Genomic DNA, 228,731 nt, shown 5'->3' with positions numbered 1-228,731 from the left:
TTCGGTTTCTTCTTCGTCGTCTTCGTCTTCATCGTCGATCGGGTCGTTGCCAATCTGCGGCATCCCATCGGGGGCGGTGAATTTGATCGTATGTTCACCGCTGGTCATTATTGTGACACCGTCTTCGATAGTCACCTCATAATCAGCAATGGTGGCCCCATTTGGCAGCTCGACCACATCCTGCGGACGCAGGGTTCCGATGATAGTGTCATTACCGCCATTGGACTTGAAGACAATGCGGTGAGCCGAGCTGAGTGACGTGATATCGATGTTGTCGTCTCCTGCATCACCATCGATGGTGATGGTGTTGAGCCGCAGGCTAGTACCCGAGAAGTCACCGATGATCTCGAAGTTGTCCCCGCCGGCCGCTCCTGTGGCACCCGAAGGATCAGCGCCGTTGACGCGGATTTCCTCGATCTCCGCCAATTCAGCGATGACTACCGCAGGCCCGGCGCCAACCGCACGTGTGATGACGATCTCGGCCGTCGCCGCCGATGCTATGCCGGCGGCTGTCGCTGCCAGCCGTGTGTAGATGCGGTATGTTTCGGCGCTAGCGTTGCCGTTGATCGTGAACGTATCGCCAAGTGCGTTTTCGGTACCACCGTTGACGATGTCACGGCCGTCGGACGGAGCCGCCGCATTGGCGTTCCAGATGATTGTATCGTCACCGGCATCGCCGTTGATGGTGTCGACACCGCTGTTGGCACCCAAAGTTACGGTTACATTGTCGATATTGAACGTCTCGGCGGCATCAAAACCGCTTGTCGTACGGAACCGAATAGCGGAGTGGGCCGGATCAAGTGCGGCGACGAATGCGCCGCTGGTTGCTCCTCCCAGCGTCCCGAGAGACTGCCAAGTACCGCCATTCAATGCTTCAACAGCGATGGTCTCGCCAGTGGCGCTACCCTGATAATTGAAGGACAGGGTCGGTGCAGTGGCTCCAGTAAGATTGATCGAGCGCTGGATGAAATCATTGGTGTCGATCGTTCCAGCAAACCTCAGTTGATTGTTGGTGACAAAAATATCGCCATTCGTCGCTGAGTTGTTGTCGCCAGTCTCTGTCCAGTTACCAGCGAAGTTGAGCGTCCCGTTATTGTTGTTGTAAGCCACGGCACTGAAAGTATCTGCATAGGTGCCGTCGGCAATATTTGTTCCTCCACTGAGCGTGTCGTTGCCATCGCCGCCGTTGAGGACGTCTGCACCCTCGCCGCCGTTGATGACATCGTCGCCGCCGGCACCACTCAAAGTGTCGTTGCCCCCGAGGCCATTAATGGTATTTGCAGCAGCGTTGCCGGTAATCGTGTTGGCGGCAGCAGTGCCGACGCCGAACACGGGAGGTGCAGCTGCCGCCAGGGTGAAGTCCGTGATATCGATATTGGCGTTGGTGACGCCGTTGATCTGGATCGTGCCCTGGATCGCCGAGGCCGCTCCATTCTCACGCACTGTAATGATCGTGTTACCGCCAGAAGTGGATTCGAACACACGTTGGGCAAAATTCGCCGCCGTGACCCCGAGCCCGCTGAGATCGATCCGGTCCTGAGTTGCGGGAGTTCCGCCAGCTGCATCGAAGCTTGCAATCGTATCCGCACCGAAACCGGCAGCGTTATAGACGATGGTGTTGAAACCGTTGCCCACGTCAATGGTGTCGTTGCCGGCACCACCGATAATGGTGTCGTTGTCGTCGCCGCCATTGAGGATGTCATTACCCTCGCCGCCGTCGAGCAGGTCATTGCCGTCATTGCCGGCAAGGGTATCGTTACCGCCACCGCCGAACAACTGGTTAATGCCGTCATTGCCGTTGATGATGTTGTTGAGAGCGTTACCCGTACCGTTGATGTCGGCATTGGCGCCGTTGAGGTCGAGGTTTTCGATATTGGCCCCGAGCACGAAGGTCACGTCGGATTCCACCCGATCGATGTCCGTCACCAGCGCGGAGGTCTCTGTCACCACATCGCCAACTTCGTCCACGAAGTAGACGTCGCTGCCGTCGCCGCCGGTCATCGTGTCGGCTCCGAGCCCGCCTTGCAGCGTGTCGTTGCCGGCCAGACCGCTCAGCGTATCGGCAAGATCGCCGCCGCTGATTACGTTATTGCCCGCATTGCCGGTACCGACGAACTGGTCGGCATCGACGCCGGTATAGGTCAGGTTTTCGACATTGGCCATCAGTTCGATAGAGAGTGCAGCCAGCAGGGTTTCCACCGTGTCGGTGCCCGCATTGAGGGCTTCGACCACCACATCGCCGACATCATCGACGATATAGGTGTCGTTGCCGCCCAGGCCGACCATGGTGTCGAGGTCAGCGCCGCCATCCAGCGTATCGGTGCCAGTGCCGCCAACCAGAAGGTCGTCGCCAAGTCCGCCGTTCAGCGTATTGTTGCCGGTGCCGCCGAAGATCAGGTCATTGCCGCTGCCGCCGGTGATGGTGTCATTGGTGCCATTCTCGCCAGCCACGAAATTGTTGACGAGCGAGCCGGTCAGGTCGACGCGGGTAGTGTTGTTGGGGTCCGCCCGGTTGATCAGGTAATCCTCGGCACCCAGCGCGTAGCCCTCGTATGTGGCCCCGTTGAAGTTGATGCGTTCGACACCCGTCTCAGCATTGGCACCGTTGAAATGGCCGGCCACCGTGATCGTTTGCGAATTACCCGCAGCCAGTCCGTAGTTGATGACCAGGTCGCCGGTGGTCGTCGCGGTGTTGCTGTCATTGGCGTTGAGCGCCGTCATCGTCATGATCGGCAACAGAGTCACTGGATCGATGCCGGTGGTCGGCGCCAGGATCGAAATCCGATCCGCTGTACCACCACTGGATGCGTTAACCGCTTCGTTAATGGTGTCGTTGCCGTCACCGAGGCTGAACGAGTAGGTGTCGTCCCCGAGTCCGCCGTTGAGGGTATCCACGCCGGCTACTTGAGCAACTGTCGAGTAGCTGATGGCAAGGCCGTCGATGCTGACTCCTTCGCCGTTCGCGTTGATCGCCGTGGTCACGAAGCGGATTGCCGCGTTTGCCGCAAATGGACCGGTGACGGTATGGGTATAGTTGGTTGCGTTGCCGTCACCACTGATCGTCTGAAGGTTTACGAAGTTCGTGCCATTGGCCGCGAACTGGACCGTTACGGTTTCGCCGGCGTCGAGACCGTCCGGATTAGCCGAGTACGTGATGGTGGCAGTTGAGGCGGTAGAGAGGTTCATGGTCCGCGTGATCTGCGCACCATTGTAATCGTTAGCCGGCGTGCCGCCGTAGAAGCGAAGAACATTGTTGCCGTCGTCAATCCGGATCTGGCCACTGGTCGTGCCACCAGAGTCATTGGCCTCAACCCAGTTCGACGCGAAGTTCGCGTTGCCGTTGTTGTTGTTGTTGTTGCCCTGCTCGAAGTTGTCGGCAAACGTCGTCGTCGTCGTCGTCGCCGCCGTACCGTTGGCACCACCAACAAGGATGTCGTTGCCAGCGTTGCCGTTGAGGACGTCGGCACCGGCGAGGCCAATGATCAAGTCGTCCTGTGCCGTGCCGTCGAGCGCGGGCTGGTTCAATGGCCCGGTACCCTGCGGAGGAAGGCCGTTGTCGCTGAACGGCGTGCCCACGATGACGTTGATTGCAGTGCCATCGCTGAACTGCAACCGTTCGATATTGCGCAGCATGTCGGTGCCGTCAAGCGCAGTGCCACCGGTATGGGAAACCACCAGCGTGCCGTCGGCATTGGCCGAGAACGAATAACTGGCACGCAGGTCCGAATAGACGGCAGTGTCGACGTCAGGCGTGGCATCTCCGGTCGAGACTATATCGCGGACGATCTTGAGCTGGCCGGGATTGATAGTTCCGGACATAACCTGCGAAACCAGCGTCTTCATTGAGTCATGGTAACTAAGCACCGTGTTGCCGGTCGGACCATTGGCGTCGAAGGTGGACATCACAGCGATGCGCACCCGCAGCCATTTGTCGCCATCGATGATGTCATCGCCGCCGCGGCCTTCGATGAGGTCGCTGCCGTCGCCGCCGAGCAAGATATTACCGCCGACGAAGCTGCCCTCGGCATCGAACGAGGTCGCGCCCGCGCCGACCAGCAGTTGCTGGAGCCCGTCGATCAGGGCGAGGCCTTCGGCGTCGAGTGCACTGCCACGGAAGCCTTCGGTCGGCACATCTGCGGCGGTCACGTCGGTGCCGCGGATCACGTCGGCGAATTTGGAGCCCGAGGCACCTTCCACTTGGGTAAAGGTATCCAGCGCCACATTGGCTGGAAGCACCGGTACGCCGGGGAGGATCTGCCGCGCGAGATCGACGTCGACAGGGAAGTTCATGTCGGCATAAGTAGTCCAGTCATAGCCGGACATGCCGTCGAACTTGCCACGGCCGAGACTGCCGAACCAGATATCGTCGCCGCCTTCGCCGATGAACTCGTCAAAGCCGCCGTCGCCATGGAACACGTCATGCCCCTTGACCGCGTCGGCTTGGAACTGGTCGTCGAAATCGTCGCCGACCGCGCCGGTCCACGCTCCCACCTCGATCCAGTCGTCGCCTTCTCCGCCCAGCGTCTGCTCGGTGGTCTTGCTGCCGAGCACGAAGTCATTGCCGACGCCGCCAAAGGCTTCGTCGAGCAAGTCGGCGCCCAGGATGATGAAGTCCTGCCCCGCGTCACCGACGATCAGATCGACGCCAGCCCCGGCATTGATCGCATCGTGCCCCGCGCCGGAGCGGATGATGTCGTCGCCGAACAGATCGCTGATGATGTCGTCACCGTCGCCCCCGAAGTAAGAGTCGTTACCGGAGCCCCCTTCGAGCCGGTCATTGCCACCGTCGGCATACAGCGTGTCGTCCCCTTCGCTGCCGATGAGGATATCTTCCCCATCGGTGCCGCCAAGCAGAACGTGTTCGGTGCCGGTATATTTCAGGTAATTGGTGTCAGCACCCGGGGTGGCGGGATTGTTGCGGATCACCAGCGGGGTCAAAATGCTGCCCCCAGTCGGATCGTTACCGAGATTGTCGGCAGATTCATCGACATTCGTCGTGGTCGGGTCATCAAGCAGTATGCCGTCCGCGCCGGCGGTTTCGCCGAGGCCGGGGTTCCATTGCTTGGTCCGGTCTACTTCCAGGATCAGGCCGGGGGTTGAGAACACGTCCGAAGGAAGGTGGCCCGCGTCGGCATTGAGGCTGATGATCTTGGCGAAAGTGTTATTTTCCATTTCAGACAACAGATGCAGGCCGTCAAGGCGCTGTAGGTAGTAGAACCGGTCGCCGTCCTGAAGTTGTTCGAGCTGAACTTCGAACACGAAGTTGAAGGTCGAACCGAGCATGCCGCCAAACGGCAGGATCTTTTCCGCGAGACCGCCGATCCACAGGTCGATATTGTCCAAACCGGTTGTGGTAATGCCGTTGACATTGGCCCAGGCGCCGGTGCCGTTGAGGAAATCCAGGCGGTCAGCGGGCGCAAGGTCGACAATGCCATCGCCGTCGATATCCATGTCGCCGAAGATCAGCAGCATGGCGGCATCGCGTTTGCCTTCGATCGTCGTTTCGCCGGTGATGGAAGAATGGAGGCCATAAGCCGCCATGAAGTTAATGACGGAGGCTTCATTCTTGAGATTACCGGCAAACTCCACCCAACTATCGTAGGGCTTGAGTTCAGGCGCATGCGAGCTTGCCTCGTAGAAATCGCGGCGAGCGGCGTTCAGCGAGGGCACGCCGGTATCCCGGCCACGCGCCAGATTGATGGTTGCCAAGTCGAGGGGCAGGCCGAGCAGGTTGTTGCGCAGCGCACTGGTGACGAACTCGTCGATCTCATTGCCGACCTGGCGCGTCATGCCGCGGATGATGTCGCCCGCAGCAATGCCGTCGGCGATGGTGTGGCCTGAGTCGAACTCGATCGGATTGAGGAAACCCTGAATAAGGCTGATCTGATCATTGGTGAACGAGGCATCGAGCCTGTCGATCTGCTCGGTCAGCATGGAATGGCCGAAGCGGTAAACCACGTGAGCGAACTCGGCGACGATGGCCGGGTTGATGTCGGCGTGATAGCCGTCAGGCACCACGAAGAAATCGATATTGGGTTGAATCTTGCGGGCAAAATCCTCGAACACGGTATGCTGGTACTGCATTTCCGTGCCGAACTTGGCGGCCTGAAACAAGCGTTCGCCATCCCAGGTCAGGGTGTCGGCATAAGCTGCAAGAGCAATCGGGTCCGTCGGGATGGCATCGACCTGCGTCTGCGTCAGGTCGACGTCGAGCCACTCATTGATAAATGCCATATCCTTGCTGGCGAGCACCACTTCCTTGGTATGCTGGGCAAGCCGGTTATGTTCGGAGTGGAAAATGTGATGCACGGCGGTGAGACCGATGTTTTCGTTCACGCGGCCGTCGCCAGCAATGAAGTGCGCATCAAGCAATTCGTTATCATAGACGGCCGGGTTGTTGCCGGGGTTCTGAAGGCCGATTTCGATGTCGCCGTCCGCAATGCCGTTCGGAACCGCGTCATGGGCGATATCGGCCAGAAATGCCGCATTGATGCGAATTGCACCCGTCAGCGGCACCGGCGCGTCGAGCGTGCCTGAGATAACGATGTCGTCTGCAGTATTGGGAATGCCATCGGTCCCGACGCCTGTAATGATTTGGGCAAAGCCCGCGGCATTTGGGATGAAGTTGCCATAAGCGTCGGTGCGCAGCAGAGGCACAGCGCCAACATCTTGGTCGGTCAGGAGAATGCCAAGCATCTTGGCTTGTTCCTTGACATCAGCCCAGGTCGCCATACCACCCGGCTGCGCGCCACCACCTTCAATGAGGTTGCCGGTAGCGTGCGGCTTGCCATCCGCGCCCATTGCGTATTGACGCAAGAAAACCTGATGGGAGGCGTGCGAAGTATAGGTCTGGTTTTGATCGACGAAAGGCGTCGTGGTGTTGACTGGACGCGTGTCGTCGGCCGTTCCCATAACGCCATCGGCACCAGGGCCCACCGTAGCGCGCGTCAGCACCATGAAGTTGGTGTGACTGCCCTCAACGTATAGTGGGTCATCGGGCTGTAGCGGAATGAACACCGTGCCACTGCCGCCTTTGTTTACAAGGTCAAGGCCGTGATCGAAGAACTGGCCGAATAGGGTGAACCAGGAATTGAACGGAGCCGACAGGCCGACGTCGGGCGAGACGTTGGTGATCTGGACGTTCTCGCCATCCATGGCGATGCCGAACGGCTCAAGTGCGGTATCGCGAACGACGCTCGCCGCTTCAAGATCGGTTACGGTGACATCGTGCGCAGCCGTCGCCGTTGCCAGCGCATCGAGAGCCGCCTGTTCGGCGGCACTCGGCGGCGTGAGCGGATCGCCGTCGCTGAGGGCGTTGGCAGCTGATTTTGCGTTCTCCATGACAACGCGCGCCTGGTATTCTGCATCAGCAAAAGGCTTGTAGGCGGCATAAATATTCTGCACGAGAGCCACATTAGCAAGGTCCGCGGCGACTAAGCCGCCCACCTGCAAACCCTTGATGATAGCCGCGGGGTTGCCGAGCGTCTGATCAACGATCAGGTTGGAGATCGTGCGCAGGCTGGAGTCGAATACCAGCGAATTGGGGTTGTTCGACGGATTATAGTTGGGGGACGTCGGCATCGCCGGAGCCGGCCCGGGACCATCGGGATCGAACAGGGTGCCATCAGCATTGCGATATGCAGGATCAAGCAATTCCGGGAACGGCAGGTCTGCAGAGCCCCACGTTTCTTGTCCTGGCAACAGGTTGTTGTAAGAACCGTCGACGGTCCGCAGCCCCAGGCTAAGTGTATAGGCTGGAACGGACCCAACTTGGCCGGCAATGCCCACACCGAAGAGCGGCGCAGCGTTCGGATCATTGGGATTGGCAACGTATGCGGCGTGCTTTTCGGCGATCTTGATCTGCTCGAGAATGAAGTCCAGATCGGAACGGATATAGTTTACCATTTTGTTAGTCTCCCTTTAACCCCTGCAGAAATCGCCATGATGGCGTATTCTGACCGCACCGCTTATGCGGACGCTTGTTGCGTTGTCCCGTGATCTGGTTCTTCTTGACCGCCCCTGCTATTCGCTCGGGATTGTCAACATGATTGGCACGAGTTTCGATGGTCGGATGATGGCGAGGCGCAGGACAGCTTGATAGTTCTGAAGGTCCTGCGACTTTAAAAACACTTAGGTCCCAAGAGAATTAGGACTAAAGGCACGAGCTAGTGATCCAATGCGGCGCTCTAAGCGGCGGAAACCTAGACCAACGTAAGGTGGGAGATGTAATTCGGACCGGCTTGTTTATCCTGGAAGTCCGTCCTGTCGATTCCGAGCTGGTCATCACCCAGTGGCAAGAGGGCGAACCGAATCCGGTCTATCCGCAGCTCTCGCAGTAAACACAGGCGAATGGGGATGATAATTAGTTGTGTATATGAGTATGCACGGAAATGATCAGAAATATGCTTGATCTATGGCACTATGATTACTTGGAACGAACTTCGTGAGATTTTGAAACCGATACATCAAGCCCTGTCCGGCAGGGGCATAGATATTTTTCACTGTGTGGCGGAGCGTCATGTAAAGGCCCGACGCCCATTGATCCGGCGAACAGCGGAAAGGTGCTTTTACTCGCGATTCCTCCCCATTCTGTTCTTTCGCAACGCTTCTTCGAGCTTCTCTTGATATACTCCTCACAGCGGTGTGGGAGCTGCGTGTGAATGTCCTCCACTTCTTTCGACACATGGCGGTTATTGAGATCAGCAGCCTTCGCGGGTTGTGCCCGTCTGTCGATCTCCGCCAATAATTCTGCATTTTGGCTCATCGTTCGTTTCTCGTTTGGATGCAAAAATAGCAGACTTCGCGTGGACTACCGACCGGTTTTCGGATAACGATGCCCATTATGGAGCATCCAATCCTCATTGCCATTGCTCTGATGGTGATATGCGTCGGAATTGTACTAGCGGTCTTCGCCCTCCGGGCAGACTGAAGCCAATGCGAGCCATCAATTTCACTAATTAAGCTTGCTACCCCGATGCCAGAAATCTTGCTGGACCGCTGTCACGGCGATCTCCTTCGCGTCGCGCTTGCCGTGGCCAAAGAGTTTCATCACCAAATGTCCGCTTCCGCGTCGAGTATTCTAGCAGCGGACTGTCTGCGATCGGCCCCGTTCCAGACGGGCAACAATGCGCCTTCATCGAGCAAGCTTGAGCGCTGAGCCTCGGGCAGATAGGGCAGAGACCGGTCCGTCTCGCGAACGAGTTCGTAACGCTGCCCTGTACGCCTATAGTACTCCCGATACAGTTCCAACGCGCGAACATAGCGCTTGTGTTCGGCAGCCCGAGCTTTAGCGTCGGCAGTTGGATTGTCAGGAATGCAGAAATGCAACATTCTTCGTTTCAGCGTGGCGCGTTTCACATGAGTGAAGTGTATTTTGCCGCTCTGTGCCTCGAACAAGACGGTCCCAGAATAATAGCGGGCGGTCGGCATCCAATTTGAGTTGAGGCTATATGCTTCTGTTACGTAGATGATGTAGTCGCCCGTTGGTTCGCTGGTTTCTCGCGAAGAGGGTTTTGCCATTGTAGTCTCTCGGTCATCAGTTGGGAAACCATTCAACGATTGTCCGACATCGCCGCCGGCGCAACGATATTTCATGCCGCATCTGTTGGATGTATGCATCCGCTCGTGTGTGGGTCAATTGGCACCCCATGCGGCCGCTGCGATTACTTCCCATGATCAAAGCACCAGTGCGCGGCATTGATTCTTCGGATTGCAGGCGATTTGGCGCCTGGCCGTGAAGTCGGTCTACTGGATCTACCTGGCTGTGAATGCCATCGCTGACGTAGAAAAGCCCCATCTTCCAGCGAGTTGAACGAAGCGCCCTTAAGCCGTGAGTCATCGCTGAAGTGCAAACCTTTCGGCTAAGGAATTTCTCGGTCGTGCGCTGGCTTCGATGATCTTTACGATGTCACCGGTGGAATTCTAATTCCCTATCATATTTTGCCAGTTTCTGCGTGATTAATCGCAGATGCATGTCGGACGGCATGCCTGACGGCTTCCGACTCTAGTATCACGGATAAGAACCGATCCGGGCTGCGGCGCTCCGAACGGCAAAGTGGCTCACCTTTGCGCTAACTTCTGAGTGGCAACCCCGCCCATGACCACCGGTGCAACAATCTGATCCGCCAAAACGATTTATTAGCTCATCAGGCGATACGACGCGCTGTTCTGTCTTTTGAGGCACACATTGGGTGAGATTCGACCATACTATGTGTCATTTGATTATTTGATTCTGCAACGCTGTGGACACATCAAACAGCCCATCAAAACAAGTCAAAAAGAGTTGCACACCTCAATGGGTTGATCTAAGACTTTAGCCGGAGGAGAATTCTCGTGGGGAAAATGACGCTTGAAGACGTCGCCCGAGAAGCCGGTGTAAGTCTCGCAACGGTTGATCGCGTCGTGAACGGGAGGATGGGCGTGCATGCACGCACCATCGAGCGCGTCAATGCGGCCATAAAACAGCTTGGTTTCCTGTCGGACCCACATGCCTCGCGCCTTGCACGCGTGCGTGACTACGACTTCCGCATCATTCTGCCGACCGGCGAAAACGAATTCATGCAAAGCCTCGCCGCCGAGTTTCGCGCAACACGCGAGCGCCAGCTGCAGGAGCGCGTGCGACTTTCGATCGAGCATGTCGATACCTTTGACGGCGTCGCCGTTGCAGCGGCGCTGGAAAGCCTTCCTTCCGGAATAGATGGCGTCGCCGTCGTCGCGCTCGATCATCCGGCCGTGACCGAGGCGATCAACGCGCTCGCCGATTCCGGGGTCGTTGTACTGACACTCGTATCGGACGTTCCGAATTCCCGCCGCGCCCACTATGTCGGGATCGACAATTTTGCTGCCGGTCGCACGGCAGCCTCGCTCATTGGCCGCTTTGTCGGGCCGCGCAAGGGCAAGGTCGGCATGATCGCGGGGTCGCTCGCCCTGCGCGATCACATCGAACGCCAGTTTGGCTTTGAGCAGATCATTTCACGCGAGTACCCGAACCTCGAAGTATTGCCGGTGCGCGAAGCCCGCGACGAGAACGCCCGCGTCGAAGCGGCGGCAGGCGCGCTTTTGAAGGACCATTCGGATCTTGTCGCAATCTATAATGCCGGCGGCGGACAGGCGGGCGTGATCAAGGCGCTTGAGGCAAGCGGCCACGTCTCCGACGTGATTTTCGTTGCCCACGAACTGACGCCCTCGACGCGGCGGCATCTGGTGCGCGGCACCGTCGATGCGCTTATCAACCAGGATGCAGGCCATATGGCGCGCAGCACCGCACGCATCCTGACGGCGCTGCGCGAGGGACGCCCCATCGTTCCGGGGCAAGAGCACATTCGCATCGATATTTTTCTCAGGGACAACATGCCCTGACGGCAGGAGACTTAAGGGAGGAATTCATGAAGACGATCAAGGGACCAGCCATTTTTCTCGCACAGTTCGCGGGCGATGCGGCGCCATTCAATTCCTTCGATGCCATCTGCGGATGGGCCGCATCCCTCGGTTATAAAGGGGTACAGATTCCGGCTTGGGATGCGCGCTTGATCGACCTGAAGAAAGCGTCGGATTCCAAGGATTATTGCGACGAACTCGCCGGTACGGCGTCGGCGCATGGCCTGACCATCACCGAGCTTGCCACCCATCTTCAGGGGCAGCTCGTGGCGGTTCATCCCGCCTATGACGAAATGATGGATGGATTTGCAGCACCGGAAGTGCATGGCAATCCCAAGGCGCGTCAGGAATGGGCGGTTGATCAATTGAAGCGCGCTGCGCGGGCGTCAAAACATCTCGGCCTGAAATCCATGCCGACCTTCTCCGGCGCCCTTGCATGGCCGTATATTTATCCGTTTCCGCAGCGTCCGGCCGGTCTGGTCGAAACAGCGTTCGATGAACTTGCCAAACGCTGGACCCCCATCCTCAACTATCTCGACGAGCAGGGTATCGACGCCGCCTATGAAATTCATCCTTCGGAGGATCTCCATGACGGCATAAGCTACGAAATGTTTCTGGAGCGCGTGAACAATCATACGCGTGCCAATCTGCTCTACGATCCCTCGCATTTCGTACTGCAGCAGCTCGACTATCTCGACTACATCGATATCTATCACGAGCGGATCAAGGCGTTCCACGTCAAGGATGCAGAGTTCAATCCGACGGGACGCCAGGGTGTCTATGGCGGGTTCCAATCATGGGTCAACCGCGCCGGTCGCTTCCGTTCGCTGGGCGACGGTCAGGTGGATTTTGGCGCGGTGTTCTCGAAATTGACCACCCATGATTTTGATGGCTGGGCTGTTCTGGAATGGGAATGCGCGCTGAAGCACCCCGAGGACGGTGCGCGCGAGGGCGCCGAGTTCATAAATGCGCATCTCATCCGTGTGACCGAACGCGCGTTCGACGACTTTGCCGGAGCCGGCACCGATGAGGCCGCAAATCGTCGCATACTTGGCTTGAAGTAAGGGGAACGAGATGGTCATCGGAGCATCGAAGGAAAAGCCGGCGTCACGCCGCATTCGCATCGGCATGGTCGGCGGCGGGCAAGGCGCCTTCATAGGGGCGGTGCACCGCATCGCCTTGCGTATCGACGATCAATATGAGCTGGTCGCCGGCGCGCTGTCGTCCGATCCGGAACGAGCCAAGGCGTCGGCACGCGAGATCGGCATCGCCGAGGAGCGTGCCTACACCTCCTTCGAGGATATGGCCAAGCAGGAGGCCAAGCGGCCGGACGGCATCGAGGCGGTTTCCATCGTCACGCCCAACCACATGCACGCGCCAGCCGCCAAGGCATTCCTGAAGGCCGGCATTCATGTCATCTGCGACAAGCCGCTGACGACGACGGTGAAGGAAGCCAAGGAACTGGTCTCGCTTGCCGGCAAGAGCGGCAAGCTGTTCATCCTCACCCACAATTACACCGGGTACCCGATGATCCGACAGGCGCGGGCCATGGTGGCAAAGGGTCTGCTCGGCGACCTGCGCGTGGTGCAAGCTGAGTATCCGCAGGACTGGATGACCGAAAAGACCGAGGCCACGGGTTCCAAGCAGGCCGAATGGCGCGTCGATCCGAAACGCTCGGGTGCTGGCGGAGCCATCGGCGATATCGGCACGCACGCGTATAATCTTGCCTGTTTCGTTTCGGGGCTGAAGCTCAAGCAGCTATGTGCCGAGTTGACCAGTTTCGGCGAGGGCAGGGTGCTCGACGATGACGTGCAAATCCTGCTCCGCTTTGACGGTGGAGCAAAGGGCATGATCTGGGCAAGCCAGGTGGCGCCCGGCAACGAAAACGGGCTCAAGCTGCGCGTCTACGGCACCAAGGGCGGTCTCGAATGGACCCAGGCCGACCCGAACTATCTCTGGTACACGCCATTCGGCAAGCCCAAGCAGTTGCTGACCCGGGGCGGGGCGGGGGCTTCGCCCGAGGCGGCGCGCCTGACGCGCGTGCCAAGCGGCCATCCTGAAGGCTATCTGGAAGGTTTCGCCAATATTTACAGCGAGGCGGCGCAGGCCATCATCGCTGCGCGCACCGGCAAGAAGGCGCCAAAGGATGTAGTATTCCCAACCGTGGAAGATGGTCTCATAGGCATGGAATTCATCGAAGCCGCGGTGAAATCGTCGAAAGCCGGCGGCGTCTGGACGAAGGTGTGATGGGCAATCGGCAGGACAGAGGGAGGTGCCAATCATGAGCGTGGCACCCACAGGAGAGACCAGCACTTCGCTCCCCGTCCTCGAGGCGCGTGGCATAGCCAAGGCATTCGGCCCGGTCGAGGTCCTGACCGATATAACCCTGTCGGTCATGCCGGGCGAGGTGCATGCCATCATCGGCGAGAATGGTGCTGGCAAGTCGACCCTGATGAAGCTCCTGAGCGGCCACCTTTCGCCGACGCGTGGAGCGGTGGCGATTGACGGAGAGCCCGTCATATTCAACGGTCCCGTAGATGCAGAACACCGCGGCCTCGTGCTCGTCCACCAGGAGATTTTGCTCGCGCCGGATTTGACGGTTGCCCAGAACATCTTCATGGGCCGGGAACTGAAGCGCGGTCTGATGGTCAACGACCGCGAAATGAACCGTCAGTCCGCAGAAGCGGTGCGCAGCCTCGGTGCAGAAATTGAGCCGACGACGCAGATTGCGCGGCTATCGATTGCCCGCCGCCAGTTGGTCCAGATCGCGCGCGCCCTGCAGGTGCCGCATCGTGTCGTCATCTTCGACGAACCCACTGCCTCGCTGACGCCCTTCGAGACGGAAGCCCTGCTCAAGGTCATCCGCGATCTGCGCGACAAGGGCGTCGCCGTGCTCTATATCTCGCATCGCCTGCCGGAAGTCGCGGCAATCGCCGACCGGATCACCGTGTTGCGCGACGGCAAGCTGATTGCAACCCGCCATGCGGCCGAACTGCAGCCAGTCGACATGGCGCGCCTCATGGTCGGGCGCGACATGTCGAAGCTCTATCCCGAACGCGAGGATACTGCGACGCGGCAAAACGTTCTCGAGGTAAAGAATTTTGACGTGCCGGGCTATGCCAGCGATGCGAGCTTTGTCTTGCGCAAGGGTGAAATCCTCGGCTTCGCAGGCCTGATCGGCGCCGGGCGCACGGAATTGTTCGAGGGTCTAGTCGGCCTGCGCACTGCCCATGGCGAGGTCAAACTCAATGGCAAGCCGGTCAAGTTTCACAGCGTGCGCGACAGCATGTCAGCGGGCATCGTATACCTGAGTGAAGATCGCAAGGGCAAAGGCCTCTTGCTGGCCCAAGACCTGCGCACCAACCTGACGTTGGCGACGCTCGGCAAATTTACCAACGGGCCGCTCATCGAGCGCAAGCGCGAGGACAAGAGTCTCGACAAGGCAATCGCTGATTTCGACATCAGGGCGCGCCGCCGCGACCTCCTTGCTGGACAGCTTTCAGGCGGCAACCAGCAGAAACTGCTCCTTGCCAAGATGATGCTGCTCGAGCCGAGCATCGTCATCATCGACGAACCGACGCGTGGCATCGACATCGGCACCAAGGAACAGATTTACAGGTTCATTGCCGATCTCGCGAAGGCAGGAAAATCCGTCGTCGTCATATCCTCCGAAATGCAGGAACTCATCGGCATCTGCCACCGCATTCTCGTCATGCGTTCATCACGCATTGTCGGCGAGGTTACCGGCGACGCGATGACGGAAGACGAAATCGTCGTCTACGCCACCGGCGTCAAGATCAACGAAGCAGAGCTTTACAGTGCGGGGAACGCATGAGCGACACCAAGGTAATCACCGACACACGCGGTTTTGGCCGCAAACTGGCGGATCTCGACAAGACGGCGGTTGCGCCATTCCTGGCGTTGGCGGCGCTGTTCGTCCTCGGCGCGCTCGTCAACCCGAACTTCCTTTCGATCGACAACTTGCTCAATGTCTTAACGCGCTCGTCATTCATCGCCATCATTGCCGTTGGCGCGACTTTCGTGATTTCCGCGGGCGGGCTCGATCTTTCGGTCGGCTCGATGGCGGCGCTCGTCGCCGGCATCATGATCCTGTTCCTGAATTCAGGTGCGGTCGATGGCGACATGGCGATGCTTGCGGCAGGCGTCGTTGTTGCCATCGGCGTCGGTGCGCTGGCGGGTCTGCTCAATGGTGCTGTCATCACCATCGGCAAGATCGAGCCCTTCATCGTAACGCTTGGCACCATGGCGATCTTTCGTTCCGTGACCGTGTGGCTGGCGGATGGCGGCTCGATCGCCATGAAATCGATCGCGATGCGCAACATGTTCCGGCCCGTCTACACCGGCGTGTTTCTCGGCCTGCCGATACCGGTCTGGATCATTATCATCGTCGGCGTTCTTGGCGCCTTCATTCTCTATAAGACGTCCTTTGGCCGCCACGTGATTGCTGTTGGCTCGAACGAAGACGTCGCGCGCTATTCGGGCATTCATGTCAACCGCGTACGCGCCATGACCTATATTCTTCAGGGCATTTGCGTCGCCATCGCGGTCGTCGTCTACGTGCCGCGTCTCGGCGCAGCGACGACGACAACGGGCATGCTGTGGGAATTGCAGGCGATCACTGCCGTCGTCATCGGCGGTACGGCGCTGCGCGGCGGCGTCGGCCGCATCTGGGGAACGATCTGCGGCGCCTTCATGCTGGAAGTCGTCGGCAACATCATGGTGCTCTCCAACATTGTCAGTGAATACCTGATCGGTGCGGTGCAGGGCACGATCATCATCATCGCCATGCTGGTGCAGCGCACGCTGCAGAAGAAGAAGGCGTGACGCTGGCAGAGGCAAACCGGTGGCAGGGCCACCGCAACGAGACCGGACGGGGGAACAGGGCCACCCACCGCGCCGCAATCAAGGCCCGAGCAGAAAATTGGGAGAAGACAAATGCGTAAACTATTGATCGGTCTTGTTGGAGCGGCGCTCGCTTCGACGATGACCTTCGCCTACGCGCAGGACAAGAAGGTCAATATCGCCGTCTCTATACCTGCGGCCGACCACGGCTGGACCGGCGGCGTCGTCTATCATGCAGAACGGGCCGCCAAGCTTCTAGAAGCCGCTCACCCAGGCCTGAAGATCACCATCAAGACTTCGCCGGACGGTGCTGCGCAGGCAAACGCGCTCGAAGACCTGACCACACAAGGCATCGACGCGCTCGTAACCCTGCCGCACAATTCGGACGAACTGACCGATCCGATCCGCGCGGTAAAGGAAAAGGGCGTCTTCGTGACGGTCGTTGACCGCGCTCTTTCCGATCCGACGATCCAGGATCTTTACGTTGCCGGCAACAATCCGGAGCTCGGCCGCGTCGCGGGTGAATACCTGAAGGATACGTTGAAGACCGGCGATGTCGTTGTCATCCGCGGCCTGCCGATCGTCATCGATGAAGAGCGCCAGAAGGGTTTCGACGATGCGATTGCCGGCAGCGGGATCAAGGTTCTCGACAAGCAGTTCGGCAACTGGTCGCGCGATGATGCCTTCAAGATCATGCAGGACTATCTGACCAAGTTCCCGAAGATCGACGCCGTATGGTGCCAGGACGATGACATGGCGGTTGGCGTGCTCGAAGCCATCGATCAGGCCAAGCGCACCGACATCAAGATGGTCATCGGCGGCGCCGGCATGAAGGACATGATCAAGCGCGTTGCCGACGGCGACAAGATGACCCCGATCAACGTTCTCTACCCACCATCAATGGTTGCAACGGCGATGGAACTGACGGTTGCGAACTTCTACGATCAGGTTCCGGTGCGCGGCAAGTACATCCTCGACGCAACCCTTGTGACCAAGGACAACGCCAAGGAATTCTACTTCCCGGATTCACCGTTCTGATTAAGGCTGGTCTGTCCAGCTTGCGATCGAAAGGCCCGCAAGGGCCTTTCTTTTTGACTGAAATCCGGGTCCAGCGATGTTGTCTGACTTTCGACTGATTGACTTGATCTGAGTGTTCGGATTAAATATGAGTATAGTTATCAAGTTTATTGAACGGCGACCGACGCGGGTTGCCGTTCAACGAGAGGCTCAAAATGTCCCGCCGCCAGATCATCGACCTTCAGGTCCGCCTTCCAAATCCTGTCTCGCGGCCTGCCGCGCCTGTCCAGCCATCAGCGCCTGAATTCCGCGTTCTAGGTAGTGAAGTGCTTTTCAAAGGCAATAAGGAAGTTGGTATCGAACATGGCGGCTCCTTGTATCGGTTGAAGATCACGCGCCAGGGCAAACTCATTCTCAACAAGTAACCGAGCGATTCCTATGTCTTGGACGAGCATCGCGAGGGCCGCGTCGGCAGGATGGTGCGCGCCTGCGCGGCGTTGCGACATTTTTTGCCGCCATTAGAACTGACTTGTTGACATAAAGATATCTTTATGTGACCGTGGCGCCTCTCTAAAAATCATTATGAGGCATTTCGAGTCATGGGTATTGCATCTGGAACCATTGGCGAAAAATTGCTCGGCCCGGAAGCGGCACCCCGCGACGGTTCCGAGGTTTTTGCAGCGCTGACGCAGGCAGCAAAAGAGCGAATCCTTATCCTTGACGGCGCCATGGGGACGCAGATCCAGGGCCTCGGCCTGAAGGAGGAAAACTTTCGCGGCGAGCGCTTCGCCGATTGCGCCTGCCACCTCCAGGGCAACAACGATCTTCTCATCTTGACCGAACCGCAGGCGATTGAAGACATCCACTACGCCTACGCCATGGCCGGCGCCGACATACTCGAGACCAATACCTTTTCCTCGACCACGATCGCCCAGGCCGACTACAGCATGGAGGACGTGGTCTATGAGCTCAATCGCGATGGCGCCCGGCTTGCGCGCCGCGCCGCGCTGAAGGCGGAGCAGAAGGACGGCAAGCGCCGCTTCGTTGCGGGCGCGCTCGGACCGACGAACCGCACGGCATCGATATCGCCTGACGTGAACAACCCGGGCTACCGCGCGGTGACGTTCGATACCCTGCGAGCGGCCTATGCCGAACAGGTGAGGGGATTGATCGACGGTGGCGCCGACATCATCCTCATCGAGACGATCTTCGACACGCTGAATGCCAAGGCTGCCATCTTCGCGACGCAGGAAGTTTTCGAGGAAAAGACAATCACCCTGCCGGTCATGATCTCCGGGACCATCACAGATCTTTCCGGACGCACCCTGTCGGGACAGACGCCGACCGCCTTCTGGTACTCCGTACGTCATGCCAAGCCCTTCACTATCGGTCTCAATTGTGCGCTCGGGGCGAGCGCCATGCGCGACCATCTGGCCGAGATCGCGGCAGTTGCCGATACGTTCGTGTGCGCCTATCCCAATGCAGGGCTCCCGAATGAATTCGGTCAATATGACGAGAGTCCTGAAGCGATGGCGGCGCAGCTCGAAGAGTTCGCCAAGGACGGCCTGCTGAATATTGTCGGCGGCTGCTGTGGCTCGACTCCGGAACACATAAGAGCCATTGCCGAAGCGGTCGGCAAATACCGGCCGCGCGCCATTCCCGAGACCGAAACCCATATGCGGCTATCCGGCCTGGAGCCATTCACGCTGACCAAGGATATCGCCTTCGTCAATGTTGGCGAACGCACCAATATTACCGGCTCGGCGAAGTTCCGGAAGCTGATTACCGCAGGCGATCTGCCGGCGGCGCTCGATGTTGCGCGCGACCAGGTCGCAAATGGCGCGCAGATCATCGACATCAACATGGACGAGGGACTGATCGACAGCGAGAAGGCCATGGTCGACTTCCTCAATCTGATCGCCGCCGAACCCGACATCGCACGCGTGCCGGTAATGATCGATTCGTCGATATGGGACGTGATCGAAGCCGGGCTCAAATGTGTCCAAGGCAAGCCGCTCGTTAATTCGATCTCAATGAAGGAAGGTGAAGACGCCTTCATCGCTCATGCAAGGAAGGTTCGCGCCTATGGGGCGGCTGTCGTCGTCATGGCGTTCGATACCGAGGGCCAGGCCGATACGCTCAAGCGCAAGGTGGAGATTTGTACGCGCGCCTACGAACTCCTGACACGTGAGGCTGGTTTCGCGCCCGAGGATATCGTGTTCGACCCGAATATTTTCGCGGTCGCCACCGGCATCGAAGAACACAACGGTTATGGCGTCGCTTTCATCGAAGCCACACGGCAGATCACGCAGACCTTGCCGCACGCTCATATTTCCGGCGGCGTTTCCAATCTTTCCTTCTCGTTCCGTGGGAATGAACCGGTGCGCGAAGCGATGCACGCCGTTTTCCTCTACCATGCCATTCAGGCCGGCATGGACATGGGTATCGTCAACGCCGGACAATTGGCGGTTTACGAATCGATCGATCCGGAATTGCGCGACGCCTGCGAGGATGTGGTTCTCAACCGGCGGGACGATGCCACCGAACGCCTGCTCGACCTTGCCGAGCGCTACAAGGGCTCGGCCGGCAGGGAAGCACGCGAGCGCGATCTCGCCTGGCGCGAATGGAGCGTCGAAAAGCGGCTGGAACACGCGCTCGTCAATGGCATAACCGAATTCATCGAAGCCGACACTGAAGAAGCGCGCGCACGGGCCGAGCGCCCGCTTCACGTCATCGAGGGACCGCTGATGGCCGGCATGAACGTTGTCGGCGACCTGTTTGGTTCCGGCAAGATGTTCCTGCCGCAGGTAGTGAAATCCGCCCGCGTCATGAAGCAGGCCGTCGCCGTGCTGCTGCCCTACATGGAGGCAGAGAAGCTTGCCAATGGCGGATCGGGAAAACGCGAAAGTGCCGGCAAAGTGCTGATGGCGACCGTCAAGGGCGATGTCCACGACATCGGCAAGAACATTGTCGGCGTTGTCCTCGCCTGCAACAATTACGAGATCATCGATCTCGGGGTCATGGTGCCGTCAACGAAGATTTTGCAGACAGCGCGCGACGAGAATGTCGATATTATCGGCCTTTCGGGCCTTATCACGCCCTCGCTCGACGAGATGGTCCATGTTGCGTCTGAACTCGAGCGCGAGGGCTTCGAAGTTCCGCTGCTGATCGGAGGCGCAACCACGAGCCGTGTGCATACGGCGGTCAAGATCAATCCGCGCTACAGTAATGGCCAGACCGTATATGTGACCGATGCAAGCCGGGCGGTGGGTGTCGTTTCGAACCTTCTGTCGATGGATGCCAAGCCCGGCTTTGTCGATACGATCCGCGCGGAATATGAGAAAGTTGCGGAAGTGCATGCCCGCAACGAAGCCGACAAGCAAAGGTTGAGCCTAGAGAAGGCCCGCGGCAACGCTCATAAGGTTGACTGGTCGTCCTATGTACCGCCCGAGCCGCAATTTACGGGCACTCGCGTTTTCGAAAATTACGATCTTGCGGAAATTGCCCGTTACATCGATTGGACGCCTTTCTTCCAGACCTGGGAGCTAAAGGGTCGCTACCCGGCTATCTTGCAGGACGAGGCACAAGGCGAAGCGGCGCGCCAGCTCTTTGCGGATGCGCAGGCGATGCTGACAAAGATCATCGATGAGAAATGGTTCAATCCAAAGGCCGTCATCGGGTTCTGGCCCGCAGGGTCCGTCGGGGATGACATTCGCCTCTTTGCCGACAACGTCCGCGATAAGGAGATCGCAACGCTGTTCACGCTGCGCCAGCAGCTTTCAAAACGCGATGGCCGGCCGAATCTCGCTCTTGCTGATTTTGTCGCGCCGGTGTCAAGCGGTGCACAAGACTATGTCGGTGGCTTCGTCGTCACGGCAGGCATTGAGGAAATCGCCATCGCCGAACGGTTCGAGCGGGCGAATGATGATTATTCCTCGATCCTCGTCAAAGCGCTCGCCGATCGCTTTGCCGAAGCCTTTGCCGAACTCATGCACGAGCGCGTCCGCAAGGAATTCTGGGGCTATGCGCCGGAAGAGACATTTGCGGCGGATGAACTTATCGGCGAGCCCTATCGCGGCATCCGTCCCGCTCCCGGCTATCCGGCGCAGCCGGACCACACAGAAAAGGATACGCTGTTCCGTCTGCTTGACGCGGAAGACAAGATTGGCGTGCGGCTGACGGAAAGCTTTGCGATGTGGCCGGGCTCATCCGTGTCGGGCATCTATATCGCTCACCCGGAATCCTATTATTTCGGCGTTGCCAAGGTGGAGCGCGACCAGGTGGCTGACTATGCGAACCGCAAATCCATGCCGGTTGAAGAGGTTGAGCGTTGGCTGGGTCCGATCCTCAACTATGTTCCGGGCCCCCGCGTTCAGGCGGCGGAGTGAAGATAATGGCGCGGCGGGGCGCCCAGCATGCGTTTGAACATGGTTGTGAAGGCAGGAACGCTGTAGCCGAGATCGAGTGCGACGCTGGTCACAGGTTCGCCCTCGGTGAGGCGGGGCAGGGCCGCGAGCAGACAGGCCTGCTGACGCCACGTCGAGAGGCTTAATCCTGTTTCGCGGCGGAACATACGGGTAAACGTGCGCCGGCTCATGCCGAGCCGGTCCGCCCAATTGTCGATATTGGTGTGCGGTGAGGGATCTTTCAGGAAACCCCGACAGAGCATGGCAAGCCGCCGATCCTCGGGAAACGGCAGGCCAAGTGGGCGCTCCTCAAGGTTCGGAATCTCATGCAACAACAGTCCCATGACGAACATCGTGCGTTCCTCCGCCTGCCTCTCGGGCGCAACGGCGACTGCTTCGCGAATGAGATTGTCCATCAGCGGTGTCAGGCCGACGACGTGCAGGTGATCCTTCAATCCCGCCACGGCATCCGGTCGCACATAAATCGAATGCATCGAAACATCGCCAAGCATGTCCACCGCGTGTTCGACGCCGGCCGGCAGCCACAGCGCGTGGTGCGGAGGCACCATCCAGCGGCCGAATTTCGTGGTCACCATCGCGACGCCGGAAATTGCGTGGAGCAATTGCGCCTGGATATGGTGGTGGTCGGGAATGTGGTGGCCTGACGGATAAAGCGTGGCCAGCGCGAAAACATCACCCTCGGCCTGCTCCAGCCATTGCAGCCGCAACCTGTGCAACTGTTCGAGCTCCAACCCGGCGGCATTACGCGCAACGAAGGTTTGGTAACGCATGTTTTGGCCCACTTGCGAAAGAATTGGACCAAACCACGAAAGCAGGTTGATGGCAACCGATATATCAGTTTGAAAAAGGGCGGGGCAATCCTTGCGACGACGCCCTTGTTTTTCGATGGAACGCCTTGATGACCGATACGACCTTGCCCGCACAGCGGACCTCCGCTGACACGACCGTCTTTGCGATAATTTTCGCCGTCAGCTTCTGCCATTTGCTCAACGACATGATGCAGTCGCTACTTGCCGCGATCTATCCGATGCTCAAGCAAAATTACGGTCTCGATTTCAAGCAGATCGGCTTTCTGACGCTGACCTTCCAGGTCACCGCCTCGCTGCTGCAGCCGATTGTCGGAACGTATACCGACAAGCGGCCCATGCCGTATTCGCTCCCGGTTGGCATGGCGTTTTCGCTCGTCGGCCTCGGACTTCTTTCGGTCGCAACCCACTACGCCATGCTTCTTGCCGGCGCAGCCTTCATCGGCATTGGTTCATCCATTTTTCACCCGGAATCATCGCGGGTGGCACGTCTTGCCTCGGGCGGCCGCCACGGTCTTGCGCAATCCTTCTTTCAGGTGGGAGGCAATTTCGGTACCGCACTCGGTCCGCTGCTCGCAGCTTTCATCGTGCTGCCTCGCGGCCAGCAGAGTATTGCGTGGTTTTCCGCCGCGGCCCTCATCGGAATGATCGTCCTTTATCAGGTCGGCAACTGGTACCAGCGCTATCGCAAGGCCAACGCGAACAGGCCGGCTGCAAGCAAGCAACTCAAACTGCCGCGCGGCAAAGTTGCCATGTCGCTGATCATCCTGACCTTGCTTGTCTTTTCCAAGAACATCTATCTCGCAAGCATATCGAGCTATTACACATTCTATGTCATCCACAAGTTCGGGATCTCGGTGCAGCAGTCCCAGATGATGCTGTTCCTGTTCCTTGGCGCAGCGGCAGTCGGCACCATTGTCGGCGGGCCGATAGGCGACAAGATCGGCACGAAAGCCGTGATCTGGTTCTCGATTCTCGGTGTCTTGCCCTTCACGCTGATCATGCCTTATGCGGACCTCTTCTGGACAGGCGTCCTCACGGTGCTGATCGGCCTTATCTTGTCGTCAGCCTTCCCTGCGATCGTTGTCTTCGCTCAAGAACTGGTACCGGGCCGTGTCGGCATGATTGCCGGCATCTTCTTCGGCTTCGCCTTCGGCATGGCCGGCATAGCGGCGGCGGTGCTCGGCTTCGTCGCCGACAACAAGGGCATCGACTACGTTTACATGATCTGCTCGTTCCTGCCCTTCCTCGGCCTGCTCACAATTTTCCTGCCGAGCATGAAGGAAGTGCGCGGCGAACAGGCTTAACAATTGAAGGCCCGGTATCGTCCGGGCCTTTTTCTCGATTAGCCAGATCCTGCGCTCTGCTGACGCCGAATGTCAGGAGAGGTGGTTTGAAAATCCCGCCTTAACCCCATATAAGGAACACCATTCCCCTGGTGACCTCCGCCAAAGGGTTTCGTTTCGCTCGCCGCATTCAAACCCAAAGTCCTCCCCGGGAAGCTTCATGTCCTCAGCCATTTCCGTCTCCAGCCTCAACAAAACCTATGAGTCCGGTTTTGAAGTGCTGAAGAATATCAATCTCGATATCCGCCACGGTGAAATCTTCGCACTGCTCGGCCCGAACGGCGCAGGCAAGACGACGCTGATCAGCACCATTTGCGGCATCGTCAATCCGACCTCCGGCACAATCCTCGCCGATGGTCACGATATCATCAAGGAATACCGCGCGGCGCGTTCCAAGATCGGTCTCGTGCCGCAGGAGTTGACGACGGATGCATTCGAGACCGTCTGGGCGACGGTCAGTTTCAGCCGCGGCCTTTTCGGCAAGCCGGCCAATCCCGCACACATCGAGAAGATCCTCAAGGAACTTTCGCTATGGGACAAGAAGGACAGCAAGATCATGACGCTCTCGGGAGGCATGAAGCGGCGCGTCATGATCGCCAAGGCGCTGTCGCACGAGCCGGAAATCCTTTTTCTCGATGAGCCGAGCGCTGGCGTCGATGTCGAATTGCGGCGCGACATGTGGAATGTGGTGCGGGCGCTGCGCGAATCGGGCGTCACCATCATCCTCACGACGCACTATATCGAGGAGGCCGAACAGATGGCCGATCGAATCGGCGTCATCAGCCATGGCGAGATCATTCTCGTCGAGGAGAAGGACGCATTGATGCGGTCGCTCGGCAAGAAGGAGTTGCGCCTGCTTCTCCAGGAGAAACGCGAGGAAATACCCGAAGCTTTGGCGGCCTACGGGCTTGAACTTTCGCCCGACGGGAGCGAACTCGTTTATCACTACGATACCCGCAAGGAACGAACGGGCATTACGGCGCTCCTGAAGGATCTCGACAAGGCGGGTGTCCGGTTCAGCGATATTAAGACGCGGGAAAGCTCGCTTGAGGAAATTTTCGTCAACCTTGTGAGGGAACGCAAATGAACCTTTACGCGATAAAGGCGATCTATCTCTTCGAAATGCATCGCACCTGGCGCACGCTCATGCAGAGCGTCATTTCGCCGGTTCTGTCGACGAGCCTTTACTTCGTGGTTTTCGGTTCGGCGATCGGCGGCCGTATCCCCGAGATCAACGGCGTAAGCTACGGTGCGTTCATCGTGCCGGGCCTGATCATGTTGTCGCTGTTGACGCAGAGCATTTCCAACGCGTCGTTCGGCATCTATTTCCCGAAGTTCGTCGGCACGATCTACGAACTCCTCTCGGCACCTGTCTCCTACGTGGAGATCGTGATCGCCTATGTCGGGGCTGCGGCGACGAAGTCGATCATTCTCGGGGTGATCATCCTTGCGACTGCGGCGCTTTTTGTACCGCTGCGCATCGAACACCCCTTCGTGATGCTGCTGTTCCTGGTGCTGACAGCGGTAACCTTCAGCATGTTCGGTTTCATTATCGGCATCTGGGCGGATGGCTTTGAGAAGCTGCAGCTCGTGCCGCTGATGATCATCACACCGCTGACATTTCTCGGCGGTAGCTTCTACTCGATCGACATGTTGCCGCCATTCTGGCAGACCGTGACGCTGTTCAATCCGGTGGTCTATCTTATCAGCGGGTTTCGCTGGAGCTTCTTTGGCCTTTCAGATGTGCATATCGGAACGAGCCTTGTCATGACAGCCGTGTTTCTCCTCGCGTGCATTCTGATCCTGCGCTGGATATTCAGGACGGGGTACAGGCTGAAGAGCTAAGTGGTTCGTTCGCCAATGACATGCAGACAATTTCGGCCATCCCGTACCGCATCGGTTACGAGGCGCCGATCAAAGGTCGCCAATTTCCCTTGGTGTGCCTGAGCAAGCGCCAGGAGGTATGTATCCGTGACCTGACCGGCATTCAACAGCCGCGACGGATCAATGGAATTGTCCATCAAGCTGATGTCATCTGGCCAAAAGACATGACCCGGAATGGCACGTAATCCGGCCAGAAGCGCAACAACCGCGGCTGGCGTGCCCGGTGAGTAAGGGTAGCGGGCGCTGCTGATAATACGGATCGCACCGTTCTCGGTTATTGGGCAAGTGGCCCAACTGGACCGCCCAATATCAGCAAACCACTCATGTGCAGGATCGTGATGGACATGTGCGGGATCGAATAGTGCAATCAGCACATTGACGTCCAGGAGATATGCCGTCACGGCAATTCATCGCGAAGTTGATTCACCAGTTCCATCGTTACCGGCGTGGAATTGTTGCCTGCCGGTAGGAGCGGCACGCCGTTTCGCGTCGCTTGACGTGCCGTTGGAGCTTGCAGACCTTTGCGGGCGAGTGTCGATATAACTTCACCTACAGTTTTGCGCTGGCGCTCCGCAAGGCCCTTGGCCGCTGCGAGGACATCATCATCAATTGCAAGCGTTGTTCGCATCGTCTCGCCCCTCATCACGCATCAAACATCACGCATCATATATGCGAGATCGTTGCCTAAATCAATTGCGGCGCCGCTTCCAGCGGCTATCCCGCGAGGTTTTCCAGCGCCTCGAGGCCATGCTTCAACGCTGCTGCTCCACGCGGTCCCAGTTGCTGCAGCAATTCAGTCTCGAAGTCATGCGCAACTTTCACAAGGTCGAGATAGGCCTTCCGCCCGGCCGGGGTCAGCATAAGATTCTCGACACGGCGGTCGGTCTCATCGCGCTTCCGGAACAGCCAGCGCCGCTGTTCGAGGGCAAGCACGGCGCGCGAGACTTTCGTCTTGTGCATTGACGAATGAGTCCCGATCGCCGTGGCGGTCATGGTGCCAAACTGGCCCAGCGTTGCAAGTGTTCGCCACTCCGGCCGTGTCAGTCCATACTGATCCCGGTAAAGGCTCGCGAAACGATGGCTCACGGCTTCTGCCGCCTTGTTGAGACGGTATGGGGTGAACGCCTCCAGTATAAGCGGCGGGTCGATGTCGTTGTTGTTGTCCATGTCCACAATCCCGATTGTCATTGATAGTTACAAAATAGATCGTCACAATTGCAACTAAATTGGAGGTTCGATCATGGCTCTTCACTATATGCCGGGCTTCGGCAACGACTTTGAGACGGAATCGCTTCCAGGCGCCCTGCCGCAGGGACAAAACTCGCCGCAGCGCTGCGCATACGGCCTCTACGCCGAGCAACTTTCCGGCTCCCCTTTTACTGCGCCGCGCGGCACGAACGAGCGATCCTGGCTCTATCGCATTCGCCCGTCGGTCAAGCATAGCGGGCGATTTTCGCCGGCAAAGCGCGAGCACTGGAAGACCGCGCCAAACCTCGATGACCATGAATTGCCGATTGGACAGTTACGCTGGAATCCGACGCCAATGCCACGCGATTCCATCAACTTTATTGATGGCATTCGCACCATGACCACGGCTGGCGATGTCCACGGTCAGGTGGGCATGTCCGCACATGTCTACGCGTTCAATACTGCCATGGACGACGACTACTTCTTCAATGCGGATGGCGAAATGCTGCTTTTGCCCGAGAAGGGCAAGCTCAACATTTTCACCGAGATGGGCAAAATCGAAATCGAACCTTCGGAAATCTGCGTGATCCCACGCGGGATGATGTTCAAGGTGTCGGCGCCTGACGGCGAGGCCAGGGGCTATATTTGCGAGAATTACGGGGCAAAATTCGCCCTGCCGGATCGCGGTCCGATTGGTGCCAACTGCCTGGCCAACCCGCGCGACTTCAAGACACCGGTTGCAGCCTTCGAAGACAAGGAAGTTCCTTGCCGTCTGCATGTGAAATGGTGCGGCAAGTTCTATCAGACGACACTCGATCATTCCCCGTTGGACGTCGTGGCTTGGCACGGGAATTATGCGCCCTACAAGTATGACCTGCGCACGTTCTCGCCGGTCGGAGCGATCCTGTTCGATCATCCCGATCCATCGATCTTCACCGTGCTCACCGCGCCGTCTGGCGAGGAGGGAACGGCCAATGTCGATTTCGTTATTTTCCCGCCGCGCTGGCTAGTTGCCGAGCACAGTTTCCGGCCGCCCTGGTACCACCGCAACATCATGTCCGAATTCATGGGGCTGGTGTATGGTCAATACGATGCCAAGGAGGAGGGGTTCGTGCCTGGCGGCATAAGCCTTCACAACATGATGCTGCCGCATGGACCGGACACGATGGGGTTCAACAAGGCATCCACGGTGGAGCTCAAGCCGCAGCGGCTGGACAACACGCTTGCCTTCATGTTCGAGACGCGCTTCCCCCAGCACGTTACCCGCTATGCAGCTGATACACCGACGCTGCAAGACAATTACGCCGACTGCTGGAAAGGTCTCCGCAAGCGGTTCAACGGGACGCCGGAAGGCGACTGGTCGGAGGAGATCGTAAAGTAAATGAAACTTGCCTCTCTCAATAATGGAACGCGTGACGGCAAACTGGTCATCGTGTCGAAAGATCTGACCTACTATACCGATGCCTCGTTCCTCGCGCCGACGTTGCAGTCCGCGCTTGACGACTGGTCGCGTATCGCCCCGCACCTCGCGGCGCTTGCCTCCAGCCTTGAACTGCGCGCCGTTCCTCTTGAGCGCTTTCACGAACATGATGCGCTGTCGCCCCTGCCGCGCGCCTACCAGTGGGCCGACGGTTCAGCCTATGTCAATCATGTCGAATTGGTCCGCAAGGCGCGCAATGCGCCGATGCCCGAGAGCTTCTGGACTGACCCGCTCATCTATCAGGGTGGGTCCGACAGTTTCCTTGCTCCGCGCGAACCCATCCGCATGGCCGACGAAGCCTATGGCATCGACATGGAGGGCGAAATTGCGGTCATCGTCGACGATGTGCCGATGGGCGCGGGTCTCGTCGAAGCGCGAGCCGCGATCCGCCTGATCATGTTGGTCAACGATGTCAGCCTGCGCAACCTCATTCCGGCCGAGCTTGGCAAAGGGTTCGGCTTTTTTCAGTCAAAGCCGTCGTCGGCCTTCTCGCCCGTGGCGGTCACACCCGATGAACTCGGCGAAGCCTGGGATGGCGGCAAGGTGCGCCTGCCGCTCTGCGTCGATCTCAACGGCCGGCCCTTTGGCCGCGCCAACGCCGGCATCGACATGACGTTCGATTTTCCGACGTTGATTGCCCATGCGGCGAAGACACGCCCGCTTTGCGCCGGCACGATCATCGGATCGGGGACGGTGTCAAACAAGCTTGACGGCGAAGCGGGCAAACCCATTGAAGAGGATGGCGCCGGCTACTCGTGCATCGCCGAAATCCGCATGATCGAGACGATTGCCACCGGCAGTCCGCGAACGCCATTCATGCGTTTCGGTGACACAGTTCGCATAGAGATGAAAGACCCATACGGCCATTCGATCTTCGGCGCCATCGAACAGCAGGTGACCCGCCATGAGCGCTAAAGCCATCCTCTATGATTATTGGCGCTCGTCGGCGAGCTACCGCGTGCGCATTGCCCTTAACATGCTCGGGCTTGAGTATGACAGGGTGCCGGTCGACCTCTTGAACCAGGAGCATAAAGGCATCGATCACCTCTGTCGCAATCCGCAGGGGCTCGTGCCGACGCTCGCCATCGACGGGCATATGATGACGCAGTCGCTTGCGATAATCGAATACCTCAACGAATCCCACCCCGAGGCTCGCTTCCTGCCTGACGATCCTTTGGGGCGACAACGGGTTCGCGCGCTTTCCTACGCAATCGCGATGGAAATCCATCCCGTCTGCAATCTGGGTGTGGCATCGCATGTCATGCAGCTTGCAGGGGGCGATGAAGCGGCGCGGCGCAACTGGATGCATAAGTTCATCTCTGAAGGTCTGGGCGCATTCGAGACCATGCTCGATCACCCCGAAACCGGGCACTTTTGCCATGGCGATACCCCTTCCATGGCCGATTTCTGCCTCGTGCCGCAGGTCTTCAATGCGAAGCGCTGGGGAGCCAAAATCGAAAGTCTGGAGCGCGTCAATGCCATCGCTGCCCGTTGCGATGCGATCGGTGCCTTTGCCGCGGCGCATCCTGATCGGCTGAGGCCGGGATTACCTGGTTAATCGCCGGACGGGTCTCGCGGTTATCTGTAGTCATCGGTTTCGGGACCGCGTTGGGAAAAGTGTCCGGAGATTAGACGCCGCTGAAAGATCCGATAGGGTTTTGGACTTGGTCTGGCCAGCGACGCATGACTTCGCCCGTCAAAGCTCGGATAGATCTCCTCGCATCGGTCATTTCCATTTGCAGGACTTCGCTTGCACGTTGCAATTCGCCGGTCGAGTTCAATTTCGTAACGACCCACGCGAGCTTGCGGACAATGTCGGCACCATAGGCACCTTCGGCCTTGGCGATCGCATTATCGGGTATGTTTTTATGATGGTGCACGAGCATGCCAAGGTCGATGGCATCCCGATATGCAACGGAGCGATCGTGACACCTGTCGGCATTTGCCAGGAGCTTCTCCGCAAACAAATCCTCTTCGACAAGCATCGGTAGTCCAAGCTCCGTATCGACATGGCCACGCAGCTCAATCCGCGCTTCGCGGATGATTTCGAATTTGATCACCTGTTCGTTATGCCGTAGCGCGGTTCGCAATCCGTATTGATCGATTTTAAATGTGCGCAGCGGTTCGACAGGTGCTGGAAAGAACGCGCGAATACCACGCTCGACGGCTGCGCTGCGCAGTTCGCGATATCCGTCCGGGTCAGCGCAAAGGAAATCAACATCCAGCGACTGCCGATATTCGCCCAGTTTGAGGACGATTGACGTGCCACCACCGAACCAGCATTGGTTGGTCGCCAGAAACGAAGCATCCATCAGGCGCAGCGCCTCAAGGATAACGCGGTGTTCCGCCCTTTTTAGTTCGGTCATATTTTGTTCTCGCTGTGCATTGGTACTATGCAGCAGCAAGCATGGATCCGAAAGTCAGGAATTCAGCAATACGCCATTGCCGAAAGTATCGGTCAAATCTTTGATGAGATCCGCTTCAGGTCCCGTCAGCTTATCCGTATCGACGAAGCGCCAATTGCGCTCGTAGATTTCAAACGCTTCTTGTGCCGGTATCGCGCGCGCAACATCGCGGTTCCAGGCAAGCTGCTTAAGCTGCGGGAAATCGGCTGGTATAATAGGGGCGATTATCGCTGGTTTCATAATGCATCCAATATAAATGTGGACTGCGGATCTTTAAAGCTCCAATCTATACCTACTCCGCCGCTTCGATCTTGATGACGCCGCGCCGGATCTGGTCTTCCTCGATCGATTCAAACAAGGCGCGGAAATTGCCTTCGCCAAAGCCTTCGTCGCCCTTCCGCTGAATGAACTCGAAGAAGATCGGGCCGATCACGGTCTTGGAGAAAATCTGCAGAAGGATCTTCGTCATGCCGCCATCGATGACACCTTCGCCGTCGATCAGAATGCCGTGCGTCTTCATGCGTTCGATCGGCTCGTCATGGCCCTGCACACGCTCGTGCGACTTCTCATAATAGGTTTCAGGCGGGCCGGGCATGAATTTGAGCCCGTTTAGGGACAGCTTGTCGGTAGCATCGTAAATCGCCTCGGTACCGACCGCGATATGCTGAATGCCTTCGCCCTTGTATTTCCGCAGATACTCCTCGATCTGGCTCTTGTCGTCCGTCGATTCATTGAGCGGGATGCGGATCTTTCCGCAAGGCGACGTGATCGCGCGGGAGACGAGCCCCGTCAGCTTCCCGGCTATATCGAAGAAGTGGATCTGCTTGAAGCCAAAGAGCTCGCGGTAGAATGCCCACCATTTGTCCATGTTGCCGCGATAGACATTGTGGGTGAGGTGGTCGAGGTAATAGAACCCGACGCCTTCCGGCTTCGGATCGCGTTCGCCGAGCCATTCGAATTCGGCGTCGTAAGCCGATCCCCGCTCGCCATAGGTTTCGATGAAGTACAAAAGCGAACCGCCGATCCCTACGATGGCAGGAACGTGTAGGGTCTTGTCCTCGCCTTCATACGGGGTCGCACCCTTGGCGACCGCGTGATTGAAGGCATGATTGGCATCGACCACGCGCCAGGCCATGGAAGGGGCGCAAGGGCCATGCTTCGAGACGAAATTGGTCGCATGAGAATTTGGTTCGGCGTTGAGAACGTAATTGATGTCGCCTTGGCGCCAAACTGTGATGTTCTTGCTCTTGTGGCGCGCAACCGGCACATAGCCCATGCGTGCGAACAACTCTTCGAGCTTTTCCGGCTCGGGATGGGCAAATTCCACGAACTCGAATCCGTCGGTGCCAGCTGGGTTTGCCTTGGTGATTGCGGCTTTCGGTGCGTCGTGCGGAAACGGTCCCATATCATCCTCCATGTACCACCCTCATTATCGCGCAAATCAGCTGCATGGTGCTTGCATTTCAACGCCGTCTGGGCGTAAATAATGCACGTTGTATGCATATTGGCGTTACAAGGAGCACGAATGGAGCATCTTGACGCACTTGACCGCAAGATACTGTTCAGCTTGCAGGAAGATGGACGGCTGACAAACAACGAACTTTCGGAAAAGATCAATCTCTCGCCCTCGCAATGTTCGCGCCGCCGGTCTCGCCTTGAGGAGGAGGGCTATATTCGCGGCTACCGCGCGGAGATCGACCGCGAAAAACTCGGCCTTGGCATCGTCAACATTATTTCGGTGACGCTCGCGACACACAATCGCGACAACGCCCGGCGCTTCTCCGACCTTATCTCGAGATTGCCGCAAGTGATGGAGGCCCATGCGCTCACAGGCGAAATGGATTACTTTATCAAGGTAGTGACGCCTGATCTGCGGGCGCTCTCCGCTTTCGTCAATGAGGTATTGCTGCCGCATGAATCAGTTCAGAATGTCAAAACCGCTATCGTGCTCGACACGCTGAAAGAGGATGGGCGGTTGCCAATCTAAAGATAAAGCGCCTTGCCGGCCATCGCGTAGACGCGGGCGCGCCCGAGCATATAGGCGGTGAGGGCATGGATATCGAAGAGGCCGTGGAATGCGCGGCTCATGATGTTCATCCCGCCCGTATAGGCGCCGAATGCCGGCATGATCAGCCGCGAATGGTCGCTGACGAAGCAGCGCCGCTGCACTGACTGGCCGCGGTGCACCACCTTGGCTGCCGGGTGGAGGTGTCCGGCAATTTCGCCGCGGCACGCGAATTTCGAGGGCTCATGGCGGAAAATGAGATTGCCGAATGCAAGTTCCGTGAAGGTTTCGCCCGGAAGGTCGGCCGGATGTTCGGGGTCGTGGTTGCCTGTGATCCATATCCATTCGCGCCCCGCCATCAATGCGGCAAGCTGCGCCGCATAGACCTCTGGCAGGCGCGCCGCGGCCTTGCCGTCATGAAAACTGTCGCCGAGGCTGATGACGCAGGCCGGATCATAGCGCGCCATCACCTTGGCAAGCGCCGCGAGCGTCGACGCTGTATCATATGGCGGCAGCATCATGCCGCGCCGCGCGAACGACGATCCCTTCTCGAAGTGCAGATCCGAAACGATGAGGACACGGTCGTCTTCGAGATACAGCGCGCCTGAGGGATCCCCGATCGCCGGATGTCCCGCAACGGCAATCTGCGCCGAGCCGTGGAGTGCTGTCTTCGTTGTGTGGAATGCCGGATTCACTTCTGTTCCATCTCGCGGGTAAGCTCGTCGGCAATCTCCTCGAGGATCCTCTCATGCGCCTCGCCCGGAACGCGTTCCCTGCCGATTTCCAGCATGACGGGAACGGCAAGCGGCGAGATCTGATCAAGATCCTTGTGAACGATATTGCCCTTGATTCGCCCAAGCATATCGGCAAGTCGGCGAATGTCGAGAAGGCCGGTCGCCGCATCGGCCCGCGTCGCCTGAATAAGAATGTGATCCGGCTCGTGCTCGCGCAGGACATCGTAGATAAGATCGGTCGAAACCGTCACCTGCCTGCCCGTCTTCTCCTGCCCGGGATGACGCTTTTCGACAAGGCCCGATATCAGCGCGCAGTTGCGAAACGTGCGCTTCAGCATCCAGCTTTCCGCCAGCCAGGCTTCGAGGTCATCGCCCAGCATGTCCTCGTCGAAAAGCTCGGCCAGCGGCAGTTCGCCCTTCTTGAACATGCGGCCCATGTCGCGCATGCCCCAGATCGTCAACGCATAGTCCGTTGCGACAAAGCCGAGTGGACGCGCCTTGGCCCGTTCAAGACGCCGGGTCAGAAGCATCCCGAGCGTCTGGTGCGCCAGTCTTCCTTCGAAAGGATAGGCCACCATATAGGAGCGCTCGCCGCGCGGGAACGTCTCGACAAGCAGGCTGCCGGGTTGTGGAATGATCGACCTGTCCCTCTGGATGCGCAGCCAGTCGCTCACCTGATCCGGGAGCGCGCCCCAACGCTTCGGGTCGGCGAGCATTCCTCGCACCTGATCCGCGAGATAGGTGGTCAGCGGGAACTTGCCACCGGCATAGGAGGGAATCTTTGCGTCGAAGCCGTCCGCTTTCGATACGAGGCACTCGTTTTCGCGAATGCCTTCGAACCGCAGCACGCGCCCGGAAAAGAAGAAGGTATCGCCCCGCGACAATGCTTCGATAAACGATTCCTCCACCTTGCCGAGAACCGGTCCGCCGCGCACAGCGCCCTTGCTCCCTTGCCGGACGAGCCTGACATTGAGCGCCGGAGCTTCGATGATCGTGCCGACATTGAGCCGATATTGCTGCGCGAAACGCGGATGCGTCACCCGCCATGTGCCGTCGGCGGTCTGCCTTATCTTGGCGAAGCGCTCATAGCTCTTGAGGGCGTAGCCGCCGGTTGCCACGAAATCGATGATCCGGTCGAAGGTTTCGCGCGCCAGTTCGGCATAGGGAAGGGCCGTGATCACTTCAGCGTAGAGATCGTCGGCGCGGAACGGCGCGGCGCAGGCCATGCCGAGAACGTGCTGCGCCAGCACGTCGAGCGAACCCGCGCCAAGCGGCGGGGTATCCTGTGCCCCGATATAGTTCGCATCGAGCGCGGCCTGGCATTCCATCACCTCGAAGCGATTTGCAGGAACGAGGATCGCGCGCGACGGCTCGTCCATGCGGTGATTTGAGCGGCCGATGCGCTGCGCAAGGCGGCTGGCGCCCTTCGGCGCGCCGACATGGATGACGAGGTCGACGTCGCCCCAGTCGATGCCGAGGTCGAGGGTCGAGGTGGCAACGACGGCACGCAGGGTATTAGCGGCCATCGCCTGTTCGACCCTGCGGCGTTTGCTGACATCGAGCGAACCGTGGTGTACGGCGATTGGCATGTTGTCTTCGTTCGCCATCCAAAGGTCATGGAACAGCCGCTCAGCCTGACTGCGGGTATTGACGAAGATTAGTGTTGTCCGGTGCGCCTTGATCGCCTCATAGATACCGGGGATCGCATAGATCGCCGAATGTCCGGCCCAAGGCACGTGGTCCTCGGTTTCGAGGATGGTGATATGGGGTTTGGCGCCGCCCTCCACGGTCACGAGGCTCGCTTTTGGCGCATCCTCAGTCTGTGGCAGCAGCCATCGCCGCAATCCGTCTGGGTCGGCGACGGTCGCGGACAAGCCCACCGTTTGCAATCCGGGCTGCAGTTGCCGTAGGCGTGCCAGGCCGAGGGCAAGCAGATGACCACGTTTCGAGGTGACGAGCGAATGAAGCTCGTCGAGGATGACGTAGCGCAGGTTTTCGAAGAACTTGCCGGCATCCTTGCCGGATATGAGCAGAGCGAGCTGCTCGGGGGTGGTCAACAGAATGTCCGGGGGGGCGAGTTTTTGCCTCTGACGCTTATAGGCGGGCGTATCGCCGGTGCGTGTTTCCAGCGAAATATCGAGGCCCATCTCGTCGATCGGCTTTTCGAGGTTGCGGTGGATATCGACGGCAAGGGCCTTCAGCGGCGAGATGTAAAGCGTATGGACGCCGCGGCTTGGCGCGTTGCTCTTGCCGCGGGTGGAGAGGTCAACGAGAGCGGGCAGAAATCCTGCGAGGGTCTTGCCGGCGCCGGTCGGGGCAATCAGAAGCGTCGATCTTCCCGCCTGCGCCTCCTCGAGAAGTTCGAGCTGATGCGCGCGCGGCGACCAGCCCTTCGACTGGAACCAGTCGAGAAAGGCCGGCGGCAATAGGGGTGTGCCGGTCTCGGCTATGGCGGCTTTGCTGGTGCTCACTTACGCGAATGTAATGGCGCGGTGTCGATGCGCCAAGTTTTCTTTGTCAGGATTGTACGGAGCCAAATGCGACCTATGTTCGTTGTCGCAAGGTCCAAGTGATTGATGAGATGATGATGGCAATATTACCCCCCTCTGTCCTGCCGGACATCTCCCCCACAAGGGGGGAGATCGACTTGCAGAAATCTCGCAATCAACCGGCGACGTTCGCGGAAGAACAATTTCGTTTGCATCATTATAATCTCCCCCCTTGTGGGGGAGATGTCCGGCAGGACAGAGGGGGGTGTCTGTATCGCGCTCCCGATTTGCAATGATGCGCCCCGAAGCACTCCTATGCTCGACCCCCGCCGGGCTCTACTCGCCGGCCGGTGATTTCTATATCGATCCGGTACGCCCAGTTGACCGCGCGTTGATCACTCACGGACATTCCGATCATGCCCGCTCTGGACATGCGAAGGTCATGGCCACAAGGCAGACGCTCGATATCATGGCCCTGCGCTATGGTGCGGGCTTCGCCGGCCAGACCCAGGCAGCAGAGCTTGGCCAGACCACGGAAATCAATGGCGTATCCGTGAGTTTCCATCCGGCGGGGCATGTGCTTGGTTCCGCCCAAATTGCTGTTGAAAAGGAAGGAATGCGGATCGTTGCCTCGGGTGATTACAAGCGGCGTCCTGATCCGACCTGCCTCGGTTTCGAGCCAGTTGCATGCGATGTTTTCATCACCGAAGCAACCTTCGCTTTGCCGGTCTTTCGCCATCCAGACAGTCGCGATGAGATCGCCAAGCTGTTGAAATCTGTCGAGCAGTTTCCCGAGCGTTCGCACCTCGTCGGTGCCTATGCGCTCGGCAAGGCGCAGCGGGTTATCCGTATGCTCCGAGATGCCGGCTATGACCAGACGATCTACATTCATGGCGCGCTGGCAAAGCTGTGCGACTATTACCAGTCGCAGGGCATCGACCTCGGCAAGCTTGCGCCCGCGACGGTCGAGAACGGAAGTTCCGATTTTCGCGGAGCCATCATTGTCGGGCCGCCATCGGCTTTTCTCGACCGCTGGGCCCGCCGCTTTCCTGATCCTGTGTCATGTTTCGCCTCGGGCTGGATGCGTATCCGCCAGCGGGCGCGTCAGCAGGGCGTCGAACTTCCGATCATTCTTTCGGACCATTGCGACTGGGATGAGCTCACGCAGACCATCGGCGATCTCGGGCCGAAGCAGGTTTGGGTCACCCATGGCCGCGAGGAGGCGCTGGTGCGCTGGTGCGACCTCAACCATATCGCGGCGCGGCCGCTGCATCTCGTCGGCTATGAGGACGAGGGCGACTGATGGAAGAATTTGCACAACTCCTCGACCGGCTTGTTCTTACCCCGGCACGCAACGGTAAGATCACCTTGCTGGTCGATTACTTCCGAGTGACGCCGGACCCCGATCGCGGTCTTGCGCTAGCGGCCATCACTGGCGATCTCGACATTGCCAATGTCAAGCCGGCGATGCTGCGCGCGCTGGTAAATGAGCGCATCGATGAGCAGCTCTTCGCCTATTCCTACGACTATGTCGGCGACCTTGCCGAGACCATTTCGCTTGTCTGGTCGGCGGATGAGGCGGTGCGCGCCAATGCGGCGCCTTCGCTCGGCGATGTCGTCGCATCTCTCGCTCGGGCATCGCGCAGCGACGCCCTCCGACTGGTCGAGCGCTGGCTCGACCAACTCGACGCTTCGGCACGCTATGCCCTGATCAAGCTCGCCACCGGCGGCCTGCGTATCGGCGTGTCGGCGCGCCTTGCCAAGCAGGCGCTGGCGCAGTTCGGAAATGTCGATGTCGTAGAGATCGAGGAACTTTGGCACGGCTTGAAGCCGCCCTATGAGGCGCTGTTCGCCTGGCTGGAAAATACCGCGGAGAAGCCGCAAAGTGTTGCCGCCGCTCCCTTCCGTCCGGTCATGCTCTCGACCCCGCTGGAGGAGCCGGACTATGCCCGCATCAATGCTGAAGACTATGCGGCGGAATGGAAATGGGACGGTATCCGCGTTCAGTTGACGGCGGAGGGCGGGCAAAGGCGCATCTACTCGCGCACGGGGGACGATATCTCCCATGCCTTCCCGGATATCGCCGATGCCATGGATTTCGAAGGCACGCTCGACGGCGAACTTCTCGTCGGTCGCAGTGCCGAAGACGGTATCGAGATTGGTGCATTTGGCGACCTGCAGCAAAGGCTGAACCGCAAGGCGGTCTCGGTCAGGCAACTTGAAACGCATCCGGCTTTCGTGCGGGTCTATGATATTCTTTTCGACGGACCTGATGATGTCCGCGCTTTACCCTTTGCCGAGCGCCGCGAACGCCTCGAGACGTTCGTCGAGATACTCGACCCAACGCGCTTCGATCTATCACCGCTCGTTCCATTTGCTGGTTTTGAAGATCTTGTCGAACTGCGGCGCAACCCACCACATCCGATCATTGAAGGACTTATGCTCAAGCAGCGCTCGTCATCCTATGTTCCCGGCAGGCCGAAGGGGCCGTGGTTCAAATGGAAGCGCGATCCGTTCATCATCGACGCTGTGCTCGTTTACGCGCAGCGCGGCCATGGCAAGCGCTCGAGCTACTATTCGGACTATACTTTTGCGGTCTGGACGGGTCCTGAGACGGAGCCGCATCTCGTGCCTGTCGGCAAGGCCTATTTCGGTTTCACCGACGAGGAATTGAAACGGCTCGACGCCTATGTGCGCAACAACACCACCGAACGCTTTGGCCCGGTGAGGTCGGTGCGGGCCGAGCCCGAACATGGACTTGTGCTTGAAGTCGCCTTCGAGGGGCTCAATCGTTCGAAGCGCCACAAGTCGGGCGTCGCCATGCGGTTTCCGCGTATCTCTCGCCTGCGCTGGGACAAACCGCCCATCGAGGCGGATCGGCTCGAAACCCTTGAAGCCTTGCTGCGCGATACCGAGGCGGTCGACTGACTGGTCAACGTGGCGGGCGCGGGAAGAAAATGCTGGTGCGCCGTTGATAGTCGCGAAAGGCACGCCCTCGTGTTGCCAGCATGTGCTGCTCGAGTGGCGGAACCCCGGAAACGTGACGCAGAAGCACATACATCAGGACGGGCGCGACCAATGTCAGCCAGCCATGAGCATAGTCGCCGTCGAAATCGGCGCCGATAAAGACATAGGAGGTCCATCCAAGCCACTCGAAGAAATAATTGGGATGGCGCGACCATGCCCAAAGTCCGACATCGCAGACCTTGCCGTAGTTAGCGGGATCTCTGGCAAACGTTCTTAGCTGCCAATCGGCGACCGTCTCGCCGAGGAGCGCAACAAGCATGATCAGCGCGCCGAGATAATCCGGAAATTCGAGCTCCGCATCGGGACGTGAAGCCGCTACGTAGACGCAGATTACGAGCATCGCCCCGGCGAAGGCCTGGCTTTGCAGGAAGAAGAACATGCGCGAAGCGGCATTGGGTCCCCATTCGTGCCGCAGCCTGACATAGCGGGGATCGTCGCCATTCTTCAACGTCCGGACGAGAATGTGGCCGCCGAGTCGAAGGGACCAGATGAGGACGAGTGCAATGACCAGATATTTGCGGTCGGCAGAAACTATATCGCTTGAGGCAGAAACGGCGAGCGCCGCTATCGTTCCGACACCGAAGGACCAGAATACATCGGCCCATCCATCGTTGCCAGTGACCCGCTGCACCAGCCACGCCACCGCCATAACCGCCGAGAATGCGATCGTCGCGATAATTAGAATGGCAACTGCCGACATTGGAACCACAACCCCTTCCAACTTGCGCGTGAAGTGAAGCTCGCACTGGAACGAGCGACTCACCGCTCATGAGTATACGTCACGCCGGACAATTCGGACTACCGGCCACAAAAGCGACTAGCCGCTCTGTCTGGCCAGGGAAATCAGTCGCGTTGCTTCTTGCTCTCGATGCGCCATTCCTTGGCGCCGAACGTTACGTCGAAGCGCGACAGGAACGAGCGCCCGAGCAAGCCGTCGGTACCGTCACCCAAGGCATGGTCGTCTGCATGAACAACAGCCGCTACATCGTCGGCCTCGACTTTTCCAAGCTTCACTTTTTCCAGCGAAGTGCGCTGCGCCATGGCGATCCCGTTCGCCGTTTGCAACCGGACCATGTGATCGCGTCCAAGGCGTATCTTGGCCCTCTCGGCAAACGACTTGCTGAGCGAGACTGAGCTTGCACCTGTATCGACGATGAATGTTCCGGTCACGCCGTTTACACTGACCTGGGCGGTGATGACATCCTTCCCCTGGGTGGGAAATCGATCGCTGCCCGTGGCATAGCTTTCGGCACATTTACCCTTGCGGCTATAGTCCTTGATGATCGATTGGGTGCGCGGAGTGTCGTTTTCAGATGGATCAATGGAGATCCATGTCTGGATCGGCGTGATGGCCTGGCAATATTGACCGAGAGCCGCATAGCTCAGCGACAATCTACGAAAAACGGTGCTGTTGAGCGATTTCAGATCATCGGTCAGGCCAATTGTCGAGTCGTACTCGTCTATGGCTTCCTGGTAGCGCTTGGCGTCCTCGAGAATTTGTGCCCTCATGTAATGGTTCTGGGCCAAATCGGGCGACATAACGATGAGATCGCTCGACACCTTCAACGCCGCATCCAGATCGCTCAGGCCGTACAATATGTCCGCGGCATTGTAGAGCGCGACGTCAGAGGGATTGCACTTGGCGGTAAACGCCAGAAAGACCTTCGCGGCCTCGCGGCGATAGCCTGCTTCGCGAAGGTCGTCCGTAAACTTATAAGTGGCTTGCCAATCGCACGGTTCTCTTACGAGGATGGCGAGATTCCTGGCCATGGAACCGCTGCCCGCAACCTCGGCAGGCAAGGGCTGAATATCGAAGCGCCCATAAAATTCCGGTGAAATCCCGTTCTGAGCTTGGCTCGCAACGCCCTTCGACGGACGACCATTCAAGAGGTCTTCGCCGAATAAATAAAGCGCGATTCCACCGGCTGCGATGAGCAAGATGACGATGATAATGAAGCTGTATGCGCTCCAGAAGGTTTCGCGTGGCGGCATTCCGCCGTTCCGGTCGTTCCAATCGACGTTAAGCATGGGCCGCTTTCAAAATTCATTATGAAAAAGTCTTGAGTAACCCACTATGCAACAGGAGGTGGGAGCCATGAAATACGACCTAAGTGCTACGAATTTATGCTATCCGGCAGCCGATCCGATGGGTTTCGCGTCCGAAATCGTGTCCTAGACAGCAGTTTTCCACATGATCCGCGGTTGTTCTGTCCCGATTCCGAATCTGCCGCATTTTCCCGATAAAGCGCCGCCAAATGACCATTTGGTCCATATGGTGCAACAATTTTTTGACGTGCTCGTAAGCCCCGTGGGATCAAAATATTGCGACTAAAGTATTATACCCTCCTTGCGTTTGGGAAAATTTTGTCATTTGTTCATGCCTTCGCAATTCTCTTAGAGGGGAAGGAAAAGAAAAATGACCTTTATGAAACTGAATATCCGCGCGGCAATGCTGCTTGGATCGCTGATGATGGCGGCAAGCCCGGCGCTGGCCGAAGCCGTGCTGCATCGCGGCAATAGCGGTGAGCCGCAGACCCTCGATCAGTCACAGACTTCCATCGATATCGAAGCCTTCATACTGAAGGATCTTTACGAAGGCCTGACGATCTATGACGCCAATGGCAAGATCGTTCCGGGCGTAGCCGAAAGCTGGACTGTATCCGACGACGGCCTCGTCTATACGTTCAAGCTGCGTGAAAACGCCAAGTGGTCCGATGGTTCGCCGGTCGTTGCTGAAGATTTCATCTTCTCGATGCAGCGTGAGGAAGACCCGAAGACGGCTGCCGGCTATGCCAACATTCTTTATCCGATCAAGAATGCCGAAGCGATCAACAAGGGCAAGATGCCGGTGGACCAGCTCGGCATGAAAGCCGTCAACGACAAGACGCTTGAAATCACGCTGGAACGCCCGACGCCTTTCTTTATCGAACTTCTGTCGCACCAGTCCGCACTGCCAGTCAACAAGGCGAGCTTCGAGAAGAACGGCGCCGAATTCGTCAAGCCAGGCAAGCTGGTCGGCAATGGCGCCTTCAAGCTGGTGGAGCACGTTCCGAATGACCACCTCACGGTCGTGAAGAACGAAAACTACTGGGACGCTGCCAACGTAAAGCTCGACAAGGTCATCTTCTACCCGCTCGAAGACCAGGCCGCTGGCCTGCGCCGCTACGAGGCCGGCGAACTCGATCTCGTCTATAATTTCTCCTCCGACCAGATCAAGCGCCTGCGCGACGCCAATCCGAAGCAGGTTCATGTGACGCCTGCCGCCGCGACCTATTATTATCCGTTCGACACGCGTACCGAACCCTTCAACGATGCCCGCGTGCGACGCGCCTTGTCGATGGCGGTTGATCGCGACTTCCTCGCCAAGGACATTTACGACGGCACGAAACTTCCGGTCTATTCGCTGGTTCCTCCGGGCCTTGAAAATTATGGCGAGCCGTCCAAGGCCGATTTCGCCGGAATGTCGCAGCTTGACCGCGAAGACAAGGCTATCGAGTTGATGAAGGAAGCCGGATACGGCGAGGGCGGCAAGCCGCTCAACATCGAAATCCGCTACAACACCAACCCGAACCACCAGAAGGTTGCGACAGCCGTCGCCGACATGTGGAAGAAGACCTTCGGCGCCAATGTAACGCTGATGAATCTCGATATTTCGTCGCACTACGCCTACCTGCAGGAAGGCGGCAAGTTCAACGTTGCGCGCGCCGGCTGGACCGCCGACTATGCCGACGCCGAGAACTTTCTCAATCTCAACGTCAGCACCAACAAGACCTTCAATTACGGGCACTATGAAAACCCCGAATTCGATGCGCTGATGAAGAAGTCCTACGAGGAGCGCGACCCCGCGGCCCGCTCCAAGATCCTGCATGAGGCCGAGGCGCTGATCATGAAGGATCAGCCCATCGCCCCCTTGATGAACGATGCCAATCTCTGGCTCGTCTCCGACAAGGTGAAGGGTTGGGGTGACAACGCCAACAATGAACATCTGAGCAAGTATCTGAGCGTCGAATAGCATCGTGGGCGCAACCCGGTTTTTCCCGGGTTGCGCCGTTCGTTTGCCCGGCTCGCAATGCGGCACGTTCCGACAGAACAACAGTCAAGAGCGCCAAACCGGTGATCCTCATGGGTCGGCCGAGCGGAACCATTTGCGCGGTGCAACGGGATGATGCAGTCTTCAAGTTGAGAGAAACACAACCTCATTCTTGAACTGTTCCGACAAGAAGAAGAGACTAGTTCGATGTTTCATTTCGTCCTTCGCCGACTGGCGAGCGCCGTGCCGACGCTGTTTATTGTCGTCACGATTTCCTTTTTCCTCATGCGCTTTGCGCCAGGCGGACCATTCAACCTGGAACGACCTTTGCCGCCGGCGACGATGGAAAACCTGATGCGGGCCTACCATCTCGATCAGCCGCTATGGAACCAATATCTGCAGTACCTGAAGAACGCGGTTACCGGCGATTTCGGGCCGAGCTACATCTATAAGGACAACACCATTGCCGAGCTCATTGGCAAAGGTCTTCCTTACTCGGTCCAGCTTGGTACCTACGCCTTGCTGTTTGCCTTGATCGGCGGTGTGTTGATCGGAACAATCGCGGCGCTCAGGCAGAACAGTTTTATCGATTTCCTCGTCATGTCCGTGGCAACGACCGGCGTCACCGTGCCAAATTTTGTCGTCGGCCCGATCATGACCCTGATCTTCGCTCTCATGCTTGCCTGGGTTCCGGCCGGCGGCTGGGGCGACGGATCGCTTAAATTCCTCATCCTCCCGGTGATCACGCTGGGCCTGCCCCAGCTCGCGGTGTTTGCTCGCCTTACGCGCGGGTCGATGATCGAGGCCCTCCATGCGGATCACATCCGCACCGCGCGCGCCTACGGCCTGCCTGCGAAGGTGGTGGTCGTAACCCACGCCATGCGCGGCGCGCTCCTGCCGGTCGTTTCCTATCTCGCGCCTTGCGCCGCCGCCTTGCTGACTGGCTCGGCGGTCGTCGAGTCCATCTTCACAATTCCCGGCGTCGGTCGCTATTTCGTTCTGGGCGCAATTAATCGCGACTATACGCTAGTGATGGGAACGGTCGTACTCGTCGCCATTTTCGTCATTGTTTTCAATCTTGTGGTCGATATTCTCTACGGCCTTCTTGATCCGAGGGTCCGTCATGACTGATCTGATCGATGTTCCCACTACCACCATTCCTCCAGAGGAATCAAAGGGTCGCAGCCTGTTCCAACTTGCAGTCATGCGCTTTCGCCGCAATTACGCGGCGATGGCCGGCTGCGTCATGCTTGCGCTTATCACGATATTTTCCTTTGTCGGTCCCTATTTCCTGAGCCACACCTATGACCAGGTGTTTCCGTCCTACGTAAACATGGGTCCGAGCCTCGAGGCCTATCCGAAGGCCGATACCCTCAACGACGTGATGAAGGGCGTAGCAAGCCGGGCTCGCGTCGAGCTGAACGAGTTTGCCGTGGATGGTAACAACTTCACCGCGAGCGTCAGCTCCGAGCAGCCGATCGATACCCGCGTTACGCGCTATTTCGACCGGGCCAACGAGTTCGAAAACACCAAGGTCACGGCCACCGAAAATGACGGCAAGACCCTGAAGCTCGCGGGCGAGGTCAAGCGCGAATATTTCCTTTTCGGCACGGACGACAATGGCCGCGATCTCATGGCGCGCGTCATGCTAGGCGGACAAATCTCGCTCGCCGTTGGTTTGCTTGCCAGCCTGGTTTCCCTGGTTGTCGGCGTCGTCTACGGTGCCATCTCCGGTTATATCGGCGGGCGTCTCGACAATGTGATGATGCGTCTTGTGGAAATTCTCTATTCGCTGCCCTTCGTCTTTCTCGTCGTCGTGCTTGTCGTTTTCTTCGGACGCAGCTTTATCCTGATATTCCTGGTGATCGGCGCGGTGGAATGGCTCGACATGGCCCGCATCGTGCGCGGCCAGACGCTCGCGCTGAAGCGCCGCGAATTCATCGGCGCTGCGCAAGCCCTGGGACTGACCGATTGGCAGATCATTCGCCGCCACATCATTCCCAACACGATCGGTCCGGTCATCGTTTTCGTCACTGTGGTGGTGCCGAAAGTCATCCTGCTCGAAAGCTTCCTTTCCTTCCTCGGATTGGGCGTGCAGGAGCCGTTGACGAGTTGGGGCGCATTGATCTCGGCCGGCGCCAACAAGATGCAGTCTTCACCGTGGTTCCTGATCTTCCCCGCGATTTTCTTTGTCCTGACGCTGTTCTCGCTCAACTTCATTGGCGACGGATTGCGCGATGCTCTCGACCCGAAGGACCGCTGATATGACGGACACCAAAGAAAATATCTTGTCCGTACGCGGGCTGAAGGTCGACTTCACGACACCCGACGGCGACGTCAATGCTGTCAAGGGGATCGATCTCGACGTCAAAGCGGGCGAAACCCTTGCGGTCGTCGGTGAATCCGGCTCGGGCAAGAGCCAGACCATGATGGGCATCATGGGCCTCCTTGCCAGGAACGGCAGGGTAACGGGCTCAGCGAAATACCGCGGCAAGGAACTGGTCGGTCTGCCGCTGAAGCGCCTTAACGAGGTGCGCGGTTCGAAGATCACCATGATCTTTCAGGAACCAATGACCTCGCTGGATCCGCTCTATACTGTGGGTCGCCAGATCGCCGAGCCGCTCGTCCACCACAAGGGAATGACTTTCAAGCAGGCAAAGGTGCGTGTCCTGGAGTTGTTGAAGCTCGTCGGCATCCCCGACCCGGAGCGGCGCATCAACAGCTATCCACATGAAATGTCAGGCGGACAGCGCCAGCGCGTCATGATCGCCATGGCCCTTGCCAACGAACCGGATCTGCTGATCGCCGACGAGCCCACCACGGCCCTCGATGTGACGATCCAGGCCCAAATCCTCGACCTGTTGCGATCACTGCAAAAGCGTTTCGGCATGGCCATCGTGCTGATCACCCATGATCTCGGGATCGTCAAGCACTTCGCCGATCGCGTCGTCGTTATGCGCCGCGGCGACGTCGTCGAACGCGGCAGCATCAAGGATATCTTTGAAAATCCGCAGGAGGATTATACCAAGATGCTGCTTGCCGCCGAGCCGAGCGGCACCAAGGAGCCGCCGGCCGACAATGCGCCAATCATCCTTGAGGGGCGCAATGTCGCGGTCGACTTCGCCATTGGCGGCGGATTCTTTACCAGCGCGAAGACCATGTTCCGCGCGGTAGACGGCGTTAGCGTCCGGCTGAAAAAGGGCCAGACAATCGGGATTGTCGGCGAATCCGGTTCAGGCAAATCGACCCTGGGCAGGGCGCTGCTGCGGCTCCTGCCAAGCAGCGGCCAATATCATTTCGGCTCGAAGAATATCTCCAATTTCGACCGATCCGCCATGCGCCCGCTGCGGCGCGAATTGCAGCTGGTATTTCAGGACCCATACGGTTCCCTGTCGCCGCGCCAGACCGTCGGTGAGATCATAACCGAGGGCCTGTTCATCCACGAGCCGCAATTATCACGCGCCGAGCGCGACAAACGGGCAATTGCTGCGCTCAAGGAGGTCGGGCTCGATCCCGCAGCGCGCAATCGCTATCCGCACGAGTTTTCGGGCGGCCAGCGCCAGCGCATCGCCATTGCCCGCGCCGTGATCCTCAAGCCGAAGGTGGTCATACTCGACGAGCCGACGTCAGCGCTCGACCGTTCCGTGCAGGGACAGGTCATCGATCTTCTCCGAGACCTCCAGGACAAGCACGACCTCTCCTACATATTCATCAGCCATGACCTTGCAGTGATCAAGGCAATGTCCGACTACGTCATCGTCATGAAGAACGGCAAGATTGTCGAGGAAGGCGATACCGAGGACATTTTTGAAACGCCGACCCAGAACTATACGAAGACCCTGATGGCCGCCGCGTTCGATCTGGAAATATGAGAGTTCAAGCAGCGCGCGTCGTGGTAACGGTCAGCTTTACCCCGAGTGCGCTGACAATTTTTTGGACAGTTTCGTATCGAAGCTTTGAACTGGGCCTGAGCGCTTTATAAAGGCTCTCTCGACCCAGGCCCGATACTTCGGCGATTTTGGCCATTCCCCGGGCCTTGGCGACGTCTCCGAGCGCTGCGATAAATACGTCAGGATTGCCATCTTCAAGGGGCGGCGGCGAGGTATTCAGCGATCATGTCGTCGCTGTCGAGAAACTCCGCTGCGTCGAATTTGGTATCCTCAGACATCCGTTGCCTTTCCCATGCCATCGCCCGAGCCCGCGCTATATCGCGTTTTTGCGATCTTTTGTCACCACCGACCAGAAGCAAAAAGACCGCTAGAATTGTTTAACGAACTACACCAACTCTGATCGCCACGGCGGATTAGCGCCCGCGCGCGATACCGTCACCGCGGCCGCTTTCACCCCCAGCGACAAAGCCTCGCGGACTTGGCCTTCAGTGAGGCGCGTGACCGCGTTCTTGGTTAAAAGGCCCGCTTCTTCAAGGGAAGCCAGTACACCGGCGGTAAAGGTATCGCCAGCGCCGACCGTATCGACGACGGGAACTTTCTGGGCCGAGACGTGCACTGTAAGGTCCGCCGTATAACCTGTGACACCGTCGGCGCCGTGGGTAACGAGGATTAGTTTCGGTCCGCTCTTATTCGCCGGCACGATCCAGCGCCGGGCGATCTCGTCCATCGTTCCGCTCTCGCCGAACCAGCGCATGTCCTCATCGGAGATCTTGAGGATGTCGGTCATGGCGATCATGCGGCGCATACGGGCCATGTGCTTTTCCCGGTCAGGAATGAAGCCTGGGCGAATGTTGGGGTCAAGAATGGTCACACGCTTCTCGTGCTCGCGTGCCATCAACGCTTCATAGGTCGAGCCGCAGGGCTCCGGGATAAGGCTAATCGCGCCAAACTGTAGGGCGGTTATATCGTCGCCCAGCTGTGGCAGATGTTCGACTGCAAGCGAACGTCCGGCGCTGTTTTCGTCATAGAACATGTAGCTTGCCTGACCGTCGGTCAAACGGACGAAAGCGAGGGTCGTCGGCTGCTCCGAAATATGGGCATAGGTGGTGCCGACCTTGTTGGCGGCGAGACTGTCGAGCAGCATCTGCCCGAAAAAATCCGACGAAATTCCGGAAAAGAACTCCGTTGCAATTCCGAGCCGGCCGAGCGCGATGGCGGTATTGAAAACAGCGCCGCCCACATAGGGTGCAAAGGCAGGCTCTCCTGCCTCGCTCTTGCGCTGCAACATGTCGATCAGGGCCTCGCCACAACATAAAATCATAGGTCAATCTCTCTTGGATAAATGACACCCTTGCGGATGATAATATTGGCGTAGAGCCGCGGTTCACTTGTCGCAATGATCGTGTGCGCGGCTTTTACACGTGCATAGAAGGCATCGCCGGCCAGTGCAACAAGCTTGAAACCCTTGGTACGGCGGGCACAGACTTGCGTCATTTCTTCGTGTACCGGATCTGCAAGAGCGGGATCGCCTTTTACCGAGGCACGAAACAGCGCCTCCGGGACGAAATCGTCGACGGGCAAGACTTGCAGGATAGCGTCGAGGAGGGGAATGAGCGGCAGGCCGTCCGCACGAATAAGGCGCCTTGCGTGTTCCAACGCCGGGTAATTGCCGTCGACAAGTGCGATCTCGTCGCCGTGGCCCATAGAGCGCAGGGTGAAAAGCAGTTCCGGCCCCAGCATCGGCGGGATTCCGATGAGCATGTCAGTCCACCTTCCTGTAGATCTTCTGCCCGATCAGGAAGCGGTCGGCGAGCGGAAGGCTGGCCGCCCCGATGGCGCGGGCGTGGATGCCGACAGTCCCCTCGAAAATCGCCGGCAGTTGCAGCCCTTCAAGATCGAAAGTCCCGACATGGAGGCGTACAGCGGCAACGATTCGCGCGCGCACGTCTGCAGGCATCCAGCCGTCGATGATCGCCGCCTCGAAATCCACCACGGATGAAGCAGCGACAACCGCCTGCGCGATGGCTTTGGAAGCCTGGTTGATCCATGCGTCGAGTTCGCCGCCCATCGGCCCCCAATCCTCGGGCGAGGCCCAAAGCGGGGAGGGGTCGCGGCCGAGGCTCGCGACGACCTTCTCGAGTGCGGTGATCGAGGCCACATCGATCAGCTGGCGCGGCGCGCCGTCGGGTCCCGGTACCGGCATCGAGCCGAGCGCGCCGGCATTGCCGCTGCGCCCCGGATAGAGATTGCCGCTGATGACGATGCCGCCGCCGATGAACGAACCGATATAGAAGTAGACGAAATCGCTGATGTCCTTGGTCTTGCCGAATACGAGTTCCGCGCCGCAGGCGGCCGTCATGTCGTTCTGCAGGTAAACGGGATAGGGACAGAGCGCTTCGATGCGCGCGCGGATATCGCAGTCGCGCCATTGGTCCATGACTTCCTGTGGACCTCCGAGCGTGTCGGCCCATTTCCAGAGTTCGAACGGAGCGGCGATGCCGATGCCGGCAATTCTGTCCCGCTGCCTCTCCGTCAGGCCCTTTGTCATATCGTCGATCGCCTTCTCGGCAAATGCGAAGATCGGCTCAGGGGCTGGATAGTCGTAGGAAATATGCAACAGCGAGCGGATGTTGCCGACAAAATCGATCAAAACGAGATGTGCGCTGCGCCGCCCGATCTTAAGTCCGAGGAAGAAGGCACCTTCCGGATTGAGGGACATCGGAATAAGTGGCTGGCCGATCCGTCCGCGCAGGGGCTCTTCGCGGGTCAGGAGTTCATCCGCCTCAAGCATGCGCATGATGATAGAGCTGGTTTGTGCCGAGAGGCCTGTCATCCGGGCAATCGCAGTTTTGGCAAGGCTGCCATGCTGGCGCAGCAACGACAGCACAACGCGCTCATTGTGCTCGCGCATCCCGCTTTGATTTGTGCCGTGGTGAAGCGGTGGCCTGGTTCCTCCCATGCCTGCCCGCTCAGTAGCTCGAATGCCCAAGTGGGACTCCTCCCGATGTCTTCCGACAATGGCGGTATGAAGCCGGAGTGTCAATATTAAATCAGAGTGATTTATTAATGTTGACAGCCCGAGGCGAGTGGTATTTGCTAGGCGGAACACTTGGCCGGGAGGATAACTGTCCGAGCTGTTAGGAGTTGAACAAGGGACCGGCAGGGCGCCGGCCTATCGCGGACTGGCGCGATTTTTTGGGAGGAAGTGACATGCTCAGAAGCATTTATCTGAAATCAAGCGTTTTTGGTGCCGCCGCGGTGGCGATTACCGCTTTTGCTGCTCCGGCGCAGGCGGCGGATGTCGGGGCCTGCCTGATCACCAAGACCGACACCAATCCGTTCTTCGTCAAAATGAAGGAAGGCGCCGTCGCCAAAGCCAAGGAACTTGGCGTTAATCTGAAGACTTACGCCGGCAAGATCGACGGCGACAGCGAAAGCCAGGTCGCTGCAATCGAGACGTGTATCGCTGACGGCGCCAAGGGTATTCTGCTGACTGCGTCCGATACGGCCGGCATCGTTTCGTCTGTCAAGCAGGCGCGCGACGCCGGCCTTCTGGTCATCGCACTGGATACGCCGCTCGACCCTGCTGATGCCGCCGACGCAACCTTCGCCACCGACAACCTCCTCGCCGGCGAACTGATCGGCAAGTGGGCCGCCGGTACGCTCGGCGACAAGGCGAAGGACGCGAAGATTGCCTTCCTCGATCTGACGCCGTCGCAGCCAACGGTCGATGTCTTGCGCGATCAGGGCTTCATGAAGGGCTTCGGCATCGACGTCGTCGATATCAACAAGATCGGCGACGAAAAGGACCCGCGTATCGTCGGCCATGACGTCACCAACGGCAATGAAGAAGGCGGCCGCAAGGCGATGGAAAGCCTTCTGCAGAAAGACCCAAGCATCACCGTCGTCCATACGATCAATGAACCGGCAGCTGCCGGCGCCTATGAGGCTCTGAAGGCTGTTGGCAAGGAGAAAGACGTTCTCATCGTTTCCGTCGACGGCGGCTGCCCAGGCGTCAAGAACGTCGAGGCCGGCGTCATTGGCGCGACGTCACAGCAATATCCGCTGCTGATGGCATCCCTCGGCATCGAGGCGATCAAGAAATTCGCCGATACCGGCGAAAAGCCGAAGCCCACGGAAGGCAAGTCGTTCTTTGACACGGGCGTTGCTCTCGTAACCGACAAGCCGGTTCAGGGCCTCGAGTCCATTGATGTCAAGACCGGCATGGGCAAGTGCTGGGGCTGATCCAGGTTTGAGCCAGCAATAAAGCAAGCAGGGGGAGAGAGGAGGGTGTAACCTCCTCTCTCCGACTTCAGCGGTTCAGGGAGGGCCCAGCCATGACGGAAACCAACACCACATCTCAGACCGGGCAAGAGTTCGAGCGCGTGCTGTCGCAAAGTGCGACGACGGTCGCGAGCTTCGACCAACATGAGCGAAGCCCCCTCGAAAAGCTGCGGCACTTTCTGCATTCGAGTCCGGCCTCGGTACCCCTGATCGTTCTCGTCCTGTCACTGCTGATCTTCGCAGTTATCGTCGGGTCGCGATTTTTCACGCCCTTCGCGCTATCGCTTATTCTTCAGCAGGTGGCCATTGTCGGTATCGTCGGCGCGGCGCAAACCTTGGTCGTGCTTACCGCCGGCATCGACCTTTCGGTCGGCGCGATCATGGTGCTGACTTCAGTGGTCATGGGCCAGTTCACCTTTCGATACGGAATGCCGGTTGAACTTGCGATCCTCTGCGGCGTTGCGCTCGGCGCATTGTGCGGCTTCATCAACGGTTTTCTTATCGCGACCGTGAAGCTGCCGCCCTTCATCGTCACCCTCGGCACCTGGCAGATTTTCCTCGCAACGACATACATCTATTCCGCCAATGAGACGATCCGGGCCCAGGATATTGAGACAAACGCGCCCTTGCTCCAGTTCTTCGGTCAGAAGATCAATATTGGCGGGGCCACTTTCACCTATGGCGTCTTTGCCATGCTCATTCTGATTGCCGTTCTCTGGTATGTCCTCAACCATACGGCGTGGGGCCGCCACGTTTACGCCATCGGCGACGATCCCGAGGCGGCGAAGCTTTCCGGCGTCCGGACGAAGCGTGTCGTGATCACTGTCTACGTGCTTGCCGGTCTCATCTGTGCACTGGCCGGGTGGGCCTCCATCGGGCGCAACGGTTCGGTTTCGCCGCAGATCGGCCAGTTTGCCAACATCGAATCGATCACCGCCGTGGTGATCGGCGGTATGTCGCTCTTCGGCGGACGCGGCTCCATCCTCGGCATGCTATTTGGCGCGCTCATCGTCGGCGTGTTCTCGTTCGGAATGCGCATGTACGGCACTGACGTGCAATGGACGTACCTGATCATCGGCGTCCTGATCATCCTTGCCGTCGCAATCGATCAGTGGATCAGAAAGGTAGCAGGCTGATGCAAAGCGAACCCCTTCTAACCGCTCGTGGACTGGTCAAGCGTTACGGCCGGGTCACAGCTCTCGATTACGCGGATTTCGACCTCTATAAGGGCGAGGTCCTCGCGGTGATCGGCGACAATGGCGCTGGAAAATCCTCCCTCATCAAGGCGATTTCCGGCGCTATCCACCCCGATGACGGCGAGATCAAGCTGGACGGCAAGCCCATCCACTTCCGTTCTCCCATGGAAGCCCGCGACGCAGGCATCGAGACGGTGTACCAGAATCTTGCCCTGTCGCCGGCGCTTTCGATCGCCGACAACATGTTTCTCGGCCGCGAGATCCGCAAGCCCGGCATCATGGGCAAGTGGTTCCGCATGCTTGACCGCAAGGCCATGGAGAAGCGAGCGCGCGACAAGTTGACGGAGCTCGGCCTGATGACCATCCAGAACATCGGCCAGGCGGTGGAGACGCTTTCGGGCGGGCAACGCCAGGGCGTTGCTGTCGCCCGTGCCGCGGCGTTTGGCTCCAAGGTGGTGATCATGGATGAACCGACGGCTGCCCTCGGCGTCAAGGAATCGCGGCGCGTGCTTGAACTCATTCAGGATGTGAAGAAACGCGGACTTCCGATCGTCCTGATTTCGCACAACATGCCGCACGTCTTCGAGGTGGCCGACAGAATTCATATTCATCGCCTCGGAAAACGTCTTTGCGTCATCAATCCGAAGGAATATACGATGTCCGACGCCGTCGCTTTCATGACTGGCGCAAAGAGCCCGCCGGCCGAACTGGTTGCGTAATTTACATGAAGGAAAAATTTGAAAAATGAAGCGTTCCGAAGTCAATGAAATCATCCGCGAGAGCGACAAGTTCATCCGCTCTTTCGGCTATGTTATGCCGCCCTTCGCTTATTGGTCACCGGAGGAATTGAAGGCGCGTACCGCCAGCGATTCAAAGGCCATTCTGCAGGCCCGCCTCGGTTGGGACATTACCGACTACGGGCAGGGCAAGTTCGATGAACTCGGCCTCTTTCTGTTCACGACCCGCAATGGCAACCAGGAAGACCTGAAGAAGGGCGGCGGCATGCTCTACGCGGAAAAGATCATGATCTCGCGCGAAAAGCAGCTGTCCCCGATGCACCGCCATATCGTCAAGGCGGAAGACATCATCAACCGCGGCGGCGGCACGCTTGTGCTCGAACTTTTCAATTCCAACGCCGACGGCAGTGTCGATGAGAAGACCGATGTCGAAGTCGCGACAGATGGACGTATCGTCAAGCTGAAAGCTGGAGGTTTGCTGAAGCTGCAGCCGGGTGAAAGCGTAACCCTGCTACCGGGCAACTGGCATGCATTCTGGGGCGAAGGCGGTGACGTGCTGATCGGCGAAGTGTCGACCGTCAACGACGATCTGACCGACAATATCTTTCGCGAGCCCATCGGCCGTTTCTCGTCGATCGACGAAGACGAAGCGCCGCTGCATCTGCTGGTTTCCGATTACGACAAGTGGCTCGCGGCCTGAGGTAGCAGCTTCCGGTACCTTCCCCGCCGCTTTTTTGCGGCGGGGATTCGGTCCTTGTTACGGTTACGTACTTTTTAAACATACCAATCCGAGCTAATCGCTTCGCATTTGATATACCCATTGCGAGGTTGATATTGTGCTTGACTATGTTGCGCTCGCGCTTCTGTTTTTTCTGGCCGTTACTCTCGTCTACGGCATTGTCGCTATCCACGATGTTCCCTATAAGATAGCCAAGGCGCGCGACCATCCGCACCAGGATGCGATTGAAGCTGCAGGTTGGGTCAGTCTCTTTACGCTGCACGCGATTTGGCCGTTCCTCTGGATCTGGGCGATGATGTACCGGCCCGACCGGGGGTGGGGCATGGGTTCTAGCGGGTCGAAAGCGCTTGAAGACCGGATTGCCGCGCTGGAACAGCGGCAGGTTACCGGGCCCTCCGCGAAATGACCACGCTCCTTTGCCTCCTTTATGCGGCTCTCTGCATTGTCGCATTCCGGCTCCTGCGGCTGCCGGTCAATCAGTGGACACTGACGACGACCGTGCTCGGCGGCGTCGTTCTCATCGGCGGCATCGTCATCGCCATGAACTATAACCACCCGTTCACGAGCGAGGCCCGGCTCTATTTTTATGCGACGCCCATCAGCCCGGCCGTCAACGGCCAGGTGGTCGATGTTCCCGTCGCACCCAATACCCATGTGAAGAAAGGCGACGTCCTGTTCCGGCTCGATCCGCGCCCCTTCGAATATGCGCTCGCCCACCGGAAAGCCGCTCTGGCCAAAGCACAACAGGACGCACTCGAACGCCAGGCGGCGCTTAAGGCTGCCAACGCAGCCGTCGATGGCGCGCGCGATTCACGCGACCGCGCCAAGGATGACTACGACCGGCATGCGACGGCCAACGCGCGGGCGGGCGGGAAGGGCGATGCGCCGTTTTCTGAGGCTGAGGTGGTCAACCGGCGCGACCTCTATCTGGCAGCGGAAAGCGCGCTTGCGAGCGCCGCCGCACAGGCCGATCAGGCGCGTCTTGCCGCCAACGCGCAGATCGGTGGTATCGATACGACGGTCGCACAACTCGAGGCCGAGGTGGCGCGAGCGGAGTTCGATCTCGAGCAGAGCGTCTACCGCGCGCCAACGGATGGCTATGCGGCGCAGGTGTTCCTGCATCCGGGGATGATGGCCGTCTCCCTGCCGCTCCGTCCTGTCATGACTTTTGTGCACACCGACCGACGCGTCTTTGCAGCGGCCTTCAATCAATTGTCGCTGGAACGGGTCGCGGCCGGCGACGAAGCAGAGATCTCCTTTGCAGCTGTTCCAGGCCAGGTCTTTCGCGGCACGGTAAAGACCGTGGTTGAAACCATGGCGACGGGACAGCTTGAACCCTCGGGTACGCTCCTTGCTCCCGACCGCCAAGCGCCTGGACGCATGATTACGGTGATCGATCTTGGCGAGGAGGCCGCCGCCTATAATCTGCCGGGTGGCGCAACGGCGGAGGTTGCTGTTTATACCAAAAGCATGGCGGCGCTCGCCATCATCCGCAGGATACTGCTCAGAATGCGTGCATGGGAAAACTATCTCGTCTTCGATCGGTAGCCCCCAAGAAAATACTTCCTCCGCATCGTTGGGAACGGTAGAAGCGGTAGCGTAGAACATCGCAGAGTATCGCCCCATGATGATCACCGTCGAAGATCTCGTTCCCGAACTTCTTGCCCGGGCGGCTAGGACCCACCGTCTGATCGTCGCGATTGCGGGCGCGCCCGGCGCCGGTAAATCGACTGCTTCGGCAGCGCTTTGCGAAGCCATCAATGCTCGCGAACCCGGTGCGGCAATCGTCGTGCCGATGGACGGATTTCACCTCGACAACGCCATTCTCGACGCCATGAACCTGCGCAAGCGCAAGGGTTCGCCGCCGACCTTCGACTGTGCCGGCTTTGAGGCGCTGCTGAACCGCCTGCGGCATATCGGCGATGATGTGGTCATCCCGCTATTCGACCGCAAGCTCGATCTGGCGCGGGCCGGTGCCGATATCGTGCGTGCCGGGCAGCGCATCCTGCTCGTCGAGGGCAACTACCTTCTTCTGGATCAGGCTCCATGGGACCGGCTCGCGCCGCTCTTCGACGTTACCGTCTTTCTCGAGGTCGATCGCCTCGAACTCGAAAACCGTCTCGTCCAGCGCTGGCTGGGTCTCGGCCACAATGTCGGCTCGGCCCAGCAACGGGCACTTTCCAACGACATGCCCAATGCCGAACTCGTTCTCGAAGAGTCGCGCGAGGCGGATTTTACCATCCGCAACTAGTCGCTCAGGCTGAACGGCGCGGCGAGAACTGGATCGCCATGTCATGCATGATTGCTGCCGCCGCTGCTCGGGTGATTCCGGCCCAGGAGGAGAGGATTTCCGGCGTGATACGGTATGCGGGCCCCGTCACCGATACGCCAGCGATGAGCTTTTTGTCAGTCGACGAGACGGGTGCGGCCACGCAGCAAATCCCGAGTTCATGTTCCTCTCGATCATAGGCGTTGCCCGCCCTGCGGATCGTGGAAATCTCGTTCAGCAGGCTCGGTGCATCGGTAATCGTATGCGGTGTAAAGCGGATAAAGTTTATTTTGCCGATACGGTCGTGCAAATCTTCATCGGCCATCGCCGACAGTGCGGCCTTGCCGACACCGGTACACCAGGCTGGCGCCGTATTGCCGATGCGCGAGACGAGGCGGATATTTTGCCGGCTTTCGATCTTGTCGAGGTAGACGACCTCGGTGCCCTGCAAAACACCGAGATGCACGGTTTCGCCCGTCGCCTCGTGCAGTTTGCGGATATGCGGTTCGGCGATGGCGCGCAATTCGTTGCTCGCCCATGCCCGTGATGCAAACTGCAGCAGCCGAAGGCCAAGGCCGTAGGACTGATCGCGATTGACCGTGAGCAGGCCCTCTTCAATGAGGTTTGAAATCTGCCGGTGAAGCGTGCCGCGCGGTTGACGGGTAAGACGCAGAACATCGGTAAATCGCAGCGGCTCGCTCGCGTTGGCGATGATATCGAGCACGCTGACCGCCTTGCCGAGTGTGCCCGTATCTCTGGCGCTAGCAGTCGTTCGGCTCTTGCTCACTCGCGCTCTCCATGCACCTTCACCTTGAATCGGGGCTCACTACACAAATGTGAGTTGTCCGGGTGCGGAATTCAGGGTCACATCTTGACTTCCGGGAGCCTAGGAGATCAATTCGATATAGTCAAACACTGTTCCAAATAATGGAACTTATGCTGTGAGTTCGAGCCATGATGCCTTCTGCCGTTTTCCCCGACCTGAAGAACCGCTCCGTGCTCATAACGGGTGGCGGGTCCGGCATCGGCGCTGCCCTAACGGAGGGTTTCGTCGCGCAAGGTGCACGCGTCGCTTTCATTGACATTGCCGAGGCTGCTTCCGAGGACCTGGCCAACGCGCTCGACAAGAAATACGGCAACCGCCCGTTTTATTTGAAGGCAGATCTCACCGACATCGAGGCCCTGCGCAACGCTGCTGCCACGGCAATTTCGAAGAACGGACCCGTTACCGTTCTCGTCAACAATGCCGCCTGGGATGACCGGCATGACATTGACGATGTGACAGAGAATTACTGGGACGGGAACCAGGCGATAAATCTTCGCCCGCACTTCTTTACCGCCCAGGCGGTCGTGCCCGGCATGCGGGCGGCAGGTGGCGGATCGATCATTAATTTCACGTCGATCTCCTTTATGATCAACCAAGGCAACCTGCCAGCCTACACCGCTGCCAAGGCTGGAATCATAGGCCTGACAAAGGGATTGGCGGGTCGGCTCGGACCCGAGAAGATCCGTGTCAATGCCATCGCGCCCGGCTGGGTGATGACGGAACGGCAACGCACGCATTGGGTCACGGAAGAAGGGCTGGAAGCGTATATGAAAAGGCAGGCCATCCCGGAGGAATTGCTGCCCGGCGACATGGTGGGACCTTGCCTCTTCCTGGCCTCGGACGCATCACGCATGCTTACAGCACAGACGCTGATCGTCGATGGAGGCTGCCTGTGACGTCTGCACCCGCCTATGGCCTCGCCGATTGGGGAACGAGCCGGTTTCGCCTCTGGCTTGTGGATGGCACGGGGAACATCATTGCCGAGAAGCGTTCGGATGATGGGCTCGATGCGTCGCGGGAACGCGGATTCGGCACGACACTCGAAGCTCACCTAGCAGAGCTTGGTGCGCCCGAGCAGTTGCCGGTTATCGTCTGCGGCATGGCGGGCTCACGCCAGGGTTGGGTCGAGGCCAACTACGTTGCCGTCCCGGCGGATCTCAATGCGATTCTTTCTGGTGCCGTGAAAATTACAGGGATCGACCGTGATGTGCGGATCATCCCGGGTCTGTCGCAATCCGGGCGCTTTCCCAACGTCATGCGGGGCGAGGAAACCCAACTCCTTGGCGCCATGCTGGCTCGAAACATCACGGACGGTGTCGTCGCCATGCCCGGTACCCACTCGAAATGGGTCGAACTCCAGAGCGGCAGGGCAAAGACGTTTTCAACCTATTTGACGGGCGAACTCTATGCGCTCCTCGCCTCGCAGTCGATTCTGCGGCACTCCGTGCAAGGCGCTGTGAGTTCTGCCTCTGCCGATCATCCGCAATTTACCGCGGCAGTGGAATTGATGCTGTCTGGAGAAGCGATGCTCGGCGAACTCTTTCCCATCCGCGCGGCGATGTTGCTCGAGAACCTCTCGCCTGAGGGAGCGGCCTCACGACTTTCTGGTCTGCTTATCGGCGCGGAAATCGCCGGCGCAAGATCGAAGCATCAGGGCAGGGTGGCGCTCGTTGCTTCCGGCAGCATGGCTACGCTCTACGGCAAGGCAATTTCGCTCGCGGGCATCGAATTCGGTGCGGTCGACGCCGATGAAGCCGTGCGCAAGGGCCTGTTTGTCGCCGCCTCGGCCGTCTGGCCCCGTTGATAAGGACTAAGCAATGACAAGCGCATCCACCCCATGGCCCAAGCTGCAACGCGATCTCATCGCCATTTTGCGCGGCGTGAAGCCGGATGAAGTTCTGGGCATTGGTGAGGAACTGGTGAGAGCCGGCATTGAAGCGATCGAAGTCCCACTGAATTCACCTGATCCGTTCCGGTCGATCGAGTTGCTGGCGACGAAATTGCAGTCCTCCGTTCTGGTTGGTGCCGGAACGGTGCTTGACGCCGCGGATGTCGCGCGTCTGGCGGAAGCGGGTGGACGTCTGATGATCAGCCCGAATGTCGATTTGGCCGTATTGAGAGCGGCGGTCGCGGCAGGCATGGTGACCATGCCTGGCGTTTTCACGCCCACCGAAGCCCTGGCGGCCTTGAGCGCTGGTGCATCCGGCTTGAAATTCTTTCCTGCAAGCGTCCTCGGGCCTGACGGTATCAAGGCCATCAGCGCGATCTTGCCCAGGGGAACGGTCATCGGCGCCGTTGGCGGTGTCGACGAAAATGGCTTTGCTGCTTATTCGAAGGTCGGGGTGCGAACGTTCGGCCTTGGATCGAGCCTTTACAAGGTGGGCGCATCGGCCGCCCTTGTCGGCGAACGCGCAAGGGTTACTGTGGCGGCCTATGACCGCGTGTTCGCCGCCTAAGGGCCATCGATGACGAAGATCAGCATATTTCATGACGAACCCTGCGAACTTGGAGAAGGGCCGGGATTTGATCCACTGACCAATACGGTGTGGTGGTTTGACATTCTTGCCGGTCGGCTCTTTGAAAAGCCGCTCGCCGGCGGCGAAGCGCGCATGCATAGCCTCGGCCAGATGGCGAGCGCGCTTGCAGTCGTCGACAAAGAGCGCCAACTTGTCCTGGCGGAGACCGGGCTCTTCGTTCGCGATCGCTCGACAGGGCACACGATGATGCACCAGCCGATCGAAGCCGATAATCCCGCAACGCGGTCCAATGATGCGCGAGTCCATCCGGCCGGCGCGTTCTGGGTCAGCACCATGGGCAAGAAGGCCGAGCCGGGCGCGGGCGCCATTTATTGGTATCGCGAGGGCGAGCTGCGCAAACTGTACGGCAATATTTCGATCGCCAATTCGATCTGTTTCGCACCTGATGGGCGTGCTGCCTATTTCGCGGATTTGGCGCTTAATATCGTCTGGCGGGTGAATACGGATCCTGAGACGGGACTGCCGAACGGCGAGCCCAACGAGTTCCTCAAGAATACCGGGAGCGGGGGCTTTGACGGTTCGGTGGTTGATGCTGACGGCAACCTTTGGAATGCCTCCTGGGGCGGCTCCCGTATCGATGTCTTTGCTCCATCGGGAAATCGCATCCGAACGATTGAACTGCCCATTCCGCAGCCGACCTGTCCCGCATTCATCGGCACGGATAGCGCGAGCCTGATCGTGACCAGTGCCTATGCCGCGATGGATGAGGCTTCACGCTTGGCGTATCCCGATGCCGGCAAAACCTTCCGCATCGAGATCGCAGGGAAGGGCAGGCTGGACCCGCAAGTGAGAATTTAAAAACCTGAAAATTATCTCGGAACAATAAGCAATACCTCCCGTTTCCTCTGGGCAATCGAAACACACTGACTGCATGCCGACGCCTTTTGGGCGCCGAATGTCGATGCATGTCCAACAAGGGAGAATGACATGGGTTTCTTTTCGAAAGACATCAAAACGATGGACGATCTTTTCGTTCATACACTGCGCGACATTTATTATGCCGAGAACCAGATCGTAAAAGCCCTGCCTGAAATGATCGACAAGGCATCGGACCAGGAACTGAAGATGGGGTTTGAAAAACACCTGCAGGAAACCGAGACCCAGATCGACAGGCTTGAGCAGGTCTTCAAGCTGCATGGAGTCGAGGTCAGCGGCGTGAACTGCCCGGCAATCGACGGTATTCTCGAAGAGGCCGACGAGGTCAGCGGCGAAGTCGACGACGATCAGGTTCTCGATGCCGCGCTGATCGCCGCCGGTCAGGCCGTCGAACACTACGAAATCACGCGCTACGGTACGTTGATCGCGTGGGCAAAACAGCTCGGACGCGAAGATTGCGCTTCGCTTCTCCAGCAGAATCTCAACGAAGAGATGAATGCCGATAAGGCCTTGACCAAGATTGCTGAGGGTCACGTCAACGCTGCTGCCGCAGCATAAGGCGAAATTCGCAATCAACGTAAAGAATCCAAGCTCGCATCCGCCGATGCGAGCTTTTCTTTTGGGCTGCGCGAGCGCCCATTTCAAGCACCCCAAAGCGCCCAGAGAGCAGCGGTAAATGCCGCTTGACAAGTTCAAGCCGCTGTAATTTTATATGTCATCCATTATTAGGTATTATATTCCACTATAATGGATAACGACACAAGATTCGCTTTGACGAATAGGGGAACAAAATGTCCAAACGACTTTACATTGCGGCCCTTGCAGCCACTCTCGTTGCGCTGCCTTCGATTGGCGCATTCGCTCAAGAAACCAAAAGCAAGCTCGACGAAGTGTTGGCGCGCGGCCATCTGGTCCTGGGAACCGGCAGCACCAATGCGCCCTGGCATTTCAAGAGTGCCGACGACAAGTTGCAGGGCTTCGATATCGATATGGGCCACATCATCGCCAAGGCCCTGTTCAACGACCCGGACAAGATCGAATTCGTCAACCAGTCTTCCGATGCGCGCATTCCCAACATTACCACGGATAAGGTGGATATCACCTGCCAGTTCATGACGGTGACCGGCGAGCGGGCGCAGCAGATCGCATTTACAATCCCCTATTATCGCGAAGGCGTCGGCCTCATGCTGAAGGCCGACGGCAAATATGCCGACTACGCCGCGCTCAAGGCGGGCGGCTCCGGCGTGACGATTTCGGTTCTGCAGAACGTCTATGCCGAAAGCATGGTCCACGCGGCGCTCCCCGAAGCCAAGGTCGACCAATATGAATCGGTCGATCTCATCTATCAGGCGCTCGAATCCGGACGTGCCGACGCTGCCGCAACCGACCAGTCGTCGCTTGCCTGGTACATGACGCAGAATCCCGGTCGCTACAAGGACGGTGGCTATGGCTGGAACCCGCAGACCTATGCCTGCGGTGTGAAGCGCGGCGATCAGGATTGGTTGAACTTCGTCAATACGGCCCTGCATGAAGCCATGACCGGCGTCGAGTTCGACTTCTACGCCAAGTCCTTCAAGACCTGGTTCGGCAAGGACCTTACCCCGCCGCAGATCGGCTTCCCGGTCGAATACAAGTAACCGGCATCGCGCAACGGCTCCGGGTCTCTCCGGTGCCGTTGCGTGAGTGCTGCGCATCGGTCCGGTTCCATCGGGTGGGAACGCAATGGGATATACGCTGAATTTCGCTGCCGTCTGGCGCAGCTTCGACCTGCTCCTTCAAGGCCTGGCCCTCAGCCTCGCACTTGCATTCGGTGCAATCCTCATCGGCGCTATCATCGGCCTGATCACCGCGTTCGGACTGATCTCGAAAAACGGCTTGATCAAGCGGCCGGCCGGAATTTACGTAACGATCATCCGCAACACCCCGATCCTGGTGCTCGTGCTCTTCAGCTATTTTGCCTTGCCGCAGCTCGGTTTGCGGCTCGGAAAGATAGAGAGCTTCGTCTTCACCCTCGCGCTCTATTCCGGCGCCTATCTTGCGGAAGTGTTTCGCGCCGGACTTCTGTCGATACCGCCGGGACTTCGTGAAGCGGGCCTCGCCATCGGCCTTACGGAAATGCAGATTCGAACGTCGATCATTGCGCCACTGATGTTCCGCAACATCCTGCCCTCCTTAAGCAGCACGATAATTTCGCTGTTCAAGGATACCTCGCTCGCCGCCGCGATCGCGATTCCGGAACTGACCTTCGAAGCGCGCAAGATCAATGTCGAAAGCTTCCGTGTCATCGAGACCTGGATCGTCGCCAGTTGCCTCTATGTGTTCACCTGCTCGATCCTCGCGGCGCTGATGCGCAGCGTCGAACGCCGCTTGTCCTTGCCGAGGTGAGCCGATGGATTTAGCCCACTTCCTCGATGTTCTCTGGCTCGCGCGCTTCCCGATCCTCAAGGGGCTTGGCGTCACAATATCGATATCGCTCCTCGCCATCTGCTTCGGCACCGCGCTCGGCGTATTCGTCGGGCTCGCCCTGACCTACGGTGTGCGCCCGCTGCGCTGGATCGTTCGCGGCTACACGGATTTCATCAGGGGCACGCCGGTCCTCGTCCTTGTCCTTGCGAGCTATTACGTGCTTGGCACGATCGGGCTTGATCTTGGCCCGTTTCAGGCGGGCGTTCTTGCCCTTGCGGTATTCTGCAGCTCGCATGTCGGCGAAATCGTCCGGGGCGCCCTGCAATCGATCCCCAAGGGACAGACCGAGGCGGCCAAGGCCATTGGTCTCACCTTCCCGCAAACCTTCGCCTATGTTCTCGGCCCTCAGGCATTGCGCCAGGTCCTGCCGGCCTGGGTGAACACCGCGGCGGAGATGGTCAAGGCGTCGACGCTCCTTTCGATCATCGGCGTTGCCGAACTATTGCTGCGCACACAGGAATTGATCTCGCGCTCATTCATGAGCCTTGAGTTCTATTTCTTCGCCGGTTTCCTCTATTTCGTCATCAACTACGCCATCGAGCGCTTCGGCCGTTATGTCGAGCGCAAGACCGCCGTCCCATCGTAAGGCATTCTCCGATGTCCAACCTTCTTGAAATCCGCAACCTGCACAAAAGCTACGGCGACGTGGAAGTGCTGAAGGGCGTCGACTGCACCATGGCGCAGGGAGATGTCATCAGCATTATCGGTTCGAGCGGTTCGGGCAAGACCACGATGCTCCGCTGCATCAACATGCTGGAAGAGTTCCAGGGCGGCTCGATCAGCATCGATGGCGAAGAGATCGGATATGTAACAGCTGGTGGCCAGCGCCATCGCAAGAAGGAGAAGGAAATTGCCCGCCAACGCGCCCTGACCGGGATGGCCTTCCAACAATTCAATCTCTTTCCGCACATGACCGCCGCCCGCAACGTCATGCTGGGGCTGATGAAGGTGAAGAAGCTTGGCAAGGACGAAGCGCGATCCATAGCCGAAAAATGGCTCGATCGTGTCGGCTTGCGATCACGTGCCGACCATTTCCCGGGTCAGCTGTCAGGCGGGCAACAGCAGCGTGTCGCGATCGCCCGCGCCATCGCCATGAACCCCAGGCTGATGCTCTTCGATGAAGTGACATCCGCGCTTGACCCCGAACTCGTCAACGAGGTGCTGCAGGTGATCAAGGCGCTGGCGCAGGACGGCATGAGCATGCTGCTCGTCACCCACGAAATGCGCTTTGCCTATGAGGTTTCCAACCGCGTCATCTTCATGAACCAGGGTCTCATCGGCGAGGAAGGCAATCCGCGCGAAATGTTCCACAAGCCGCAAACGGAACGCCTTGCCGAGTTTCTCAAGACATCGAGTTTTGGATAACGCCGCGCTTCATTGCGTCGATCGACCAGGCGCCCGGCCCGAAGGCCATGAGGGCGAGAAATCCACCGGCAATGGCGATATTCTTGTTGAAGTTGATGACCTGCTCGATATTGCCGAAATCGCTATGGAAGAGCAGCGCCGTCAGGAGGCAGAAGCCGGCAAGCGCGAGCGCGGCATAACGGGTCATAAATCCTGCAGCGATCAGCAATCCACCGCCAAGCTCGGTCAGGATGACAAGTGGCAATAGACCGGGCGTGACACCGTTGGTCTGCATGTAACTTGCGGTTGCCGAGTAGGCGGAGATCTTGCTCCAGCCTTCGACAACGAAGATATAGGCGAGAAACAGTCGCGCCAGCAGCGCGAGCGGAGCCTGCAATCTTTCCATCTCTTCCTCCAGATATTGGACTGAATATGGAACACGCAAATCCGCCGCTTTATTCATATGTCGGAAAGGCGAAAGAGCCACCTCGCGGTGGCTCTCCGGTAGTACGAGGTCGCCGGTAAAGGCGACACTCAAGTAAATTAGTTGGCAGCGTCGGTCATCGTCGTGCCGAGCGTATTGAAGGTCGAGCTCAGGCTGGAGCCGAGGCTGCGTACACCAGCGATGATGCCGACGGAGATGAGGGCTGCAATCAGGCCGTATTCGATTGCCGTTGCGCCAGATTCGTCCTTGAGGAAGCGTGCGAAGAGGTTGCTCATGATCATGTATCCCTGTTTGTTTGTTGACGCGGTTTCGTTGAACCGTCTCGAACTTAGGCGGCAGCCATTTACGGCCGACTTAAGGAACATGGTTGAGAAATAGCTAACCCAAGTCGTGATTAACACGGGATTACATCAGATGGTTGTATTTGTGTAAAATGCCGTGAGCGTTGCATGGCCGGTTGCCAAAAGCGTTAGAGGTCGTACTTAGATACGGAGTTGGAATAGCTGGATCCTAGGCGCAACTACTTCGAAACTTGATGAGAAAGTGAGCAAATCCTCATACTCTCAATCGACGGTTTAACTTTTGACCGCAGATTTGCATGAAACGCTAGCAGAAGCCCCTGCCGGGTTACTTGCCGTTCTTCTCTATCGTGGTGCCGAGTGTGTTTAAGGTTGTGCTGAGGCTGGAGCCGAGGCTCCTCACTCCGACGATGATGCCGACCGAGATCAAGGCTGCGATCAGGCCGTATTCGATTGCCGTTGCGCCGGATTCATCCCTGAGGAAGCGTTTGAAAAGCTTGTTCATATCAATATCCCTGTGTGTGCGAAATAAGGTGGTGTTGAAACGCCCTGAACCTCAGTCGCAGCGGTTTACACACCCCTTAAAGAACGTGGTTGAACAATCTTTAGCACACCTTGCAATAAACGAGGTATTACTTTAAATATTCCTATTTATATCGATGTTTACTATATTTTTATTAAAGTTTTAACAAAATAGACTCTCTGAGGAGCAAGACTAGCCGAGTTTGCCGCGTTACCAAATCCATGGGTAGCGTTCTGAAACCAGACGGACGGAGTCGATGACGATTGCCACGAAGACGCCCGAGCCGGTTATTACGATGCCGATCAGGAAATAGCGACTCGCCCGTTCATAGACGGACTTTTTCAGGGATTCGGTTTTCAAGAGGAGCGCGAGGGAACGCAGCTGGAATGCAATGCCGATCGATATGAGAAAGAGGGTTGGCAAATCCGTGATTTTCCAGGGTACCGGATTGCTTGCCCACTGGGTGAGGAACCCAAGCGAAAATGACAGGACGACGCCCACGACAGTGATCGTGCCGTTGCGAAACACCGTTTCAATAAGATGTTCGTCGTGATCGTTGCGGTTCATCCCAACCCTCCGCGTGATTAGCTTAGCACGATATCGGACCGGCGACGCGGGCAATCAATCACCGCGGGCACGTCGGCGCCACTGTCATCGAAAATCAACCTCCGGGAATAAGTCATCTTAAATCAATAAAACCCCGTAGACTGGATTTTAAAGAATACCATTTCTGTCGTGATTAAAATTTGCGGCCTAGGCTTTTCGTCACGCAATAGACGAAAGGCGGAGTCATGGGCAAACGAACCGGCCAAATCAAACTTGGAGCATTCCTCTATCCGACGGGTCATCACATCGCGGCCTGGCGCCATCCCGAAGCGCAGGCCGATGCGGGTTCGAACTTCGCCCATTACGCCGAACTTGCCCGGATTGCCGAGGCCGCAAAGTTCGACCTGATCTTCATGGCCGATGGCGTCGGCACCCGGGGCACGGACACCGAGGCCTTGAGCCGGACGGCGATCCGCTATGTGGCCCAGTTCGAGCCGCTCACCTTGCTCTCGGCGCTTGCCGCACTCACGACGCGGATCGGGTTTGTCGCAACCGCCTCGACGACCTACAACGAGCCCTATCATATCGCCCGCAAATTTGCCTCGCTCGACCACATCAGCGGCGGGCGCGCCGGCTGGAACCTTGTGACCTCCGCCAGTGAGGACGAAGCGCACAATTTCAACCGGGACCATCACGTTGCCCATGCCGAGCGCTACGAACGGGCGGAAGAGTTCGCTGACGTCGTGCGCGGTCTTTGGGACACTTGGGAAGAAGATGCCTTCCTGCGCGACAAGGAGAGCGGCATCTATTACGACCCGTCGAAGCAGCACCTCCTCAATCACCGCGGCAAGCATTTCAAGGTCCGTGGCCCGCTCAACGTTGCACGTGCACCGCAAGGGCATCCGGTGATTGTTCAGGCCGGGTCGTCCGAGCCGGGCAAGGAGCTTGCGGCGCGAACGGCAGAGGTCATTTTTACCGCACATCAGAATGCCGACGATGCACGCGCCTTTTATAGTGATGTGAAGGGGAGGCTCGCCCGCTATGGCCGCTCGCCGGACGAACTCAAGATCATGCCCGGCATCTTCCCGGTCGTCGCGAAAACAGAATCGGAAGCCAGGGAAAAGTTCGAGCAGATTCAGGAGCTTATTCAGCCCGCAGTTGGACTCTCGCTTTTGAACGGCATGGCAGGTGACGTCGATCTTTCCAAGTATCCGCTTGATGGACCGCTCCCGGAAGTTACCGAAACCAATGGCAGTAAAAGCCGTCAGAAGCTGATGATCGATCTGGCCCGACGCGAAAACCTGACCATCCGCCAACTCTATCTGCGCGTTGCCGGTGCGCGCGGCCACTGGCAGGTGATCGGGACGGCCGAGCAGATCGTCGATCAGATGGAGGACTGGTTCAAGACTGGCGCGGCGGACGGCTTCAACGTCATGCCGCCACATTTGCCGGCCGGACTCACCGATTTCGTCGAGCACATCGTTCCGGAACTCCGTCGTCGCGGTCTCTTCCGCAGTGAATATGAAGGCCAGACGCTGCGCAGTCACCTCGGTCTGCGGGAGCCGCAGCATCCGGCGCATGCCGCCGTCGCGGCCGAATAACATTTACTCGCGAAAGAGAGCGACCAAGATGACCAGCACAGCCCATCTGAAGATCAGTAATGTCAGCCGGCAATTCCGTGTCAACGGCGGCGAACTCACGGCGCTCGACCGCGTCAGCCTTGACGTCAAGGCCGGTGAATTCGTCACCATCGTCGGCGCGAGTGGCTGCGGCAAGTCGACATTGCTGCGCCTCGGCGCGGGTCTCGATACCGGGCATGACGGGCTTGTCGAACATGCGGGCAAGCCAGTGACCGGTCCGAGTCTCGATCGCGGTATCGTATTCCAGGAGCCGCGACTGTTTCCCTGGCTGACCGTAGAGCGCAATGTGGCGCTGGGCCTGGAAAACGCGGCTTTTTCCAAGGCCGAGAAGCAGGACCTCGTTGCCAAGCAGATCGCGCTTGTCGGCCTTACCGGTTTCGAAAAAGCCTATCCACACCAGCTTTCGGGCGGCATGGCCCAGCGCGCGGGGATTGCGCGCGGGCTCGTCAACCGTCCTGACGTCCTTTTCCTCGACGAGCCATTCGGCGCGCTGGATGCGATCACCAAGGCGCATCTGCAAGGCGAGTTGCAGGACATATGGGCGAGGGAGCAAATCACAATGGTGCTGGTCACCCATGATGTCGACGAGGCCGTCTACCTCGGCGATCGCGTCGTCGTCATGTCGCCGCGCCCCGGCCGGATCAGGGAGATCGTACCTGTCGACCTGCCACATCCGCGCGAACGGACCTCGGCGCAACTCGCCAGTATCCGCAACCATGTTCTCGACATTCTCAACAGCACGACGCGGAACGGCGAGCCGAAGACAATCGCCAAGCAACCCGCACAGGTGAAGCGCCCGCCAATCAAGACACCCAGTGCTGCCCGGAACGCGCCGCGTTCGCAGCCATCGGGGCGCCCCATTCTTTCAACGACGGAGATCTGAAATGAGCCTATCGCAACTCACCCGCCGCACGGTTCTGGCCGCATTTGCTGCTTCGCTGCTGGCAGTTCCGGCCGTTGCCGAGCCGGTGACCATCAATATCGGTTACGCCGCGATCGGCGTCGATAGCAGGCCCTATGCGGAAGGGACTTCAGCCGCGACGGCGCGTGCCGGCGAGTACCTCGAAAAGGAGTTTGCCAACGATCCTGACGTCAAGATCGAATGGTTCTTCTTCAAGGGTGCGGGACCTGCGGTCAACGAGGCCTTTGCCAACAACCAGCTTGATTTTGCCTATCAGGGCGATCTCCCGTCATTGATCGGTCGGGCCAACGGCTTGAAAACAAAATATCTACTGGCGAGTGGCGCGCGCAAACCGCTTTACCTTGCCGTTGCCAAGGATTCTGACATCAAGTCAGTTGCGGATCTTAAGGGTAAGAAGGTCGCATATCAGCGCGGTACCAACGGCCATCTCGCAGCGATCAAGATCCTTGAGGCGAATGGTCTGACGGAAAAGGATATTCAGGTCATCAATCTCGACAGCGCCGGCACGGTCGCAGCGTTGACGAGCCAGGATATCGATGCCGCCTTTGGCGATACGCCACTGATCAACCTCGCTGCGAAGGGCAATGCGAAAGTGATCTACACAACCAAAGGCGATGATCCGCGATTCGGCCGCAATGCCGGCATCGTCGGCCGCGAGGACTTCATCGACAAGCATCCCGAAATCACCCAGCGCGTCGTCGATGCCTTCGTCAAGGCGGCGCAGTGGTCGTCGGACGAGCCGAACCGGGCTGCGCTTTTCGAGCTCTGGCACAAGTCTGGAACGCCCGTGCCGATCCTCGAGGACTACTTCAGCAACGACACGCTTGCCTACCGCAACTCCCCGCTGATCGACGACCTGCTTGTTTCCCAGTATGAAGAGCAAGCCGTCAAAGCCAAGGAATTCGGCTTGATCCGGCGTGATGTGAGCACCGATGGCTGGTTCGAGCCGAAATATCTGAATGCGGCGCTGGCGAAGCTCAATCTTCAGAATTTTTGGCAGTCCTACGGCGCCAATGGCAAGCCTCTCGGCTCCTGATCTGGCCTCAACCAAAGAGACGACATGACGCTCCTGTCCGATAATACCGCCCTTGTGCCGAGATCGGTGCAAGGGCGGGCCAGAACATGGCGATTGCGGCGCGGCGGTTTGAGGCTTCGCCGCGTCGCGGTTGCGCTGATCCTGCCGCTGGCGCTGGTCGCAGCATGGTGGCTGGCTTCAAGCCAGGGATGGCTTCCCGAGCAGATCCTGCCGTCGCCCGCCTATGTCTATGCCACCGCGGTCGAGATGATCGCGTCAGGTGAAATCCTCTACCACACCGGGGTGAGCCTGCGACGGGTGGTGATCGGGTTTCTGTTGGGTGCGGCAGCGGGCCTTACACTTGGCGTCGCAATGGGATTGTCGCGACGCGTGGACGACTACGTGCGCCCGCTCTTCCTCGCCTTCGCCCAAATCCCGACCCTTGGATGGATCCCCTTGCTGATGCTGATCTTCGGCATCGGCGAAACCTTGAAGATCATCGTGATTGCCAAGGGCGCTCTTGTTCCGATGACCCTGAACACCGCGGCTGGCATTCGCTCCGTACCAGCCAATTTTGTCGAAGTGGGCCACGCACTCCGCTTCAACCGCTGGCAGACGCTGCGGCTGATCGTTCTTCCGGGCGCAGCACCCTCGATCTTCACCGGCATTCGCTATGGTCTTACCCATTCGTGGACGGCGCTTGTCGGCGTCGAGCTGCTCGCGTCCTCCGAGGGGCTTGGGTACCTCCTCGTCTGGGGCCGGCAGATGTTCTGGCTCGATGTCGTTATCGTCGCCATGATCGCAATCGGGATCGTCGGGTTCCTCATGGATAAGGGATTCGACGCTGCGGAAAACCGCGTGCAGCGCTGGAAGCAGAAGGAAGAAAGCTGATGGCGGCTAGCTATGTGAGTTCCGAACGGGTGTTGAAAATTCGCCGTGGTTTGACCCTCCCGATCCTTCTCCTTATCTTGTGGGAAGGTTCGAGCCGCAGCGGCATCGTCGATTCGCGCTTTCTTCCATCGCTCGAAGATGTCTTCCTGACTGCAAAGCGCGAACTTATCGACAACAATCTCTTCGGCGAACTTGGGTTCAGCCTGTTTCGGAATATTGCGGGCTTTCTCCTCGGTTCTGCTCTCGGCGTGCTCTTTGCAACGCTGCTTGCCCTATCGCGCGTGGCCGATGCCCTGATTACCCCTACCTTCAACGGCCTGAAGCAGATTTCACTGCTGGCGTGGATCCCGCTCATTTCTATCTGGTTCGGCTTCGGCGAACAGGCCAAGATTGTCTTCGTCGCGCTCGCCGCCTTCATTCCCGTCGTGCTCAACACCTATGAAGGCATGCGCAATGTGCCGGCGGATCTGATCGAGGTGGGCGATGCCCTGCGGTTTACGCCCACGCAACGCATCACGCGCATCTTCCTCCCGTCGGCCCTGCCATCGATCGCAACAGGCGTGCACCTCGGGTTGATCTATTCATGGCTGGCAACGGTCGGCGCCGAGTATTTTCTTGCTGTTGGCCCGGGCATCGGCGGCTTGATCATTGCCGGCCGGGAACGCTTCGACATGGCCCTTGTCATGGTCGGCGTGATCATTCTCGGCATTGTCGGGTTTATTCTCAACCGGCTCGCCGCTAAGGTCGAAAACTATCTCTTACGCTGGCGCGTAAGCACCCATTGAAAGCAATATTGATGCCCATCACTGCAGCCGAAACCCTGAACGATACGCCGCGCGACCGCCTGGAAAGGCTGTTGGAACAACGATACGGCGAAGATCATCCTTTGGTAGGCCATGGAATTTCGACAGAGACAATTGATGTTCTGCTCGATCATCGCAGCGTGCGGTCCTACCTGCCAAAGCCTGTTCCGGCCGAGGTCGTGGAACTTGCGATTGCCGCCGCGCAATCGGCTCCCACATCATCGAACTTGCAGGCATGGAGTGTCGTTGCGGTCGAAGACCGAGAGCGCAAAGCGCGGATCAACGCCATTGCTGGCAACCAGAGGCAGATCGACCAGGCGCCTTTGCTTCTCGTTTGGCTTGCGGACCTTTCCCGGCTGCGCCGTATCGCCGATGCGGAAGGATCGACATCTGACGGCCTGGCCTATGTCGAGGGCTTTCTCCTTGCCATCATCGATGCCGCACTTGCCGCGCAAAATGCCTTGGTCGCCTTTGAGTCCCTCGGCCTTGGCACCTGCTATATCGGGGCGCTGCGCAACGATCCGGCTACGGTTGCCCGGGAACTCGATCTGCCCGCATTGGTCTTTCCAGTGTTCGGCCTGACGGTCGGATATCCCGATTCTGCGATCAAGACAGATGTTAAGCCCCGCCTGCCGCAACCCACCGTGCTCCACCGCGAGCGATACAGCGAGAACCCCAGCAAAGACGACCTCGGTCTCTACAATGAGACTTTGCGCGCCTTCCAAAAAATCCAGTCGATGACACCGATCGATTGGTCGGAACAGGTCTCCCGCCGTATCGCCACGAAGGAGGCGCTGAAGAACCGCGACAAGCTTCGCGACGTACTGGAAGGGTTTGGGTTCCGGCTGAAGTAGGCGAGGATCAAAGCGCGACTATGCCCGTGCAACAATCTCGATTGGTTCGATAATTCCGTTTTCGAGGGCTTCAAAAGCGTTTGCCAGTCGCTGCTTGGCCGTTGGTCCCATGATGATCTGTCCACTGAGCACGGGCGGACCCTCCGCCGCAGCCTTGGCCTGCATCTCTCGGACGATTTTTATGGCGAGATCGCGCCGGCTATTCTTTGCCTGTATCTCGAAACCTGCGGCGCTCAATGTCTTGCTATAGAAGCCCGGCGTCTCGACGAAGCTCGTTTCCTTGTTCATGGCCCAGGGCATGGGATAGGTCAGCGGCGCATCGCCCACACGCATGATGTCATAGACGACAAAGCGCCCGCCCGGCTTCAAGACGCGCCAGACCTCAGCAAAAAGCGTGTGCTTGTCTTCAATGTTCATGCCGACGTGGATCATGTAGGCAGCGTCGAAACTGCCTTCATCGAAAGGAAGGGCGAGCGCACTGGCCTGATGAAAATCGATGCGGTCATCAAGTCCACAGCGGTCCGTCAGTGCCCGGGCGACTTCGACGAATTCGTCAGTAAGATCAACACCGGTGATGCGGCACTCATAGGTTTCGGCGAGATAGCGGGCCGGCCCGCCTATGCCGCAACCAACGTCAAGGAGGTGCATTTGCGGCTCGATACGCAAGCTTCTGCCGAGTTCTATGGTCGCGGGAAGCCAGCCGAAGTGAAACTCGTCAATGGGCGCAAGATCAGACGCCGTCAGGGTATCGATGTCTTTACCGGCAGCTATGAGCGCCGCCAATATCGCCTTTTCCAGCGAGCCGTGTGTGTAGTGCCGGGCGACTTGTTCTTCAATGCTCATCGGCGTTCCTATCGGGGGCGCGTAACAAGGTGAATGCCGGATTATACCTCGTCGCAGTCGGAAGCGATATGACGTCGCCTGGCGTCGGCCGTGAAATCAGCGGATCGCGGCAAATTATTTACCTGTTTGTGCGTCCATGGGGCGTCGAAGACTTCCAGTCGCACGACCGGCCCGGTAACCGCAGAGTCCACAGCCATGCGGGCCGGGCCACTTTCTGTTCAAGCTGCCCCGTCAATAATATGACTTGAATTATCATATTATTATCGCGTATTGAGCGATAGATGCTTTCCTGCCGTGTCAGCGCGGGATTGCCTTTGCCGAGGTCAATATGCCAGACACAATTTTGCGCGCATCTGCGCGGGTCGCCCTCACCAATCCAGCACTGCATCTCAACAAGCTGCTTGATCACTTTTCAGAGCATGGGGATGTCACACGGCGTCGTGAAGGCGGCACCATCGGTCTGACGTATGGCAAGGCTGACCTTGCGGCCGACGGGGACAGCCTGTCCTTGACAGCCGAAGGCGAGGACGAGACCGGACTTGCCTATATGAAATATGCGCTTGCCAACCACGTGCTGGAATTTGCGCGGGCGGAAAGGCCACGGATTGTCTGGGAGGGTGACGGGGCCGTTGGAAGCGTGCCGCCATTCTTCCGCGAAATGCGCGTGGTCGAAAGCCGCAATGTCTCGCCGAGGATGCGCAGGGTGACGCTGCGGGGCAACAACCTTGCGCGGTTCCAATATGGCGGGCTGCATGTGCACCTGCTGTTTCCGCCGAACGGCATCGCGCAACCACGATGGCCGGTGATGGGCGAAGACGGTCGCCCGGAATGGCCGGAAGGAGGCGACAAACTCGTCTCGCGCGTCTACACCATTCGCAAGATTGATGCCGCCAGGGGCGAGGTCGATATCGATATCGTCATCCATGATGGAACTCCCGGTTCGCAATGGGCTCTCAATGCCATGCCCGGTGACCTTGTCGGCATGACAGGGCCGGGCGGCGGCGATGTCGGGGAAGCGGACTGGTATCTTCTTGCCGGCGATGAGACGGCCCTCCCTGCGATCGGTCGCATACTCGAACGACTGCCTGCAGCTGCAAAGGTCGTGGTGCGGATTGAAGTAGAGGACGAGGCAGATGAGCAGAACCTTACCGCGGCCTGCGGTCTCGATCTCGTGTGGCTGCATCGTTCCGGTGCGGCCGCCGGAACAACAGATCTGCTTCCCGAAGCAGTGGCTAAGGTGGCGTTTCCAACGGATGTGCGGGTCTTTGTCTGGGCCGGCTGCGAATTTTCGGCGTTCAAATCCATTCGCAACCACGTGCGCAAGGAACGCAAGTTGGCGCGGGAGGAACATCTCGTCGTCTCTTACTGGCGCCGTGGACACGAAGGGTAGCGCGAAACGATGACGTTCCATCCAAGGATGACGAGCAAAGTCGAAGGCGTCACGGTTCTTGGCGAGCTGAAGTGGCGGGCCTGGACCGGTGTCGTTGCCGATGTCTGGTCAGTCAAATGCGAGCCTGGCGCCGAGGGCGAGTATATATCCGAGGATCCGCGTTTGTTCGTAACCCTCGACAAGGCAGGCTCCGGGACCTTCAGTGTCGGTCTTGGTCCGGCCTCGCATGGGACGCCTGGCGACATCGCCGTCTATCCAATGAGCTATATACCTGCGGGCCTTCCGGTTTGGGGTCGCGGCGAAGGCGTGGAATATCTGCGCCACCTCGATCTGCATTTCGATCTCGCCATCCTGTCGCATCGGTTTCCGGAGGCGAGAAAATGCGGAACGCTCGGCGCTCCCCGCCTCATGTTCTTCGATGACCGCATCGCGAGCCTCGCCAGACTGATTGCCGAGGAATGCCTGAACGAACAACCCTTGCACGACCTTTATGGTGATGGACTGACAACAGCCCTTGTCGTGCAGCTTTTCGGCATCGCGCAGGAACAGAAACGTCAACGCAGCCAGCTCTCGCCGCGCCAGTTGCGGTCCGTGACCGGCTATATCGAAGATAATTGCCTGCGCAACATTCGCCTCGAGGAACTTGCTGGCCTTGCTGGCCTGTCACAATCCTATTTCAGCCATGCCTTCAAGGCCTCCACCGGTGTCGCGCCGCATCAGTGGCAGATGAAGGCACGGATGCGCCGGGTACAAGCGCTGTTAAGACAGCCCGGTTCATCATTGCCGGCCATCGCCTCCGCCACCGGCTTCTCCGATCAGGCACACCTCACTCGCATGTTCAAGAAGATCGTTGGAATCACTCCCGCCGCCTGGCTGCGTGATCTCTGCAAATAGCTTCACATCGGCAAGTTCGGACCAAAACCGTTCAAAAGGCGACAGAAACTTTCAATCCAATTCTTAAAAGTTGATATATATACTCAACTTAATAGTGTTGCGGTCGGCTCGGCCGTCTATGTCGAAGAGGGTAGAATGCGTGGGGTTTATCGGTCGGCAACCTTTGCCTTGAGCGGCGGGGTTGCGTTGCTCGTTTGTTTCGGATCGCTTGGAGCGAGGGCGCAGAGCACGACCTCCAACATCGAGCTTAATCCGATTGTCATCGACCAGAGCGACGGATCGGCCACCGGACCGGTACAGGGATTCGTTCCCAAGCGCACGACAACCGGCTCCAAGACGAATACGCCGATCGAAGCAATTCCCCAGGCAGTCTCGGTCGTCGGCCGCGAGCAGATGGATGATCAGGGCGCGACGAAGATCGACGAGGCGCTACGCTTTACGAGCGGCGTCTTCACCCAGCCTTTCGGTTCCGACAGCGATACCAACTGGTTCTATATCCGTGGCTTCGACGCTACCCAGAAAGGTACATTTCTCGATGGCCTTCAGAACTTCGGCTATGGGTTTGGCGGCTTCTTCATCGATTCATGGGGAATCGAGCGCGTCGAAGTCCTCAAGGGACCAGCCTCGGTCCTTTATGGCGGCAGCAATCCGGGCGGTATCGTCAACTTTATCAGCAAGCGGCCGACTGGCGAACGCCTCCGCTATGTCGAAACCGGGATCGACAGCTTCGGCACGGGTTATCTTGGCTTCGATATTGGCGACAAGGCCTCCGACGTCGTCGATTACCGCATCAATGGCAAGATTCAGGGCGGCGACGGCTATACCGATCTCTCACAGGAGTTTCTTGGCGTGATTTCGCCAAGTCTCACGTGGAAACCGGACGAGTCGACCAAATTTACCGTGCTCGCCAACTACACCCACCTCGATGAGACCCATGGGGGCGGTAGCTTCCTGCCATACTACGGAACGGTCGTCGATGCGCCGTTCGGCAAGATCAAGCGCGACGCCAATTTCACCGAGCCGGGGGTCGACGACTACAATCGCGAACAGGCCGCTATCGGCTACGAATTGGAACACACGTTTGACAATGATTGGACGGTGCGCCAGAACCTTCGCTATGGTTACGGCGACGTCCGCGAACATTCGCTCTATCCGTTCGGATATGTGCCGTTCTCGGAACAGCCGGTGGGCGACAACTACGATTTGTCGCGGATCAACTTCCTTCACGACACGACTGTCAACACCTTCATCGTCGACAATCAACTCGAGGGGACGGTGAACACCGGTCCCATCGAACACACGTTGCTCTTCGGCGCCGAATATAAATACTTCAACATCGACCAGATGCAGGCGACGGGTGGTGCGACGCCAATCAGCGCCGTCGATCCGATTTATGGCGCACCGCAGGGTCCGATGTTTACGCCCTATATTGACCAGGTTTTGAAGCGCAACCAGATCGGCATTTACGCACAGGATCAACTGCGTTTTGGCGATGGATGGCTCGTTACCCTCAATGGCCGCTACGACTACGTGAAGACCGAAGCGACCGGCACGCCATCTTATGACGGCAATGACGGCAGCACGAGCGGGCGCGCCGGCATTGCCTATGAGTTCGAAAACGGTCTTACACCCTATGCCAGCGTCTCGACCTTCTTCAGCCCAGAGATCGGCGTCGATGCCAATCTCGATTTCCTGAAGCCCGAGACCGGCCATCAATATGAGGTCGGCGTCAAATACCGCCCGACCATGTTCGATGGTCTGATCACGGCGGCGCTCTTTGATCTGACCAAGGAGAATGTCCTGACCGGTCCTTTCCTGGCGCAATACCAGGTCGGCGAGGTCAATTCGCGCGGCTTTGAAATCGAGGCGCAGGCAAATATCACCGAGGCCTGGAGGCTGACCGCGGCATTTACAGCGCTCGACATGGAAGTGAAGGACGATGCGGATGCAGCCTTGATCGGCAAGCGCCCCTACCTCATCCCCGAAATACAGGGCTCGCTCTTTGCGCAATACACATTCCAGACCGGGGTGCTCGAAGGTGTCGCGGTCGGCGGTGGCGTGCGCTATGTCGGCTCGAGCTATGCGGACGCCATGAATACATTGAAGGTTCCGGACGCGACCCTCGTCGACCTCAAAGTTGGTTACAAGAAGGACAATTGGGGCGTCGATCTCAACGTTACCAACCTCTTCGACAAGGATTATGTGTCGGGTTGCCAGGGGCTGCTTGTCTGTTCCTATGGCGAAGGCCGCAAGGCCCTGCTCAAGGCGCATCTGACCTGGTAGCGGATACGGCCGGCGATGAGCAGTGCTGCAAGCTGCTGTAATGCCCATCATTTATTCGGCTGCACGTGCCGATTTCTTCCATGCATTGGCTCGGGCTAGCTGGTATAAGAAGACCTCAACCTGAAGTAGTGCAAAGGGGCATCGCAATGCGTCTTGGTGAGAAGTACCAGCACCTCGTCAACGGCGCCGGTTGCGCCTGCCTGTCGCCGGAATTGCAGCAGGTATGCCGCCGCCTGGAAGATCTGACACGCCGCGGATTCTTGACTGGTGTCGCCGCGACAATTGCCGCCGCCGCGACGCCGCGCGGGGCATTCGCCCAGGCCGCCGCACAGCCCGCTAAAGTCCTCTTCCGGCAGTTGAAGCTGTTCGACGGCAAGTCCGACGCCGCGCGAACCGGTGTTCAGGTCCTGGTTGAGGGCAACAGGATATCCGCAATCGACACTGGCAATAGCCCGCCGCCCTCAGATGCGACTGTCATCGACTGCGGCGACCGGTTGCTGATGCCGGGCCTGATCGATGCCCACTGGCACACGCTCTTTGCGGCCGTGCCCGTCGGCATCGCAACGACCGGCGACCCAGGTGCAATTTTCACGGCCTCGACAGCCGAAGCGGAGCGCACCCTGATGCGCGGCTTCACCACAGTGCGCGATGTCGGCGGGCCTGTCTTTACCTTCAAGCAGGCGATCGACAACGGCGTCATACCCGGGCCCCGCATCTTCCCGTCGGGAGCGATGATTACGACCTCCGGCGGTCATGGCGATCTGCGCATGCTTTCGGAAATTCCACGCAATCCGGCCCAGCTTAGCCTGATCGAACAAACCGGCGGCGCCATGATCGCCGATAGTGCCGACGAAGTGCGCATGCGCGTCCGCGAGCAGATGCTGCAGGGTGCGTCCCAGATCAAGCTTGTCGGGGGCGGGGGTGTTTCGTCGCCGCGCAGTCCGCTGGACATGTCGACATTCAGTGAGGATGATCTGCGCGCCGGCGTTTCGGTGGCGCGCGACTGGAACACCTATGTAACGGTCCATGCCTACGCGCCGAATACGGTACAGCGGGCCATCAATGCCGGGGCGGCCTGCATCGAGCACGCCCATCTCATGGATGAGGAGACGGCACGCCTGATGGCGGACAAGGGCGTCTGGCTAAGCATCCAGCCGTTTCTCTCGGTGGAGGATTCAGTGCCGCTGACTGGGCCGAGTTTCGACCGGCTGCAGCAGGTCTTCGCCGGTACGCTTACTGCTTACGAACTTGCGAAAAAGCATAACATCAAGACTGCATGGGGATCCGACATGTTGTTCTCGCCGCAGATGACGGCAAGGCAGGGCACCATGCTCACGCATCTCAGCCGCTGGTACACAAACGCCGAGATCTTGCGCATGGCGACATCGACCAATGCCGAGCTTCTGGCGCTTTCCAACCTGCGCAATCCCTATCCTGGCAAGCTTGGCGTGGTGGAGGAGGGCGCGTTCGCCGATATCCTGGTGGTCGATGGGAATCCGCTGGACAACATCAATCTTATGAATGAGCCGGAGAAGCCTCTCGCCGTCATCATGAAGGATGGCAGGATTCATAAAAACACCCTGAGCGGATAGCTGCGTCAGGTCGAAGCTTTGTCCGCATCGTCGTCAGAAGGCTTTGCCGACAACAATACCGCAATCCATCTCGCCCCGGGTGACTGTTCACAATAGATGATGAACGCGATCAGGATCGGTACGCCAATGAAAGCACCCGGCACGCCCCACATGAAGCTCCAGAAGAACACCGAGAAAATCACCGCAAAGGGCGAGATCGCCAGGGACGTGCCGATCAATAACGGCTCGAGATAGCTGCCTATCAGGAACTGGATGAGGTTCAACCCGACGAATACCGCCACAGCCATCTGCCACGAATCGAACTGACCTATGGCAAAGAGGGTCGGCAGGAAGGTTGCCACGAACGGCCCGAGGAATGGGATATAGTTCAGCGTAAAGGCGATGGCGCCCCAGGCTGCAGCAAGTTCGAGACCTGCAACCAACGCGAAGGCCCAGACGATCAAGCCAGTCAGGACACTGGCAAAGGTGCGCACAAGCATGAAACGGCGCAGCTTCTTCGAGATCTCTCGGTTGGCGTGAAGCATCTTCATGCCCTGCGGCTGAACGGCAGGAGAGCGCAGCCGCTTGCCGAAAGCCTCGATCTCCAAAAGGCCGAGCATCACGAACACAAAGACAAGCAAGGCAAATCCGGCAAAACTGTTCAGCCGGCCGGCAAGCCCCTGCGTAAAGCCGACGAGCCACGTCACATCGAAACGATCAGCAAGAGGCCCCGCGATGGCAATGCCGTGTCCCTCCAGCCAGTCGGTCCAGTGCACGTAGACATCCTGGAACCTGCGGGCATTGACGAACAGCCATTGGCCGAGCTTGCTGAAACCCCAGGTGACGGACGAGCCGACGGCGATGATGATGAAGATCGTTGCCGATACCGTCACAAGCAGCGCAAGCAGTTGCGGAATCCAGCGCTGCAACTTGATCTGCAGCGGGCCGACGAGCGCAATGACGAACAGGGAAAAGACCAGCGGGACAAATATGGATTGACCAAAGCGCAGGAGCGCGAGTACCAGGATTCCGGTAGCAAGGTAGCCGATCATCGGTTTGGCGTTCTGGACTGTCATGCCTTCGTCAACCCAACCCTTGCCCGGCCTACCTGTTGATTGCTGCTGTTAAAAGTCAGATTAGTACCTTCAGCGGCCCCTGCGCGCCACCGACTGCGGTCGGAGAAAGCGAGGGGAACACTGATGGTCGTCTCCCGCTTCAAACGGTCACGACGATGCCTTCTGCAAAGCGTCGCGCAGGACCTGTTCCTTGCTCTCGTCGAGGGAGGTCTTGAGAACGACGCCGCCAAAGTGCGAAATGTCCTTGAGGACCTTGTCAGCCGTCATCGACTGGACCAGTACGAACAAGGCGGCATTACCGGGCTGGATGCTTGCCGCGAGATCCTTCATGAAGTTGTCGTTGATGCCGACATCCGTCAACGCTCCGCCGAGCGCACCTGATGCCGCGCCCACGGCTGCGCCGATGAGCGGATTGAGGAAGAGGACGCCAATGAGCAGACCCCAGAAGCTGCCCGATACGGCACCGGCCGCGGTCGTGCTGACCATCTGGTTCAGCTTGACCTTGCCGGCGTCGGTCTTGGTCGCGATTACCGCATCGCCTAGCGTAATGAGATATTCCTTCTGGAGCTCGAGAAGGCGATTGCGCACTTCCTCGGCTTTTTCTTCGGTGGGATAGACGATCACAATTAGATCAGACATGTTGCCTCCAAATTTCACAAAGTTATGAACGCCGTAGCGCACTGGAAAAACTATATCTTGCTCGGCGCTCGCAAGAGATTAGCAATAAATCCCAAGGCCATGCATCGCGTTTCTTTTTCCATCGACGCGTCACCGCATTTGCCCCTATTGATCAATCACTTGCTGGCGGATTATCAGCGCTGCGCGACCGTTTGATGAAAAATGTCTTCAGTCGAGCAAGATCTTCAGGCGTCACACCCTGCGGATCGGTCACGGCTATCCAGCCGTCGATATAGTGTTCAGGGGCATAGACGTGGCCATATCCCATGGGCGAGGTCGTCGCGATAGCCATGTCGAACAGCAGTTGCAGCATGGTCACGCCAGGAATCCAGCGCAGGCTCGGTGAGACATCCGGGCCGCGCGGGTTTTGCATCCAGGCGGGTTCGCGATAGAGCGCATGGAAATCGAAGAAGGTCACCGGGTCGCTGGCATATTGCAGATAGACGATACGAAGCGGGCCCCAGACGGCGTCTGGAATATTCAGTGCATTGTCCTGGTTGGTAAACCGGATGACCGACCCGTCGCGAAACCGCGGGAGCCATGCCGGCGAGCCGGGATTGCGATCCGCGGTGACTGAGTTCCAGATGCGGCTCTGGAAGGGCGGTCCACTCCACAGGGCGCCCTGAAACGGGTCGCCAATAATATCGTAGAGGTGGGCCGAAAGTTCGGAGTTCATGGCGCCGAGGCTGAGGCCATAAAGATAGAGTTTCGGCCGGTGGTCACGCGGCAGCGTAGTCCAGTAGCGATAAACTTCGCGAAACAGCGCCTGCCCGGCCTCGGCTCCGTAGCCCGGTTCAACGAGCAGCGACAACCAGCTGCTGAGGTAGGAATACTGCATGGCAACGCTGGCGATATCGCCGTGGTGAAGGTATTCGACTGTATCGATGCCCTCGGGATCGACCCAACCCGTTCCCGTCGGAACGATGACGAGCAAGGCCGATCGTTCGAAGCCGCCGTCCCGCTTGAGTTCCTCAAGGGCAAGTTGCGCCCGTTCATCGACGGTTTCCGCAGCGTTCAGCCCGACATAGACCCTAACGGGGTCAAGTGCTTTTGCGTTGAAAAAACTGCCGATCTCGGCACCCGTGGGCCCCGTCGCGATGAAGGCGCGCCCTTGCCGTCCGAGATTCTGCCAGTCGAGAAGCGAGCCTGGGCCCCCGGGTTTGTTCGGATCCGCCGGAGGCGCCGAACCGTCATCGATGCGGGCATCGAGCTCACGAAAGGACGTATCGACCATGCGCAGGACGCCCTTGAACAAGATGCCCTGTGCCACGGACCAGAAGAGGATAACCGCGAGCACGCCGCCAACCAGGTTTGAAATGCGTCGCGGTACCAGCCGCTTCAGCCAGCGGGAAAACAGGCGGAATGTTTGCCGGAAGAGGCGCGCCAGCATGATCACAACGAGGAATATAACGAGTGCGATGATGGCAAGTTCGATCGGCTCGACGCTCTCGACCGGCCCGAGCCCCATGAGCCCGCGCACCGTGTTCTGCCATCCCGCGGCCTTCCACAGGAAAACGCCTGCGGTGCCGATGCAGACAATGATCGCGATCCAGTTGGCGGCGCGCTGAACGCGGGCACGGGGCACCGGGATTTCCAGATAACGCCAGAGCCAGACGCAGGCGACGCCGACACCGTATCCGAGCGCAGCGCAAAACCCCGAGAGCGCCCCCTGGACGAGATAAGAGCGCGGCATGAGGCTGGGCGTCAGCGACGCCGCAAAGAACAGGATGCCAACCAGAAGACCGATCGCGGAAAACGACTTCGCCAATACTGCCAGGTAAGCTTTCACACCGGTTTTCCCCCGACCGACTTCGCCGACTCGTTATCTCGTTGAATAGTGGTAGCAATTCCGTTTGCTGTCACGCTGATATTAACCACCCGATCGCTCATCGCGCCAATTCCAAAGCAATTGTTTTGCTTTTCGACGCTTCTGGTCCCAAAGTTGTCCGGCCGGCATCAACGCCGCTGATTGCCTCGAATACCGCCTATCCGGGAGCTCATCATGCGCCAATCTTTCGTCTCGCTTGCCGTGGCCTGCGGCATACTGCTTTCGCCCGTTGCGCTGCCAAGCGAGGCGAGTGCCACCACCGTATCCGTCACCATTGGTACGAGCGTCAGCAATGGTCGTGGAATTTCCTGCAGCGAAGGAGAACGGCGGCTCCGCAGCCGCGGCTTTCGCGATGTCCGGCGCATCGATTGCCGTGGCCGCTTTTTTGTCTATCGCGCCTGGCGCGGCAGCAACCGCTTCGAGGTTGCGCTGAGGCAACGTGATGGCCGCATCGTAGACATGCGCCGCATCAGCAGCAGGCGTTGATCGGTTCATCGCACCGCCCAGTCAATTGACGAAGAGGCCGATCGCGAAGGCATTCGCTATATCGATGAAAAATGCCGACACGAGCGGCAGGATGATGAAGGCCATGGGCGCAGCGCCGTGGAGCTTGGTGATAGCGGTCATGTTGGCGATGGCAGTCGGCGTCGCCCCAAGGCTTATGCCGCTGAAGCCGCCGGCAATCACCGCGGCATCATAATTGCCGCCCATCAGGGGGAAGACTGCAAAGAGTATATAGGCGATCGCCGCGATCGTCTGGAGTGCCAGCACCAGAAGTAGCGAAGGACCGAGCCCGCCCAGCGTCCAGAGTTGCATGCTCATGAGCGACATTGCGAGGAAGATGCTGAGTGAGAGGTCGGAGACGAGCGCCAGCGCGCGCGTTCGCGTCGGCCAGAACAGGTTCGGCATGATCCGCGGCACGATATTGGTCAAGACGATTGCTGACAGAAGGCAGGCAACGAAGAGTGGCAGACGAAAGCCAAGATCCTCCAGGAGTTCGTCAACTGCGTAACCAATAAGGACGGCGACGTTAAGGACGAGGATCGTACGCAGTAGCGTGATGTGATTGAGATCATCTTCCGGGGCCGTGTTCGGCAACCCGATCGAGGGGGCAGCGTCCGGGCCTTTCAGCCCATACCGCGCGATCAGAAGACCGGCGACAGGACCACCTATCAGGCTCGCAATGACAAGACCAAGTGTCGCCGCCGCCACACCGATCTCCATAGCATTGGTGAGCCCGAAACGCTCAACGAGAATGGGCGCCCAAGCGATGGTCGTGCCGTGTCCGCCAATCAGCGAAGCTGAACCGATGAGAACGGTAATGCCTTCAGGCAAACCCAGTGCGGCCGCGCTTCCAGCGGCAATGAGATTTTGGATGACGAGGTAGACAAGCGTCAAACCGAGCAGGACAAGAAGCGGCTTGCCGCCTGCAATCAAGTCGGCAAGGCGTGCGTTGAGACCGATACCGGTAAAAAAGTAGAGGAGCAGAAGGTCTCTTGCCGCCAGATCAAACGAAATCGCAATACCCAGAACGCGGTAGGCAAGAAGCGTCACCAGTGCCGCGAGCAGACCACCGGTCACGGCTTCAGGGATGTTCCATCGCCGCAATGCCGCGATGCGGCCATTGAGACCAGCGCCGATAAAGAAAACGACAATTGCTATTGTCAGACTGACAAAACCTGGGAACTCGATATTTTGCATGGGGGATCGGACCTCATCGGGAGTTGGGCCTGTGGCGCACCTGCACGGTACCATGTTGCCAGTCTCCGAAATCCTCGGCAAATGCATGTTGCACCGATAAGTTGCAGAAACGGGGCAGTTGCTTCTATCATAGGTAATTCGCGAACATCGTGGTCGTGCCAGAATATGAAATCGTCTTCTCGATCGTTTTGGACACGGCCCCTTCGAGTCCATCTCGGAGTGATCATTGTACTGCTGCTTATCGGCGTGTCAGCGCCGCTGCTGTGGCTCGGGTTCGACCGGGCACGGCAGGCTGCTCTTGCTGCGATCGACGAGCAGATGGCCTCGCTTTCCGAACGTATCGTTGACCATTATCGGGTGCTGTTCTCCGATAAACTGGCGTTTGTGGGCCTTGTTGGAGTCCTGGACTCATTTCGTGCGCCGCCCCCCGACCAGCTTGCAGAAAAGATCGAATTCTTAGCTGAAGCTGCGCTCCTTGCACCGGATCTCGACAGTTTGCAGGTTGGCTATCCCGATGGATCGTTCATTCGAGCCTTCAACTTCCACAAGGACGAGCAGTCGCGGGCGAACTTGAAGCCCCCGGAAAACGCAACAGTTGCCATTCAGATAATCGCTCCCGGCAATGGCGGCCACCCCACGTCGACCTGGCGTTTCCTCGACGAGAAGCGCCGCCTTCTTGAGATCCGCGACCCGGTGATCGCGGACTACGATCCGCGCCAGCGCCCTTGGTACAAGGCGGCAATCGCCGCTGACGGCAATGTGGTGAGCCCAATATATGCGATGCCACTAACCGGCAATCAGGTGAAGACCTTTGCCGTTAGCCACGCATCGGATCCGAGCGTCGTCGTCGCCGCCAATATACGGCTTGGCAGCATCGCCGATTTCCTGGCTGACGAACGCATCTCGCCCCGCTCGACCGCTTATGTTTTCGATACGGACGGCAAGCTCATTGTTCATTCCGACACCCGGATAATGAATCGCCTTCTGGCGAGCGCCGAGGGCGGCGCCGTTCCGGATGTTTCTGCGCTTGCAACGCTCGACCCGCTGCTCCCAACGTTGATGCAGACGATTGGAAGCGGGAAAAGAAAGGGTGCGACCACATTCAGCACGGGTAACGAGACCTATGTGATGCTCTTCGTTCCAGTCGATTTCACCTCTGTCTTGAAAGGCAGCACGATCGTGGTGGCGGCCCCACAGTCCGATTTTACCACTGAAACCAACGTGCTCTTGCGTCGGGGGTTGTTGACGGCGCTGGCCGTTCTGGCCATCGGCCTTGCGATGGCCATCCTCGTCTCGCGGATGATCAGTGCATCGCTGACCAAACTCACTGGCCAGGCCCTGCGGTTGAAGGATTTGGATTTTGCTCCCGTCAAACCGATCCGCTCTCGAATCTCCGAAATCGGGTCACTCGCATCGGCTCTCGCCTCGGCACGCGCGGCCATTGCCACTTTCGGCCTCTACGTGCCGAAGGAACTTGTCCGCCGCGTCGTTGAGTCGGACCTGCTTGGCGATCGGAGCGCCACGCGCCAGGTGGTGACGGTGCTGTTCACTGACATACGCGACTTCACGACCCTCTCCGAGAGTAACCAACCGGAAATGGTGGTGGCGCTCCTGTCCGATTATTTCGACCTCATAAGCCGGGGTGTGCGCGAGAACCACGGGACCATTATCCAATTTCTCGGCGATTCGGTCTACGCCATGTGGAACGCGCCCGTCGCCGATGAGGATCACGCGGCTAACGCCTGCCGCTGCGCCTTGCGATTGAAAGCCGACCTCGATGTGTTCAATTCTCGCCAACGCGAAGCCGGCTCCCCGGAGTTCGTCACGCGTTTCGGTATTCATACTGGCGCTGCGGTTGTCGGTAACGTCGGTGCGGAGGACCGGCTGCAATACACGGGCATGGGCGATACAGTAAACGTCGCATCGCGGCTCGAGGGCCTCAACAAGGAGTTTGGCACGCTGATACTGGTGAGCAGCCATACTGTAGAAGCCTGCGCCGACCGATTTGTCTTCCGGTCACTCGGCGCCTGGGCGGTCAAAGGGCGCAAGGGTGCGCTCGACGTGTTCGAACTCGTTGGGTTGCGCACTCAAGATCGTCCGGAAGGCTTGGAACAGGCGGCCGAGACACGGTCCGCACCAAAGTAGCTTCACCCTGCCGAAATGGTTAATTTGCGTTAACTATAAAGTTCTTGACGCGACTCGGTTCTTTCCCCAGTTTGGTTACGGTTTTGAGGGGTATCCAGTTAGTTTAACGTTAGAAGAATGTGGCGGTGTTAGTGCCGCAAAGCAGCGTTAAATTGTTGTCCGGCGTTACCCCTTTGGTTTTTCTATCGAATCGGCGCATGGTTTTCCTGCATCGAGGCGATTTGGCTTAGACGATGCAGGATAAATACGTGAACATGATGAACGCGGTACAGACAGGACCACAGGACAGCGCGCAACCGGCAAGCGCTGCATCTTTGTCTGCTACCCTATCCGCCGACCGGGCGATTGCCGCCGATGCCGAAATGCTGTCGGCGCAGCTGCAGGCCATGCGCAATCGTTTGTTTCCGCCGACGGCGCAAAAGTCCTTACGCAAATTCACCAGTGGCGAGGCTGCAAGGCTCATCGGCGTGTCGGACGGCTATCTGCGCCAGCTCTCGCTTGCCGGAGAGGGCCCACAGCCCGAAACCGGCAGCGGCGGGCGCAGGCTTTATTCTCTGGCCGAGATCAACGCATTACGGCGTCACCTCGCCGAGGCCGGAGGCGCCAAGGCGAAAACCTACCTGCCGCATCGCGATCCGAAGGCGGGCGAGCATATGCAGGTGATTGCCGTCACCAACTTCAAGGGTGGGTCCGGCAAGACAACGACCAGCGCTCACCTCGCCCAGTACCTGGCAATGTCCGGTTTGCGCGTGCTTGCGGTCGATCTCGATCCGCAGGCGTCGATGTCCGCATTGTTTGGTTATCAGCCCGAACTTGATCTGACAGGCAATGACACGCTCTACGGCGCCATCCGCTACGATGGCGACCGCCGCCATCTGCGGGACATTATCTGCAAGACCTATTTTGACGGCCTCGATCTCGTGCCGGGCAATCTTGAACTCCAGGAATTCGAGCACACGACCCCGCAAATGCTGGCCGATCGCCAGCACGGAACGCACCAGAGCGTCGAGCAGCAACTGTTTTTCGCTCGAGTTCAGGCGGCATTGGACACGGTCTCCGATGACTATGATGTCGTCGTTATCGACTGCCCGCCGCAGTTGGGGTTCCTGACGCTCTCGGCGCTTTGTGCCGCGACCTCGGTTCTGGTTACTGTGCATCCGCAAATGCTGGATGTTGCGTCAATGAGCCAGTTTCTCTTCATGACCGCAGATCTTCTCGCAGTTGTCCGCGAAGCGGGCGGTGAATTGAACTTCGATTTCATGCGTTATCTGATCACCCGTTTTGAGCCGAACGATGCACCACAGCAGCAGATTGCAGGCTTCCTGCGCTCGCTTTTCGGCGACCGGGTGCTGACGTCGTCCGTGGTGAAGTCGACCGCGTTCTCCGATGCGGGCCTGACCAAGCAAACGCTGTACGAAGTGTCGCGCGACAGCTTTACCCGCGCCACCTACGACCGTGCGATTGAGTCGCTCACATCCGTCAATGCCGAGATTGAGGGCCTGATCGCCAAGGCCTGGAACAGGCCAGGGTGAGGGGGCGGTGATGGACAAGAACCGCAGGGATCAGTTGAAAGCCTTGTTTGGGACCGTTGAAACGGTGCCGCAATCCGAAGCAAACCCGGCAGAAGCTCCGGCGACCCAGCCGCCCGGCAACGTCGAACCGCTGAAGCCGCGCGCGGCTTCAGGTGCCGTGAAAGCCATGGGACTTTCGCTGGGGGGGATTTCGCGCGAACTGGAGGATGCCCGCCGCATCAGGGATAGTTTTGAAGGCAGCGAGCGCATCGTCGAACTCGATCCTGTCCTGGTTGAAAGTTCCTTCATCGAGGATCGCCTCAGCAGCGATACGCCACTCGATGAAAGCTTCGAAGAACTCGTCGAAAGCATCCGCTCGAACGGCCAGCAAGTACCAATTCTTGTGCGGCCGCATCCGGACAAGCACGGAGTGTACCAGACCGCCTATGGACATCGGCGTCTACGCGCCGCAGCGCGGATTGCCAAACCGGTGCAGGCGATCATTCGCGATCTTACCGATGTGCAACTCGTCCTCGCGCAGGGCAAGGAAAACACCGAACGGCGCGACCTGTCGTTTATCGAACGCGCATTTTTTGCCAGCAACCTGGTGGAACGAGGCTTCGAGCGCGGTCTTGTGCAAGACGCGCTGTCGATCGACAAGGCTGAAATGACCCGCTTCCTCCAGGTTGCGGCGGCTGTTCCGGCCCCGATCGTTCGTGCAATCGGGCCCGCACCGAAAATCGGCCGCCCGCGTTGGATAAGGTTTTCCGAACTGCTGCGGCCGGAAGAAGCGCGCAAGGCGGCACTTGCCGAAATTGCGACGCCGGTCTTCAAGGGTGCGGATAGCAACGGACGGTTCAACCGGCTCTTCGAACTGCTGTTGAAGCAGGAAAAGCCTGTCGTAGTTCCCGTTGCGACGGCTCAGGCGATACCACAATCCGGCAGGAACACTGCCGCGGTCGCTCGTCTTCAGACAGACAACGGCAAGAAGACATTATCCTTTGCCGAGCACGCGCCCGAGGGCTTTGCCGAGTTTGTGGCCGGCGAGCTCGATGCGCTTTTGAACAGGTTCAAACAACAGAAGCGGGGCTGATACCCGCCACAGATCTTTGCGTAAGCGTAAAATCCGAGAGAAAACGAGAGAAGGAACAACGGCAAGAAAAAAGGCCCCCAGAACGTCACCGCCCCGGAAGCCCTCTTCAATGTAGCAATTCGAGAGAATCACTTCCGCCCAGACTTGTCAAGAGTCGGACGCGTTCCGGCAACACCTTTCCCTTGCCTCAATTTGAGGTAAAGACATGACTGACCGTTTCGCGACCACGCCGTTTGGCGGGCGATCGCTGTCGTATGCCATGCTCGCCGCGCAGGAAAAGACTGCGCGAGCCCGCGAAAGAATGGCAGATGCGACAGCGGATCACCCAGAAAAATGGCCGTTGCTGCGCTCGCTCACGGAAGCGCGCGCAGCCTTTTTCCTGTCTGACCGAGCCATTGCGGTTTTGGAAGCCCTGCTTAGCTTCCATCCCGAGACGGTGCTCGACGGCAGCGCGCCCTTAATCGTATTTCCATCCAATGCCGAACTGTCGATGCGCACGCGCGGCATGGCGCCGGCGACAATCCGCAGACATCTGGCGTCCCTGGTTGAGGCCGGCCTGATCATTCGCCGCGACAGCCCGAATGGCAAGCGCTATGCGCGGCGGGGAGACACGGGCGAGATAGAACACGCATTCGGCTTTGACATCTCGCCGCTGGCCTTACGCCATGCCGAAATTGAAGCCCACGCGGCTGACGCACGCAACCTTGCGCGGGCCATCCACCGCATACGCAGCGAGATTACAATTCACCTGCGCGACATATCGAAGACGATAGAGGCTGGATTGAGCGAGGGCCGGCCGGGAGACTGGACGCAATATGCTGAGGAGCTTGCTGCCCTGTCAGGGCGGGTAGGGCGCAGTTTGCCGCTGGAGACCCTCGAGCGGCGGCGTGACGCGCTGACTGCGTTACGTGTGCGTGTGGAGAAAAGCTATCTGGCGTCACTCTCAGATGAAGAAATGAGCGCCAGTGACTCCACTTTTGAGCGCCATATTCAGAATTCAAATATAGAACACCAATTTGAGAAAAGCCCAGAAAAAGGGCTGAAGCAATCCGCTGCACTGCAAGCGGAGACCGTGAGCAGCGGCAAAACGGCGGCATTAATTAAAATGCGCAAGCAGCTTAATGCCGCGCGGGGCAACCGGAACCACCCGCAGCCGGATGGTCGCAAATCAATGAGTGAGCCCGGCACAGCGCAGGTGCCGCTCACCGCCGTGTTGAGTGCCTGTCCGCAGATAGGCGACTACGCCCGCGCTGGAATTGCCGACTGGCGCGATCTGGTGCAAGCGGCCGGCGTCGTCCGGTCGATGCTTGGTGTTTCGCCTGATGCCTGGGACCGGGCGAAATCGACTATGGGAGAGGTGAATGCCGCCATTACCGTCGCCGCAATCCTCGAACGCGTTGGCGACATCCGGTCCCCCGGCGGATATTTGCGAGCGCTGACCGATCGCGCGGAAGACGGCTTGTACTCCGTCGTTCCCATAATCAAGGCGTTGGGGGGAAGTGCGCCGGCGAGGCTGGAATGATGCGGAGGCGTTGGTTGCGGCGGGCGCGTTCCCGGCTGGACAATTCAATCTTGCTATTAGGCGTTGCAAGGAATAGGCATATGCTTCTCGGGCAAACCACCATGCAAGTGAAATCCTCGTGCGGCCCGGGAATGAATAGTAAGATAGCTATTTATCAGCATGATATTTCGATAGCGAGCGGGCGGTCAGCATTTTCTGTAGAGGTTTGGCCCGAAATTTTATTTTATCGATTTTTTCGTGCGTTTTAGGATCGGTTCCATGAATATTGCGGACGCGGATGCGCAAGATCCTCATAATCCACGACAGGCAAGGGGCCCTGGCATCCCGCTCATTGCGCTCGTTGGTCTTCCCCTCGTGCTCCTTCTATTCCTGGTTTTTCTCGGGATAGGCTGGGTCGTTCAAACGGAGCGGACCAACCAGAGCCGCATCTATTCAGAGCGCACAGCGGAAATACTGGCTGGAGATATTGCCGGACAGTTAGGCCAGCTCATTTCGCCGACGAGCGACTATGTCGAGGCCCTGCGCGCCGAGATCAAATCCGCATCGTGCCGGACCGCCGATTGTGTCTTCGCGATCGTTCAGAAACATGCGGCCGCTCCAGATACGATCCCACCCGAAGCAGCCTATGTGGCCTTTGGCGCAGAAAGCGGACAATTCTTCGGGATCTTCAAGATCAATGCACATGACGACAAGCTGCTTGGGCGTGCGCAGACTGACGCGAATGATCCGACCCGGCTGGATCTCATCAGTCCAACGAATACCGTGACTGTGAAGCCTTATATTCTTCACGACCGCGGCTGGTACCAGGGCGGCAGCATCAGGCAGGAACCAATCTGGAGCGCGCCGTTTAAATATGTGGCGCCGGGAAATGCAACTGAGATGCTGGGCGCTTGGGCAATGTCGCGGATCGTCAGGGTGGATGACCCCGACGGTAAGCTGCTCGGTGTCATTACGGCGGATGTGGATCTTCGGCCCATCGGTGCATTCCTTCAACAGATGACCGGCAAGGCCTTTGCCAATCTTTCGATTCATACACGATCAGGGGAATTCATCGTTTTCAGGGACGGCCAGCTTCAGGTCATATCCGATGATTCCAGCGCTGCGAAGATCGAGGACGGGCTGATCTCTAAGGAAGTGCCGTTGCCGATGAGCGATCTGAAGGGTTGGAGTCTGACGCTCACGCTGGGGCCGGAACTATCGAAGCCGGCGCTTTGGGGACCGAGTACACCGCTCCTCCTGATGGTCGGACTGCTCGCCAGCCTGGCCGTTGCTGCCTATACAGCTTCATACGTTGCCAATCCTGTGAAGCGGTTGTCGCGTGCGGTCGTCGAGGTCAGTAATCTCAAGCTGGACACGCCGGTGAATGTCGAAACCAATGTAACGGAGATCGCTGCACTCGCGGGAGCGGTAGAGCGTATGCGCGCGGCGCTTCTTCGCAACCAGAATCGTCTTGAATTCCTCGCTTATCACGATCCTGCAACCGGCCTGCTCAACCGCGCCGGATTGAGCAATGAATATTCGGGAATGATTGCGCGCTCCGGTCAAATCGAACTGGTTCTGATCAAGATCCCGAACTATACTCATATTGGCGGCGTTTTTGGCGGCACCGCTCTTGCGAACATCATTGCTCGAACCGTTGCTCGCATAAGGAACGAATACCCTGACAGCATCGTCGGCAACGTAAGCGAACACGAGACCGCTTTCCTTGCTTGCACCCCCTCGGGGCTTGATCATCTCCAGCTCGACAATCTTCTCAAATCATTGCGTGAGCCTTACGAACAGGCGGGCATACGCTGCGCGGTCGAGATCGTTGCTTCAGTCAGCATCAAGCAGAGCGAGCAAACCGACTTCGATCTATTGCTGCGGCGTGCCAACGGCGCACTTCACTACGCGGAGAAAACGCAAAGCGAAGGCGCCATCTGGTATAACCCGGCATTGCTTCATGATCTCGAAGAGGAACTCGAGGCAACCGGGAACGTTGCACTCGCCATCATGGGCGGCGAGTTCTCGGTTGAATTCCAGCCGATCGCCGAACTCAAAACGAGGTTGATCGATTCCGTTCAGGTTTTTGGTGTTTGGAATCATCCGCAACTTGGTGCGATCAGGCAGAAGGAGTTTTTCTCCATTTTCGAAAAGAACGGCTCCATTCGCGATGTAGGGCTTTATATCATCGGCGAGGCATTCAAATTCCTGCGGACATTCAAGACGCTTCATCCGCAAGCGCCGATGGTCGTTTGTATTAATCTCTCGCAGGTTCAGCTTTTTGATCCGCTCTTTGTCGAACGCGTAACGGAGTTGCAGCGAGAGTGGGATGTCGACGGTGCGGACGTCATGTTTGTCATCGTCCGCAATGCTTCGAGCCTTGAGGACGCACAGATCGTGCGCACCCTCGACAAGCTTCAAACACTCCGTTTCCGCCTTGCGGTCGATTATTTTGGCTTGGACAATGCCAGCCTTGCGGCGATGACAGCGGTAAAGTCCGAATGTCTGATAGCCGGTCCATCATTGCATCGAAATATTGACCGGCCCGGACGGGAACGGACGCTTCTACGGGCGATCTGCAGACTTGCCGCCGATCTTGGCATGTATACCGCCGCCGTTGGTGTCAACAATGCAGCTGATATTGAGCCGCTCATTGAATGCGGCTGCACCTACGGCATGGGGCCGCTATTCGGACGCGCGGTTTCTGCTCAGGCATTCCTAGATAATTTCGTGAAGAAAGCCGTGGAACTCCGGCAGCATATGGGGCACGGCAGCCGTTCGTAGCGTTTGACCCCGATTAATGATCAGTCTGAAATATCTTAGTCGACACGACCGCGCGCAGCCACGGGTGTGACTTCGACAACCTCGTTGCCTGAAATCAAAACCACTTCGTCAAAAAGGTTCGATACGACACAAGCGTGGTTGGGAATGATCCGAATCCGGTCACCAATCTGCGGCTTGCGGGCGCAACCACTCACATCGACAATGCCGTGCTCTTCACTCAAGGAGGTGATGACGGCGTCTGGAAATTCCGCGATGCGGCCGAACCCCTCCATGCCGAAAGTGTCGCTGGACAGCGATTTTGAGCCCGCATCGATAATCGCGCGCGTCTTAGTTGGGCAACTGACTACAGTCGCAAGTACCGTCAGGGCGCAGTCGTCCCAGGTTCCCACGCCTTTCGCAACCTGGAAGCGGTCCATGTAGATGTAGGTGCCAGGGCGATGCTCGGTTGCGCTCGTCACTTCATGCGCTCGCCACATATCCGGCGATCCGCCATTGGAAATGATGCGCGGATCAAGCCCGGCCTCGGTTGCTTGACGCTTCGCTGCGGCGAGGAAGGCTTCGTTTTCTTCAACGGCACCGGTTTTCGGGTAGGTCATGAAGCCCCTGAAGCGCAAACCGGTGCAACCATCGACGAGCCTGGCGAGTGTCAATGCTTCGTCCGGCGTCTGGACGCCGCATCGGCCCATGCCGGTGTCGCATTCAATGAGGACGTCCAGCGGCTTGCCCGTATCGCCGAATGCTTCGGCGAGGCCCCGGATTGTCGTCTCGCTGTCGGCCGTCACGGCAAGGGTAACGCGCTCGTTCAATGCCACCAGGCGGTTGAGTTTTGCCTCGCCGAGGATGTTGTAGGGAAGAAAAATGTCCGTCAGCCCGGCATCGGCCATGACCTCGGCCTCCCCCAGTTTCTGGCAGGTGATTCCAACAGCGCCGAGCTCAACCTGGCGCTTTGCAAAGCGTGGCAGCTTGTGCGTCTTAATATGCGGGCGAACGGCAAGGCCATGGCTATTGGCAAAGGCCTGGAAGCGTTGCAGATTGGCGTCGGCCCGATCCACATCAATAAGGACTGCGGGTGTATCGATTTCGGCGAGGTTCACAGGACTAATCTCCAAGCGGTAGGTTGGGCGCACCGGTCTTGTGCAGGCCCTGCAGGTTCTTGATGCGCCGCATGCGTTCGACGGCGGGGGCGCCGATGCGCTCGGCAATGGTCATCGCCAGCATATCGGTCATTGCAAGCAGGGCATAGCGGGCAGGGGAGGGGCGATATACGTTCGTACCCTCATCGATGCTAAGCGGCAGGACCAACTGGGCGGCGGCAGCAAGCGAGGAGCCGGGGGCCGTTATCGCAATAGTCTTTGCCCCGTAACGCCCGGCGATGGTTACGGCTTCGATCAACGGCCTGACTTCCCCTGACAGCGAATAGGCGACGATTGCCGTTTCCTTGTTGCTGGTTGCGGCAGTCATCTGCTGCATTTCGCCGTCGATGGAAGATGATGCCCTGAGCCCCAGCCGGAACAGGCGGTTTTCAAGTTCCGTCGCTGCCATCGACGAAGCACCGCCCGAGCCGTATGCGCGTATCATACCGGCATCGGCGACGATTGCGGCTGCGCGTTCCAGGTCGGTGCGGTCAATTCGCTGGATCACATGGCCGATCGCATCAAGGGCACCGCTGGATATGATCGTCGGAATATCGTTGTCCTTATGTGCGGGCGCCGCCACGATAAAGCGTCCGGCTACGGCCAGCGATTGCGCCAGCTTGACCTTGAACTCACGCGTACCCTCAAAACCGAGCATGCGGCAAAAGCGGGTTATTGTCGGCTCGCTGACCCCCGCCTTCTCGGCGAGAAGCTCGATCGATGCATGCGTTGCAAAATCCGCATCGGCTAGAATCGCAGCCGCAACCCGCTGATCCGAACGCTGCCCGGTATCGGCAATGTCCCTCAGACGGGCGACGATGTCGAAATGCGGGGCGGCCATTTCAATCAGATCCGGTTGCCGGTTCTGCGATCGAACACATGCACTTTGTCCGGGTCGACCGACAACTTCATGAGGCTGCCAGGCTCGGGCGCAATTCTGTCGCGGAAGACGCAGCGAACGCCAACGCCGTCGATCGTACCGAAGATGTGTGTTTCCGAGCCTGTCGGCTCCACAACCACAACCTGATAGGTAAACCCCTCACTGTCGGCCGCCGTTAGCCGGAAATGCTCCGGACGAATCCCGATCTCGACCTCTTGCCCGGAAACCGCAGTTGTGGCGGCGACAGGTATGGTCGACCCATCCGCCATGCGCAAGCACGGCGCGCCGTCGCCGCGTTCGATGATCCCCGGAATGAAATTCATCGCCGGTGAGCCGAGAAAGCCAGCAACAAACTTGTTCGCCGGCTTGTCATAGAGTTCGAGCGGCGAACCTGACTGCTCGATGCGGCCGCCATTCATGACGACGATCCGGTCGGCCATGGTCATCGCCTCGATCTGGTCGTGGGTCACGTAGACCATCGTCGTCTTCAATTGCTGGTGCAGGGCCTTCAGTTCGGTGCGCATCTGGACGCGCAGTTTTGCATCGAGATTGGAAAGCGGCTCGTCAAAGAGGAAGAGATCGGGTGCGCGCACGATGGTGCGGCCCATGGCAATACGCTGACGCTGCCCGCCCGAAAGCTGGCGCGGCAGGCGGTCGAGATAATCGTGAAGATTGAGGACTTCCGCCGCCTTGTTGACCTTTGTGTCGATCGCATTGGCAGCTTCCCGCCGTATCTTTGGACCAAATCCAATGTTCTTGCGGGTCGTCATATGCGGGAAAAGCGCATAGCTTTGAAACACCATGGAGATATTGCGCTGCTGCGGCGGCAGTTTGTTCGATAGGCGGTCGCCGATCCACAACTCGCCCTCGGAAATGTCGTCGAGCCCGGCGATCATGCGCAGCAGGGTGGATTTGCCGCAGCCGGAGGGGCCGATGAGCACGAGAAACTCGCCGTCTTGGACGTCGAGGTCGATGCCATGCAGGACATTCATCGCACCGTAAGACTTCACGAGTTTCTTGATCTGCAGTCCGGCCATGTTGCTACTCCCCTGCAAGAACGTCGTTGATAAAACGCAGATTGCCGGCAGTCAGGCCGGCATCGACCGCCAGAGCCGTGCCGGTGATCCCCGAGGCAGCTGGCGAGGCGAGGAACACGGCTGCCCTCGCTACCTCTTCAGGCGTCACCATCCGCCCGAGCGGATAATGCGGCAACACCTTTGCCAAAAGGCCCGGCTCCTTCTGCAGACGGTGGTCCCAGGCGGGCGTACGGACAGAGCCGGGGCAGATGGCATTCGCGCGGATTCCGTAGCGGCCGCGTTCGACGGCGAGCGCCTTGACATAAGAAATCAAACCGGCCTTTGCGGCGGAATAGGCCGGATTGCCGAAATGGCTGAGACCATTGACCGAGGAGACGAAGACAATGCTGCCGCTGGCTCGTTTGCTCATCGCATCGACGATCGGAGCCGTCACGTGGTATGCGCCGTTCAAATTGATCGCTACCTCGCGATCCCAGATTGTGCCATCCAGTTGATCAAGCGTCTCGCCGCGGGTGAAACCCGCATTGTTGATGAGGATATCGGGCGTACCCTTTTCCTTGATATATTCCCGAATGGCGTTCGTAGTTGGTCCAGCTTCGCTCAGATCGAAGGTCAGGCGATGCGCAAGGTCGAGGTCGTCCATCGTATTTGATTGCTGATCCGCTCCTGACACGACGGCCCCGGCGGCGCGAAACGCGGCCACAAGGGCGCGGCCGATGCCGCCCCCCGCTCCGGTAATGAGGACGGTCCTGTTCCTGAGCCCAAGGAAGTCGTCGACACTTGCTGAAGTCATGCACCGGCCTATGAATCTGGACTGATTTGCGATCTGCTCGCTCCGCCCTCAGCTAAGAACCGAGAGTGAAAAAAAGCAACATAAAAATCTTGCTTATGCGCAAAAATCCCACTTGCGTGAAATTAAATTACATTTGAAGATGACGTCGCCGAAGAGCAAGCTGACGGAACTGTTGGAGCAAAAGTCCGAACAGCGTTGCAACGAGAAAGCGCTGCCGCGTGTAGCTTTAAAAAGGGGTTACCAATGACGATCAGACAAAAAATCTGCCTTCTTGCTGGAGCGAGCCTGATTGCTTTCAGCACCAGTGCACTTGCCGAGACGACGGTGCGCGTTACGATCGCCGAATACAGCAAGGGCACCGGTCCTTACTTCGAAGAGGCTGCAAAGGCATTCGAAGCAGCAAATCCGGACACGAAAATCCAGATCGAAGTCGTTCCGTGGGACAACCTGCAGCAGAAGTTGACCACGGACATTTCCGCGGGCGCAAATGCGGACCTTTCCATCATCGGCACGCGCTGGCTGCTCGACTACGTCAAGGAAGGCATCGTCGCACCGCTCGACGACCACATTACTCCCGACTTCAAGGCCCGCTTCATTGACACGTTCCTGTCGCCATCGGTCATGAACGGCAAGGTCTATGGCCTGCCGATCGCCGCCTCGGCACGCGCGATGTATTACAATAAGGATATCTTCGCCAAGGCCGGCATCGATACACCGCCGGCGACATGGGCCGATTTCAAGACCGACGCGGAAAAGATCAAGAAGCTCGGCGGCGAGACCTATGGTTTTGGCCTGCAGGGCAAGGAAATTGAGACCGATGTCTATTTCTACTACGGCATGTGGTCGAACGGCGGCGAGATCGTAAAGGACGGCAAGTCGGGCCTCGACTCCCAGGCGGCGATCGATACGGCGAAGCTCTACAAGAGCTTTATCGACGAAGGCCTGACCCAGCCCGGCGTTACCTCTTACTCGCGTGAAGACGTGCAGAACCTCTTCAAGCAAGGCAAGGTTGCAACCGTTATCACTGCGCCGTTCCTTTCCAACCAGATCAAGACGGAAGCGCCGAACCTTAAATATGGCGTTGCTCCTATCCCGGCAGGGCCAAGCGGCGACAAGGGCACCTATGGCGTGACCGACTCCATCGTGCTCTTTGAGAATTCCAAAAACAAGGAAGCTGCCTGGAAATTCCTCGACTTCATTTTCACCAAGGAGCAACGCACCAAGTTCGACAAGGTTGAGGGCTTCCTGCCGGTCAATGCCGAAGAAGCAAAAGACCCTTACTTTGCCGACAATGCGGATCTGAAAGTCTTCACCTCGCTTCTGCCGAACGCCCGGTTCGCGCCGGTTATTCCAGGCTGGGAAGACATTGCGCAGACGACCTCCAATGCGATCCAGAAGATCTATCTCGGCCAGGGCGATCCCGAAGCTACGCTCAAAGAGGCTGCTGCTAAGGTCAACGAGACGCTGAAGTAAGTTTGCTCGGGGAGGCGGATCAAGCCGCCTCCCGATTTCCCTTCACGCTCAACGCTCGAGGAATTCAAAGCCGATGCAACGGGCTACAGCACCCTATGTCCTGATCTTGCCGAGCTTCATCCTGGCCGCCGCCATCATCCTTTGGCCGCTCAAGGAAATCATTTCGCTGTCACTGCACGATGTGAACCGCTTCGGCATGATCCGCGATTTCATCGGCCTGCAGCATTTCCGCGTTCTGTTCGCCGATCCCGATTTTATCGCAGCGACCTGGCGCACGCTTTTCTGGACAGCATCCGTGGTGGTCGGAACGCTGGTCATATCGGTGCCCATCGCGCTCATTCTCAACGAGGATTTTTACGGCCGCGGTATCGCGCGCATATTGATCATGTTGCCTTGGGCGATCTCTCTGACGATGACTGCTATCGTCTGGCGCTGGGCGCTCAACGGTGAAAGCGGCATGCTTAATTCGGCCTTGCGGGGCCTTGGCCTCATCGACACCAATATCCAGTGGCTGGCGGAAGCTTCGACGGCATTCCCGATGCAGATATTTATCGGCATCCTCGTTTCTATACCTTTCACGGTAACCATATTCCTTGGCGGCCTGTCCTCGGTGCCCGACGATCTCTATGAGGCTGCGGCAACGGAGGGTGCGGGAAGCTGGGATCAGTTTCGCCTGATCACGCTGCCGCTCTTGCGCCCCTTCATCAACATCGCTTTCGTCCTCAACACGATCTATGTGTTCAATTCGTTTCCGATCATCTGGGCGACAACGCAGGGCGGTCCGGCCAATTCGACCGATATCCTTGTTACCTACCTTTACAAGACCGGCTTTCGTGTGGGTAAACTCGGCGAGGCCGCGGCCGTTTCCCTGATCATGTTCGCGATCCTTCTGGTCTTTACGATCATCTATGTCCGGCTGGCGATGCGGGAGGCGAAATCATGAGCGCGAAACTCAAACGCTCCATTCTCTTCTGGATTTTGCTGTCGCCGATCGTCGTCGTGATCCTCTTTCCCTACGCGGTGATGACGATCAGTTCGCTGAAATCCGCCACCGAAGTACTGACGCCCAACTGGTGGCCGAGCGAATTGCACTGGCAGAATTTTCCTGAAATGTGGCGGACCTCCGGCATAGCGCCGGCCCTCGCCAATTCGCTCTACGTTTCGGCGCTGTCAACGGCTTTGACGATCCTTGTCTCGATCCCGGCAGCCTATGCCCTGAGCCGCTACCAGTTTGCCGGGCGCGACGCCTTCCGCCAGTTCCTGCTGGTCTCGCAAATGCTTTCGCCCATCGTGCTGGTCATCGGCCTGTTTCGCCTCGTGGCCGGCGCCGGCATGATCGACAGCCTCAATGTGCTCGTCGTCATCTATACCGCGTTCAACATCGCGTTCTGCGTGTGGATGTTGCAGAGCTATTTTTCGACCATACCGCGCGATCTTGAGGAGGCCGCGTGGATGGAGGGTGCCAGCCGCTGGCGCACGCTTATCAGCGTGTTCCTGCCGCTCGCGGTGCCGGCGATGGTGGTCACGGCGATCTTCACCTTCATCAATGCGTGGAACGAGTTCGTCATCGCACTGACCATGCTGCGGACCGAGGGCAGCTACACTTTGCCGATCCGCGTTTTCTCGCTCGTAGCCGGCCGCTATACTGTCGACTGGCACTATGTCATGGCAGCCGCTTTCGTCGCTTCCGTTCCGGTTGCGGTCCTCTTTGCCTGGCTGCAACGCTATCTGGTGCGGGGCCTCTCGATCGGCGCCGTCAAATAACAGAAAGGATTTTCATGATGACGAAGCATCACTTCGGCACGTCCCACGTTCCGCTTTCACCTGCAGTGCGGGCAGGCGACTTTATTTACATTTCGGGCCAGGTACCGGTCGGAAGCGATGGCACTGTCATCATCGGCGGTATTGAAGCACAGACGAAGCAGGTCATGGACAACGTCCAGTCGGCGCTTGCCCTTGCCGGCGCGGAGCTTTCGGATGTGGTCAAGACCTTCGTCATTCTTGAAGACGCCCGCGAGTTCGCCGCGTTCAACAAGACCTATGCCACCTATTTTCCCAAAGACCCGCCGGCGCGGACGACCATTGAATCGCGCTTGATGATCGACATCAAGATCGAAATCGAGGCGATCGCCTACAAACCGCTCTGACACTGAAATACAGGCCTATCATGCGCATCTTTACCGCGTCGTTCGCGACCGAAACCAACACGTTCTCACCGGTCCCGACAGACCGCGCCAGCTTCGAAATGGCGTTTTACGCGGCACCGGGAGAACATCCTGAAACACCGACGCTTTGCTCTGCGCCCATGGTCGTGCTGCGCAAGCGGGCGCACGAGGAAGGCTTCGAGCTCATCGAGGGCACGGCGACCTGGGCCGAGCCGGGCGGACTCTTGCAGCGCAAGGCCTATGAGGAGTTGCGCGACGAAATCCTCGGCCAGCTCCGCGCGGCGCTGCCTGTTGCTGGTGTTATCCTCGGATTGCACGGAGCCATGGTAGCCCAGGGCTATGACGACTGCGAAGGCGACCTCCTCGAACATGTTCGCGCCATCGTCGGTCCAGACGTGCTGATCGCCTCGGAGTTGGATCCCCACAGCCATCTTACGGCCAAGCGCGTCCATAACGCCGATATTCTCGCGGCCTTTCTTGAGTTTCCGCACACCGATTTCTACGAACGCGGCGAGCACGTGGTCGATCTTGCCTTGCGCGCGCTGAAGGGCGAGATCAAGCCGGTAATTTCGACATTCGATTGCCGGATGATCGGCGTTTACCCGACGAGCCGGGAGCCCATGCGCTCCTATGTCGACCGCATGAAAGCATTGCAGGGCCTTAACGGCATTCTTTCAGTGTCGCTTATCCATGGCTTCATGGCCGGCGATGTGCCGGAGCTTGGCACGCAGGTAATGGTTGTCACCGACAATGATCCCGCTAAAGGTGCGGCACTGGCCGAAAAGCTTGGCATGGAACTTTTTGCCCTGCGCGGAAGGACAGCAATGCCGATGCTCGACACCGAAGCCGGTCTTGACGCGGCGATCACGGTCGCTGCCAGGAAATCAGGCAAGCCCGTTGTTGTCGCCGACGTCTGGGATAATCCGGGCGGTGGTGTCGCCGGCGACGGCACGCTGATCCTGCGCCGGATCATCAAGCGCGGCATAGACAATGTCGCGGTCGCAACCATCTGGGATCCCATCGCGGTCACCTTCTGCCTTGCGGCGGGGGAGGGCGCGCAGATTCAGCTACGCTTCGGGGGCAAGGCCGGGCCCGATGGCGGTGCGCCGATCGATGCCCGGGTGATGGTCGTGAAGGCAGTCGAGGAGGGATGGCAAAGCTTTGGCAAGAGCCGCGTTACGCTTGGGCCCGCCGCCGTTATCCGCCTCGAAGGCACCGACATCGAGGTTATCCTCAACACCAACCGGACGCAGACGTTCGAGCCGGATATTTTTTCCAATCTCGACATCGACCCGATGCGCAAGGATATGCTGCTGGTCAAATCGACCAATCACTTTCATGCGGGTTTCGAGCCGGTGGCGGCTGAGATTATCTATATCGACGCCGGCGCGCCTTATCCTTCGAATCCGCGGAAAACCAATTACCGCAAGCTGGCGCGCGAGATCTGGCCGAGGGTGGAAAATCCGTTCTAGGTAAAACGATCAAGTTTGGCGGTTTCTGGCGGCGCGTGGCGATCGGATAGGTCATCCGCGTCGCCCGGAAATCCTGCAAGAAGCTGACCAAGGCTTGGTATCCTCGAAAGACGCTCGTATTCCTGCAATGATATTACAAGGGCCACTTTGCGCCCTTGACGCAGGAACACGGTTGGCTCTCCCGCGACGGCTTTGTCGACGATGGCCGACAGCGTTTCCTTGGCCTCATCCCGATCTGACTCGCGCATATCCTCCACCTTTCCGCAACCCACTCACGGGAATTTCCGGAGCCGCAATTAACACTATTAGCGCCATATCGCAAAAGCGCGAAACAGGGTTTGACTCCCATTGGCTTTCATGTTGAATTGGCACAATGGTCCAACCAATTTAGGCGTTGTCCGCGTGATCAGTCCGATCCTTGCTCCTGTGCATACATCATCCCGCGACGACGCGGTTTTGCACGCGCTGGTCGATTTCGTGACGGGTGAGAGGCTGAAGCCTGGCGACCGCTTGCCCACAGAACGCGTCCTTGCCGAACACTTGAAGGTCAGCCGGACGACCGTGCGGGAGGCGCTGACGCGCTGGCAGGAACTCGGCCTCGTGGAGCGCCGCCAGGGGAGCGGCACCTACCTCAAGGCAGCCGTTACCCGCAACATGCTTCACCTGCCGCTGACCCTGCCTTCGGGCAACGACTTCAATAGCCTTATGCACACGCTTGAAATTCGCCGCGGGCTGGAGGCGGAGGCCGCCACGCTGTGCGCCGAGCGCGCGAGCGACGCGGATATTGCACTGATCGAGCAGAAGCTTATCCGCATGGAGAGAGTTTTCCACGAACGCAACGGCATGTCGGCGGAAGAGGACTGGGAGTTCCACCTTGCGGTGTTCCGTACGTCCGGCAATCCCCTGTTCGAGCAGATAATCGCGGCGATGTACGAGATGTTCCACCGCTTCTGGGAGCATCCGCTCGGCGTGCGCGATTTCGGCCATGCGAGCTTCCCCTATCACCGCACGCTTTTCAACGCGATAGCGGCGCGCAATCCCATCGCTGCCCGCGGCGAGGCGCTGAAACTCATTGCGACCGTCGAGGACGACCTCAAGCGCGGCAACGCGAACCTTAAAAAGCAGACCAAGAAGAGCAAAGAATGAGCGACAATCCATATTTTCACGATCAGGAGATAATGGCGCAGGCGGCAACGCTTCTTGCCCATGACGAGCCATTCCCGGGTGGCTCGGTAGTGCCGCCGATCTACCAGACGTCGCTTTTCACCTTCGACAATTATGCGGCAATGGCCGACGCCTTTGCCGGACGCAAGCGCCAGCCCATGTACTCGCGCGGCGACAATCCGACGGTGATGGAATTCGAAAGCAAGATCGCCGCGCTGGAAGGCGCGGAGGCAGCGCGCGCCTTTTCGAGCGGCATGGGCGCCATCAGCGCCATGGTGCTTGCCTTTGTCGGGGCAGGGGATCGGATCGTTGCCGTGCGCAACTGCTATGGCGACGCCTATCGCCTGTTCGAGCGCCTGTTGCCGCATCTCGGCATCAAGGTGGATTATGTCGACGGCTCGGATCCCGATGCGGTCGCTGCCGCGTTGCCCGGGGCCAAATTGCTCTATCTCGAAAGCCCGAGCTCGATGATGTTCGAGTTGCAGGACATCGCCCACTATGCGCGGCTCGCCAAGCAACACGGCGTCGTTACGACCATCGACAATTCCTGGGCGACACCGCTCTTCCAGAAGCCCATCACCCATGGCATCGATCTTGTGATGCATTCGGCATCGAAATATCTCGGCGGCCATAGCGATACGGTTGCCGGCGTCGTTGCCGGATCGCGGGAGATGATCGACCGCATCAACGGCCGCACCTATTCCTATCTCGGCGCGAAACTCTCACCCTTCGAGGCCTGGCTCCTGCTGCGCGGCCTGCGCACCCTGACCCTGCGCCTGCCGCACCACATGAAGAGCGGTCTTACCATCGCTGAGCGGTTAAGGGCGCATGAAAGCGTCGACCGGATCATGCATCCGGCCTATTCCAACCATCCGGGCAAGGCGACCCTTTCCGGCTACTCGGGACTGTTTTCCTTTGAGGTGACCGAAGACATCGATGTTCCGACCTTCGTCGATGCGCTGAAACTCTTCCGCATCGGCGTCAGCTGGGGCGGTCACGAAAGTCTCGTCGTACCGGCGCTGGCCTCGCTGCAGCAGACGCCGGACGCCAATTCGATCGGGCGCTTCGGCGTAAGCCCGCGAACCATCCGCCTGCATGTGGGGCTCGAAAGTGTCGAGGAACTATGGGCGGATCTTACCAACGCATTGGCAAAAGCCAAACGCTGAACTTCTGAACTGTCTAAAAAATGGGAGCTAGACAATAATGCAAAAACGAATGGGAACATTTCTGGCGGGCGCCATCGCGGCGCTGTCAATGACGGTATCGGCGGCCTTCGCCGATACAACGATCAAGATGGTGGAAGTGATTTCCAGCCCGCCGCGAACCGAACTTCTGAAGAAGCAGATCGCAGGATTCGAGCAGGCCAATCCGGGCGTGAAAGTGGAGCTCGTATCGCTGCCCTGGGGGCAGGCGTTCGAGAAGTTCCTGACCATGGTCCAGGCTGGCGATACCCCCGATATTGTCGAGATGCCGGAGCGCTGGATGGGCCTTTACGCCAATAATGGCCAGCTTGAGGATCTCGGGCCCTACATGGCCAACTGGAAGGACGCGGCAACGCTGGGCGACCGCGCCAAGCAGTTCGGCTCCGTCGTCGACAACAAGCAGTATATGATTCCATACGGCTATTACGTCCGCGCCATGTTCTGGAACAAGAAGCTGTTCGAACAGGCTGGCCTCAAGGAAGCGCCGAAGACACTCGACGAATTCATGGAAGCCAACAAGAAGATCTCAGCGATCCAGGGCAAGTATGGCTACTGCCTGCGCGGCGGACCCGGCGGTTTCAATGGCGTGCAGATGTTCATGAACATCGCCAATGGCAAGGGTGGCTATTTCAATGCCGACGGTACCGCGACACTCAATGAGCCGGGCGCCGTCAAGGGCCTCGAAATGCTGGCCGATATCTACAAGAGCGGCTACGCGCCGAAGGATAGCGTCAGCTGGGGCTTCAACGAGGTTGTGACCGGTTTCTATTCCGGAACCTGCGCCATGCTCGACCAGGATCCGGACGCTCTGATCGGTATCGCCGAAAAGATGAAGCCTGAAGATTTCGGCGTTGCGCCGCTGCCTACCGGGCCGAATGGCAAGTCCTATCCGACCCTTGGCTATGCCGGCTGGGCGATGTTTGCAAATTCGAAGGTCAAGGACGAGGCCTGGAAGCTCATGGGCACCTTGCTGTCGCCCGAGGACAATATCGAGTTCGCCAAGAATGTCGGGGTCCTGCCGATCCACACTGGTGCGGACAAGGACCCCTATTTCGGTTCGGAAGCCTTCAAAGGCTGGTTCCAGGAATTGAGCGATCCGAAGACCTTCGAATTCGTCACGCCGCCGACGCATCTCGAAAACCTCGGCAATTTCTATGACTCGGTTTCGGTCAAGAATTTCCAGGAAGTTCTGCTGGGCCAGAAGACGGCGAAAGAGGTCGCCGACGAGTGGGCTGCGTTCCTGACCGAACAGCAGCAGGCCTGGATGGCCAAGAACAAGAAATAACGTCACCTGCAACGATGCTCCGGCGCGGACCGTGCCGGAGCATTTCTTTTGGTTCGCCAAGCCGGAAACAAGGCGGCGAATTCGAACGACATCGAGATGAGGGGTTCGATAGGTATGGTCATGCAATCGACAGCGGCAGGCTTGCCGCAGAAGGGCGGGAGGGCCGGCGAGAAGCGAAGCTTTGCCGATGCCTTCGAACCATGGGCCTATATGAGTCCGGCCCTCGTATTTCTGCTCCTCGTTCTTGTGGTACCGCTGATCTTCGGCATCAGCTATTCCTTCCGCAAGTTTTCCGCCTTCAAGTCTGAGTTTGTCGGGCTCGCACAATACCAGGCGATGCTACACGACAAGGTGCTAGGCGAGGCGCTGATCAACACCCTGTGGTGGACGGTCGCGAGCCTTTTCTTCCAGTTCTTCCTTGGGCTTGGCCTCGCACTGCTCCTCGATCGCAATTTCGCCGGCAAGAAGCTGGTCCAGGCCATCGTCTTCCTGCCATGGGCGGTGCCCTCGTTTCTTTCGGGTCTTACCTGGGCCTGGCTTTTCAATCCGATCGTCGGGCCTCTGCCACACTGGCTCTATGCGCTCGGTCTCAAGTCAGAGCCCACCAATATCCTCTCCGATCCCGCGACAGCCATGTGGGGGCCGATCATCGCCAATGTCTGGTTCGGCATCCCGTTCTTTGCGATTACCCTGCTGGCGGCGCTGAAGTCTATTCCGTCGGAACTGCATGAAGCCGCCGCGATCGACGGCGCCAATCCATGGCAACGTTTCACCAAAGTGACCTTGCCGTTCCTTGCGCCTACCATCGCCATCACGGTCATGCTGCGGACAATCTGGATCGCCACATTCGCCGACCTCATCTACGTGATGACCGAGGGTGGACCGGCGGGTTCCACCAATACTGTCGCGACCTACATCTATGTCAGCGCATTCAAGACGCTCGACAAGGGCTACGCATCGGCGGTTGCCGTACTCCTCCTCGCGCTCCTCATCCTCTACGCGGTCGTCCTGATCCGTATCCGCAAAGCACTCGTGAGGTATTCCTGATGATCGCCGGACGCTCGCGCAATGCCCGGATTTTCGGCGCCATAGGTCTCTATGGCGCAGTCGGGGCCTATGTCATTTTCGCCTTGTTCCCGCTGTTCTGGACGCTGAAGATTTCGGTAACGCCGCAATCGCTGCTATATTCGGAAGGCATCACGATGTGGCCGTCGACCTCGACGTGGGAAAACTACGTCACCGTGCTGCGTGCCACCGATTTCCCGCGCTACTTCCTCAACAGCGTCATCGTCTCGGTAATAACCGCTGCCTTGGTGACGATCATAGCCTCGGCGGCTGGCTATGCCATGTCGCGCTTCTCATTCCATGGTAAGACGACTGTCGCCGTGACGCTGCTCCTGACCCAGACATTTCCGCTGGTGATGGTCATTCCGCCGATCTACCGCATCATGGGTCAGCTTGGGCTTACCAATAGTCTCACCGGGCTCATCATCATCTACACCGCCTTCAACATCGCCTTTGCTACATTCCTGATGCAGTCGTTCTTCGACGGTATTCCCAAGGACCTAGAGGAAGCCGCGATGATCGACGGCTGCAGCCGCTCACAAGCGCTGCGCAAGGTCATCATTCCGCTTACACTGCCCGGTATGGGCGCAACCCTCGGCTTCGTCTTCACCGCCGCATGGAGCGAACTTCTGTTCGCGCTGATGCTGATCAGCAGCGACAGCCAGAAGACCTTTGCCGTCGGGCTCCTCACCTTCATCGGCAAATTCGCCGTGGACTGGGGGCAGATGATGGCGGCTTCGGTGCTCGCGCTCATTCCGGCCTGCCTGTTCTTCGCCTTCCTGCAACGCTACCTTGTGACCGGTCTGACCGCCGGCGCAGTGAAGGGCTAACCAAGGATAATCCCATGGCTTCTGTCACCATATCGAATGTTCAGAAAAACTACGGCGCCATGAACGTGCTGTCCTCCGTTGATCTCTCGATCGCCGACGGCGAGTTTGTCGTCCTTGTCGGCCCATCGGGCTGCGGCAAGTCCACGCTGTTGCGCATGATTGCGGGGCTGGAAGAAATTTCAGCCGGCGAGATCAAGATCGGCGATCGTGTCGTCAACGATGTCGCGCCCAAGGATCGCGATATCGCCATGGTGTTCCAGTCCTATGCGCTCTATCCGCATATGGACGTAGCTGCGAACATGGGCTTCAGCCTCTTGCTGCGCAAGACGGCCAAGGACCTCGTCATGAGCCGCGTCGGCAGCGCCGCCAAGCGTCTCGGCCTCGACGTGTTCCTCGAGCGGCTTCCGCGTCAGCTTTCCGGCGGTCAGCGCCAGCGCGTCGCCATGGGGCGGGCGATCGTCCGTGATCCCAAGGTCTTCCTCTTCGACGAACCCTTGTCCAACCTCGACGCAAAGTTGCGCGTACATATGCGCACCGAGATCAAGGCGCTGCACCAGCAGTTGAAGACGACGTCCGTTTATGTCACCCACGATCAGGTTGAAGCCATGACCATGGCCGACCGTATTGTTGTGATGCACGATGGCGTGATCCAGCAGGTCGGAACGCCTCTCGAACTCTACGACCATCCGGCGAACCTCTTTGTTGCCGGCTTCATTGGTTCGCCCGGGATGAACTTCCTGCCGGCCGTTGTCACCAACCAGAACGGAACGAGTGCCGCGGAGCTTGCCGATGGCCAGTTCGTACCGCTCCGGCAGGAACTCAACCTTGCCGACGGCGACAGGATTGTCGTTGGCGTACGGCCGGAAAACATCGAGATCGGCGGGGCGGATGATTTGAAGGCCAGGATCGAGGTCATCGAGCCATTGGGCCTCTCGACGCAATTCTATACGAAGATGGCGGATCAGCAGGTATGCATCTTCGCCATGGGGCGCACCGATCGCGCTCCGGGCGATATGATCGGCCTCGGCGTCAAGCCGGAAAATGTTCACGTCTTCCACGCCAAGTCGGGCATGAGATTGGCCTAAGGCGATCGTCGCCTTCCGCGAAAAAGCGTCGGGAATAATATTTCGCTGTTTCGGCGATTTCTGGTATTGCTTTCGCCGTTTAGCAGACTTTGCTGGCTGGGAATGCCTATGCAGCAGCCAAGCAAAGTGACATTTTCCGATCATTCGCCGAAAGGCTAAAACAATGGATGGAAACAAATGAACTGGCTGAAATCGCTCCTCGTCATTGGCGCTCTCGCAATTGTGCCCGCACAGGCCCATGCAGAATCGAATCTGGAAAAGATCAAGGCGGCGGGTGTCCTGAAGATCGGCACCGAAGGTACCTACGCGCCGTTCACCTATCATGACGCGGCCGGCAAGCTCGTCGGCTTCGACGTGGAGATCGGCGAGGCGATCGCCAAGAACCTCGGCGTCAAGCCACAGTTCCTCGAAGGCAAGTGGGATGGCCTCATCGCCGGTCTTGATGCGAACCGCTACGATACTGTCATCAACCAGGTCGGCATCACCGAGGCTCGCAAGCAGAAGTACGATTTCTCCGAGCCCTATATCGCCTCCAAGGCTGTTCTCATCGTCAAGGGCGACAATGCCGATATCAAGACCTTCGCTGATCTGAAGGGCAAGAAATCGGCGCAGTCCCTGTCGAGCAATTTCGGCAAGATCGCGCAGGAAGCGGGCGCCGAGCTCGTTGGTACCGATGGTTTCGACCAGTCGATCCAGCTCGTCCTCAACGGCCGCGCCGATGCAACGATCAATGACAGCCTCTCGTTCCTCGACTTCAAGAAGCACAAGCCGGACGCCAATGTGAAGATCGCCGCCCAGCAGGAAAATGCCGACTTTTCCGGCATCATCATTCGCAAGAACGAGCCGGATCTCCTGGCTGCGATCAACAAGGCGCTCGAGACGATCAAGGCGGACGGTACCTACAAGAAGATTGCCGACAAGTATTTCGGCGAGGACGTCTCCAAGTAACACCCGTTTACGACCGGCGCGATTTGCGCTCTAAGAGGGCAGGGCATTTGTCCCTGCCTTTTTCCTATTAAAATACGGGCTCACCAGGGAGAACCGGATTTGACCCATTGGCTGACACTGATGCTTGAATCGCTGCCCTCGCTGCTCTGGGCAGGATTGGTTTTCACCATTCCCCTGACGCTGCTCTCCTTCGTCCTGGGGCTGGCTGTCGGCCTGATCGCAGCGCTCGTCCGCTTGTTTGCCCCGGCACCCTTTGCAGCGGTCATCAAGTTCTACGTGTGGATCATTCGCGGCACCCCGCTTCTCGTCCAGTTGTTTCTGATCTTCTACGGTCTGCCAAGCGTCGGTATCGTCCTTGATGCGTTCACCGCCGCGTTGATCGGCTTCACGCTCAATATCGGTGCCTACACGTCGGAGATCTTGCGTGCGGTCATTTCCTCCGTGCCCAAGGGGCAATGGGAAGCTGCCTATTCGATCGGCATGAGCTGGGGGCAGGCGATGCGCCGCACGATCCTTCCGCAGGCCGCGCGGGTCGCCGTTCCGCCCCTGTCCAATACCTTCATCTCGCTGGTCAAGGATACCTCGCTTGCCGCCGCAATCACGGTGCCGGAATTGTTCCAGGCAGCGCAGCGCATCGTTGCAACCACCTATGAACCACTGATCCTCTATGTCGAGGCGGCGTTGATCTACCTCGTGATGAGCTCGGTCCTGTCATCGCTGCAGGCGCGGCTGGAGACGCGCCTCAATCGCTATGGCGGCTTCCTGGAGGCGCGCTCATGAGCATGGTCGATCTCAAAAATATCGTGAAGCGTTTCGGCGATCTGACAGTGCTGAATGAGGTCTCGCTCAGCGTTGCCGAAGGCGCGGTCATGGCACTCGTCGGCCCTTCGGGAGGGGGCAAGAGCACGCTGTTGCGCTGCATCAACCTCCTGGAAATTCCGACCTCCGGATCCGTCGATATAGCCGGCGACAGGTTGGAGTTTCGACCGGACCTTCGCGTCAACAGCAAGGACGTTCACAGGCTTCGCCGTCACACCGGCATGGTGTTCCAGAACTTCCAGCTCTTCCCGCACCGGACCGTCATCGAGAACGTCACCGAGGGGCTGACCACCGTGCTGAAATGGCCGAAGGAGCGCGCGCGCGAACGGGCCATGATGCTTCTCGAAAAGGTTGGCCTCGCCCACAAGGCCGAGGTATGGCCCTCGACGCTTTCGGGCGGCCAGCAGCAGCGTGTGGCCATCGCGCGGGCGCTCGCGCCTTCGCCAAAGGTCCTCCTGTGCGACGAGCCGACATCGGCGCTCGACCCCGAACTATCGGGCGAGGTAGTCGACGTGCTGGCGCAACTTGCCCGTGAAGGAACGACGATGGTGATGGCGACGCACGATCTGCGGCTCGCATCGAAAATCGCCAATGAGGTCATTGTTCTCGACGGTGGAGTCATTGTCGAACAAGGGTCTTCGCGCGATATCTTCACGCGTCCGCAACGCGAGCGGACAAAGCGATTCATCGCGACATTGACGCATGAGGAGAGAAACACCCAGGGCGAGGGGATCTGATTTTCCCTACCCGACGCGGCTTCAGATCAATCCAGTGAATCCGCGTCGGCGGGAAGGTTGTGACCTTCCCACTTATCCTGAGGGATGGACGCGGACCGCGTCGCGCAATAGCTGTTCCCCGTAGCTCTAGACAAACGGTTTCGCGAGTTTGAGCCGCCGTGGCAGCAACCGGTCGAAATAGGCCTTGCCGCCGGCAGCAAGACGCGTTCCCTCCGCAGACAGGAAGCCGGGGGGCAAGTGACGCGTCTTTCCCGCGACATTGGCGAGGGGCACCAGGCGGATACGTGTTACGCCGCCTTCTTCCTGCAACGCAACCGAGCCTCCGCCCTGTGCTGCAGCTTCGACCGCAAATGCGCCCGCATCAAAAGCTTCTTGCGCATCGGTCGCGTTGATCATCCCGGCATTGCCGCGCGGCAAATAGCCGAACGTGTCAACCCGGGCGCGCACGCCGGGCAATCCGTCGCGCAAGGCCTGTTCCACCGCCATGCCGAGATCGCCACCGGAGAGGCGAACATTGCCATGCGCGTCAAATTCAAGGCGCTCGCGCGGTACGAGATTTTCTACCACCGAACGGCCGTCCTCGGCGGTAACGCCTTCGGACATGGCAACGATGCAGCGGCCATGACGATCGATGATGGAGCGAACCTCCTCGACGAAACGCTTTGGCGAGAAGGCGAGTTCGGGAACATAGAGGAGATGCGGTCCGCTCTCGTCGTCAAATTGCCATGCGGCTGCTGCGGCGGTCAGAAAGCCGGCATGCCGGCCCATGACGATGCCGACATAAATGCCCGGCAAGGCGCGGAAATCGAGATCGACGCTGGCGAAAGCCGTCGCGACGAACTCGGCGGCCGAGATGAATCCCGGGGTGTGGTCGTTTTCTTCAAGGTCATTGTCGATCGTCTTCGGCGCGTGAACGAAGGCGATATCGCCGCCTGCAGCGTCATTCAGGATCTGTTGCGTCCCAGCCGTATCGTTGCCGCCAATATAGATGAAGGCCGTGGCGCCTGTCTGTCTCAGACCTTTCAAAACCTTTTCGCAATAGGCTGCGTCCGGCTTGTCGCGCGTGCTCCCTAATGCGGCGCTGGGCGTTGCGCCGAGCAAACGGAGTTGCTCCTCGGGAAGGTCGGAGAGGTCGATGAAATTGCCGTCGCGAATGCCCCGCACGCCATGGAGCGCACCGAGAATGCGGGCGCCCTTATGGCGTTTGCGCGCCTCGATCACCGCTCCAGCCAACGTCTGGTTGATGACGGCGGTAGGGCCGCCGCCTTGCGCAATTACGAATGTCTCGCTCATGTCCGCCCTCCGCTCTTGTCATCTTTGCCTTGACGAAGCAATTGGACTTTGAGGGGAGGGGGAAGTCAACTCTGTTTGACGTATTTCCGCCAATCATGCTCTTCGCGAAACCCGAGGACTTCGCGTGTCTTGCGGTTGGACAACGGTGCTTCGAACTCGCCAAGTTCGCGGGTGATTGCCACGTTGGGGCAGTATTTGGCGAGGAATTCCTGCGTCGGCAGCGTCGCCGTGATCGTGTCGTTGACCGCATTGAACACCTGGAAGCCGAGACCGTCCTTCTGGATCGCCAGATCGACGATCTGCCCTAGATCGCGGGCGTCGATGTAGCTCCACGCATTGCGTTTGCGCGACATCGGATTGGCGATGAAATCCGGGAAGCGATCATATTCATGCGGCTCGATCACATTGCCGATGCGCAGCGCGTAGATGTCCGCGCCGGTGCGCATGGCAAAGGCCCGTGCAGTCTTCTCGTTGACGAGCTTCGACAGTCCGTAGCTGTCCATCGGATCGATGTCGTAATCTTCTTCGAGCGGGAACGCATGGAAATCCCTGTCGCCCTCGGCAAAGCAAACGCCATAGGTCGTTTCGCTCGAGGCGATGATGACCTTGCGGATACCGAGTTTGACCGCCGCCTCGATGACATTGTAAGTGCCGAACGTATTGACCCGGAACGTTTCGTTGTCGGGCTTGATCAAAACGCGTGGCACCGCTGCAAAATGCACGACGGCATCGATCGGCGCCGGACCTTTGCCGGTCTCGAACCCATCGAAGCCGAAGTGACTCGAAAGGGCGTTGAACATTTCGCCGCTGTCGGTGATATCGGCAAACAGGGTGTTGACGCCTGGATAGTCCAGGGCAACGAGGTCGATATTGAGAACCTCATAGCCGTGCTCGACGAGGTAGGGAATGACGTGACGCCCCGCCTTGCCAGCGCCGCCGGTGAACACGATACGCTTCTTCATTCTGGTTTTCTCCATGTGCCGGGGCACTGCCGTCTGGGAGTCGGCAATGCCCTCAATTGTCGCTTTGGCGCAGGTTGCGCAGCCTGTCGAAGAGGACGGCGAAGAGGATTGCGCCGCCGATGAAACAGCCTTGCCAGAAGGCGTTGATACCAAGAAGACCAAGGCTGTTGCGGATCACCTCGATCAGCGCTGCGCCGACTAGCGCACCGAGCGCTGTGCCGACGCCGCCGGCGAGGGCCGCGCCACCGATGACGGCCGCGGCGATGACCTGAAGTTCAAGACCCGTGCCGATATTGGTGGTAATCGCGCCGAGCCAGCCGGTCTGGATGATGCCGGCGATGCCGGCCGATAGTGAGGAGATCATATAGACGGCAACCTTGATGAGCCGGACCGGCACGCCGGTGAGGGTCGCCGCATGTTCATTGCCGCCTATCGCATAGACATGGCGCCCGAACCTTGTCCAGCGCAGCACAAAGCCGGTCAGGAGCGCCAGCACGATCATGTAAAGGACAGGATTGGCGATGCCGAGGAACCACGCGCCGCCGCCGAGCGCGAGCAATTTGTCATGGTCGGGTCCGAACTGGAACACCACCGTATTGCCGGAGGCGACCATGGCGAGACTGCGCGCGATCGACAAGGTGCCGAGCGTGACAACAAAGGGGGGCATGCCGATATAGGCAATCAGGATGCCATGGCACGCACCGATGGCGAGGGCGGTGGCGATGGACGCGGCAATGCCGATTTCGATGCTGTAGCCGGCATGCATGACCACGCCGAGGATCATGCTGCATAAACAGAGGACCGATCCGACCGAGAGGTCAATTCCTCCGGTGATGATGACCAGTGTCATGCCGAGCGCGATGATCGCGACAAAGGTGACGTTGCGGGTGATGTTGTAAAGGTTCTTGGTCGTCGCGAAGGAATCCGTGGCGAACGAGAGGAAGATACAGGCGAGGATAACGGCTATCAGTACCCAAAACGTCTGGCTTCCCAGGACGGACGAGAGCCAGTTGTGCTGCCTTTGGTTGATTGTCTGATCAAGTGTGATGGCCATGGTCGACCTCGGTTCCTCCAAATGGTTCGATGCCCGACGGATCAGGCAAGCTGTTCGATCGCGCCGGTGATCAATCCCGTGACTTCTTCAGGCGACGTCGCTCCGATCGACTTGTCAGCAACCTTCCTGCCGCGCCGCATCACTATGACCCGGTCGGCCACGTCGAAGACGTCGGGCATGCGGTGGCTGATGAGAATCACTGCAATACCCTGATCGCGCAGGTTGCGGATCAGGTTGAGGACCTCGGCAACCTGGCGGACCGAGATTGCCGCCGTCGGCTCGTCCATCAGCACGATCTTGGCCTCTGATAAACGCGTGCGCGCGATCGCAACGGCCTGGCGCTGCCCCCCGGACATCTGTTTCACCAGGTCGCGCGGCCGCGTCTCGGATTTCAGTTCAGCGAAGATCTGGCCGGCGCGCTTGTACATGTTGGCGTAGTCGAGGATGCGGATGGGACCGAAACCCCGCCGCAGTTCGCGCCCAAGAAAGACGTTTGCCGCCGCCGAGAGATTGTCGCAGAGCGCAAGATCCTGATAGACGATCTCGATTCCATGCTGACGGGCATCGATCGGCTTGTGCATGATGAGTTCGGCACCATCCATGCGCATGGTGCCTTCGCTCTGGCGGAAATTCCCGGCGATCATCTTCACGAGCGTTGATTTACCGGCGCCATTGTCCCCCATGAGGCCGACGACCTGGCCGGGTTCAATCGCGAATGAAACATCATTGACCGCTTGTATCGCGCCGAAATGCTTCGAAATATTGATGAGTTCGAGAACCGCCACCAGCTAACCTGCCTCCCTTTTTCTGTGCGCTCGCTATCCCGCTCGTTCGTGCGGACATTGTCGCGATCTTCCATCCCCTCCCAAGGAAAGCGGTAGGTCGAATTTACGCAAACGCTCAATCAAGCGTCAATCAACTTTCGGGTGATTGCAAGCCCATACAACCAAAAATAGTTTTATATTACAAATACCCGTTGACGGGGAAACGTTGGCGTTATTAGCTAGCGTCAGGGAGGAATATCTGATCACGAAAGCGACGGGGCAAGTCGGGCGGAACCCGTTCGCGGTCAATGCGGTAACGCGTACTCGCCGCTCGTTCCCGGTTCGAACCGGAACCTGGAAGACATCGGGATCAGGCAAAGGTCGCCTGCATCGGACTGAAATAACTATCGACTGGTTTCCGCGATACGTGTGATTGCAGAACAACCTCGTATTGTCTGGCATCCAGATTGATCTGTGTGGCGGGCACGCTCGTGTCCGTTGGGTTCAAGGGAGGAACAAATGAGGAAATCAATTCTATTGTTAGCCGCCGCTGCGCTCGCGCTCGGTGCCGGACCAGCTCTGGCGAAGAAGCAGCTTGTCATCGTCGTCAAGGGTCTCGACAATCCATTCTTCGAAGCCATCAACCAGGGCTGCCAGAAGTGGAACAAGGAGAACGCGAGCTCCGAGTATGAGTGCTTCTACACCGGTCCAGCTTCGACATCCGATGAGGCAGGCGAGGCGCAGATTGTCCAGGACGTCCTTGGCAAGGCCGACACCGCCGCAATTGCCATTTCACCATCTAACGCCAAGCTGATCGCGCAGACGATCAAGACCGCCAATCCGACGGTTCCTGTCATGACGCTCGATGCCGACCTTGCTGCAGAAGACTCTGCCCTGCGCAAGACCTATCTTGGCACGGACAACTACCTGATGGGCGCCAAGATCGGCGAGTACATCAAGAAGGGCAAGCCGAGTGGCGGCAAGATATGCACGATCGAAGGCAACCCCGGTGCGGACAATATCCTGCGCCGTGCGCAGGGCATGCGCGACACGCTCAGCGGCCAGAAGGGCTTGACCGCCCTGAAAGGCGAGGGCGGCTGGACAGAAGTTGCCGGTTGCCCGGTGTTTACCAATGATGACGGCGCCAAGGGCGTCCAGGCGATGACGGATATCCTCGCCGCCAATCCGGACCTTGACGCATTCGGCATCATGGGTGGCTGGCCGCTCTTCGGTGCGCCTCAGCCGTATCGTGACCTGTTCAAGCCACTGGCTGACAAGATCGCCAAGAATGAATTCGTCATCGGCGCGGCTGATACGATCGGCGACGAAGTCGCCATTGCCAAGGAAGGCCTGGTAACGGCTCTCGTTGGTCAGCGGCCTTTCGAAATGGGCTACAAGGCGCCATCGGTCATGATCAACCTGATTGAAGGCAAGACCGTCGAGGATCCGGTTTTCACCGGTCTTGACGAATGCACCAAGGATACTGTCGATACCTGCATCCAGAAGTAACCTTCAGGCGAGGAGGGCGCGTCATTGCGTCCTCCTTGTTTTGCGTTCAACGGGAAAAATCTGTTCCGGCAGCTCAATCATAATTCCAGGATGTGCAGAGGGCTTCCCGCAAAGCTGGTGCGCTAGGCAATCAGGATAAGGCCGGTCGCCGTCAGCGCCGCGATCCATATGAGATCGAAGTTGATCCACCCGCGCCGCAGGAACGCGAGCCCGAACCAGTCATAGACCGTGAGCGCGATCACAAGAATGACCGCCAGCATTGCGGCCATGTGGGTGCCGACCGCTGCGAGCGCGATCAAGAGCGACCCCGCAGCCGTCAAGTCCTGCCCAGGCATTGACGCGAGGCAAAGCGGGATCACGACCGGCACAAGCATGAGCCCCGCGCCATGCGCGCTCGCCATCAGGAACGACCAGAAGCCGAGGCCGACCATCCCCGTGGTCATGCCAACACGCATGCGGTGCCGGTGACCATAGGCGGCCTGATATGCCGCCCAGGCAAGCAGCAGAATACCCGCCGCGATTTCGAGTGGACGCTGATCGAAAATGAAGCCGAGCAATACAGCAACGACGGCAACCACCGCGATCGAGGCTGCGTGGCCAAGCGCAATCGGCACGAGCGACCGCAAGACAACCATGCGGCTGCCGCGGTGGAGCCCGAGCGCTACCGCGAACAGCCAGCCCATCGCCGGGTTGAGACCATGAAAAACGCCAAGGCCGGCGAGCACCAGCCATGGAGAGATGGATGTCATTCTGCGTATCTGCGCGTCGTTTGACCTGATGCCGTCATGGATAGCAGTAGGAATCCGACGAACAATCGCCACCTTCGAGCCGCACCTGGTGGGGCCGGTGGCTCTTCGGCCAATCGATGAAGAAGTTCTCATCGAATGTGATGCCGCCATTTTCGCCGACATCGAGCTTCACCATCCAGCCTTCGAGCCCTTCCGGATAGAACTGCGGGTCGATGGGTCCGTAGAGCGAGTTGGTGAAGTAGACCCGCTTGCCATCGCGGCTGATTTCCACCATCTGCGGCCCGCCGTTCAGGGCGCCGTTCTTGGCTTTCGGATGCGTCGCTCGCGAGGCGATGCCGCCGATGCGGACCCGGCCGGTTTCCTTCGGGTTGAAAGGGTCGGAGACGTCATACTGGATCATGTCGCCGGTGCCCCAGCAGGAGACATAGAGGAAGCGGTCATCCATGGAAAGGTCGATGTCGGTGACGAGCGGCGCGACCGCGCCGAACCCCTTAAGCACGGGCGGCAACAGGTCGGGGTCGGCCGGCTCGGCAGGGATTTCGATGATTTTCTTCACGGCCCACTTGTCGCCGTCGCGATACCAGGTCCAGATCGACGCGGAAAGATCCTTGAGGCTGATGACGCAGCCGACAAAGCCATAGGCCTTGGTCGGGTTGTGCGCCGGACGCAGTTCGAACACCAGCTGGTATTCTTCACCGAAATCGATTTCCTGCAGATGCTTGCGCTTGTGGAGGTCCCAGAAGTGCAATCTGCGTCCGTACTTGCTCCCGAGCAGTATCTCTGGAACGAGCCCGTTCTCAAATGTGTCGGGCGTTCCCCATTCGCTGGTTACCATCGTGTCATGCCCGAGATGCCACCAGAAATCATAAGCGAGTTTCTGCGGGCCGCGGTCCATCTCCCACTGTCCAAGTACGTCGAAACTCGTGGGATCAAGGAGGAAGATGCCTCCCGGCGCCTTGCCTTCGGCATTGCCGAGCGCGTTCACATAAATACCCTCGGGCCCGCAGTGAATGGTGTGAAGGCGGGAGTAGCCTGCCTTTTCGGCGACTTCCTCCGGCTCGATGACGCGGACGATTTTCGGGTTCTTCGGATCGGGCTTGGTATCGATGATATGGAGCCGCGAGGAACGCAATCCAGGTACGACCAGATAACGGCGCTCCATATGCGGGTGAGGGGCATTCGGGCAAAGGCACGACGAACAGGCATTCCAGCCGAAGTGATGCAACTCATCACCGGCATTCGGCATATCGACCTGGCCGACAATCTGCGAATAGGTGGGCGATTGCGGATCGACATCCACGACGGTAATGGCGTCGGGGATTTTTCGTTCGGGATCGAAGGCGGCGACATAGGCCAGTTTTTCGGCCGGCGCTTTCGCCGCCATGCGCGGCGAGGGATAGAAGGAAGGATCAGGTTGCCAGGTTGCCATGATGATGCTCTCCTCGTGATCGATGACAGAGTGTGCTGAGCGGTCCCCAATGCGACTTTCGTATCAATCTTGGCATCTGGCCGCTGTGCTGTCCAATCAAGTCATTTGATGAGAGCGGGGCCACCCGGCCGGGGCCGGATGGCTCTGTATCGATCAATAGATATCGAAGGGGAAATACTTCGAGACGATTGTCTTGTAGGTTCCATTGGCTACGATGGCATCGATCGCCTTGTTGAATTTCTCGCGCAGCGCGTCGTCGCCCTTGCGAATGCCGATGCCGGCTTCAGTTGCCGTTCCCGGAACGTCTGCAAGCATCTTGCAGCAATCCTTGCCGGCATTGTTGAGCCAGTCGACCACGACGAATTTGTCTGAGATCAGCGCGTCGATGCGTCCGTTCTGGAGGTCGGCGGCCGCTTCTTCCTGCGTCGGGTAGAGCTTTACGTCCACGCCGGCCTTGCCATAGATGTCGGTCGCATAGTTGCCCTGCGTCGTTGACGCCTGCGCGCCGACGCTCTTGCCCTTCATGTCTTCGACGCCGACGCCGGCGAGCGTGCTATCCTTCGGGACGATGACCGCCAAAGGCGTGGTATAGTATTTGTTGGTGAAATCGATCTTCTGCTTGCGCTCTTCGGTAATGCTCATGGACGCAATGATGGCGTCATACTTGTTGGCCATAAGGCCCGGGATGATACCGTCCCAGTCCTGCGCAACAATGGTGCATTTTGCCTTCATCTCATCGCAGAGCGCATTAGCGATATCGACATCGAGGCCAGCCAGCGTTCCATCGGCCTTCAGGGTATTGAAGGGCGGATAAGCGCCTTCAGTGGCGATGCGGATTTCTTTCCAATCCTGGGCTGCTGCGTTCGATGCAAAAGCGACGATGGCCGCAGCGATCGTCAGAAACGTTTTATTCATGTTCCATCCTCTTGGGTACCTGGCCTTTTGGCCCGCCAACACATTAGCCGAAGCGGAATGGATGCAAAGGATATTTTCACGCAAGAGTTGAATCAGCTCACCGGACTGGCGGCTCTTCGAGACAGCGGCAAAAGCGGCGATTGAGCAATGCCGCAACCACTGCTAGCATGGACTGCCGTCGTGTGTACGGCCAGGCGAACTTCGTTCAAGCCTGCAACGTCGGAGGTTTGACATGGCCTTAAACGATGACAGACCGATTTCACTCTTCAAGAAGCTGGGCGGATTGATCGCCATTATCTTGGGTTTCCTGATCACTGCGTCAGGCTACCGCTACGGTTCGACGGAGTTCCTTACCATTGGCATCGCGTTCATCGCGCTTGGCATCATTTTGCTCGTGCTCATGATCGTCCGACGCAACCAGAGCGGGCATGTGTGACGCCGAGCAGGCCGACAGCTAGAGGGGAACCCTCGACCGCTCGGACGCTTGGTGTAGTACTAAGTTATTGATGTTTCGTTATAATTTGCAGTTTATGGCATAAGAGTAGTTATGGAACTCACACCTTCGCATGCCAGACGCAAGAATGCGGGCTGGCAATTGATCCGGGCCGTACGCCCGGTCATGGACGGTGTCTCGTCTTGCCGTCAGCGATAACGGCTGCAGCGGCCTCGAATGCTGCTGCAACTGCTTCCGCACCGGGGTCGACTATGCCATCGAGATCGCGCGCACCGACATAAGACGAGCGACCCGCTTTTGCCTTGGTCATCGATGCCGTTGCCTCGGCTCCGGACCTTGCAGCAACGGCAGCTTCTTGCGCTCCGCTGGCGGCAAGTGCATTCAGTGCGGGATCGAGCGCGTCGATCATCGTACGATCGCCGGGTTTGGCGCCGCCGTAGAATGTCATGCGATCGAGCCCTGAGATGAGTGCTTCCGGTACGTTTGCGCCTGCCGCCATCGACTTCGATGCCGCCGTAAAGAAAATCGAGAGAAGAACGCCGCTGGAACCGCCCATACTGGTAGCGAGGATCGAACCGATGGCTGCAAATGTTGCCGCCTTGTCGGCGAGAGGCAGTGTATCAATCCGCGCCAGGATGCCGCGCGCGCCTGCTGCAACCGTGGAACCGGTATCGCCGTCACCAGCACGAGCATCAAGCCGGTTGAGATCCGGTTCGAGCGCGACAAGCCTGTTGCACACGGTCGCGAGCACTTCTTCGACGTCTGCATCACGGCTGGCAGCCATATGTTCGATTTCGCTTCGCACTGCGGGCGCGGGTACGATGGCTAGCTCATGGCGTTCGACAGGAGTGAGCCATGCGTGCGGTGCAACCTCCGCGAGAAGAGCGGCTTCGCGCGCCAGATCAAGCTTGATCAGCGACAGCGAAAAGCCGTTCATGTTGAGCGCTGTCATGATCGGCCCCGGGCCGATGACGAGCTTCACTCTGCCGCCAAGCGGTGTCGCGAGAACATTGCGCGCGATCAGGTTCATCTCGACTGGCGGCACGGCACCAAGGTTGTTGATGAGCAAAGCATATTCGCCGCCGGCAGGCATGGCGGCACCGAGGCGTTCGGCCATGATGCCGACGATACTCGCCGCAGCCTGGACCGGGATGCGCTCAACGCCCGGTTCTCCGTGAATGCCCAGCCCGAGTTCGCCTTCATTCTCGCCGAGCCGCGACTCCTGCGGCTGGCCCGGAATTGAACAGGTGGAATAGGCAACGCCGAGCGAAACGATCTCAGCTGCTGCGGCGGTGGCGGCTGCAGCGATGTCCTGCAACGCGTCACCACGCTCGGCGAGAAAGCCTGCGACCTTGTGCACGAACAGCGTGCCGGCGATACCGCGGGGCTGTGCGAGGTCCGGAAGCGCTATGTCATCGGCAACGATGACCATCTCGACGTTGAACCCTTCGGCGCGTGCCCGCTCAGCGGCAAGACCGAAGTTCAGCCGGTCGCCCGTGTAATTCTTGACGACAAGGAGGCAACCTGCAGGGCCAGTAACGGCACGTATGGCCGTCAGTACCGCATCAACGCTTGGCGATGCGAAGATTTCCCCCGAGACTGCGGCCGTAAGCATGCCCCGCCCCACGAAGCCGGCATGGGCAGGCTCGTGGCCTGCGCCGCCGCCGGAAATGACGGCGACTTTCGACCTGTCCCAATCGGACCGCACAATGACCTTGATGTCCGGATATGAGTCGAGGCGCGCCAGCAGACCCGGGCGGCTGGTCAGCAGGAGGCCGTCGAGCGCCTCGGTGACGATGTTTTCCCTGCGATTGAAGAAGTGGCTCATCGGCATACCCAGTCTGTTGAATCATCAGGTCATAACCCGACCTGATGACACCAGTACTACGGTTTCCATCCTTGGCAAAATTGCGCACGATTGCGCGTGGCCATTTGGAAGCCACAGCCACGTTGGGAGAGCGGCACGTGCAGTTGCGCCTCGATCGCCTGCCGCTCAAGTCAGATGCGCAACGCAAAGACCTATTTGTTCGTCCGGTCGTCGATGAAGACCCCGGCGCGCTGCGCTGCCTGGACGAAGGCCTGCCTGGCTTTTGCCGGCGTCATCCACCCTTCGAGGGCATCGCGATTGATGCGAACCGCACGCTTGTATTCAAGCCCATCCTGCTGCGGCCATTGATTTCGGAGACACTCAAGAGCCTCCCAAGCCGTCGCAACCAAACGGAGCCCCATGGCGCCAAGACTTATTCTGACTGGCGATGAAAACGACTTGTCGTCCATTACACCCTCCCCCTACCACTTTGCCCGATGCCCCGAACGAAGCATCGATGGGAGTGCGGCGCGTTATGCGACAGGATCTGCGGGCCGGTATCCACTGGGCATTGCTGGACTGCTGTCCGGCATGTTGCGGAATCCGGGATGTAAACGATGTCGGCATGACTGGAATGTGAAAGCATAGTTGAACTCCAAAACAGAATTGCGAACTATGTTTCCTCCTTTACCCCATTCTTTTTTGTTTGCTGTTCAGGGCTGTCATTACGATCTCAGATTTGAATCGCATCCGCAATACCAAATTCGGCGAATGCCGGGATATCTCAAGGTGCAATCGTTGTCAGATCAGCTGGCGGAACTTCAGCTCATCCTTCAAATAAGCGTAGTAGATCGGCGCAGCGATCAGGCCGGCAATGCCATACCACGCCTCCAGGACAATCATCGCCAAAAGCAGCTCCCACGCACGCGCCTTGATGCGTGAACCGATGATCTTCGCATTGAGGAAGTACTCGAGTTTGTGGATGACAATGAGAAAAGCCAAGGATCCGAGTGCCGCAAACAGCGATACACTGAGGGCTACAATGACGATTACGGTGTTCGAGATCAAATTGCCGATGACGGGCAATAGACCAGCGATGAAGGTGACCGCGATCATGGTCTTGACGAGCGGAAGGTCTACGCCGAAGGAAGGCAGAATGAGGACGAGGAAGATCCCGGTAAAGAACGTGTTCAATGCAGAGATACGCAGCTGCGAGAAGACGATGTTGCGGAACGCGTCGCTGAAGTGATCGATACGATCGGTAAGCGCGATCGCCAGCGGGCCGAGCTGCCGTGACGGCGCAACCGAACTCAGTGCGACCATCCCACCTATGATCATGCCGATGATGATTCTTATGAGAAGGACACCGAACTCCCTCCCGACAAGCTGCAACTGTCCGGCATGTTCACGCAGCCAGACGGCGGCAACCGATTCCAGCTCTTCAAGGTTAGACGGGAAATAATCCCGCGCCCAGCTCGGCAGATGTACCTGCGCCGTATCGATGATTTCCGCCATCTTCTTGAAAAGTGACGCGATGCCTTCCGAGCCGTCACTCAGAAATGCGACGCCGCCGAGCACGGCCGCCACGATCAAAAGGATGAAGACGAGGGCAAGCAGCGCCAGAGCGACGGTCTTGGCAATTCGGCCATCGACCCCTGCCCTGCCGAGCAGCGGTGCCGAGAGGTGCACGACGTTATAGACAAGGAGGCCGGCAAGAAGCGCCGAAAGCAATCCCAGTTCGAGCACGGCGATAAGCGCTATGAACGATAAGACATAAGATGCAATTGTAAGCCGGTTGGCGGTAAGCAAGCGGTGCCCCTAGGAAGGCGTTATTCATTGCCCACGTTCCTACCCTTGAAGTCCGATGCGATGCAAGCACAACCGTTGGACAGCTCGGCGTTTCAACAAAATAGATTGAAAAATATAGTACTTTAAGATGAGATAGGATCTCACCTAAAACGTTACTGCAAATGACATGAAAATATCGGCACCGGATCATGATCTTGTTTAGACGGTATAAGTAGGTATTGGCGATGCGAGGGTATATTGCTGCTTTGCATCGTGCCAACCCCCGAAGGGAGCGACTATTGCCATGGCAAACGTGCGGCGAGGTTTCTTAGAGCGGATAGACACGTCTGCCGGTAAAACGGCCTTTGCCTTGCAGGGTGAAAGACCCGCCCAACGCGTGAACGAGACGGTGGATCGGATTCGGGCAGAGCGCGGTCTGGATCGGAAAGCATTGCGCGGGTCGTCGGGCGCACGTCTAGTTCTTCTCACCGGCGGTAACAGTGCAGCCAGGCTTGGTGCGTCCGCCATCATTGCCGCAGGGCTAGGCCTCGAACTCTTCCGCGTCGATCTTTCGGCCGTCGTCAGCAAGTACATCGGTGAAACCGAGCGCAACCTTAAGCAGTTGTTCGATGAGGCGGAGCGAAGTGGCGGTGTGCTGCTCTTCGATGAGGCGGACGCACTCTTCGGCAAGCGCTCGGAAGTGAAGGACGCGCATGATCGCCACGCACATGTCGAGGTGGATTACCTGCGGCAGATGATTGAGAACTACGATGGGGTGGTGATCTTGGCGACCGGCTCGCAGCATTGGTTTCCAAAGCTCAAGGCCATTGCCGGGTATACGGTAGAGCTTGCACCCGATAGTGGCGCTTGCTGAACGCAGTCTAGGTGGGGAAAACCCTTGCAGCGGTCCACATGGCGGCAATGGAACATTTCAAGACGAATTCGAGTTAAATGTAGAGTCTATTTACAAAATTAAGTTATATTTCAGGAGAGAAAGGTGGGCGGAACCTTGTCAAATGCGCCAGGCGTTCGACTAAAATCGTTGAAACAAGCCCCTCATTGCCACGCCACCCTCGGCAGTGCAGTCCCCTCGTTTGGAACTCGATATCGGCGTACGGCATCCCATGCGTGAGGAAGCCGAGAATCATCATGATTTCAAAGGTTTGACGACCGACTACTTTGATCGCCGGAGCGAGACTTACGACCAGGACGCGATTTTTCCGAAACTCGCTTTTGTGATCATTCGACATGCCGATATCGAACCGGGGCATTGCGTGCTCGACATCGGCACGGGCACAGGCCGGTTGGCGCTGCACGCCGCGAAAATGGTTGGGGATGAAGGTGGCGTTGTCGCCATCGATCTATCGGCGGAAATGCTCACGCAGGCGCATTTCAAGGCCGGGATGGATAATCTCAGCAACATTCAGTTCATTCAGGGAGATGTCGAGGAGGCGACGTTTGATAATAACGCGTTCGACAGGATCCTGTGTTCCTCGGCGTTCGTACTTCTGTCCGATCCACGCGCGGCGCTCAGGCAATGGAACCGCTGGCTGAAGTCAGGCGGGATGGTGACTTTCGATGCACCGGGCGAACCCTTTGGCATTAACAGCATCATTGCCGAAGTCGCAGAAGCGCATGGAATTGACCTGCCCTATGCCACGATCGCCAATTCAGTCGAAAAATGCAAAGAGTTGCTCGAGAGTTCCGGATTTGAGGTGGCCGAGATCAGCCCGGAATTGATGCAGGAGCATAGAATGTTGACTGAGGAAGCACTGTTCGTCTGGGAGAAATCCCTCGCGCATCCCGCCTGGCACCAACTCAACCTGCTACCGGCTAAAGAGCTTGAGCAGCTGCGAAAAGACTTCGAAACGAAGGTCCATGCCAAGGCCAAGGATGGAACCATCGTCAGCAAGATCATCATGCACGTCGTCACTGGCCGAAAGAAAACTGACGGCGTATGAGCGCTAGGCGGTCGGACCTTCCAGCTCGCCACGCCTGATCAATTCTTCGCGGATCAGTTTCTTGGCTATCTTGCCATAGGCCGACTTCGGCATTTCCGGCCAGAAGACAAAGCGTTTTGGAAGCTTGTAGCGCGCCATCTTGCCGTCAATCCAGGCAATCATTGCATCAGCATCGGGACTGGCGCCGTCATGCGGTACGCAGACGGCAAGACCAACCTCGCCCCACATCGGATCTGGGATACCGAGGACCGCAACCTCGCTGATGTCGGGATGGCTGAGGATCTTTTCCTCGATCTCGCGCGGATAGATGTTTGAACCGCCCGAAATATACATGTCGGACGCGCGCCCGGTGATGAAGAGATACCCTGCCGTGTCCATATGGCCAAGGTCACCGGTGCGGAACCAGCCGTTGCGGAAAGCCTTCGCATTGGCTTCCGGATTTTCGTAATAACCGGCAAAGACTGCCGGGCCGATCACGCAGATCTCGCCGGTCATCCCAGGCTCCAATTCGTTGCCGGCATCATCCTGAATCGAGATCTGCATACCCGTGCGCGCATAGCCACAAGTGCCAGGACGCTTATCATCCGTCTCTTCGACGCGATGTTCGCTTGCAGGCAGAACGGTTATATTTCCCGTGACTTCCCCAAGCCCGAAATATTGAACGATGACCGGTCCCAAGGCTTTCAATGCGTGCGCCTGATCGGAGCGATACATCGGTGCGCCGGCATAGATCACGTAGCGCAATGAAGAATGGTTGCGCTCGTTGACCGAGGGGTGCTCGGCAAGAAGTTTGAGGATTGTCGGCACCGTGAACATGTTGCTGACCTGCCAGGTTTCGACGAGGCGCCAGGCCTCAGCAACATCGAGCTTCTCACTGGGCAGGAGCACCGTCTTCGAACCGCGGGCGACCTGAGTCAAAAGGTAGATACCCGCCCCGTGCGATAACGGGGCGACAACGAGCGACGCGTCGAGGCGCGTCGTCGCCGGCATCAAGTCGCAAAGGTGGTTGGTGACAACGAAAGCCATCTGACCATGCGTAAGTACTGCTGCCTTCGGCCGCCCGGTTGTTCCTGAGGTAAAAAAGAACCAGCACGGGTCGTTATGATCGACAGGAGCCGTCTCCGCCGTCTCGCCCTCGAAGCGTTCGATGATCGCGTCATAATCCTCGCCGAACGGGGCGTCGCCGATGGCGATGGCGAAGGCAAGGTCGGAGCTGGCAGCCCGGCAGGCGGAAACATGCTCCGGAAACCCATTACCGCAGATCATGCCCTTCGCGCCGCTCGCCGCGGCGAGATAAGCCACTTCATCGGGCGTCTGGCGAAAGTTGGTTGGAACCCAGACAGCACCGAGCTGAAAGCAGGCGAACATAGATTCGAGCATCTGGTTGCAATTCTGCGACTGGACAAGGATGCGATCGCCCTTCCCTACCCCGTACTCCCTCTGCAGCGCCGCCGCCATGGCATTGACCCGGCAGTGTATCCCGCTCCACGTCCAGTTTTGGTCGCGCCACACGAGTGCCACCTCATCGGGAAATCGCGCCGCCGTTTGAGCAAGAAACCCCGAAAGATTCATCACCCGATTCGACATGCGTTCCATGATTCTTCCCCCGATAATCTAGGCTCTCGGCTGTATCGACCGTCCTTTGGTTGACAAGGTCCCTAGCCTGTCATTAGCCGGCTGCAGATGGGCAAGCCGCGCTTCGATCTTTCGTGCCTCACTGCGCATCAGCGAGGCAAGTTCGACCTGCCTGTCGGGCTGCATCCGGCTGTCGATGGCGGCGATGCTGAGCGCTCCCGCCGGCCGCCCGTCCGGATAACGTATGGCGAGGCCGACGCCCCAGGAGTTTGGCAGTATGCGGCCCGGGTTCAAGGAAAAGCCGCGTTCCCGCGCAGTTGTGATATCCGCGCGGATTTGCGGTGGAGCAAGTTCGGGGAACTCCTTGAGGAGCTCTGGCTCGTTGGCGGAAAGGGCAGCCTCGATCTCGTCGTCGTCAAGTGCGGCAAGAATGGCGAGTGAACCCGCGCCGACACCAAGCGGGTGGCGATAGCCGGCCTGGAGCGCATGGGTTCTGATTGGATAGGTTCCCTCTTCGCGATGAAGGCAGACCACGTGATGATCGCGCTGAATCGACAGGAAGCTCGTATCCTGCGTCTTGCCCGAAAGGACGCCGAGACTATCGCGGGCGATCTGCAGGAGGCCGTATCGGCGTGTGGCCAGGGTGCCGAGTACATAGGCCTCCTGCCCGAGAAAGTAGCGCCGCGATCGCGCATCCTGTTCCAGCAATCCGGAGCGGATGAGGGCCAGGAGCAGTCGCCGTACGGTCGGCTTGTTAAGTCCGCTTTGCTCGACGATTTCGCTGAGGGCGCCACCTTCGTCACCAAAATAGCTGACGAGGCTGAGCAGGCCGAGGGCCCGATCGACGCTCTGCGAGCCGTTGTGAGCCCGTACTACCGTCTGTTCCATCATTGTGACCCGCGATCCATATTGTGGATCAGCCTATCAGTGGAATTTGCGAAAGGCAAAATTGAATCCCGGGTGGCCCCAAATCGTGAGGGAAATTCACTTGAGCGGGCGCGTTCGCTCTATAATGTGGACCGATGATCTGTGTCCGGTTCGCCCTCCTGAAATTGTCTCCTCCTCGGGAGCGCCTGATCGCGCTTGCGGGCCATGTTTGAGCGACGTTTGCGTCAGCCGGGCCCGGCGGCCACGGCCCCCTTCGAAAGTTTAATAGGCTCCGGAGAATACCTGCAATTTACCCTGAAGACGGGCCTCAGTATCAATGAGGCGATCGCCCTCCCCCTCGCGGAGGCTGGCCTGACGGCAGCTTCAATCGTCCTTGAGGGTGGAAGTTTCGCGCCCCTCCACTATCTGATGCCGGCGCTGTCGACAGATGACTACCATGCAGCCTGGTATAGCGAAACGAATTCACCCGAAGGCGAGGCGCAGCTCGAACGCGGTAATGTGACTTTTGGGGAAAGGGACGGTCATCCCTTCATTCACTGCCATGCGACATGGATCGAGGCCGATGGCAGGAAGCGATGTGGTCATGTCCTGCCGCACGAGACGATCGTGGCAAAGCCAATTCGCGCCACGGCCTGGGGCACGAACGACGTGCGCATGGTATCAGAACCCGATGCGGAGACGGCGTTCACCCTGTTTCATCCTGTCAAGGCTGCACAGGCTCCAAGGGCTAAAGGGCCTCGCATCGTAGTGGCGCGTGTCCGGCCTAACGTGGACATCATCGAGACTCTCAAAGAGATCTGCCGGGCGAGCGGTTTTTCCAATGCCCGATTGCGCGGCGGTGTCGGCAGCCTGATTGGCGCGCGCTATGCCGACGGAACGTCCGTTGATGACATTGCAACCGAGGTGTTCGTCATCGATGGCTTTGTCTCGACGCGGCCGAATCTCACAAGGCTCGAGATCGTCATGGTCGATACAATGGGAAGGATAACGCAAGGGCAACTCCTTCGTGGAAAAAACCCCGTTTGCATCACGTTCGAGCTCTACCTTGAAGAAGCTTGAAGTCCGAACCGGGTGATCAGTCGTGACCTTCGCCCGGATAGCTTAGCGTCTGCAATTCGCTGGCATCGATGCCGGCAATACGCCGAAGCACGGCGCTTGCCAGTTCCCGGCCTGCCTGGCGTACGTCCTCATTGAAGACGATGATCTGGGGGCGGAACCACTTCAGTACGTCCGTCGACTGCTTGGAGGCGAGATCAACGCCTTTGCCGATCTCCAAACCTGCCGCCTCGATACCGGCCACAATGGCGATCGCCGCGCTGCCGCTGCAGCATACGATCCCGTCGGGACGGTCAGGTCCTGACATGATTTCAACCATGCGGTCGCGAATGCCGGCGAGCGATGTATCGACATCGAAGCCGGAAAAAGACAATGAACTGACGTCGCCTTCGCTGATGGCCCGGGCAAACCCTCGCTCGAGGTGCCGGTAATACGTGACCGACGGCGAAGGTCCGGCAAGCATGGCGATCCTGCGGCGCCCCCGCTCTACCAGACTTTTGACCGCAATATAGGCGAACGTCTCATTGTCGAAGTCATGAAACGGATGCTCGATGCCCATTTCCGTGCGTCCATGGGTGGCGAAGGGAATGCCGTGTTCAGTCAGGTAGCGAACACGCGCATCGTTGGGCTCGGTGCGAGACATGATGATCCCGTCCGCCGAACCGGTCTCGACAATATAGCGGATCGGCTGCATCGGGTCGTTCTCGACCGAGTAGGGGGTGACCGTCAAATGATACGGCGTCTCCGACAGTATTTCGGTAATGCCGTAGACGAGGTTTGACGTGAGCCCCATGATCTCCGATTGCGCATTGAGAACGAGACTGATGACATTGGTCTTGCCGGTTCGCAGCCGGACCCCGGCGCGATTGGGGCGGTAGCCGATCTGCTTGGCAATGAGCTGAACGCGGTTCTTCGTTGCCTGCCCGATTTCGGGAGCATCCTTGAGTGCCCGCGACACTGTGGTGACGCCGAGGCCGGCCATGAAGGCAATGGTCTTCAGCGTCGGACGCTCGCTGTCTGCGGGCGGTCCGGCGTCCGGTGCAGTGGATCGGGCGCTTTTCTTTGGCTTCATTGCCGCTTGGCCACAACCTTGAAGTTGACATTGGCTGTATCGTTTCAAAATTTGAACAAAATGTACAGAGCCATGCGACGACTTTTTCCATGCGGAAATCAGTCTCTATTCCGCTGGACCCTGGCAGCGCAACCCATCAGACAAGATTTTCCGGACAGGAAAAATAAGACAAATCAATGCTATAATGAAGATACAGGCCAAAATAAACGGGAACCCAATAAAAAATCATCGCTCGGGAATTGCATCGTGCCGGAGTTTGAACTAGCCTACCTGTAACGTTTCAGATTTGGGAGGATAGGATGCGTTACCGTTCGATGCTTGCCGCTCTCGCGGCTTCGACTTTGCTTTTTGCAGGCTCGGCGCGAGCCGTTGATCTCGAAGTCACCCATTGGTGGACATCCGGCGGCGAAGCGGCGGCGGCAAAAGTCCTTGCGCAATCCTATGACAAGCTTGGCGGTGACAAATGGGTCGATGGCGCCATCGCTGGCAGCGGCACCACAGCTCGCCCAATCATCGTCAGCCGCATTCTCGGCGGCAATCCCATGGGGGCGACGCAGCTGAATACCGGCCGTGATGCCGAAGATCTCGTCAAGGCAGGGCTGATGACCGACCTTTCCGAGCTTGCAGCCAAGGAGGGCTGGGCCGACTTCATCCGCCCTTCGAAGCTCCTCGACTCCTGCAAGTATGAAGGCAAGATCTACTGCGTGCCGGTCAACATTCACTCGTGGCAGTGGATGTGGATCAACCCGGGCGCGTTCAAGGAAGCGGGTGCGCCGGTTCCCACCAACTGGAGCGAGTTCGTGGCCGCGGCGCCGAAGCTCAAAGAGAAGGGCATCATCCCACTTGCGACCGGCGATGCGTGGCAGGTCGACGGTATCTTCCGCGTGATGCTCGCGACGCTCGGCGGCAGGGACCTCTATCTCAAGATCATGGACGACAAGGACAAGGATGCGGCTGCAAGTCCTGAAATGAAGGCGGTCTGGCAGGCTTTCGCCAACGCGCGCGATCTTGCCGATCCCGGCTATGTCGGCCGGCAGTGGAACGAGGCAACCTCACTCGTGCTGACTGGAAAGGCCGGCGGGCAGATCATGGGCGACTGGGCACAAGGTGAATTCGGCGTTGCCGGCAGAGTCGCCGGAACGGACTATGACTGTCTGCCGGGCCTCGGCGTCCACCCGATACTCGATACGGGCGGCGATGCGTTCTATTTCCCGAAGAATGCCAATCCCGAAGTCACGCGCGCCCAGCTGAAACTGGCGAGCATGCTCGTTTCGAAGGAGACCCAGGTGGCCTTCAACCTTGCCAAGGGTTCTTTGCCGATACGCGGCGATATCGACATGGAGGCAGCCAACGCCTGCATGCAGAAAGGCATCAAGATCCTGGCTGACGCCAATAATGTGCTTCCCTCGATCGAGCAGGCGCTTTCTTCCGACGCGCAGGGCCAGCTCGAAGATTTGAATACGGAATTCTTCGCCAACAAGGATATGTCGGTCGACGACGCGCAGGCGCGTTTCGTCGAAATCATCAGCCAAGCAAAGTGAACCGCTGGACATGACGCCCTGATAGCGACCGGCTCGCAAGGCCGGCGCCTATCGCAAGGTTGGAGACACTTCATGGCCGCGACCCGCCCCTTTGCACCTTTGCGCAATTTGAACGCGAAGATTGCCGCCGTTCCGATGATCGCGACGGTGCTCGTCGTGTTCATCGGCTGCACACTCTGGACGGTGGTGTATTCGTTCACCTCATCGCGGTCGTTGCCGACACTGGATTTCGTCGGAATCGATCAGTACAGGCGATTGTTCACGACCTCGCGGTGGATCGTATCGCTGCGAAACCTCGCCATATTCGGCATCCTGGCACTCAGCTTTTCGCTGGTTTTAGGCTTCATCCTCGCTGCGCTGATGGACCAGAAGATCCGCTTCGAGAACACCTTCCGCACGGTCTTCCTTTATCCCCATGCCCTGTCGTTCATCGTCACTGGCCTCGTCTGGCAATGGATCTTGACGCCCGCCTACGGCGTGCAGAAAGTCGTGCGCGACCTCGGCTTCGAGACGTTCAATTTCCCGATCCTGACCGATGGGCGCTTTACGATCTACGCGATTGTCATCGCCAGCCTATGGCAGGGCACCGGTCTTGTCATGGCGCTGATGCTGGCCGGGCTTCGCAACATTGATGACGAGATCTGGAAGGCGGCACGGGTCGACGGCATCCCCACCTGGAGGACCTATCTCTTCATCATCATTCCGATGATGCGCCCGGTCTTTGCGACGACCCTCGTGATCATCGCCGCCACGATCGTAAAAGTTTACGACCTCGTCGTCGCCATGACCAATGGCGGTCCGGGCATCGCCTCGGAAGTTCCGGCGAAATACGTTTACGATTTCATGTTTTCGCGCGGCAATCTCGGACAGGGCCTCGCCGCTTCGACGATCATGCTGACGACGGTACTGATCATCCTCGTTCCGTGGGCGCTCTATGAGTATCGGCCGAGAAACCGGACGCTGGGAGTGGGCAAATGAGCCTCATCAATCCTGCAGGGCCGCGCGGACGGCGTCCTCGTCGCATCGTGTCGCCGACCTCGATCATGATCTACGGGATCCTCATCGTCGCAGCGGTCTATTACCTCATTCCGCTCTACGTCATGGTCATGACTTCGCTGAAGGGCATGCCGGAAATCCGCCTCGGCAACATCTTCTCACCGCCGGTCGAAGTGACATTCCAGCCATGGGCGACAGCGTGGAACAGTGCCTGCACCGGGCTCTACTGCGAGGGCATCAAGGTTGGCTTCTTCAATTCGATGAAGATCTTGGTACCCAGCGTGATCTTCTCGATCATTATCGCCTCGGTGAACGGTTATGCATTGTCGAACTGGCGCTTCAAGGGCTCCGAGCTGTTCTTCACCGCGTTGATCTTCGGCGCGTTCATCCCCTATCAGGTGATGCTCTATCCGCTGGTCATCATCACCCGCGAACTTGGGATATTCGGCACGCTCACCGGTGTCATCGTCATCCATACGATATTCGGCATGCCGATCCTGACGCTGCTCTTCCGCAACTATTTTGTTTCCCTGCCTCCTGAACTCTTCAAGGCCGCGCGTGTCGACGGTGCCGGCTTCTGGCGGATATTTCTGCAGATCATGCTGCCCATGTCGCTGCCGATCTTCGTTGTTGCCGTGATCCTGCAGGTAACCGGCATCTGGAACGATTTCCTTTTCGGCGTGATCTTCGCCGGAACCAAGAATTTTCCGATGACGGTGCAGCTCAATAACATCGTCAACTCGACGCAGGGCGTGAAGGAATACAACGTCAACATGGCGGCCACCATTCTGACCGGCGCCGTCCCCCTCCTCGTCTATTTCTTCTCAGGCAAGTATTTCGTCAGGGGCATTGCCGCTGGCGCCGTCAAAGGATGACCCAGTTGCACAGCGTCTCGATCAAAGATCTCTCGCTCAATTTCGGTTCGGTCGGGGTCCTGAAGGACCTCAATATCGATGTGGCCGACGGCGAGTTCCTGGTCCTGCTTGGACCATCCGGGTGCGGCAAGTCCACGCTGCTGAATTGCATTGCGGGTCTTCTCGATATTTCCGAGGGGCAGATCTTCATCAAGGGCAAGAACGTGACCTGGGAAGAGCCAAAGGATCGTGGCATAGGGATGGTCTTCCAGTCCTATGCGCTCTATCCGCAGATGACGGTTGAAAAGAATCTCTCGTTCGGGCTGAGGGTCGCCGGACTTCCGAAGGCGGAAATAGCAAAGCGTATTGCCGCCGCCGCGGAGATCCTGCAGATCGGGCCATTGCTGCATCGCAAGCCAGCCGAGCTCTCCGGCGGGCAGCGCCAGCGGGTCGCCATCGGCAGAGCCCTGGTGCGCGACGTCGATGTGTTCCTCTTCGACGAGCCCTTGTCCAATCTCGACGCCAAGCTGCGCTCGGAACTGCGCGTTGAGATCAAGCGACTGCACCAGAAGCTCGCCAATACGATGATCTATGTCACGCACGACCAGATTGAGGCGCTGACGCTAGCAGACCGGATCGCAGTGATGAAGGGCGGGCTGATCCAGCAGCTCGATGACCCGCTGACGATCTATAACCGCCCGCGCAACCTGTTCGTCGCGAGCTTCATCGGTTCGCCAGCCATGAATTTCCTGAAAGGCGAGATTGGTGGCAACAGTGCTGGTCCCGTTTTCAAGGCCAATGGTCTTGACATCTCCCTCGCCTCCTATGCCGCGCAACAGCCCCTGCCCTTTGGCCGCGCCGCCATCTTCGGCTTCCGGCCTGAGCATATTGCCATAGGCGACGCACCCGGTCCGGCCGGGCGGTCATGTCCCGCGACCGTCGATCTCGACGAGCCGATGGGCGCCGATAGTCTCGTCTGGCTCAAGGTCGCAGGCAAGCCGATTTCGGTCCGCGTCGATTCGGGCCGCCGCTATCAACCCGGAGAGAAGGTGTTCCTGACCTTCAATCCCAACCTCGCTTCCGTCTTCGACGCCGAAAGCGAAATCCGCATCTAGTCCCCGCATGAATCCTGGAGAACCGCAGTGACCGATTTTTCATATCAGCTCTATAGCTCGCGCAGCTTCCCGCCGCTTGAAAAGACCTTTTCCATGCTCAAACGCCATGGTTATGCGCAGGTCGAAGGCTTCGGCGCCGTCTATGCCGATCCGAAAGCAACGCGAGCGGCCCTCGACGCCAACGGCCTTGCCATGCCAACGGGTCACTTCAGTATCGACCTTCTGGAGAACGAGCCGCAGAAGGTGCTCGACATTGCCGGTACGCTGGGCATGAAGGCGATTTTTTGCCCCCACCTTGCGCCGGACCTGCGGCCCGCCGACCGGGAAGGCTGGCTTGCTTTCGGCGAGCGGCTCGAACGCGCCCACGCAACCTACAGCAAAGCAGGCTACGTTTTCGGCTGGCACAACCACGATTTTGAATTCAAGGCGCTCGCCGACGGCAGCTTGCCGCAAGATGCCATCTTCGCGGCCGCGCCAAGTATCGCATGGGAAGCCGACATTGCCTGGATTATCCGTGCCGGCGCCGATCCCGTGCAGTGGATCAAGGATCACGGCGATCGAATTGTCGCGGTTCACGTCAAGGATATTGCGGGGCCGGGCGAAAATGCGAACGAGGACGGCTGGGCCGATGTCGGCCACGGCACTGTCGACTGGAAAGGATTGATGGGAACCCTGCGCGAGACGCCCGCGCAATACTTCATCATGGAGCACGACAATCCGTCGGATGACGAGAGGTTTGCCCGCCGTTCCATTGCCACCGTCAAGTCGTACTGAGGAAAGCAGCATCATGGCCAGGTCACTTGGTATCGGGATTATCGGCGCCGGCAATATTTCATCGACCTATCTCAATCTCGCACCGCTCTTCAAAGGCATCAAAGTGCAGGCTATCGCCGATATCAATGCGGCAGCCGCGCAGCATCGCTCCGGCGAACATGGCATTGAGGCCCGTTCGATGGACGCGCTGCTTGCCAGCGACGACGTCGACATCGTTGTCAATCTCACGGTTCCCGATGCGCATTTTGACGTATCCAAACAAATCCTGAGCGCGGGCAAACACCTTTATTCGGAAAAGCCCCTGACGTTGTCGCTGAAAGACGGACTTGAGCTTCAAAAGCTTGCGGAGAAGAAAAAGCTCAAGGCGGGTTGCGCGCCCGATACTTTTCTCGGCGGAGCGCACCAGTTGGCCCGCAAGCTGGTCGATGATGGCGAGGTCGGTACCATTACCTCAGGCACGGCTCATGTCCTCAGCCATGGCATGGAACATTGGCATCCAAATCCTGATTTCTTCTTCCGACCCGGCGGTGGTCCAATCCTGGATCTCGGTCCCTACTACATCGCCAATCTCGTCAACCTGATTGGACCGGTCAGGCGCGTTGCAGCGCTCACCTCGATGGCTTCGACGACGCGGACGATTTCGAGCTTTCCCCGCAAGGGTGAAGTCATCGACGTGACGACACCGACGACTATCCAGGCTCTGCTGGAATTCGCGAGCGGCGCAACCGTCACCCTGTCTGCAAGTTGGGACGTCTGGGCGCACCATCACCCTAACATGGAGCTCTACGGCACTGATGGGTCGATCTTCCTTCCCGATCCGAATTTCTTTGGCGGCGAGGTCAAGCTGGCGAAGCCGGGCAAGAAGGTCAAACCGGTGAAGGCATGGTCGCATCCGTTCGGTATCGCCAACCAGAAACACGCGGCCGGCATGATGGCCAATTACCGGACTGCTGGTCTCGCTGACATGGCAGCGGCCATCATCGAGGGCCGCGACATCCGGTGCTCGCTCGAACGGGCGCTCCACGGGGTGGATGTGATGGTGTCGATCCTTCGCTCCGGCGAAGAAAAGAAGTTCATCGACATCAGGACAAGCTGCTCGCGGCCGGAGGCACTCGGCATAAAGGACGCCAAATCGCTGTTGAAAAAGCCCTGACGCGAAGCGTCTCGCGCATTGCGGTCATGATCGGGCAGTCCTATTGTCGCCGCCCGATCATAAGTGATGGAAATGCCCCGTGACCGCAAATAGTGTCCACACCGCCCGTATTGCCCGTCTTATCGCAGCCGAGATCAATGCGAGGCCCGAACAGGCAAGTGCGGCGATCGAGTTGCTGGATGGCGGCGCTACGGTTCCCTTCATTGCGCGCTATCGCAAGGAGGTAACGGGCGGGCTCGACGACACGCAATTGCGTACGCTCGACGAGCGGCTGCTCTACCTGCGCGAACTTGATGCCCGCCGCGATACGATCATTGAGTCGATCCGAAGCCAGGGCAAGCTCAACGATGAACTCGAAGGCAAGATCGCGGCAGCCGCGACGAAGGCAGAGCTTGAGGACATCTATCTGCCTTACAAACCAAAACGGCGCACACGGGCCGAGATCGCTCGCGAGCGTGGCCTCGGGCCCTTGGCGGAAGCGATCCTCTCCGATCGAGCCTCGGTTCCGCAGCAACTTGCAACGAACTTTATCAATGACGATGTGCCGGATGTGAAGGCAGCGCTCGAGGGAGCGCGCGACATATTGGTCGAGACTTTTTCGGAAAATGCCGATCTGGTCGGCCGCCTGCGCAACTACATGCAGGACCGTGCGGTATTGCGCGCCAAGGTAGTCGACGGCAAAGCCGACACGGGTGCGAAATTCGCGGACTATTTCAATCACTTCGAGCGTTGGTCGGCGGTCCCTAGCCACCGGGCGCTCGCCATGCTGCGTGGCCGCAATGAAGAGGTTCTGTCGCTCGAGATCGAAGTGGACGCCGAGGATACGGCTCCGGTCAAGCCGGTTGAACGGATGATCGCAAATGCCTATGCGATCTCCCACAAGGGTGGCGCTGCCGATATCTGGCTGATGGACGTGGTGCGCTGGGCATGGAGAATCCGCTTCTCGCTCAACCTTTCGATCGACCTCATGACGACAATGCGCGAACGGGCCGAAGAGGAGGCTATCCGCGTATTTGCGCGTAACCTGAAGGATCTGCTGCTGGCGGCCCCTGCCGGATCGCGTTCGACAATGGGGCTCGACCCAGGCATCCGCACCGGCGTGAAAGTGGCGGTTGTCGACGGCACCGGGAAACTTCTCGAGACGACGACTGTCTATCCTTTCCCGCCACGCAACGACGTGCGCGGCACCCAGGCCGAGCTTGCGCGATTGATCGTCAGCCACAAGGTGGAACTCGTTGCCATCGGCAACGGAACAGGAAGCCGCGAAACGGAGCGGCTCGTGGCCGACATGCTCGCAGCGATGCCGTCGCCGAAGCCCATGAAGGTCATCGTCAGCGAGGCGGGCGCCTCCGTCTATTCCGCCTCGGCGACCGCCGCGGCCGAATTCCCCGATCTCGATGTTTCGCTGCGCGGCGCGGTGTCGATTGCTCGCCGCCTGCAGGATCCGCTGGCCGAACTCGTCAAGATCGAACCGAAATCGATCGGCGTCGGTCAGTATCAGCACGATGTCGACCAGTATCGTCTTGCGCGTTCGCTCGAGGGTGTCGTCGAAGACGCGGTCAATGCAGTCGGCGTCGACCTCAACACGGCATCGGCGTCGTTGCTCGCTCGCATTTCCGGACTCGGCAACGCGCTTGCCGAAGCGATTATTGCCTATCGCAACGAGGTCGGACCGTTCAAAACGCGGCGTGATCTCCTGAAAGTGGCTCGCCTCGGGCCGCGCGCCTTCGAGCAATGCGCCGGGTTCCTGCGTATCCCGGATGGTACCGAACCGCTCGATGCCTCGGCCGTGCATCCGGAAGCCTATGGAGTCGCCAAGAAAATCGTCAGCGCCTGCGGCCGTGATGTGCGCGCCTTGATGAATGACGGCGCTGCGTTGCGGGCCCTCGATCCGCGCGTTTTCGTCGACGACCGCTTTGGTCTGCCGACCGTGCGCGATATCATTGCCGAACTGGAAAAGCCGGGGCGCGACCCGCGGCCGGAGTTCAAGACGGCATCCTTTGCCGACGGCATCGATGACATCAAGGACCTGAAGCCCGGCATGCTGCTCGAGGGGACCGTAACCAACGTCGCGGCCTTCGGCGCCTTCGTCGATATCGGCGTGCACCAGGACGGCCTTGTCCACCTGTCGCAGCTCGCGGACCGTTTCGTCAAGGACGCGCACGAGGTGGTCAAGGCTGGTGATGTCGTCAAGGTCAGGGTGGTCGATGTTGACGTCAAGCGCAGCCGTATCGGACTGACGATGCGCAAGGATGGCGGTGCGCCGGCGCCGCGCGGGCCAAGACCCAGCGACGCGCCATCGTATAAACCCCGCTCCAACGCGCCTGCGCCAAAGCCGCAGTCCGCGCCGCAGGGCGCATTCGGTGCAGCGCTTGCCGATGCCCTGCGCAAGAAATAGCGTAACGATCATCAATGGTTCGGGAGGACGTCTTGGATATCCGCAAAATTGGCAATACATCGCTCGCCGTCACCGAGTTCGGATTTGGCGGCGCGGCGATCGGCGGTCTCTACCGCGAGTGCACCCGTGAAGCTGCCATGGAAACGTTGCAGGCTGCCTGGGATGCGGGCCTGCGTTATTTCGATACCGCGCCATTCTATGGTTTCGGCCTTTCCGAGCGGCGGACCGGCGATTTCCTGCGCGACAAGCCGCGCGAAGATTACGTGCTCTCGACCAAGGTTGGGCGCCTGCTTCGTCCGGTTCCAGAGGATCAAGTGCCGGATTATTCCTATGTGAATCCCCTGCCCTTCACGGTCGATTACGACTACAGCTATGACGGGATCATGCGCTCGTTCGAGTTCAGCTATGCCCGTCTCGGGTTGAACAGGATAGACATTCTCTACGTTCACGATATTGGCGCGTATACGCATGGCGCCGAGAAGAATGCCGTCTACTTGCGCCAGCTTCTCGATAGCGGCATGCGGGCGCTGGAAGAACTCAAGGCGTCGGGAGCCATTTCCGCTTACGGCCTCGGCGTCAACGAGGTCGATGTCTGTCTTGACGTGATCGCCCGCAGTCCAATCGACTGCATTTTGCTTGCTGGGCGCTATTCGTTACTCGACCGCTCGGCGGAAGGCGGTCTTCTGGATGCCTGCCGCAAGCAGAACATTTCGTTGGTCATCGGCGGTGTGTTCAACTCCGGCATATTGGCGACCGGTCCGGTTCCGGGCGCAAATTTCGATTATGGCCCGGCATCCGACGACGTGCTGACCCGGGTTCGTGCAATGCAGGATATTGCGAAAGCCAACGCGATTCCGCTCGCTGCCGCGGCCATTCAATTTCCATTGCGCGAACCCGTTGTCGCCAACGTCCTCATCGGAACGGCGAAACCCTCAAGCCTCACGCGAAATATCGAGCTCCTGTCGGTCAAGGTGCCTGACGCGGCCTATGCCGCATCCGAGCCCTTCACCATACGTTGAGGCATCAGGCGGCAAGCCGCCGATCGTTAACGAGGGCGGCAAGCTTGTTGGCGAGCGCAAGGCTCTCCGCCTGTTCAGCCTTGAACCTGTCTTCAGTGATTTCGAGGATGAGCATCGTATCCGGCAGGAAGGTCAGTTCTGCAAAGATCTCCTCCCACGGAATGTCGCCCCAGCCGACGGGCAGATGCAGATCACCGATGCCGAGTGCTGTCGCCTCCGCCGGGTGATAAAACTTCGTCATGGTGTAGGGGCGGCCAAAGCTGTCATGCACGTGCAGGTGGCCGGTGACGGGCGCCATGGCCTTGATCTCCGCGCGCCAGTCGAGGTCGAGGCGCGTGCATTCGATATAAGCGTGGCTGAAATCGATAAGTGCACAGACATGCGGGCTGTCAACGGACCTGACCGTTTCTCCAACTTGCGAAGGCGTCTGGCGATATTCGTTGTCGCTTAGAGCGAAGATGTTTTCGAGCGCGATGCGCACGCCATAGTGGCCGGCGACTTCCGCCATCTCGGCGAGCGCGTCGCGCTCGATCGCATCGAGCGCACGGTTGCGGGTGGCCGCTTGCATCTTCGCCTGGCCGGAATGTTGAACCAGCACGCCCGCCTCGATACGGTTGCATAGTTCAAGCATGGCGCGGACGACGGCTTTCTGCTCGGCGAGGTGCTCCCTGTCCATGAAGTTGGATACGATCTGGCCGTGGACGCTGTAATGCAGATCGAACTGCTTGGTGATTTGCACCAGGCGCTCCGCGCGGCTTGGGATAATACGGCCGCCGGCGATAATCTCCTCACCGTAAAGCGAGAGCTCGGCAGCGGTGGCGCCGAGGTCGGCGATTGTACGGATCGACCCTTCAAGCGTGCTGAAATCGCCCCCCTCGCTCGTATAAGTGCAGAAGCCGACGGATGAAATTATGGGGAGGCTCATTTTCAGTTCTCGCGGTTGTAGGGTACTTGCGATGATAGGGCCGCTGCTTGACCGTTTCACGACAATGCTGGCCGCAAAAGCTTTTGCTCGCCGATCAGTGAAGTCAATTGCATTCTCGCAAGGCTCAAAGGAATTGCTGCCATAATCGCATGCTTGGCTTGCGACTCGGAACGATAGCGGAGGCAGGAGGTGAGCATGGCGTATGAGCTTTATTATTGGGATGGTCTGCAGGGACGCGGCGAGTTCATTCGTCTCGCTCTCGAGGAAGCCGCCGCTGACTACATTGATGTGGCACGCCAGTCTGATGGCATGGCGGCCATGATGCGATTTCTCAAAAGCCGGACCGAGCCGCATATCCCTTTCGCGCCGCCATTCCTGAAAGACGGTGACTTGATTGTCTCGCACGTTGCCAACATCCTTCTCTATCTCGGGCCAAAGCTCGGTCTTGCGCCGCAAGATGAATCGTTGCGCTTTGTGGCAAACGGGCTGCAACTTACCATCACAGATTTCGTCGCCGAGGTGCATGACACGCACCATCCGCTCTCGACCAACGCGTATTACGAGGACCAGAAGGAGGCGGCCAAGCATCGCTCCGCTGATTTCATCGAGCATCGGATACCCAAGTTCCTCGGCTATTTCGAACGCGTGCTGAAGCAAAATCCAGCCGGAAGCGGGCACGCGGTGGGTGGCAGTCTCACTTATGTCGACCTTTCGCTGTTCCAGGTTTTCGAGGGCCTGCGTTACGCTTTCCCGCGCGCGACGCGAAAGCTTGCCAAAGACTACCCTGCCGTTGCCGCCGTGCACGACATGGTGCAGAAGCGCCCCAACATCAGCCGATATCTTGAATCGGACCGTCGCCTCGATTTCAATGAATCCGGCATATTTCGCCACTATGTCGAACTTGATCAGGACGCATAAGCAGGAAGTACTATACTTTTGCTGGACACGCCGCTCAGGCTGCCTCCATTATCTCTCCTCTTGTCACGATCTTTGGGAGGAACGATCATGGACTATCGCTTAACGATGGCGAGCGCTCTCATGCTCAGCGTGGTGCTGGCAGCTGCGGGGACGACAGGCGCCTGGGCCGCTTCGCCCGAGCCCGTGAAGGCCGAGCACGGCATGGTCGTAACCGCACAACATCTGGCCTCCGACGTCGGAGTGGAAGTGCTGAAGAACGGCGGCAATGCCGTCGATGCGGCGGTCGCGGTCGGCTATGCGCTGGCGGTGGTATATCCGACCGCAGGCAATATTGGCGGTGGTGGCTTCATGACCATCCGTATGAAGGACGGCAAGACGGCATTCCTCGATTTTCGCGAACGCGCACCACTCGCCGCGAAGCGCACGATGTATCTCGATGACAAGGGGAATATTGTGAAAGGCGCAAGCACCGATGGCTATCTCGCCATCGGCGTTCCGGGGTCGGTGATGGGCTTCGAAACGGCCCGTGCCAAATACGGCACCAAGCCGCGTGAAGAGCTGATCGGTCCCGCGATTCGCTTTGCCCGTGACGGCTTCGAACTCGATCAGGGTGACGTCGCGTCGCTGCAGGACGGTGCCGAGACCCTTGCCAAGGACAAGACGGCGGCCGCTGTCTTCCTGAAGCCCGACGGAAAGACCTATTCCATCGGCGAAACACTGATCCAGTCTGATCTCGCTGCTACGCTCTCCGCCATTTCCGAAAAGGGCCCTGACGCGTTCTACAAGGGAGCAACCGCGGATGCCATCGTCAAAGCGAGCGAGGCGGGTGGAGGTGTTCTGGCGAAAGCCGATTTCGAGCAGTACAGCGTGCGAGAACTCGAGCCGGTCAAATGCAACTATCGCGGCTATGACATCGTATCCTCGCCTCCGCCAAGCTCGGGCGGGGTAATCATCTGCGAGATACTCAATATTCTCGAAGGATATCCGCTCGGCTATCTCGGCTATGGTTCGGCAGAAACCGTGCATACCATGGTCGAGGCCATGCGCTATGCCTATGTCGACCGCAATACGACACTTGGCGATCCCGACTTTGTCGACAACCCTGTCAGCAAACTGCTGGACAAGAAATATGCCAAGGAAATCCGCGACAAGATCAGCCCGTTCAAGGCCGGTGTCTCGCAGAAGTTGATGCCGAAAGGCTTCGGCGAAAGCAAGGAAACCACGCACTACTCGATCGTCGATGACGAAGGCAATGCCGTTGCCGTCACCTATACGCTCAACGGCTCGTTCGGTGCCGGGGTGATGGCGCCCGGTACGGGTGTTCTGCTCAACAACGAGATGGATGATTTTACCTCGAAGCCGGGTTCGCCCAACCTTTACGGGCTCGTACAAGGCGAAGCCAATGCAATCGAACCGAAGAAGACGCCGCTTTCCTCGATGAGCCCGACCATCGTCTCGAAGGACGGCAAGCCATTCATGGTGATCGGCAGTCCAGGGGGCGCCCGCATCATCACGATCACGCTTGAGGCAATTGTCAACGTCATCGACCACGGCATGAATATTCAGGAGGCGATCGACGCCCCGCGCATCCACCACCAATGGCTGCCGGATCGCGTCTACATGGAGCCTTATGCCCTCTCGTCGGATACGCGCAAGCTGCTGGTGGAGATGGGTCACGATGTAAATATCGACAAGGACTGGACCATATGGGGTGAGGCCGCCGGTATCCTCGTCGGCGGCGCCAGTCTTTCGCAAATCGAAGAAGGCGGCGGAGCGCGGTATAACGGCGCCATGGATAGCCGCGCTGCTTCCGGAGCGGCTAAGGGTTACTAGGCATCAGCGACGGTTTGCAGGTGCGTCAGATGCTGAAGCCATGCATTCTGCCGTGCAACTGACCGATCGTCGCCGCATTGGCATTGGCAAAGGCGAAGCGCAGGAACTGATCCTGCCCTTCGCCGAAATACTGTCCTGGAATAGCAAGGATGCCGGCCCGCTTTGCGAGGTGCTCGGCGACTTCGGTTGATGATCTGCCTTGGAATGGATGGCGCACGAAGGCGAAGTAGGCGCCGATCGCCTCAAGCTTCCACTCGTCGAGCCCGGCCATGACATCGCGCAAGGCCTGCGAGCGCAGTTCGATTTCGTGGCGATTGCCGGCCCGCCATTCCGCAAGTGCCGGCAACGCCTGTGCGACCGCACCCTGCGCCGCCCGCGGCGCGCAGATTTGCAGATTGTCCATGATCTTGGCGATTTCCTCGACGACGCGCGGGCTTGCCGTAACGGCGCCAAGGCGGTGGCCAGGGATGCAGAACGATTTTGAAAAACTGTAGAGCTGGATCAGGTGGTCCAGCCAATGCTCTTCGCGAAGGAGCCCATGCGGTGCGCCATAGTGTTCCGGAAGAAAGTCGCGGTAGGTTTCGTCGAGGATGAGCCAGATGCCGTTGCGCTTGCACGCGTCGAAGAGGGATTTTAGCCGGTCGGGCGGATAGATCGCGCCGGTCGGGTTGTTTGGGGTCACCAGCGCGAGTGCGCGGACGCCGGGTACGATTGCGTCGATGAGGGCTTCGACCGTCGGCACGAAGCCTTCGCTCGCATGGCACGCGACAAGTTCGGTTTTGATGCCGAGCATCGCCAGCGTCGTCTCGTGATTGAAGTAATAGGGGTTGCTCACCAAAATGGTGTCGCCCGCCGCGGCCACCGCCATGGCAGCGCACATGAAGGCCTGATTGCAGCCGGAGGTGATATGAATATTCTCGGCCCCAATTCTGGCGCCATAAAGCTCTGCCACATGCGCGGCGTAAGCGTCACGGAGCGCAGGCTCGCCTTCGATCGCGCCGTAATTGGTATAAGCAAGGGATGCGGCTGCCTCGCCGAGCCATTGCAGCATGGCAGGGTGCGGCGGATAGCCGGGAACCGCCTGCGAGAGATCGATCAGCGGCCCAAGGGCGCCGTCATAGGACTTGCCCCAGGACTGCACGGCTGGAATTGGCGGGGGCGAGAGACGCGTTATGAGCAGGTTGAGTGGGGCAACTGGCATGGTCGTTCCTATCGTGTATCAAGTTTGGCCCGCCGCTTCTGCGAGCGCTCGGGGCGTCGCGGGCGGGTTGCCGGAATGGGTAATTCGACCAGTCGCTCCGGCGCGCTCACCTTGCCGCTGCGGCGGCGGATAATCCGGCGGGCTGATGTTTGCGGTTCGGTGATGGTATCTTGCTCCAGCGAAGCGAAGAGCCAATCGATAAACACCTTGACGATCGGGGCGTTGCGAACCTCGTTGCGACAGGCGACATAAAAAGCGTTGTTGGCCGGAACTGTGAGGTCGAAAGGCACGATGAGTTCGCCCTTGGCAATGAGCGTGCTTGCGGTGATCGTATCGCCGAGCGCCACCCCCTGCCCGTAGACCGCGGCCTCGGTCGACAGGCGCGCATCGCTCATGAAATGCTGCGCGCCCCGCGCATGCTCGGTGGCGTCGGCAGCAGCAAGCCAGGTATTCCACTCGCGCCCGTCATCGCCATGCAGGAGAACATGATTGCGCAGATCACGCACGGATCGGAGCGGACGCATGTTGAGGAGTGTCGGACTCGCTACGGGAAAAAGTTTGAGCGTAGTCCACAGGCGGGACCAGCAGTCGGTCCAGCTCCCATGGCCATAGAGCACGCAGACATCCACGTCCGACGAAAACAGATGATCGGAATCGTTCGACGCGATCAGCGTCAGTCTTATGTCTGGATACTGCTCCGTGAACTGGTTCATACGCGGTATCAACCACAGCGAGAGCAATGCGGGAACGCAGGTCACTGTCAGTTCGCCGCTTGTGGTCGGCCGCTTGATCAGCGCCGTCGTCGCGGCAATATCTTCGAAAGCCTTCGAGACCGTCGGCAAAAGCAGTGCGCCTTGCGAGGTCAATTTCAGCCGCTGCGCACCGCGCTCGAACAACTGGACGTCGAGCATTGTCTCCAATGCTTTAATCTGGTGGCTGATCGCGCCGTGGGTAACGTTCAACTCCCGCGCTGCCGCCGTAACGGACCCATGCCGCGCCGCCGCCTCGAAGGCGCGCAGTGGGTTGAGCGGGGGCAGGCGACCAGGCGTCATAGAACTCCATTAGCGCTCAACCGCGGGAAAGTCATGTGAGATATTTTCACAGGCCATGCTATAACAATGTCAATTGCTTTTCCATCTGGTTTAGATCGATAATGCATTGAAAGAGGCAAAATGCCCGGGGAACACAGACCAGCGGATATCCTGAAATCGACAAAGCGAATCCGCGCCGATCGCCCCGAGCATGAAGACTATGGGACACGATCATGGCATCATGGGACAAGAACAAACTTGACGAACTGCGCGCCAAATATGGTGAAAGCCACGGCGGCGAGCTGTTCGACGCAAAATTCCGCAAAGTCGCGGACAAGATTTTCTCCAAGAGCGGTACGCGTCTTGCACCCTATGCGGGCGTTCCGACCTTTCTGACCGCGCCGCACATGCCGGTCGACGCAGCAAATCCCGATTTCGGCAATTTGCAGGTGGCCATGGTAGGCGTACCGATGGATCTCGGTGTTACCAACCGCACCGGATCGCGCTTTGGTCCCCGCGCTTTGCGAACAATCGAGCGCATCGGTCCTTATAATCATGTTCTCGAATGCTCGCCGGTCTTTGATCTGCGCGTGGCCGACATCGGCGATGTGCCATTTGCCAGCCGCTACCGCCTCGAACAGAGCCATGTCGATATCGAGCGGCGGATCAACCAGATTGTTGATGCCGGCGTGGTTCCGCTTTCCATCGGCGGCGACCATTCGATTACCCATCCGATCCTTAAGGCTGTCGGCAAGGACCGCCCGGTCGGAATGATCCACATCGATGCCCATTGCGATACGGGTGGCGCTTTCGACCAGACCAAGTTCCATCACGGCGGCCCCTTCCGCAACGCGGTTCTCGATGGCGTGCTCGATCCGAGCCGAACCATCCAGATCGGCATTCGCGGTTCGGCCGAATATCTGTGGGAGTTTTCGTACGAATCCGGCATGACTGTCATTCATGCCGAAGAGGTAAGTGGTCTCGGCATCCAGGCGATTATCGAAAAGGCAAAGGCGATCGTGGGCGATGGACCGACCTACCTGTCCTTCGATGTGGACAGCCTCGATCCAAGTTTCGCGCCGGGCACCGGAACACCGGAAGTCGGCGGCCTGACGACCCGCGAAGTACTCGAACTCCTGCGCGGGCTAAAAGGGCTCAACCTTGTCGGCGGCGATGTCGTCGAGGTGGCTCCCCAATACGATGCGACAACCAACACCGCGCACGCCGGCGCACAGGTACTCTTCGAGATCCTGTCGCTCATGGTGTTCAGCCCGTTCGTCCAGGGAAAGCGCTGACGACGACAGCATCAAGTACGAGGCGCCGACTGGCGCCTCGGCATTTTTGGAAGACCAACACACAACAACAACAATGAAGGGGAATACGATGACAATTCATACCAAGCTGCGATCATCATTTGCGGCGCTGCTGCTCATCGGCAGTGCCGGTTTCGGCCTTGCCACACAAGCGGCCAAGGCTGATGCAGTCGACGACATCACCAAGGCGGGCGTCGTCAACATCGGCGTCTTCGCCGACTTCCCGCCCTTTTCGTCGGCGAGCGCGGACATGTCGCTCAAGGGCTATGACATGGACGTGGCGCAGGCGATTGCAGATGCGCTCAAAGTGAAGCTCAATGCGGTCGCAGTGACTGGACAGAACCGCATTCCCTATCTCACCGAACACCGTGTCGATCTGTTGATGAGCGTCGGCTACAGCAAGGAGCGCGAACAGGTCATTGATTTTGCCGCCGCCTATGCTCCCTACTACATCGCCGTCATCGGTCCGAAGGCGGTCGAGGTGAAAGACAAGGATGGACTTGCCGGCAAGACCATTGCCGTCAACCGCGGCACGCTCGAAGATACGTCTCTCACCGAAGCGGCTCCTGCATCGGCCGACATCAAGCGCTTCGACAATTACAATGCCGTCATTCAGGCCTTCATCTCGGGCCAGACCGAACTCATGGTTGTCGGCAACGATGTGGGCGCGCAGGTTCTCGCCCGCCAGGAAGCACTGGCACCGGAGCAAAAGTTTCAGCTTTTGACCTCTCCCTCGCACATCGCGCTCAACAAGAAGGAAGATCGCCTGAAGCAGACGATCAATGATACGGTCGCCAAGATGCTCTCGGACGGCGGCCTCAACAAGAGCTCGGAAGCCTGGCTCAAAACGCCGCTCAATCCCGAAAACCTCAAGGATTGACGGTGGGCTACGCGCTCGATTTCGGCTGGCTCTATGGCGCCATTGGCATGATTGCCAGTGGCGCCGCCATGACGCTCTTTCTGATCGTCGTGACGTCTGTGGCAGGCGTAACCTTGAGCATCTTCGGGGCGGCCGCCAAGCGCAGCCGTCACGCTATATTGCGCAAAGCAATTGCCGCTTATGTCGAAATCGTGCGCAACACGCCCTTTCTCGTGCAGTTGTTCTTCATCTTCTTTGGCTTGCCGCGGCTCGGCATCCGGCTTGACCCGGTCGTTTCGGCCATGCTCGCCATGACCTTGAACATGACGGCCTATACGACGGAGATCGTCGGCTCGGGCCTTGACGCGGTTCCGAAAGGGCAGCGGGAAGCGGCGGCGGCGCTCGGCCTCCAGCCATGGCTGGTTTTTGTCAAGATCGTCCTGCCGCAGGCGCTGAAAGTCATCTTCCCGGCACTGACCAGCCAGATCATCATCATGATGCTGGAATCCGCTGTGGTGTCGCAGATTGCTGTACGTGAATTGACCTACGAGGCCGACATGCTGCAGGCACGCACTTTCCGCGCGTTCGAAACCTATTTCGTGGTGACGCTGGTTTACCTCGCGATGAGCATCGGTCTGCGCAGACTGCTCTTTGCTGCCGGAAGGCGCGCGATTGCGGGAGGTATGGCATGATCGAGTTCACCTTCTGGGACATATTGCGCAACCTGCTTCTCGCTGCCCGCTGGACCATTCTCCTGTCAGTTGTCGCCTTTATCGGCGGCTCGATTGCGGGCTTAGCTATCTTGCTGCTGCGCATTTCGAAGCGGCGCTGGCTGCGGCGCGCCGCGGAATATTACATCGGCCTCTTCCAGGGAACGCCGCTGCTGATGCAGCTTTTCCTGCTGTTTTTCGGGCTGCCGCTGCTTGGCCTGCGCATCGAAGCATGGACGGCCGCAGTACTGGGGCTGACGCTTTGCGCAAGCGCCTTTCTTGCCGAGATCTGGCGCGGCGGTGTCCAGTCGCTACCGACAGGCCAATGGGACGCGGGTAGCAGTCTCGGCCTGCATTATGTGGCCCAGCTGCGACTGATCATTCTGCCGCAAGCATTCGCCATCACGCGTGCGCCGACTGTCGGGTTTCTCGTGCAGTTGATCAAGAGCACGGCACTGACGTCGATCATCGGGTTCGAGGAACTGGTGCGCACCTCCAATGCGATCAACAACGCGACGTTCGAACCCTTCACCGTCTATGGCCTGGTCGCGCTGATCTATTTTGTTCTGTGCTATCCGCTGACGCGCTATACAAAGACATTGGAGCTTCGCGCTGCTCGCCAACACTGAATGGCAAGCTGCGCATCTAGATAAGAAGAGTGGGAAATCGCCAGTACTGGCTGCAAAAATAAGGAGAATGATGATGAGCAATATTCTGCAAAAAGGTGTCAGTCGCCGCGTGGTGCTCGCCACCGGCGCAATGGCGGCGGGTACCTTGGCGATGCCGTCGATCTTGCGGGCGCAAGACAAGTCGCTGAAGGTCGGCGTCTATGGCGGCTACTTCAAGGACTCGTTCGACAAGAACATTTTTCCCGAGTTCACCAAGGCGACCGGTATCGCCGTTGAGTCTGTTGCCGAGCCGACTGGTGAGGCCTGGCTGGTGCAGCTTGAACAGGCGGCGAAGGCTGGCGCGGCACCCGCCGACGTTTCGATGATGTCGCAGGTCGCGATGCTCAAGGGGCAGACCACGAAGCTCTGGACCCCACTCGACATGGCGAAGATCCCGAATTCGAAGAATCTGCTCGACCGTTTCATCAACAAATATCCGGATGGCGGGGTTGCCGGCATCGGCGCGGTTTCCTGGTACATCACGCTCGTGACCAACACGGATGTCTACAAGGAAGCGCCGACGACCTGGGCCGCGTTCTGGGACAAGGCGAATGCGGACAAGCTCGGACTTCTCGCTCTCGTCTCCAACTCGTTCCTGCTGGAAATCACGGCAAAGACGTACTTCGGTGGCACAAACGCGCTTGATACTGAGGAAGGGCTTTTGAAAGCCTTCGACAAACTCGCCGAAGTTAAACCGAATGTGCGCCTGTGGTACCGCGACGAGGCCCAGTTCGAGCAGTCGCTGAAGTCGGGCGAAATTCCGATGGGCCAGTATTATCACGACGTCACCGGACTTGCTGCGTCCGAAGGACACCCGGTTCGCTCGACCTTCCCCAAGGAAGGCGGCGTTCAGGACTCCGGCTGCTGGGCGCTGTCGCGCGCCTCGAAGAAGGTGGATGAAGCCCATGCCTTCATCGACTATATGAGCCAGCCAACGATCCAGGCGACCCTTTCACGAAAGGTCGGCACATCCCCGACTGTCAAGCGGGAATTGCTCGATCTCAATGAGAAGGAGTTTGCCGCTGTTTCGTCCGACATCGAGCCGATCATCCCCCGTTACGATCTGTACACCACCAAGTCGGATTGGCTGAACCAGAAGTGGACCGAACTCATCGTCGGCTGAACAGACAAAGGCACCACCCTTCGCCAGAAGGGTGGTGCTTAACAATCGAGATAATGAGGGGCAGATGTCCGGACTGGTATTGAACGATGTCACCAAGCGGTTTGGGACATTCGCCGCCGTCGAGAACGTGCGTCTTTCGGTTCCGCATGGCACGTTCGTGTGCCTGCTCGGGCCTTCAGGTTGCGGCAAGACGACCTTGCTGCGCATGATTGCCGGCCTTGAGGACCCGACTAATGGCGCCATTCTCCTCGACGGGGCCGACATCACCAACGTTCCAACCCATAGGCGCAATCTCGGGATGGTGTTTCAATCGCTCGCGCTTTTCCCGCATCTGACTGTCGGGGAAAACATTGCCTATCCGCTTCGCATCCGCGGCAAGCCGCGCGAGGAACAGAAGAAGCGCGTCGATGAATTGCTGTCTCTCATCCATCTGCCTGGTTATGGAGACCGTCCCGTCTCGAAGCTCTCGGGTGGCCAGCGCCAGCGCGTCGCGATCGCACGGGCGCTCGCGCTGTCGCCGCGCCTGTTCCTGCTCGACGAGCCGCTGTCGGCGCTCGACGCCAAGCTGCGTGAGGCGATGCAGGTGGAGCTGCGCCAGTTGCAGCAGAAACTTGGCATCACCACCATTGTCGTTACCCACGACCAGCGCGAAGCCATGACCATGGCCGATACGGTCGTCGTTATGAACGGCGGACACATCAGGCAGGCCGCCTCCCCCGTCCAGATCTATCGCAAACCTGCCGATACGTTCGTCGCCGATTTCATCGGATCAACCAATCTGATCGAGACCGCCGCCGACAGTTCGGGAGCGGCTACGATCTTCGGACACCGTGTGCAAGGTCTGGCCCTGCCGGCGGGCACGCAGCGTGCAACGATATCGGTGCGTCCTGAAGACGTGCATCTGACGGCTCCCGGCAGCGGAGCGATCGACGGTACGGTAACCTTCGTTCGCGATCTCGGCGGCACGATCGAAACCTTCGTCGAAGCGGGCGGACAGCAGATCATAGCCGTCTCCACGCCGCGCGAACGGCCCGAGGTCGCCGCCGGCCAGAAGGTGGGCATAACGCTTTCGCCGGATGTATGCGTGGTGCTCAAGCAATGAAGCGGGAACGGCCCCAATCCATTGCCGATTACGGCCCGCTATTCTTTCCGGCAGGCATGCTGCTCATTTTCTTCGTCGTTCCGTTCGGCACCATGATCACGGTCAGCTTCTTCCAGCGTCAGGAGGGCGGCTTCTATACGCCGGCGTTCGTGCTTTCCAATTATGAGCGGTTCCTGACGCCTTTCTTCGGCGGTGTCCTCAGCTTCTCCCTGATGCTCGCCGTTACCGTCGCCATCTGTTGCGTCGTTCTGGCCCTGCCGTTCACTTATTTGCTCTCGCGGCTTTCGCGTCGTCTGCAGGTCTTTTGGCTGGTCGCGCTGCTTTCGATACTGTCCCTTTCAGAGGTCATCATTGGTTTTGCCTGGTCGACGCTCCTGTCGCGGACGGGTGGGCTCAGCAATCTCCTCGTCGCAGTTGGCTTGCTCAACCAGCCCGTCGCCTTGTTCCCGAGTTTTGGCGCCGTGCTCACCGGCATGATCTACCAGGCCTTGCCCTATACGATCCTCGTTCTCTATCCGGCGATCGTGCGCCTTGATCCCACCTTGATGGAAGCAGCACGAACGCTTGGGTCTTCGCCGGTGCGCGCCTTCTTCAATGTGCTTGTGCCTGCGCTGCGCAATACAATCATGGCAACGCTGATCATGGTATTCATCTTTGCGCTTGGCTCCTACCTGCTGCCGCAGATCCTGGGTCGTCCGCAGCACTGGACCCTTTCGGTGCTTATTACCGACCAGGCGATCTACCAGTCGAACATGCCGTTTGCAGCGGCAATGGCCGTGTTCCTCGTTCTCGTGACGCTTGGGCTCGTCGCGCTCACCCTGCTCGTTGGCCGCAAGGGAGAAAAGGCATGACCAACGCGTTACGCCGTCTCTATTTCGTGCTGATAGGCCTCTTTCTGGCGATGCCGCTCATCGTTGTTGCCGGAGTGTCGGTCAATGCCAAGCAGACGCTCGCGTTTCCGCCGCAAGGATTTTCGCTGAGCTGGTACGGCCAGATATTCACCAATCCCGAGTGGCGCAGCGCGCTCGTCGCCTCGGTTATTCTCGCGACCACCTCGGCAGCCCTTGCGGTGCTGATCGCCCTCCCCCTCTCATGGTTCCTGTGGCGGCGCATCGCGCCGTGGGCGAATATTTTCCAGGTTCTTGGAATAGCGCCCTTCACGCTGCCCCCTGTCATTACCGCGCTCGGTTTCCTGACGTTCTGGGCAACCACCGGCTTCTACGGTCAGGCGTGGACCGCGGTCATCGGCCATGCGATCTTCTTCGTCACGCTGCCGCTTGTGACCCTCTCGCTCGGCTTTTCCGCTATCGACCGGTCACTCGTCGAGGCGGCCGCCACGATGGGCGCCGACGACCGGACGATATTCCGCACAGTCGTCCTGCCCCTGATCCGCCCCTACCTGGTATCCGGCTATGCATTCGCGTTCGTCCTGTCGCTGAACGAATATATCGTTGCCTATATGACGGTTGGTTTTACCCTCGAAACGTTGCCGATCAAAATCTTCAACGCCTTGCGCTATGGCTATACGCCGACCATGGCTTCGGTGACGATCCTGTTCGTCGCGACAGCGGCAGTGATTTTCTCGCTGGTGGCCAAATTCGGCGACTTGCCGAAACTGCTTGGCGCCATGGCTTCGGAGGAGAAATGATGCGGATCGCGGCATTGCAGATGCAGTCGGCTCCCGGTGACGTGGACACCAATCTTGCCCGGATCGAACAAGCCGCGCAGGAGGCCGGGCAAGGCGGTGCCGACCTGCTGGTCACACCTGAATTGTGCGTCACCGGCTATGGCGCTGGGGATATAATCAAGAGCCTCGCGGAACCGGCAACCGGCAGCCAGGTCAAAAGGCTTCAGAAGATTTCCACGGAAAGCGGAGTGGCCATTATCGCTGGATTTGCCGAACGCGATGGTGCTCACGTCTTCAACAGCGCGGCATTCGTCAATGGGGATGGCAAGCCCGCCATCTATCGCAAATCGCATCTTTACGGAGCCTATGAGCGCAGCTTGTTTAAACCCGGAAACCCCGACAACTGTATAGTCGAGTTGGGGCGTCTCAGGTTGGGACTGCTCATCTGCTACGATGTCGAGTTTCCGGAAAATGTCCGCAGGTTGGCGCTCGCCGGCGCAGATGCGGTGCTCGTGCCGACAGCGCTCCCGAGGGGACCGTCGGGTACGTTCATCACCGACCACATGATCCAGGTGCGCGCTTTCGAGAACCAGATTTTTGTCGCTTATGTCAATCATTTTGGGAATGATGGCCGCTTCACATTTGCCGGCCGCTCGCGTATCGCTGCGCCCGATGGCAGTCTGCTTGCGCAAGGTCCGGAGGACGCGGAAAGCATGATGTTTGCGGATATTGAGCCCGGCGCGTTTTCAGCATCCATGGCCGACAATACCTACCTTGAAGATTTGGGATCAGCATGACCGATACAATCAAAACCGATGTTCTTGTCATTGGCGCGGGGATCGCCGGTATTGGCGTTGCCGCTGCCCTGGCTTCGACGCATCGCGTGACCGTGATCGAGCGTGAGGATCAACCGGGTTATCATTCCACCGGCCGGTCGGCGGCAATCTTTCTACCCAACTATGGCAATGACGTTATCCGGGGCCTTAATAAGGTGAGTGCCCCGCTGTTCGAAAATCGCGACACGAGCCTCTTCCCGCAGCCGCTGCTTACGCCGCGCGGTTGCCTGACCGTGGCCGATGCGGCGAGCATTGCCGATCTTGAAAACTTTGCGCGCACCAGTGTCGGTGTCGAGATCATTTCTGTCGATCGTGCCGTTGAAATGGTGCCGATACTCAACGCAGACCATATTGCTGCAGCGTGCTATCAGGCCGATGCCTGGGATATCGACGTCAATGCACTGCATCAGGGCTGGTTGCGCAAGGCCGCATCTCTCGGCGTTGAAATCCATACCAGGTCCGAGGTCACCGGGGCGGAACGCATCGGCGACGAATGGCACGTTCAAGCCGGCGGCAAGACGTTCGTGGCCCAAACCATCGTCAATGCCTCGGGTGCATGGGCAGATCTGACGGCTGCGCTTTTCGGTGCAAGGCCGCTCGGACTGACCCCGTTGCGCCGCAGCATCGCAGTGCTGCCCGCACCCGAAAACCACGATACCCGCGGTTGGCCCCTGGTGGATGACGTGAATGAAGCCTGGTATATGAAGCCGGACGGCGGACGGATGTTCGTTTCGCCCTGCGATGAAACACCAGTTGATCCGCACGACGCTTTCGCGGATGACATGGTGCTCGCGGAAGGTCTCTACCGTTTCGAGCAGGCGGTGACCGTTCCAGTCACGCGCGTGGAGCATAGTTGGGCGGGTTTGCGGACTTTCGCGCCCGACCGCACGCCCGTCGCCGGCTTTGACGCTGACGTCGAAGGTTTTTTCTGGCTTGCCGGACAAGGGGGCTATGGAATTCAGACGTCCCCTGCCCTGTCGGCTTTGGCGGCAGCGCTCATTCGCGGTGACGCGCCCGAAGCCGAACTTGAACCGCTCCTGCCGAAATTATCGCCGGCGCGGTTTTCCTGATCAGCCGAGAAGCCGCTCCCCGGCAAAAACGCTGGATTGCGTTTTCACCTCGGACTTTATGAAATCGCCCAAGGCGCGGATGCGGGGTGTGCTGACGATATCCTCGTGGCAGATCATCCAATAGTCCCGGTTGAGGTGCAGGTCTTTTGGCAGGACCGGCACCAGCTCGGGATATTTGCATGCGATGAAGTATGGCAGGATGCAGAGCCCGAAGCCCGAACGGGTGGCGCTGAGTTGCGCGAAAATACTCGAGCTTTGATAGGCTGGATGGAGACCAGGCAGGATCTCGCGCATGTAGTCGAGGCCCGGCGTGAAGATCATGTCCTCGATGTAACCGATAAAGCGATGATTGGAGAGGTCCGACTGCTCGCCGATTGGCGAATGGCGCGCCAGATAATCCCGCGATCCATAAATGAACAGTCGATAAGGCGTCAGCTTTTCCTGGAAATATGGCCCGGTTCGTGTCGCATGAAGCGTGATCGACAGGTCTGCATCGCGGCGCGACAGCGACACGATCTGCTGGATGGTTACCATTTCAATGGAAAGTCCAGGATAGGACTGCGCCATGCGCGGCATGCGATCGGCCAGGAAGTAGTTGGCGAACCCTTCCAGGATGCTGAGGCGGACAACCCCGGTCAGGGAGACCGTTCCCTCAGAGGCTTCGTTTTGAAAGCGGTCGGCTTCCCGTTCCATGATCTCGGCCGACTCGACAAGTTTTTCTCCCAGCGCCGTCAGTACATAGCCACGAGGATTGCGTTCGAATAAACGCGCAGACAGCGATTCCTCGAGCCTGTCAATCCGCCGCGAAACCGTCACATGATTGGTGCGCAGGCGGCGCGCGGCCGTCGTCAATTGACCGGTGCGAGCGACGGCAAGGAAATACTGGAGATCGTCCCAAGTGAACTGGCGCAAAAACGGCCCTTTATGGTCTGTACATTTTTGTACTTATTCTGTGCAAAAATAGGTGTTTGTGTACCTATTTGTCAATGTTACAGTTTTTTCAAACGCGTGGTTGCCGGTCGGGAGAAACAAGGCAATCATAAGACGAATTTTGTCCGCCCCAAGGGGCGGATTGAGGAGGAACCAGAACCAAGGAACGCGGAACTATCCGCGCGTATTCCCTGGGCATTTTCATTGAACCATTCGGCGCGCAGCAGTCCATCACCCGATGATCCTGTGAGCGTACAATCTTTGGGAGGAGTTACGAATGAGACTTTTGGCAATTGCAACAGCAGCTCTGATGGCCGCAACAGTCATTCCCGCGGCTAGCGCCGAGATAACGGACGGCAAGGTCAAGATCGGTATCCTTAACGACCAGTCGGGCGTTTACGCTGATTTTGGTGGCAAGTGGTCGTTCGAAGCCGCAAAGATGGCGGCCGAAGATTTTGGCGGCAAGGTGCTCGACGCACCGATCGAAGTCATTTCCGCAGACCATCAAAACAAGCCTGACATTGCCTCCAATATCGCGCGCCAATGGTATGACACCGAGCAGGTCGATACGATCATGGAGCTGACCACCTCCTCGGTGGCGCTGGCCGTGCAGGGCATCTCCAAGGAAAAGAAGAAAATCGATCTCGTAACCGGGGCAGCGACTGCGGAACTCACAGGCAAGCAATGCTCGCCTTATGGATTCCATTGGGCCTATGATACGCACGCGCTTGCTGTCGGTACTGGTGGCGCCCTCGTGGCGCAGGGCGGCGATACCTGGTTCTTTCTCACCGCCGACTATGCCTTCGGCTATTCGCTGGAAGAACAGACGAGCAAGTTCGTAACGTCGAAGGGCGGCAAGATTGTCGGCTCAGTGCGCCACCCCTTGGCGACGACCGATTATTCGTCCTTCCTGTTGCAGGCACAATCCTCGGGCGCAAAGGTCATCGGCCTTGCCAATGCCGGTCTTGATACGGCCAATGCCATCAAGCAGGCGGCTGAATTCGGCATCGTTTCCGGAGGTCAGCGCCTAGCGGCGCTTCTCTTCACCCTTGCCGAAGTACACGGTCTCGGTCTTGAAGCCGCACAGGGGCTGACGCTGACGGAGAGCTTCTATTGGGACCGCGACGATCAATCGCGTGAGTTCGGCCAGAAATTCTTCAAGCGGACCGGCCGTATGCCAAACATGATCCAGGCCGCGACCTATTCGGGCGTAACGCAATATTTGAAGGCTATTCAGAAGGCTGGCACAGACGACACGGAAAAGGTGGCGGCCGCGATGCATGAAATGCCGGTTGATGACGTCTTTGGCCGAGGCGCAAAGGTCGGACCGAACGGGCGCCTCTTCAGCGACGTCTACCTGATGGAAGTCAAGAAGCCGGATGAGAGCAAGGCACCCTGGGACTACTACAAGGTACTTGCAACCGTTCCGGGAGCCGAAGCCTACATCAAGCCGGAAGAGAGCGGCTGCCCGCTGGTCAAATAACGCATGACCGCAACCCAGACCAATCCGGCGGGCGGGAGAGGAACCTCCTCTCCCCTCGCTGACCAACGACAAGGACCGTCGGTTGTCCTGTCGGCGCGTGGCCTGCGTCGCGACTTTGGCGGCTTCATCGCCGTAAACAATGTCGATCTCGACGTTCACCATGCGCGCGTGCACGCGCTGATTGGGCCGAATGGCGCGGGCAAGACGACGGTTTTCAACCTTCTCACCAAATTCTTGCAACCATCGAGCGGGACGATCACGCTGCTTGGCAACGACATCACAAAGACCAACCCTGCCAAGGTCGCGCGCATGGGGCTGGTCCGCTCGTTTCAAATCTCCGCCGTTTTTCCGCATCTGACCGTGCTTGATAATGTCCGCGTCGCGCTGCAACGGCCCAGCGGCCTGTCGACGCAATTCTGGCTGCCGATGACATCGCTCAACCGACTGAACGATAGAGCGCTGGAATTGATAGAGGCCGTCGGCCTTACGGACGCCCGCAACAGCCCGGCGGCGGATCTCTCCTATGGCCGCAAGCGCGTGCTCGAAATTGCCACGACGTTAGCGCTTGAACCCAAGGTCCTCCTGCTCGACGAGCCGATGGCCGGCATGGGGCACGAAGATGTTCATACAGTTTCGGACATTATTCGCGAGGTGGCCAAGGATCGCGCCATCCTAATGGTCGAACATAATCTCAAGGTGGTCGCCGACCTTTGTCATCAGGTAACCGTTCTACAGCGAGGCGAGATTCTGACGTCCGGTGATTATCGCACCGTCAGTCAAGACGAGCGTGTCCGCGTGGCCTATATGGGGACCGAACATGACTAAGCCGCTTCTGGCCGTGCGCGATCTCAATGTCTGGTATGGCGAAGGCCATGCTCTCCATGGCGTCGATCTCGATATCAACGAAGGCGAAACGGTCACGTTGCTTGGGCGCAACGGCGTCGGCAAGACAACGACGCTCCGCTCCATCATGGGTATCATTCGCAAGCGCACCGGCACCATCACGTTCGATGGCAAGGATATGATGCGCGTGCCGCTGCATCGCACCGCCCATGCCGGCATTGGCTTCGTACCGGAAGAGCGCGGCATCTTTGCCACGCTTTCCGTCGAAGAGAATCTGAACCTTCCGCCTGTGGTTGCCAAGGGCGGGATGTCGATCAACGAGATCTATGAACTCTTCCCCAACCTCAAGGAGCGGCGCAACAGCCCCGGCACCAAACTTTCCGGCGGCGAACAGCAAATGCTGGCGATTGCCCGCATCCTGCGGACCGGCGTCAAACTGTTGCTCCTGGACGAGCCGACAGAAGGCCTCGCGCCGGTCATCGTACAGCGCATCGGAGAGGTTCTGGTAACGCTCAAGCAGCGCGGCATGACGATCCTTCTTGTGGAGCAGAATTTTCGTTTTGCCAGCAAGGTGGCCGACCGATTCTACGTGGTCGACCATGGCAGGATCATCGACAACTTCCATGTCAGCGAACTTACCGGCCGTATGTCGATGCTCAACGAAGCTTTGGGAGTCTGACGATGACCATGATATTCGGCGTTCCTCTCCAGGCGTTCCTCGGGCAATTGCTGATCGGACTAATCAATGGCTCTTTTTATGCCATGTTGAGCCTCGGCCTTGCGATCATTTTCGGGCTGCTTCGCGTCATCAATTTCGCTCATGGCGCCCAATATATGCTGGGTGCTTTCATCGGCTACCTGCTCCTGGCCAAGCTTGGCATCGGCTACTGGCCGGCGTTGATCCTTGCGCCCCTGGCCGTCGGCCTCGCGGGGGCCTTCATCGAGCGGGTTGCCCTGTCGCGCCTATATAATCTCGACCATCTCTATGGCCTGTTGTTCACGTTCGGCCTCGCGCTCGTGATCGAAGGCACCTTCCGCTATTATTTTGGTGCCGCCGGACAGCCCTATGCGGTGCCGAATGCCCTGGCTGGCGGCGTCAACCTCGGCTTCATGTTCCTGCCGAAATATCGTGCGTGGGTGGTCATCGCATCGCTCGTCGTCTGTCTCGGCACCTGGCTCCTGATCGAGAAGACCCGCCTTGGCGCGTACTTGCGCGCAGCGACGGAGAATCCGACGCTTGTCCGGGCCTTTGGCATCAATGTGCCTTTGCTGCTCACGTTTACTTATGGCCTTGGGGCCGCACTCGCCGGGCTCGCGGGAATCCTCGCGGCGCCGATCTATCAGGTCAGCCCGCTGATGGGATCGAACATCATCATCATCGTTTTCGCGGTGGTGGTGGTCGGGGGCATGGGGTCGATACTCGGGGCGATCGTGACCGGTTATATGCTTGGCATTTTTGAAGGGTTGACGAAGGTCTTCTATCCCGAAGCATCGAGCATCGTCATCTTCGTCATCATGGCAATCGTGCTGCTTGTGCGCCCTGCGGGGCTGTTCGGTAAGGAAGCGTGAGATGAGCGAAGCTGCCCTATCCGCACCGAAGGCGCGCCTCAACCGGGAAACGGTCCTGATACTGATCGGCGTGGCTCTTTTGGTATTTGCGCCGTTTCATGTCTACCCCGTGTTCCTGATGAAGGTCCTCTGTTTCGCGCTCTTCGCCTGTGCATTCAATTTGCTCCTCGGCTATACCGGCATCCTTTCCTTTGGCCACGCAGCATTTTTTGGCGGCGCGGCCTATTTTACCGCCCACGCGGTCAAGGAATGGGGCTTTTCACCGGAGCTCGGCATTCTCACCGGTGTCGCCGGTGCGACCGCCCTCGGCCTCGTCATCGGCTTTCTTGCAATCCGCCGCCAGGGCATCTACTCGACGATGATTACACTCGCGATGGCGCAGATGTTTGCCTTCTTCTGTTTGCAGGCGTCGTTCACCCACGGCGAAGACGGCATTCAGGGAGTGCCACGAGGGTATCTCTTCGGGTTCATCGATCTCGAACAACCGCTCAACATGTATTTCTTCGTGCTTGGCGTGTTTCTGGTTGGGATGTTCATGATCTGGCGCATCATCAATTCGCCCTTCGGCATGATCCTCAAATCCGTGCGCGAAAATGAAAACCGCGCCATATCGCTCGGCTATTCGGTCTCGCGCTACAAGCTCGCCGCCTTTGTGATGTCCGCGGCGTTGACAGGCCTTGCCGGTGGTCTCAAGGCAATTGTCTTCCAGTTCGCAACACTGACGGATGTAAGCTGGCAAATGTCGGGTGAAGTCGTGCTCATGACATTGCTGGGTGGCATTGGTACTCTCGTCGGGCCTATCTTCGGCGCCGCACTCATCGCGACGCTGGAGAACTACCTTGCGACCTCCGAGTTTCCGGTGACGGTCATCACCGGCATCATCTTCATGGTTTGCGTCCTCGTTTTCCGCCGCGGCATCATTGGCGAACTCTATGCCTCGCGCCTCGGCAGGATGCTTGCGAGCAAACCCGAGAACTGATCAGAATGTACGGAACCTATGATTATATCATCGTGGGTGCGGGAACGGCGGGTTGTACGCTCGCCAATCGCCTGTCGGCAGATCGCAACGTTTCGGTTCTACTCCTCGAGGCCGGCGGTAAGGACAATTACCCCTGGATACATATTCCGGTTGGCTACCTTTACTGCATTTCCAACCCTCGGACGGATTGGTGTTTCTCAACTGAAGCTGAGCCGGGGCTGAATGGACGAATATTGAACTATCCGCGCGGAAAGGTCCTTGGCGGCTGCTCCTCGATCAACGGCATGATCTACATGCGCGGACAGGCGCGCGATTACGATCTTTGGCGGCAGGACGGGTGCACCGGCTGGGGCTGGGACGACGTGCTGCCCTATTTCAAGAAGTCGGAAGACTATTATCGGGGCGCTGATGAATTCCATGGTGCCGGAGGCGAGTGGCGGGTCGAAGAAGCGCGCCTCCATTGGGATATTCTCGATGCGTTTCGCGATGCCGCGGAGGCGGCGGGCATTCCGCGCACCGATGATTTCAATCGAGGCAACAATGAAGGGTCATCCTATTTCAAGGTGAACCAGAAACGCGGTATCCGGTGGAATACCGCGAAGGCGTTTTTGCGCCCTGCCCTCAAGCGGCCGAACCTCACCGTGGCGACCGGCGCGCATGTGCGCAGACTGGTTCTCGATGGGCTCGAAATCAAAGGAGTCGAGTTCGATCGCGAGGGCGCGGCCAGGACCGTGGATTGCCGCCGCGAAGTCATTCTTACCGCAGGCGCAGTCGGCTCTCCGCATATTCTGGAGCTTTCGGGTATCGGGCGAGGCGAAGCCCTCCAGGCGGCTGGTATCGAGACGGTGCTCGATCGGCGTAGTGTGGGCGAAAACCTCCAGGATCATTTGCAGTTGCGTTGCGCCTACAAGGTTACCGGGATTCCGACTCTCAACGAGAAAGCCAACCGCTTGCTCGGCAAAGCTTCGATTGCGCTGGAATATCTGCTGAGGCAGTCAGGCCCAATGTCGATGGCGCCAAGCCAGCTCGGTGTGTTCACGCGCTCGGATCCGTCTTTTGACACGCCCAACTTGCAATATCACGTGCAGCCTCTTTCGTTGGAGAAGTTCGGTGAGAACGTACACGCATTTCCGGCTTTCACGGCAAGTGTATGCAATCTCCGCCCCGAAAGCCGAGGGACAGTGCACGTGAAGTCGCCGGACTACCGGATGCAGCCCGCCATCCAGCCCAACTACCTGATGACGCCGGGCGATCGCCATGTGGCTGCCGATTCGATCCGCATCACCCGTAACATTGTGGCGCAGAAACCGTTGCAACGGTTTCAGCCGGAGGAATTCAAGCCCGGACCCTCCTATCAGACGGAAGAAGAATTGATTGAAGCTGCCGGTGCGGTCGGCACGACAATCTTTCACCCGGTCGGCACGTGCCGGATGGGCGCAGATGAAGCCTCGGTGGTCGATCCGCAATTGCGGGTCCGTGGCATCAAGGGGCTGCGGGTGGCGGACGCATCGATCATGCCGACAATCACCTCAGGCAATACCAATTCGCCGACAATCATGATTGCGGAAAAGGCTGCGGAAATGATCGTGCGCGGTTAGCGGATCAGAAACGGTACGGTGAAGCTTTGGCGCGATACTGTGACATCGGCGGGAGCGGATGGTACTGGTGATGCCCGCCGTACGGCATCGAGAACGCCCTTGTCGAGCGTCGGATTGCCAGAACTGCCAACGATGCTGGCGGAAACAATATCGCCGGCGCGCGTAACGGTAAAACTCACGCGAACCGTTCCCTCGCCTGATGTGCGGGCGCTGCGGGTGCGGCGGATAAGGTATGCTTGGACCCGTGAGCTCCACTTTTCCGCCTGCCGCGCCGACGCTGCGCTCGATGCTGGCTGCGGCTGTTGCACTGCCTGACGGGGCGTTTCAGCCTCGGTCCTTGTAACCGCCGTCTTCGGTTCCGGCCTGCGGACGGCCTTCTCCTTCTTTGGCGTGTCAGGCTTTTCCGGCTCTGGGCGGACGACGGGTAAAGGCACGTCGACATTGGGAAGTTCCACGACTTCCTCGGTCTGTTCCTGCACTGGTTCGGGCGTCACCTCCTCTACGGGCTCTGCCTTTTCAACCGGCGTTACCTGCTCTTCGGGTTCCGGCTGGACTTCGGGCAGAGTTTCGGGCGATACGGCCTCCTGCTCGACCGCCTCGGGCTCTGTCGGTTCGGGGTCGATTGGTTGCGCATCCGGTGCAACCGGCTTAGGCACGATCGGCGCAGGCAGTGGCTCCATGTCGATGATGATGGCGTTCGCGATATCGCCTGCGGGTTCAACACTTTGCCGGCTTTGCAAATACCAGGCTCCGCCCGCGTGCAGCGCGACAACGACCAGTCCGGCTGCCGACCAGAGACCAACTTCGCGCCAATCGAGACGCGAGCCCCCTCCCCCGGCGGTGCCAGACCCGTTGGACATCACTGCGCGCTTTCACCTTTGGGAGCCAGAGGTGCGCTTTCAAGTCCCACCAACGCAATCTTGAGGTAACCATGGTCCCGCAGCGCGTTCATCAGGTCCATGAGCGAACCGTAGTCAACCGCCTTGTCGGCGCGCAGGAAGATTCGCGTTTCCTTGTTGCCGGTTGTCTTCTGGTCGAGGAACTGGCCGAGGGAGTCGCGCGTCATCGTGTCGTTGCCGATGGCTATGGATTTATCGTCCTTCAAAGTCAGATAGACCGGCTGGTCTGGACGAGGCGCCGGCGTCGCCGTCGAGGCCGGCAGGTCGACATTGATGTCTACTGTCGCGAGGGGCGCCGCGACCATGAAGATAATCAGGAGCACCAGCATGACGTCGATGAATGGCGTCACGTTGATTTCGTGGTTTTCCTGAAGTTCGTCGTCGGAGACGTTGTGCCGGATGCCGCCTGCCATGGTCGTGCCGCCTATTCTGCCGCTGCGGCGCGCTTTGATGTTTGTGGAACGAGCGCATAATCGGCGTCGCGGCTGACGAGACGTTCGACGCCTGCCGATGCATCGGCAATCAATTGGCGGTAACCGGTAATCGATCGCGCAAACACATTATAGATCACAACCGCCGGAATGGCGGCGACAAGGCCGATCGCAGTTGCCAGCAGCGCTTCAGCAATGCCCGGAGCCACGATCGCAAGGTTGGTTGTCTGCGATTCCGAGATGCCGATGAAAGAATTCATGATGCCCCAGACCGTCCCAAACAGGCCGACGAAGGGCGCAGTCGAACCGATCGTGGCGAGAACGCCAGTGCCACGGCTCATGCGCCGGCCGGCCTGCACCTCGATACGGGCAAGGCGAGAGGCAACGCGTTCCTTCAGACCGTCGGCGCCGGCATGTTCTCTCGCATCTGCGGACAGGCGGACTTCCTGGCGAGCGGCATTGACGAGTGCAGCCCCGGGCCCTCCCCTCCCCTCAAGCTCTTTTTCCGCGTCGCTCAATGTAGCTGCGCTGTTGATGATCTGGAGTGCGCGATAAGCGCGAAGGCGCGCGCCTGCAAGTTCGAGTGTCTTGGCGAGCCATACTGTCCAGGTGACGAGTGAAGCAAAGCCAAGCCCGATCATCACACCTTTGACGACCCAGTCGGCCGCCATGAACATGCCCCATGGTGAGAGATTGTGCGGCAAATTCCGCAGCGTGGCCTGCGGGGTTGGAGCCGGCGCATCCATCGGCAGAACCGCGCCTGAAGGCGCAGGTGATATGGTTGGTAGAGGCGTGGTTGGAGCAGGGTTTGTTGTTTCCGGGGCGGGCGCCGATTGCTGCGCTAAGTTGGGCGCGGGAGGGGTTGCCGTTTCCTGTCCGTGTGCCGTTCCGCAAACGGTAGCCGCGAATACGAGCGTGGCAAACAATGGACCAACCGGCAACCATTTCAAAAAACATGCCTTCGAGACTTTTTCGGCCTGTGTCTGCTTCATCAGCCGTTCCTTCAACTGTAAGTAGAGAGCGGCTTATTATTTATGAGGAAAATAATCAACTATATTCTGGGGAATATTCGCGCGCTAGATGAGTCCCCATGCGCGGTAGCGCCCGCGGCCGGTCATCTCGCGCACGCCAAGTTCCGCGATGAGATTGAGGGCGCCGCGCTGGGACAGCTTGAGTTCCTTGGCAATCAAAGCCGTCGAAACCATAGGGAGTGAAAGTACAAGATCGATCATCCCCGGGAGGCTGGAGGTGGAGCGGCGGTCTTTCAGTTTGCGCTCCATCTGCATGCGGGCAAGTCCAAGCCGTTCGACATCCTTGAGACCGGTCGTTGAGGAGGTCTGGACTGCCTCCAGAAACGCGAGCAGGCGCGTTGTGCGGTCGCGCGAGCGGCGCCGCTCGCGCGGGACGGAACGCAGACCCGCATTCAAGGCGGCCATGTGCGATTTTGTCTTGCCGCGCTCGCGCAACATGGCGGCAACGAGCATGGGACCAAGCCAATGCTGGTGCTGTAACGGCTCGATCTGTTCCCACGCATCCCAGGCCACAGCAGCCGCAAGCAGCGGCGGCAGGCCATGCGAACGTTCATACACCTTGAGCCAACGATCCAGTCGCGCATCTTCATCCCAATCGGGATCATAAACGAGTGGGTCGCCGTCCGGGGTCACCGCCGAGGGAGGCGGTTCTGTCCCCTGCCTGGAGGGAGGATTCGGAAAAGCGGAATTTCCGGGCTCTGCGAGAAGCCGCGTCGTGCGGTCCAGCAATGTATCGAGGCGGGCCAGGCCGTCCTCGAATTCATTCTCGGCTTCGGTTTTCGCAATTTCTGTAACCGGCTCCGGGCGATGAACTGGAACGGGTGTGAGCGGGGCCTCGCTAAGTGTGCGTCCACGCAACGCGGCAATGCCTTTTGCGCCAAGGGCCCAGCCGGGGGCGTTGCCCGCGACCTGACGCCGACAACGCAGGATCGCGTGTGCCTTGGTCAATTCGTGGGTTGGAGTGCGAATATCCATCCTGGCATCGTGAAGCACGAGGTCCTCGGTGTGAACCAATTCGCCAGCGAGCCATAAGGCATTGCATGCTTCGATAAAGTGAGAGCGGGTTATCCAGCCTTCGTTTTCCCGCAGCAGCCCTTCGCGGGTGCGGCGGCCACCACTGGGCTCGCCAAGGTCCCCTTTTCGGCCGAGCCGGTCGTCGAGGCGAGCGAGAGCGTCCTCTGCGGCAACGAGCGGAGCAAGTAAATCCCAGGGTGAAAAATCAGCCGAATCGTAAACCATTGAAAACATGGTAAACGAAAGGTTAAGCGGAAGCTATATGCGCATTCGCTTCCAGCCGCGCGTTGCCGATTCGCCAATGTTGAAGAGCGTGAATCAACGAGCTGGTATAATGCCTAGTCTAGACGCTTTGGCGACGTTAGCCAACCACGACCGTCGCTTTTCCAGGCACACGATTATAAAGATCGATGATGTCCTGGTTGATAAGGCGGACACAGCCAGAAGACATCGACTGTCCAATGGACCACCATTCCGGCGAGCCGTGGATGCGGTATCCGGTGTCGACGCCATCCTTGTAGATGTAGAGTGCGCGGGCGCCCAGCGGATTCTGCGGACCGGGCTCCATGCCGTTTTCGTATTTCGCAAGTTCGGGTCTGCGGCCGATCATTTCGCGTGGCGGCGTCCACCGCGGCCACTCCTTCTTGTATTGAATGTTGGCGCGACCGCTCCACAAGAAGCCGGCCTTGCCAATGCCGACTCCGTAGCGGATGGCGTCACCACCTGGCTGAACCAGATAAAGGTAGCGCTCCTGCAGCCGGACGACGATCGTGCCGGGTTGCTCGCCTGTCGGGTCGACAACAATCTGGCGACGAAACTGCGCCGGAATTTTCTGATAGGGAACAGCCGGAAGTGAGTAAGGTCCTTCCTGCACCGCCGCATACATGACGTCGGGTGCGGTCACGGATTTGTCGACGCTGATTTGCGGGCGGATACCGCTCGTGGGGAGCGGGTCGATATTCATTTCGGGCAGCTCAAAAGTCGTTTGGGTGCAGCCCCCTACACCCGCCAATGCAAGTGAGCCGACGCCAATCAGAATTTGGCGCCTGGAAACAGAGTGCGGTTTAATCTCGGTTGTGAATGCGTCGTTGCTCTGGGACACTGCAGTACTCGCTTACAAGCCGGTGCATATAAGCTCTGACTGTATGGAAATGTGGTTTACAAATAGTGAAGTCGATAGGGTCACTTAACGTGAGCGTCAGTTGACAGCTGTCAACATGATGTCACCGAGGAACGGCGTTGACAGCTGTCAACCCAGTACGTTCCGGTATAGATCTAAGGTCGAATTTTGAAATTTGCTCGGCTGATTTAAGGTTTGCACAATCACGCGTTTTACTTAATTCCTTTTCAACATCTGGTTGTACCTTCACCGAACTTCGAATTTCAACACTCAATAAGAGTTATCAAGAATGATAGATGACACGGCCCTGCTCTTTGGTTCCGCGCCCTCCCATTCAGGCCAAATGGATGAACCGGCGCCTACGAGCGCAAGCGCGGTCCCGACCAAAAGTCCTACGCAGCAGTTCGCTGCCGCAGAGGACTTCATTCGCAACAACCTTCTTCAGCCTATCAATCTGTCCGATATCGCCAGCGCGGCTGGGGTGAACACCCGGTCGTTGCAGCGCCTGTTTCGCAGGCTGAAGGGGGTAACGCCCATAAAGGCGCTGCTGGATTGCCGTATCGAGGCAGCTCGAAAGATCATCGAGAATGGGGACGCAATGTCGGTCAGGGAGCTCGCCGCCCGCTTTCACTTTGCCAACCCAGGCCGGTTCTCGAAGCTTTACCGTGAGACATTTGCCTGCACACCTTCGCAGGATATTCGCCTTTATCGCCCTGTTGATGCGGCTGAGGCGGATTGAACAAGTTAGGGCGCCACACGGCGCTCGAGCAAGATAGTACCGTGCATGGAAAACACGGGGAGCGCCGCTGGCGGGCAAAGATGCCAGCGGCGCCCTCGGGGTCACAAGGTCGGGAGGTGGACTCTGCCTTGCACAGCCTGATGGTACAGATCCACCTCCAATCAACAATCACCCCGGCGGGGGAAGTGGATAACGGGGAGATCGACAATAAACGCTTGGCGTCAGAGACCACGCTTGCTGAGATGTCCCTAAGTTGGAGCTAGTCAAGTACCCGCTCGCATTCGACGCAGGTTGCGATACCGACTTCGCGTCGCGTGTGGTGACGGCAGTCTTGATGAGCTAAACTATCCGGGAACCGCGCGATGGCTGCAATAAAGTGGCAGCCGCACGGGCCAAACCTGGACACGCTCTATCCAATTGCTAACCGACTTCCGGATGTCGCTCCCAGTCATTGGCATAGATCCGACACGGAAGTGGGGGAGGGCGTGCGGGATTTCCATTGCTCACGCTCTATTGAGAGGTGAGGTGATACGATTGGAAATCAACGACTCGCACTCGACTTAAAGCGCGCAAACTCTAGGTCTCTGCTTATGCCATCCCGCGTAGCATCCATACTACCTGGATTCCGATTCAGATCAGGCGGGACTGAGTAAATCGGGTCAAGGTCGAACGGAAGCTAAATACCAATAAGCTTCTATTTCATTTACATATGTCAAAGAATCCGCGCGTAAATCAGCGACTTTCCTTATCGCGTTAACCTACCAGCTGTCGCGGTATCATGCCTATGTCGTCCACGTTGAAAGGCGTGGTTTGATAGATCTCATTGATCCAATTGCCGAAAAGGAGATGGGCAGCGCTGCGCCACCGGTTCGCCGGCCTAAATGACGAATCGTCATCGGGAAAGTAATTGCGAGGCAGCGGCATTGAAGGTGCGTTTGCGAGATCGCGGAAATACTCGTCGCCAAGTGAGTTCGTGTCATATTCGAGGTGGTTGAACATGTGGAGCGACCGGCATGAAGGATCATCGACCAGACCTAGCCCCGTCTCCTCCCCCTCAAGCAGCACGTTTATGCCGCGCCCCTGTGGGATGTCGTCGCGCCGAACCTCCGTCCATCGCGATACCGGCATAAGCACGTCATCGGAGAAACCGCGCAAATATGGCGAAGCGGGCGCGAGGTTGCCGTGGTTGAAGATGCCGAAAGCCTTTGCCGACAGGTCGTGCTTCGGGATGCCGTGAAAATGCCAAAGCGCAGCTTGGGCTGCCCAGCAGATAGTCAGGCAGTGATGGACATGCGACTGCGTCCAATCTAGAATGTGGCGGAGTTCATCCCAATATTGCACGTCTTCGAAGGCTAGATGCTCGACCGGCGCGCCGGTAATTATAAATCCGTCAAACCGCTCGGCACGGACTTGCTCCCAGGCACGGTAGAATGATGCCATGTGCGTCACCGGCGTGTTGCGCGCCACGTAATTGGTTATCCTAACGAGGGTGAGTTCGATCTGCAGCGGCGTTGCGCCGACCAGCCTTGCGATCTGCGTTTCCGTGCTGATCTTGTTGGGCATCAGATTGAGCAATCCTATCCGCAGCGGCCTTATGTCCTGACGCACCGCGTCCCGTTCGCGCATGATATTGACGCCTTCGGCTTCGAGCTGGCGGCGTGCGGGCAAATCGTCGGGGATCTTTATCGGCATTATCGCGCGTTCCTGTTGGTTCGCTGGACAGACGCCGGTAGCTAAATCCGTATAATTGCCGGTTCGGCCACATCCTCCCTGACGGAAGTACCACCTTGCCCGGAGCGCAGGTTGGCGTTGGGCGTCAACCCAACTCTTGATGTCGAACCCACTTCTACGCAGACCATCGCAACTTCGCAAGTCTCTTTTGCTACGGCATCCGGCGTTTGCGCAGGTTCTGCCGCCGCCTTTTCAACCGACTCAGCCAGGTAGTGGCTATACTGTTGGAAAGTCATGTAAATGAAAAGATTCCGAGCGCCAACGAGTATCAATCTGAGCCGCAGCAACAGAATTCAAACAACGACTCTTCATCTGATATTGAACTCGCTTCAAAAACAGCCAAGGGCAAAATCTCGACCCAACCAACCAAGGGCAGAGGATGCGACAAGGACCTATCCGTTAGGCCTGGTGATGAAGGCCCGTCCGGAGATCGCCGACTATGCGCCAAGCGGTATTGGTACCTGGCGGGAGCCGATAGCGACGGCCGCACAGGTGCGGGGCTACCTTGGTATTTTGCCCTCGGCTTATGAGGAGTGTGTTTGGCCAGGAAAACACCGCCATTGTCATTGCCTGCATCATCCTTGAGCGGGCACAAGCCATCAACTCAGTTGGGGGCTATCTGCACGTCCTGACCGAAAAGGCGAGGGCAGGGGAGTTTACCGTAGGACCGATGCTGATAGCAGCCCTCAAAGCCAACGGCGTGCGCCCGCAACTGGTGGCGGCGACGTGAAGGATGAGCGCATGAAGACCACTATACGCGGACGAGCCCGAGCTTTCGCGCCCGGTCAGCAGGTGCTTGACCGAGGAGGCGGCCCAGCGCGACGAACCGCGTGACGTGCCTCGTGCATACCTTCGAGCTGTGCGGCGATGTCGCGAAGTGTCAGGTCGGGGTTTGCATTGGCAATGCCTGTGATCAGCATCATAAGCCGGTCTTCCGGTAAGCGGCGAGGGGAGGGGAAGGATCGTGGATCAGCCAGTCCTTCGCTGACCAACCGCCTTGCCGACCGGCGCAGGCGATCGATCGACCAATTCTGGCCGTTTTCACGGTTGAGGCTGCGCGTTACGTCTTCCCATGGATGATCCGGCCGCATTCGTTGCACGATGGGCAACCAGGATACCATGGTAGTGGTGAGGTCCGCTAGATGAGTGTGCTGTCGCGCTCTCGACGCCTTCGCAATGGCTTCCGGCAGTCGCGCACGCAAGCCAGGATTGCCGGGAAGCTTGCCGCGGCCCTTTGCCGCTTTAATGCCCACCTTGGTGCGCTCGGACATCAGGGCACGCTTGAGCTGGGCAACGGCACCCAAGACCTGCAGCGAAAACATGCCCTGCGGCGTGGAGGTGTCGATCGGATCGTGCAACGAGCGGAAATGCGCGCCCTTGGCTTCCAGCTGTTCGATAACTTGCAGCAGATGGCTGACGGATCGCGCCAGGCGATCAAGACGTACCACTACCAGCACCTCTCCGGCTATACAGCCGCCAACCGGATCACCGCGCGCAACTTTGCGGACATCCGATCGCCCTTTGTTAGTCTCCAAGGCCGCAAGCTCAATCTGAGCAGACATCGACTATCTGCTCCCGAACCCACATATGCACAGGATCATTGTCGAATGTTTGAGGCCATGCCACCGCACATCAAACGCCCAAAAGTTGAAGGGGCGCGGCGCTATTTGGAATCCATTGGAGAATGGAGACTATGAACAGTTCGCGATTGCATCGCGAGTATCGCGTCACTCCAAGTAAACCGGCCCCAGAAACAATTGATTGATCGTCGCGATCATCCGCCGCTTAGCCCAGTGCGCGGACCTAGGCGAAATCGCGGACGGTACCGTTGACGATGGCGGCGGCCGCGCCCCGGGTTTTCGCTCCGGTGCTCATCAATTCGCCTGGGCAAATGTTCCTGTTTGTGGTCCTTGAAATCGCACAAGCTCGGCCGAGCGCGAATCGCGCGGCCCATTCTTGAGGGCGGCAAGTTGCAAGAACTCTTCCGCAGAAATCGCGAACCGGTGCGTCACACGCTCAAACCAGGTGAGTGGCTATTTCGGTTGCTATCGTGTGTGCCAAGCGAGCGGCCAACGTGATGGCGCTTAAAGTCGGATTAGCTTGCCCGGAAGTGGGGAATACGGCGCTGCTGGCAAGAAACAGATTCCTGACCCCGAATACGCGACAATTACGATCGACGATACCGGCCTTTGGGCTTAGTGCCATTCGGGCGGTTCCAATCTGATGGACGCCATCACCGGCCTGATCCATGACACTCGGTTGACGTTCTTCCGGTGGGCCATGCCAGATCAGTTCTCCTAGTCCGGTTGATTTCATCCAACGGTCAAGGTGATTATGAGTGTCGACAACGGCTTCGGCGTCTTTCGACTGAAAACGCAGGTCAAGAATCACCTTCCTTAAACCGAGCGCATCGCGTTCATTAACAAGGCGAATGCGCGAATCTACGTTGGGAAGATGCTCGGCGTGATAATGCAAAGGGTAACGCCGAGCACCGTTGAGCAGATGCAGACCAGGGAGCCTTCGGCTGGAAAGCGACCTCCCGTATATGAAGCGTGGGAGAAATTTCGCGATCGCCGGCAAGCCGCGAGCGACATTGAGTGCGTGCGCCGCTTTATGCCCACCGTCGCCCACATTAATGCGACGCAGCGACTCACTTACCAAAACACGTCCCACCGGTGGTACGGATAGAGTGAGATAGGCTAGCGACAAGACTGCATCTCGATGGCTTGCATCGGCCATGGCGGGAAGCTTCGGCCAGAACGAAATATTGGTCAGGTTTTCCTTTGCCTGAAACTCACCGCTGCCGGTAATCCGCCGGCGCCCGAAAGCACCGTCCGGCCCGCGGAAGAAATCCAATGCTTTGTCGAGTCCAGCATGAGAAAAATGTATATCGGCAACATCGCCGGAAAGATGTCCCATATAGAATCTGCCGAGCGGACCCTCTTCTCCCCCAAAACGTTTTGGTGCTTCCGCTTGTGCAGCCAGTAGGAGACGGGTCGTTTCGACCCCACCGCAAGCAAAGATGTAAGCCTTGGCTTTAAGCAACCCCATCGAGCCATCGCGGCTCCTGACTTTGATTGCTTCTATACCGTCATCATGCGCGAAGCACATATCGGTCACTGTCGCACCGAGGCATGCCGTGATCAAAGGCGATCGCTCGATTTCCTTACGATAGGCCACGCCGAAGCTGACAGGCTGAGCATAGCGCATCAGATTGCCGGTAGAAAAGTTATTGTCCACGAGCTCCAGTCCGCGAACAGGCTGCTGGAATGACTCGCCGCAATTGGCATAACGGCAGGCAATCTTCAGATAATCGGCAAACTCACTGTAGGCTATTGGCCATATCGCGTCTGCAGTAATTGGACGGTAGGCAAAGTCGATCGGATCAAGTGGAACGCAGCCCGCTCCCCAAAGATTTGATGTCCCGCCAAAACTTCTTTGAACTGAAAGCGTCATGTCGCTGTTGCGTCGGATGTCCGCGCGTTCTGCATCCGACAGCGCCTGTGCGGCGGAATCAGGCTTGAACAGGCCGGACTCGATGAGCGTTATCGATTGCCCGAGCCGCGCAAGTTCCAATGCTGTTACGATTCCTACCGGTCCTGAACCGACCACACAAATATTGTGTACCTTCGACAGAAGGTTGGTTATATCACCGACGAACATGAAATCCCCCAGTTCTGTTCTCGGTCTTCAGTGCGCATTTGAGCCTGAAGGCTCGCTGAGTATAGTTGAACGCGACACCATTGGGCAAATCATCCATTTGGGCAGGTGTGATAGTCGTGGATTGGCAGAATGCGCCAGGGCTGAACGGTGGCGGCGTCGCCTTATCAAGCACGTTCTTGGTGCAAATTCATCGCTGCTGATAACGACACGTTTCCAGGTATCCGCGTTTTCAGATGGAAACACCACTGGCTGATCGCATCACAGCTGATTTGGGAAGCCTCGCCCTAGCAGGATATGGCAGTTACCTTTTGGCGAACCACCGAGGAAGCTCGGTTGACATCAGGATGGGAACCCAAAGCGACGTTGGGTGGCCCGCCGTGGCGGGCCACCCCACATTCAAGCTGGCCAGACCGACTGCAACTTTTCTCCCGCAAGAATACGGTTTCGCGCGGCCGCCTCGTTTTTGCCGAGTGCATCGGCGGCATCAGCAACGTCGCGGAGCCGTTCTTTCGGTATTGCAACAACACCATCGATATCGCCAAATATGATATCGCCGGGGCTCACGGTCACCCTTCCGATTTTGACCGGCACCTGAGATTTTTTCGGTTCTTTCTTGCCGGTCACGCCCACGGGGCTCGGCGACGTACCGAACAATGGATAGCCCAGTGCGCGGACCTGGGCGAGATCGCGGACGGTACCGTTGACGATGGTGGCGGCCGCGCCCCGGGTTTTCGCTCCGGTGCTCATCAATTCTCCCGAACAGGATCCATCGGCACAAGAGGCGTCACAGACCAAAATTCCGCCCTTGGGCGTATTGTCAATCGCGTTATGGTAGACGTCCTGGGGCTCTCCCTTGCGATCAGAAGGTTCGAATAGAACGGTTACCGCGGGACCGCACACGACTTCTCCCGAGCCAAGGGCCCCAAGAAGCGAGATCCCGTCGAGGTATCCCCATAGGCCAAGATGCTCCATGCTGTCGTGGACGTCGCCGGAGTACCATTTCTTAAGGCGCTCTATCGAGTCCCAATCCGTGTCCGAATAGTTGAAATCAGGCATTTTCATTTTTCCTTAGCGTTGGCATTTTCGATCGCGACCCGCAGATAAGCTGCACTGTTGTCGATTTGGGCGCGCATTAGCGTTTTCGCACCAGCCTCATCACGGTTGCGGATCATTTCGAAGATATCCGCGTGCTCTGCATAGGCGGCCGCGAGTGATTTGCTTGGTACACGGCTGGTGACGCGGATGACTTCGGTGATGAGGCCGTAGAGATTGTCGTAGAAGACAGAGAGGATCGCATTTCCTGTCGAATGGACGAGAGCCAGATGAAAGGCTGCGTCCGCCTGCGTAAATCCTGCAAAATCCTCATTGTCGCGAGCGACGCGCATCGCTTCAAGGGCCGCCTCTACCTCGGCATTCACCGGCTGTGCCTTGGCTGTCAGCAGGCCCACCACCTCGGTTTCGATCATGCGGCGTACGACCATCAACTGTAGAAGATATTCCGAGTCGCTGGCGAAGCGTTGCCGAACCGTAACGGCGAGCGTCCCCAGAAACTCAGCGACATCATCCCGGACGACGATGGTGCGTTCACCGTGTCGACGTCTGACGAGTCCCTTGGTCTCAAGGATTTGCATCGCTTCTCGCACAGACCGCGTGGATACACCAAAGTCACGGGCAATTTCACTTTCCGATGGAAGCCGCTCCCCAATCGGCAAGGCGCCCGAAATGATCTGGTCCTCGAGCGCACTCGCGACCGAGGAATGAAGCCTGCTTCGCGGCCTCGCGTCAGGCGGCGCCTGTTCGGTGGATCTCATTTCCGCCCTCTCTTTCAGTCCCACGACCGCAACTGCAATCACAGGTGGCCGTCGCTCTTCATCACAATCATGTGCTGCAATTTATTCAGCGAACGTGCTTGACTCATACTTATGTCATAAGTCATATGTCAAGAGTTAGTTCAGGGCACGCACGGTAAGTGGCAGTCGCTCTGCAGGTCGCCCGGACGTTAGGGCGGTGGCAAGCAAACGGTACGCCACGATTAGTGCGATCCGTAACGAACGAGGGAGGAGAATAAAATGATCAAACGTTTGCGACATTTGGTCGGCGGCATCATTGCCCTGGCGGCCGTTTTGGCTGCATCTGCAACAGGTGCAAGTGCACAGACGACGGCGGATATCGCCAAGAAGGGCAGCGTCACCATCGGTGTTCTAACCGGCATCCCGCCTTATGATACGGTAGATGCCAACGGCAACACCGACGGGTTCATCGTCGACCTTGCCAAGGAGGCCGCAGCTGCCCTTGCTGTAAAGCTCGAGATTGTACCGGTGAACAACGCTTCACGGGCTGCAGCGCTTGAGTCCGGCCGCGTGGATTTCCTCATCGCGCAAATGACCGCGACACCGGAACGGGCCAAGACGTTCCTTATGACCAATCCCTACGGCGCCTATGAGATGCGCTTTGTTGCGGCCAAGGATATGAAGCTGACTTCGCTCGACGATCTCAAAGGTAAGCGAGTTTCTGTACCTAAAGGCAGTACACAGGACGTTGCAGTCAGCGGTTACGGTGTCGAAGGTCTTGAAGTCGTTCGATTCGACGACGATGCGCTTGCGATGCAGGCGCTGATCTCCGGTCAGGTCGATGCAACAGCTGCTGTTGCCGCGGTCGCCAACGACATCATTACCAAGCGTAATCTCAGCAATCTCGAAGTGAAGAAAGACGTTCCGCTCTTCACCCTCTATTGGTCGATGGCCACGCGCAAAGATGCGACTGAACTCCACCAGTGGCTGAACAACTTCATCTACTACATCGAAGTGACCGGCAAGCTTGATCAACTGCACAGGAAGTGGATCGGCATTCCTGTACCCGGTGGCAAGCTTCCGACCTTCTAACCAAACCTCGACTTGTGCATGCCCTGTCCCGAGCCGGATCGTCAAGTTCCCCGGCTCGGGCACAGCAGGAGACCGTCATGGCATACGAGATGAATTTCACGCCCGTTTTGGCGCGAACGCCGGAATTGATCAGCGGCACCATCGACACTCTAATACTGTCGAGTCAGTCTATCGGCATCGGGCTAACGATCGGACTCGCAGCCGCGTTGCTGCGCGTGGATGGCCCGAAGTGGGGCGCCGTTGTCAGCGCCACCTACGTTGAAGCCTTTCGCAATACGCCGCTGCTCGTGCAGCTGTTCCTTCTGTTTTTCGGGTTGCCCTATATGGGAATCCGACTGACTGCCAATGAGGCGGCAATCTTCGCAATTTCCCTTAACCTTGGAGCCTATTCGGCCGAAATCTTTCGAGCAGGCCTGCTCGCCATTCCGAAGACGCAAATCGAGGCGGGTCTCGCGCTGGGCCTCTCGCGCCTTCAGGTCATGCGTTATGTCGTCATTATTCCGGCACTGCGTATCATCTATCCCTCTCTAACCGGACAGCTCACGCTGACTCTGCTTGGCACGTCCATCGCGTCCGCCATCTCGGCGACCGAATTGACCCTGGCAGGCGCAAAGATCGAATCGCAGACCTTCCGCAGTCTCGAAACCTTTCTGGTTCTGGCGGCAATCTACATCACCATGACCTTCGTTTTCCGCTTTCTCTATTGGCTGGTCGGGCTGTGGCTGTTCCGCCGCCGCGTCCCCAAGACGGGGTCTGCAGCCGCAACACTCACCCTCCCCCGCGAGGTCGAATCATGATCCAGTCCTTCGGTTGGCAGAGCGTACAATTCCTTTTCCACGGTCTTGTGTGGACCGTGGGCCTCTCCCTGTGCACATTCGTCGGCGGCGGGATCTTCGGCCTGCTCTTTGCTATTGCGCGTTCCCTCGGCCCAAATTGGCTGCGGGCGCTGGTGGCGGGTTATATCCAGCTCGTTCAGGCAACTCCGCTGCTGATTGTCGTCTTCCTCTCCTATTACGGATTGAGCTTTCTTGGCTTCTATTTCCCGCCGTTGGCCGCGGCAGCGATCTCGCTGACGATTTACGCCACTGCATTCCTTGCCGATATCTGGCGCGGCTGTATCGAGGCCATTCCACGCACGCAATGGGAAGCAGCCGACGCACTCGCACTCAGCCCGTTCCAACGCCTGCGCTATGTGATCCTGCCACAGGCATTTCAAATCTCGCTCGGTCCCACAGTCGGGTTCATGGTGCAGATCGTGAAGAATACGTCCGTGACCGCTCTGATTGGCTTCGTCGAACTGACACGGGCCGGCCAGCTCCTCAACAACATGACGTTCCAGCCCTTCCACGTCTTCCTGACGGTCGCCGCGATGTACTTCGTCATTTGCTATCCCCTGTCGTGGTGGAGCGAGAAACTCAAGGAAAGAAAACATGCCGGCACTGCGCATTGAGAATCTCAAAAAATCCTACGGCAACGTTCCTGTCCTCAAAGGCATAAATCTTGCGGTGGAAAACGGCGATGTCGTCGCGGTAATAGGCCGCTCGGGCTCTGGCAAGAGCACCATGCTCCGCTGCATCAACGGGCTTGAGCCGTTCCAGGAAGGCACGATCGAAGTTGTAGGCCACAAGCTCGACCAATCCCGCGCCAACCTGCGTGAATTGCGCAAGGAGGTCGGCATGGTGTTTCAAAGCTATAACCTCTTCCCGCACCTTTCCGTCGCCGAAAACATCACGCTTGCGCCACGGGTCGTCAAAGGGCTGCCACCTGATGAAGGTTCAGCGCTGGTGCGGGAGGTCCTGAGCCGTGTCGGATTGGCAGAGAAGGCAGATGCTTATCCGGACGAATTATCGGGCGGTCAGCAACAGCGCGTTGCCATAGCGCGATCCTTGGCAATGAAGCCAAAGGTAATGCTATTCGACGAGGTGACGTCGGCGCTCGATCCCGAACTGACAGGCGAGGTTCTCAAGACGATCGCTCAGCTCGCTGAAGCCGGCATGACCATGGTTCTGGTCACGCACGAGATGGGGTTCGCCCGCCGCGTCGCCACCCGCACCGTCTTCATGCACCAGGGCACGGTCTGGGAAGAAGGTAAATCGGAAGAAATCTTCACCCATCCAAAAACGCCGGAACTGAAAAACTTCATCGCGCCCGATCTCAAGTGAGCGGCCAAGCCATTACCACCAAGGAGACTGAGAAATTGCCCGGACCAGAGAACACCAAACTAGCCAGCAAGTTGAAAAACGGCGAGCCGACGTTCGGCGCCACTTTTTACACGGGATCGACGGCTGCCATCGAGGCCGCCGGAAACTGGGGGCTCGACTTCGCCTTCATCGACGCCGAACACACGCCGGTCAACGTCGATGCACATATGGAAAAACTGGTGCTTGTCGCGCTGCTCGCGGGAATCGCGCCTCTCGTGCGGGTGCGCGGTACCAATGAATGGGACATTCGCAAGTCGCTCGAATTCGGGGCAACGGGGGTTATCGTGCCGCAAGTCGGCACGGCCGAACAGGCGCGCGCCATCGTGAGGGCCGCTAAATTCCCGCCCTTTGGCCGCCGTGGCGGTGATGCCAGTTGTCGTGCCGCCGGTTTTGCCGGGCCCGGTTTCCAGTGGTCGGCCTACATGGAGCACGAGAACGCAACCCGTCTCGTCATTCCAATGGCCGAGAGCTACGAGTTCTTCGACAATATCGACGAGATCCTCGACGTCGAAGGTATCGACGTCATCAACTTCGGACCGGCGGACTATTCGATTTCGCGGCGCATCTCCATCGACTATTCGATGTCGCATCCTGAAATCGAGGAGAAGCTCGCCGAGCTCATCGAAAAATGCCATGCGCGCGGCATCAAGGTGATGGCACCATGCATTCCGCCTGTTGCCGAGAACGTCTCCGCGCTCAAGAAGAAGGGCGTCGACATGATCATCATGGGAAATGACGTCCTGTTCCTCAATGAGGGACTGCGCCGCGCGCGCGAAGCGGTTGATACATCCGCTAAGTCCGCTTGACTACCGAACATTTAAGGACACCAGGAAAAACACCATGAGTGATGCATTTGATATCAGTGGCCGCGTCGCGGTCGTCACGGGCGGTCTCGGTCAGCTAGGCACGCAATTCTCCAAGTCGCTTGCGGAAGCCGGCGTAAAGGTAGCAATCTTCAGCAGACGTCCTTTCAGCGCCGAGAAGCTTGCCGAAAAGTTCCCGGGCTTCACAGACCGCATTCGCGTCTACGAAGCAAGCGTGACCGACAAGGCCGCCCTCGAAAAGGCGACCGAACAACTGATCGACGATTGGGGTGTACCGCACATCCTCGTCAACAATGCCGGGATCGATTCCAAGCCAGATGGCTCGGCGGAGCAGAATGCGCCCTTCGAGGTCTACCCGCAGAAATATTGGGATGAAATCATCGATACCAACCTTACGGGCGTCATGCTGACCAGCCAGGTCGTCGGCAGCAAGATGGCTGAGGTCGGGCGCGGTTCGATCATCAATGTCGGCTCGATTTACGGCATCGTCTCGCCGAACCAAGCTCTCTATGCTTATCGCGAAGAGCGCGACGGCATTCCATTCGTCAAGGCGATCTCCTACGCCGCATCGAAGTCGGGCCTGGTCAACCTGACGCGCTATCTCGGCACTTACTGGGGAACGAAGAACGTTCGCGTCAACCTCATCTCCTTCGGCGGCGTAAAGACGGCAAGCTTCGATAAGGAATTCGTCGAAGCCTTCCTCGACCGCGTGCCCATGCGCCGGCAGGCCGAGATCAATGAGTACAACGGGGTGATCCGGTTCCTTGCCTCCGATGCCTCGTCCTACATGACCGGCTCGAATGTGGTCGTGGATGGCGGCTTTACTGCCTGGTAGTCGGTGCGGGAACGACACGGGAAAATCGCATGAAAGCATTTTTGGGAATTGACGTCGGGACGGGCAGTGCCCGCGCCGGCGTCTTCGATGCCCGGGGCACGCTGCTCGGAACAGGTATTGCCGCGATCGAAACGCTTCGCCCGCGCCCGAACTTCGCCCAGCAGAGCTCAGCCGGCGTCTGGCGCGCAGTTTGTATGGCGGTGGTTGCGGCGACGGAACGCGCCGGAATCGCCCCTGCCAGCATCGTCGGTATCGGCTTCGACGCCACCTGCTCGCTCGTCGTTGCCGGTGAGACGGGACAAGCGGTAAGCGTCTGCCCCAATTCGACACCGGATAGTGACATCATCCTTTGGATGGACCACCGGGCAATTGGCGATGCCGATGAAATCAATGCAATTGGCGGCGAGGTTCTTGACTATGTCGGCGGACGTATATCTCCGGAAATGCAGATGCCAAAACTTCGGTGGCTCAAGCGCGAACTGCCGGAGAGCTGGAAGATTGCCGCTACGTTTTGGGACCTTCCCGACTGGCTCGTCCACAGGGCAACAGGCACCAGCACCCGGTCCGTCTGCTCGGCTGTGTGCAAGTGGACCTATCTCGGGCACAAGGGGTTCAATGGCGAAGGATGGGATCAAGAATTCTTCGCCGCAATTGGCCTTGGCGATCTCGGGGACAGTGATCACCTGGCGATCGGCAACCAATTTGCGCCGGCGGGAACCGCCATTGGACAATTGAGCGAGACTGCAGCGGGGGAACTCGGCCTGCGACCTGGTATCGCCGTTTCGAGCGGCATGATCGACGCCTATGCAGGCGCGCTTGGAACGTTGGGAGTCAGCGCTGCTCGCGGCGCAAGCCTTGCGCTTATTGGCGGCACATCATCATGTCACATTGTAACTTACGAAGAACCTATCTTCGTCGGCGGCGTATGGGGACCCTATTATTCCGTGCTGCTTCCAGGAGTATGGGCCAGTGAAGGCGGGCAATCCGCCGCCGGCGCGCTGATCGATGCTGTGATCGCTCGCCACGCCGCCAGCGCCACGCTTGGCGACAATAGTAGGCCCGCCGAACAATTGCATCGGCACCTGGCCGCTATGGCGGACGAGACCGCCTTCTTGACGGCGGATAGGCACGTCAACCCCGATTTTCACGGAAACCGTTCGCCCTTGGCGCAAGCGTGGCGAAAAGGCGCGGTGAGCGGGCTCATCCTTGATTCCGATGTTGACGACCTTGCACTCGACTATCTCGCGACCATCCAAGCCCTCGCCTATGGCACGCGCCATATCATTGAAGAGATGCAACGCAAGGGGATCGAGGTGTCGAGCCTCGTAGTCAGTGGCGGGCTCGCAAAGAATCCACTTTATCTCCGGGAGCATGCCGACGCGACGGGGTGCCGTGTGGTGGTGCCGGCGCAATCGGAACCAGTGCTGCTAGGTTCTGCCATTCTCGGCGCCGTAGCGGCCGGCGCATTTAATGACATTGCTTCCGCGATGTCAGCCATGAGCGGAGACGGAACGGTTGTCGAACCACGATCCGGAAAGATTCGGCGGTATCACCAGGCAAAATACAAAGTGTTCCGCAGGATGCAGGAAGACTTTGCCGCTTACGCGCAAATCATGTCGGCCTAGCCGCTGAATTAAGAGGAACGATTATGACCAGGATAATGCTTGTCGCCAGCGGTGACCTGCGGGAGAGTGCGAATGTCAAATGCTGGCCGGCCCAGGCGGCGATGGAGCGGAAACTCACCGAGGTATTGGCCAGTCTAGGCCACGACCTCGTGCGTGCCCATCCGTTCCGAAATGAAAAGGGCCACGGGTTTATCGCCTCACAGCGCGAAGGCATGGACATTTTTGCCACGATCGACCCCGCGGTGCCGCTTATTGTCGCCGAGGCGGTCTGGCAATATTCGCATCACGTGCTCGCCGGCCTCGTCAACCACAGCGGACCAATCTTGACTGTTGCCAACTGGGCCGGGGAATGGCCCGGGCTCGTCGGACTTCTCAATCTGAACGGTTCCCTCACCAAAGCCGGCGTCGCCTACTCGACACTATGGAGCGAGACATTCGACGACACCTTCTTTCGCTCTGGACTAAAGAAGTGGCTCGAAACTGGTAGAATCGAGCATGACACGTCGCATGCCATCGCACTGGACAAGGCCCGCCTGCCCGCCGAGGCAGCGAGGCTTGGCCGGGAGCTTGCAAAATCCATCCGGCGCGACAAGGTCATCCTTGGCGTTTTTGATGAAGGCTGCATGGGTATGTACAATGCAATCATCCCCGACGAGCTCCTGATGCCGCTGGGCTTCTGGAAGGAACGGCTGTCCCAATCGGCGCTCTACCACGCAACGATGCAAGTATCAGAGACCGAAGCGCGTCAAGTGTACAATTGGATGGTCGCAAAGGGCATGACATTCCACCTCGGTGACGATCCGAAAATTGAGCTTACCGAAGCGCAGGTTATCGACCAATGCCGCATGTACATCGCCGTGGTGCGAATAGCCGACGCCTTCGGCTGCGAGGCGGTTGGAATTCAGTATCAGCAGGGGCTGAAGGACCTTCTTCCAGCCTCTGATCTCGTCGAGGGAATGCTCAATAATGATGACCGCCCCGACGTCATCGGCCGCGATGGCAAGCCGATCAAGCCGGGCGAAGCGATCGTCCATTTCAACGAAGTCGATGAGTGCGCAGCACTCGATGGAGTCATGACCAATCGCGTTCATCGCGCGCTTGGCCAGCCGGTGGAAAATACGCTGCACGATATTCGCTGGGGCGACATCGACCGCTCGGGTGGCCGCGATGATTTCATCTGGGTCTTCGAGATTTCGGGAGCGGCGCCTCCGGCACACCACGAGGGTTGCTGGGCAGGATCGGAAAGCTTCCGCCAACCAGCAATGTTCTTTCCTGCCGGAGGCGGCACTCTGCGCGGTGTCGCTAAAGCCGGTGAACTCGTGTGGAGCCGAATCTTTGTGGTAGACGGCACGCTTCATATGGATATTGGTCGCGGCCAGGCCGTAGCGTTGTCAGAAGCTGAGACGGAGCGACGGTCGCGGGCCACCAATCCCGAATGGCCTATCATGCACGCCGTCCTGACAGGCGTTGATCGCGACGCCATGATGGCGCGGCATAAGGCGAACCATGTTCAAGTTGCCTATGGCACCACCGCCGAGGCGGCGGACGCAGCTATGTGGACCAAAGCAGCGCTGGCGGCCGAGTTGGGTATCTCCGTCAATATCTGCGGGTTTAATCAAAGCGCATGCAATCTCGGCGGCCGATGAATCCTTCCTTTCGCTACGCATTTGTTCCGTTTGAGACACCGTAATGGCGCCGGCATTGTCATGTTCAGAGCAAAAGTCGCCCACTCAAGTTTGTCATAAGGACAGCTGACAATGGGTTTTCCATCCGTCGGTGATGCCACGGCTTCATCCTACCACTGCCCTCGATACTTTGTTATTTGCAACAGAGGGGAGGCGCATGGCTGGTTCAATTCTCAGAAGGGCTTCGGGTTCATTCGGCCAGATAGCGGGGTACAGACGTGTTCGTACATATTTCGGCGGTCGAGCGAGCTCCCACCGGAGAGCCAATCAATCCCTGTCTGATAGCGTCGCCCCGGACTGGTAGAGCAAGACCGGGCGGATTTCATAGACGGCGGTCGGGTTGGCACGGCGCAAGTCGCGGGCAATGGCGATCGCCCCCTCAATTGCAGGGCACTCAACAACATAGAAGCCAAGCAATTGCTCCTTTGTTTCTGTAAACGGTCCGTCAGTGACGATACCGGCTCCCTTGCCGCGCAATGTGACCGCGCGCCGGGTCGGCCCAAGGCGGGCCGCTGGGCCCAGGCTCTTTTCCTTTACAAGGCGGTCGCCGATTTCCAGAAGTTCGGCCATCAACGATGCGTCCTCCTCTTTCGACCATGATTCGACAATCTCTTCCTCGTGATAGGCCAAGATGGCGTAGAACATGAACTGCGTCCCTCTTTTCAGACGATGATGACAGGAAAAATCGGCGGCGATCGTCCCGATTGCTATTTCTGGCGCACGGCGGATCCGACGAGCCACACGATGAGGGATAGCAGTCCGGCTCCGACCGCTGCTCCTCCGAGAAGCTCAACAAGATATCCTGTTGCGGGAACGCTTCGCGCCCTGCCCGTATAGAGTATCCATATGGCCATCAGCAGGCATCCAAGTATAGCGCCCCACATAGCAGATTTCGTTAAACTGAGTTTCCTCATCTTTTCTCCGGAAGGGCGTTAGAGGAAGCGGACGTTCGCCTTGGCTATGCTGGACGATCAAACAAGGCATGCCAAATGAGTGGTACGCCAAAATAGATTATCGCGGCCGCAATGAAAACCAAAGCAAAGATAAACCAGGCTCTGACACTGCTCTTCATATGGATTCCCCCGACGTGGTGCATGTTGCCAAGCGGCCGCCAAAATAATGCTACACCATCGCGAGACCAAATCTTTATTCGCTGGGTCCCAATTCTTGGCAATCGATCCAAAATGTATAAATGCAAATTTTCCGACGCGGAACTAAATTTCAGGCAATTGGTTCGAAATGAATGACACAAAGGCTGGAAACCTGCGCCTGCTTTTGCGGGCAAGTCACCGCCGAGGCCGAGGGCGAACCGTTCTGGATCTGCTACGATCACGACGATGATTGTCGCCGCGCGATCGGATCACCGCTGACGATCTGGGTGGGTTACAAAACGGCACAATTTCGCTTTAGGCATGAGCCACCAAAGACCTTCTCAAGAACGAGTGGGGTAGTGCGCAGCTTCTGCGGTACCTGTGGCACCTCAATCGGGTATGAGGATGAGGGCATAGCCGGCGAGATATATTTGACGATCGGCTTCTTCGATCATCCTGAACATTTCGCTCCCGCTGCGCATGCCTATTGGCAGTTGAAGCTTCCCTGGATTGCCTTCGATGATACCTTGCCAAGAATAGATCAGTACTCGCGACCGCGCGACGCCGCCTATGGCACGCCGCGTGACCGGAAGAAGTGAGAGAACACCTCCGGGAAGTGCGCGGGTAGGCAAGGGGGCTTTTTAGTGGCGGCCAAATTAGCGAATGGCTTATTCCGCGGGACAAAGCTTTTTGGTGGCCTGAGCTTTCCCGTTGAGCTTGGCAGATTGCCTGCGCTTCATCATATCGAATGCGATTATGGCGCCCAATACGACGGGGCCGCCTAGAACGATGAAATACCATAGGTATAGCGTCATCGGTTTCCTTCATTTGTGACAGGAGATTGATTTCAGTCGAAAGAATGTCTTGCCTGCAAGGCCATAGGATTGTGCCCTTTTTAGCGTGAGCAAAAGGGGCTTGAAAAAATGTGGCTAACGGCGACTCTTTCGCGCGTTGACCGAAGCATTGATTCGCTCGCAATCACCGTTGAATTTGATGATCAACTGTTCGGCATCATCCCTGTTGAGGTTAAACGCTTCCATGAGGTGATCGACAGTGTAGGTTTCTCCGATTTTGCCCTGAGGGCGGTTCTTCCATGTAGAAGTCGTCTTATCGTTGGTCATCTGTTTTCCTCGCATGTGAATGGCTGTCTCTTATGAGCGGAATGCCATCTCCGCCTTGAGCATCGCGCCTGGCGTCGGTCAGCATGGCCTCTCGCTCGCTGCGCGATCGGCGGCGCATCGATGTGATCGATTTATTTGAAATCCGAAACTGTCCGCAGGTCGGGCAGAAGAATTCAATGAAATCGCCGTCTCGCGGTAGCACTTCATGAACAGGTTCATCGGAAATAGGGCAATTATAATAGGTTTTTAGCATATATCCTCCGTTGAGCAGTATACACCCTCCATCAGCATTCACCTAAGAAACCGCGCCCCTTCCAAAATTACGTGTTGATGTTGAATATCCGGCTTTTTGCACCCTTCAAGACGGAAGGAAGTAAACGCTCGCGCCCAGGAACACGATCAGGATCAGGGCAAAAGCGGCAATCCGGAGATACCAGGCTCTATTATTGTTCATGCCGATCGATCATCTCATATGCTGGCGTAAAATGAAAAACAGCCACACTCCGACAATGAGAGCCATCGCAGTCAGGGCATGGAAGAGCGAGCCGCCTGAAAACATATCTGCCGCAATCGTCGTCATTAGACCCGTAAATGATTAATGGTTCAGTGATGGAACGCGGGCCAAACCTGTCTGTTCCATGAGACGCAGGCGATAGAGACAAATGCTGCGGTATCGCCACATTTGCAAGTAATGCATCGTTCGGAAAGAGGTGGCGTATGAAGATGTCACTAGTGAGCGGCAGCGAATACGGGACTATCAACAGCAAATACGATAGTGTTGCACTACGGAATACCCGCGTCGGCCACCAAATGGGAGGCTTCGTACACAGGATAGACCCATAGAATGAGGAATTCGAACGATGCGCAATGCAGTTACAAATTCAAACGACACGTTTTCTAAGAAACTTTCCCGGAGCCGTATCCTGCTGATCGTGGTTCCGCTCATGGTGCTCGCGTCGTGTGCTTCTTCCGAAAAAAAGTGGGTCCACAGCGAGGCTCCGGCGACTCCGGCAGACAATGATATGGTGCAGTGCAAATATCAGGCCGCGAGTGCAACGGCTTCCTTGGCTTCCGATAGTTCTGCCAGACGGGAGGAAGAAGCCAATCTGATCAATAGCTGCATGCAAGCAAAGGGATACAAACAGTAATCAACATCGGTGTGCAGCTGTTGCCTGGCGCCAAGACCTGCCTTCCGGACTGACATTCATGAAATCAAACATGGCGGGGCGGTCGTGGGTCTATCGGCGTCGGTGGATGAAGGTCCAAAAGGAGTTCCAGTGCTCGGGCGGCAGCAAGTACCTGTCCCTCGGCGCGGGTGCGGCCGACGATTTGTAGTCCGACCGGACGTCCATCTTTGGTGAACCCGCAAGGCAGGCTGAGCGCCGGCGACGCTGTCAGGGAAATTGCGTAGGCTATTGCCAGCCATTCGAAATAATTCGGAAAGGTGTAGCCGGCACATTCCTTCACGTATCTGTCGCTGGCAGGATACGCGGCAACGATCGTGGCCGGACAGAGGAGGAGGTCATAAGTCTCGAAAAAGGCATGCATCCTTCGGTAAATCGCCGCGCGATTGTTTTCCGCTTTTACGATATCTGCCATCGAATAGCTGAGCCCCTTTTCAATATTCCATACGACTTCCGGCTTCATTTTGTCCCGATATGGTTCCAGAAGCGCGCCGTAACTTATGGCAAAGGCCATGCCGCGTAGGACGCTGAACGTGTCATGGGCCTCCGAGAGATCGGGATGCGCCTCTTCAACATGCGTGCCAATTGCCGCCAAGCTTGCAGCTGCTGCGCGACAGATCGAGGCGACCTCCGGGTCAACGGGCGTAATGCCAAGATCGGCGGAAAAGGCCACCCGCGCCGGCCGCCAGCCGGAGCGCGCTGCGGCAAGGAAACTCTCGGTCCGCGGTAACGACAGAGGGTCAGCAGGGCTATCGCCGGTCATCGCATCCAGCAAAAGCGCTGTGTCTTCGACGTTACGAGCCATAGGACCGTTGACGCTCAGCAGGTCATCGATCTTGAATCGTGCACTGCGAGGAACGCGGCCCGGGCTTGGGCGCAGGCCCACTACGCCGCAGAAGCTTGCGGGATTGCGCAAGCTGCCTCCAAGGTCGGAGCCTTGCGCGACCCAGGCCATGCCAGTGGCAAGAGCAACGGCGGCTCCACCCGAGGAGCCTGCAGCGGACAGGTCGGTATTCCAGGGATTCAATGTTGTCCCGAAGACGTCGTTGAATGTATTGCCACCAGCACCAAATTCTGGGGTGTTCGACTTGGCGTAAACAACACCGCCCTCGGCCTCCAGCCTCTCGACAAGAATGTCGGATTGTTCGGGAACATGGTCTGCAAATATTGTCGAGCCATAGGTGCTGCGAACGTCGGAAACGTCTGTCAGGTCCTTGATCGGCACAGGCAATCCCGCCAAACGACCGCGGCGCCCGAGAGGCTGTTGGAGCAGGCGACGGGCTCGATCGCGGGCGCGATCGAGGCAAAGAATAGGAAGTGCGTTGACGACGTTCTCGACGGCGGCAATGCGAACCACAAGTGCATCGAGACAATCGAGCGGCGTTACCTCACCGCCATTTAACAGATCGACCACCTCGCAGGCAGACATGCCCGTTAGACCAATATCGCCTGCCACGACGCTATTCTCCGATGGAACGTGTCCAAGCGAAAACACTATACCAATGTTCGGCGTGATGTGTCTCAAAAATAGGCATGCCGGGATGTCCTGTAGCGGGTCTGGCAGCTTTGCAGCAGGTCGCTTCAATGCGGCGAAGCCCCCGAGTTGAGCATTGTTTCATGGTTGTCGGGGCGTGCCCCGGTGCATTACTGGTTCATCCCACTTGACTCGCTCCGGCAATTTGTTCTCTTTTCGTTCTCATGACAAGGACAATCAAGAATCTGGGGCAGGCGGCCCGCTACGGCATGTTCGTGCGGGTTGGTTGCCGAAAATGTGATAAGGTCGCGACCTTCACGGCGACTGACCTGGCCGCTGTTCTCGGCCATGGCCGCACACTTCCAAGCCTCACCTTCCGGTGTCGGGACTGCAATTCCATAGACTGCGAAGTTATGCCCTACGAAGACGACCGCGATCGCGTCAACAAGAAGCGCGTCATCTGGCGACCGGTGAAGGAATGAAGAATGACACATAAGTTGGGAAGCCATGTAGCCCTACCCATATTGCCCTCAGTTCACGAACTCGACCGGCTATTTCGTCAAACTTGTCTCAGTCGGGTAATTGGCATCCTGCCAGGCTGCGATGCCATCAGCGAAATAAGAAACTCTGGGGTATCCCCAAGCCAGGGCTTTGGCCGATGCGAAGGCCGCGTCGACGCAATATTTGGCCTGGCAAGTGAAGATGATGGCATTGCTTGCACCAACCTTTTCGGAAAGTGTCGCCTTTGAAAGGACGTTCGTCGCCGGCAGGTTGATGGACCCTGGGATATGCGCATGACTGAATGGCCTTGGACTGCGCACATCAATCAGTTGCGCCCCTTCATCAATTAGCCGCTTGACTGCGGCGGCACCGAGCTTGGGCGCACCGCTGACGGAGTACTCGCCATTCACCCTGTTGACAGCCTTGGCGTAGGTCTCATAGGCAATGTCGGTTCCAGCGCCTTCCGGCACCCCGGCCTTGCGCAATCCTTCGAGCAACCTGTCACGATAGGCAGGATAATAATCGGACATATCGACATACCACTGCCAGGCAATTGCCTGAACAGTTAGCGGTCCGCGGCCGAAAGGTATGGTGATCCCGTTGTATTTGGCCATGTTGAGCTGAACACCACCCAAATTTCCCAAGTGGCCCAGGCCGGACGTCAAGGTAGCGTAGTCATCGGCCACATCCCATTGCAGGGTTATCAGGTATTTCAAGGCATCGACGGCGTCTTCATATTTCTCCTGATGGAACAGCGAGATAGCCAAGGCCCTGAGATACTCCGGCGGATATTTCGGATCGAGCCGCATGGCAAGCCGCGCTTCCACTTCCGCTTCGGGCGCCCGACCTGCAGCATTGAGATATCGTGCTTTGCGGATGTGATGTTCGGGGTCGTTGGCGTCGAGCTGAATCGCGCGGTTGATTGCGATGAGGGCCTGATCATAGCCGCCATGCGCAGCCAGCACCTCCGATGAAATGGCATAGGCGAGCCCGTTCTGGTAAAGCATCGCCATCGGCAGGCTTTGATCGACGCTGCTCATGGCCTTCCGAAACGCAGAATTACCCGAGTTCCAGCAGGCGACTGCTATCTCCCAATTCGCAGCAGCGACTGCAGCGTGGGCACGACTGTAATAAGGATCGAGGTTGAGGGACTCGTTAAAAAGCGCGATCGATTTGAGCAACTCGACGTCGGTGCCGATACGCAAATGGCCCAAGCCTTCGAGCAACCGATCATATGCTTCGGGGGTGGTTTCTGCCTGTGCCGATTCAGCAGAAGGCGGGACGTTCACTTGAAGCGATAAGCCAATCTCGCCGACAAGCTTGTTCTGAAGCGCAGAAACCTGCGATATCCTGCCCTCGTAGTGCTTATCCCACACGCGCTGATTGTTTAGCGCGTCTGTGAGTTGAGCCTCAATCCGTACGAAGTCGCCATCCCGCCTCAAGTTGCCTTCGAGGACGTAGCGCACCCCCATTGCTTCCGCGATATCTTGAAGCTTTGTCGGCCGGCCCTTGTACGTAAAGGAGGAGTGTCGAGCGATGACGAAGAGGCCGGGCAATTCTGACAGCTCGGTAATCAGATCCTCAGTTATTCCATCGGCGAAATAGGCCTGTGAAGGCCCGGGGCTGAGATCGTCGAGCGGCATGACAGCGATAGAAGGCTCTTTCGGAAGCGGATACTTCATGCGGGCCATCATGGCCGACTCAGCAACCGGTTGGCGCGGCCACAGCCAAAGTGTTGAACCGGCCAAGGAAACCGCGACCAAGACGACTGCCGCTACAATTGCCCACCGGTGCAAGCGCCCTGCTATCGTTGCTTTGGCAATGTCCGTCCCCCGAAGCCTGACGCGATAGGTTCGCACCGGGCGGGCGATGTTTTTCATGTGGCGCTCACCCACAAACTCCACAGGCAGCTCAAGCCTGCCCGGCAACTGGTCATACGCTGTTCCGGAAACGAATAGTCCGCCTGGCTCGCAAAGCTGCTCGAGCCGCGCGGCGACGTTGACCCCATCGCCAAGGAGGTCATCGCCTTCGACCACGACATCTCCAAGATTGATGCCCATCCGAAAGACGAGGCGCCTGTCTGCCGCTACGCCGGCTTGGTGAGTGGCAGTTCCTCTTTGTAGCGCGACGGCACAGACGACGGCATCGACAACCGAGCCAAACTCCATGATGGCACCGTCGCCCATAAGCTTGACTATCCTGCCGCGATATTCGGCAAGTAGCGGATCGGTAACTTTGGATCGCAAGTCTCTGATTGCTGCGAGCGTACCGGCTTCGTCCGCTTCAACAAGTCTGGAATAGCCCACAATGTCGACGGCGAGAATTGCAACCAGCCGTCGCTCGGCATGATCCATTCCCATGGCCCCTCTCCAACAAGGTGTAGGCCTGCTATGATGTTCTTGAGAACCAAACCGCTTCTCGTCTCGTGAATTCTACTCCCGTTTACGTTTATCCGCGAGTAGTACATGCCTCCCGTGCAGACGCGTCCACGGAGCAGTCATTAGCGATGAGTGGAGGCCGCAATTTGCGGCAGCCACGTGACCTAGCCGAAGCCCGACGAATGGTGGTTGCGGCCCGTCAGCAACGGATCACTCGTTTGGGATCACAGCGCTGTGGTGTGGAATTCGTTGAAGCGCGGGCCCTCTGAGGCCAGGCTGTCTGCCGCCGGTGACGGAGTGCTCCCGCCGAACGTGCTGAACTGACCGAACCTCACCCAGAGTTGCCGCTAAGCCGCCATCTCAGCTTTCCTTGACCACCGGGGGCACCTTCCAGCTTCCATTCAGGATTGAGGGAGATGCGTCCTTGGGCCAATACATGCGCAGCATCGGGATGAAAGCTCCTTTGGGCGCCGGTAGCCAGTTAGCCTCCTTGTCCGCGCCAGGCGACTTGTTTTGGAAATAAAGTGTCAACGATCCGTCAGCATTGGGCTTTGGATTGTTGCGTGGGCTGACCGTAAACTTGTTCAGCGGATTGGGTACAAACCACCAGCCCTTGTCGATCTCGTACATGGTGATTGACCAGAAACCGTTTACGGGAGGCGTCTGATCCTTAGGAAAGGTCAAGGTGTAGTTGTTCGCACCGGTCAGCTTTTCACCCTTCGAATCGACTTCGGTGTAGGGATAGACCGCATCAAGTTGCTGATTGGCGGGCCAGCCAAAGGCGGCCACGGTGGCGCGTTTGATGTAGTCATTTGGCCCATATGTGCCGAGCCCCTTTGACACGACCCAGCCGTCTACTATCTCGCCCATTTTTTCCTTGTTGGCCTGGATCGTCTTCAGGGCAGCTTGCGGAATGTCTTTCAACGCCGCCTGTACCGCAGGATCCAGTTTACTCATCTCGAATGGCTTCCCGGGCTCGATGCCGATTTTAGCCATGCTCGCGATGATCGGCGCATCTTCGGCCGCCGGCGGCGCGTCCCCGCCCATCAGCTTTGCCATCAGATTGAAATAACCTTCCGTCCCCATGTCGAGAATGACTTTTTGCGGAGCGTCTTTCATGCTGAAACCCGGCTTAGGGTTCACCTTCGGAGCTTTTGGCTTGTAATTTTTAGTGCCCCACGCGGAGAGCGGCGTAATCTTGTATTGCGCCTGCAACGCATTGACGGCCTTGTAATCCGCCTTCGTCCCGTCAGCATAGGTGCGGCCGAGGATGACCATATAGCGGGTCGCCATGGGGAAATGCTTTATTCCTGCCGGTACATCGCCTTTCCAGCCCGGGCCGGTAAACAGATAGTTGGCGGCTTTTCCGTCAGCCGTGCGTTTGCTCGGCGATTGCTCGGAGTCCGACATCCATAAGTCGACGACCTCGAACAAGTAGAAGCGGTCGCCCATGTCCGGATGGCTAAAAACCTGGGGCTCACTCAGATCGAGCCATGTTACGGAATATAGCGTATCCGCATTGGGGGCAGATACGCCGCGATAGTTCGCGGGCGGATAGCGGGGAACATTGATAAATTGTCCCATCGGCCCGGTGAATTCCACAACCTTCGGCACATTGCTCATTTGAACGCGGGTGACCTCGGTCGTGATGAGCGAATAGCCATAGATGTATGCATCCTCGGCAATCTGGCGAGCTTCTTCCGCCGATAGCGTCTGCGCAAATGTGGGATGGTTTATCGCGAGGCTGATTGCGGCAACGCCGCCAGCTAATACAAAGGCCCGTCTGTTGATATACATCTCGATTTCCCTGCAGCGTTGCGTTCCCGTTCAGGTTAGACGGCAGGCAAGACAGGGTGGAAGTACATTACTGTAAATTACAGTTAGATAAGCTTGCGCCGGGCGGCGTATAAATCGCCATGGAAAAACGTGAAAAGCGGAAGTGGGCGGATAATACGCGGACCGGCTAAGCTCCAAGCGCGAAAAAAGAGCTGCTGCGGCGCGAAGCAGTTAGGTGTTCGAGCTTTCAAAGCATACAGTCGAACTTCGTTTTGCGAAATCAGGAGTCCCGGGTGTCCGTTTTAGAGCGCAACAATGTCAAACTATCCGGCAGCGGGGAACGGTCGATGGTGTTCGCGCACGGCTTTGGCTGCGATCAGAACATGTGGAAGTTGGTGGCGCCAGCCTTCGAAAGCAAGTTCAGAACCATTCTTTTTGACCATGTCGGGGCCGGTGGCTCCGATCTTGGCGCTTACAACTCCGCGAAATATGCGTCCCTCGAAGGATACGCCGACGACCTTATCGAGATTGGCAAGGAACTCGAACTCAAGGATGCGGTGTTCGTCGGGCATTCCGTCAGCGCCATGATCGGCGTGATTGCTTCGCTCAAGGACCCGGCGATTTTCGACAGCCTGATCCTCGTCGGCCCATCGCCCCGCTACATCGACGACGGTGAATACGTCGGCGGCTTCAGTCGTGCTCAGATCGACGAGTTGCTAGAGTCCCTCGCGGACAATCATCTTGGGTGGTCGGCCGCAATGGCCCCAGCCATTATGGGCAATCCGGACAGACCCGAACTTGGTGAAGAGCTAACCAACAGCTTCTGCAGAACCGACCCTGACATTGCAAAGGAGTTCGCGCGGGTCACTTTCACGTCGGACAATCGCGACGATCTTCAACGTGTGACAGCGCGAACATTGATACTTCAGTGCCGGGAAGACATTATTGCCTCAGAGAACGTAGGCGAATACGTGAAGCAACACATTCCTCACAGCCAACTGGTTATGTTGAACGCTACGGGGCATTGCCCCAATCTGAGTGCGCCCGGCGAAGTCATTGCGGCCATCAAGGCGTTTGTGTGAGTCGTGCCCGAGGATCCCAACAGCACATTCGCCGAAGATCTTGCGGAGCTGTACGAGAACGCACCGTGCGGGTACCTGTCGCTTCGCCCCGACGGCAGAATCTTCAAGTCCAATCTCACCTTCTCGCGTTGGATTGGAGTTTCACAGCTCGACCTTCTCGACAAGAAATTCAGTGAACTTTTGACGCTTTCCGGACGAATGTTTTACGAAACGCATTTTTCGCCGCTGTTGCGCATGCAAGGTTTCCTTGAAGAGGTCGCTTTCGATTTTGTTACCGGCGACGGCAAGAAACTGCCGGTGCTTGCTAACGCAAAAGAGCGGCGGGATGACGATGGCAACCTGCAATTTACCCGTGTCGTCATCTTCCCGGCTGCTCAACGCCGCCGCTACGAACGCGATTTGGTCGACAAGCGAATCGCCGCTGAAGGTGCCAAAAGCGAAGCGATTTCCGAACGGATGCTGGCGGAGGCAGGTCTGAGCGAGGGACTGGCAATAGCGGAGTTGCGCGAACAGTTCATTGCGGTTTTGGGGCATGATCTTCGCAACCCGCTCGCTTCGATGGAGGGCGGTTCGCGGATGCTTCTGCAAGAAGAATTAAGCCCTCGGGCACAGAGGATCGTTACCCTGATGCAAGGCAGCGTGCAGCGCATGTCCGGCCTGATTGATAACGTGCTCGATTTTGCGCGAGGGAGGCTCGGCAGTGGCTTCGCGCTGCGGCTTGATGCGGACGAACTGCTCGACCCCGTCCTCAAGCAGATTGCAGAAGAGCTCCAATTGGGAACGCCCGGCATTTCCATTGAGACGAACTTCAACATCACCGAAAAAGTTTACTGCGACAGGGACCGTATTGGTCAGATGGTTTCAAACCTTCTCGGCAATGCGATTACCTATGGTGACGCGAGCCGGCCAATCCGGTTTTCAGCAGGCACGAAATCGGGAGTTTTGGAGATAAGCGTCGCCAATAGCGGCGTTCCAATAGCTCAAGAGGCGATGGAACGTCTTTTCCAGCCGTTTTTTCGTGATGGCGTTCGCGCAAGTCAACAAGGCCTGGGGCTTGGACTGTATATCGCATCGGAAATTGCCAAGGCGCATGGTGGCACCCTTGTCGTAACCTCTTCTTCCATCGAAACGAGGTTTACCTTTCAGATGCCGCTACGCCCGACGACAAAATGAAGTGCCGCTCTTTCGAGGGCGCTATCATTGTCAACGGTCATCAGTCCATGCATTCATTGGCTATGCGCCCGACCAGAATCGTCAAGAACTCCGCGAATAGAGATTTGAAACTGCTGCGGCGCTTGCTGCGTGCCAAAGACCACATGGACGCGGCGCCACACGAGGATTGGCCGATATCCCGGTTGGCAAGCGTCAGCGGCGCCTCGGAAGCCTATTTTGCGCGATCGTTTCGGGACGCCTTCGGCATACCGCCGCATCGTTACCTGCTGACGCGCCGGGTCGAGCGCGCCGCAGCGCTCTTGCGGGATACTGACACGCCCATCATCGAAATCGCGCTGCAGACAGGCTGGAACAGTCTTGGAACGTTTGGACGCACCTTCCGCGACGTGACCGGTGAAAGCCCAAGCGAACTAAGGCGACGAATGCAGCTCGTTCCCGGAGATCTCGAGGAGGTTCCCCATTGTTTCGTGAGCGCCGCGCAAAGGCCGCACCTCAAAATGGCAGTTTCGGAGAAGCGCCGGCGAACGAAAGAGGGTAGGCACGACGGGCGAAAGGGAGATGACTCATGAAAAATGGTGTTCAGGTTGCCGGCGTCTATGTCCATGACCAGGACGAAGCGCTTCAGTTCTATGTCGAAAAGCTGGGATTTCGGGTGCACACGGATGCGCGCAATGGCGATTATCGCTGGCTGACCGTCCAGCATCCCGACCAGCCGGACTTCCAGTTGGGCCTGTTCCGTCCGCAGGCGCCGACCGTCGATGACGCAACGGCTCAGGGCCTGGCTGAAGCCGTGGCCAAGGGTGCGATGCCGCCGCTGGTTCTGGTGGTCGACGATTGCCAGGCTGCATTCGAATCCATGCGCAAGCGCGGGGTCGAGTTCACCCAAGAACCGATCGATCGATACGGCTCCGTGGATGCAAGCTTCCGCGATCCATCAGGCAATGGCTGGAAGCTGGTCCAGGCTCGTTGAGGTTGCCATGTGCCACATTCCATCCTGGATGCTCGTTCAAGGAGGCTCTCATGATCTTGCATTACTGGATACGCCAGAGCCATCGGTGGCTCGGAATTCTGCTGACCCTCACCATTCTGGCGAATTTTGTCTCGATGACGTTCGGTCCAGCGCCGCTCGCGATCGTGTACGCTCCATTGGTGCCGCTGGCTCTGCTTGTGTTCAGCGGCCTGTATATGTTCTTCCAGCGGTAGGCGAGGTTGAACCTGGTGCAAGTGGTAGGTTTGCAGCACAATGGGCGAAAATAATGGTGCGATCGCGAAACCTTTAGCGATCGCGGCAGTTATGCATGTCAATCGTCGAAAGGAATGACAACATGCCAACTGCACCGGAACTGCGGGAAAAATTCTGGAAATCCCTGAAATCCGATATGACCATGATGTTGGGATTGGTGGGCGTTGAAGAGAGCCACACTCGTCCAATGACCGCTCAACTCGAAGGCGATCACGGTCCCATTTACTTCTTTACCTCGACCGAGAATTCGCTCGTACAAAACCTGCAGAGCGAGAGCAGAGCTGTCGCGACGTTCGCGGCGAAAGGTAACGACCTTTTTGCTGCCGTTCACGGCGGGCTCACAGTCTCCAACGATCGGGAAACCATCGACCGGCTATGGAACCGGTTCGTGGCGGCCTGGTTTGAAGGCGGCAAAGATGATCCCAAGCTGACATTATTGCGGTTTGACGCCGAGCGGGCCGAGATATGGCTCAATGAATCCAGTCTGCTCGCTGGCGTGAAAATGCTGCTAGGCGTCGATCCGAAGGAAGATTACAAAGACGATGTCGCCGAGGTCCGCTTGACCTGACCTGGCGTAAATTAAGATTGAAATTGTGGCGCATGCTCCGTTTCCTACGGAGGTGCGCCATAGTTTATGGCGCTATTCGAAGAGCTCGCGATTGTCAGCTTCGATCTGTGGGAGGTCATTCAGAATGCCGTTCAGATGCTCCCTCATGGCGTTGGCTGCAGCTTCGGCGTTTCGGGCGTCGATCGCGGCGACGATTTTCTCATGCTGCTCGATGAGGTTATTCATAGAGGCTGGGTTACGAAGCTGCAGGTTGCAGACGCGATCCATATGCGCCTTGATGTCTGAAATCGCGTTCCAGGCGAGGCCACAGCCGGCGCCCTCTGCAATAGCGATGTGGAACTGCTCATCCTCCCGGCGAAACGCATTGTGATCGTGACCGGTCATCGCCATTCGCTGACGCTCGAGGATGCTGTCAATCTTTCGCCGCGTCCAGGTATCGAAACTCTCGCTGGCCCGCCTGGCGACGGCGACCTCGATCGCCTCGCGCACGAAGCGGGCTTCCATCATCTGACGCGCCGAAATGCGGACCACGATGGTTCCCCGATTAGGGCGGATTTCGACCAGCTTTGATTTTCCAAGGGCAATCAGCGCCTCGCGGACCGGCTGGCGAGAGACGCCGAGACGAGACGCGATCTCCTGCTCGGACAGGCGTGACCCCGGCGCGAGATCGAGACGGATGATCGCCTCGCGCAAGTCACGTTCCACCTGCGCGGCGGTCGTTTCCCCAGTCTCGATCCTCATGGGCTCGATTTTCAATGTCTCAAGGTTCATGCTTTTCGCCGCCGCCATCTCGTTGACATTTGCATTTAGCCACCATACAGTACCATACAACTTAACGACTGTACAAGCACGGCGGTCGATACGCCGAGCCTAAATGGAGGAGCCGGGCTTTAAAATCCGGTAGGTTGATGACGGTACAATCCAATTTCATAACGCCCGACTCTAGTGACCCGCGTTTGCAGAGTAAATCCCGCTACCGGATGCTTGTCGATGGCAAGTCTGTTGATGCGGCCTCGGGCAAGACGATACATCGGGTGAGCCCGGGCCACGCCGGCGTTGTGGTCGGCACGTGGCCGGATGCCTCTGCCGACGATGTTCGCGCAGCGATTGCGGCCGCCCGCCGGGCCTTCGACACCGGGCCATGGCCGCGCATGTCCGGCGCCGAACGATCGCGCCTGATGTTCAAGACGGCAGAGCTCATTCTCGCACATGTGGAAGAGATCGCCCTGATCGAAAGCCTGGAGGTTGGCAAGCCGATTGCCCAGGCCCGGGGCGAGATCACCTTCTGTGCTGATCTCTGGTCCTATGCGGCCGGGCAGGCGCGGGCACTGGAAGGGCAGACCCACAATAATATCGGCGACAACCGCCTTGGCCTGGTCCTGCGGGAACCTGTCGGCGTTGTCGGCATCATCACGCCGTGGAACTTCCCCTTTATCATCGCCTCCGAGCGCGTGCCATGGGCCATCGGCGGCGGTTGCACGGTCGTATTGAAACCATCCGAATTTACGTCCGGTACATCGATCCGCATGGCGGAGCTCGCCCGCGAGGCCGGTATTCCCGACGGCGTCTTCAACGTCGTCACCGGCTACGGCGATCCTGCCGGCCAGGTCTTGGCGGAAGATCCCGGCACAGACATGGTCGCCTTCACCGGTTCGGTTCGTGTTGGAACGAAGCTGGGCGAGATCGCGGCCCGCAGCGTCAAGCGCGTTGGCCTTGAACTGGGCGGCAAGGGGCCGCAGATCGTCTTTGCCGATGCGGACCTTGAGGCGGCGGCCGACGGCATCGCCTACGGCGTCTACCACAATGCCGGCCAGTGCTGTATTTCCGGAAGCCGGCTCCTGGTGCAGGAAGGTATCCGCGATGCGCTTCTTGATCGCCTGCTCGATATTTCCCGCAAGGTTACTTTCGGCGATCCCTTGAACGAGCGAACGAAGATAGGTGCCATGATCTCGGAGGCGCATGCCGCCAAGGTGCATTCCTATGTCGAGGCAGGGCAGGCTGACGGTGCCGAATTGTTGCTCGGCGGCGCACGTGTCGGGGAGGGCGCGGGGCTCTATTACGCGCCAACCGTGTTTTCCGGGGTCACCGCCGATATGTCGATTGCCCGCGAGGAAATTTTCGGACCGGTTCTATCGACGCTGACGTTCAAGACAGCTGACGAGGCCGTCGCCTTGGCAAACGCATCGGAGTTCGGCCTGTCGGCAAGCGTCTGGTCCACCAATCTCGAAAACGCGCTGCAGAGCATCCGGCGCATCCGGGCCGGGCGCTGCTGGATCAACAGCGTCATCGACGGCGCGCCTGAGCTGCCGATCGGTGGCTACAAGAAAAGCGGGCTCGGGCGCGAGCTTGGCCGCTACGGTTTTGACGAGTATTCGCAGTTCAAGGGCATTCACGTGACCTTGGGCCGGCCGGATCCTTGGTTCGGGTGAGATTGCTCATCGGAAACTGAGGCAGAGGAGGAAAATCTCGGCTGGCGCGATCTTTGGTCGGAGCTCGCCAGCCGAGACATGGGTCTTTCGACCCCGATTGCACATCCAAAGGGAGGATACGCAAATGAAATTGACCAAACTGAAAACCGCAATGCTTGCGGCGTGCGCAGCTATGGCCTTCACGTCCGCCGCCGTAGCGGCCGATGTCAAGGCAACGATGATTATCTATCTTGATCCGAGTGTCCAGTTCTTTAACCCGGTCGTCAAAGGCGCACAGGATGCCGCGGCACAGTTCGGTGTCGATCTCGACGTGCAATATGCCAATAACGATCCGGTCCGCCAGAACGATCTTATTGAGAGCGCCACGGCCAGCGGCGTCGACGGCATTGCAGTTGCAATTTCCAGTTCGGATGCCTTCGATGCCAGCATCTGCGCCGCCGTCAAGGCCGGCATCATCGTCATCGGTTTCAACAATGACGATCTCGACGGGGCCAAGGGCAATTGCCGCCAAGCCTATGTCGGCATGAATGAATTCGCCTCGGGTTATGAACTTGGCAATCGCATGATCGAGCAGTTTGGCCTCAAGGATGGCGACGTGGTCTTCAATCCGCGCGAGATTCCTGAAGCGAGTTTCGCCGTCGCGCGTGGCGGCGGCATCGAAAAGGCAATGAAGGAAAAAGGCATCAAGGTGGAGACGGTTCGCTCCGGGCTTGATCCGGCCGAAGCCCAGAACATCATCGCGCAGTTCCTGATCGCCAATCCCAATGTCAAGGCGCTGTTCGGCACCGGGTCCGTGACGTCGACGGTCGGCGCAGGCGCCATCAAGGATGCCGGCGTCAAGATCCCTTTCGGCGGCTTTGATCTCGCCGTTGAAATCGTCAACGCCGTCGAATCGGGCGCCATGTTCGCGACCATGGACCAGCAGCCGTACCTCCAGGGCTATTATCCGATTGCCCAGATTGCTTTGGCGAAAAAATATGGTCTGACCCCGACTGATGTCGATACCGGCCAGGGCGCGTTCCTCGATAAGACGCGCATCAGCTCGGTCAAGCCACTGATCGGCAGCTACCGATAAACGTCACGCCTGAAGACCTTCCGGCGAAAAACCGGAAGGTCCCCTCGATCCCTTTGAACAGAGTAAAGACAGTGACCTACGCCATGACCGACGTTGCCGTGCCCAAATCGCGCACGAAAAAACAATCGCTGCTGAAGCACATCATGGCCATGCCGGCCGGCGCGATTCTCCTGGTTTTCGCGGCCCTGCAGATCGCGTGCATCGCTGGCGCGCTCGCCTTTCCCGATGACTTCCGCTACCTGTCGCCGCAGAACCTGACCATCCTCATGAAGGCTATTCCGGTGCTGGGTTGCCTGGCATTGGGCGCCGGCATCCTGATGATTGCTGGGGAGTTCGACCTGTCGATCGGTTCCGTCTATACCTTGACGGCGGTCCTGATGGCGAGCCTGGTCGATGGTGGCCTGAGCGCTTTCATCGCAGCACCGCTCGGCATACTGCTGGGGGTGATGATCGGACTTCTCAACGGCACGATTACGTTGCGCTTCGGCCTGCCGTCATTCATTGTCACGCTCGGCGGCCTGCTCTTCTGGCGTGGCGCCGTGCTGCTCTATAACGGCGCCATCCAGGTGCGTTTCGATCCGGAACCTGCCTTTTCGAGCCTCTTTGCAGGCACGCTATTCGGCATCAATGCCGCGTTCATCTGGATCATCCTGTTCGTTGTCAGCTTCTATTTACTGCTGCACCGGCACAAGTTCGGCAACCATGTCTTTGCCACCGGTGGCAATCCCGCCGCTGCAACGGCAATCGGCATCAACACTGACCGTGTCAAGTTGATTGCCTTTGCCATTGCCGGAGGCATGGCGGCGGTTGCCGGCATCATCGCCACGGCGCGCGTGGGCAGCGTCCAGCCGGGGCAGGGCGCCGGGCTCGAGCTTCAGGCGATTGCCGCGTGCGTCATCGGCGGGCTGTCGCTGCGCGGCGGTCGCGGCTCGATTATCGGCATCTTCCTCGGGGTCATGCTGATCCACACGATCACCGATGTGCTTCTGCTCCTCCGGGCCCCTGGCTTCTACCTCGACATGTTTATCGCAACCCTCATCGTGATCGCTGCCGCATTCAACCATCTCATCGAACGCCGGGGGGCCGTATGATGTTTGCACCCCATCTTCTCGAACTGCACAATATCTCCAAGACGTTTGGCACGCTGACGGCGCTGCGGGACCTGAGCTTCCACATCGGCCCAAGCGAAGTCGTCGGGCTTCTGGGCGACAACGGCGCCGGCAAGTCGACTACCGTCAACTTGATTTCGGGGATCCACAAGCCGACCTCCGGCCACCTGAGCGTCGACGGTCGCGAGACGCTGTTCACCTGCAGGTCCGATTCCGCCGATGCCGGCATCGAGACGATCTACCAGAATACCGCGCTGGTGGATTCACTTTCGATCACCCGCAACATCTTCATGGGGCGCGAACGCACCAATGCCTTTGGCTTCCTGAAGCAGGCAGAGATGCGCGATATCGCCATGGAGGTGCTCGAGAAGGCTGTCCACATCTCGGGTATCGATTCTCCCGATAAGCTGGTGGGTGACCTCTCCGGTGGGCAGAAGCAGGCCGTCGCCATCGCACGCGCCGTTTTTTTTAAACGGCGGGTGCTGCTTCTCGATGAACCGACCTCAGCCCTGTCCGTGCGCGAAACCGAGGCTTTGCTGGCGCAGGTGCTGAAGCTGAAAGCCGAGGGCGTGTCGAGCGTGCTGGTGACGCACAACCTCTACCATGCCTACCAGGTCTGCGATCGCTTTGTAATCATGAGCCATGGTACCAAGGTATTCGATGTGAACAAGGCAGACACCAGCATCAGCCAACTCACCGAATATGTCGTCCTCACGTGACCCTTTCATCAAAAGCCAAGAGGCAAATGCTGTGACAATTTCCGTAAATGTGCGCCAGGTCGTTGGTCCAGAAGATGCTGCCAGGCGCGACACGAAAGGCCTGCGCGAAGGCTTCCTGATTGAAGGGCTTTTTTCGAAAGGTGAGGTCAATCTTACCTACAGCCATCTCGACCGGATGATTGTCGGGGGTGTCGTCCCGCTCGCAGAAGATCTTGTGGTCGACAAGGTAAAGGAAACCGGCACCAGCCAGTTCCTCGAGCGGCGCGAAGTCGCCATCCTCAACATTGGTGGCAAGGGCACGGTCACTGTCGGCGTCGTCGACTATCCGCTTGGCTTTCAGGATGCGCTCTATGTCGGAATGGGACAGGGAATGCTGTCGTTTCGCAGCGACGACCCGGCCAGTCCCGCCGAATTCTATCTCCTGAGCGCACCTGCACATCGTGCTTGCCCGACCGTGCTGATCACGCCGGAAATGGCCAAGAAGGTGCGCACGGGCTCGGCCGAAGAAGCAAACGCGCGCACGATCAACCAGTATGTGCATCCGGATGTCTGCGAAAGCTGCCAACTCCTGGTTGGCCTCACGGCATTCGAGCCGGGTTCCGTCTGGAACACCATGCCCGCGCATGTGCATGATCGGCGCATGGAGGTCTATCTCTATTTCGGTATGGAAGAGTCGACCCGCATCTTCCATTTCATGGGAGAACCGCATGAAACGCGGCATCTGGTGCTGAAAAGCCATGATGCCGTGCTGTCGCCGGGGTGGTCCATCCACTCCGGCGCCGGTACCGGTCGATACTCCTTCATCTGGGCGATGGCTGGCGATAACATGAGCTTCACCGACATGGACAAGATACCGATGGAAAGTCTGAGATGAATCCGTTCGATCTTTCTGGCAGATGCGCCATCGTCACGGGGGCCAACACGGGCATCGGCCAAGCCATTGCCGTCGGTCTCGCTGGTGCCGGCGCCGACATTATCGGCGTTGGCCGCTCGCCGATGCAAGAAACGGCGTCCCTCGTCACAGCCGGTGGCCGGGCGTTTCATCCGCTTCTGGCGGACCTTTCCAAGATGGATGAGGTGCGCGCCGTCATCGGGCGGGCTGCCGCCGTTCGTAAGCGCCCGGACATTCTGGTCAATAATGCCGGGATAATCCGCCGGGCTGATACGATCGATTTTACCGAGGAAGACTGGGATGCCGTCATGGACACCAACCTGAAGTCGGCATTCTTTCTCTGCCAGTCCTTTGCCAGGATGGCGATGGCTGAGAAGTTACCGGCCAAGATCATCAACATTGCCTCGCTCCTGTCGTTCCAGGGTGGCATTCGTGTTGCATCCTACACGGCAGCAAAGAGCGGCCTTGCAGGCCTGACGCGGCTGATGGCCAATGAGTGGGCGGCGCATGGCATCAACGTCAATGCAATTGCTCCCGGCTATGTCGAGACCAACAACACGACTGCGCTGCGGGCGGATGCCGCACGCAATGCCGATATCCTGAAACGCATTCCGGCCGGACGCTGGGCTCGGGCGGATGATATGGCCGGAGCGGCCGTCTTTCTCGCATCCCGCGCATCCGACTATGTGCATGGCGCGATCCTACCCGTCGATGGCGGATGGCTGGCGCGATAAATGGAGGTATCATTGTCCGATCACTACACATTGCCTGACGGCCTGGTCTGGACGGAAACCTCGCCGGGCAATCGTCGCGCCGTTCTTTCGCATCGTCCCGAAATGATGCTCGTCGCCTTCAGCTTCGACAAAGGTGCGATCGGCGCGCTCCATTCCCATCCGCATACGCAGGTTAGTTATGTGGCCGAGGGTGCCTTCGAGGTGACCGTCGACGGCGTGACCACGACACTGCCTGCCGGGAGCAGTTTCATCGTTGCTCCCAATCTCGTCCACGGTGTCGTTGCGCTCGAGGATGGATTGCTGATCGATACGTTCACGCCGCGGCGTGACGATTTTCAGTAGCGCGTCCCGCCGTGCCCGACCGCCGGTTCAAACCTGCCTTATATGAACAATTATAACGCGTTTCAGATCTTCAATGTCCTTCGCTTCGAGAGCGTCGATCATCTGGTGATGCTCGCGTGACGACTGTTCGATCCGCGCGCGTGTTTTCCATTGTGACACCGGCGCTGACGACGTCCTTTGGCGGATCTCGGTAACGAGGTTCACCAGTTCATTGTTGCCGCACAGCGCCAGCAGTTCGCGGTGAAAGGTAAGATTGGCCTCGTAGAGCTCGATCATCGTTCCGTTCATGATGAGATCGTCAAAACGGTGTGCGAGGTCGCGAAGTTTTTTCGTCGTCAACTCCGAGGCATTTGCAACGATCTTGTCCGCCACAGCCGTTTCAAGGATGACGCGAATGTCGCTTACTTCATTCGCCTGCTTACCATCCGGTTCGAATACGTGATAACCGCGGTTCGGGACGTGCTCGACAAGCCGCTTCTGCACCAGACGATCGAGTGCACGCCGTACTTCCGGCCTGGTGCTCTGATAGCGCTGCTCGAGGTCGATCTGCTTCAGCCAGACACCCGGCGCCAAAACACCGGCGAGAATGTCGTGCAGGATAGAGTCGGTAACATCGACGGATTTGAGTTGTGATTTTCGCTTGGCTCTTGCTTCACTCATTCGTCTCTCCAAATTCCATCGAATGCGAGCCTCTTAGAGTTAGTGGCCCACCCGCGAGATGTACGCCAGACAAATAATTTTACACAGAGGTTGCGTAAAAAATATTTGCGTCTAAATTGGTGCCAATTTTGGTTACTAACACAAAACGACCAATCGGGAAATCATGAAGAATTCGGCAGAAGTCTGGGAAATCGTCGAAGCCAAGCGCGCAGCGTTTTTTGAACTCAGCGATCGCGTCTGGGAGATGCCCGAAACCAACTACGAAGAGTTTCGCTCGTCGAACGAGCATGCAGACCTCCTCGAACGCGAAGGTTTTCGCGTTACGCGCGGCGTTGCAGGCTTACCGACTGCTGTCATGGGCGAAGCAGGCGAGGACGGCCCGGTCATCGCCATTCTCGGTGAATTCGACGCGCTGCCCGGATTAAGCCAGGTCGCTGGCCTCGCGGAAGAGCAACCTGTCGTGCCGGGCGGCAATGGTCATGGCTGCGGCCACAATCTGCTCGGTTCCGGCTCGATGCTGGCGGCTGCTGCGGTGAAGGACTACCTTGCGCGCAACGGCCTTAAGGGCCGTATCCGCTACTACGGTTGCCCAGCCGAGGAGGGTGGCTCGTCCAAGGGCTTCATGGTGCGCGCCGGCGTCTTCGACGACGTGGACATTGCCATTTCCTGGCATCCTGCTGCGTTTGCCGGTGTTAACAACCCGATCTCGCTTGCCTGCAACGAGATCAATTTTCACTTCAGCGGTCGTGCTTCACATGCGTCCGCAACGCCGCATCTTGGCCGCAGCGCTCTCGATGCCGTGGAATTGATGAATGTTGGTGTTAACTACATGCGCGAACATATGCCGTCTAGCGCCCGTATCCACTACGCCGTTACAGACACGGGCGGTTCCGCCCCGAATGTCGTCCAGGCCCGGGCAACGGTGCGCTATCTTGTGCGGGCCCGCGATCTTCCGGAACTCAACGGCCTTGTGGCGCGGGTCAAGAAGGTTGCCGACGGCGCCGCATTGATGACCGAGACCACCGTTCGCAGCCGCATCATCAGCGGCGACGCCAATCTGGTCGGCAACACCCCGCTCGAAGCTCTAATGCATTCGCACCTCGAGCGTCTCGGCCCGCCTGCCTTCGACGAGCACGACCATGCCATCGCACGGAAATTTCAGGAGACGTTCTCGCAAGAAGACATTGCATCCTCGTACAAGCGGTTTGACGTCACGCCGAAGAAGGGCCAAGCCTTGTGCGACAGCATCTTTCCGCCCGAAAGCGGCGACGGCGCGATTGTCGGCTCAACGGATGTCGGCACGGTAAGCTGGGTCGTTCCGACAGTCCAGATGCGCGGCGCGACCTATGCCATTGGCACGCCGGGGCACTCTTGGCAGCTTGTAGCGCAAGGCAAGCTGCCAGCGGCTCACAAGGGCATGGAACACGCGGCGAAAGTGATGGCGGGCACGGCCATCGACCTCCTCGCCAGCCGGGAACTCATTGATGCCGCCAAGGCCGACCATCGCAACCGCCTCGAGGGAAAGCCTTTCGTCAATCCGATTCCCGATGACGTTCAGCCACCCTTGCCGGAGAACACGGATGTCTGAGACGGCCTTCGCACGGGATCGACAGCAGCTGACGGGCCGCATCAGCGAGTTGTCGCAGCGACAGTCGAGCAAGCTCGATCATTCGCCGGCACTCCCCGGAAACTGAACGCTCAAGGAACAGATCAAGGAAATGCTCTTCAACCTTTCCCCTGAAGCCGGATCGTAGGCTATGAACCAGCCAAGCTTCCTTGACGTCATCAGCTTTGGACCTGGAGGATGGGGTGCTGCACTCCTCACCGGCGCCGTGATGACGATCCTCATCGCCATAAGCGGCTTTATGATCGGCTCGGTCATCGGCACATTCGGCGCATGGGCCAAGATTTCCGGTGGCAGGACAATACGGGTGCTCGCCGATGGTTATACGACGGTGCTGCGCGGTATTCCCGACCTTCTCGTGATCTATCTCTTCTATTTCGGCGGCAGCGCGGCCGTGACGGCGATCGGCCGGTTCCTCGGTTCCGAAGGCTTTATCGGCTTTCCCGGCTTCCTTGCTGGTGCGCTCGCGGTCGGGATCACCTCCGGCGCCCAGCAGATTGAAGTCTATCGTGGCGCTTTCAGAGCCGTGCACCGCGGCGAAATCGAAGCCGCCATCGCCTGCGGCATGTCGCGGCCGCTGCGCTTCAGACGCATCATCGCGCCGCTGACCTTGCGCCATGCACTTCCCGGCATGGGCAATGTCTGGCAGGTGGTCTTGAAGGAATCGGCGCTCGTCTCGATCACCGGTGTCGTCGAACTTCTGCGCCAGGCGCAAATCGGTGCGGGCTCAACGGGCATGCCGTTCAATTTTTACATCGTTGCCGGCGGCATTTATCTCATGATCTCCACACTCTCGGGCGCCGTCTTGCAGCGGTCGGAACGGCATTTCTCACGCGGCGTGAGGAGAGGCTGATGGATTGGTCATTTATGCTCGAGACCTTCGTCAGCCTCGTCAAGGCTATACCCCTGACGCTCCAGCTTGCGGCGACGGCGATTTTCCTCGGTGCGTTCGTCGCCCTTGCATTGGCGCTGTTCCGGCTTTCGGGTGTCGCCGTATTGGACTGGTTTGCGAGAGCCTATGTATTCGTTTTCCGCGGCACGCCGCTTCTCGTTCAGATTTTCCTCATCTACTACGGCCTTAGCCAGTTTCCGGCGGTTCGGCATACGGTGCTCTGGCCAATCTTGCGTGAGCCCTATTGGTGCGCCGTCATCGCGTTGACGCTGAACACAGCCGCCTATGCCAGCGAGATCATTCGCGGCGGGCTCCTGTCCGTTCCGCATGGACAGATCGAAGCCGCCCGCGCCTGCGGCATGCCACGCCTCATGATCTTCCGGCGCATCGTCATGCCGCTGGCAATCAGGCAGGCGCTGCCGGGCTATGGCAATGAAATGATTTCCATGGTCAAGGCGACGTCGCTTGCATCGATCATCACGCTGATGGAAGTCACCGGCGTTGCCGCGAAGATCATCTCCGAGAGCTATCGCGCCATCGAGGTATTTATCGTCGCCGGCCTGATCTACCTCGCCATCAACTTCATGCTGACGCGCCTCGTACAATTCGTCGAGCACCTGCTCAGTCCCCACCTTCGCGCTCCCCGGCTGATGACGCCGGTTCCAGGAGAAGCCAAATGAACGCTCAGTCACATCCGGCCACGCCCTTGGCGCTTCGTGTCAATGACCTGCACAAGAGTTTCGGTGACGCCGAGGTCCTGAAAGGAATCTCCCTTACCGCCAATGAAGGCGAGGTGGTCTCGATTCTCGGTTCCTCGGGTTCCGGCAAGTCCACCCTGCTTCGTTGCATCAACCTGCTTGAGGTTCCGGATTCGGGCGAAGTAACCGTTGGCTCGGAGACGATCCGCATGCAGCGCATGCGTGACGGCAAAAGCCGTCCCGCCGATCAGGTCCAGGTCGAGCGCGTGCGCTCACGTCTCGGCATGGTGTTCCAGAGCTTCAATCTCTGGTCGCACAAGACGATCCTCGAAAACGTGATCGAAGCGCCCATCCACGTGCAGAAGCGACCGCGGAAGGAGTGCATCGAAGAAGCCGAGGCATTGCTCGCGAAGGTCGGGATCGCCGACAAGCGCAATCACTATCCCTCGCATCTCTCCGGAGGCCAGCAGCAGCGCGCCGCCATTGCCCGCTCGCTCGCCATGCGCCCGCAGATCATGCTGTTCGATGAACCGACGTCGGCGCTCGATCCCGAACTTGTCGGCGAAGTCCTGCGCGTGATGCGCGGCCTCGCTGAAGAGGGTCGCACCATGCTCGTCGTCACCCATGAGATGGGTTTCGCGCGTGATGTCTCGAGCCGCGTCATTTTTCTCCACAAAGGACTGATCGAGGAAGAGGGGACACCGGAACAGGTGTTCGGCAACTCCAAGTCCGATCGTTTCAAACAGTTTATCCAAGGCTGAACCACCAGTCGCAAACCAAGGGGAATACCTCGAATGAAAAAACTGACCCTCTTTCTGAAGGCACTGACGCTTTCAGCTCTCGTCCTCGCCTCCGGCGCCCACGCCGAAGAAAAGAAATGGACGCACGTTACTATCGCGACCGAAGGCGCGTTCAAGCCGTACAATTTCACCAATCCCGATGGCACGCTCGACGGCTATGAAATTGAACTCTCGAAATATCTTTGCGACCACATGAAGGTTGAGTGCAAGATCGTCGTTCAGGATTTCGACGGCATGATCCCGGCTCTCAATGCCGGCAAATTCGACGCGATCATCTCGGGCATGTCGGCGACGGCAAAGCGCGAGGAAGTCATCGATTTCAGCCAGTCGTACGGCTCGACCGGGCAGGCATTTGCGACGTTGAAGTCCAGTCCGCTGGCAGGAATGGAGCTCAAGGGCAAGGTATTCTCGCTGGCTTCCAACGAGGCAGGCGCGGTTGAAGCGCTCGAAAAACTGAAGCCGCTTTTGCAGGGCAAGATCATCGGCGTCCAGACCGCATCGACGGGCGCTACCTTCGTCGACAAATATCTCAAGGGCGTCGTCGAGGTGCGTGAATACAAGACCACCGAACAGCATGACCTTGATCTCGCCGCCGGCCGTGTCGATCTAGTGATGGCATCGATGGCGTATCTGACCACCGCTTCCGCCAAGCCCGGGAACGAGGAAATGACCGTTGCAGGTCCCCGCTTCCAGGGCGGCTTCCTCGGTAAGGGGAGCTCCGTCGGCCTGCGCAAGAACGAACCTGAACTGAAGGCAATGTTCAACGAAGCAATCGACGCCGCCAAGGCCGATGGCACTATAAAGTCGCTATCGCAGAAGTGGTTCGGTTTCGACGTCACACCGCTTTAAACACCTGCAAGTCGGCGCCGCGGCGGGTGATGAACCTGGCCGCGGCCGCACATCAACCGAATTCGCGTCGGTTTGCGAGGCAGACCGCTTGCCGTGGCAGTTTAATCGGCGACCCGCTGGAATGTGGCGCCGGTGCTCGGCGCTAATCCGCAGCAAGGCTAATCCGGTGATCCTCGACTTCGTTCCGGAAGACCATGCCACGCTGACAAAACGCGGATCAGCCAAAAATGCCCTGAGCTCCTCAAATCACGGCGCGACCTTTCGGCTTGCGAACTGCTCGCCGTAGCCCCAGGCAGTTGACCTCAAGCCCAGTCACCGCTGTTGAAGCCAGACGCTGCCACTGATGGTTTCGTGCAGCGGTCAGCCGGCAAGCTTGGGGAAGACCGCGCCCTTGATGCTGACATTTCTCCCATAGTCCCCCGCATGCGTCAGGCTTGATTGCCCAAGAAGGCGTTCACAACCGGGCGAGCCGCGAAAAAAATCGATTGCAAGAAAATGATTAGGATGCTATTAATTTCCTATGCAAGAAATAGATCAACTCCGCCGCGCCTTTACCACCAGTCTTCTCCAAACGGGACGGCAGTGGCGGCGCATTACCGATCAAGCGTTGATGTCGTCGAACATCTCCGAAGCTTGTGCTGCACCTCTATTGTGGATCGGACGGCTTGGCGGAGGTGTGCGCCAGATCACCCTTGCATCCTATATCGGGATCGAGGGCCCTTCGCTTGTCCGGTTGATTGACCAGCTGGAAGCGGCCGACCTCGTCATCCGCAAGGAAGACAAGAGCGACCGGCGCGCGAAGACCCTGTGGCTGACGCGCAAGGGCAAGCAATACGCCTCCAGGCTCGAGGATATCCTCGTCGGCTTGCGCGCCCAGATACTTGCCGACGTGAGCAAGGAAGATCTCAATGCGGCACTGCGGGTTCTGGCGGCATTCGATGCTGCAAGCAACTCTCCTGCCGCTGAACCTTTGAGGCGCGAGGTCGAGTTGACGCCGTGATGTTTCCGTCCTGGCGGGATTGGGTATTTTCAGCCAAGGCCTTTCTCGCATCGATGATGGCGCTCTATATCGCCCTGTGGTTCGACCTGCCGCGTCCGTACTGGGCGATGGCGGCTGTCTATGTCGTTGCAAATCCATTGGCCGGGGCAACAAGCTCAAAGGGTCTCTATCGCGCACTCGGCACCATCATCGGCGCCAGCGCTGCGGTGTTTTTCGTGCCGCTCTTTGTGAACGCCCCCGAGCTTCTCGCCCTCGTCGTCGCACTCTGGACCGGCTGCCTCCTCTACATATCCATGCTTGATCGTACGCCGCGCAGTTACGTCTTCATGCTTGCAGGCTATTCACTTCCTTTGATCGCCCTGCCAACCGTTGGAACGCCCGAACTGATTTTCGATACGGCGGTCGCACGCACGGAAGAAATCATCATCGGCATTACCTGCGCCACTCTCGTTGGCCTCCTGATCTTTCCAAGCAGCGTCGGGACCGTTCTCGGTGGCCGCATCACTGATTGGCTGGATGATGCGGCCGACTGGGCCAACGAAATTCTGCGCGGCGAGGGGGCAATACCGGCAACGCCGGCAAGGCGCCAGAAGCTCGCTGCAGATATTGCCGGCCTTGATCTCATCATCAGTCAATTGTCCTTTGACGCCGGCACCCGCGACGTCGCCCGCCATGCGAGAGAATTGCGCGGTAGGCTCATGATGCTGTTGCCGTTGTTCTCGTCACTGGCGGACAGGCTTCATGCCCTGAAGTCGGGCGACCGGCCCCTGCCGGCCAAGCTCGGTGCGTTGCTCCATGAGGTGGCCGATTGGCTGCAATCACCCGATGCCGCGTCCGCGGACGCTCCGCAACGCTTTGCCAGGACGATCGAGGAGCTTAAATCGGCTGATCGATCAGAGAATTGGGACCACCTGATCTTGTCGAGCGCGCTTGCGCGGCTTTTGGAAATTATCAACCTCTGGCACGATTGCCTTGCATTACGCGAACAGATCGCCCGCGGGCAGTATTCCGGCCGGTGGCGGCCAACATTTCGGCATCGGCAAGTCGTCGGCCGCACCCGCTATTACGATTATGCCATGATGCTGTTTTCATCGGGATCGGTCGTCGTCGCCACGCTCGTCGCAAGCCTAATATGGATCGAAACGGGATGGCAGAGCGGTGCCGGCTTCGTCATGATGACCGCCGTAGCCTGCTCGTTCTTCGCGGCAATGGATCAACCCGCACCATTCATTTTCAAGATGTTCTTGTGGTGCGGCGTCAGCCTCATCGCAGCGTTCGTATACCAGTTTGCGATCCTGCCGGCGATCAGCGGCTACGAAATGCTGGTCCTCGTCTTCGCCCCGTCGTTCCTTCTCATCGGACTTCTTATTCCACGTCCGCAATTCAACATGCTTGCCATGCTGCTCACGGTAAACACCGCCTCGTTCGTTGCCATGCAGAATCGTTTGACCGTCGACTTCGCCTCGTTCGCCAACGAGGCGATCGCGGCCATGGCGGGAATCGCCTTCGCGCTGGTCTGGACGCAGGTCGCAAGGCCATTTGGCGCCGAGATAGCTGCGCGCCGCCTGGTGCGCGCCGGCTGGTCGGATCTCGCCGAAACCGCGGCTGGTTTGCGGCGAAGCGATCATGAAAAACTTGCCGGAAGAATGCTCGATCGCATGGGCCAGCTTGTTCCCCGGCTGGCTGCGCTGGAGGATCGGTATCTCTCCGAGATCGACGGCTTTGCCGAAGTACGTCTCGGCTTCAACATCGTCGCTATCCAGCGTGCGCGCCGGCATCTCGATGGCGACGGCCAGTCAAGTGTGAATGCAGTCCTTTCCGGTATTGCCGACCTGTTTCGCCAGCGTGTCGTACGCCGCGAAGCGGTCGCGCCCGATGCTCGCCTGCAGGAGCGCATCGATCAGGCACTGAGCCTGCCAGGTCTGCGGCAGACAATGCAGGGCCGCAGCATACTCGATGCGCTTGTCGGCCTGCGCCGTGCCCTTTTCCCTTACGCGCCGTCCCCCAAACCCATGGACGGCGACATTGTCAAAACGTCATCGCCGCAAATGCTGATGGCTGCGGAGTAGAACACATGCTTGGTGATTTCGATATTTACGGCGTCTACATGCCCGGGCTCCTCGGCATGATGTTTCTGACGCTTCTCCTCTCGGCGATGGTCCGCCGCGCACTTGCCTGGGTCGGCATCTATGCCTGGGTCTGGCATCGTGGACTGTTCGACGTCGCGCTCTACGTCGTGCTTCTCGGCGCGACAGTCTCACTTACGCAATGGTTAGTATCATGATGAAAAATCTTCAAACAGCTGGCAGGGTAGTTGTCACCCTGGCATTGGTCGTGTGTGCATTGTTCGTGGGTCGCGAACTCTGGAACCACTACATGAACGATCCGTGGACTCGCGACGCGAGGGTGCGCGCGGACGTCGTGGCCGTAGCGCCCGACGTCTCCGGTCTCGTCAGCGACGTTCTCGTCAAGGACAATGATGTCGTCCGGAAGGGCGACATACTGTTCAAGGTCGATGAGCGGCGCTTTGAAATCGCCGTGACCCAGGCCGAAGCGGCGGTCGAAGGCGCAAAGGCAACGCTCGAGCAGGCAAGCCGCGACCGCAAGCGCCGCGAACAGCTCGGTGGTGTCATTTCCGAGCAACAGAAGGAGGCGGCGCAGTCCGCTGAGGCGACTGCACAAGCGAGCTATCTGCAAGCTACCGCCAGTCTGGAACTCGCCCGCCTCAACCGCGAGCGGTCGCAGATAAAGGCGCCGGTCAACGGTACCATCACCAACCTGTCGCTCCGGCCGGGAAATTATGTGACGACAGGCAGTTCCCAGATGGCGCTGGTGGACACCGATTCAATTCGGGTCGAAGGCTATTTCGAAGAAACCAAGCTGGCCCGTATCCGTGTCGGGGACTCCGTGAAGGTCAGGCTGATGGGCCAATCAGAAGCCATCACCGGCCACGTCGACAGCATCGCCGCAGGCATTGAGGATCGTGAGCGAACGGCAGGTTCGGGTCTTCTCGCCAATATCAATCCAACGTTCAGCTGGGTGCGGCTGGCGCAGCGCATACCGGTGCGGATTGCGTTGGACCAGATCCCGCAAAAGACGCAGCTCGTGGCCGGCATGACGGCGACGGTCACTGTCGCGCCCGACGCCGCTGTCTCGGTTGCGCGTCTGCCCGGTGCCGGAGACATCGAGCAGAACTGACGCTCAACGGGTCGGTAGTAGTGGTGCAATCGTTGATGTAGGATACCGGCATCATCGGTGGTCGGAAAACATGAGGCGTGTTCTATTAGCCTTGGTCGCCTTCAGTGCCCTTTTCTTGGGGGCGGTCATTGTCGTTGTCGGTCAGACCAAGGTTCCCGCCGACGCCATAGCGAATGCCGTCACCCGGTCACCCGACATGCTTGCACAAGCTTGGAAGCTTCCGGCGGCCAAGACATTTGGATTGACGGTCAGCTACCAGTCCAACCCCTCAAAATGCGGTCCCGCCAGTGTCGCCAACGTGTTTCGCTCCCTCGGGGAGGACGAGACCACCGAGACGGCCGTCCTCGAAGGCACAGGTAAATGTTGGACCGGCCTGTGCATCATGGGTCTTACGCTTGACGAATTGGCCGGTGTTGCAAAACAGCATACCGATCGGAAAGTCACGGTCATTCGCGCCATATCGAGCGAAGAGTTCCGCGAGCACTTGCGACATTCGAATGATCCGGACCGTCGCTACATCGTCAACTTTACCAGAGAGAAAATCTTCGGCGCTGGCGCAGGACACTTCTCACCGATTGGGGGCTATCTGGAGGGGGCCGATATGGTCCTCGTCCTTGATGTGAACGAAAACTACCGGCCGTGGCTCGTTGAACGCGAACGCCTCTTCTCGGCAATGGACACATTCGATGGCGACAAGAAGCGCGGATTACTTCTGATCCAGTAGCCTGTCCAAAGCCTGATTGTAACAGTATGTATCCGGTACGCTGCTACTTACACGCGCATGCAAATTGCCCTTTGACGGACACACGGGGTATACGTTCGCCATGCATTGCAGTGGTCGCATGTACCCAATCGGAGAAGTAACAATGTCGGAAGAGGTCAACCGTCGCAATTTCCTCAGTATTGCCGCGGTGACGGCAGTCGCTGTGGAATTTCCACTGATAGGCGCAGCGAACGCGCAGGCCGGCAAGGTAGCGCCTGCAGTCAAGCCGGGGACACATACGAGCTTCGCACCCCTTAAGCAGGTTGACGCCGGGCAGCTCAACGTCGGCTATGCGGAAGCCGGCCCCGCGGATGGCCCGGTGGTGATACTGCTGCACGGCTGGCCGTATGATATCTACAGCTTTGTCGACGTCGCGCCACTTCTTGCCGGAGCGGGTTACCGCGTCGTCATGCCTTATCTTCGCGGCTACGGCACGACCCGGTTTCTCGCGAGCGAGACGATCCGCAACGGCCAGCAGGCGGTCATTGCCACCGACATTGTCGCGCTGATGGATGCATTGAAAATTCGGACCGCGATCGTCGCAGGCTATGACTGGGGAGCGCGGACGGCGAACATAGTGGCAGCGCTATGGCCCGAGCGCTGCAAGGCCATGGTTTCGGTGAGCGGCTACCTGATCGGCAGCCAGGAAGCCAACAAGAAGCCCTTGCCGCCAAAGGCGGAACTTGCCTGGTGGTACCAGTTCTATTTTGCCACTGATCGCGGCCGCCAGGGCTACGACAGCAACCGGCATGACTTCGCAAAGCTCATCTGGCAGCTTGCATCGCCAAAGTGGAACTTTGACGATGCTACCTTCGATCGATCCGCCGAAGCGTTCAACAATCCGGATCATGTCGACATCGTTATTCACAATTACCGCTGGAGGCTTGGCCTTGCGCAGGGCGAACCGCAGTACGACGCTTTGGAAAAGAAGCTTGCCGCGGGCCCGCTAATCAGCGTGCCGACGATCACAATGGAAGGAGACGCGAATGGCGCGCCGCATCCCGAACCGGCATCCTATCGCCAGAAATTTTCTGGCAAGTACGAGCATCGAACGATCACAGGCGGCATAGGCCATAATCTGCCGCAGGAAGCGCCTCAGGCTTTTGCCCAGGCGGTCATCGATGTCGATGGCTTCTGAGGCTCAAGCAGGCAGGGCAAAACAAACAAAGCAGGTGTGATGGACCACATTGACCACGTCTTGATCGTCGATGATGACCGTGAGATCCGCGAACTGGTCGCGGCCTACCTGACCAGGAACGGCTTGCGCGTCAGCGTCGCGGCAGACGGCCGGCACATGCGCGCTTTCCTTGAAACGAATGCTGTCGATCTCATCGTTCTCGATATCATGATGCCTGGCGACGACGGGCTGGTGCTGTGCCGCGAGTTGCGGGCCGGTAAGCACAAGACGACGCCGATCCTCATGCTGACAGCGCGAAACGATGAGACCGATCGCATCATCGGGCTTGAAATGGGTGCCGACGACTATCTGGTGAAGCCATTTGCGGCACGCGAATTGCTGGCACGGATCAAGGCCGTGCTGCGGCGAACCCGTATGCTTCCGCCCAACCTCCAGATCACGGAGGCCGGCCAACGCGTGCGGTTCGGCGATTGGGAACTCGACACGGTAGGTCGGCATCTGGTCGACAAGAACGGAACCACGGTCACACTCAGCGGCGCCGAGTACCGACTGCTTCGCGTGTTTGTCGATCACCCGCAGCGCGTGCTTAATCGCGACCAACTGCTCAATCTGACGCAAGGCCGCGATGCGGAGCTCTTCGATCGTTCGATCGACCTGCTCGTCAGCAGGCTGAGGCAGCGACTTTGCGACGATGCGCGTGAACCTGCCTATATCAAGACCGTACGGAGCGAGGGCTACGTTTTCTCGATGCCAGTTGAAATTGCCGAGCTGCGACAATGAGCATTGCGGGGAGCCCGCATCCTTGGCGATGGCCCCGCACGCTTGGCGCGCGCCTGTTCCTGATCCTTCTCGCGGGCTTGATCCTTGCTCATGCGTTGTCCTTCAGTGCCTTGTTTCTTGAACGCTATATGGCAACGCGGAACGTCATGTTGAACACGCTCGAAAGCGATGTCGCGACCTCCATTGCCATTCTCGATCGGCTGCCCGCCAATGAGCGCGCGAACTGGCTCGACCGCCTTGATCGTGGAACCTATCGCTTCGAACTCGGAAACGGCCTGCCCGGCGTTCCTGACATGAGCAAGCGGGGGGCCGAGATTGCGGCAAAGATAGAAGCTGCCGGTGGTCAGCGCTTTCCCATCCATGTGGAATCCATCCCGGGCGATGCGATGCGCCTGCAGGCCCATCTGACATTGAGCGACGGCGCGCCATTGACGATCGATGTACGGCCGGCGGCGATGCCGCTCGCAGATTGGTTGCCGTACGTACTCGTTGCTCAACTGCTCCTGCTCGTTCTTTGCACCTGGTTTGCGGTGCGCCAGGCAATCCGTCCACTTGTCGATCTCGCCCATGCAGCCGATACGCTCGACCCTAACAAAAAGGCTCCAAGGCTCAGCGAGTCAGGTCCGAGTGAAGTTGCCTATGCCGCAACTGCCTTCAACGCCATGCGCGACCGGATCGCGCACTATCTCGAGGAACGCGTGCAAATCCTGGCTGCGATCTCCCACGACCTGCAGACCCCGATTACCCGGATGAAGCTTCGTGCTGAGGTCGGTGAGGATTCCGCCGAGAAAGACAAGCTGATCCAGGATCTGACCGAGATCGAGCGGCTTGTCCATGAAGGCGTGGCCTATGCCCGCAGCGCCCATGGCGATGCGGAGAAGTCCTCCCGCATCGACATTACCTCATTTATGGAAAGCCTCGTCTACGACTACCAGGACACAGGTAAGGCCGTAACGATTGAAGGAAAAATCCTTGCCCCGGTGGATACTCGGCCCCACGCATTGCGGCGGATCTTCACCAACCTCATCGACAATGCGCTGAAATTTGGCGGCAGCGCCGAGGTATATCTTGAAAGTGACAAGAACGGTCAAGCGACCGTCAAGATCATGGATCGTGGCCCCGGCATTCCGGAAGACCATTTGGAGGCGGTGTTGCAGCCGTTCTTCCGGCTTGAGCAGTCACGCAACCGCGGCACGGGGGGCACGGGGCTGGGACTGGCCATCGCCCACCAACTTGCGCTTGCCATTGGTGCATCGCTGCAATTGCGCAATCGTGCCGGTGGCGGCCTTTCAGCGGAAGTCACCATTCGCTGAAGCGTGATATCCCGCGCATTCGTACAATCCGATACAATTCGAGCCCTATAGGACACATCCAGGATACGTCGCTGCCGCTCTATGCGGTCCGTGACTGATCTTCAGTCGTCGCACACACATCGCTTCGAAGGAGATGATGATGACGCTTCTGTTTGTTGCCTACCTCGCGGGCGCGCTGACGATCCTCAGCCCCTGCATCCTGCCCGTACTTCCCTTTGTCTTCGCGCGCGCGGGGCAACCCTTCATCAAGAGTACCTTGCCGATGCTGGTCGGGATGGCAATGACGTTTGCCCTTGTCGCTTCGCTCGCCGCCGTTGGGGGCAGTTGGGCCGTGGAAGCCAATGAGTATGGGCGCTACGCGGCACTTGTGCTGTTGGCCGCGTTTGGCCTGACCCTTGTTTCTCCGCGGCTCGCCGCCATCGCGACCACTCCCATTGTAACCTTTGCCAACAGATTGCTGAACGCAACCGGCGGACCCGGGTCCGTTCCGACATTCGGAGGAGCGCTCATCCTTGGCGTTGCAACGGGCCTGCTCTGGGCGCCCTGTGCCGGACCGATTCTCGGCCTGGTCCTGACGGGAGCCGCGCTTCAGGGCGCCAGCATTCAAACGACTCTGCTTCTTCTCGCCTATGCGGCAGGCGCAGCGACATCGCTTGCACTGGCAATGCTCGTTGGCGGTCAGGTCTTCGCTGTGATGAAGCGCTGGATAGGCGCCGGCGAATGGCTGCGTCGTGGCCTCGGCATCGCCGTTCTTGCCGGCGTCGCCGCCATCGCGCTCGGCGCAGATACGGGCTATCTGGCTCGGCTCTCGGGGCCGGCCACGGGCAAGGCCGAGCAGGCGCTTCTCGATGCGCTCAAGCCGCGTACTTCACCGCAATCAGCGGCAGACCGTGGCGTTATGCTGGCCGCCAACACCCAACCGGCCTTTCACAGTGATTTGCCGGTCGAAGGCAAGTTTCCCTCACTGGGTGGCGCTGTCGAATGGCTGAATTCAGCGCCGCTGACCCCGGAGCAATTGCGCGGCAAGGTCGTGCTGGTCGATTTCTGGACTTATTCGTGCATCAACTGCATTCATACGGTGCCCTATGTCGTGGAATGGTCCGAGAAATATAAGGATCAGGGTCTTGTCGTCATTGGCGTGCACGCCCCGGAATATGCCTTTGAAAAGAAGATCGACAACGTGAAGAAGGCGATCGCCGACTTTGGGATCAAATATCCGGTTGCGGTCGATAACAACTACAAAATCTGGCAGGCTTTCGAGAACAGCTATTGGCCGGCTCACTACTTCATCGATGCCAAGGGTCAGATCCGCTACCACCATTTCGGCGAAGGCGAATACGACACGTCGGAAAAGGTAATCCAGGATCTCTTAGCTGAAGCCAAGGGCGAGCAGGCAGCCAATCAGCCCGTCATGCCCGAGGTCAAGGCCGCCCGTAGCTGACGATCGGAACGATATCGCCCCCGCCTTGAGGGGCGATATCTTCGTCTATGATCGTACGATATCACTCCACCTTTGAGAGGAAAAGCCGGAATGAAATTCGTTATAAAGTGCCTGATCGTCGCAGGAGTGCTAGGTTCGCCTTGCATTTACGATGTAACTTCGCGTGAACCTTCACCGGCAGCCGGTGTCATTGCACTTGGCGGCCCGCTTCTGGCGGCTGGAGACGCGCATCCCTATATTCAGGGCATGTGGACCAGCGATACAGCAGTCCATCCCAAGAAACTGGAGGTAAATTCATGAGCCAAGAACGCGCAATTCTCGCTGGCGGATGCTTCTGGGGCATGCAGGATTTGTTTCGCCGCTATGACGGGGTGATTTCGACACGCGTCGGCTATAGCGGCGGCGACGTTCCGAACGCGACCTACCGCAACCATGGAACCCATGCGGAGGCCATCGAAATCGTCTTTGATCCGGCCCGCATCAGTTATCGGCAGATTCTTGAATTCTTTTTCCAGATTCACGATCCGAGCACCCGCAACCGCCAGGGCAATGATGTTGGCATGAGCTATCGTTCGGCGATTTTCTACACCACCGAGGAGCAGAAGCGCGTTGCGCTCGATACGATTGCAGACGTTGACGCTTCGGGACTGTGGCCCGGCAAAGTTGTCACCGAGGTGGCCCCGGCCAGCGATTTCTGGGAAGCCGAGCCCGAGCATCAGGATTATCTCGAGCGCATCCCGAACGGATATACCTGTCACTTCATCCGGCCCGGCTGGAAGCTTCCCGTCCGTGCTGCGTCGGCCTGAATGGTACAGCGGAGCGCAGGCCTTCTAATCTATCGCTACAGCGACGGAACTCTCGAAGTGCTGCTGGTCCATCCCGGCGGGCCCTATTGGGCTCGCAAGGATGATGGCGCGTGGTCGATACCGAAAGGCCTCATCGACGATAACGAGGATGAGCTGGATGCGGCGCGACGCGAGACCAGGGAAGAGATTGGCTTCGATATAGACGGCACCTTCGCGCCGCTCGGCGAATTCAAGCAGCCGAGCGGCAAGATAATAGTTGCCTGGTCGGTCGAAGCCGATGCGGCGGTGAATGCCGAAACCATTGTCAGCAATACGTTCGAAATGGAGTGGCCGCCCAAATCCGGCTCGATGCAAGCATTTCCCGAGGTCGATCGCGCGGGGTGGTTCCCGTTGCCCGTGGCCGGGCAGAAAATTCTCAAGGGCCAGCGGGCCATCCTCTCAGAGTTCGCAGCAAGGCTGGCTTGACCTTGCGGACTTGATGCATGCGGCCAAGGCATGCATCAATGTGGCCGGGGGCTTACGCCTCTGCACAAGCACAATGGAAAGGACGAGTTCCTATGGTCGAAACCAGATTGCTCACAGATCACCAGGAAATAAAGGATTGGGCCGCAGGTCGTTCCGGTGTGCCCACCATCCGCGATTCCGCCGATTTGATCGGTAGCGACGTTCCAGTCCTCGCGCTTGCCTTTGGCCAGCACGCCTATGAGGACGACGACGATCAGGGCGCTGACCGCCCAGCAGATTTTGGCCGTCCGCGGCTCGTTGAATGGGACGAATGGTTTGCTATTTTTGACGCCGAGAGCCTTGGCCTGGTCGTCGCCGAGGACCTTCCCGGCCAGCATGACGAGTTCCACGAGATCATCCGGCGCTAGCGCGACAATCGGCGAGATCGATTGCGCCGGAAAATAAGAAGAAAGCGCGGACAAGTAAGGTGAGGCTCGGCTCGAGGAGAAAGGAAGGGTCGACCCGAGCCCCGATGTTGCAGATCGCTAGAAGCGCAACCCCCAAAGCGTGCGCCCGCTGCAGCTTCCCGTCAACTCACGATAATGTAAAAGGTGAGGTCCGGCATTTCGCTCAATGTGACTCACCGAACCTCACATCGAGCGTTGGCCTCTCGACTCACCAACCTTGCTGCACCGCAACAGGCCTGTCAATGGCCCTGTTTGATAGCCATTTGAAGGATTTCATTCCGGCGGCCCCCCGGCGCGGCCTAAATTTACGTCACGACGCACCTAAAAAGAGGAGGAGGGAAACGTTTACAAGGGGGAACCTTATCGTCTCTTGCTCCTCCTAAAGCTGATCGCCGGTTTTCTTGGGGGCAGTGTGGCGATCAGAAGTCGATCATACGATAGCCTGAGTGATGCAAGAGTGACACGTTGCAGGAATGATACTGCCTCGCCCGGATTTCAGCACAGCTAGCAAGCTATTGCGCTCAATGGTTCCTGATCATATTGAGGAAGATGGACGCAATCTTGTCGAGATGCGCGTCGCCGCCTTCTAGGTAGGCTTGGCGCCCGGCCCCTGCAACGGCATGGAACAGCCGATTTTCGCCAATGGAAAGTGCCTCGATCTCGCGCGCAAGTTCGTTCGGGTCGCGTTCGCTTTGGTCCTTGCGCTTCAAATACTCGGCCAGAAGCCGGCGGCGCCGTTCGGCATCGGTCGTCAGTGCTCCGTAGATCCCCCAGGCAAACCAGGATTCGCCTACGCGCAAGTCGGAATCGCCTATCTGCTCAACAAATTTCGGGGAAAGCTTGGCCTTTTGCGTTTCGACGATTCCATTCGCCACTTCAAAAGCGTCCTGATCAGTCAATTGTTTCTCGGCACTCATTCCGGCCTCCAACTCATGCTGCGGTTTCGAGTGCAAGATAGTGTGCCGGGCCGGCGTTTGACAGGACAAAACCGAAAAAACTGAATGCAACGACCTGTCGGTTGCTCCGAGTGTTTCGCTCCATCCCCAATTCTCCGTATGAGCGTATCCTACAGTAAATTACTCCCAGACTGCCGGTAAGTTCAGTAGTTTTTGGGCCGATGACGCCACATTGGCGCAGTGAGCATGCTTCAATTTCACGCCATCGGCCCTGCAAGAAAGCTACTGGGGAGGGGCCGGCACTACCAGAAACGTCAATCGGGACGAGGGGTAATTTGTGATGAAGAGACTACGCCTCATGAGCGGAGCGGTGGCAATCGTGACGCTTTTCATGGCCGGGATCAGCTCAGCGGATACGATCAGCTACGCCGATGCGGTCAGTGCGCTTGCCAAGGACTGCGGCAAGGATATCAAGAAGCTTTGCAGCGGTCTCAACCTTGGCAACAACCGCATTCAGGACTGCCTGCAGAAAAACGAGGCGAAGGTTTCGCCAACCTGCACCTCCACGCTGACTTCGGTCACTGCCTCGATCAGTCAGCGGCAAGCCGCGCAGACTGGTTTTTTCAAGCTCTGCGAACATGACGCTGCCGAGTTCTGTAAGGGCGTGAAGGGCGAAGGCAATATTCTCGCCTGTCTCTTGAAGACGAAGCGGATCGACAACGGAAAGTGCAACCAGGCGATTACCGATGCGGGATGGCGTTGAACCATGCGCGGCTTAGGGAGACAAAGAATGCTTGTTCATCGACTGCGCGCCGGCCTGGCGCTTGGCCTCTTGCTCGCTGCCGGTCCTGTCGCGGCGCAGCAGCTTACCGACCGCCAGCTCGTTACCAGCTTGAGCCAGGTATCGTCCGAGGCACCGGCGATCGATATCGCACTGCTTATGGAAGAAGCGAACGCCAATGTCGGCAAGGGGGTGGCGAACCAGCCGAACTGGAGCCAACTCACTCATCTCGCGCAATTGCTTGTCGAGATCGACTTCGAGAACGATTCCGTCGCGATAGAGCCGCAGTCGTACCGGACGGTCGGACTTATTGCCGATGCGCTGCATCATCCGAACCTGATGTTCTACAAGTTCCTCGTCGTCGGGCACACAAGTTCGACAGGTGATGCAAGGCATAACCTAAAGCTCAGCCAGGAACGGGCAGACGCGATCCGGGAGGCATTGACCACAACTTTTGCCGTTTCGCCCGATCGACTTTATGCTGTGGGCGTGGGCCAGGAAATGCCGGTCGATGCCGCCAATCCGAAGGCAGCGTCAAACCGCCGGGTCCAGCTGATCAACCTTGGCATGGTGAAATAGTGCCAGCGAAGGGGGCTTGTTGCGGCTTGTAGCGCGCATTCTGATCGCAACCATCCTGTCGCTGGTCATTGTGCTGGCGACGGCATGGGCGGCGCTCGCGCTTTGGTACCGCCTGCCGGGACCCGAATATCTACGCGCGCTTGCGGGGTGCGTCTTCGCCATTCTCGGCATCGTAGCCATCATTGCCATGTTCACGCGCAGGATGTTTCGCGGCCTTGCCACCTTTCTGATCGCATTCGCGGCCCTATTACTTTGGTGGAGCACGATACGACCGCCGGCCCAGGCAGATTGGGCACCTGAAGTGTCGCGGCAGGTAACCGGCACGATGGATGGCAATGTGCTGACGCTAACAAATGTTCGCGAATTCGAATGGCGCGGCAAGACGGATTTCGTCGAACGCTGGTCGACCCGCAGCTACGACCTCAGCAAACTCCAGACCGCTGATCTTTTCATGTCCTATTGGGGCAATCCCAATATTGCGCATGTCATAATGAGTTTTGGTTTCGAGCAGGATCAATATGTTGCATGGTCGATTGAGGTAAAGCGGCGTGTGGGCGGCGCGTTCTCGCCGATAGCTGATCTATTCAAGAGTGATCCTCTCGTCATCATCGCGGCCGACGAGCGCGACGTAATTGGCGTCAGATCGAATTTTCGCGGCGAGGATGTGCAGATTTACCGCCTGAGGGCGGGACCGGCGGCCGCAAGAGCGCTGCTTCTCGAATACGTTGCCGATGCCAACGCCCTGTCGACGTCACCGGAATTCTATAATTCGATCACGACGAACTGTACGACGACGGTCGTCAAGATGATGCGTGCCGTCGGCGACGTCGTCCCTTTCGACTGGCGGTTGATCGTCAATGGCTATTTGCCTGAATATGCTTACGTCCACGGGGCGCTCGACAAAAGCTATTCGCTCGCAGATTTGCGTGCCCGCGCTCATATCGACGAGCGGGCAAATGCCGCCGGCTTGTCGCAGGATTTTTCCCGCCTCATTCGGGTCGGGGTGCCATCGCCGGCGGAAAAGAACGCCAACTGAGCGCGAGGCTGTCAGGTTCGGGGCCCACGTCTGTGGAACGGGATGATGGCCGCACGATCGAGCGCCGCGCCGATCTCGCTTGCAAGGTCGTCCACGAGTTGCAGATACTCGGCATAACGCTCATTGCGCTTTGGCTCCGTCGATTGCTCCCAACGGCACAGTTCCACCTCCGCGTCCGCGAAATCGGCACACAGTTCGCGGAACTCATCATCGCGGGCGGCACGTTCCTCTATCGCTTGACCTCGGAAAGGAAATCGCCTTTTCGCAGCCACTACCCCTCTATCCATGTCAAAGAGCTCCCTTTCCGGAGCAAAAGGAGTTTCGAACTTACTATCGTGGACGGGGAGGCATTTGGGGAGTAGGTTACCGTAGCATACAACTAGAAGATGCGGGTGGTTTCTGTTCATCGGGGGATGAAAGAATGCAGGACCAAATGGAGGCCCGGACTGAACAGGCAGCCGGCGCACAACGCGTGCCGCCCGCTCCGGAGGATATCCGCGCCCAATTGGATCGCATGATTGCCAGTCCTGAATTCCCCAATGCAGGACATGCGCATGCCTTTCTTCGCTACGTCGTTGAAGAGACGCTTGCAGGGCGTGCCGAGCGCATCAAGGGCTATTCCATCGCCATTGAGGTTTTCAATCGCGACGAAGGCTTTAACCAGGACGATCCGGTTGTACGGATCGAGGCGGGCCGTCTGCGCCGTACGCTTGAGCGTTATTATCTGATCGCCGGCAAGGATGATCCGGTAAGGATCGATATACCAAAGGGCAAGTACGTCCCGTATTTCTCCTGGAACGAAGCCGGGACGGTGGCAGAGCCTGCCGTTGCTCCCGTCGTGGCTCCTCCGAAATCCCTGTTCGCCCGCCCCGGTAGGCTGGCTGCGTGGATGCTCGCGGCTGCAATTGCAATTGCATTACTCGGTTACTGGACGTTTGCCCGCACGGTGTTCGATCCAGGCGCCTCATTCACGTCGGTTCCGAATGAACCGTCGCTCGTCGTCGCGCCCTTTGCCAATCTCGGCGAGAGCTCACAGGCCAATCTTTATGCGCTGGGGCTGACGGAAGAGCTGTTGACGGCGCTGCCCCGCTTCAAGGAACTCAAAGTGTTTGGGCGGGAAACATCCGAGGCTTTGCCAACCGGCGTGGACGCGTCGCATATACGCGGCAAGCTCGGGGCACGATACCTGCTGACCGGGGGCGTGCGTATATCCGACGATCGCGTGCGAGTGACTTCCCGGCTTATCGATACAGCGACAAATGCTATTCTTTGGTCAGACACTTATGAGGATGATCTTCGCTCACGTGGCCTTTTTGCCATCCAGACCGATGTCGCAAACAAGGTCGCGAAAGCCATAGCCCAGCCATACGGCATAATCACGCAAGTCAATACGGCGAATCCGCCGCCAGATGATCTCGACGCGTACGGGTGCACCCTTCGCTTCTATGCCTACCGCGCCGAGCTCAGCGTTGAACGCCACGCCAATGTCCGCGCGTGCCTGGAAACAGCTGTTGCGCGTTATTCGACCTATGCAACAGCCTGGGCAATGCTGTCGATCGTCTATCTGGACGAGGATCGATTCGGCTACAATCCTCGATCGAATTCGCAACCCGCACTCCAACGTGCGTTACAGGCCGCCCGGCGCGCCGTCGAACTCGAGCCTGACAACAGCCGGGCCCTCCAGGCGCTGATGACCGCTCTGTTCTTCAATCAGCAACTGGCGGAATCGATGCGCGTGGGCGAAGAGGCGCTTGCCATCAATCCCAACGACACTGAGCTGATGGGTGAATACGGGGTCCGCCTCGCCATGGGCGGCGAATGGAAGCAAGGCGCACAGGTCCTTGACCAGGCACTCGCATTCAATCCCGGCGGTGCCGGCTACTACCACGGCAATCGCGCCCTCGCTGCCTATATGCTCGAAGATTACGATACGGCGCTTATCGAAATCCGTCAGGCGAACCTCGAGAAATTTCCCCTCTTTCATCTGGTTGCTGCCGTCATCTACGCAGAAAAAGGGATGATGGATGAGGCAAAACGAGAAGGCGACACGTTCGTCGCCATGCGCCCGGGGTTCATTCCAAACCTCGTAACCGAACTCAAGCTCCGCAATATTCAACCGAATGATCAGGCCCGCATGATCGCAGGCATTCGCAAGGCAGGGCTGCTGCTGCCGCCCGGCGCAGAAGCAGCGGCGGGCGCGGTGCCGGCGGCTGCGTCTGCTCCATCTCGGTAGTGGCGTGGCGCGGGGGGTAACATACCCGATACTACGAGCTTAATGGCATCACAGCGCATAGTGTTGTTCCTGCCTGCTCAAGCGGGCGAAACAGGGAGGGATGCTTCAATGCAGAAGATGGCTCGAAACGTTAAGCGGTTCGCTGCGACAACCCTGTCGGTAGCGGCGGTGGCGCTCTATGCAGTAGCGGCAACATTATCCGCGGCAAGTGCCGACGAGGCGGACGCCAAGAAATTGCTCAAGGCAATGTCCGAGTACGTCACGGCGCAAAAGCAGATCTCGTTCAATTACGACACCAATCTCGAGGTCGTCACCAAGGAACACCAGAAACTCCTGCTGGCAAGTTCCGGAACGATCGAACTCGACCGTCCCGACAAGATCCGTGCGACGCGGCATGGCGGATTCGCCAATGTGGAAATGACCTTCGATGGCAAGACGGTGACCCTGTTTGGCAAGGATGCCAATGTATATACGCAAGTGGATTCGCCCGGCAGCATCGATCATCTCATCGACGAACTGCGGGATAAACTGCATCGTCCTGTGCCCGGCGCCGACCTGCTTCTGCCGAACGTCTACGATGAACTGATGCGGGATGTCACGAATGTGAAGGACCTCGGGAGCGGCGTAATCGGCGGGACCGAATGCGATCATCTTGCGTTCCGGGCCAAGGAGGTTGACTGGCAGATCTGGATTGCCCAGGGCGACCATCCTTATCCCTGCAGATATGTCATCACGGCGAAAAAGGTAGACCAGGGGCCGCAATACAGCATTCAGATCAGCGACTGGAAGACGGGGACAGACATCTCGGCAGCTGACTTCGGATTCAAGAACGCCACGGATGCCAAGCAGGTCGATCTCAAGAAATTGGGCGATATCGACGAACTTCCACAACACTTCGCCGTAGGAGGCAGCAAATGAAAACCTCAAGGAAGCTGAGGATAGTCGTATTGACGGCGATCGTCGGGCTGTTCGTGTTGGAAGCCGGTTTCGAATTGTCGGTCCCGGGCATATCCGGTTTCGTTACGCCCGCCGACGCCAGGATCGGACGTCCGCTCACGCCTGTGAGTGTAGCAGGAGTCGCCCGGCGAACAGTTCGCCGCTGTGCCGTCGGCGTGTACTATTGTTAAGGCCATGAGTGGGAGCGGTGCCATCTGATGCAGTTGTGTAAAAAAGTCATGCGTTCTGAACGTCGATATGGGGCGTTCATTCTATTGTTGGCCATTCTCGCTTCAGGTTGTGCGAGCCATCCGAAAAACGTGCTGGCGCCGGTTGCCGAGACCGCGCCAGCAGCAAGTCAGGTCGATATGCTCGTCACGACGACCCGCAAGCGCTCCACCAACCCCGGCGAGATGTTCAGCGGCGAGCGGGGGCTCGCGCCGGCATTTGCTGACATCACGGTTTCGATCCCGCCAAAGACGGTGCGCAAGGAGGGTGAAGTAGCTTGGCCGAA

The 228,731-nt window shown here is 58.5% G+C and carries 216 protein-coding genes, 4 pseudogenes and 1 riboswitch (2 of these 221 only partly in view); of the genes and pseudogenes, 151 read left to right on the top strand and 69 right to left on the bottom strand.

Going from position 1 to position 228,731, the window contains the following annotated elements:
• The 3 genes from BR48_RS26465 to BR48_RS0116350 form a co-directional block, all read right to left on the bottom strand.
• Positions 1 to 7,905, bottom strand: partial view of a peroxidase family protein gene (locus BR48_RS26465; RefSeq protein ID WP_051615073.1) — the 5' portion only. Its footprint begins 1,029 nt before the window's first position; 7,905 of the gene's 8,934 nt are visible here — the first part of the coding sequence; its start codon is at positions 7,903 to 7,905; the stop codon falls past the left edge of the window.
• Positions 7,906 to 8,425: 520 nt separating this feature from the next.
• Positions 8,426 to 8,764, bottom strand: coding sequence for a hypothetical protein (locus tag BR48_RS26245; RefSeq protein WP_155810901.1), 339 nt, complete (start codon positions 8,762 to 8,764; stop codon positions 8,426 to 8,428).
• 284 nt (positions 8,765 to 9,048) lie between these two features.
• Positions 9,049 to 9,519 (bottom strand): hypothetical protein, encoded by a 471-nt coding sequence (locus BR48_RS0116350; protein ID WP_027232305.1) that lies wholly within the window; start codon positions 9,517 to 9,519, stop codon positions 9,049 to 9,051.
• An 822-nt stretch (positions 9,520 to 10,341) separates the two neighbouring features.
• Between BR48_RS0116350 and BR48_RS0116345 the strand changes: the two genes are divergently transcribed.
• The 8 genes from BR48_RS0116345 (at position 10,342) to metH (ending at position 21,644) form a co-directional block, all read left to right on the top strand.
• Positions 10,342 to 11,358 carry a LacI family DNA-binding transcriptional regulator gene (locus tag BR48_RS0116345; protein WP_036814676.1) on the top strand — a complete coding sequence of 339 codons (1,017 nt, stop codon included), beginning with the start codon at positions 10,342 to 10,344 and terminating at the stop codon, positions 11,356 to 11,358.
• Between the two features lie 26 nt (positions 11,359 to 11,384).
• A complete protein-coding gene (locus tag BR48_RS0116340; RefSeq protein ID WP_027232303.1) occupies positions 11,385 to 12,440 on the top strand; it encodes a sugar phosphate isomerase/epimerase in 1,056 nt (351 codons plus the stop codon).
• Between the two features lie 10 nt (positions 12,441 to 12,450).
• Positions 12,451 to 13,623 carry a Gfo/Idh/MocA family oxidoreductase gene (locus tag BR48_RS0116335; protein WP_027232302.1) on the top strand — a complete coding sequence of 391 codons (1,173 nt, stop codon included), beginning with the start codon at positions 12,451 to 12,453 and terminating at the stop codon, positions 13,621 to 13,623.
• A 34-nt stretch (positions 13,624 to 13,657) separates the two neighbouring features.
• Entirely contained in the window at positions 13,658 to 15,211 is a 1,554-nt protein-coding gene (locus tag BR48_RS0116330) for a sugar ABC transporter ATP-binding protein (protein ID WP_027232301.1), read from the top strand.
• Positions 15,208 to 16,221 carry an ABC transporter permease gene (locus tag BR48_RS0116325; RefSeq protein WP_027232300.1) on the top strand — a complete coding sequence of 338 codons (1,014 nt, stop codon included), beginning with the start codon at positions 15,208 to 15,210 and terminating at the stop codon, positions 16,219 to 16,221. The genes BR48_RS0116330 and BR48_RS0116325 overlap by 4 nt, the downstream gene beginning before the upstream one ends.
• A 111-nt stretch (positions 16,222 to 16,332) precedes the next feature.
• Positions 16,333 to 17,277 (top strand): substrate-binding domain-containing protein, encoded by a 945-nt coding sequence (locus BR48_RS0116320; protein ID WP_027232299.1) that lies wholly within the window; start codon positions 16,333 to 16,335, stop codon positions 17,275 to 17,277.
• A gap of 194 nt (positions 17,278 to 17,471) precedes the next feature.
• Positions 17,472 to 17,681 carry a hemin uptake protein HemP gene (locus BR48_RS0116315; protein ID WP_027232298.1) on the top strand — a complete coding sequence of 70 codons (210 nt, stop codon included), beginning with the start codon at positions 17,472 to 17,474 and terminating at the stop codon, positions 17,679 to 17,681.
• Positions 17,682 to 17,855: 174 nt separating this feature from the next.
• Complete coding sequence (metH, locus tag BR48_RS0116310) at positions 17,856 to 21,644, top strand: methionine synthase (protein ID WP_036814673.1); 3,789 nt, start codon at positions 17,856 to 17,858, stop codon at positions 21,642 to 21,644.
• On the opposite strand, the gene BR48_RS0116305 is transcribed toward metH, so the two are convergent.
• The gene (locus tag BR48_RS0116305) at positions 21,629 to 22,453 is read right to left on the bottom strand and encodes a helix-turn-helix transcriptional regulator (RefSeq protein WP_027232296.1); all 825 of its coding nucleotides are present in this window, start codon (positions 22,451 to 22,453) and stop codon (positions 21,629 to 21,631) included. The genes metH and BR48_RS0116305 overlap by 16 nt on opposite strands.
• 128 nt (positions 22,454 to 22,581) lie before the next feature.
• Here BR48_RS0116305 and BR48_RS0116300 point away from each other — a divergent pair, with 128 nt between their 5' ends.
• The 3 genes from BR48_RS0116300 to BR48_RS0116290 all read left to right on the top strand — a co-directional run bounded on the left by BR48_RS0116300 (position 22,582) and on the right by BR48_RS0116290 (position 25,680).
• Positions 22,582 to 23,796 carry an MFS transporter gene (locus tag BR48_RS0116300; RefSeq protein ID WP_027232295.1) on the top strand — a complete coding sequence of 405 codons (1,215 nt, stop codon included), beginning with the start codon at positions 22,582 to 22,584 and terminating at the stop codon, positions 23,794 to 23,796.
• 199 nt (positions 23,797 to 23,995) lie between these two features.
• Complete coding sequence (locus tag BR48_RS0116295) at positions 23,996 to 24,922, top strand: ABC transporter ATP-binding protein (protein WP_027232294.1); 927 nt, start codon at positions 23,996 to 23,998, stop codon at positions 24,920 to 24,922.
• On the top strand, positions 24,919 to 25,680 hold the full coding sequence (locus BR48_RS0116290) for an ABC transporter permease (RefSeq protein ID WP_027232293.1): 762 nt from the start codon (positions 24,919 to 24,921) through the stop codon (positions 25,678 to 25,680). Before BR48_RS0116295 ends, BR48_RS0116290 begins: the two co-directional genes overlap by 4 nt.
• Here the strand turns inward: BR48_RS0116290 and BR48_RS25920 are convergent.
• The 3 genes from BR48_RS25920 to BR48_RS0116275 form a co-directional block, all read right to left on the bottom strand.
• A complete protein-coding gene (locus BR48_RS25920) occupies positions 25,677 to 26,120 on the bottom strand; it encodes a TA system VapC family ribonuclease toxin (RefSeq protein ID WP_081815914.1) in 444 nt (147 codons plus the stop codon). The two genes, BR48_RS0116290 and BR48_RS25920, sit on opposite strands and share 4 nt — an antisense overlap.
• The gene (locus tag BR48_RS0116280; RefSeq protein ID WP_027232291.1) at positions 26,117 to 26,347 is read right to left on the bottom strand and encodes a hypothetical protein; all 231 of its coding nucleotides are present in this window, start codon (positions 26,345 to 26,347) and stop codon (positions 26,117 to 26,119) included. The genes BR48_RS25920 and BR48_RS0116280 overlap by 4 nt, the downstream gene beginning before the upstream one ends.
• Before the next feature lie 86 nt (positions 26,348 to 26,433).
• The gene (locus BR48_RS0116275) at positions 26,434 to 26,886 is read right to left on the bottom strand and encodes a MarR family transcriptional regulator (protein ID WP_036814741.1); all 453 of its coding nucleotides are present in this window, start codon (positions 26,884 to 26,886) and stop codon (positions 26,434 to 26,436) included.
• Positions 26,887 to 26,959: 73 nt separating this feature from the next.
• Here BR48_RS0116275 and hmgA point away from each other — a divergent pair, with 73 nt between their 5' ends.
• The 3 genes from hmgA to maiA are packed head-to-tail and all read left to right on the top strand — an operon-like array spanning position 26,960 to position 29,945.
• Entirely contained in the window at positions 26,960 to 28,288 is a 1,329-nt protein-coding gene (gene hmgA, locus BR48_RS0116270) for a homogentisate 1,2-dioxygenase (protein WP_027232289.1), read from the top strand.
• Positions 28,289 to 29,302: a fumarylacetoacetate hydrolase family protein gene (locus BR48_RS0116265; RefSeq protein WP_027232288.1), complete on the top strand. Its 1,014-nt coding sequence runs from the start codon at positions 28,289 to 28,291 to the stop codon at positions 29,300 to 29,302.
• Positions 29,292 to 29,945 carry a maleylacetoacetate isomerase gene (gene maiA, locus BR48_RS0116260; RefSeq protein ID WP_027232287.1) on the top strand — a complete coding sequence of 218 codons (654 nt, stop codon included), beginning with the start codon at positions 29,292 to 29,294 and terminating at the stop codon, positions 29,943 to 29,945. Before BR48_RS0116265 ends, maiA begins: the two co-directional genes overlap by 11 nt.
• Positions 29,946 to 30,015: 70 nt before the next feature.
• On the opposite strand, the gene BR48_RS24765 is transcribed toward maiA, so the two are convergent.
• The 3 genes from BR48_RS24765 to hppD are packed head-to-tail and all read right to left on the bottom strand — an operon-like array spanning position 30,016 to position 32,197.
• The gene (locus BR48_RS24765) at positions 30,016 to 30,792 is read right to left on the bottom strand and encodes a nucleotidyl transferase AbiEii/AbiGii toxin family protein (RefSeq protein WP_245273535.1); all 777 of its coding nucleotides are present in this window, start codon (positions 30,790 to 30,792) and stop codon (positions 30,016 to 30,018) included.
• A gap of 15 nt (positions 30,793 to 30,807) precedes the next feature.
• Positions 30,808 to 31,032 (bottom strand): hypothetical protein, encoded by a 225-nt coding sequence (locus BR48_RS0116250; protein WP_027232286.1) that lies wholly within the window; start codon positions 31,030 to 31,032, stop codon positions 30,808 to 30,810.
• A 52-nt stretch (positions 31,033 to 31,084) separates the two neighbouring features.
• Positions 31,085 to 32,197, bottom strand: a complete 1,113-nt coding sequence (gene hppD, locus BR48_RS0116245; protein WP_027232285.1) for a 4-hydroxyphenylpyruvate dioxygenase — start codon at positions 32,195 to 32,197, stop codon at positions 31,085 to 31,087.
• A gap of 120 nt (positions 32,198 to 32,317) precedes the next feature.
• Here hppD and BR48_RS0116240 point away from each other — a divergent pair, with 120 nt between their 5' ends.
• Complete coding sequence (locus BR48_RS0116240) at positions 32,318 to 32,779, top strand: Lrp/AsnC family transcriptional regulator (RefSeq protein ID WP_027232284.1); 462 nt, start codon at positions 32,318 to 32,320, stop codon at positions 32,777 to 32,779.
• On the opposite strand, the gene pdeM is transcribed toward BR48_RS0116240, so the two are convergent.
• Together pdeM and BR48_RS0116230 are read right to left on the bottom strand one after the other, a co-directional pair.
• A complete protein-coding gene (gene pdeM / locus BR48_RS0116235; RefSeq protein ID WP_174208376.1) occupies positions 32,776 to 33,441 on the bottom strand; it encodes a ligase-associated DNA damage response endonuclease PdeM in 666 nt (221 codons plus the stop codon). The two genes, BR48_RS0116240 and pdeM, sit on opposite strands and share 4 nt — an antisense overlap.
• 47 nt (positions 33,442 to 33,488) lie before the next feature.
• Positions 33,489 to 36,002, bottom strand: coding sequence for a ligase-associated DNA damage response DEXH box helicase (locus BR48_RS0116230; protein WP_051615070.1), 2,514 nt, complete (start codon positions 36,000 to 36,002; stop codon positions 33,489 to 33,491).
• Between the two features lie 313 nt (positions 36,003 to 36,315).
• Here BR48_RS0116230 and BR48_RS0116225 point away from each other — a divergent pair, with 313 nt between their 5' ends.
• Together BR48_RS0116225 and BR48_RS0116220 are read left to right on the top strand one after the other, a co-directional pair.
• Positions 36,316 to 37,323, top strand: coding sequence for a ligase-associated DNA damage response exonuclease (locus BR48_RS0116225; RefSeq protein WP_027232281.1), 1,008 nt, complete (start codon positions 36,316 to 36,318; stop codon positions 37,321 to 37,323).
• Positions 37,323 to 38,948 (top strand): cisplatin damage response ATP-dependent DNA ligase, encoded by a 1,626-nt coding sequence (locus BR48_RS0116220; protein ID WP_027232280.1) that lies wholly within the window; start codon positions 37,323 to 37,325, stop codon positions 38,946 to 38,948. Before BR48_RS0116225 ends, BR48_RS0116220 begins: the two co-directional genes overlap by 1 nt.
• Positions 38,949 to 38,952: 4 nt before the next feature.
• On the opposite strand, the gene BR48_RS0116215 is transcribed toward BR48_RS0116220, so the two are convergent.
• Both BR48_RS0116215 and BR48_RS25545 read right to left on the bottom strand, forming a co-directional pair.
• Positions 38,953 to 39,747, bottom strand: coding sequence for a DUF1295 domain-containing protein (locus BR48_RS0116215; protein ID WP_027232279.1), 795 nt, complete (start codon positions 39,745 to 39,747; stop codon positions 38,953 to 38,955).
• A 143-nt stretch (positions 39,748 to 39,890) separates the two neighbouring features.
• A complete protein-coding gene (locus BR48_RS25545; protein ID WP_051615066.1) occupies positions 39,891 to 41,075 on the bottom strand; it encodes a TIGR02281 family clan AA aspartic protease in 1,185 nt (394 codons plus the stop codon).
• A 388-nt stretch (positions 41,076 to 41,463) separates the two neighbouring features.
• Here BR48_RS25545 and BR48_RS0116205 point away from each other — a divergent pair, with 388 nt between their 5' ends.
• The 4 genes from BR48_RS0116205 to BR48_RS0116190 all read left to right on the top strand — a co-directional run bounded on the left by BR48_RS0116205 (position 41,464) and on the right by BR48_RS0116190 (position 46,949).
• Positions 41,464 to 43,059 carry a peptide ABC transporter substrate-binding protein gene (locus tag BR48_RS0116205; RefSeq protein WP_027232278.1) on the top strand — a complete coding sequence of 532 codons (1,596 nt, stop codon included), beginning with the start codon at positions 41,464 to 41,466 and terminating at the stop codon, positions 43,057 to 43,059.
• Between the two features lie 225 nt (positions 43,060 to 43,284).
• Positions 43,285 to 44,208 carry an oligopeptide ABC transporter permease OppB gene (gene oppB, locus BR48_RS0116200; protein ID WP_027232277.1) on the top strand — a complete coding sequence of 308 codons (924 nt, stop codon included), beginning with the start codon at positions 43,285 to 43,287 and terminating at the stop codon, positions 44,206 to 44,208.
• The gene (locus BR48_RS0116195) at positions 44,201 to 45,340 is read left to right on the top strand and encodes an ABC transporter permease subunit (protein WP_027232276.1); all 1,140 of its coding nucleotides are present in this window, start codon (positions 44,201 to 44,203) and stop codon (positions 45,338 to 45,340) included. Before oppB ends, BR48_RS0116195 begins: the two co-directional genes overlap by 8 nt.
• Position 45,341: 1 nt before the next feature.
• Positions 45,342 to 46,949, top strand: a complete 1,608-nt coding sequence (locus tag BR48_RS0116190) for an ABC transporter ATP-binding protein (RefSeq protein ID WP_027232275.1) — start codon at positions 45,342 to 45,344, stop codon at positions 46,947 to 46,949.
• A gap of 4 nt (positions 46,950 to 46,953) precedes the next feature.
• Here the strand turns inward: BR48_RS0116190 and BR48_RS26860 are convergent, their stop codons facing one another.
• The 4 genes from BR48_RS26860 to BR48_RS0116170 form a co-directional block, all read right to left on the bottom strand.
• Positions 46,954 to 47,139: an addiction module antidote protein gene (locus tag BR48_RS26860; protein WP_348625694.1), complete on the bottom strand. Its 186-nt coding sequence runs from the start codon at positions 47,137 to 47,139 to the stop codon at positions 46,954 to 46,956.
• Positions 47,140 to 47,352: 213 nt separating this feature from the next.
• On the bottom strand, positions 47,353 to 48,288 hold the full coding sequence (locus BR48_RS0116180) for a carbohydrate kinase (protein WP_027232274.1): 936 nt from the start codon (positions 48,286 to 48,288) through the stop codon (positions 47,353 to 47,355).
• A complete protein-coding gene (locus BR48_RS0116175; RefSeq protein ID WP_027232273.1) occupies positions 48,285 to 48,728 on the bottom strand; it encodes an RbsD/FucU domain-containing protein in 444 nt (147 codons plus the stop codon). The genes BR48_RS0116180 and BR48_RS0116175 overlap by 4 nt, the downstream gene beginning before the upstream one ends.
• A gap of 1 nt (position 48,729) precedes the next feature.
• Positions 48,730 to 49,926 (bottom strand): ROK family transcriptional regulator, encoded by a 1,197-nt coding sequence (locus BR48_RS0116170; protein WP_027232272.1) that lies wholly within the window; start codon positions 49,924 to 49,926, stop codon positions 48,730 to 48,732.
• A 251-nt stretch (positions 49,927 to 50,177) separates the two neighbouring features.
• Between BR48_RS0116170 and BR48_RS0116165 the strand changes: the two genes are divergently transcribed.
• The 7 genes from BR48_RS0116165 (at position 50,178) to BR48_RS0116135 (ending at position 56,174) form a co-directional block, all read left to right on the top strand.
• A complete protein-coding gene (locus BR48_RS0116165; RefSeq protein WP_036814663.1) occupies positions 50,178 to 51,212 on the top strand; it encodes a sugar ABC transporter substrate-binding protein in 1,035 nt (344 codons plus the stop codon).
• Between the two features lie 92 nt (positions 51,213 to 51,304).
• A complete protein-coding gene (locus tag BR48_RS0116160; RefSeq protein ID WP_027232270.1) occupies positions 51,305 to 52,387 on the top strand; it encodes an ABC transporter permease in 1,083 nt (360 codons plus the stop codon).
• Positions 52,387 to 53,166, top strand: a complete 780-nt coding sequence (locus BR48_RS0116155; protein WP_027232269.1) for an ATP-binding cassette domain-containing protein — start codon at positions 52,387 to 52,389, stop codon at positions 53,164 to 53,166. Before BR48_RS0116160 ends, BR48_RS0116155 begins: the two co-directional genes overlap by 1 nt.
• A gap of 25 nt (positions 53,167 to 53,191) precedes the next feature.
• On the top strand, positions 53,192 to 53,884 hold the full coding sequence (locus BR48_RS0116150; RefSeq protein ID WP_027232268.1) for a D-lyxose/D-mannose family sugar isomerase: 693 nt from the start codon (positions 53,192 to 53,194) through the stop codon (positions 53,882 to 53,884).
• 133 nt (positions 53,885 to 54,017) lie between these two features.
• Positions 54,018 to 54,329, top strand: a complete 312-nt coding sequence (locus tag BR48_RS0116145; RefSeq protein ID WP_081815912.1) for a DUF3302 domain-containing protein — start codon at positions 54,018 to 54,020, stop codon at positions 54,327 to 54,329.
• Entirely contained in the window at positions 54,326 to 55,471 is a 1,146-nt protein-coding gene (locus BR48_RS0116140; protein ID WP_027232266.1) for a biotin/lipoyl-binding protein, read from the top strand. The genes BR48_RS0116145 and BR48_RS0116140 overlap by 4 nt, the downstream gene beginning before the upstream one ends.
• A 76-nt stretch (positions 55,472 to 55,547) precedes the next feature.
• Positions 55,548 to 56,174: a nucleoside triphosphate hydrolase gene (locus BR48_RS0116135; RefSeq protein WP_155810900.1), complete on the top strand. Its 627-nt coding sequence runs from the start codon at positions 55,548 to 55,550 to the stop codon at positions 56,172 to 56,174.
• Between the two features lie 4 nt (positions 56,175 to 56,178).
• Here the strand turns inward: BR48_RS0116135 and BR48_RS0116130 are convergent, their stop codons facing one another.
• Positions 56,179 to 56,979 (bottom strand): IclR family transcriptional regulator, encoded by an 801-nt coding sequence (locus BR48_RS0116130; RefSeq protein ID WP_027232264.1) that lies wholly within the window; start codon positions 56,977 to 56,979, stop codon positions 56,179 to 56,181.
• Between the two features lie 167 nt (positions 56,980 to 57,146).
• Between BR48_RS0116130 and BR48_RS0116125 the strand changes: the two genes are divergently transcribed.
• The 9 genes from BR48_RS0116125 (at position 57,147) to BR48_RS0116085 (ending at position 64,262) form a co-directional block, all read left to right on the top strand.
• Positions 57,147 to 57,914 (top strand): SDR family oxidoreductase, encoded by a 768-nt coding sequence (locus tag BR48_RS0116125; protein ID WP_027232263.1) that lies wholly within the window; start codon positions 57,147 to 57,149, stop codon positions 57,912 to 57,914.
• Positions 57,911 to 58,822, top strand: a complete 912-nt coding sequence (locus tag BR48_RS0116120; RefSeq protein ID WP_027232262.1) for a 2-dehydro-3-deoxygalactonokinase — start codon at positions 57,911 to 57,913, stop codon at positions 58,820 to 58,822. The genes BR48_RS0116125 and BR48_RS0116120 overlap by 4 nt, the downstream gene beginning before the upstream one ends.
• A gap of 13 nt (positions 58,823 to 58,835) precedes the next feature.
• Positions 58,836 to 59,474 carry a 2-dehydro-3-deoxy-6-phosphogalactonate aldolase gene (locus BR48_RS0116115; RefSeq protein WP_027232261.1) on the top strand — a complete coding sequence of 213 codons (639 nt, stop codon included), beginning with the start codon at positions 58,836 to 58,838 and terminating at the stop codon, positions 59,472 to 59,474.
• Positions 59,475 to 59,483: 9 nt separating this feature from the next.
• A complete protein-coding gene (locus BR48_RS0116110; protein WP_027232260.1) occupies positions 59,484 to 60,353 on the top strand; it encodes an SMP-30/gluconolactonase/LRE family protein in 870 nt (289 codons plus the stop codon).
• Between the two features lie 129 nt (positions 60,354 to 60,482).
• On the top strand, positions 60,483 to 60,989 hold the full coding sequence (locus BR48_RS0116105) for a ferritin-like domain-containing protein (protein WP_027232259.1): 507 nt from the start codon (positions 60,483 to 60,485) through the stop codon (positions 60,987 to 60,989).
• Between the two features lie 233 nt (positions 60,990 to 61,222).
• The gene (locus BR48_RS0116100; protein ID WP_027232258.1) at positions 61,223 to 62,068 is read left to right on the top strand and encodes a transporter substrate-binding domain-containing protein; all 846 of its coding nucleotides are present in this window, start codon (positions 61,223 to 61,225) and stop codon (positions 62,066 to 62,068) included.
• A gap of 85 nt (positions 62,069 to 62,153) precedes the next feature.
• Entirely contained in the window at positions 62,154 to 62,816 is a 663-nt protein-coding gene (locus tag BR48_RS0116095; protein ID WP_027232257.1) for an amino acid ABC transporter permease, read from the top strand.
• 4 nt (positions 62,817 to 62,820) lie between these two features.
• Positions 62,821 to 63,483, top strand: coding sequence for an amino acid ABC transporter permease (locus tag BR48_RS0116090; RefSeq protein ID WP_027232256.1), 663 nt, complete (start codon positions 62,821 to 62,823; stop codon positions 63,481 to 63,483).
• A gap of 11 nt (positions 63,484 to 63,494) precedes the next feature.
• Positions 63,495 to 64,262, top strand: coding sequence for an amino acid ABC transporter ATP-binding protein (locus tag BR48_RS0116085; protein ID WP_027232255.1), 768 nt, complete (start codon positions 63,495 to 63,497; stop codon positions 64,260 to 64,262).
• Here BR48_RS0116085 and BR48_RS0116080 read toward each other — a convergent pair.
• The 4 genes from BR48_RS0116080 to BR48_RS0116065 all read right to left on the bottom strand — a co-directional run bounded on the left by BR48_RS0116080 (position 64,240) and on the right by BR48_RS0116065 (position 66,075).
• Positions 64,240 to 64,647: a DoxX family protein gene (locus tag BR48_RS0116080; RefSeq protein ID WP_027232254.1), complete on the bottom strand. Its 408-nt coding sequence runs from the start codon at positions 64,645 to 64,647 to the stop codon at positions 64,240 to 64,242. The genes BR48_RS0116085 and BR48_RS0116080 overlap by 23 nt on opposite strands.
• A 137-nt stretch (positions 64,648 to 64,784) precedes the next feature.
• A complete protein-coding gene (locus BR48_RS0116075) occupies positions 64,785 to 64,961 on the bottom strand; it encodes a Flp family type IVb pilin (RefSeq protein WP_027232253.1) in 177 nt (58 codons plus the stop codon).
• A 352-nt stretch (positions 64,962 to 65,313) separates the two neighbouring features.
• A complete protein-coding gene (locus BR48_RS25910) occupies positions 65,314 to 65,490 on the bottom strand; it encodes a Flp family type IVb pilin (protein ID WP_081815911.1) in 177 nt (58 codons plus the stop codon).
• Positions 65,491 to 65,718: 228 nt separating this feature from the next.
• A complete protein-coding gene (locus tag BR48_RS0116065) occupies positions 65,719 to 66,075 on the bottom strand; it encodes a hypothetical protein (RefSeq protein ID WP_027232252.1) in 357 nt (118 codons plus the stop codon).
• Positions 66,076 to 66,299: 224 nt separating this feature from the next.
• On the opposite strand from BR48_RS0116065, the gene BR48_RS0116060 reads away from it, so the two are divergent.
• Genes BR48_RS0116060 through BR48_RS0116035 form a run of 6 tightly spaced genes read left to right on the top strand, consistent with a single transcriptional unit; the run spans position 66,300 to position 72,179 of the window.
• Positions 66,300 to 67,655 carry an LLM class flavin-dependent oxidoreductase gene (locus BR48_RS0116060; protein WP_027232251.1) on the top strand — a complete coding sequence of 452 codons (1,356 nt, stop codon included), beginning with the start codon at positions 66,300 to 66,302 and terminating at the stop codon, positions 67,653 to 67,655.
• A 28-nt stretch (positions 67,656 to 67,683) separates the two neighbouring features.
• A complete protein-coding gene (locus BR48_RS0116055) occupies positions 67,684 to 68,577 on the top strand; it encodes an ABC transporter ATP-binding protein (RefSeq protein ID WP_027232250.1) in 894 nt (297 codons plus the stop codon).
• A 1-nt stretch (position 68,578) separates the two neighbouring features.
• Positions 68,579 to 69,652, top strand: coding sequence for an ABC transporter substrate-binding protein (locus BR48_RS0116050; protein ID WP_027232249.1), 1,074 nt, complete (start codon positions 68,579 to 68,581; stop codon positions 69,650 to 69,652).
• Positions 69,653 to 69,676: 24 nt separating this feature from the next.
• Positions 69,677 to 70,522 carry an ABC transporter permease gene (locus BR48_RS0116045; RefSeq protein ID WP_036814660.1) on the top strand — a complete coding sequence of 282 codons (846 nt, stop codon included), beginning with the start codon at positions 69,677 to 69,679 and terminating at the stop codon, positions 70,520 to 70,522.
• A complete protein-coding gene (locus tag BR48_RS0116040; protein ID WP_027232247.1) occupies positions 70,522 to 71,307 on the top strand; it encodes an ABC transporter permease in 786 nt (261 codons plus the stop codon). Before BR48_RS0116045 ends, BR48_RS0116040 begins: the two co-directional genes overlap by 1 nt.
• A gap of 11 nt (positions 71,308 to 71,318) precedes the next feature.
• A complete protein-coding gene (locus tag BR48_RS0116035) occupies positions 71,319 to 72,179 on the top strand; it encodes an NADPH-dependent oxidoreductase (protein WP_051615064.1) in 861 nt (286 codons plus the stop codon).
• A gap of 18 nt (positions 72,180 to 72,197) precedes the next feature.
• Here BR48_RS0116035 and BR48_RS0116030 read toward each other — a convergent pair whose 3' ends face one another.
• Positions 72,198 to 73,022 (bottom strand): class I SAM-dependent methyltransferase, encoded by an 825-nt coding sequence (locus BR48_RS0116030; protein ID WP_027232245.1) that lies wholly within the window; start codon positions 73,020 to 73,022, stop codon positions 72,198 to 72,200.
• Between the two features lie 328 nt (positions 73,023 to 73,350).
• On the opposite strand from BR48_RS0116030, the gene BR48_RS0116025 reads away from it, so the two are divergent.
• From BR48_RS0116025 to BR48_RS0116010, 4 genes are all read left to right on the top strand, one after another.
• Positions 73,351 to 74,412 carry a siderophore-interacting protein gene (locus tag BR48_RS0116025; protein ID WP_027232244.1) on the top strand — a complete coding sequence of 354 codons (1,062 nt, stop codon included), beginning with the start codon at positions 73,351 to 73,353 and terminating at the stop codon, positions 74,410 to 74,412.
• A gap of 9 nt (positions 74,413 to 74,421) precedes the next feature.
• Positions 74,422 to 75,306, top strand: a complete 885-nt coding sequence (locus tag BR48_RS0116020) for an AraC family transcriptional regulator (RefSeq protein WP_027232243.1) — start codon at positions 74,422 to 74,424, stop codon at positions 75,304 to 75,306.
• A gap of 135 nt (positions 75,307 to 75,441) precedes the next feature.
• The gene (locus BR48_RS0116015; RefSeq protein ID WP_027232242.1) at positions 75,442 to 77,589 is read left to right on the top strand and encodes a TonB-dependent siderophore receptor; all 2,148 of its coding nucleotides are present in this window, start codon (positions 75,442 to 75,444) and stop codon (positions 77,587 to 77,589) included.
• Positions 77,590 to 77,735: 146 nt separating this feature from the next.
• Entirely contained in the window at positions 77,736 to 79,181 is a 1,446-nt protein-coding gene (locus BR48_RS0116010) for an amidohydrolase family protein (RefSeq protein WP_036814658.1), read from the top strand.
• Between the two features lie 5 nt (positions 79,182 to 79,186).
• Here the strand turns inward: BR48_RS0116010 and BR48_RS0116005 are convergent, their stop codons facing one another.
• The 3 genes from BR48_RS0116005 to BR48_RS0115995 all read right to left on the bottom strand — a co-directional run bounded on the left by BR48_RS0116005 (position 79,187) and on the right by BR48_RS0115995 (position 82,703).
• Positions 79,187 to 80,236: an AI-2E family transporter gene (locus tag BR48_RS0116005; RefSeq protein WP_027232240.1), complete on the bottom strand. Its 1,050-nt coding sequence runs from the start codon at positions 80,234 to 80,236 to the stop codon at positions 79,187 to 79,189.
• 147 nt (positions 80,237 to 80,383) lie between these two features.
• The gene (locus BR48_RS0116000) at positions 80,384 to 80,875 is read right to left on the bottom strand and encodes a DUF1269 domain-containing protein (protein WP_027232239.1); all 492 of its coding nucleotides are present in this window, start codon (positions 80,873 to 80,875) and stop codon (positions 80,384 to 80,386) included.
• Positions 80,876 to 81,026: 151 nt separating this feature from the next.
• Positions 81,027 to 82,703, bottom strand: coding sequence for an alpha/beta-hydrolase family protein (locus tag BR48_RS0115995; protein WP_027232238.1), 1,677 nt, complete (start codon positions 82,701 to 82,703; stop codon positions 81,027 to 81,029).
• Between the two features lie 213 nt (positions 82,704 to 82,916).
• On the opposite strand from BR48_RS0115995, the gene BR48_RS0115990 reads away from it, so the two are divergent.
• Entirely contained in the window at positions 82,917 to 83,228 is a 312-nt protein-coding gene (locus BR48_RS0115990; RefSeq protein WP_027232237.1) for a hypothetical protein, read from the top strand.
• A 21-nt stretch (positions 83,229 to 83,249) separates the two neighbouring features.
• Here the strand turns inward: BR48_RS0115990 and gltS are convergent, their stop codons facing one another.
• Positions 83,250 to 84,443, bottom strand: a complete 1,194-nt coding sequence (gene gltS / locus BR48_RS0115985; RefSeq protein ID WP_027232236.1) for a sodium/glutamate symporter — start codon at positions 84,441 to 84,443, stop codon at positions 83,250 to 83,252.
• Positions 84,444 to 84,662: 219 nt separating this feature from the next.
• Between gltS and BR48_RS24755 the strand changes: the two genes are divergently transcribed.
• From BR48_RS24755 to BR48_RS0115960, 5 genes are all read left to right on the top strand, one after another.
• The gene (locus BR48_RS24755; protein WP_051615062.1) at positions 84,663 to 86,588 is read left to right on the top strand and encodes an adenylate/guanylate cyclase domain-containing protein; all 1,926 of its coding nucleotides are present in this window, start codon (positions 84,663 to 84,665) and stop codon (positions 86,586 to 86,588) included.
• Positions 86,589 to 86,842: 254 nt separating this feature from the next.
• Positions 86,843 to 88,120 (top strand): plasmid partitioning protein RepA, encoded by a 1,278-nt coding sequence (repA, locus tag BR48_RS0115975; RefSeq protein WP_027232235.1) that lies wholly within the window; start codon positions 86,843 to 86,845, stop codon positions 88,118 to 88,120.
• A 10-nt stretch (positions 88,121 to 88,130) separates the two neighbouring features.
• The gene (gene repB / locus BR48_RS0115970) at positions 88,131 to 89,192 is read left to right on the top strand and encodes a plasmid partitioning protein RepB (protein ID WP_027232234.1); all 1,062 of its coding nucleotides are present in this window, start codon (positions 88,131 to 88,133) and stop codon (positions 89,190 to 89,192) included.
• A 205-nt stretch (positions 89,193 to 89,397) separates the two neighbouring features.
• On the top strand, positions 89,398 to 90,714 hold the full coding sequence (gene repC, locus BR48_RS0115965; RefSeq protein ID WP_027232233.1) for a plasmid replication protein RepC: 1,317 nt from the start codon (positions 89,398 to 89,400) through the stop codon (positions 90,712 to 90,714).
• 258 nt (positions 90,715 to 90,972) lie between these two features.
• Positions 90,973 to 93,480 carry an EAL domain-containing protein gene (locus tag BR48_RS0115960; RefSeq protein ID WP_027232232.1) on the top strand — a complete coding sequence of 836 codons (2,508 nt, stop codon included), beginning with the start codon at positions 90,973 to 90,975 and terminating at the stop codon, positions 93,478 to 93,480.
• 35 nt (positions 93,481 to 93,515) lie between these two features.
• Here BR48_RS0115960 and BR48_RS0115955 read toward each other — a convergent pair whose 3' ends face one another.
• Genes BR48_RS0115955 through BR48_RS0115940 form a run of 4 tightly spaced genes read right to left on the bottom strand, consistent with a single transcriptional unit; the run spans position 93,516 to position 97,323 of the window.
• Positions 93,516 to 94,589, bottom strand: a complete 1,074-nt coding sequence (locus BR48_RS0115955; protein ID WP_027232231.1) for a D-TA family PLP-dependent enzyme — start codon at positions 94,587 to 94,589, stop codon at positions 93,516 to 93,518.
• On the bottom strand, positions 94,579 to 95,454 hold the full coding sequence (locus BR48_RS0115950; RefSeq protein WP_027232230.1) for a MurR/RpiR family transcriptional regulator: 876 nt from the start codon (positions 95,452 to 95,454) through the stop codon (positions 94,579 to 94,581). Before BR48_RS0115950 ends, BR48_RS0115955 begins: the two co-directional genes overlap by 11 nt.
• Positions 95,455 to 95,459: 5 nt before the next feature.
• Complete coding sequence (ugpC, locus tag BR48_RS0115945; RefSeq protein ID WP_027232229.1) at positions 95,460 to 96,530, bottom strand: sn-glycerol-3-phosphate ABC transporter ATP-binding protein UgpC; 1,071 nt, start codon at positions 96,528 to 96,530, stop codon at positions 95,460 to 95,462.
• 4 nt (positions 96,531 to 96,534) lie between these two features.
• A complete protein-coding gene (locus tag BR48_RS0115940) occupies positions 96,535 to 97,323 on the bottom strand; it encodes an SDR family oxidoreductase (RefSeq protein ID WP_027232228.1) in 789 nt (262 codons plus the stop codon).
• 243 nt (positions 97,324 to 97,566) lie between these two features.
• On the opposite strand from BR48_RS0115940, the gene BR48_RS0115935 reads away from it, so the two are divergent.
• From BR48_RS0115935 to BR48_RS0115915, 5 genes are all read left to right on the top strand, one after another.
• Positions 97,567 to 98,796 (top strand): sugar ABC transporter substrate-binding protein, encoded by a 1,230-nt coding sequence (locus tag BR48_RS0115935; protein WP_027232227.1) that lies wholly within the window; start codon positions 97,567 to 97,569, stop codon positions 98,794 to 98,796.
• Positions 98,797 to 98,869: 73 nt separating this feature from the next.
• Complete coding sequence (locus BR48_RS0115930) at positions 98,870 to 99,739, top strand: sugar ABC transporter permease (protein WP_027232226.1); 870 nt, start codon at positions 98,870 to 98,872, stop codon at positions 99,737 to 99,739.
• Positions 99,733 to 100,560: a carbohydrate ABC transporter permease gene (locus BR48_RS0115925; RefSeq protein WP_027232225.1), complete on the top strand. Its 828-nt coding sequence runs from the start codon at positions 99,733 to 99,735 to the stop codon at positions 100,558 to 100,560. Before BR48_RS0115930 ends, BR48_RS0115925 begins: the two co-directional genes overlap by 7 nt.
• A 17-nt stretch (positions 100,561 to 100,577) precedes the next feature.
• Entirely contained in the window at positions 100,578 to 100,943 is a 366-nt protein-coding gene (locus tag BR48_RS0115920; RefSeq protein WP_081815920.1) for a RidA family protein, read from the top strand.
• A gap of 20 nt (positions 100,944 to 100,963) precedes the next feature.
• Complete coding sequence (locus BR48_RS0115915) at positions 100,964 to 102,433, top strand: M81 family metallopeptidase (RefSeq protein ID WP_027232223.1); 1,470 nt, start codon at positions 100,964 to 100,966, stop codon at positions 102,431 to 102,433.
• Here the strand turns inward: BR48_RS0115915 and BR48_RS0115910 are convergent.
• Positions 102,430 to 102,681 carry a type II toxin-antitoxin system Phd/YefM family antitoxin gene (locus BR48_RS0115910; RefSeq protein WP_027232222.1) on the bottom strand — a complete coding sequence of 84 codons (252 nt, stop codon included), beginning with the start codon at positions 102,679 to 102,681 and terminating at the stop codon, positions 102,430 to 102,432. The genes BR48_RS0115915 and BR48_RS0115910 overlap by 4 nt on opposite strands.
• A gap of 157 nt (positions 102,682 to 102,838) precedes the next feature.
• On the opposite strand from BR48_RS0115910, the gene BR48_RS0115905 reads away from it, so the two are divergent.
• The 9 genes from BR48_RS0115905 (at position 102,839) to BR48_RS0115865 (ending at position 111,568) form a co-directional block, all read left to right on the top strand.
• Positions 102,839 to 103,579 carry a FadR/GntR family transcriptional regulator gene (locus tag BR48_RS0115905; protein WP_027232221.1) on the top strand — a complete coding sequence of 247 codons (741 nt, stop codon included), beginning with the start codon at positions 102,839 to 102,841 and terminating at the stop codon, positions 103,577 to 103,579.
• Entirely contained in the window at positions 103,576 to 104,763 is a 1,188-nt protein-coding gene (locus BR48_RS0115900) for a PLP-dependent transferase (RefSeq protein ID WP_027232220.1), read from the top strand. Before BR48_RS0115905 ends, BR48_RS0115900 begins: the two co-directional genes overlap by 4 nt.
• 49 nt (positions 104,764 to 104,812) lie before the next feature.
• On the top strand, positions 104,813 to 106,084 hold the full coding sequence (locus tag BR48_RS0115895; RefSeq protein WP_027232219.1) for a sugar ABC transporter substrate-binding protein: 1,272 nt from the start codon (positions 104,813 to 104,815) through the stop codon (positions 106,082 to 106,084).
• 114 nt (positions 106,085 to 106,198) lie between these two features.
• Complete coding sequence (locus BR48_RS0115890; protein WP_091923380.1) at positions 106,199 to 107,131, top strand: sugar ABC transporter permease; 933 nt, start codon at positions 106,199 to 106,201, stop codon at positions 107,129 to 107,131.
• Positions 107,131 to 107,979: a carbohydrate ABC transporter permease gene (locus BR48_RS0115885; RefSeq protein ID WP_027232217.1), complete on the top strand. Its 849-nt coding sequence runs from the start codon at positions 107,131 to 107,133 to the stop codon at positions 107,977 to 107,979. Before BR48_RS0115890 ends, BR48_RS0115885 begins: the two co-directional genes overlap by 1 nt.
• Positions 107,980 to 107,993: 14 nt before the next feature.
• Positions 107,994 to 109,064 (top strand): sn-glycerol-3-phosphate ABC transporter ATP-binding protein UgpC, encoded by a 1,071-nt coding sequence (gene ugpC / locus BR48_RS0115880; RefSeq protein ID WP_027232216.1) that lies wholly within the window; start codon positions 107,994 to 107,996, stop codon positions 109,062 to 109,064.
• Positions 109,065 to 109,241: 177 nt separating this feature from the next.
• Positions 109,242 to 110,012, top strand: a complete 771-nt coding sequence (locus BR48_RS0115875) for an amino acid ABC transporter substrate-binding protein (RefSeq protein ID WP_027232215.1) — start codon at positions 109,242 to 109,244, stop codon at positions 110,010 to 110,012.
• A 99-nt stretch (positions 110,013 to 110,111) separates the two neighbouring features.
• Positions 110,112 to 110,792, top strand: coding sequence for an ABC transporter permease subunit (locus tag BR48_RS0115870; protein WP_027232214.1), 681 nt, complete (start codon positions 110,112 to 110,114; stop codon positions 110,790 to 110,792).
• Positions 110,793 to 110,794: 2 nt separating this feature from the next.
• Positions 110,795 to 111,568, top strand: a complete 774-nt coding sequence (locus tag BR48_RS0115865; protein ID WP_027232213.1) for an amino acid ABC transporter ATP-binding protein — start codon at positions 110,795 to 110,797, stop codon at positions 111,566 to 111,568.
• Between the two features lie 126 nt (positions 111,569 to 111,694).
• On the opposite strand, the gene BR48_RS0115860 is transcribed toward BR48_RS0115865, so the two are convergent.
• The 4 genes from BR48_RS0115860 to BR48_RS0115845 form a co-directional block, all read right to left on the bottom strand.
• On the bottom strand, positions 111,695 to 112,861 hold the full coding sequence (locus BR48_RS0115860) for a diphosphate--fructose-6-phosphate 1-phosphotransferase (protein ID WP_027232212.1): 1,167 nt from the start codon (positions 112,859 to 112,861) through the stop codon (positions 111,695 to 111,697).
• A 65-nt stretch (positions 112,862 to 112,926) separates the two neighbouring features.
• Positions 112,927 to 113,823, bottom strand: coding sequence for an NAD(P)-dependent oxidoreductase (locus BR48_RS0115855; protein WP_027232211.1), 897 nt, complete (start codon positions 113,821 to 113,823; stop codon positions 112,927 to 112,929).
• A gap of 52 nt (positions 113,824 to 113,875) precedes the next feature.
• Positions 113,876 to 114,877 (bottom strand): ABC transporter permease, encoded by a 1,002-nt coding sequence (locus BR48_RS0115850; RefSeq protein WP_027232210.1) that lies wholly within the window; start codon positions 114,875 to 114,877, stop codon positions 113,876 to 113,878.
• Between the two features lie 41 nt (positions 114,878 to 114,918).
• The gene (locus tag BR48_RS0115845) at positions 114,919 to 115,662 is read right to left on the bottom strand and encodes an ATP-binding cassette domain-containing protein (RefSeq protein ID WP_027232209.1); all 744 of its coding nucleotides are present in this window, start codon (positions 115,660 to 115,662) and stop codon (positions 114,919 to 114,921) included.
• Between the two features lie 498 nt (positions 115,663 to 116,160).
• On the opposite strand from BR48_RS0115845, the gene BR48_RS0115840 reads away from it, so the two are divergent.
• A complete protein-coding gene (locus BR48_RS0115840) occupies positions 116,161 to 117,150 on the top strand; it encodes a sugar-binding protein (protein WP_027232208.1) in 990 nt (329 codons plus the stop codon).
• A gap of 122 nt (positions 117,151 to 117,272) precedes the next feature.
• On the opposite strand, the gene BR48_RS0115835 is transcribed toward BR48_RS0115840, so the two are convergent.
• From BR48_RS0115835 to BR48_RS0115825, 3 genes are all read right to left on the bottom strand, one after another.
• Positions 117,273 to 117,899 (bottom strand): hypothetical protein, encoded by a 627-nt coding sequence (locus BR48_RS0115835; RefSeq protein ID WP_027232207.1) that lies wholly within the window; start codon positions 117,897 to 117,899, stop codon positions 117,273 to 117,275.
• A gap of 34 nt (positions 117,900 to 117,933) precedes the next feature.
• Positions 117,934 to 119,328 (bottom strand): selenium-binding family protein, encoded by a 1,395-nt coding sequence (locus BR48_RS0115830; RefSeq protein ID WP_027232206.1) that lies wholly within the window; start codon positions 119,326 to 119,328, stop codon positions 117,934 to 117,936.
• 153 nt (positions 119,329 to 119,481) lie between these two features.
• A complete protein-coding gene (locus BR48_RS0115825) occupies positions 119,482 to 120,243 on the bottom strand; it encodes an ABC transporter substrate-binding protein (RefSeq protein ID WP_027232205.1) in 762 nt (253 codons plus the stop codon).
• A gap of 232 nt (positions 120,244 to 120,475) precedes the next feature.
• Between BR48_RS0115825 and BR48_RS0115815 the strand changes: the two genes are divergently transcribed.
• A complete protein-coding gene (locus tag BR48_RS0115815) occupies positions 120,476 to 120,679 on the top strand; it encodes a hypothetical protein (protein WP_027232204.1) in 204 nt (67 codons plus the stop codon).
• A 181-nt stretch (positions 120,680 to 120,860) separates the two neighbouring features.
• On the opposite strand, the gene BR48_RS0115810 is transcribed toward BR48_RS0115815, so the two are convergent.
• The gene (locus BR48_RS0115810) at positions 120,861 to 122,525 is read right to left on the bottom strand and encodes a dihydroxyacetone kinase subunit DhaK (RefSeq protein ID WP_027232203.1); all 1,665 of its coding nucleotides are present in this window, start codon (positions 122,523 to 122,525) and stop codon (positions 120,861 to 120,863) included.
• 137 nt (positions 122,526 to 122,662) lie between these two features.
• Between BR48_RS0115810 and BR48_RS26690 the strand changes: the two genes are divergently transcribed.
• Positions 122,663 to 122,956, top strand: coding sequence for a hypothetical protein (locus tag BR48_RS26690; RefSeq protein WP_027232202.1), 294 nt, complete (start codon positions 122,663 to 122,665; stop codon positions 122,954 to 122,956).
• A 349-nt stretch (positions 122,957 to 123,305) separates the two neighbouring features.
• On the opposite strand, the gene BR48_RS0115800 is transcribed toward BR48_RS26690, so the two are convergent.
• Positions 123,306 to 124,313, bottom strand: coding sequence for an AI-2E family transporter (locus BR48_RS0115800; RefSeq protein ID WP_027232201.1), 1,008 nt, complete (start codon positions 124,311 to 124,313; stop codon positions 123,306 to 123,308).
• A 283-nt stretch (positions 124,314 to 124,596) separates the two neighbouring features.
• Here BR48_RS0115800 and BR48_RS25540 point away from each other — a divergent pair, with 283 nt between their 5' ends.
• On the top strand, positions 124,597 to 125,166 hold the full coding sequence (locus BR48_RS25540) for an ATP-binding protein (protein WP_027232200.1): 570 nt from the start codon (positions 124,597 to 124,599) through the stop codon (positions 125,164 to 125,166).
• Positions 125,167 to 125,386: 220 nt separating this feature from the next.
• Positions 125,387 to 126,253: a class I SAM-dependent methyltransferase gene (locus tag BR48_RS24745; protein ID WP_051615058.1), complete on the top strand. Its 867-nt coding sequence runs from the start codon at positions 125,387 to 125,389 to the stop codon at positions 126,251 to 126,253.
• Positions 126,254 to 126,256: 3 nt separating this feature from the next.
• Here BR48_RS24745 and BR48_RS0115785 read toward each other — a convergent pair whose 3' ends face one another.
• Both BR48_RS0115785 and BR48_RS0115780 read right to left on the bottom strand, forming a co-directional pair.
• The gene (locus BR48_RS0115785; RefSeq protein WP_027232199.1) at positions 126,257 to 127,849 is read right to left on the bottom strand and encodes an acyl-CoA synthetase; all 1,593 of its coding nucleotides are present in this window, start codon (positions 127,847 to 127,849) and stop codon (positions 126,257 to 126,259) included.
• An 18-nt stretch (positions 127,850 to 127,867) separates the two neighbouring features.
• On the bottom strand, positions 127,868 to 128,716 hold the full coding sequence (locus BR48_RS0115780; RefSeq protein ID WP_027232198.1) for an IclR family transcriptional regulator: 849 nt from the start codon (positions 128,714 to 128,716) through the stop codon (positions 127,868 to 127,870).
• Between the two features lie 219 nt (positions 128,717 to 128,935).
• On the opposite strand from BR48_RS0115780, the gene BR48_RS0115775 reads away from it, so the two are divergent.
• Positions 128,936 to 129,775, top strand: coding sequence for a DUF296 domain-containing protein (locus BR48_RS0115775; protein WP_210165012.1), 840 nt, complete (start codon positions 128,936 to 128,938; stop codon positions 129,773 to 129,775).
• Between the two features lie 16 nt (positions 129,776 to 129,791).
• Here BR48_RS0115775 and BR48_RS0115770 read toward each other — a convergent pair whose 3' ends face one another.
• Positions 129,792 to 130,844, bottom strand: a complete 1,053-nt coding sequence (locus tag BR48_RS0115770) for a LacI family transcriptional regulator (RefSeq protein WP_027232196.1) — start codon at positions 130,842 to 130,844, stop codon at positions 129,792 to 129,794.
• A gap of 299 nt (positions 130,845 to 131,143) precedes the next feature.
• Here BR48_RS0115770 and BR48_RS0115765 point away from each other — a divergent pair, with 299 nt between their 5' ends.
• The 8 genes from BR48_RS0115765 to BR48_RS0115730 all read left to right on the top strand — a co-directional run bounded on the left by BR48_RS0115765 (position 131,144) and on the right by BR48_RS0115730 (position 140,694).
• Positions 131,144 to 132,385: an ABC transporter substrate-binding protein gene (locus tag BR48_RS0115765; RefSeq protein WP_027232195.1), complete on the top strand. Its 1,242-nt coding sequence runs from the start codon at positions 131,144 to 131,146 to the stop codon at positions 132,383 to 132,385.
• A gap of 72 nt (positions 132,386 to 132,457) precedes the next feature.
• Positions 132,458 to 133,363, top strand: coding sequence for a sugar ABC transporter permease (locus BR48_RS0115760; protein ID WP_027232194.1), 906 nt, complete (start codon positions 132,458 to 132,460; stop codon positions 133,361 to 133,363).
• The gene (locus BR48_RS0115755) at positions 133,360 to 134,256 is read left to right on the top strand and encodes a carbohydrate ABC transporter permease (RefSeq protein ID WP_027232193.1); all 897 of its coding nucleotides are present in this window, start codon (positions 133,360 to 133,362) and stop codon (positions 134,254 to 134,256) included. Before BR48_RS0115760 ends, BR48_RS0115755 begins: the two co-directional genes overlap by 4 nt.
• Positions 134,253 to 135,350: an ABC transporter ATP-binding protein gene (locus tag BR48_RS0115750; protein ID WP_027232192.1), complete on the top strand. Its 1,098-nt coding sequence runs from the start codon at positions 134,253 to 134,255 to the stop codon at positions 135,348 to 135,350. The genes BR48_RS0115755 and BR48_RS0115750 overlap by 4 nt, the downstream gene beginning before the upstream one ends.
• Positions 135,351 to 135,377: 27 nt before the next feature.
• Positions 135,378 to 136,124, top strand: a complete 747-nt coding sequence (locus BR48_RS0115745) for a sugar phosphate isomerase/epimerase (RefSeq protein WP_027232191.1) — start codon at positions 135,378 to 135,380, stop codon at positions 136,122 to 136,124.
• 13 nt (positions 136,125 to 136,137) lie between these two features.
• Positions 136,138 to 137,277, top strand: a complete 1,140-nt coding sequence (locus BR48_RS0115740) for a Gfo/Idh/MocA family oxidoreductase (protein WP_027232190.1) — start codon at positions 136,138 to 136,140, stop codon at positions 137,275 to 137,277.
• A gap of 79 nt (positions 137,278 to 137,356) precedes the next feature.
• On the top strand, positions 137,357 to 139,675 hold the full coding sequence (locus tag BR48_RS0115735; RefSeq protein WP_027232189.1) for a Tex family protein: 2,319 nt from the start codon (positions 137,357 to 137,359) through the stop codon (positions 139,673 to 139,675).
• Between the two features lie 32 nt (positions 139,676 to 139,707).
• Positions 139,708 to 140,694 carry an aldo/keto reductase gene (locus tag BR48_RS0115730; protein ID WP_027232188.1) on the top strand — a complete coding sequence of 329 codons (987 nt, stop codon included), beginning with the start codon at positions 139,708 to 139,710 and terminating at the stop codon, positions 140,692 to 140,694.
• Positions 140,695 to 140,698: 4 nt separating this feature from the next.
• On the opposite strand, the gene BR48_RS0115725 is transcribed toward BR48_RS0115730, so the two are convergent.
• Positions 140,699 to 141,619, bottom strand: a complete 921-nt coding sequence (locus BR48_RS0115725; RefSeq protein ID WP_036814647.1) for a sugar phosphate isomerase/epimerase — start codon at positions 141,617 to 141,619, stop codon at positions 140,699 to 140,701.
• 195 nt (positions 141,620 to 141,814) lie between these two features.
• On the opposite strand from BR48_RS0115725, the gene BR48_RS0115715 reads away from it, so the two are divergent.
• Positions 141,815 to 142,537, top strand: coding sequence for a glutathione S-transferase (locus BR48_RS0115715; protein ID WP_027232186.1), 723 nt, complete (start codon positions 141,815 to 141,817; stop codon positions 142,535 to 142,537).
• Positions 142,538 to 142,642: 105 nt separating this feature from the next.
• On the top strand, positions 142,643 to 144,370 hold the full coding sequence (ggt, locus tag BR48_RS0115710) for a gamma-glutamyltransferase (protein ID WP_027232185.1): 1,728 nt from the start codon (positions 142,643 to 142,645) through the stop codon (positions 144,368 to 144,370).
• A 25-nt stretch (positions 144,371 to 144,395) separates the two neighbouring features.
• Here the strand turns inward: ggt and BR48_RS0115705 are convergent, their stop codons facing one another.
• Both BR48_RS0115705 and gcvA read right to left on the bottom strand, forming a co-directional pair.
• The gene (locus tag BR48_RS0115705; protein ID WP_027232184.1) at positions 144,396 to 145,571 is read right to left on the bottom strand and encodes an aminotransferase; all 1,176 of its coding nucleotides are present in this window, start codon (positions 145,569 to 145,571) and stop codon (positions 144,396 to 144,398) included.
• 8 nt (positions 145,572 to 145,579) lie between these two features.
• Positions 145,580 to 146,623, bottom strand: a complete 1,044-nt coding sequence (gene gcvA, locus BR48_RS0115700) for a transcriptional regulator GcvA (RefSeq protein WP_027232183.1) — start codon at positions 146,621 to 146,623, stop codon at positions 145,580 to 145,582.
• Between the two features lie 212 nt (positions 146,624 to 146,835).
• Between gcvA and speB the strand changes: the two genes are divergently transcribed.
• From speB to BR48_RS0115650, 10 genes are all read left to right on the top strand, one after another.
• On the top strand, positions 146,836 to 147,897 hold the full coding sequence (gene speB, locus BR48_RS0115695) for an agmatinase (protein ID WP_027232182.1): 1,062 nt from the start codon (positions 146,836 to 146,838) through the stop codon (positions 147,895 to 147,897).
• Positions 147,898 to 147,985: 88 nt separating this feature from the next.
• Entirely contained in the window at positions 147,986 to 148,795 is an 810-nt protein-coding gene (locus tag BR48_RS0115690; protein ID WP_027232181.1) for a transporter substrate-binding domain-containing protein, read from the top strand.
• A 2-nt stretch (positions 148,796 to 148,797) separates the two neighbouring features.
• On the top strand, positions 148,798 to 149,466 hold the full coding sequence (locus BR48_RS0115685; RefSeq protein ID WP_027232180.1) for an amino acid ABC transporter permease: 669 nt from the start codon (positions 148,798 to 148,800) through the stop codon (positions 149,464 to 149,466).
• Positions 149,463 to 150,113, top strand: coding sequence for an amino acid ABC transporter permease (locus tag BR48_RS0115680; protein ID WP_027232179.1), 651 nt, complete (start codon positions 149,463 to 149,465; stop codon positions 150,111 to 150,113). The genes BR48_RS0115685 and BR48_RS0115680 overlap by 4 nt, the downstream gene beginning before the upstream one ends.
• A 130-nt stretch (positions 150,114 to 150,243) precedes the next feature.
• On the top strand, positions 150,244 to 151,275 hold the full coding sequence (locus BR48_RS0115675) for an extracellular solute-binding protein (protein ID WP_245273544.1): 1,032 nt from the start codon (positions 150,244 to 150,246) through the stop codon (positions 151,273 to 151,275).
• A 64-nt stretch (positions 151,276 to 151,339) separates the two neighbouring features.
• On the top strand, positions 151,340 to 152,377 hold the full coding sequence (locus BR48_RS0115670; protein WP_027232177.1) for an ABC transporter ATP-binding protein: 1,038 nt from the start codon (positions 151,340 to 151,342) through the stop codon (positions 152,375 to 152,377).
• The gene (locus BR48_RS0115665; protein ID WP_027232176.1) at positions 152,374 to 153,228 is read left to right on the top strand and encodes an ABC transporter permease; all 855 of its coding nucleotides are present in this window, start codon (positions 152,374 to 152,376) and stop codon (positions 153,226 to 153,228) included. The genes BR48_RS0115670 and BR48_RS0115665 overlap by 4 nt, the downstream gene beginning before the upstream one ends.
• Entirely contained in the window at positions 153,225 to 154,025 is an 801-nt protein-coding gene (locus BR48_RS0115660) for an ABC transporter permease (protein ID WP_027232175.1), read from the top strand. Before BR48_RS0115665 ends, BR48_RS0115660 begins: the two co-directional genes overlap by 4 nt.
• Complete coding sequence (locus BR48_RS0115655; RefSeq protein WP_027232174.1) at positions 154,022 to 154,801, top strand: carbon-nitrogen hydrolase family protein; 780 nt, start codon at positions 154,022 to 154,024, stop codon at positions 154,799 to 154,801. The genes BR48_RS0115660 and BR48_RS0115655 overlap by 4 nt, the downstream gene beginning before the upstream one ends.
• Positions 154,798 to 155,910, top strand: a complete 1,113-nt coding sequence (locus BR48_RS0115650) for an FAD-dependent oxidoreductase (RefSeq protein WP_027232173.1) — start codon at positions 154,798 to 154,800, stop codon at positions 155,908 to 155,910. The genes BR48_RS0115655 and BR48_RS0115650 overlap by 4 nt, the downstream gene beginning before the upstream one ends.
• On the opposite strand, the gene BR48_RS0115645 is transcribed toward BR48_RS0115650, so the two are convergent.
• Positions 155,911 to 156,822 (bottom strand): LysR family transcriptional regulator, encoded by a 912-nt coding sequence (locus tag BR48_RS0115645; RefSeq protein WP_027232172.1) that lies wholly within the window; start codon positions 156,820 to 156,822, stop codon positions 155,911 to 155,913.
• Positions 156,823 to 157,117: 295 nt separating this feature from the next.
• Between BR48_RS0115645 and BR48_RS0115640 the strand changes: the two genes are divergently transcribed.
• The 6 genes from BR48_RS0115640 to BR48_RS0115615 are packed head-to-tail and all read left to right on the top strand — an operon-like array spanning position 157,118 to position 163,312.
• Entirely contained in the window at positions 157,118 to 158,323 is a 1,206-nt protein-coding gene (locus BR48_RS0115640) for an ABC transporter substrate-binding protein (protein WP_027232171.1), read from the top strand.
• Positions 158,324 to 158,326: 3 nt separating this feature from the next.
• Entirely contained in the window at positions 158,327 to 159,148 is an 822-nt protein-coding gene (locus BR48_RS0115635) for an ABC transporter ATP-binding protein (protein WP_081815907.1), read from the top strand.
• Positions 159,141 to 159,845, top strand: a complete 705-nt coding sequence (locus tag BR48_RS0115630; RefSeq protein WP_027232169.1) for an ABC transporter ATP-binding protein — start codon at positions 159,141 to 159,143, stop codon at positions 159,843 to 159,845. Before BR48_RS0115635 ends, BR48_RS0115630 begins: the two co-directional genes overlap by 8 nt.
• Positions 159,846 to 159,847: 2 nt before the next feature.
• The gene (locus tag BR48_RS0115625; protein ID WP_027232168.1) at positions 159,848 to 160,735 is read left to right on the top strand and encodes a branched-chain amino acid ABC transporter permease; all 888 of its coding nucleotides are present in this window, start codon (positions 159,848 to 159,850) and stop codon (positions 160,733 to 160,735) included.
• Position 160,736: 1 nt separating this feature from the next.
• The gene (locus tag BR48_RS0115620; RefSeq protein WP_027232167.1) at positions 160,737 to 161,714 is read left to right on the top strand and encodes a branched-chain amino acid ABC transporter permease; all 978 of its coding nucleotides are present in this window, start codon (positions 160,737 to 160,739) and stop codon (positions 161,712 to 161,714) included.
• Between the two features lie 5 nt (positions 161,715 to 161,719).
• Positions 161,720 to 163,312 (top strand): GMC family oxidoreductase N-terminal domain-containing protein, encoded by a 1,593-nt coding sequence (locus tag BR48_RS0115615; protein ID WP_027232166.1) that lies wholly within the window; start codon positions 161,720 to 161,722, stop codon positions 163,310 to 163,312.
• Here the strand turns inward: BR48_RS0115615 and BR48_RS0115610 are convergent.
• The 5 genes and pseudogenes from BR48_RS0115610 to BR48_RS0115590 all read right to left on the bottom strand — a co-directional run bounded on the left by BR48_RS0115610 (position 163,309) and on the right by BR48_RS0115590 (position 167,756).
• A complete protein-coding gene (locus BR48_RS0115610; protein ID WP_027232165.1) occupies positions 163,309 to 164,172 on the bottom strand; it encodes an energy transducer TonB in 864 nt (287 codons plus the stop codon). The two genes, BR48_RS0115615 and BR48_RS0115610, sit on opposite strands and share 4 nt — an antisense overlap.
• Positions 164,172 to 164,624 carry a TonB system transport protein ExbD gene (exbD, locus tag BR48_RS0115605; RefSeq protein ID WP_027232164.1) on the bottom strand — a complete coding sequence of 151 codons (453 nt, stop codon included), beginning with the start codon at positions 164,622 to 164,624 and terminating at the stop codon, positions 164,172 to 164,174. Before exbD ends, BR48_RS0115610 begins: the two co-directional genes overlap by 1 nt.
• An 11-nt stretch (positions 164,625 to 164,635) precedes the next feature.
• Positions 164,636 to 165,346 (bottom strand): annotated as a pseudogene (gene exbB, locus BR48_RS24740) (tonB-system energizer ExbB); the annotation flags it as partial.
• Positions 165,347 to 165,718: 372 nt separating this feature from the next.
• Positions 165,719 to 166,912, bottom strand: a complete 1,194-nt coding sequence (locus tag BR48_RS0115595) for an RHE_PE00001 family protein (protein WP_027232163.1) — start codon at positions 166,910 to 166,912, stop codon at positions 165,719 to 165,721.
• Between the two features lie 136 nt (positions 166,913 to 167,048).
• Positions 167,049 to 167,756 (bottom strand): L,D-transpeptidase, encoded by a 708-nt coding sequence (locus BR48_RS0115590; protein WP_027232162.1) that lies wholly within the window; start codon positions 167,754 to 167,756, stop codon positions 167,049 to 167,051.
• A 340-nt stretch (positions 167,757 to 168,096) separates the two neighbouring features.
• Here BR48_RS0115590 and BR48_RS24735 point away from each other — a divergent pair, with 340 nt between their 5' ends.
• Entirely contained in the window at positions 168,097 to 168,546 is a 450-nt protein-coding gene (locus BR48_RS24735; RefSeq protein ID WP_027232161.1) for a helix-turn-helix transcriptional regulator, read from the top strand.
• 753 nt (positions 168,547 to 169,299) lie between these two features.
• Here the strand turns inward: BR48_RS24735 and metA are convergent.
• Positions 169,300 to 170,238 carry a homoserine O-succinyltransferase gene (gene metA, locus BR48_RS0115575; RefSeq protein ID WP_027232159.1) on the bottom strand — a complete coding sequence of 313 codons (939 nt, stop codon included), beginning with the start codon at positions 170,236 to 170,238 and terminating at the stop codon, positions 169,300 to 169,302.
• Positions 170,239 to 170,279: 41 nt separating this feature from the next.
• A riboswitch (SAM-I-IV-variant riboswitch) is annotated at positions 170,280 to 170,386 on the bottom strand.
• 417 nt (positions 170,387 to 170,803) lie between these two features.
• On the opposite strand from metA, the gene repC (BR48_RS26855) reads away from it, so the two are divergent.
• Positions 170,804 to 171,007: a replication initiation protein RepC gene (repC, locus tag BR48_RS26855; protein WP_348625695.1), complete on the top strand. Its 204-nt coding sequence runs from the start codon at positions 170,804 to 170,806 to the stop codon at positions 171,005 to 171,007.
• A gap of 56 nt (positions 171,008 to 171,063) precedes the next feature.
• Here the strand turns inward: repC (BR48_RS26855) and BR48_RS24725 are convergent.
• The 4 genes and pseudogenes from BR48_RS24725 to BR48_RS0115550 form a co-directional block, all read right to left on the bottom strand.
• Positions 171,064 to 171,740 (bottom strand): annotated as a pseudogene (locus BR48_RS24725) (recombinase family protein); the annotation flags it as partial.
• Between the two features lie 553 nt (positions 171,741 to 172,293).
• Entirely contained in the window at positions 172,294 to 173,940 is a 1,647-nt protein-coding gene (locus BR48_RS0115560) for a GMC oxidoreductase (protein ID WP_027232157.1), read from the bottom strand.
• A gap of 396 nt (positions 173,941 to 174,336) precedes the next feature.
• Positions 174,337 to 174,996: an RraA family protein gene (locus tag BR48_RS24720; protein WP_051615048.1), complete on the bottom strand. Its 660-nt coding sequence runs from the start codon at positions 174,994 to 174,996 to the stop codon at positions 174,337 to 174,339.
• A gap of 2 nt (positions 174,997 to 174,998) precedes the next feature.
• Entirely contained in the window at positions 174,999 to 175,751 is a 753-nt protein-coding gene (locus BR48_RS0115550) for a FadR/GntR family transcriptional regulator (protein ID WP_027232156.1), read from the bottom strand.
• A gap of 258 nt (positions 175,752 to 176,009) precedes the next feature.
• Here BR48_RS0115550 and BR48_RS0115545 point away from each other — a divergent pair, with 258 nt between their 5' ends.
• The 9 genes and pseudogenes from BR48_RS0115545 to BR48_RS26680 all read left to right on the top strand — a co-directional run.
• Entirely contained in the window at positions 176,010 to 176,822 is an 813-nt protein-coding gene (locus BR48_RS0115545) for a transporter substrate-binding domain-containing protein (protein ID WP_051615046.1), read from the top strand.
• Positions 176,823 to 176,899: 77 nt separating this feature from the next.
• Positions 176,900 to 177,619, top strand: coding sequence for an amino acid ABC transporter permease (locus BR48_RS24715; RefSeq protein WP_051615044.1), 720 nt, complete (start codon positions 176,900 to 176,902; stop codon positions 177,617 to 177,619).
• Positions 177,613 to 178,272 carry an amino acid ABC transporter permease gene (locus BR48_RS0115535; RefSeq protein ID WP_027232154.1) on the top strand — a complete coding sequence of 220 codons (660 nt, stop codon included), beginning with the start codon at positions 177,613 to 177,615 and terminating at the stop codon, positions 178,270 to 178,272. Before BR48_RS24715 ends, BR48_RS0115535 begins: the two co-directional genes overlap by 7 nt.
• Positions 178,253 to 178,984: an amino acid ABC transporter ATP-binding protein gene (locus tag BR48_RS0115530; protein WP_027232153.1), complete on the top strand. Its 732-nt coding sequence runs from the start codon at positions 178,253 to 178,255 to the stop codon at positions 178,982 to 178,984. The genes BR48_RS0115535 and BR48_RS0115530 overlap by 20 nt, the downstream gene beginning before the upstream one ends.
• Before the next feature lie 35 nt (positions 178,985 to 179,019).
• The gene (locus BR48_RS0115525; protein ID WP_027232152.1) at positions 179,020 to 179,829 is read left to right on the top strand and encodes an aldolase/citrate lyase family protein; all 810 of its coding nucleotides are present in this window, start codon (positions 179,020 to 179,022) and stop codon (positions 179,827 to 179,829) included.
• Between the two features lie 34 nt (positions 179,830 to 179,863).
• Positions 179,864 to 180,682, top strand: coding sequence for an SDR family oxidoreductase (locus tag BR48_RS0115520; protein ID WP_027232151.1), 819 nt, complete (start codon positions 179,864 to 179,866; stop codon positions 180,680 to 180,682).
• Positions 180,683 to 180,711: 29 nt separating this feature from the next.
• Positions 180,712 to 182,307, top strand: coding sequence for an FGGY-family carbohydrate kinase (locus BR48_RS0115515; RefSeq protein ID WP_027232150.1), 1,596 nt, complete (start codon positions 180,712 to 180,714; stop codon positions 182,305 to 182,307).
• 23 nt (positions 182,308 to 182,330) lie between these two features.
• Positions 182,331 to 183,953 (top strand): fucose isomerase, encoded by a 1,623-nt coding sequence (locus BR48_RS0115510; protein ID WP_027232149.1) that lies wholly within the window; start codon positions 182,331 to 182,333, stop codon positions 183,951 to 183,953.
• Between the two features lie 174 nt (positions 183,954 to 184,127).
• A pseudogene (locus tag BR48_RS26680) lies at positions 184,128 to 184,243 on the top strand (cold shock domain-containing protein); the annotation flags it as partial.
• Positions 184,244 to 184,259: 16 nt separating this feature from the next.
• Here the strand turns inward: BR48_RS26680 and BR48_RS0115505 are convergent.
• Together BR48_RS0115505 and BR48_RS0115500 are read right to left on the bottom strand one after the other, a co-directional pair.
• Positions 184,260 to 184,637, bottom strand: a complete 378-nt coding sequence (locus BR48_RS0115505; RefSeq protein WP_027232148.1) for a YciI family protein — start codon at positions 184,635 to 184,637, stop codon at positions 184,260 to 184,262.
• Between the two features lie 62 nt (positions 184,638 to 184,699).
• On the bottom strand, positions 184,700 to 184,846 hold the full coding sequence (locus tag BR48_RS0115500) for a hypothetical protein (RefSeq protein WP_155810897.1): 147 nt from the start codon (positions 184,844 to 184,846) through the stop codon (positions 184,700 to 184,702).
• Positions 184,847 to 185,235: 389 nt separating this feature from the next.
• Here BR48_RS0115500 and BR48_RS0115495 point away from each other — a divergent pair, with 389 nt between their 5' ends.
• On the top strand, positions 185,236 to 185,682 hold the full coding sequence (locus BR48_RS0115495; RefSeq protein WP_027232146.1) for a GFA family protein: 447 nt from the start codon (positions 185,236 to 185,238) through the stop codon (positions 185,680 to 185,682).
• A 330-nt stretch (positions 185,683 to 186,012) separates the two neighbouring features.
• Here BR48_RS0115495 and BR48_RS0115485 read toward each other — a convergent pair whose 3' ends face one another.
• Together BR48_RS0115485 and BR48_RS26240 are read right to left on the bottom strand one after the other, a co-directional pair.
• Positions 186,013 to 186,204 (bottom strand): hypothetical protein, encoded by a 192-nt coding sequence (locus BR48_RS0115485; RefSeq protein ID WP_027232145.1) that lies wholly within the window; start codon positions 186,202 to 186,204, stop codon positions 186,013 to 186,015.
• Positions 186,191 to 186,457, bottom strand: coding sequence for a hypothetical protein (locus BR48_RS26240; RefSeq protein WP_155810896.1), 267 nt, complete (start codon positions 186,455 to 186,457; stop codon positions 186,191 to 186,193). The genes BR48_RS0115485 and BR48_RS26240 overlap by 14 nt, the downstream gene beginning before the upstream one ends.
• Before the next feature lie 607 nt (positions 186,458 to 187,064).
• Between BR48_RS26240 and BR48_RS0115475 the strand changes: the two genes are divergently transcribed.
• Positions 187,065 to 187,352, top strand: coding sequence for a hypothetical protein (locus tag BR48_RS0115475; RefSeq protein WP_027232144.1), 288 nt, complete (start codon positions 187,065 to 187,067; stop codon positions 187,350 to 187,352).
• 64 nt (positions 187,353 to 187,416) lie between these two features.
• Here BR48_RS0115475 and BR48_RS0115470 read toward each other — a convergent pair whose 3' ends face one another.
• From BR48_RS0115470 to BR48_RS0115455, 3 genes are all read right to left on the bottom strand, one after another.
• Complete coding sequence (locus BR48_RS0115470; RefSeq protein WP_081815904.1) at positions 187,417 to 188,817, bottom strand: amidase family protein; 1,401 nt, start codon at positions 188,815 to 188,817, stop codon at positions 187,417 to 187,419.
• Between the two features lie 596 nt (positions 188,818 to 189,413).
• Positions 189,414 to 191,717, bottom strand: coding sequence for a rhodanese-like domain-containing protein (locus tag BR48_RS0115460; protein ID WP_348625692.1), 2,304 nt, complete (start codon positions 191,715 to 191,717; stop codon positions 189,414 to 189,416).
• Positions 191,718 to 192,101: 384 nt separating this feature from the next.
• Entirely contained in the window at positions 192,102 to 193,538 is a 1,437-nt protein-coding gene (locus BR48_RS0115455; RefSeq protein ID WP_027232140.1) for a DUF1254 domain-containing protein, read from the bottom strand.
• 272 nt (positions 193,539 to 193,810) lie between these two features.
• Between BR48_RS0115455 and BR48_RS0115450 the strand changes: the two genes are divergently transcribed.
• The 6 genes from BR48_RS0115450 (at position 193,811) to BR48_RS0115425 (ending at position 197,583) form a co-directional block, all read left to right on the top strand.
• Complete coding sequence (locus BR48_RS0115450) at positions 193,811 to 194,599, top strand: alpha/beta hydrolase (RefSeq protein WP_027232139.1); 789 nt, start codon at positions 193,811 to 193,813, stop codon at positions 194,597 to 194,599.
• Positions 194,600 to 194,602: 3 nt separating this feature from the next.
• Positions 194,603 to 195,772, top strand: coding sequence for a PAS domain-containing sensor histidine kinase (locus BR48_RS0115445; RefSeq protein WP_027232138.1), 1,170 nt, complete (start codon positions 194,603 to 194,605; stop codon positions 195,770 to 195,772).
• A 104-nt stretch (positions 195,773 to 195,876) separates the two neighbouring features.
• A complete protein-coding gene (locus BR48_RS0115440; protein WP_244506756.1) occupies positions 195,877 to 196,341 on the top strand; it encodes an AraC family transcriptional regulator in 465 nt (154 codons plus the stop codon).
• Positions 196,338 to 196,742 carry a VOC family protein gene (locus tag BR48_RS0115435; RefSeq protein WP_027232136.1) on the top strand — a complete coding sequence of 135 codons (405 nt, stop codon included), beginning with the start codon at positions 196,338 to 196,340 and terminating at the stop codon, positions 196,740 to 196,742. Before BR48_RS0115440 ends, BR48_RS0115435 begins: the two co-directional genes overlap by 4 nt.
• Before the next feature lie 50 nt (positions 196,743 to 196,792).
• Complete coding sequence (locus BR48_RS24710; protein ID WP_036814642.1) at positions 196,793 to 196,975, top strand: hypothetical protein; 183 nt, start codon at positions 196,793 to 196,795, stop codon at positions 196,973 to 196,975.
• Between the two features lie 95 nt (positions 196,976 to 197,070).
• Positions 197,071 to 197,583: a pyridoxamine 5'-phosphate oxidase family protein gene (locus BR48_RS0115425; RefSeq protein WP_027232135.1), complete on the top strand. Its 513-nt coding sequence runs from the start codon at positions 197,071 to 197,073 to the stop codon at positions 197,581 to 197,583.
• 72 nt (positions 197,584 to 197,655) lie between these two features.
• Here the strand turns inward: BR48_RS0115425 and BR48_RS0115420 are convergent, their stop codons facing one another.
• Positions 197,656 to 198,372 carry a GntR family transcriptional regulator gene (locus BR48_RS0115420; RefSeq protein WP_027232134.1) on the bottom strand — a complete coding sequence of 239 codons (717 nt, stop codon included), beginning with the start codon at positions 198,370 to 198,372 and terminating at the stop codon, positions 197,656 to 197,658.
• A gap of 119 nt (positions 198,373 to 198,491) precedes the next feature.
• On the opposite strand from BR48_RS0115420, the gene BR48_RS0115415 reads away from it, so the two are divergent.
• From BR48_RS0115415 to BR48_RS0115385, 7 genes are all read left to right on the top strand, one after another.
• Positions 198,492 to 200,012, top strand: coding sequence for an aldehyde dehydrogenase family protein (locus BR48_RS0115415; RefSeq protein WP_036814640.1), 1,521 nt, complete (start codon positions 198,492 to 198,494; stop codon positions 200,010 to 200,012).
• A 124-nt stretch (positions 200,013 to 200,136) separates the two neighbouring features.
• Complete coding sequence (locus BR48_RS0115410) at positions 200,137 to 201,087, top strand: substrate-binding domain-containing protein (RefSeq protein ID WP_027232132.1); 951 nt, start codon at positions 200,137 to 200,139, stop codon at positions 201,085 to 201,087.
• A gap of 71 nt (positions 201,088 to 201,158) precedes the next feature.
• On the top strand, positions 201,159 to 202,178 hold the full coding sequence (locus tag BR48_RS0115405; protein WP_027232131.1) for an ABC transporter permease: 1,020 nt from the start codon (positions 201,159 to 201,161) through the stop codon (positions 202,176 to 202,178).
• Positions 202,178 to 202,915, top strand: a complete 738-nt coding sequence (locus BR48_RS0115400) for an ATP-binding cassette domain-containing protein (RefSeq protein WP_027232130.1) — start codon at positions 202,178 to 202,180, stop codon at positions 202,913 to 202,915. The genes BR48_RS0115405 and BR48_RS0115400 overlap by 1 nt, the downstream gene beginning before the upstream one ends.
• 31 nt (positions 202,916 to 202,946) lie before the next feature.
• On the top strand, positions 202,947 to 203,789 hold the full coding sequence (gene kduI / locus BR48_RS0115395) for a 5-dehydro-4-deoxy-D-glucuronate isomerase (RefSeq protein ID WP_027232129.1): 843 nt from the start codon (positions 202,947 to 202,949) through the stop codon (positions 203,787 to 203,789).
• Positions 203,786 to 204,541, top strand: a complete 756-nt coding sequence (gene kduD / locus BR48_RS0115390; protein WP_027232128.1) for a 2-dehydro-3-deoxy-D-gluconate 5-dehydrogenase KduD — start codon at positions 203,786 to 203,788, stop codon at positions 204,539 to 204,541. Before kduI ends, kduD begins: the two co-directional genes overlap by 4 nt.
• Before the next feature lie 12 nt (positions 204,542 to 204,553).
• Entirely contained in the window at positions 204,554 to 204,883 is a 330-nt protein-coding gene (locus tag BR48_RS0115385; RefSeq protein WP_245273517.1) for a cupin domain-containing protein, read from the top strand.
• A 27-nt stretch (positions 204,884 to 204,910) separates the two neighbouring features.
• On the opposite strand, the gene BR48_RS0115380 is transcribed toward BR48_RS0115385, so the two are convergent.
• A complete protein-coding gene (locus tag BR48_RS0115380) occupies positions 204,911 to 205,543 on the bottom strand; it encodes a GntR family transcriptional regulator (RefSeq protein ID WP_027232126.1) in 633 nt (210 codons plus the stop codon).
• 163 nt (positions 205,544 to 205,706) lie between these two features.
• Between BR48_RS0115380 and BR48_RS0115375 the strand changes: the two genes are divergently transcribed.
• From BR48_RS0115375 to BR48_RS0115280, 18 genes and pseudogenes are all read left to right on the top strand, one after another.
• On the top strand, positions 205,707 to 207,131 hold the full coding sequence (locus BR48_RS0115375) for a M20 family metallopeptidase (protein WP_027232125.1): 1,425 nt from the start codon (positions 205,707 to 205,709) through the stop codon (positions 207,129 to 207,131).
• 169 nt (positions 207,132 to 207,300) lie between these two features.
• Complete coding sequence (locus BR48_RS0115365) at positions 207,301 to 208,020, top strand: ABC transporter permease subunit (protein ID WP_027232124.1); 720 nt, start codon at positions 207,301 to 207,303, stop codon at positions 208,018 to 208,020.
• Positions 208,020 to 208,739: an ABC transporter permease gene (locus BR48_RS0115360; protein WP_027232123.1), complete on the top strand. Its 720-nt coding sequence runs from the start codon at positions 208,020 to 208,022 to the stop codon at positions 208,737 to 208,739. Before BR48_RS0115365 ends, BR48_RS0115360 begins: the two co-directional genes overlap by 1 nt.
• Entirely contained in the window at positions 208,736 to 209,518 is a 783-nt protein-coding gene (locus tag BR48_RS0115355; protein WP_027232122.1) for an ATP-binding cassette domain-containing protein, read from the top strand. Before BR48_RS0115360 ends, BR48_RS0115355 begins: the two co-directional genes overlap by 4 nt.
• Before the next feature lie 33 nt (positions 209,519 to 209,551).
• Entirely contained in the window at positions 209,552 to 210,406 is an 855-nt protein-coding gene (locus BR48_RS0115350) for a transporter substrate-binding domain-containing protein (RefSeq protein ID WP_027232121.1), read from the top strand.
• Between the two features lie 520 nt (positions 210,407 to 210,926).
• A complete protein-coding gene (locus BR48_RS0115340) occupies positions 210,927 to 211,406 on the top strand; it encodes a MarR family transcriptional regulator (protein ID WP_027232120.1) in 480 nt (159 codons plus the stop codon).
• A complete protein-coding gene (locus tag BR48_RS0115335; protein ID WP_027232119.1) occupies positions 211,403 to 213,475 on the top strand; it encodes an FUSC family protein in 2,073 nt (690 codons plus the stop codon). The genes BR48_RS0115340 and BR48_RS0115335 overlap by 4 nt, the downstream gene beginning before the upstream one ends.
• Positions 213,476 to 213,480: 5 nt before the next feature.
• The gene (locus BR48_RS0115330) at positions 213,481 to 213,690 is read left to right on the top strand and encodes a DUF1656 domain-containing protein (RefSeq protein ID WP_027232118.1); all 210 of its coding nucleotides are present in this window, start codon (positions 213,481 to 213,483) and stop codon (positions 213,688 to 213,690) included.
• The gene (locus BR48_RS24705; protein WP_051615095.1) at positions 213,690 to 214,604 is read left to right on the top strand and encodes an HlyD family secretion protein; all 915 of its coding nucleotides are present in this window, start codon (positions 213,690 to 213,692) and stop codon (positions 214,602 to 214,604) included. Before BR48_RS0115330 ends, BR48_RS24705 begins: the two co-directional genes overlap by 1 nt.
• A 70-nt stretch (positions 214,605 to 214,674) precedes the next feature.
• A complete protein-coding gene (locus BR48_RS0115320; RefSeq protein ID WP_027232117.1) occupies positions 214,675 to 215,328 on the top strand; it encodes a phytochelatin synthase family protein in 654 nt (217 codons plus the stop codon).
• A gap of 142 nt (positions 215,329 to 215,470) precedes the next feature.
• Complete coding sequence (locus BR48_RS0115315) at positions 215,471 to 216,505, top strand: alpha/beta hydrolase (RefSeq protein WP_027232116.1); 1,035 nt, start codon at positions 215,471 to 215,473, stop codon at positions 216,503 to 216,505.
• Between the two features lie 39 nt (positions 216,506 to 216,544).
• On the top strand, positions 216,545 to 217,285 hold the full coding sequence (locus BR48_RS0115310; RefSeq protein ID WP_027232115.1) for a response regulator: 741 nt from the start codon (positions 216,545 to 216,547) through the stop codon (positions 217,283 to 217,285).
• On the top strand, positions 217,282 to 218,598 hold the full coding sequence (locus BR48_RS0115305) for an ATP-binding protein (RefSeq protein WP_027232114.1): 1,317 nt from the start codon (positions 217,282 to 217,284) through the stop codon (positions 218,596 to 218,598). Before BR48_RS0115310 ends, BR48_RS0115305 begins: the two co-directional genes overlap by 4 nt.
• Before the next feature lie 139 nt (positions 218,599 to 218,737).
• Positions 218,738 to 220,024 (top strand): annotated as a pseudogene (locus tag BR48_RS24700) (cytochrome c biogenesis protein DipZ); the annotation flags it as partial.
• Between the two features lie 105 nt (positions 220,025 to 220,129).
• Complete coding sequence (locus BR48_RS24695) at positions 220,130 to 220,339, top strand: hypothetical protein (protein WP_036814633.1); 210 nt, start codon at positions 220,130 to 220,132, stop codon at positions 220,337 to 220,339.
• Complete coding sequence (msrA, locus tag BR48_RS0115290; protein WP_027232113.1) at positions 220,336 to 220,845, top strand: peptide-methionine (S)-S-oxide reductase MsrA; 510 nt, start codon at positions 220,336 to 220,338, stop codon at positions 220,843 to 220,845. The genes BR48_RS24695 and msrA overlap by 4 nt, the downstream gene beginning before the upstream one ends.
• Positions 220,846 to 221,310 carry an NUDIX domain-containing protein gene (locus BR48_RS0115285; protein WP_027232112.1) on the top strand — a complete coding sequence of 155 codons (465 nt, stop codon included), beginning with the start codon at positions 220,846 to 220,848 and terminating at the stop codon, positions 221,308 to 221,310.
• A 92-nt stretch (positions 221,311 to 221,402) separates the two neighbouring features.
• On the top strand, positions 221,403 to 221,717 hold the full coding sequence (locus tag BR48_RS0115280) for a hypothetical protein (RefSeq protein WP_027232111.1): 315 nt from the start codon (positions 221,403 to 221,405) through the stop codon (positions 221,715 to 221,717).
• Between the two features lie 560 nt (positions 221,718 to 222,277).
• Here the strand turns inward: BR48_RS0115280 and BR48_RS0115275 are convergent.
• Entirely contained in the window at positions 222,278 to 222,673 is a 396-nt protein-coding gene (locus BR48_RS0115275) for a hypothetical protein (RefSeq protein ID WP_027232110.1), read from the bottom strand.
• 337 nt (positions 222,674 to 223,010) lie between these two features.
• On the opposite strand from BR48_RS0115275, the gene BR48_RS0115265 reads away from it, so the two are divergent.
• The 8 genes from BR48_RS0115265 to BR48_RS0115235 all read left to right on the top strand — a co-directional run.
• Entirely contained in the window at positions 223,011 to 223,415 is a 405-nt protein-coding gene (locus tag BR48_RS0115265) for a hypothetical protein (protein ID WP_228020112.1), read from the top strand.
• A 27-nt stretch (positions 223,416 to 223,442) separates the two neighbouring features.
• Positions 223,443 to 224,012, top strand: a complete 570-nt coding sequence (locus tag BR48_RS0115260) for an OmpA family protein (RefSeq protein WP_027232108.1) — start codon at positions 223,443 to 223,445, stop codon at positions 224,010 to 224,012.
• Between the two features lie 16 nt (positions 224,013 to 224,028).
• The gene (locus BR48_RS0115255) at positions 224,029 to 225,048 is read left to right on the top strand and encodes a DUF4105 domain-containing protein (protein WP_027232107.1); all 1,020 of its coding nucleotides are present in this window, start codon (positions 224,029 to 224,031) and stop codon (positions 225,046 to 225,048) included.
• Positions 225,049 to 225,080: 32 nt separating this feature from the next.
• Entirely contained in the window at positions 225,081 to 225,410 is a 330-nt protein-coding gene (locus tag BR48_RS26850) for a hypothetical protein (protein ID WP_027232106.1), read from the top strand.
• Between the two features lie 59 nt (positions 225,411 to 225,469).
• Positions 225,470 to 227,281, top strand: a complete 1,812-nt coding sequence (locus tag BR48_RS24690) for an adenylate cyclase (RefSeq protein WP_051615042.1) — start codon at positions 225,470 to 225,472, stop codon at positions 227,279 to 227,281.
• Positions 227,282 to 227,398: 117 nt separating this feature from the next.
• The gene (locus BR48_RS0115240) at positions 227,399 to 228,199 is read left to right on the top strand and encodes a DUF2092 domain-containing protein (protein ID WP_051615093.1); all 801 of its coding nucleotides are present in this window, start codon (positions 227,399 to 227,401) and stop codon (positions 228,197 to 228,199) included.
• Positions 228,196 to 228,408, top strand: a complete 213-nt coding sequence (locus BR48_RS24685; RefSeq protein ID WP_036814631.1) for a hypothetical protein — start codon at positions 228,196 to 228,198, stop codon at positions 228,406 to 228,408. Before BR48_RS0115240 ends, BR48_RS24685 begins: the two co-directional genes overlap by 4 nt.
• 48 nt (positions 228,409 to 228,456) lie before the next feature.
• Positions 228,457 to 228,731, top strand: the 5' end (the start) of a protein-coding gene (locus tag BR48_RS0115235) for an alpha/beta hydrolase (RefSeq protein WP_036814629.1). Its footprint extends 1,009 nt past the window's final position; 275 of the gene's 1,284 nt are visible here — the first part of the coding sequence; it begins with the start codon at positions 228,457 to 228,459; its stop codon lies off the right edge, out of view.

The organism is Phyllobacterium sp. UNC302MFCol5.2 (genome assembly GCF_000686005.1).
Lineage (GTDB): Bacteria > Pseudomonadota > Alphaproteobacteria > Rhizobiales > Rhizobiaceae > Phyllobacterium > Phyllobacterium pellucidum.
The sequence above is the reverse complement of the archived record's forward strand: the minus strand, read 5'-3'. Positions and strand labels throughout refer to the sequence as shown.

What these genes read in the sequence shown, in the direction of transcription:
- BR48_RS0115305 (WP_027232114.1), top strand. Translation starts at nt 217,282, where the DNA reads ATGAGCATTGCGGGGAGCCCGCATCCTTGGCGATGGCCCCGCACGCTT.
- BR48_RS0116035 (WP_051615064.1), top strand. Translation starts at nt 71,319, where the DNA reads ATGCCCATCACTGCAGCCGAAACCCTGAACGATACGCCGCGCGACCGC.
- BR48_RS0116325 (WP_027232300.1), top strand. Translation starts at nt 15,208, where the DNA reads ATGAGCGACACCAAGGTAATCACCGACACACGCGGTTTTGGCCGCAAA.
- BR48_RS0116050 (WP_027232249.1), top strand. Translation starts at nt 68,579, where the DNA reads ATGAGCCTATCGCAACTCACCCGCCGCACGGTTCTGGCCGCATTTGCT.
- BR48_RS0116315 (WP_027232298.1), top strand. Translation starts at nt 17,472, where the DNA reads ATGTCCCGCCGCCAGATCATCGACCTTCAGGTCCGCCTTCCAAATCCT.
- repC (WP_027232233.1), top strand. Translation starts at nt 89,398, where the DNA reads ATGACTGACCGTTTCGCGACCACGCCGTTTGGCGGGCGATCGCTGTCG.
- BR48_RS0116330 (WP_027232301.1), top strand. Translation starts at nt 13,658, where the DNA reads ATGAGCGTGGCACCCACAGGAGAGACCAGCACTTCGCTCCCCGTCCTC.
- BR48_RS0115320 (WP_027232117.1), top strand. Translation starts at nt 214,675, where the DNA reads ATGAGGCGTGTTCTATTAGCCTTGGTCGCCTTCAGTGCCCTTTTCTTG.
- BR48_RS0116080 (WP_027232254.1), bottom strand. Translation starts at nt 64,647, where the DNA reads ATGGAAAGATTGCAGGCTCCGCTCGCGCTGCTGGCGCGACTGTTTCTC.
- BR48_RS0116140 (WP_027232266.1), top strand. Translation starts at nt 54,326, where the DNA reads ATGACCACGCTCCTTTGCCTCCTTTATGCGGCTCTCTGCATTGTCGCA.
- hmgA (WP_027232289.1), top strand. Translation starts at nt 26,960, where the DNA reads ATGGCTCTTCACTATATGCCGGGCTTCGGCAACGACTTTGAGACGGAA.
- BR48_RS0115640 (WP_027232171.1), top strand. Translation starts at nt 157,118, where the DNA reads ATGAGACTTTTGGCAATTGCAACAGCAGCTCTGATGGCCGCAACAGTC.
- metH (WP_036814673.1), top strand. Translation starts at nt 17,856, where the DNA reads ATGGGTATTGCATCTGGAACCATTGGCGAAAAATTGCTCGGCCCGGAA.
- BR48_RS0115815 (WP_027232204.1), top strand. Translation starts at nt 120,476, where the DNA reads ATGGCCTTAAACGATGACAGACCGATTTCACTCTTCAAGAAGCTGGGC.
- BR48_RS0116220 (WP_027232280.1), top strand. Translation starts at nt 37,323, where the DNA reads ATGGAAGAATTTGCACAACTCCTCGACCGGCTTGTTCTTACCCCGGCA.
- BR48_RS0115990 (WP_027232237.1), top strand. Translation starts at nt 82,917, where the DNA reads ATGCGCCAATCTTTCGTCTCGCTTGCCGTGGCCTGCGGCATACTGCTT.
- BR48_RS0116135 (WP_155810900.1), top strand. Translation starts at nt 55,548, where the DNA reads ATGATGATCACCGTCGAAGATCTCGTTCCCGAACTTCTTGCCCGGGCG.
- exbD (WP_027232164.1), bottom strand. Translation starts at nt 164,624, where the DNA reads ATGGCAGGCGGCATCCGGCACAACGTCTCCGACGACGAACTTCAGGAA.
- BR48_RS0115670 (WP_027232177.1), top strand. Translation starts at nt 151,340, where the DNA reads ATGTCCGGACTGGTATTGAACGATGTCACCAAGCGGTTTGGGACATTC.
- BR48_RS0115380 (WP_027232126.1), bottom strand. Translation starts at nt 205,543, where the DNA reads ATGAGTGAAGCAAGAGCCAAGCGAAAATCACAACTCAAATCCGTCGAT.
- BR48_RS0115760 (WP_027232194.1), top strand. Translation starts at nt 132,458, where the DNA reads ATGGCCGCGACCCGCCCCTTTGCACCTTTGCGCAATTTGAACGCGAAG.
- BR48_RS0115470 (WP_081815904.1), bottom strand. Translation starts at nt 188,817, where the DNA reads ATGTCTGCCTGCGAGGTGGTCGATCTGTTAAATGGCGGTGAGGTAACG.
- BR48_RS0115435 (WP_027232136.1), top strand. Translation starts at nt 196,338, where the DNA reads ATGAAAAATGGTGTTCAGGTTGCCGGCGTCTATGTCCATGACCAGGAC.
- BR48_RS0115610 (WP_027232165.1), bottom strand. Translation starts at nt 164,172, where the DNA reads ATGTCCAACGGGTCTGGCACCGCCGGGGGAGGGGGCTCGCGTCTCGAT.
- BR48_RS0115475 (WP_027232144.1), top strand. Translation starts at nt 187,065, where the DNA reads ATGCGCAATGCAGTTACAAATTCAAACGACACGTTTTCTAAGAAACTT.
- BR48_RS0115750 (WP_027232192.1), top strand. Translation starts at nt 134,253, where the DNA reads ATGACCCAGTTGCACAGCGTCTCGATCAAAGATCTCTCGCTCAATTTC.
- BR48_RS0115330 (WP_027232118.1), top strand. Translation starts at nt 213,481, where the DNA reads ATGCTTGGTGATTTCGATATTTACGGCGTCTACATGCCCGGGCTCCTC.
- BR48_RS0115895 (WP_027232219.1), top strand. Translation starts at nt 104,813, where the DNA reads ATGGGAACATTTCTGGCGGGCGCCATCGCGGCGCTGTCAATGACGGTA.
- BR48_RS0115595 (WP_027232163.1), bottom strand. Translation starts at nt 166,912, where the DNA reads ATGGTTTACGATTCGGCTGATTTTTCACCCTGGGATTTACTTGCTCCG.
- ugpC (WP_027232216.1), top strand. Translation starts at nt 107,994, where the DNA reads ATGGCTTCTGTCACCATATCGAATGTTCAGAAAAACTACGGCGCCATG.
- BR48_RS0116165 (WP_036814663.1), top strand. Translation starts at nt 50,178, where the DNA reads ATGCTCAGAAGCATTTATCTGAAATCAAGCGTTTTTGGTGCCGCCGCG.
- BR48_RS24735 (WP_027232161.1), top strand. Translation starts at nt 168,097, where the DNA reads ATGATAGATGACACGGCCCTGCTCTTTGGTTCCGCGCCCTCCCATTCA.
- BR48_RS0115740 (WP_027232190.1), top strand. Translation starts at nt 136,138, where the DNA reads ATGGCCAGGTCACTTGGTATCGGGATTATCGGCGCCGGCAATATTTCA.
- BR48_RS0116320 (WP_027232299.1), top strand. Translation starts at nt 16,333, where the DNA reads ATGCGTAAACTATTGATCGGTCTTGTTGGAGCGGCGCTCGCTTCGACG.
- BR48_RS25540 (WP_027232200.1), top strand. Translation starts at nt 124,597, where the DNA reads ATGGCAAACGTGCGGCGAGGTTTCTTAGAGCGGATAGACACGTCTGCC.
- BR48_RS0116190 (WP_027232275.1), top strand. Translation starts at nt 45,342, where the DNA reads ATGACGGACACCAAAGAAAATATCTTGTCCGTACGCGGGCTGAAGGTC.
- BR48_RS0115675 (WP_245273544.1), top strand. Translation starts at nt 150,244, where the DNA reads ATGGCGGCGGGTACCTTGGCGATGCCGTCGATCTTGCGGGCGCAAGAC.
- BR48_RS24685 (WP_036814631.1), top strand. Translation starts at nt 228,196, where the DNA reads ATGAAAACCTCAAGGAAGCTGAGGATAGTCGTATTGACGGCGATCGTC.
- BR48_RS0115460 (WP_348625692.1), bottom strand. Translation starts at nt 191,717, where the DNA reads ATGGATCATGCCGAGCGACGGCTGGTTGCAATTCTCGCCGTCGACATT.
- BR48_RS0115910 (WP_027232222.1), bottom strand. Translation starts at nt 102,681, where the DNA reads ATGCGCGAGTCAGATCGGGATGAGGCCAAGGAAACGCTGTCGGCCATC.
- gcvA (WP_027232183.1), bottom strand. Translation starts at nt 146,623, where the DNA reads ATGACGCCTGGTCGCCTGCCCCCGCTCAACCCACTGCGCGCCTTCGAG.
- BR48_RS0115355 (WP_027232122.1), top strand. Translation starts at nt 208,736, where the DNA reads ATGAACGCTCAGTCACATCCGGCCACGCCCTTGGCGCTTCGTGTCAAT.
- BR48_RS0116125 (WP_027232263.1), top strand. Translation starts at nt 57,147, where the DNA reads ATGATGCCTTCTGCCGTTTTCCCCGACCTGAAGAACCGCTCCGTGCTC.
- BR48_RS0116030 (WP_027232245.1), bottom strand. Translation starts at nt 73,022, where the DNA reads ATGAGCATTGAAGAACAAGTCGCCCGGCACTACACACACGGCTCGCTG.
- speB (WP_027232182.1), top strand. Translation starts at nt 146,836, where the DNA reads ATGGCATCATGGGACAAGAACAAACTTGACGAACTGCGCGCCAAATAT.
- BR48_RS0115240 (WP_051615093.1), top strand. Translation starts at nt 227,399, where the DNA reads ATGGCTCGAAACGTTAAGCGGTTCGCTGCGACAACCCTGTCGGTAGCG.
- BR48_RS0115935 (WP_027232227.1), top strand. Translation starts at nt 97,567, where the DNA reads ATGACGATCAGACAAAAAATCTGCCTTCTTGCTGGAGCGAGCCTGATT.
- BR48_RS0115960 (WP_027232232.1), top strand. Translation starts at nt 90,973, where the DNA reads ATGAATATTGCGGACGCGGATGCGCAAGATCCTCATAATCCACGACAG.
- BR48_RS0116175 (WP_027232273.1), bottom strand. Translation starts at nt 48,728, where the DNA reads ATGCTCATCGGAATCCCGCCGATGCTGGGGCCGGAACTGCTTTTCACC.
- BR48_RS0115885 (WP_027232217.1), top strand. Translation starts at nt 107,131, where the DNA reads ATGATCGCCGGACGCTCGCGCAATGCCCGGATTTTCGGCGCCATAGGT.
- BR48_RS0115765 (WP_027232195.1), top strand. Translation starts at nt 131,144, where the DNA reads ATGCGTTACCGTTCGATGCTTGCCGCTCTCGCGGCTTCGACTTTGCTT.
- BR48_RS0116090 (WP_027232256.1), top strand. Translation starts at nt 62,821, where the DNA reads ATGGATTTAGCCCACTTCCTCGATGTTCTCTGGCTCGCGCGCTTCCCG.
- BR48_RS0115690 (WP_027232181.1), top strand. Translation starts at nt 147,986, where the DNA reads ATGACAATTCATACCAAGCTGCGATCATCATTTGCGGCGCTGCTGCTC.
- BR48_RS0116085 (WP_027232255.1), top strand. Translation starts at nt 63,495, where the DNA reads ATGTCCAACCTTCTTGAAATCCGCAACCTGCACAAAAGCTACGGCGAC.
- BR48_RS0116195 (WP_027232276.1), top strand. Translation starts at nt 44,201, where the DNA reads ATGACTGATCTGATCGATGTTCCCACTACCACCATTCCTCCAGAGGAA.
- BR48_RS0115365 (WP_027232124.1), top strand. Translation starts at nt 207,301, where the DNA reads ATGAACCAGCCAAGCTTCCTTGACGTCATCAGCTTTGGACCTGGAGGA.
- BR48_RS0115510 (WP_027232149.1), top strand. Translation starts at nt 182,331, where the DNA reads ATGACCAGGATAATGCTTGTCGCCAGCGGTGACCTGCGGGAGAGTGCG.
- BR48_RS24690 (WP_051615042.1), top strand. Translation starts at nt 225,470, where the DNA reads ATGCAGGACCAAATGGAGGCCCGGACTGAACAGGCAGCCGGCGCACAA.
- BR48_RS25545 (WP_051615066.1), bottom strand. Translation starts at nt 41,075, where the DNA reads ATGCTTAACGTCGATTGGAACGACCGGAACGGCGGAATGCCGCCACGC.
- BR48_RS0115810 (WP_027232203.1), bottom strand. Translation starts at nt 122,525, where the DNA reads ATGAGCCACTTCTTCAATCGCAGGGAAAACATCGTCACCGAGGCGCTC.
- BR48_RS0115505 (WP_027232148.1), bottom strand. Translation starts at nt 184,637, where the DNA reads ATGTTCTACGCCATCTTGGCCTATCACGAGGAAGAGATTGTCGAATCA.
- gltS (WP_027232236.1), bottom strand. Translation starts at nt 84,443, where the DNA reads ATGCAAAATATCGAGTTCCCAGGTTTTGTCAGTCTGACAATAGCAATT.
- BR48_RS0116010 (WP_036814658.1), top strand. Translation starts at nt 77,736, where the DNA reads ATGCGTCTTGGTGAGAAGTACCAGCACCTCGTCAACGGCGCCGGTTGC.
- BR48_RS0116215 (WP_027232279.1), bottom strand. Translation starts at nt 39,747, where the DNA reads ATGTCGGCAGTTGCCATTCTAATTATCGCGACGATCGCATTCTCGGCG.
- BR48_RS0116335 (WP_027232302.1), top strand. Translation starts at nt 12,451, where the DNA reads ATGGTCATCGGAGCATCGAAGGAAAAGCCGGCGTCACGCCGCATTCGC.
- BR48_RS0116075 (WP_027232253.1), bottom strand. Translation starts at nt 64,961, where the DNA reads ATGAGCAACCTCTTCGCACGCTTCCTCAAGGACGAATCTGGCGCAACG.
- BR48_RS0116295 (WP_027232294.1), top strand. Translation starts at nt 23,996, where the DNA reads ATGTCCTCAGCCATTTCCGTCTCCAGCCTCAACAAAACCTATGAGTCC.
- BR48_RS0116340 (WP_027232303.1), top strand. Translation starts at nt 11,385, where the DNA reads ATGAAGACGATCAAGGGACCAGCCATTTTTCTCGCACAGTTCGCGGGC.
- metA (WP_027232159.1), bottom strand. Translation starts at nt 170,238, where the DNA reads ATGCCGATAAAGATCCCCGACGATTTGCCCGCACGCCGCCAGCTCGAA.
- BR48_RS0115850 (WP_027232210.1), bottom strand. Translation starts at nt 114,877, where the DNA reads ATGGCCATCACACTTGATCAGACAATCAACCAAAGGCAGCACAACTGG.
- BR48_RS0115620 (WP_027232167.1), top strand. Translation starts at nt 160,737, where the DNA reads ATGAGCGAAGCTGCCCTATCCGCACCGAAGGCGCGCCTCAACCGGGAA.
- BR48_RS0115455 (WP_027232140.1), bottom strand. Translation starts at nt 193,538, where the DNA reads ATGTATATCAACAGACGGGCCTTTGTATTAGCTGGCGGCGTTGCCGCA.
- BR48_RS0115705 (WP_027232184.1), bottom strand. Translation starts at nt 145,571, where the DNA reads ATGCCAGTTGCCCCACTCAACCTGCTCATAACGCGTCTCTCGCCCCCG.
- BR48_RS0116305 (WP_027232296.1), bottom strand. Translation starts at nt 22,453, where the DNA reads ATGCGTTACCAAACCTTCGTTGCGCGTAATGCCGCCGGGTTGGAGCTC.
- BR48_RS0115635 (WP_081815907.1), top strand. Translation starts at nt 158,327, where the DNA reads ATGACCGCAACCCAGACCAATCCGGCGGGCGGGAGAGGAACCTCCTCT.
- BR48_RS0115415 (WP_036814640.1), top strand. Translation starts at nt 198,492, where the DNA reads ATGACGGTACAATCCAATTTCATAACGCCCGACTCTAGTGACCCGCGT.
- BR48_RS0116345 (WP_036814676.1), top strand. Translation starts at nt 10,342, where the DNA reads ATGACGCTTGAAGACGTCGCCCGAGAAGCCGGTGTAAGTCTCGCAACG.
- BR48_RS0115940 (WP_027232228.1), bottom strand. Translation starts at nt 97,323, where the DNA reads ATGACTTCAGCAAGTGTCGACGACTTCCTTGGGCTCAGGAACAGGACC.
- BR48_RS0115830 (WP_027232206.1), bottom strand. Translation starts at nt 119,328, where the DNA reads ATGGCAACCTGGCAACCTGATCCTTCCTTCTATCCCTCGCCGCGCATG.
- BR48_RS0115785 (WP_027232199.1), bottom strand. Translation starts at nt 127,849, where the DNA reads ATGGAACGCATGTCGAATCGGGTGATGAATCTTTCGGGGTTTCTTGCT.
- BR48_RS0115840 (WP_027232208.1), top strand. Translation starts at nt 116,161, where the DNA reads ATGAGGAAATCAATTCTATTGTTAGCCGCCGCTGCGCTCGCGCTCGGT.
- BR48_RS0115660 (WP_027232175.1), top strand. Translation starts at nt 153,225, where the DNA reads ATGACCAACGCGTTACGCCGTCTCTATTTCGTGCTGATAGGCCTCTTT.
- BR48_RS0116155 (WP_027232269.1), top strand. Translation starts at nt 52,387, where the DNA reads ATGCAAAGCGAACCCCTTCTAACCGCTCGTGGACTGGTCAAGCGTTAC.
- ugpC (WP_027232229.1), bottom strand. Translation starts at nt 96,530, where the DNA reads ATGGCCGGACTGCAGATCAAGAAACTCGTGAAGTCTTACGGTGCGATG.
- msrA (WP_027232113.1), top strand. Translation starts at nt 220,336, where the DNA reads ATGAGCCAAGAACGCGCAATTCTCGCTGGCGGATGCTTCTGGGGCATG.
- BR48_RS0116065 (WP_027232252.1), bottom strand. Translation starts at nt 66,075, where the DNA reads ATGAACCGCAACGATCACGACGAACATCTTATTGAAACGGTGTTTCGC.
- BR48_RS0116290 (WP_027232293.1), top strand. Translation starts at nt 24,919, where the DNA reads ATGAACCTTTACGCGATAAAGGCGATCTATCTCTTCGAAATGCATCGC.
- BR48_RS24705 (WP_051615095.1), top strand. Translation starts at nt 213,690, where the DNA reads ATGAAAAATCTTCAAACAGCTGGCAGGGTAGTTGTCACCCTGGCATTG.
- BR48_RS0115425 (WP_027232135.1), top strand. Translation starts at nt 197,071, where the DNA reads ATGTCAATCGTCGAAAGGAATGACAACATGCCAACTGCACCGGAACTG.
- repC (WP_348625695.1), top strand. Translation starts at nt 170,804, where the DNA reads ATGAGGAGTGTGTTTGGCCAGGAAAACACCGCCATTGTCATTGCCTGC.
- BR48_RS24720 (WP_051615048.1), bottom strand. Translation starts at nt 174,996, where the DNA reads ATGCCTGATTTCAACTATTCGGACACGGATTGGGACTCGATAGAGCGC.
- BR48_RS0115265 (WP_228020112.1), top strand. Translation starts at nt 223,011, where the DNA reads ATGAGCGGAGCGGTGGCAATCGTGACGCTTTTCATGGCCGGGATCAGC.
- BR48_RS0115625 (WP_027232168.1), top strand. Translation starts at nt 159,848, where the DNA reads ATGACCATGATATTCGGCGTTCCTCTCCAGGCGTTCCTCGGGCAATTG.
- BR48_RS0115825 (WP_027232205.1), bottom strand. Translation starts at nt 120,243, where the DNA reads ATGAATAAAACGTTTCTGACGATCGCTGCGGCCATCGTCGCTTTTGCA.
- BR48_RS0115260 (WP_027232108.1), top strand. Translation starts at nt 223,443, where the DNA reads ATGCTTGTTCATCGACTGCGCGCCGGCCTGGCGCTTGGCCTCTTGCTC.
- BR48_RS0115350 (WP_027232121.1), top strand. Translation starts at nt 209,552, where the DNA reads ATGAAAAAACTGACCCTCTTTCTGAAGGCACTGACGCTTTCAGCTCTC.
- BR48_RS0115770 (WP_027232196.1), bottom strand. Translation starts at nt 130,844, where the DNA reads ATGAAGCCAAAGAAAAGCGCCCGATCCACTGCACCGGACGCCGGACCG.
- BR48_RS0115375 (WP_027232125.1), top strand. Translation starts at nt 205,707, where the DNA reads ATGAAGAATTCGGCAGAAGTCTGGGAAATCGTCGAAGCCAAGCGCGCA.
- repA (WP_027232235.1), top strand. Translation starts at nt 86,843, where the DNA reads ATGATGAACGCGGTACAGACAGGACCACAGGACAGCGCGCAACCGGCA.
- BR48_RS0116060 (WP_027232251.1), top strand. Translation starts at nt 66,300, where the DNA reads ATGGGCAAACGAACCGGCCAAATCAAACTTGGAGCATTCCTCTATCCG.
- BR48_RS0115615 (WP_027232166.1), top strand. Translation starts at nt 161,720, where the DNA reads ATGTACGGAACCTATGATTATATCATCGTGGGTGCGGGAACGGCGGGT.
- BR48_RS0115315 (WP_027232116.1), top strand. Translation starts at nt 215,471, where the DNA reads ATGTCGGAAGAGGTCAACCGTCGCAATTTCCTCAGTATTGCCGCGGTG.
- BR48_RS0115860 (WP_027232212.1), bottom strand. Translation starts at nt 112,861, where the DNA reads ATGAGCGAGACATTCGTAATTGCGCAAGGCGGCGGCCCTACCGCCGTC.
- BR48_RS0115515 (WP_027232150.1), top strand. Translation starts at nt 180,712, where the DNA reads ATGAAAGCATTTTTGGGAATTGACGTCGGGACGGGCAGTGCCCGCGCC.
- oppB (WP_027232277.1), top strand. Translation starts at nt 43,285, where the DNA reads ATGTTTCATTTCGTCCTTCGCCGACTGGCGAGCGCCGTGCCGACGCTG.
- BR48_RS0116095 (WP_027232257.1), top strand. Translation starts at nt 62,154, where the DNA reads ATGGGATATACGCTGAATTTCGCTGCCGTCTGGCGCAGCTTCGACCTG.
- BR48_RS0115900 (WP_027232220.1), top strand. Translation starts at nt 103,576, where the DNA reads ATGAGCGACAATCCATATTTTCACGATCAGGAGATAATGGCGCAGGCG.
- BR48_RS24695 (WP_036814633.1), top strand. Translation starts at nt 220,130, where the DNA reads ATGAAATTCGTTATAAAGTGCCTGATCGTCGCAGGAGTGCTAGGTTCG.
- BR48_RS0115855 (WP_027232211.1), bottom strand. Translation starts at nt 113,823, where the DNA reads ATGAAGAAGCGTATCGTGTTCACCGGCGGCGCTGGCAAGGCGGGGCGT.
- BR48_RS0116115 (WP_027232261.1), top strand. Translation starts at nt 58,836, where the DNA reads ATGACAAGCGCATCCACCCCATGGCCCAAGCTGCAACGCGATCTCATC.
- BR48_RS0116100 (WP_027232258.1), top strand. Translation starts at nt 61,223, where the DNA reads ATGTCCAAACGACTTTACATTGCGGCCCTTGCAGCCACTCTCGTTGCG.
- BR48_RS0115500 (WP_155810897.1), bottom strand. Translation starts at nt 184,846, where the DNA reads ATGGCCATATGGATACTCTATACGGGCAGGGCGCGAAGCGTTCCCGCA.
- BR48_RS0115285 (WP_027232112.1), top strand. Translation starts at nt 220,846, where the DNA reads ATGGTACAGCGGAGCGCAGGCCTTCTAATCTATCGCTACAGCGACGGA.
- hppD (WP_027232285.1), bottom strand. Translation starts at nt 32,197, where the DNA reads ATGGGACCGTTTCCGCACGACGCACCGAAAGCCGCAATCACCAAGGCA.
- BR48_RS0116055 (WP_027232250.1), top strand. Translation starts at nt 67,684, where the DNA reads ATGACCAGCACAGCCCATCTGAAGATCAGTAATGTCAGCCGGCAATTC.
- BR48_RS0115665 (WP_027232176.1), top strand. Translation starts at nt 152,374, where the DNA reads ATGAAGCGGGAACGGCCCCAATCCATTGCCGATTACGGCCCGCTATTC.
- BR48_RS0115360 (WP_027232123.1), top strand. Translation starts at nt 208,020, where the DNA reads ATGGATTGGTCATTTATGCTCGAGACCTTCGTCAGCCTCGTCAAGGCT.
- BR48_RS26240 (WP_155810896.1), bottom strand. Translation starts at nt 186,457, where the DNA reads ATGCTAAAAACCTATTATAATTGCCCTATTTCCGATGAACCTGTTCAT.
- BR48_RS0116110 (WP_027232260.1), top strand. Translation starts at nt 59,484, where the DNA reads ATGACGAAGATCAGCATATTTCATGACGAACCCTGCGAACTTGGAGAA.
- BR48_RS0115520 (WP_027232151.1), top strand. Translation starts at nt 179,864, where the DNA reads ATGAGTGATGCATTTGATATCAGTGGCCGCGTCGCGGTCGTCACGGGC.
- ggt (WP_027232185.1), top strand. Translation starts at nt 142,643, where the DNA reads ATGGCGAGCGCTCTCATGCTCAGCGTGGTGCTGGCAGCTGCGGGGACG.
- BR48_RS0115495 (WP_027232146.1), top strand. Translation starts at nt 185,236, where the DNA reads ATGACACAAAGGCTGGAAACCTGCGCCTGCTTTTGCGGGCAAGTCACC.
- BR48_RS0116225 (WP_027232281.1), top strand. Translation starts at nt 36,316, where the DNA reads ATGCGCCCCGAAGCACTCCTATGCTCGACCCCCGCCGGGCTCTACTCG.
- BR48_RS24715 (WP_051615044.1), top strand. Translation starts at nt 176,900, where the DNA reads ATGGCATACGAGATGAATTTCACGCCCGTTTTGGCGCGAACGCCGGAA.
- BR48_RS0115485 (WP_027232145.1), bottom strand. Translation starts at nt 186,204, where the DNA reads ATGACCAACGATAAGACGACTTCTACATGGAAGAACCGCCCTCAGGGC.
- BR48_RS0115920 (WP_081815920.1), top strand. Translation starts at nt 100,578, where the DNA reads ATGACGAAGCATCACTTCGGCACGTCCCACGTTCCGCTTTCACCTGCA.
- BR48_RS0116170 (WP_027232272.1), bottom strand. Translation starts at nt 49,926, where the DNA reads ATGGGAGGAACCAGGCCACCGCTTCACCACGGCACAAATCAAAGCGGG.
- BR48_RS0115650 (WP_027232173.1), top strand. Translation starts at nt 154,798, where the DNA reads ATGACCGATACAATCAAAACCGATGTTCTTGTCATTGGCGCGGGGATC.
- BR48_RS0115560 (WP_027232157.1), bottom strand. Translation starts at nt 173,940, where the DNA reads ATGTTCGTCGGTGATATAACCAACCTTCTGTCGAAGGTACACAATATT.
- BR48_RS0116005 (WP_027232240.1), bottom strand. Translation starts at nt 80,236, where the DNA reads ATGACAGTCCAGAACGCCAAACCGATGATCGGCTACCTTGCTACCGGA.
- BR48_RS0115550 (WP_027232156.1), bottom strand. Translation starts at nt 175,751, where the DNA reads ATGAGATCCACCGAACAGGCGCCGCCTGACGCGAGGCCGCGAAGCAGG.
- BR48_RS0115715 (WP_027232186.1), top strand. Translation starts at nt 141,815, where the DNA reads ATGGCGTATGAGCTTTATTATTGGGATGGTCTGCAGGGACGCGGCGAG.
- BR48_RS0115835 (WP_027232207.1), bottom strand. Translation starts at nt 117,899, where the DNA reads ATGACATCCATCTCTCCATGGCTGGTGCTCGCCGGCCTTGGCGTTTTT.
- BR48_RS0116240 (WP_027232284.1), top strand. Translation starts at nt 32,318, where the DNA reads ATGGAGCATCTTGACGCACTTGACCGCAAGATACTGTTCAGCTTGCAG.
- BR48_RS0116300 (WP_027232295.1), top strand. Translation starts at nt 22,582, where the DNA reads ATGACCGATACGACCTTGCCCGCACAGCGGACCTCCGCTGACACGACC.
- repB (WP_027232234.1), top strand. Translation starts at nt 88,131, where the DNA reads ATGGACAAGAACCGCAGGGATCAGTTGAAAGCCTTGTTTGGGACCGTT.
- BR48_RS0115280 (WP_027232111.1), top strand. Translation starts at nt 221,403, where the DNA reads ATGGTCGAAACCAGATTGCTCACAGATCACCAGGAAATAAAGGATTGG.
- BR48_RS26245 (WP_155810901.1), bottom strand. Translation starts at nt 8,764, where the DNA reads ATGAGCCAAAATGCAGAATTATTGGCGGAGATCGACAGACGGGCACAA.
- BR48_RS0115340 (WP_027232120.1), top strand. Translation starts at nt 210,927, where the DNA reads ATGCAAGAAATAGATCAACTCCGCCGCGCCTTTACCACCAGTCTTCTC.
- BR48_RS0116000 (WP_027232239.1), bottom strand. Translation starts at nt 80,875, where the DNA reads ATGTCTGATCTAATTGTGATCGTCTATCCCACCGAAGAAAAAGCCGAG.
- BR48_RS0116350 (WP_027232305.1), bottom strand. Translation starts at nt 9,519, where the DNA reads ATGGCAAAACCCTCTTCGCGAGAAACCAGCGAACCAACGGGCGACTAC.
- BR48_RS0116040 (WP_027232247.1), top strand. Translation starts at nt 70,522, where the DNA reads ATGGCGGCTAGCTATGTGAGTTCCGAACGGGTGTTGAAAATTCGCCGT.
- BR48_RS0115420 (WP_027232134.1), bottom strand. Translation starts at nt 198,372, where the DNA reads ATGGCGGCGGCGAAAAGCATGAACCTTGAGACATTGAAAATCGAGCCC.
- BR48_RS0116280 (WP_027232291.1), bottom strand. Translation starts at nt 26,347, where the DNA reads ATGCGAACAACGCTTGCAATTGATGATGATGTCCTCGCAGCGGCCAAG.
- BR48_RS0115780 (WP_027232198.1), bottom strand. Translation starts at nt 128,716, where the DNA reads ATGGAACAGACGGTAGTACGGGCTCACAACGGCTCGCAGAGCGTCGAT.
- BR48_RS0115680 (WP_027232179.1), top strand. Translation starts at nt 149,463, where the DNA reads ATGATCGAGTTCACCTTCTGGGACATATTGCGCAACCTGCTTCTCGCT.
- BR48_RS0115865 (WP_027232213.1), top strand. Translation starts at nt 110,795, where the DNA reads ATGGTCGATCTCAAAAATATCGTGAAGCGTTTCGGCGATCTGACAGTG.
- BR48_RS0116275 (WP_036814741.1), bottom strand. Translation starts at nt 26,886, where the DNA reads ATGGACAACAACAACGACATCGACCCGCCGCTTATACTGGAGGCGTTC.
- BR48_RS0116180 (WP_027232274.1), bottom strand. Translation starts at nt 48,288, where the DNA reads ATGATTTTATGTTGTGGCGAGGCCCTGATCGACATGTTGCAGCGCAAG.
- BR48_RS0115275 (WP_027232110.1), bottom strand. Translation starts at nt 222,673, where the DNA reads ATGAGTGCCGAGAAACAATTGACTGATCAGGACGCTTTTGAAGTGGCG.
- BR48_RS0116265 (WP_027232288.1), top strand. Translation starts at nt 28,289, where the DNA reads ATGAAACTTGCCTCTCTCAATAATGGAACGCGTGACGGCAAACTGGTC.
- BR48_RS0116020 (WP_027232243.1), top strand. Translation starts at nt 74,422, where the DNA reads ATGACGTTCCATCCAAGGATGACGAGCAAAGTCGAAGGCGTCACGGTT.
- BR48_RS0116025 (WP_027232244.1), top strand. Translation starts at nt 73,351, where the DNA reads ATGCCAGACACAATTTTGCGCGCATCTGCGCGGGTCGCCCTCACCAAT.
- BR48_RS0115400 (WP_027232130.1), top strand. Translation starts at nt 202,178, where the DNA reads ATGTTTGCACCCCATCTTCTCGAACTGCACAATATCTCCAAGACGTTT.
- maiA (WP_027232287.1), top strand. Translation starts at nt 29,292, where the DNA reads ATGAGCGCTAAAGCCATCCTCTATGATTATTGGCGCTCGTCGGCGAGC.
- BR48_RS0115530 (WP_027232153.1), top strand. Translation starts at nt 178,253, where the DNA reads ATGCCGGCACTGCGCATTGAGAATCTCAAAAAATCCTACGGCAACGTT.
- BR48_RS0115930 (WP_027232226.1), top strand. Translation starts at nt 98,870, where the DNA reads ATGCAACGGGCTACAGCACCCTATGTCCTGATCTTGCCGAGCTTCATC.
- BR48_RS0115725 (WP_036814647.1), bottom strand. Translation starts at nt 141,619, where the DNA reads ATGAGCCTCCCCATAATTTCATCCGTCGGCTTCTGCACTTATACGAGC.
- BR48_RS0116015 (WP_027232242.1), top strand. Translation starts at nt 75,442, where the DNA reads ATGCGTGGGGTTTATCGGTCGGCAACCTTTGCCTTGAGCGGCGGGGTT.
- BR48_RS0116045 (WP_036814660.1), top strand. Translation starts at nt 69,677, where the DNA reads ATGACGCTCCTGTCCGATAATACCGCCCTTGTGCCGAGATCGGTGCAA.
- BR48_RS0115950 (WP_027232230.1), bottom strand. Translation starts at nt 95,454, where the DNA reads ATGGCCGCCCCGCATTTCGACATCGTCGCCCGTCTGAGGGACATTGCC.
- BR48_RS0115410 (WP_027232132.1), top strand. Translation starts at nt 200,137, where the DNA reads ATGAAATTGACCAAACTGAAAACCGCAATGCTTGCGGCGTGCGCAGCT.
- BR48_RS0115915 (WP_027232223.1), top strand. Translation starts at nt 100,964, where the DNA reads ATGCGCATCTTTACCGCGTCGTTCGCGACCGAAACCAACACGTTCTCA.
- BR48_RS0116150 (WP_027232268.1), top strand. Translation starts at nt 53,192, where the DNA reads ATGAAGCGTTCCGAAGTCAATGAAATCATCCGCGAGAGCGACAAGTTC.
- BR48_RS0115655 (WP_027232174.1), top strand. Translation starts at nt 154,022, where the DNA reads ATGATGCGGATCGCGGCATTGCAGATGCAGTCGGCTCCCGGTGACGTG.
- BR48_RS0115310 (WP_027232115.1), top strand. Translation starts at nt 216,545, where the DNA reads ATGGACCACATTGACCACGTCTTGATCGTCGATGATGACCGTGAGATC.
- BR48_RS25910 (WP_081815911.1), bottom strand. Translation starts at nt 65,490, where the DNA reads ATGAACAAGCTTTTCAAACGCTTCCTCAGGGATGAATCCGGCGCAACG.
- BR48_RS0116205 (WP_027232278.1), top strand. Translation starts at nt 41,464, where the DNA reads ATGACCTTTATGAAACTGAATATCCGCGCGGCAATGCTGCTTGGATCG.
- kduD (WP_027232128.1), top strand. Translation starts at nt 203,786, where the DNA reads ATGAATCCGTTCGATCTTTCTGGCAGATGCGCCATCGTCACGGGGGCC.
- BR48_RS0116105 (WP_027232259.1), top strand. Translation starts at nt 60,483, where the DNA reads ATGGGTTTCTTTTCGAAAGACATCAAAACGATGGACGATCTTTTCGTT.
- BR48_RS0116250 (WP_027232286.1), bottom strand. Translation starts at nt 31,032, where the DNA reads ATGAAACCAGCGATAATCGCCCCTATTATACCAGCCGATTTCCCGCAG.
- BR48_RS24710 (WP_036814642.1), top strand. Translation starts at nt 196,793, where the DNA reads ATGATCTTGCATTACTGGATACGCCAGAGCCATCGGTGGCTCGGAATT.
- BR48_RS0115875 (WP_027232215.1), top strand. Translation starts at nt 109,242, where the DNA reads ATGAACTGGCTGAAATCGCTCCTCGTCATTGGCGCTCTCGCAATTGTG.
- BR48_RS0115890 (WP_091923380.1), top strand. Translation starts at nt 106,199, where the DNA reads ATGGTCATGCAATCGACAGCGGCAGGCTTGCCGCAGAAGGGCGGGAGG.
- BR48_RS0115545 (WP_051615046.1), top strand. Translation starts at nt 176,010, where the DNA reads ATGATCAAACGTTTGCGACATTTGGTCGGCGGCATCATTGCCCTGGCG.
- BR48_RS0116160 (WP_027232270.1), top strand. Translation starts at nt 51,305, where the DNA reads ATGACGGAAACCAACACCACATCTCAGACCGGGCAAGAGTTCGAGCGC.
- BR48_RS0115755 (WP_027232193.1), top strand. Translation starts at nt 133,360, where the DNA reads ATGAGCCTCATCAATCCTGCAGGGCCGCGCGGACGGCGTCCTCGTCGC.
- BR48_RS0115630 (WP_027232169.1), top strand. Translation starts at nt 159,141, where the DNA reads ATGACTAAGCCGCTTCTGGCCGTGCGCGATCTCAATGTCTGGTATGGC.